We start from the raw sequence: 227,739 nt of genomic DNA on the forward strand, positions 1-227,739 counted from the left end.
TCAGGAGACAAGGGCTTCATCATTGGCGCCGGCGTCACCTATAGCCGTGCCTTCGCTGCGATGGCCGCCAGAATTCCATCCCTCGGCAACCTCATCGACCGCATCGGCGGCGAGCAGGTCCGCAACATGGGCACCATTGGCGGCAACGTCGCGAACGGCTCGCCGATCGGCGATACGCCGCCGCCTTTGATCGCGCTCGGCGCCAGTGTCAGGCTGCGCTCTGCAAGCGGCCCGCGAACGGTGCTTCTCGAGGACTATTTCATCGAATACGGCAAACAGGACCGCAGGCCGGGCGAATTCGTCGAAAGCGTCTTCGTGCCGTACCCGGCCGACGACGTTCATTTCGCGGTCTACAAGATCACCAAGCGCCGCGACGAGGACATCTCGGCAGTCTGCGGCGCCTTCTACCTGCAGCTCGATGACGCCGGCAACGTCGCCGACATCCGCATCGCCTTCGGCGGTATGGCCGGAACCCCGAAACGCGCCCGCACGGTCGAGGCCGAACTGATCGGCAAGCCATGGACGGAACAGACGGCACTTGCGGCTCGCGACGCCTTCGACGCCGACTACCAGCCGCTCACCGACTGGCGCGCCACGGCGGAATACCGCCAGCTCACCGCCAAGAATTTGCTGATCCGGTTTTATCTGGAAACGTCGGGTGCACCGCAGGAGTTGCGGCGCTTCGAGGTGATGGCATGATGAACTCTGAATTAGCGGCAATACCCCCCTCTGCCCCGTCGGGCATCTCCCCCACAAGGGGGGAGATCGCTGGAACCGAGGGTCGCGGCACATTGATCTCCCCCCTTGTGGGGGAGATGTCGGCCCGGCCGACAGAGGGGGGTAATCTCTCCTCCGCAAGAAGCATCGGAGGTCCGAACTGATGGACAAATCCACCTTCGAAGACCGCAAAGTCATCAACGGCTCGATGCACGCATCGCTGAAGCACGACTCCGCGCACAAGCACGTGACCGGCGCTGCCGATTATATCGATGACATCCCCGAACCGGCGAACCTGTTGCACGGAGCGCTAGGCCTCTCCGACCGAGCCCATGCCGAGATCCTCGGCATGGATCTCTCCGCTGTCAGCTCCTACCCCGGCGTCGTCTGGGTCTTCACCGGCAAGGACGTCCCCGGCGTCAACGATGTGAGCTCCAACGGCAAGCATGACGAGCCCCTGCTGACGGAGACGCTGGTGGAATTCCACGGCCAGCCGATGTTCGCCGTCATCGCCACCAGCCGCGACATTGCCCGCCGAGCCGCACGCCTTGCCAAGGTCGAATACCGCGACCTTCCTCACTGGAGCGACATCGACGGCGCGCTCGCAAACGGCGGGGCCGTGGTTTACGACCCGATGACGCTGAAGCGCGGCGAGCCGGAAATCGAGATGGCAAAGGCACAGCACCGCGTCAAAGCCCAGATGCGCATCGGCGGCCAGGAGCATTTCTACCTCGAAAGCCACATCGCTATGGCCGTCCCCGGCGAGGACGACGAGGTCATCGTCTGGTCTTCGACCCAGCATCCGAGCGAGATCCAGCATATCGTCGGACATGTGCTGAACATCCCGTCCAATGCCGTGACCGTCAACGTGCGCCGCATGGGCGGTGGTTTCGGCGGCAAGGAGACGCAGGGCAACCAGTTTGCGGCCCTGGCCGCCATCGCCGCCAAGAAGCTCGGCCGCGCGGTCAAGTTCCGCCCCGATCGCGACGAGGACATGATCGCCACCGGCAAGCGCCACGATTTCCTCGTCGACTACGAAGTCGGCTTCGATGACGACGGCCGCATCCACGCCGTCGACGCCACCTACGCCGCGCGCTGCGGCTTCTCCTCCGACCTGTCCGGCCCCGTCACCGACCGCGCGCTGTTCCATGCCGACTCAAGCTATTTCTACCCGCACGTCCACCTCGTCTCCAAGCCGCTGAAGACGCACACCGTATCCAACACCGCATTCCGGGGCTTCGGCGGGCCGCAGGGCATGGTTGGCGGCGAGCGCATGATCGAGGAGATCGCCTATGCGCTCGGCAAGGACCCGCTGGAGATCCGCAAGCTGAATTTCTACGGCCAGCCGGGCTCGAACCGGACGCTGACCCCCTACCACCAGGAGGTGGAGGACAACATCATCCACCGCATCGTCGAAGAGCTTGAAACCTCGGCCGATTACCAGGCCCGCCGCAAGGCGATCATCGAGTTCAATCGCGGCAGCCGCTTCATCCGCAAGGGCATCGCGCTCACCCCGGTCAAATTCGGCATCTCCTTCACCATGACCGCCTTCAACCAGGCAGGCGCGCTGGTCCATGTCTATCAGGATGGCTCGATCCACCTGAACCATGGCGGCACCGAGATGGGCCAGGGCCTCTATACGAAGGTCGCGCAAGTGTTGGCGGACGCCTTCCAGGTCGACATCGACCGCGTGAAGATCACCGCGACAACGACGGCCAAAGTGCCGAATACGTCAGCCACCGCCGCCTCCTCTGGTTCCGATCTGAACGGCATGGCAGCCTTCGACGCGGCCCGGCAGATCAAGGAACGGCTGGTCGCCTTCGCTGCGCAGAAATGGAATGTTGAGCCCTCCGACATCATGTTCCTGCCGAACCGCGTGCGCATCGGCGACAAGGAGATCCCGTTCCCGGACTTCATCAACCAGGCCTATTTCGCCCGCGTCCAGCTCTCCGCCGCCGGCTTCTACAAGACGCCCGACATCCACTGGGATCGCAAGGCCGGCCGTGGCATGCCGTTCTTCTATTTCGCCTACGGAGCCTCATGCACGGAAGTGTCGATCGACACATTGACCGGTGAATATCTCATCGACCGCACCGACATCCTCCACGACGTCGGCCGGTCGCTCAATCCGGCCATCGATATCGGCCAGGTCGAAGGTGCCTTCGTGCAGGGCATGGGCTGGCTGACAACCGAAGAACTCTGGTGGGACGCCAAGGGCCGCCTTCGCACCCACGCGCCATCCACATACAAGATCCCGCTCGCCTCCGATCGCCCGAAAGTCTTCAACGTCCGCCTCGCAGAATGGTCCGAAAACCCGGCGGCAACCATCGGCCGCTCCAAGGCTGTCGGCGAGCCGCCGTTCATGCTGGCCATATCGGTGCTCGAAGCCCTCTCCATGGCCGTCGCCAGCGTCGCCGATTACAAGATATGCCCCCGCCTCGACGCCCCGGCGACCCCGGAACGGGTGTTGATGGCGGTCGAGCGGTTAAAGGAGATGTGAGGATAGCTTGCGAGATTGCCGCACCAACCCCCCGATAGCCGCCAATGCCGCTGTCCCCTTCTCCCCGGCGGGGAGAAGGTGGCCGACAGGCCGGATGAGGGGGGCGAGGAGCGGAAGCGACGAGCGTCTTGAGCGAAAGCGAAAGCCTGAATACGCCGCAAGCACCCCCTCATCCGACCCTTCGGGCCACCTTCTCCCCGTTGGGGAGAAGGAAAAGAGCCAGGGGCAACCATGACCCCCTCCCTCGAAATCTTCCTCACCCGGAACCCCGCCGCGATCCTGATCGAGATCATCGGCACCCAGGGCTCGACCCCGCGTGAAACCGGCACCTTCATGCTGGTGTCCGAAAAAGAAATCTGGGGCACCATCGGCGGTGGGCAGTTCGAGTTCATGGCGATCGGCAATGCCCGCGAGATGCTGGCCGGCAAGGGCGGCGTCGAGTTCATGGATATCCCGCTCGGCCCAGAGATCGGCCAGTGCTGCGGAGGGCGCACGCAGTTGCGTTGCCGGGGGGCGACGCCGGAGGCTATCGCCGAACTCAAGCGGCGAATGCAGGACGAGACGCGCGACTGGCCAGAGGTCTATCTCTTCGGCGCCGGCCATGTCGGCCGCGCCCTGGCCGCGGCGCTGAAGCCGCTGCCGCTGGTTACGACGGTTGTCGAGACACGGCAGGAGGAATTGGAAGAACTGCCCGCTGATACGCAGACCCGCTTGGTGGCCATGCCCGAGGCGCTGATCTCCGATATTCCGCCGGGTGCCGCCGTCCTGATCCTCACCCACGACCACGCGCTCGATTTCCTGATTGCCAAGGAGGCGCTGGCGCGAGCCGATCTTGCCTATGTCGGCATGATCGGCTCGGCGACGAAACGAGCAACATTTTCGCATTGGCTCGCCCGGGAAGGCGGCGAGAAGACGTGGATGGATCGCCTGACGCTGCCGATCGGCGGCGCCACCGTTAAGGATAAGCGCCCCGAAGTCATCGCCGCCATGACCGTCGCCGATATCCTGACGGCGCTCACGACCTACCGCATCCGCTCGTCTTCGTAGCGCGGCCCCCGCCCGTCGAGAAACCCGAGATCGCGCTTCACCCGATCCGGCATGGCATCGAGATCCAGTTTTCCAACAGACAAGCGACGCCTTGTCAAAAATGCGAAGATTGCCTTCAGCACCGGCAAACGCGCCGGCGGAGTAACTGCGGCGGCTTGTTCGATAGCACAAATATCCATGACATCACCTTTGACGGTTTGATCTTATGGATTGCAGTTTGCGGCGAAAAATGCTGAAATTCCAATCGAACGATCGTCTGCATGCATAAAGAGAGCTTATCCATGAAGCTGTCGAAGCAGGTTCCGCTGAATGCCCTTCGCGTCTTCGAGGCGGTCGCAAGGCATGGGAGTTTTACGAGAACCGGCGCGGAGTTGGGCATGACCCAGACGGCGGTGAGCTACCAGATCAAGCTGCTGGAGGAAAATATCGGCGAACCGCTGTTTCTGCGCCGACCGCGCCAGATCACTCTGACCGACGTCGGTGAACAACTGGCTCCAAAAGTGGCCGAAGCCTTCGGCATGCTGAACGAAGCCATGGCCGAAGCCCGGGGCGATACGCAGACGATGCTGACGATCAGCTCCGTTCCTACTTTCGCGGCAAATTGGCTTGCGCGCCGGCTCGGCTCGTTTCAACTGGCCCATCCGAGCATGGCAGTCAGGCTTGATACGTCAGACACCATGTTTGATCTCGCCCGCGAAGCCATCGACGTCGGCATCCGATCCGGCCAGGGCGAATGGCCCGGCATCCGAGCCGAGCTGTTATTGAAAACGACCTTCACGCCGATGCTGAGCCCCAGGCTTGCCGAAAGCATCGGCGGCGTGCACCGACCCGAAGACCTTCTAAAACTGCGGATCATCGATCCGGGCGATCCCTGGTGGGAGCAATGGTTCGAAGCGGCCGGCGTTCGAAAGCACGACCTGGCGACCAGAACGCGCAGCAGGCTCGGTTCGCAGTCGATCGAAGCGACGGCCGCAATGGCAGGTCAAGGGGTGGCAATTTTGACACCGGCTTTCTTCGCTGAGGAAATCGCCTATGGCCGGCTCTATCAGCCTTTCGAACTGATGTGCGACGACGGGCGGGGCTACTGGCTCGCTTATCCAGAAGGCCGCCGCAATGTTGCGAAGATCAAGGCCTTTCGGGCCTGGATCGTCGAGGAGATGCGTGCCGAGAATGCCTCACGGAAATCCACTCAGAAATCCATATCCGGTGCGTAGAAGCAACGCGGCGTATCTTCGTTCGGAAACAGGCAGAGATGAAATGCTCCATCAGGCGAGCGCATGGTCTTTCGCTGCGGCATCATGAAGATATGGTTGCGAGTGATCAGGCGATGATCGCCGGGCTCGAGCGTGATCAGAAAACCGCCTTCGACCACCTTGACCGTTCGCGACGGGATCATCTGACAGTCGCCGCTCATGCCATCGCCGTTGCAACAATAAGGATCGTATCGCCAACCGGTTGGCGCATCATGCGCCATTGCGCCGAATGCAAATGTGATCATGACAAACGTCAGAAGACTGCGCATCGGCAACTCTCCGCTGGTTATGTCCGCGCCGCGGGGTATTCGCTCGATCCCATTGGCCACGGCGAGTGTAACCCAGTCGCCGGAAATCATCCATGGGACCAAAGGGCGTAGCAGTTCCACCTTCGGCGGCGCATTCGCAACGATCCCTGAGGAAACGCAAACCCGGTGAAACTCCCCCTTCCCTACGAGGCCAACATTTTGCAATGTCTGAAAGCGTAGAAAAAAGGGGAACTGAATGTATGAATACGCCATAGCGTGGGAATGGCTGGCTTTCGCTGCCCGCTGGTTCCACGTCATCACTGCAATTGCCTGGATTGGATCTTCCTTTTATTTCATCGCGCTCGACCTCGGCCTGGTAAAGCGCCCGCATCTTCCGCCTGGAGCCTATGGCGAGGAATGGCAGGTCCATGGCGGCGGTTTCTATCACATCCAGAAATATCTGGTGGCGCCGGCAACGATGCCGGAGCATCTGACCTGGTTCAAATATGAGAGCTATTTCACCTGGCTCTCCGGCTTCCTGATGCTGTGCATCGTCTATTATGGCGGCGCCAACCTCTTTCTCATCGATCGACACGTGCTTGACGTCAGCGTCCCGGTCGCCATCCTGATTTCGCTGGCATCTCTCGCAGTTGGCTGGATCGTCTACGACCTGCTCTGCAAGTCGCCGCTCGGCAAGAACACCTGGGGTCTGATGGCGGCGCTCTATGTCGTGCTCGTCTTCATGGCCTGGGGCTACACGCATCTTTTCACCGGCCGCGCCGCCTTCCTGCATCTCGGCGCATTCACCGCCACGATCATGTCAGCCAACGTCTTCTTCATCATCATGCCGAACCAGCGCATCGTCGTCGCCGATCTCATTGCCGGACGGACGCCCGACGCGAAGTACGGCGCGATCGCCAAGCAGCGCTCGCTGCACAACAACTACCTGACGCTGCCCGTCATCTTTTTCATGCTGTCGAACCACTACCCGTTGGCCTTCGGCACTGCCTACAACTGGGTGATCGCGGCCCTGGTGTTCCTGATGGGCGTCACCATCCGCCACTGGTTCAACACGACTCACGCGCGAAAGGGCCGCCCGACCTGGACCTGGATCGCCACCGTCATCCTCTTCATCCTCATCATGTGGCTATCGACCGTTCCCAAGATCCTGACCGGGGAGAAGGATGCCGAGGCTGTGGCACCGGCCTTCCTGCAGTTTGCCCAGGATGCGCATTTCCCGGCCGTGAAGCAGATGATCTCGACGCGCTGTTCGATGTGCCACGCGGCAGAACCGGTCTACGAGGGCATCGTCCGGCCGCCGAAGGAAGTGATGTTTGAAAACGACGCCGAAATCGCTATGCATGCGCGGGAAATCTATATCCAGGCTGGCCGCAGCCACGCCATGCCTCCCGGCAACGTCACCGAGGTAACGCTGGAGGAGCGCAAATTGCTGGTCGCCTGGTTCGAAAGCTCCGTCAACCAAGGCAAGACGCAATGACCATGACACTCCTTCGCGGCAGGCTGCTCTCCTTCAGGCGCGCGCCGCAAAGCTTCGCCGATGCGGACAGTTATTTCTATGAAGACGACGGTGGCCTGCTGATCGAGGATGGCCTCATCGTCGCACGCGGCTCTTATTCCGACATCAAGGCCGCTGCACCGGAAGACGCCATCGAGATCGATCATCGCCCGCATCTGATCATGCCCGGCTTCATCGACATGCATCTGCATTTTCCGCAGATGCAGGTGATCGCCTCCTACGCGGCCAACCTGTTGGAATGGCTGAACACTTACACCTTTCCCGAGGAATGCCGTTTCGTCGAAACCGCCCACGCCGAACGAATCGCCGTCCATTTCTACGATGAGCTGATCCGCCACGGAACGACGACCGCAGTTGCCTACTGTTCCGTCCACAAGACCTCCGCCGACGCCTTTTTCGCGGAAGCGATGCGACGCGGCATGTGCATGGTCGGCGGCAAGGTGATGATGGACCGCAACGCGCCGCAGGGCCTGCTAGACACCCCGCAGATGGGCTACGACGAAACCCGCCAGGTGATATCAGACTGGCACGGCAAGGGCCGCAACCATGTCGCCATCACCCCGCGCTTTGCCATTACCTCCACACCCGAGCAGATGGAGGCGACCGCGGCACTCGCACGCGAATTCCCCGACCTGCACATCCAGACGCACCTCTCGGAAAATCACGACGAGATCAAGTTCACCTCCGAACTCTACCCCACCGCGATCGACTACACCGACATCTATGCCCGTTACGGCCTGCTCGGGAAAAAGAGCCTTTTCGGCCATTGCATCCACCTGTCCGACCGTGAGGCGGACGCCATGAGCGATGCAGGCGCGGTCGCCGTTCACTGCCCGACCTCGAACCTTTTCCTCGGCTCCGGCCTCTTTCCGCTGAAGGCCCTTGCCCGCCGCGAAAAGCCAGTCCGCATCGGCGTCGCCACCGACATCGGCGGCGGCTCGAGCTACTCGATGCTCCGAACCATGGATGAGGCTTACAAGATCCAGCAATTGCTCGGCGAACGTCTCAACCCGCTGGAAAGCTACTACCTCATGACGCTGGGTAACGCCGAAGCCCTCTCGCTCGCAGACCGCATCGGCACATTGGACCCCGGCACCGACGCCGATCTCGTCGTCCTCCACGCCGGCGCGACACCCGCCATGGCATTGAAGCTGGAAGTGGTCAAAAGCCTCGCCGAAGAACTCTTCCTGATGCAGACGATGGGAGATGACCGCGCGATCGCCGAGACCTACGTGGCGGGCAAAGCCGCCAAGAGCACCCTGCGAACCCCAGCAATAACTGCTTGAAATTCTGGAAATCTCCCCACACTCGCATCAAAATCATGCTATGGGCGAGTAGATCATTCACATGTGAAGGCAATAGATAATGGCCACGCCGCTCACCATCGCCGACCTGAAGACACTCGCAAAGCGCCGCGTGCCGAAGATGTTCTTCGACTATGCCGATTCGGGCGCCTGGACTGAGTCCACCTACGATGCCAATGAAGCGGACTTCAAGAAGATCAAGCTGCGTCAGCGCGTTCTGGTCGACATGACCAACCGCAGCCTGGAAACGACGATGATCGGCCAGAAGGTTTCGATGCCCGTGGCGCTTGCGCCGACCGGGCTGACCGGCATGCAGCATGCCGACGGCGAGATGCTGGCGGCGCGCGCGGCCGAGGAATTCGGCGTGCCCTTCACGCTGTCGACGATGAGCATCTGCTCGATAGAGGATGTCGCTTCGGTAACGACGAAACCCTTCTGGTTTCAGCTCTACGTGATGAAGGACAAGGACTTCGTCATGAACCTGATCAACCGCGCAAAGGCCGCCAATTGCTCGGCGTTGGTGCTGACTGCCGACCTGCAGATCCTCGGCCAGCGACATAAGGACCTGCGCAACGGCCTTTCCGCGCCACCGAAATTCACCCCGAAGCACATCTGGCAGATGGCGACCCGTCCCTCGTGGTGCTTGGGAATGGCGCAGACCAAGCGCCGTTCCTTCGGCAACATCGTCGGCCACGCCAAGAACGTCTCCGATCTGTCGTCGCTCTCCATATGGACAGCGGAGCAGTTCGACCCGCGACTGTCCTGGGATGACGTCGCCTGGATCAAGGAACGCTGGGGCGGCAAGCTGATCATCAAGGGCATCCTCGACGTCGAGGACGCCAAAGCCGCAGCCGAGACCGGCGCCGACGCCATCATCGTGTCCAACCATGGCGGCCGCCAGCTCGACGGCGCCCCTTCATCGATCTCGATGCTCCCGAGGATCGTCGATGCGGTCGGCGACAGAATAGAAGTCCATATCGACGGTGGCATCCGCTCGGGCCAGGACGTGCTGAAGGCCATGGCACTCGGCGCCAAGGGCACCTTCATCGGCCGCCCCTTCCTCTACGGCCTCGGCGCCATGGGCAAGGAAGGCGTCAGCCTGGCGCTCAGCATCATCCGCAAGGAGCTAGACATCACCATGGCGCTCTGCGGAAAACGCGACATCAACGCGGTGGATCGCAGTATTATTGCGGATGCCTAGGATGTTGGTGCTCTTCATCAATCGTCGCTTGATAACACACACTAATGTGTATTATCATCTGACGTGAATAGTACCGATGTCATTTCCGCCCTGAAGCGGGACGGCTGGATTGAGGTCGGGCAAAAGGGAAGCCATGTTCAATTCAAGCATCCCGGCAGCCCGGACGCGTCACCGTCCCACATCCAAAACGCGACATCCCACTTGGCACTCTTCGCAGTATAGAAAAGCAATCTGGCTTAAAGTTGAGGTGAGTATGCGCAACTATATCGCCCTGATCCACAAGGACGCCGATACCGATTATGGCGTATCTTTTCCTGATTTCCCAGGTGTCGTGACCGCAGGTTTGACTTTGGACGAAGCCCGCGAGATGGCGGAAGAAGCACTCGCATTTCACCTCGAAGGCTTGGTCGAAGACGGGGATGCACTCCCGGAGGCATCCACGCTGGAAAGCGTCATGGCGGACCCCGCAAATCGGGACGGAGTGGCGATCCTAGTCGCTTGGAAGAGCCCGGCGCCCAAGGTCGTGCGCATCAACGTCACGCTTCCCGACGACGTTCTTTCCCGCATCGACGCTTACGCTGCCGAAAACGGTCTATCTCGCTCCGGGTTCCTCGCCCGCGCCGCCCGCCACGAAATCGAGCGGGAAAATGCCGCCTAATTGGGAAAAATATTGTATTTTCAGTAGTGAAATCGGCATTGCAGGACAATCAGCATCTGGCGTTCGCTGTCCACGCGATAGACCAGTCGATGTTCCTGAGTAATGCGGCGGGACCACTGGCCTTTCAGTTGATTTCTTAGGGGTTCAGGCTTCCCGATCCCCTCGAAAGGGTGGCGAAGCGCATCCCTGATCAACTCATTGATCCGAGACACCATCTTCGGGTCATTCTGCTGCCAATAGATATATTGCTTCCAGCCATCCGGCTCCCAGCCGAGTACAATCTGGGCTGGAGGCATCAGTGCTCTTTCCGAGAGGCGGCATATTCATCTGGCTCGATCAAATCGTGAAATTCAATATTCCCGGCATTCACACTTTCGATCGACTCCATGAGCCGCGCAGCATTGGCGGGTGTCGATAGCAGATGGAGGGTCTCCATCATGCCTTCATATTCATCCTTGTCGATGAGGATCGCGGATGGCTTGTCCCGGCGCACGATTTCCACGGCCACGCGATCCTGCGAAACCTCGTCCAGGAGACTGGCCAACTCATTGCGAGCTTTTGAGAACATTACAGTTCGCATTGTACACACCTCCGAAAGACACTTGTACAATAAATGGTACAAGTACCCTCGAATGTCAATGTCACCGCTACCGCAGCCAGCCAGTCGCCAGAGCGCTTGCCCATTCGAGGCGGCCGTTGCGGGCGGCAAGGTCTGCCATCGCCTGGAAATCATAATTTACCTGTCGAAACTCCGGCAGCCAGCCGCCGTGAGACCTTTCCAGGATCGCATAGGAGGCAAACGGATGCCCGGCCTCGACCTTGTGATAATATGGCAGATCGTCATCATATCCCGGTGCTCCAACACTACCGGGATTGATGATCAGGCGCCCGTCGCGAAGCCTGGTCATTCGCTGCAGATGGGTGTGGCCACACAGAATAACCGGCTGTCCGATACCATCGGCAAACGCCTCGATCTCTTCGATGCGACGAAGATGGACAAGACCGTCCGGCGAGACGGTTTCCTGCCAGTATGTGTTGTCATCGGTCGGTGTCGCGTGGCAGAGGTAGATTTCATCCATGTAGACAGCGCTAAATGGCAGGCCGCGAATCCAATCGAGATGACGCCTGTCGAGCTGATCATATGCGAAACGATCGGAAACGTGCAGCTTCGCCGGATCCGTCTCGATCAGGTACCGGTCATGATTGCCGCGAACGGTGACTGCATCGAGCGACATCAGGATATCCGCCGTCTTCCCAGCCTCGAGTGGCCCGCTGAAGCAATCGCCGAGATTGACGATCTCGCTAATCCCCTGGGCGCGGATATCGGCAAGGACAGCCTCCAGCGCCAGATGATTGCCATGAATATCGGCGATTGCTGCAACCCGCATCGGATCAGCTCCCGCGATAGGTTGAGTAGCCATAGGGCGAAATCAGCAGCGGCACGTGATAATGCGCCGTGACGTCGGATATGCCGAAGCGGATCGGCACGAGATCGAGGAAAGCAGGCTCAGTGAGAGCGGCACCCGTGCCTCGCAGATAATCCCCTGCATGGAACAGCAGCTCATAGGTTCCCACCTTGAAAGTCTCGCCGGCGAGAATAGGCCCGCCATCGATACGACCGTCGGCATTGGTCGTCAGCGTCTTCAAATGGGTCCTGCCCTCACCCTCGATCCGATAAAGATCGATCGTCAAACCCTCCGCCGGCCTGCCGAGCGCGGTGTCGAGAACATGGGTGGTCAGTCCTGTCATGGGGTAGGCGCTCCGATGATGTAGGCTTCGTCGAAGAAGAACTCTTCGAGATTGTTGCCGGGCCCGTCGCGATCGACAACCAGAAAGTCGCTCAGTGCGTCGAGCGACATCAACGGATGGTGCCAGACGTTCCGCCGATAGTTCACGCCCTGGTCGCCCCGCGCCAGAAAAACTTGCGGGCGGCCCGGCTTGCCACCTTCATCAGCCGATACGACCACAAGATACGGCCGCCCCGACAGCGGCGAGAAACTCTGGCTGCCGAATGGGTGCCGTTCCATCATGCTGATTTCATAAGGAAAAGAACGAGGCTGCCCGCGAAAGAGGTTGATGATGACGCGCGCTCCGTCGCCGGTCGCGTCTGCCGTCGCCAAGGCATGAAACCGCTCCGTCGTTCCACCATTGATGAGCCGCATCGACGCCGGATCGGCTTCGATCACGTCGCCAAAAGGCGCGAAGGCGGATTTTGAAAGGTGATGGATTTCGAGATTGAACGACATCGCGTCATTCGCCCTCAGCTTGCCAATGACGGATGAGATATAACTTGTCGAGCAAATCAGGGATGGCCTTTTTGGCCGTGTCCCAAACGAGGCCTAGATCAATGTCAAAATACCCGTGGGCGATGCGATTTCGCATGCCGCGGATTTGGCGCCACTGCAGTTCGGAATGTTCCTCGACAAATTCGGGATAGACTTCAATGATCCGCGTTGCCACTTCGCCGACCATGAGAAGACTCATGCCAATGGCGCGTTGCATGATGACGTCCTTTAGGAACGCATCCTTCTCCATTCCCTCGATGAACTTAGAGACATCCGATGCCGCTTCATGCATGCGATCTAGATAGCCTTGCAGGCCTTCGGAACTCATACCGGCTTTGCTTCGGCAAGCACGCGCGTTCGCGCCTTTTCGGGGAAATCGCCGGGAGTAAGTAGATGTACCGATGTGCCTTTCAACAACTGCTCAAGCTCTTCCAATAATCCGCCAAGGCTCAACAAGGTCGACCCAGGCAACGCATCCACAAGGATATCGAGATCGCTGTCCGGCCGATCTTCTCCCCGGGCAACCGACCCGAAGACACGTGGATTGGCCGCGTTAAAGCGCCTGGTCGCCTCGCGTATCGCCTGTCTGTTTTTTTCCAACGCTTCCGAGGGTTTCATTCCATGTTGCTCCTTGTGCCGCCACCACGAAAGGACGGCACATTGAAAATACCTCAACCCTTGTTCCCAAACAACCTGAGCCGCATGACGCCGCCATCGGGATGCATTGCAAAGCGGACGTGCGTCACCGGGCCGATATCGGCGAGCTTGTCGCTGCCATATTCGTGGATGTGGTCCATCTGCAGCTTCTGGCGTGACAGCAGCGGCTTCCAGCTTTCAGATGCAGCGACCTCGGCGTCGCTAAAGGTATCACCATGGCCGGGCAGATAGGCCCCGAGGATTTCGCATGTGTCGGGGAAATTGCCCTTGTAGAAGGCGGTGTCGACGACGGCCCGCTTGATGATGCCGGGATGGCCGAGACGGATGATCGCCCAGTCGTGCCCGGGACCCCGCCGGCGCTTGGTCTCCCAGCCGTCGCCCATGTTGCGGCCTCGCCCTGGCTCAAGCATCTTGTCCGGATGGCCGTAATGCGCATCCGACCACGCAAGCGACTTGGCGCCATTGAAGATATAGGCGAGATCGACCTCTTCGGACGCGCCGACTTTCGACCAGTCGAAATGGGCAGCTCCATAGACCCTGAGGCGCGCGATGCCGCCATCGGGATAGATGTGCAGGCGCAGATGCGTCCAGACCTTATCCGTGCCAGTCGTCTCGAAGAAATGATGCGCGCTTGGCCCGAGCGGCGATTTTGCCAGAAGCTCTGTCCATTCCGTCGCATCGGTCGGATCGCCGGAGGCCACGAACGCAGCCTCGATCGAGCAATGCGGCGGATAGTTGCCGGTGAAATAGCTGGTGTCGACATCGAAGCCGAAAATGCGGCCGGGCATGGCAAGACGGATGACGGACCAGTCATGGCCGGGCACGCGCTTGCGGCGGCTTTCCCAGCCGTCCATGTACTTGCCGTTGTCGTCATAAAGGTCCGGATCGAAGCTTGCCGGTACATCCTGCAGCATACGGTCGAGCGGCGCGAAGAAATCGTCGGTGACAGAGATGCCCTTGGCGCCGAGCCGGGCTGAAGCAAGGTTGATGGCGCCGACCGCGAAAGACGGAAGGGGTGAGGCATTGTCAGTCATTCAAGTCTCCGGAAGCATGGATTGCAGGCGCAGCAGGGCGATCTTCTCCACCTGCGCGGTTGCGGTCGAAAATTCGGCGTCGCGGTCGTTGTTGATCCGCATTTCGAAGGCCTCGAGGATATCGTCCTTGCTCAGCCCTTTCACCGCGATGATGAAGGGAAAGCCGAACTTGGCGACATAGGCCTTGTTGAGTTCGGTAAAGCGCGCGTGCTCCTGCGCGGTGAGGCGGTCAAGGCCGGCACCCGCCTGTTCCTGCCTGCTGTCGGCGGTGAGCTTCCCCGATATCGCAAGCTTCCCGGCAAGATCCGGATGCGCCCGGAGAACAGCCAGCCGTTCGGCCGGACTTGCGGCGCGGAACATCGTAACGAGCGCGGTGTGGATACCAGTCGCGGTCAGCGGCTCGGGAATGATCTTCGCATCCACGGCTCGTTCAGCAAGATAAGGCGAATGCTCGATGACGCCGCCAAAGCGCGTCACGAAGTCGTAGCGCGTGATCATCAGAGCGTGTCCGGCTGATGGTGCTGGTGCCAGTGCTGCGCGATTTCGATGCGCCTCGGAATCCACACCTTGTCGTGCTTCTGCACATATTCGACAAAGCGCCTGAGGGCTGCAATGCGGCCCGGGCGACCGACAAGCCGACAATGCAGGCCGACCGACATCATCTTCGGGCTGCCTTCCTTGCCTTCCTCGTAGAGCGTATCGAACGCATCCTTCAGGTAGCCGAAAAACTGGTCGCCGGAATTGAAGCCCTGCGGCGTCGCGAAACGCATGTCGTTGGTGTCGAGCGTATAGGGAACGATCAGGAAGGGCTTGTCATCAATGCCCTTCACCCAATAGGGCAGATCGTCGGCATAGCTGTCCGACGAATAGAGGAACCCACCCTCTTCCATCACCAGCCGCAGCGTATTGTCGGAGGGCTTGCCCTGGTACATGCCGTAGGGTCGCTCGCCGGTCAGTTCGGTATGAAGGCGCACTGCTTCAGCTATGTGCTTGCGCTCCAGCTCCTCGGGGAAATCCTTGTATTCCAGCCAGCGGTAACCATGGCTGGCGATCTCCCAACCCGCTTCCTTCATGGCTGCGACCGCCTCGGGATTGCGCGCCATGGCCAGCGTCACGCCATAAACCGTCGCCTGGACTTTCAACGAGGTGAACAGCCTGAACAGTCGCCAGAAACCGGCGCGCGAGCCATATTCGTAGATCGATTCCATGTTGAGATTGCGCTGGTTCGGCCAGGGCTGAGCGCCGACGATCTCCGAAAGCAGGTTCTCCGAAGCCGGGTCTCCATCGAGAATGGAGCTTTCACCACCCTCCTCGTAGTTGATGACGAACTGTACCGCCACACGCGCCTCGCCCGGCCATTTCGGATCGGGACTGTTGCGGCCATAGCCGACCAGATTGCGGGGATATGTATCGGACACCATCGAACCACCTTCTCGAATAATGCATGTCTCCCAAAAGTGTGGAGCGATTTTGGGCGAAAGACATGCATAAACAAAGAGCCAAAGCGCGACGCGCTTTGATGCGACGGTAAGCATCGCTGGCGTTATTGTCGAGACGGAAAGTGCGCAGCATCGCTTTGCAGCAAAGCGCGTTCGCTCAAGCGATCTTGCGAGCGCTGACTTTACCCATGGGATGCAGCGAATGTACGCGGAACGGGCCGCCGCTGCCTTCTTCCATCATCAGAGCGACGTTGGTGACAGCGACCGGTTCCGCAAGCACGGGCCCGAAGAAGTCGTGCAGCACCTGCTCCATCCGTGACATGTCGGCCGGGCCGACCGGGCCGGTGAGCAGCATCTGGAACCGAAACTCGTCCATGACGTGAGCGCAGCCCCAGCGGTGCAGATTGGTGAATTGCGGCGCGGAAAGACCGTCCGGATCCGAGCAGTCGATCTCGGCCTCCGAAAGTGGCGCACGAAATCGATCGAACTCCTGGACCAGTGCCGCGGCAAGATAATTAAGGGCAGTTGAAGGATACGAAGGTACCAATCCGAAAACGTTCCCGAGCTTGGCAATTTCCAGCGGCGGCAGTTCGAACGGCGTCAGCGTGCCGGCATACCGCATCAGGTCACGCAGCAAGGCCGGTTCCGAGGTTGGATCGGCAAGCCGGAACGGTGCCTTCAGCACGGCATGGAAGCCGTATCGACGCGGCAGCGCCGTGTGAAAGGCGACCTCGTGGATGCCAAGTCCGCGGATACGCGGCGGCTCCACAATCTCGCCGGAATAGACGTTTCGGCCGAGCCAGTTTGCCGCGACGAGCGTCAGGGGATCGCTCGGAGTAGGTGTAAAGCAGATGGCGTATCGCATGTGACCTCCTCCGCAGGGAGCGCAGGCATCCCTGCGGGTGCCCTTCGGCCAACGGGATAGGTGATTTGCGTGACAGATTGACGAAGCGCGGGCGGTATATTCACGTTTTGCGGGAAGCGACGCCAATGTGGCTCGCCAATGTAAAGCCGTCTGGCATTTTTGCCGCAGCCAACGAGGTACCCGAAACCTCGCCCAAGGCAACCTCGGCAAGCCGATGCGCCAGCCCGAAGGTGATCTTGAAGCCACCGGTCAACGCGATCAGCGAAGGGTGGTCTGGATGGGTGCCGATCATCGGATCGCGGTCGATCGCCTTTGGCCGCAATCCGGCCCAGCGCTCCACCACCTCTGCCCCCGAAAGGACGGGTACCATGGCCCGCGCCGCTGACAGAAGACCGTCGAGCTGTTCGTCGGTGGAAAGCGCGTCGCCGAACCGGTTCTCGCTAGTGCTGCCGACAGCGACCAGTCCGCCTTCATGGGGAACGATGTAGAGCCCGTCGCGAAACAGCACCGGCAGGCCCGGATCGACGTCAGCGCGAAGCAGTGCCGCCTGTCCCTTGACCGGCTGGCCGAGCGGCTTCTGCAGACCATCCGTCAGGCTGTCGAGCAGGGGAAACGAGCGATGACCGGCCGAAAGGATGCAGCGGCCGAAACGAATGCTTCCGTCGTCGGTCAAGGCGATACCACGATCAGGATCGATCTGCGTGATCTCAACGCCTTCGATGATCCGGACATGCCGCGCCCGACGAAGAAAAGCCGAAAGCACGCCGATCAGCCCACGCGGCGCCACACGAGCCGCAAGCGTATCATGCACAAAGCCGCTCTCGCCGGCGGCCGGATCGATCCAGCCCGAGCCGCCGACGGGTTCGTCCACCACATTCCAGTGAAACTGAGATTCGCCATGTCGCCAATGGCTGTCCGCGTCGCGCGAATGGCCCAAGGCAATCTTGCGCAGATGCGGCTTCGGCAGGGGGATCAGCCTGCCGGAACGACGATAACTGGCAGAAAGCCCCGTCTCGCCCTCAAGCTCGGCGATATCGGTCTCCAGCGAAACAAGTGCTTCGAGCTGGAACTGCTTCTTGTTATCCCAGCGATCCGGCATATAAGGCATCAGCGCGCCGAGGACGCCGCCGCTGGCGCCTTGCCCCAAAAGCCCGGCGTCGACCAGTATTGTATCGATGCCTTGGCGCTCTGCATGGACCGCAGCCCACAGCCCCATGATGCCACCGCCGACGATCAGCAGATCGGCAGACGATTGACCGGAAGGTCTTGCCGGATTATCGGCTTTTCCCATGACAGATCCAATTCAAGAGCCGCCGCCCGCGAACCTGCCGCTGGAATGGCGCGACGGCGATATGCCTTATTCACCGGCCTTTGGCGATCACTTTTATTGCCAGACCGACGGTCGCCTCGAATGCGGCCACGTGTTCATGGAAGGCAACGGCCTTCCCGCCCGCTGGCAGAGCCATAAGGATTTCCTGATCGGCGAACTCGGCTTCGGCACGGCGCTGAACTTCAGCGAGACATGGCGACAGTGGAAACTCAATCGCACCCCCGGCGCAAAACTGCATTTCATGTCGTTCGAGCTCTATCCGATGAGCGCCGAGGAGATCGACCGCGCCCTGTCGCGCTGGCCGGAGATCGACGCTGAGCGACAAGCGCTGGTGGCAAGCTGGCCGGCCGATCCGAGCGGCATCGTCGCGCTGGATCTCGACGAACAGACGCGGCTGACCGTCGTCTGCGGCCCGGCGGCGGATGGGGTCCGAAATGCCGAGATGGGCTTCGACGCCTGGTATCTCGACGGCTTTGCTCCATCGCGCAACGCCGATATGTGGTCGGCGGAGCTGATGCAGCTGATCCACGACAAAAGCGTACCAGGCGGAACCTTCGCGACCTATGCAGCCGCAGGTTTTGTCCGCCGTAATCTTCAGGCTGCGGGCTTCGTCGTCGAGCGTCGCAAAGGCTTTGCCGGAAAGAGGGAAATGCTTTGCGGTGTCAAAGGGTTAGACGATTTCCCCTCAGGAGCTTGACCGCGCCGCCTCTTCGCCAGAATTGCCGAGCCAGCGCTCTGCCTTTGCTTCCAGCAATTCGGGACTGATCGGCTTCGACATATAGTCGTCCATCCCGGAGGCAAGGCACATCTCGCGGTCGCTTTCAAGTGCATGCGCCGTCACGCCGACGATCGGTACATGCGAGCCCATGCCCTCCTCGGCTTCGATCCGGCGAATTGCCCTGGTTGCCTGAAGGCCGTTCATCACGGGCATCGAAACATCCATCATGATCAGTGCCGGGCGCAGCTCGTCCCAGGCCTTGACCGCTTCCTCGCCGTTCTTGACCACAAGAAATCGGACATCCATGGACTGCAATATCTGGGTGAAGACGATCTGGTTGACCTCGTTGTCTTCGGCAACCAGGATTTCGATCGCGTTCGCCTGCCGCTGCAGGGCACGTTCAGCGACCTCGATGGCCATCTTAAGCTCGGCGCGGGCGTCCGAAACCGGTGGGGATGGAGCTGGAGCAGCGGCGGGCTTCTGCTTGGCCGAACCCTCAGGCTGGCGCGCCGTCCTGACGACCTCGACGATAGTATTGCGTAACACATTGGCACGCGCCGGCTTCATCAGGTGCGCCTGACCGCTCAGCTCGGCGAATTCCTTGTCGTTGCCCGCCACGTCCATGGAGGTGAGGAAGATCAGCGGCAAGTCGCCAAACCGGCTGTCGCTACGGATGAGACGTGCAACGTCGGCGCCGTTCATTTCCGGCATGTGGTAATCGAGGATCACGGCATCGACGCGCAACTGCATCTCGAACGCAGCCTCGAGGATGGCGATCCCGGTCTTGCCGTCCTCGGCCGCGACGCCGTCAAAACCCCACATCGCCAATTGCTCTGTCAGGATACGGCGGTTGATCTCATTGTCGTCGATGACGACGATATGAGCGCCCTTGACGTTGACGGGGACGTGCTTCGGATCATGGCGAGCGGCAGCCGGCGGTAGTGGCAGATGGACTGTGAAAGCCGACCCCTTGCCCCACTCGCTTTCGACCTCGAGATAGCCCCCGAAGAGATCGACCAGCCCAGCCGTAATGGCAAGTCCAAGGCCGGTACCTTCGTGGCGCCTGGTCGAGGATCCGTCCACCTGTGAAAATTTTTCAAAGATAGAGTCGACCTTTTCGTCGGGGATGCCCATGCCGGTATCTTCGACGCGCACGCTGATCATCGGCCCGCCCCCGTCGATCGTTCGGCAATCGACATCGACAAGCACGTGCCCGCGCTCGGTGAACTTGACGGCATTGCCGACAAGATTGGTCACCACCTGCCGGAAGCGACCGGCATCGCCCAGCACCATTGCCGGCATCGCCGGCGACACCCGCACAAGGAGCTCGATATCCTTTTCCGATGCATGCGACGATAGCAGCGTCGCCACGTCCTCGATTGCCTCGACCGGATCGAACGCCACCTTGCGAAGGCTCATCTGACCAGCGTCGATCTTCGAGAAATCCAGGATGTCGTTGATGATCGTCAAAAGGGCATTGCCTGATTTGACGATGATATCGATGAAGGTCTTCTGGCGCGCATCGAGCTTGGTCTTGGCAAGAAGCTCCGCCATGCCGAGCACCCCGTTCATCGGCGTGCGTATCTCGTGGCTCATATTGGCGAGGAATTCAGACTTGGCCTTGTCGGCCGCTTCGCTGCGCGCAAGCAGCCTTTGAAGTTCGGCTTCGCGTTCCTTCATTTCGGTGACGTCGGTGAGCACCAACATCCATCGGTCGCCGGCGCTGATCGTGGCTTCCAGCTGGATCCACCGCTCGTTGGCAACGCGGAATACCGTCGAGATCGGCTTGCGCGACTGGATGCTCTCGCCCCACGCCAGGCGAAGCGCCTCGGGCTCATCGCCGAAGTCGCCGCGCGCCGCGCAATGCTCGAAAGCTCTCGCCCAATGCTCTCCTGCCTGCAGATAGTCCGGAGGAACACGCAGCATGTCCGGGAGAACATCGTTGGTGAGCATGATGATGCCGGCCTCGACGATAAGGAGGCCCTGCGACATCGCATGCGTCGCATCCCTCATCAGCTCGCCGAGCTGCTCCAGCGCATTCTGTGCCGCCGTGATTTCTCTCTCCTGTCGGCGCACCGAAGAAATATCGGAATAGGCGAGCAGGAGGCGATCGCCGGAGATACGGCGAGAATCGAGGATGACGACCTTGCCCTCCTCGAATTTCAGCTCCGTCTGGTCGTGGGTTCCGGCAGCGCCGAAAACCTCGATGCGCGATTGGTAGATCGTTTCGGCATCCCTTGGATCGTCGCCATAGCGGCCCGCTTCCTTGTGCCTTGCCACCAGCTCCCGCAACGGCTTGCCTTCCAGCCGGTCTTCCCGCGGAAAATCCCATATTTCATAGAGGGCGTCGTTGGCATATTCGACATCATAGTTTGCGTCGAGGATCATCACACCGGTCGGCATGGATCGCAGGATGCTTTCCAGATCCTCGTGCAGGGCTTCAGCCTCCGCCTGCGCCTCTATCAGCTGTGTCTGCCGGAGCTTCAGGACCGACACATCGGTCATCGAGCCGACGATATAACGCTTGCCGTCGGAGGTGATGACGCGATTGGAGCGGGTCATGATCGGACGCGCCACTTTCAGGGGATCGACGACCTCGCCCTCGAATTCCAGCGCCCGGCCCTCAAGCAGAACCTGCTCGTTTTCTGCGTGGAATTCGGACGCGCCTGTCTCGAACATTTCATATTCGGTCTTTCCGAGCGCCTCCGCGCGGGTAAGGCCGGTCAATCCGGTATAGGCCTCATTCAGATAAACCAGCCGATGGTTGTCATCCCGTACGAATGCCGCGACAGGGAGATCCTCGAGAATGGTCCGGTAAAGTCCGATTTCATCGACATGCTTGCGAAGGAGCAGCTCCTGCTCCTTCATCTCGGTAACATCGATGCGAAGACCGATCAGCTGGCCGTTTGCCATGCGCTTGTTGATGCTGCGCAGCCAGCGGCCGCTGAGCAGCCGCTCCACCGAATCCTGGTGCGGCTTGGTGGATGCCTCCAGCCGGCGCGCGATCCAGGTCTCCCGATCGATCTTCGCAGCGACGATCTGCTCGGGATAGGTCAGCTGCCAATGGTCGAACACCCTCTCGCAGATCCAGCGCAGCGTGACGCCAAGCGGCACCTCCCCCAGCACCGGGCGGTAGAATTCCCGCCAGGGCGCATTCTGGTAGATCAATTCATCACGCTCGTTGTAGATGCACACCCCTACATCCATCAGGTCCAGCGCGCTTTCGGCGACAATGGAGTGAACCGCAGCGCCGTTTTCAGCGGACGAAATGGCAGTTTCAGCGGCAACAGCCGGCGTATCATTTCCGGCGCGGTAGGCCGCGTTGGCAATGAGCGCTCGACCGTCATCGGCAAAGATGCCGACGGGATGCGGCGAATTCTCGAGGCGCTCGCGAATCCTCGCAATGTCGGCGCCGGCGTCTGCGCCCTCATAGGCAGTGCGGACAAGCTCCGCAGGAGCTTCCTGAAACATCCCGAAGACATAGGAGCGATCTTCCGACGGCATGAAGCTTTCTATCAACAGCCGATATTGTTGGCTTCGATGCGGATCGAAGCAGGTGGCGAGTTCCTCGCTGCCGAAGACGATCGCGCGACGCTCCTTGTCCTCACGATCCTGCCCTTCGGTCGGCTCGAAAAGTTCACCGCCGCGGCGCCCGATGAAATCGGATATCTCTCGCCCGAAAAAACGTGCATAAGCATCGTTGACTGCGACATAGCGCAGGTCGCTGTTCTTGATGTAGGCCGGACGATCCAGATCCGCTATTCGGCGGCAGGCGATCTCCAGCAACTCTCCCCGCGCAGTCAACAATGTCTCACTTCTCGCAAACTCGCGTTGCAACGTTACAGTGACATATCACAGAGAGTTTTAATAAATCATTCACCATACCTGACCCTCTCTCATGCCGTTCCAAATTGAGCGCTATCCCAGTACGGCCGAAGGTAAGTCGCAAATAACAGCAGCATCGAAATTGGAATTCTGCGAAGAATCATCGGTAGTGAATCGGATGGATCAGAGCCATGGACGATACGACAAAACCGGCCTTGCACGAGACTGAAGCAACCGACATTCCCGTCGAACGGCGCCGGCGAACCGGCGGGCGTGGCGGTGACAGGATTCGCAAAACGAACGGCTCGAAGTACCTCAACCTCGTCAACAACCTGTCGCACACCCAGATATTGTCGCCCGAAGCGCTTGATGACGTCCACAACGCATCCCTGACCATCCTCGAAGAAATCGGCATGGACATCATCCTGCCGGAAGCGCGCGAACGCATGAAGGCTGCAGGCGCCGATGTCACGCCGGGCACCGAACGTGTCCGTTTCGACCGCGGCCTCATCATGGACATGATCGCGTCGGCGCCTTCGACCTTCACCTTGCATGCCCGCAATCCGCTTCGAAACGTCCAGATCGGCGGCAAGAACCTGGTCTTTGCGCAGGTCGCCTCCGCGCCCTTCGTCGCCGACCGCGAAGGTGGGCGCCGGGCGGGGAACCAGGAGGATTTCCGCAAGCTGATCAAGCTTGCCCAATCCTTCGACGTCATCCACATGACTGGTGGCTATCCGGTCGAGCCGATCGATATCCATGCCTCGGTTCGCCACCTCGATTGCCTGTCGGATATCGTCAAGCTGACCGACAAGGCATTCCATTGCTATTCGCTCGGCCAGCAACGCAATCTCGACGCCATTGAGATCGCCCGTATCGGCCGTGGGATTTCGATGGAACAGATGGAGCGCGAACCCTCGCTCTACACAATCATCAATTCTTCCTCGCCGCTTCGCCTCGACGGGCCGATGCTGCAGGGGATCATCGAGATGTCGTCGCGCAATCAGGTTGTCGTCGTCACCCCCTTCACGCTTGCCGGCGCCATGGCTCCGGTAACCATCGCCGGCGCTGTCGTGCAGCAGAACGCCGAAGCCCTTTGCGGCATCGCCTTCACCCAGATGGTGCGCAAGGGTGCGCCGGTCATGTATGGCGGCTTCACCTCCAATGTCGACATGAAGACCGGCGCGCCGGCATTCGGTACGCCGGAATACATGAAGGCCGTGATGGCCGGCGGCCAGCTCGCCCGCAGATACGGCCTGCCCTACCGCACCTCGAATACCAATGCGTCGAACACGCTCGATGCGCAGGCAGCCTACGAATCCGCTCTTTCGCTATGGGCAGTCACGCAGGGCGGCGGCAACTTCGTGCTGCACTCGGCCGGCTGGAGCGAAGGCGGCCTGACCGCCTCCTTCGAAAAATTCATCCTCGACGTCGACATGCTGCAGATGGTCGCCGAGTTCCTGACGCCGCTCGACGTCAGCGAAGACGCATTGGCTCTGGACGCCGTGCGCGATGTGGGCCCCGGCGGTCACTACTTCGGTACGGCGCACACGCTCGCCCGTTACGAGACCGCCTTCTATTCGCCGATCCTCTCCGACTGGCGCAATTTCGAGACCTGGACGGAAGCCGGCCGGCCCACCACCTACGATCACGCCAACCGCGTCTTCAAGGAAGTCCTCAACAAATACGAGCGCCCACCACTGGACCCGGCAATCGAGGAGCAACTGGACGCCTTCGTTGCCAAGCGAAAGGCCGAAGGCGGCGTACCAACCGATTTCTAGACTTTGCGACGCCGAAAACTGCACGTAAAACTTGCGAGCAGGAAATGCGCAGTGCTAGCTTCGGCCCCAAAAGCAACTGCCGAGGAAAAGCATGCGGCTCGCAAACTGCCATAATTTTCACGATTTCCGCCGAATGGCAAAGCAACGCCTTCCGGGTCCGATCTTCAATTATATCGACGGCGGTGCTGACGACGAGGTCAGCTACAGGCGCAATACGTCAGCCTTCGACGATTGCGATCTTGTCCCCAACGTGTTGCGCGGCGTCACCGATGTCGACATGTCTGTCACCGTCATGGGTCAAAAGCTGGCAATGCCGGTCTATTGCTCGCCGACGGCTCTGCAGCGGCTCTTCCATCACCAAGGCGAAAGAGCTGTTGCTGCGGCTGCGGCCAAAGTCGGCACCATGTTCGGCGTCTCGTCACTGGGAACCATCAGCCTTGAAGAGGCTCGCCGCATCAGCGACGGCCCGCAAGTGTTTCAGCTCTACTTCCACCGGGATCGCGGCCTCAACCGTGAAATGATGGATCGCGCCAAGGCGGCCGGCGTCAACGTGCTGATGTTGACGGTCGACTCGATTACCGGCGGCAACCGCGAGCGAGATCTCCGCACGGGCTTCACGATTCCCTTCAAGCTCAACCTCGCCGGTGTCACCCAATTCGCAATCAAACCGGCATGGGCGATCAACTATGCCACGCATGAGCCCTTCAGCCTGCCGCAACTCGAAAATCATGTCGATTTCGGCGGCGGCATGATGTCGATCAGCCGCTATTTCACCGAAATGCTTGATCCTTCCATGTCCTGGGACGACGTTGCCGAACTGGCTCGGAACTGGGACGGCCAGTTTTGCCTGAAAGGCATCATGTCGATGGAGGACGCGCGCCGCGCGGTGGATATCGGCTGCACCGGCATCGTGCTCTCCAACCATGGCGGCCGCCAGCTGGATGGCTCCCGTACTGCATTCGACCAGCTAGCCGAGATCGTCGATGCCGTCGGCGACCGGATCGATGTCATGATGGACGGCGGCGTACAGCGCGGAACACACGTGCTCAAGGCCCTGTCGCTCGGCGCGAAAGCGGTCGGGCTTGGGCGGTACTATCTCTTCCCGCTTGCCGCAGCCGGTCAACCGGGTGTCGAACGCGCGCTGGAACTGATGCGCCGCGAACTTGAGCGTGGCATGAAGCTGATGGGTTGCTCGTCGATTGACCAACTCACCGCGCAAAATCTCCGCTTCCGGCAATAGGCCCATTTTTTGGGCACCCCAATTCGGGCTATGCATATTCGGAGTGTCTTTGAACAAGGGCCCTTGACATTGGTCGCGAATAAGACCAAATGCGGGTCAGCTTTCACCTTCCCGGCCGCCGCGTGAGCGTGCCCTGCGAAAAAAAACGACCCGCAAGAGAAGGACAAAAGCGCTCTAAATACCGATTGCCCTGATGCGGCAATCCTATGCGCTGGAAAGCTTTTTTCCAACTTACAAGTTCCCACTTCACGCGGGGTTCTTGACGCCAGAAATCGACCGGACCGCAAAACGCTGTCCGGGCTAATGTTTTTGGCGCCTCGAAAGGCAATTGAATTGACGAATTTTAGCGATCTTGGCTTGTCCACACAGATTGTTACCACTCTTACGCAGCAGGGTTACGAGACTCCCACTCCGATCCAGGCTGAAGCTATCCCGCTCGTTCTGAAGGGCCATGACCTTATCGGTCTGGCGCAGACCGGCACCGGCAAGACGGCGGCCTTCGGCCTGCCGATCATCGAAATGCTCATGAAGGACGGCAAGGCTCCCCAGCACCGCAGCACGCGCACGCTGATCCTTGCTCCGACCCGCGAACTGGTCAACCAGATCGCTGCAAGCCTGAAGGACTATGTCCGCAAGACCTCGCTCAAGATCGGCCTCGTCGTCGGCGGTGCATCGATCAACAAGCAGCAGATGCAGCTGGAGCGCGGCGTCGACATCCTCGTCGCAACACCCGGCCGCCTTCTCGACCTGATCGCCCGTCGCGCCGTGACGCTCGGCCATGTCTCCTACCTCGTCCTCGACGAAGCAGACCAGATGCTCGACCTTGGGTTCGTGCATGACCTCCGCAAGATTTCGAAGATGGTGCCGGCAAACCGCCAGACGCTTCTGTTCTCGGCAACCATGCCGAAGGCAATCGCCGATCTCGCAGCCGATTTCCTGCGCAACCCGGTCAAGGTCGCAGTTACACCTCCGGGCAAGGCAGCCGACAAGGTCGAACAGTATGTTCACTTCGTTTCCGGCCAGAACCACAAGACTGAGCTCTTGAAGGAGTCCATGACCGCTAATCCTGACGGTCGCGCCATGGTCTTCCTGCGCACCAAGCATGGTGCCGAGAAGCTGATGAAGCATCTCGAACATGTCGGCTTCGCTGTCGCTTCGATCCACGGCAACAAGAGCCAGGGTCAGCGCGAACGGGCTCTGAAGTCCTTCAAGGACGGCGAAGTCCGCGTTCTCGTCGCAACCGACGTTGCCGCCCGCGGCATCGACATCCCAGGCGTATCCCACGTCTACAACTACGACCTGCCGGAAGTTCCCGACGCTTACGTCCACCGCATCGGCCGTACGGCCCGTGCCGGTCGCGACGGCATCGCCATCGCTTTCTGCGCTCCTGACGAAGCCCGTCTGCTGCGTGATATCGAACGCCTCATGGGCATCGATATCGCGGTTGCCAGCGGCGAAGCTCCAGCCGATCGCGGTCGTCCCGCACGCGGCGGCGGTGGAAACCGCGGCGGCGCTGGTGCCGGCAATCGTGGTGGTGGCCAGGGTCGCGGTGCAGGTCCCGGCCAGGGACGTACCGACGGTCGCCCTGCCCGTCGCCCACGCCCCGAAGGCGAAGTTCGCGAGTTCCGTGCCGAAGGTCGTGATCGCCCCGATCGCGCTCCACGCGCAGACTTCCGTGGCCAGCGCCCAGCCGAACGCGCGCCTCGTCCTGAAATCGACAACGATCTGACCTCGACTTCGGATTTCCGTCCCGCAAAGCAGCCGCAGCGTCACAGCCCGGCCGGCGGCGCCGGTCATGAGGCAGGCGCTCCACGCAACGGTCGCAACGCCCACGGTCGTCCTCCTCACAAGGCAGGCGAGAACCGCGGTGGTCGTCACGAAGCCGGCGGCGGCAACAACGGCCAGGCTCGCAAGCCGAGCAACGGTCGCCCTGGCCCGCGTCGCGAACAGGCGTAAGCCGATCCTATTCAATGATATGATGATATGAAGAGCGGCGGGAGCCATCCCGCCGCTTTCCTTTTCTGGATAGGCCGGCTGCCTGGCAATATTCCCCTCTCGAGAATTGCCAATCCTTCGATACAACCTGCAAGCAACGAAACCGGTCAATTGCCCAGGATTTAGGCGCGTCCGCGCCGTCACTTTATCCAGCGATATCGACCCTCGATCTGCCGTGCCCGGAAAACCGGCGTCTTTCGGCCATTTCTGGCGTTGACCAAAAATCTCGCTCCGACTGTGCATGCTTCTTGCATTGCGATAGGCGTTGTATTCAAATGAAGAAAAATCGGGGAACGCAGCTTTGGCATTCGATGAAATGATAACGGCGGGGGAAAATCCTCGCGAGCCTTATCAAAAATACGCAGAGTGGTATGCCAACCAAGATAGAGCGCATCTGATAGCCAAGTCCCGCGATGCGGAGAACATCTTCCGGAAAACCGGCATTACCTTCGCGGTCTATGGACACGCTGATAGTTCCGAAAAACTCATTCCCTTCGACATCATCCCCCGCATCATCTCCGGCCGCGAATGGCGCAAACTGGCGCAGGGCATCGAGCAACGGGTGATCGCCCTCAACGCCTTTCTCGACGACATCTACCACAAGCAGGAAATCATCCGCGCCGGTCGTGTGCCGCGCGAACTGATCGAAAAGAACATCGCGTTCCTGCCCGAGATGATCGGCTTCAGGCCCCCCGGCGGCGTCTACACCCACATTGTCGGAACGGATATCGTCCGCACCGCCGAGGACCAGTTCTACGTGCTGGAAGACAATGCCCGCACGCCTTCCGGTGTCAGCTACATGCTGGAAAACCGCGAAACCATGATGCAGATGTTTCCGGAACTGTTCCATCAGAACAAGGTCCAGCGCGTCGAGGATTATCCGCTACTCCTGCGCCAGAGCCTTGCCTCGCTCGCACCTCCCGGCTGCATGGGCAAGCCGCGCGTCGCCGTGTTGACCCCCGGCATCTATAATTCGGCCTATTACGAACACTCGTTCCTTGCCGACATGATGGGCGTCGAACTGGTCGAAGGCTCGGACCTGCGCGTCATCGACGGCAAGGTGAAGATGCGCACCACCCGCGGCTACGAGGCCATCGACGTGCTCTACCGACGTGTCGACGACGACTTCCTCGACCCGCTCACATTCAGGGCTGACTCGGCGCTCGGCATCCCCGGCATCATGGACGTCTATCGCGCCGGCCACATCACCATCGCCAATGCGCCCGGCACCGGCATTTCCGACGATAAGGCGATTTACTCCTACATGCCTGAGATCGTTGAATTTTATACCGGCCGCAAACCGCTGCTGGAAAACGTTCCGACCTGGCGCTGTTCCGAGGCCGACAGCCTCAAATACGTGCTCGAGCATCTGGAGGAACTGGTCGTGAAGGAAGTCCACGGCTCCGGCGGCTACGGCATGCTAGTCGGACCAACCGCTTCCAAGAGAGAGCGCACCGAGTTCGCCGAGAAGCTGAAGGCAAGGCCAAACAACTACATTGCCCAGCCGACGCTATCGCTCTCGACAGTGCCGATCCTAGTCAACAAGGGCATCGCGCCCCGCCACGTCGACCTTCGCCCCTATGTCCTTGTCTCGGACAAGGTCCAGATCATTCCCGGCGGGCTGACGCGCGTCGCCCTGAAGGAGGGCTCGCTGGTCGTCAATTCCAGCCAGGGCGGCGGCACCAAAGACACTTGGGTATTGGAGGACTAACCGATGCTCGGAAGAACAGCCAACGGACTCTACTGGATGTTCCGTTATATCGAACGCGCCGAAAATATCGCCCGCCTCGTCGATGCCGGATTGCGCATGGCGCTGACCCGCAGCGGTGCGGCGGAAGACGACTGGGACGGCGTACTCCAGAGCGCCGGCGTGCGCGAAGAGTATGACCTCGTCCATGACAAGCTGACCGGCGCCGACGCGATCGACTATCTGATGCGCGATCGTTCCAACCCCTCGAGCGTCATGTCCTGCATCGACTTCGGCCGCAATAACGCCCGGATGGTGCGCACGGCCCTCACGCGCGAGACCTGGGAAGCGACCAACGAATGCTGGATCGAGCTCAAGGCACTGCTCGGCAAACGCCTGAAAGCCGCCGAGATGCCCGACGTGATCGACGTCATCAAGCGAAGGGCCGGCCTCATCCGCGGCGCGTTCCATGGCTCTATGCTACGCAACGAACTCTATAATTTCGCCCGCATCGGCACCTTCATCGAGCGGGCCGACAACACGGCGCGCATCCTCGATGTGAAATACTACGTTCTGCTGCCATCCGTCTCCGCGGTCGGTTCCTCCCTCGACAACGTCCAGTGGGAATCGATCCTGCGCTCGGTTTCCGCCCATCGTTCCTACAGTTGGGTTTACGACGCCGAATATCGTCCCGCAAATATTGCCGATTTCCTCATCCTCAACGGCCAGATGCCGCGGTCGCTCGCCTATTGCTATGAGAAGATCGTCAGCAATCTCGGTTATCTCGGCAAGGAATACGGCGAACGCCATGCCGCCCACGAGACTGCGGACGCAGTCCGCGCAACATTGCAGACACGCATCGTCAAGGACATCATGGATCAGGGACTGCACGAGTTCCTGGAAGACTTCGTCTCACGCAACAACAAGCTGGGCCAGGAGATTTCCGATGGCTACAGGTTTTATCAGTAGGCGGGTTTGATCATGAGACTAAAGATTAATCACGTCACCGAATACCGCTACGATGAACCGTCGCAGTTCTCGCTGCAGCGCCTGCGGCTGACACCGCTCTCCGGCGCCGGCCAGACAGTGATCGACTGGTCGCTGAAGGTCGAAGGCGCACGGACCGAGGTCGAATATGACGACCAGTTCGGCAACCGTATCAGCCTGGTCTCGCACGACGGAGATCAGGACAGCACACGCATAGTTGCCACCGGCGAAGTGGAGACACATGATCTCAACGGGATCACCGGCGTCCACACAGGCTTCTGCCCGCTATGGCTCTTCCTGCGCGACACGCCGCTCACCAAGGCCGGCAAGCTGACCAAGGAACTCATCCGCGGCGTTTCCGGCGAAAGCGACGTCGGCAGGATGCATTCGCTGATGGGCGCAATTCATCAGACAGTCGAATACCTCCCCGGCTCCAGCGATACGGAAACCACATCGGAACAGGCCTTGGAACGCAAGTCCGGCGTCTGCCAGGATCACGCCCATATCTTCATATCCGCGGCCCGCGCGATGCGCTTTCCGGCACGTTATGTCTCGGGCTATCTGCTGATGGAAGGAACCGTCGATCAGGCCGCGACCCACGCCTGGGGCGAAGTTCATATCGCAGGCCTCGGCTGGGTCGGCTTCGATCCCGCCAACGACGTCTGCCCTGACGACCGCTACGTCCGCATCGCCACCGGCCTATGCTACCGCGACGCCGCCCCCGTCTCCGGCATGCGCATCGGCACGCCGGGCGAAAACCTGACAGTGACGGTCAGCGTTGAAAGCCAAGGACAAACTCAGAGTCAGAGCTAGCAGCGGGAAGTCGCCGACAAACCCGCAATCAAAATCAACTTAAACTTGCATATTATACCAGATGCCTTACTGCTCGCTGTAGTTTAGCGGCAGAAGCAGGCGCGCCTTACCAGCAGGCGTATCGGAGAGGACTGGCCCCTCCGACCGTGGCAAAAGGCCTTGCTGCTGAACTTGGAGGTAATGCGATGTGGCTTTTGCCATTTAGTATTGCGTTTATTTTGAGAAAGACCCGGACGAGTTGGTCAATGACCGTCCGGGTCCAATTTTCAAGATAGACAAACGGAAGGCGGGTTGGCGCCCGTCTTCCACTCCAACAATATAAACACAACCGCTAGCCATAACAAGTGTCAGCATTCCCGTCGTTATCCAAGGCCGCTCGTCTCTTGTATCTTTGACAATTCTGGCCTAAATTTCTGACCATATTTTGTGGAGATCCTACAATGAAAATTGGTGCATTCGAAGCCAAGTCGCAGTTTTCGTCTTTGCTGGAACGCGCGGCTCACGGCGAGGAAATTATCATTACAAAGCACGGAAAGCCTGTGGCCCGGCTGGTGGCAACGAACGGCGACGACGAGATGACCGTGGAGGATGTCTTTGGCACACTGAAGTCCCTTCGGAAGCAAACAACTCTCAACGGCATCCCTTGGAAGGAACTCCGGGACGAAGGCCGCAAATGAGCGTCGTTATCGATGCGTCAGTTGCGCTGGCATGGTGCTTTGACGATGAAGCGACTGAGGAAACCGACGAAATAGCACTGGAAATCGCAAGAGCCGGCGCCTTCGTGCCATCGCTATTTCATTTGGAGATATCAAACGTCCTTCTTCAAGCAGAGCGACGCGGACGGATCATGATGGGTGACGTGACACGACGCCTGGAACTCATCGGCAAATTGCCGCTGGAAGTGGACCACCAGACCGCTTCACGCGCGACCACCGAGATATTGGCCTTGGCGAGAGCAGAAAAGCTGACCGTCTATGATGCGGCGTATCTGGAATTGGCGGCGCGGAAGGGATGTGCGCTGGCAACGAAGGATCGTCAGCTCACGGCCGCTGCAAAGCACGTGGGCGTCCCGACGCGTGGCTAGTGCATTGAGAATTAGGCGGGGCCTTCGCCCCGCCCCTCGATCCTCAATGGCTGTCGCGTTCGACGATGGATCCACGTGAACCCACCAAAAAGTCGAGATCGGCGCCGGTGTCGGCCTGCATGACGGTCTTGACGTAGAGGCCGCCATATCCACCCTTGAGCGGCTTGACCGGGGAGACCCATGACGCGCGGCGCTTCGCCATTTCTTCGTCGGAAATGTCGAGATGGATGGTACGGGCCGGCACATCGACCGCAATCATGTCACCGTTCTGAACCAGCGCCAGCGGGCCGCCATCTGCAGCTTCCGGCGCGGTGTGCAGGATGACGGTTCCATAGGCGGTACCGGACATGCGGGCATCCGAAATACGGATCATGTCGGTGATGCCCTTTTTCAGCACCTTGGGCGGCAAGCCCATGTTGCCGACTTCGGCCATGCCGGGATAACCCTTCGGGCCGCAATATTTCAGCACCATGATGCAGGTCTCGTCGATGTCGAGATCGTCCTTGTTGATGCGCGCGTGATAGTCTTCGATGCTTTCGAAGACCACCGCGCGGCCCTTGTGCTGCATCAGATGCGGCGAGGCTGCCGATGGTTTCAGCACGGCGCCCTTCGGAGCCAGGTTACCGCGCAGAACCGCGATGCCGCCCGACTGGGTCAATGCCTTTTCGCGGGGAACGATGACGTCGTCATTGTAGTTGACGACATCCTTGACGCCGTTCCAGATCGTGTCGCCGGTAACGGTGATAGCGTCCTTGTGGAGCAAGCCCATCTCTCCAACCGCCTTGATGACGACGGGCAGGCCGCCGGCATAGTAGAACTCTTCCATCAGATGCTTGCCCGAAGGTTGCAGGTTGACGATCGTCGGCACTTCGCGGCCGAGGCGATCCCAGTCGTCGAGCGAAAGCTCGACGCCGATACGCCCGGCAAGCGCCAGGAGATGCAACACGGCATTGGTCGAGCCGCCCACGGCACCATTGACGCGGATGGCGTTCTCGAAGGCTTCCTTGGTCAGGATGTCTGAAGGCTTCAAGTCCTCCTTGACCATGTCGACGATGCGACGGCCGGAGAGCTGCGAGATGACGCGGCGACGTGCATCGACCGCAGGGATCGCCGCGTTGCCGGGCAGTGTCATGCCAAGCGCTTCAGCCATGGAAGCCATGGTCGATGCGGTGCCCATCGTCATGCAGCTGCCGGCCGAACGCGCCATGCCCTGCTCGGCATCCATGAATTCGTCGAGCGACATTTCGCCTGACTTGACCATCTCCGAAAACTGCCAGATCGCCGTGCCGGAGCCGACATCCTTGCCACGCCATTTGCCGTTGAGCATCGGGCCGCCGGAAACGAGAATGACCGGGATGTCGACGGACGCAGCGCCCATAAGAAGGCTAGGCGTAGTCTTGTCGCAGCCGCCAAGCAGCACGACGCCGTCGACGGGGTTGCCGCGGATCGCCTCTTCGACATCCATGGCCGCAAGGTTGCGGAACATCATGGCAGTCGGGCGAAGCGTGCTTTCACCGACCGAGAAGACCGGGAATTCGACCGGAAAGCCGCCGGCCTCGTAGACGCCGCGCTTGACGCGCTCGGCAAGGTCGCGCAGATGCGCGTTGCAGGGCGTCAGTTCCGACCAGGTATTACAGATGCCGATGATGGGGCGGCCGTCGAAAGTGTCGGCCGGCAATCCCTGGTTCTTCATCCAGGAGCGGTGCATGATGGCATTCTTGCCGGTGCCGCCGAACCAGTCGTAGGAACGCAGCTTGCGCGGCCATTCAGCTTTCTTCGTCATTAGATCAAGTCCTTTTCGTCCTGAACTGGTCGAGCAGTTCAGGTCTGAGAATTTAGTTGCTATGCCAGCGTGTAGGCGGTCTTCACCGTCGTGAAGAACTCCGCTGCGTATTTGCCCTGCTCGCGCGAGCCGAAAGAGGACCCCTTGCGCCCGCCGAACGGAACGTGGAAATCGACGCCAGCGGTCGGCAGGTTGACCATCACCATCCCGGCTTCAGCATTACGCTTGAAATGCGTCGCATGCTTCAGGCTGGTCGTGGCAATGCCGGAAGACAGGCCGAACGGCGTGTCGTTGGCAACCGCCAGGGCTTCGTCGTAGTCCTTGACGCGAATAACAGAGGCGACCGGCCCGAAGATCTCTTCGCGGGAGATCCGCATCTGGTTGGTGGCTTCCGTAAACAGCGTCGGCTGCAGGTAGAAGCCGGGTGTTTCCCGGTTGACGACTTCGCCGCCGAAGGCAAGTTTGGCGCCCTCGCTTTTGCCGATCTCGATATAGTCCGTATCCGTCTTCAACTGCTTGGCATCGACGACGGGGCCGATATGCGTGCCCGCCTTCATGGCGTTGTCGACGTTCAGGCCCTTCAACTTCTCGGTCATCGCCGCAACGAACTTGTCGTGGATGCCTTCGGTGACGATCAGGCGCGAAGATGCCGTGCAGCGCTGGCCGGTCGAGAAGAAGGCCGAATTGGCGGCAGCCTCGACGGCAACGGTAAGGTCGGCATCGTCGAGGATGACCATCGGGTTCTTGCCGCCCATTTCGAGCTGGAACTTGCGGTTATGCTCGACGGAGGCGAGTGCGACGCGCTTGCCCGTGCCGACTGAACCGGTGAAGGTGATGCCGGCGAGCACTGGGCTGTCGAGCATTGCCTGGCCGACGACCGAGCCCTTGCCCATGACGAGGTTGAGCACGCCCTTCGGCAGGCCGGCGCGGTTGAGGATGTCGACGATCGCCCAGGAACAGCCTGGCACGAGATCGGCTGGCTTGAAGACTACGGTGTTGCCGTAGCAGAGCGCTGGAGCGATCTTCCAGGCCGGAATGGCAATCGGGAAGTTCCAAGGCGTAATGATGCCGATGACGCCGAGCGGATCACGCGTGATTTCGACGCCGATGTTTGGGCGCACCGAAGGGATCACTTCACCTGCCAGCCGCAAGGCCTCACCGGCAAAGAATTCGAAGATCTGCGCCGCGCGGATCGTCTCGCCGGTCGCTTCCGGGAGGGTCTTGCCCTCTTCGCGCGCAAGCAGCGCTCCCAGCTCGTCCTTTCGAGCCAGTATCTCTTCGCTGGCCTTCTTCAGGATCGTGTGGCGCTCCAGGATGCCCGAGCGGGACCATGCGGGAAAGGCAGCCTTGGCAGCGGCGATCGCATCGGCGACATCGGCAACCGTCGCGCTTGCATACAGCCCGACAACCTCGTTCGTGTTCGAAGGGTTGATGTTTTCGGCGCTGGCCGAACCGGTCCATTCGCCGGCGATCAGATTCTGGTGGATGGTCATGGGCGTACAGCCTCCCTACCTCAACAAATGGGCATCAGCGATGGACCGGCCGCGACAAGCGGCCGATCTTTAGGCGATTACAACTGGCGAACCGTCACGTCTTCTTCGGCAGCAACGGCAAGCGGATTGCGCAACGGCAGGCCAAAGTCGGCGACCTCGATCTCGAAGACGTCGCCGGCCTCGGGCTTGATGCCATCGGCAAAAGACAATGTCGCCGTGCCGAACATGTGGACATGGACGTCGCCGGGAACACGGAACAGGCCATACTTGAAATGATGGTATTCCAGGTTGGCGAAGGTGTGCGACATGTTGGTTTCGCCCGACAGGAAAGGCTTCTCAAAGATCACCTTGCCGGCGCGCGAGATCTTGGATGTGCCGCGAATGTCGGCAGGCGCCGCACCGATGCGGATTTCCGGACCGAAACTTGCCGGGCGCAGCTTCGAGTGGGCGAGGTAAAGATAGTTGATCCGCTCGGTGACGTGGTCGGAAAATTCGTTCGACAGGGCAAAGCCGATGCGGAATGGCGAACCGTCGGCAGCGATAACGTAGATGCCTGCCATCTCGGGCTCTTCGCCACCGTCGAGAGCGAAGGACGGGGACACGAGAGCTGCACCTGGTGCCGCCGCGCCGTAGCCGTTGCCCTTGTAGAACCACTCGGGCTGTACGCCCTTTTCGCCATCCCTGGGCTTGCCGTTTTCAAGGCCCATCTTGAACATCTTCATCGAGTCGGTGAGCGTTTCCTCAGCCGCCTCGGTGGTCTTCTTATGCATCGAATCGCGGGTCGCGGCCGAGCCGAGATGCGTCAGGCCGGTGCCGGTCAGGTGCAGGTGCGCCGCATCCGGATGCGTGATCGGTGGCAGGAAGCGGCCATCGGCATAGGCCTTGTCGAGATCGACGGCCTCGCCAAGTCCGTGCGCCTCGATCACCGAAACCAGCGATTTGCCGCCGTTCGCCGCCTCCATCGCCAGCGCATAGACGCTGCCGGCGTTGAGCACGGCCTTGGCGCCGACGCCTGGGCCATTTCTGACGGCAACGACGATTTCGCCATTCAAACCTTTGATCTGCGAGATAAGCACGGTCCTGATCCTCTTTTTCCAAGATTAGCGGAAAAAAGCTCCGCCTCTCCGGCTCCACCGGAGCCGGAATCAATATGTCATTCGTCTGCAAATGCGGGGCTGACGCTACGCGCTTAGCCCTTGTTCTTGTTGTAGACGTCGATAAAGACGGCAGCGAGCAGGACGGCGCCCTTGACCATCTGCTGGTAGTCCGTGCCGAGACCGTGGAGCGACATGCCGTTGTTCATGACGCCCATGATGAAGGCTCCGATAACAGCGCCGGTAATCTTGCCGACGCCGCCGGAAGCCGAAGCACCGCCGATGAAGCAGGCAGCGATGACGTCAAGCTCCAGCCCGAGACCGCCCTTGGCCGTCGCCGAATTCAGGCGAAGCGCGACGATGATGCCCGCAAGGCCGGCAAGAGCACCCATGTTGGCGAAGGTGTAGAAGCTGAGGCGCTGCGTGTTGATGCCGGAGAGCTTCGTCGCCTTCTCGTTGCCGCCCATGGCATAGATGCGACGTCCGATGGTCGTGCGCCGCGTGATGAAGGCATAGCCCGCAATCAGGACCAGCATGAGAATAAGAACGTTCGGCAAGCCCTTGTAGGTCGACAGCATGTAGCCGAGAAACAGCGTAGCGCCGGCAAGCAGAAGGTTCTGGATAAGGAAGAAGCTCATCGGCTCGACATCGATGCCATGGCTCTCGTTGACCTTCCGGTGCCGCCAGGCGACGACCAGGAGCACGATCGGAATGATGATCGACAGGATCAGCGACGTGGAATGTATTCCCTCGATGCCGACAAAATCAGGAATGAAGCCGGTGCTGATGACCTGGAACGCCGGAGGAAACGGGCCGATACTCGTTCCGCTGCCTGCCGCCGTCATGATGGACAGGGTCAGACCGCGAAAAATCAGCATGCCGGCGAGCGTCACGATGAACGACGGAATACGGTGATAGGCGATGAAATAACCCTGCGCCGCGCCGACGAGAGCGCCGGTGAGCAGACAAATCGCCGTCGCCAGCACGTAGTTCATATGCCACTGGACGGTCAGGATAGCCGCCAGCGCGCCGATGAAGCCGACGACGGAACCGACCGACAGGTCGATGTGCCCCGCGACGATCACGAGCAGCATGCCGAGCGCCATGATCACGATGAAGGAGTTCTGCAGGATCAGGTTGGTCAGGTTCAAGGGCCTGAAGAGCACGCCACCGGTCGAGATCTGGAAGAACACCATGATGACGACGAGGGCGATGAGCATGCCGTATTCGCGGATGTTGTTGCGAATGTACTCGCCCACGGAAATAACGTTGCTCTCTTCGGTGGCTGGGTTGGCCGTAGTCATTTTATTACTTCTCCCCTGAACGCATGATAGCGCGCATGATCGTTTCCTGGCTCGCTTCGCCCTTCGGCAATTCCGCGACTATGCGCCCTTCGTTCATGACGTAAATGCGATCGCAAATGCCGAGCAGTTCAGGCATCTCCGATGAGATCATCAGGACGCCTTTGCCGTCGGCGGCAAGCTGGTTGATAATTGTGTAGATTTCATACTTGGCACCCACGTCGATACCGCGGGTAGGCTCGTCGAGGATGAGGACTTCTGGATTCGAGAAGAGCCACTTCGACAAAACCACCTTCTGCTGGTTTCCGCCGGAAAGGTTGACCGTTTCCTGGAAGATGCTGGAGCTGCGGATACGCAGCTTCGACCGATAGTCTACGGCAACCTGCGTTTCCTTGATGTCGTCGATCACCATCGAATTCGACACCCCGTTTAGGTTGGCGAGGGTCGTATTATGCATGATGTTGTCGCTGAGCACGAGGCCAAGCTGCTTGCGGTCCTCGGTGACATAGGCAAGGCCGGAGTCGATGGCCTTGCGCACCGTGCTGACATCCACCGCCTTGCCGTCGACGAAGACCTCGCCGGAGATCCTGTGGCCATAGGACTTGCCGAACACGCTCATCGCGAATTCGGTTCGTCCTGCGCCCATCAGGCCTGCAATGCCGACCACCTCGCCCTTGCGGACGTTGATGTTGATGTCGTGCAGCATCTGCCGGTCGCGATGGTGCTGGTTATAGGCGTTCCAGTTCTTGACTTCGAAGATCGTTTCGCCGATCGGCACGGAGCGCGGCGGATAACGGTCCGCAAGCTCACGGCCCACCATGTTCTTGATGATGATGTCTTCGCTGATCTCGTCCGCATGACAGTCGAGCGTCTTGACGGTCATCCCGTCGCGCAGGACCGTGATGTGGTCGGCGACTTTGCGGACTTCGTTCAGCTTGTGCGAAATGATGATCGAGGTGATGCCCTGATTGCGGAACTCGATCAGAAGATTGAGGAGCGCATCGGAATCGCTTTCGTTGAGCGAAGCCGTCGGCTCGTCGAGAATGAGGAGCTTGACGCTTTTCGAGAGTGCCTTGGCAATTTCGACGAGCTGCTGCTTGCCGACGCCGATGTCGGTGATCAGCGTCTCAGGCGACTCCTTGAGGCCCACCTTGCGCAAAAGCTTCTTGGTCCGGCTGAAGGTTTCCTGCCAGCTGATAACGCCGTTGGTGGCAACTTCATTTCCGAGGAAGATGTTCTCGGCGATCGACAGGAGCGGCACGAGCGCCAGTTCCTGATGGATGATGATGATCCCGATATCTTCGCTGTCATTGATGACTTTGAAGTTGCGGGCTTCACCCTCGTAGTGGATTTCGCCGTCGTAGGATCCGGTCGGATAGACGCCGGAGAGAACCTTCATCAGCGTCGATTTACCGGCGCCGTTTTCGCCTACCAATGCATGTATCTCACCTTGGCGAACCTTGAGGTTCACGTTCTCGAGCGCCTTCACGCCCGGGAACGTCTTGGTGATGTTCCGCATTTCAAGAATTGTATCGTTCATACTAAAATTTCCAACGCCAGCAGCCGAAAGACAGCGCGGCGATCATAAAAGTGAAGACCGGAACCCGCAAGTACGGGCTCCGGCCATCCTATATTACTTCAGTTTGTCGGCCGTGTAATAGCCGCTGTCTACAAGAACCTTCTGGTAGTTGGTCTTGTCGACTGCTACCGGGGTCAGCAGGTAGGACGGAACGACCTTGACGCCGTTATCGTAGGTCTTGGTGTCGTTGACTTCAGGCGTCTTGCCTTCCATCAGAGCGTTGACCATGCCGACGGTAACCTTGGCGAGATCGCGGGTGTCCTTGAAGATCGTCGAATGCTGTTCGCCAGCAATGATCGACTTCACGGAAGGAACTTCCGAATCCTGGCCGGTGACGACTGGCAGCGGCTGAGCAGCCGTACCGTAGCCGACGCCCTTCAGCGACGAAAGGATACCGATCGACAGGCCGTCATAAGGAGACAGGACTGCATCGACCTTGGCGTCGGTGTAGTTGGCAGAGAGAAGGTTGTCCATGCGAGCCTGGGCCGTTGCCGGATCCCAACGCAGCGTGCCGACCTTGTCCATGCCGGTCTGGCCGGACTTTACGACGAGCTTCTTGCTGTCGATGTAAGGCTGCAGAACGGACATTGCGCCATCGTAGAAGAAGAAGGCGTTGTTGTCGTCAGGCGAGCCACCGAAGAGCTCGATGTTGAACGGGCCTTTGCCATCCTTGAGGCCGAGAGCGTCGACGATCGAGCCTGCCTGAAGAACGCCGACCTTGAAGTTATCGAATGTCGCATAGTAGTCGACATTGGCCGAATCGCGGATCAGACGGTCGTAAGCGATGACCTTGATGCCAGCATCGTGAGCCTTCTGAAGAACGTCGGAAAGCGTCGTCCCGTCGATTGCTGCGATAACGAGAACCTTGGAGCCCTTCGTGACCATGTTTTCGATCTGCGAAAGCTGGTTCGGAATATCGTCATCTGCATACTGCAGGTCGGTTCCGTAACCGGCAGCCTGGAGCTGCTTGACGATGTTGTTACCGTCGTCGATCCAGCGAGCCGAAGCCTTCGTCGGCATTGCGATGCCAACAGTGCCCTTGTCCGCAGCCATTGCAGGCATCACGAATGAAGCGACGCCGAAGGCAGCCGCAGCCATCAATGAGATAATGGATTTCATTTCTCTCTCCCTTGTTAATAAATCGGCGGACGACGATGCGCCCACCCCGAAACTGTGGCAGGTTCCGTAGATTGGATAGTTACTTCAGATTGTGAGAAACGAAGTACGTCTCCTCCACGATCTCACACGTGTTTGTTGAGCCACATCCAGCGCAACGGCGGCAAACTGGAATCAATTCGTATAACTGTCAAATAGAATAAACGGTAGATAATATATCATATTTGGTATAACGTGAAAAAATAGTACTTTTTCGCCAACAAGGAGGAATAATTACAACTATGGAGAAAATATATAACGATTATTCTCGCGATGGTATAGAAATACACACAGATAATTTTCGCGACGACAGTCTTTTGCGCGCGGGTTTGAAGCTCAATCACCTGCGGATGATTGTCACGATCGAGGATCACGGACAGATTTCAGCGGCTGCGGAAGCGCTGAATATATCCCAGCCGGCGGCATCACGAATGTTATCCGAGATGGAATCGATTGCGAAAACGGCACTTTACGAGCGAATCGCCAGGGGTGTCGTGCTGACCCCCTTCGGCTCGGCCCTGGCCAAGCGGGCAAGGAAGATCCTTCTGGAGCTACGCGAAGCGAGTCGCGAAATCGCAGAGCTTCGCACCGGCAAGGGCGGCTCCGTCTACCTCGGCGCTGTTACCGCGCCTGCAATCAGCCTCGTAGTGCCCGCCATCCGGCAGGTCACGCAGACCTACCCCGGCATCGAGATCAACATACAGGTCGAGACGAGCAATATTCTGGCCCGCGAACTCCTCGCCGCACGCCACGATTTCATCATCTGCCGAATCCCGGACGAGCTTAACCCCCGCCTCTTCACCGCCCATGAGATCGGCGTGGAGAAAGCCTGCCTCATCGTGCGAAACGGCCACCCCTTGCTCGAAAAAGGCGTCGTCGGCCTGCACGATCTCATAGGCCGCGACTGGGTCTTCCAGCCGCCGGGCACCCTGCTTCGACGAAAGGTCGAGGACATATTCATCTCGGCTGGCGTGCCGCTGCCGGAAAATATCGTCAATACCTCCTCGCTGCTGCTGACGGTGGCTGTGGTCTGCAAGACCGATGCGATCGCCCCGATCGCGCTCGACATGGCCGAGTTCGTGTGTGGCCAGAGCTCGAATGCCGGCGAGGCCTGCATTCTGCCTATCGACTTCGAGATCTCGGTAAAGCCCTACAGCCTTATTACCGCCCGCGAGCGCGCCATGCCGCCGAGCGCGAGCCTGCTCTACGACATGATCCTGGAGCAGAGCCGAAGCCTGGCCGCGACCTGATCAGCCCTGCGCCACCTTCGCTTCCTAATGTTCGTTCCTCTGGAGGAACGCATGCGGTTCGGGCAATCGGTATTTCAATCAGTTCTGGAACGTCTCGACGCTGAGGATGCTGAAGATGGCGAAAGCCCTGCCAGTGCCTACCATCGTATCCACGGCCTGAACTCGAGCTTCGTCGCCGACGTGCGCGAGGGCGTCTCCGCAGCTTCGATCCGGCCGGGCCAGGCCTATATCGATAATCTCGAATTCGAGGAGCCTTCCCCTGTCGACGCCGCACGGCCTGAAGAGCCGCCGCAACCGGCAGCTCCGGAACCGCCTCCCCTCGTCATGCCGGCACACCTGACGCGAACAGCGCCGCAGGATGTGGCCGCCGAGCTGGCGATCTCGTCCGGGGACACCCAGCACAGTCTTAACGACAAGCGCCGCGCGTTCGCCAAGGCCAATCATCCAGACGGTGTCGCGCCGCCGTTCCGCGAGAATGCGACCGCCCGCATGATGATCGCCAATCTCCTGATCGACGAAGCCCTTCGCCGTATCAGCCGGCAAAGGTAGCGCAGCCAGGCTATTCCGGATCTTTTTCCTGGTCGCCGGGTTCGCCAGCCGCGACCGTGGTCTCCGTTTCCTCTTTCAAGGGCGGCGGAGTGTATGTCAGCAGCAGCTTGTAGGCGGAATAGATGCCGAGCGCCCCGACGATGATCGCCCAGAACGGTTCAGAGGTCGACGCTTCGATGATAGCCCATCCCAGGCAGACGGCGACGATCGCGATCCGGATCCACAGGGGTCGGTAGAACGAATGGTCCGGATCGATCAGTTGCATGACTGTATTGCTCGCTCTCTATTGTTCGCTTGTCTTTAGGCTGAATTTCAGAATTGTGAAACCCTGGCGCCTTGACGTCGCCTTCGGAAAATGGAATGAAAATTCCACAAAATTCATAATTCGGTTTATTTGTTCTGAAATTGGGAGGAATGAAAGATGACAGTAAGATTTGCTCTGCTCGGCGCCGGCCGCATAGGCAAGGTGCATGCAAAAGCAGTCAGTGGCAACGCCAGTGCCAAGCTCATCGCGGTCGCCGACGCGTTTCCGGCCGCGGCCGAAGCCATTGCATCAGCCTATGGCTGCGAAGTCCGCACGATCGAGGCGATCGAGGCGGCCAAGGACATCGACGCGGTCGTCATCTGCACGCCGACCGATACCCATGCCGACCTGATCGAGCGCTTTGCCCGCGCCGGCAAGGCGATCTTCTGCGAAAAACCGATCGATCTCGACGTTGCCCGTGTCAAGGCCTGCATCAAGGTGGTCGCCGATACCAAGGGCAAGCTGATGGTCGGCTTCAACAGGCGCTTCGATCCGCATTTCATGGCGGTTCGTCAGGCCATCGACGACGGCAAGATCGGCGCTGTCGAAATGGTGACCATCACCTCGCGCGACCCGGGCGCTCCGCCGGTCGACTACATCAAGCGCTCCGGCGGCATCTTCCGCGACATGACCATCCACGATTTCGACATGGCCCGCTTCCTGCTCGGCGAGGAGCCGGTCACGGTCAGCGCGACCGCCGCCGTCCTGGTCGACAAGGCGATCGGCGATGCCGGTGACTATGACAGCGTCTCGGTCCTGCTGCAGACCGCGTCCGGTAAGCAGGCGATGATCTCCAACTCCCGCCGCGCCACCTACGGCTACGACCAGCGCATCGAGATCCACGGATCGAAGGGCATGGTCGCGGCCGAGAACCAGCGCCCGTTCTCGATCGAAGTGGCAAATGGCGACGGCTATACCCGCCCGCCACTGCATGATTTCTTCATGACCCGCTACACCGAGGCCTACGCCAACGAAATCGCCGCCTTCATCACGGCAATCGAGCAAGGCACCGCGATTACGCCCTCCGGCGCCGATGGCCTTGCTGCCCTCAGACTTGCCGATGCAGCCATGCAGTCCGTCAAGGAAGGCAAGCAGATCAAGGTCGGATAAGTCTCGTCTACTTCAGTCGTTGAACACATGTGGCCGGGTTTTTCGCCCGGCCATTTTCATTCAGCTGGCCCGATCGTTCAATTCCATGCTGGCAGCTGCCGCGCGCGCCATGACGATATCGTTGTCCATGATCGACAGCGCGCGATTGAGATGTCCCTCGAAAACCAGCGCCTGTTCGTCCGGCACGACCCGCATCTCCGGCATGCCCTCCATCCGCACGATCAGCGACTGCGCCAACCCCTCCTCGATACCCTCACGAAGCAGGTCGTAGTACCGCGTACCCGGTCCGGTCAGCGCGATCGGCATGCGTTCGGTCAGGCTGAGGACCCGCGACAGCCCGTTTCCGAGCGCCAACCCCGCCTGGCGAAAGGCGAAGCCGTTGCGCCGATGGCCCTGGCGCGCGCTTGCAGCGATCTTGTCAAGTTCCGAGACCGGAACGAATTTCGCCGGGATGGTATCGAGCGGAACGGCGAAGGCATTGCGCAGGATGGCGTAGAAGCCGGCATAGGCCTCGATGCAGCCAGACGACCCGCAACGACAAAGCGCGCCCTCCGGCGCATGGAGCATATGTCCGAAATTCGGTGCAGAAACCTCGGGCTCGCCGCCGTCCCGCCGCCGAACGATCCCCAGCCCGATGCTATGCCCGAGCGATAGCGCCGCCAGCGCCCGGAAGTCGCTGCCCTTGTCGTTTTCCTCGCGCTGTCCGACGGCAGCAGCAACCAGCAGCGTCTCGTTGCCAAGGATGATTTTCGCCGACCATTCGGCGCCAAGCACATCGGCGAAATCGATCTGCTCGCGCCCGAAAATCGGCGACCAGCGCAAGATTGGCTCGATCGCATCGACGAGCCCCTTGCTGCTGATCGAAATGATCAGCACGTCGTCACGATCGATCCGTGACCGCGAAACGAGCCGCAACAACCCCTCCTGCATGGCGGCTACGAACTTCTGCACCCCGCCCGCATCCTGGGACCGCGCCTCGGAAAAGCGGTCGAGCAGCGTACCGGCGTAGTCGACGAGAGAATATTGGACAGCGTCGGACGAGATGATGACGGTAATCAGATAACCGCAATCGCGCCGCTGCGAAAATGCCACCCGCGGACGTCCTCGACCCGACGCGGCCTGCTGTTCGGTTTTCGCAATGATCTGGGCGCGCTCGAGATCGGCGGTTATCGCCGAGATCGTCGCCGACGACAGGCTGGTGAAATCAGAAAGCTCGGTATGGGCCAGGGGGCCATGTGTTCGCAGCGCCTTCAGCACCAACGCGCTATTGCGCTGGCGGACCAATTCCGTGCTCGATTTGATCTGCATCCAGCCGTCTCCCCATCGCTTCCCTCCCCTGCGCGCATCTTCATATCAGCTCTTTAGAAACGGCTGACTAAACCTTTGGATGCGCTGTTGACAGCTCGAAAAATCTCTGACACTAAATTTCTCGACTGTCGAGAAAAAACACAAAATCTTTCTCGTCAGCGTAATCGCGGCGGCCGGCGGGAGCTTAGGGTACGTGCGGTCGCATTCACTCGGGAGGATAATATGAGAGCTTTTATCAAGCTGGCCGCCGGCGCGGCTTTAGTCTTGACCATGCAGACCGCGGCCTTCGCCAAGGATCTGGTGGTTGGTGTTTCCTGGTCGAATTTCCAGGAAGAACGTTGGAAGACTGACGAAGCCGCCATCAAGAAGGCACTTGCTGCCGCTGGCGCGAAGTACATTTCCGCTGACGCCCAGTCCTCCGCTTCCAAGCAGTTGACGGACGTGGAATCGCTGATTTCCCAGGGCGCCAACGCGCTGATCATTCTCGCCCAGGATAGCGACGCTATCGGCCCCGCCATCGAAAAGGCTGCTGACGAAGGCATCCCGGTCGTCGGTTACGACCGCCTGATCGAAAACCCGGCTGCCTTCTACATCACCTTCGACAACAAGGAAGTCGGCCGCATGCAGGCGCGCGGCGTTTTGGCTGCCAAGCCCGAAGGCAATTACGTATTCATCAAGGGCTCGTCTTCCGATCCGAACGCCGACTTCCTGTTCGCAGGCCAGTTGGAAGTGCTGAAGTCCGCCATGGACGCCGGCAAGATCAAGAAGGTCGGCGAAGCCTACACCGACGGCTGGCTGCCCCAGAACGCACAGCGCAACATGGAACAGATCCTGACCGCCAACAACAACAAGGTTGACGCCGTCGTCGCCTCCAACGACGGCACTGCCGGCGGCGCAATCGCCGCTCTGGACGCGCAGGGCCTCGCCGGCACTGTTCCTGTCTCCGGCCAGGACGCCGACAAGGCTGCCCTCAACCGTATCGCGCTCGGCACCCAGACAGTTTCCGTCTGGAAGGACTCCCGCGAACTCGGCAAGCGCGCCGCAGAAATCGCTCTCAGCCTTGCCGGCGGCAAGAAGCTGAACGAGATCGAAGGCGTCAAGGTCTTCAAGGACGGCCCGAAGAAGGTCGAGATGCAGTCTGTCTTCCTGACACCGCTTCCGATCACGAAGGACAACCTCAACGTCGTCATCGACGCCGGTTGGATCTCCAAGGCTGAAGCATGCCAGGGCGTCAAGGCCGGCACCGTTGCTGCCTGCAAGTAAGCGTCATCTGACCAGCTAAGTCATAGCGACGCCGCAACGGCCTTCCGTTGCGGCGTCGAATGCGGCTCAGGCGATGACCCTGCGAAAGCGGAGCCCCCTGAACGCCGTATTGGTATTGCGCCATCAGCAAGACCGATGCACGCCCGGAAAACGCAAGGCCTAGGCAACAGGCGGACCTCCGGATGCATCTGACGTGGCGTATCTTGATATCTGCGCGAAGACTGCCAGCGATTGCCGACAAGCATCGCCAGTGCGCGCTTAACAGTGGAGAACGGCAAAGCGATGGCCGACATGACGCAGTCCACAACATCGAACAGCGCGCGTAATGCCGATGCCGGTGCGATCACGCGCTTCCTGCGCGCGACAGAGATCGATACCCGCCTCCTTGGCATGCTCGGCGCGCTGCTGATCATCTGGATCGGCTTCCATATCTATACCGGCGGGCTGTTCCTGACGCCCCGAAATCTCTGGAACCTCTCGGTCCAAACCACCGAAATCGCCGTTCTGGCCTCCGGCATGGTGCTGATCATCGTGACGCGCAACATCGACCTGTCGGTCGGTTCCTTGCTCGGCTTGGTCGCCATGATCATGGGCGTCGTGCAGGCAAAGTTCCTGCCACAGTATCTCGGCTTCGACAGTTCCTTCACATGGATCATAACGCTGCTCTGCGGATTGGCGGTCGGCACCGCCATCGGCACGTTCCAGGGCGTCATCATCGCCTTCCTGAACGTACCCTCGTTCATCGTGACGCTCGGCGGATTTCTCGCCTGGCGCGGCCTTGCCTGGTATGTCACATCAGGCCAGACGGTAGCACCGCTGGATGTCACCTTCCGTATCATGGGCGGCGGCGCCGAAGGTTCGATCGGGGCGACCTGGAGCTGGGTTCTCGGCATCGTCGCCTGCCTGCTGGTCATCGTCAGCATCATCGGTTCGCGCCGCCAGAGAAAGCGCTTCGGTTTTCCAAGGCGGCCACTCTGGGCCGAATATCTCCTTTCCGCCCTTAGCTGCGTTGTGATTCTCGGCACGATCTGGGTGTTCAACAGCTACTATTGGCCGGTTGGCATCGCCAAGAAATATGCCGAGACCAACAATATCCCCTGGCCCGAGACCGGGCTCGATATCTCCTACGGCATCTCGGTGCCTGTGCTGATCGCCATCTTCGTCGGCATCATCGTCACCTTCGTCGCCACCCGTCTGCGGTTCGGCCGCTATGTCTTCGCCATCGGCGGAAATCCGGAAGCGGCAGAACTCGCCGGCATCAAGACCCGCTGGGTCACGGTCAAGATCTTCGCCCTGATGGGCCTGCTCGCCGCAATCGCCGCTGCAATCTCCACTGCCCGCCTCAACGCGGCGGCCAACTCGCAGGGCACCACCTATGAACTTTATACCATCGCGGCAGCTGTCATCGGCGGCACGTCGCTTGCCGGCGGTACGGGAACGGTAGCCGGCGCCATGATCGGCGCCCTGGTCATGCAGTCGCTGCAATCAGGCATGGGGCTCGCGAACGTCGACACGCCAATACAGAACGTCGTTGTCGGCTTCGTGCTGGTCGTCGCCGTATGGCTCGATACCGTCTACCGCTCGCGCGCCAAGTAAGAGGAATCTGAACAATGACGGATCAAACAACTCCGCTCGTGGAAATGAAGAACATTTCCATTTCCTTCGGCGGCATCCACGCAGTCGACAACGCATCGGTGGACCTCTACCCCGGTGAAGTCGTCGCCCTCCTCGGCCATAACGGTGCCGGCAAGTCGACGCTGATCAAGATTCTTTCCGGCGCCTACAAGCGCGATAGCGGCGAAATCCTGATCAACGGCGACCCCGTCGACATACGCACGCCGCGCGACGCCAAGAAATATGGCATCGAGACGATCTACCAGACGCTCGCCGTCGCCGATAACGTCGACGCCGCCGCCAACCTCTATCTCGGCCGCGAGCTGCAGACCCGCTGGGGCACGCTCGACGACGTGGCGATGGAAGCCTCGGCCCGCGAGGTCATGGGCCGGCTGAACCCCAACTTCAAGCGCTTCAAGGAGCCGGTAAAGGCACTCTCCGGCGGCCAGCGCCAGTCGGTGGCCATCGCCCGCGCCATCCTCTTCAACGCACGCATCCTGATCATGGACGAGCCGACGGCAGCGCTCGGCCCCCAGGAGACCGCACAGGTCGGCGAGTTGATCAAGCAGTTGAAGAAGGAAGGTATCGGCATCTTCCTCATCAGCCACGATATCCACGACGTCTTCGATCTCGCAGACCGCGTTTCTGTCATGAAAAACGGTCAGGTCGTCGGCCACGCCCGCACCGAGGACGTCACCAAGGACGAAGTCCTCGGCATGATCATCCTCGGCAAGGTCCCCCCGAAGGCCATCCCTGGCCCCGGCGCCATGAAGATGGCGTAGGACGCGCAATAGAAGAGCCCGGCAAAAAGGCCGCGAACCACCTGAGTTCGCGGCCTTTTCCATTTCAAGTCGAGACTTATTCCCCGGAGCGCCATTTCCCGCATTTTCCGCATTGAAGCCAGACGCTTCCTAGGCTAAGAACCTCCCATCGGACGGGCGACCAAGACTCGCCAAGGCATGCACCCGTAGCTCAGCTGGATAGAGTGTTGGATTCCGATTCCAAAGGTCACAGGTTCGAATCCTGTCGGGTGCGCCATTTTTCTCCGCCTCCTCATAAGACCGGACTGTCGTACGAGAAACCGGACTGAACCTCCCACAAGAGCGGACTCATCTCATTTCTCCATAGACGCCGTAGTCTTTACGTTTTCAGTCCCGGAACCATTGGGATCGATTCCCAGCTCTGGCCGGCAAAGACCACGCAACTGCTACCATTGGCGTTGGTCACGAGCATGGTCCAGCTACCGCTCTCGGAGACGTAGACCTCCAGAATTGCGGCCTGGTTGATGAAGCCGACCGCCTGAAGGGTCTCGGAATAGTGCGAGCCAAGGAAGTCGACGACTTGGGAATGTTCGGCGCAATTGAGCACCGGCTCTGCCGCTGCTGGATGTACCATCGCCGCAAGCGTCACTATGGCGGTTCCGATGAGCCTGCGGGCTATATTGCGTACCATGACGCACCTCCTTCGCCGGTAACCTGGCCGAAGAGGAGATTGCGTTGACCTGTCCTGCCGGGGTCGGCATTTCTATGGTCGGAACCTGACGCGACACGCGTAAATGGTGCCGCCACGTCTACATTATGACAGAAAATTCTTTATTTTTCAAAATATTAATTGGAGGCGCGTGACGCGACAGGGACTACCTGTCGCGAGGCAAATGAGGACACCGCGACCACGGGTAGCGAGGGCCAATCGCTACTCCGGTGCTGCATTTGGCGATATCGGATGATACGGATGAGCCTTCGCAAATGAAGGGGCTGCCCGCATCTTTCCCCGATCACATTGGGTCGCAAGCAGGCGGAAGGATCGATATTCCATCGGTTCGGGTGGCAAATCTGCGGCACGGGGCAGAACCGAGCCAACGAAGAAACGTGACGGAGCAGGATATCGGAAACGCCTCGCCTCATGCTGAGAACTTCGCCTGCTCCGACAGACCCTGTCCAATAATCCAAGCCTCATCTTGCCAGTTCAATGAATAGGAAGACAAATAGTTTAGCATCGGGCCTACAGATGAGTTGGTGTAATGGATGCCATCGAGCCGCCTTCTCGCCTGTGCTGTTCTCGTCTATGCGACATCGCTGAATTAAATCGTAGGCGCAGCCGAAATTGTTCGTTTGAACGCGGAATATAAAGCCGCTGTATTAGTAAATTTCAAGACTAGGCACCCGCAATCCCTTGAAAGACTGTTAATTCGAAATTACTTATATACTTAAGCGTGCGCGCACGCGAGGCAATGCCTTAGTTAAGCTCCAACCTGGGAGGTTGTCATGGCAAAAGCTTTAATGGAAGGAAGGAAGGGGCAGGATTTGGCTAATCTTGTCCTGGCAGTATGCTTGTTCATCTCGCCGTGGATCGTCGGCTTTGCGGCCGAAACTATGCCGAGTTGGAACGCGTGGATCGTCGGCGTCATGCTTTGTGGGTTGGCGGTTGCAGCGCTTTCGGCTTTCGCCGAATGGGAGGAATGGGTCAACCTGGTCCTCGGCCTCTGGTTGATTGCATCTCCCTGGCTGCTCAGTTTTGCAACCAATGTCAACGCGATGTGGACCAGCCTGGTTCTGGGGCTACTCGTTGTCGCGGTATCGCTCTGGGCAGTCTGGGACTACCGCCATCCCCACGCTCACGCCTAAGCCGGAGGCAGTTACTACAAAGGCCCCGCCGCGTAGTGCGGCGGGGCTTCCTGTGATTTTTCTCGTTCTCAAGGCCATATTCCTAAAGCCATGACCGACAAGCTTTCGATTGCCTAACACGTTTGCCGCTACCGCCACGTTCCGACCGGGCGAAAAATTCAAGACGATCTCGACCAGATCTAAAGAGGCTTTGAAGACACGGATGGGCGCGCGGAATCTGCATCACCTTGTCGCGATTTCCATGGTGTTGGTGCTATAAGTTTCTCGCTGGATGGTCGACGCCGACGGAGCCCTGGCGCCTGTATGGCGCGAAGGTTTGGAAAATGCCGAGGTAGAGGATGAAGATTTTCTGGTCGTGGCAGAGCGACACCCACCAGCCAAGTGGACGCTATTTCGTACGCGAGGTGCTTCAGAGGCTTTGCGACAAGCTGGCTGATGCCCTCGACCTTGAACAGGCAGAGCGTCCGCAGGTGGATCACGATACCTTTGAAGTGGCGGGTTCACCTCCGATCGCCGAGACCATCCTGCAGAAGATTGCCGACGCAGCGGTCTTTGTCGCGGATGTCACGCCGGTGACAAAGACGAATGGCGGAAAACACGTCGCAAATCCGAACGTCATGATCGAGCTCGGCTACGCCCTTGCAAAGCTCCGACATGCCCGCATCGTTCTCGTCATGAACACAGCGGACGGCGCATCCGTGAAGCATTTGCCATTCGACCTTCGTCACTGGCGTCAGCCCATCAGTTATTCCCTGAAGAGGGACGCAACGGACGAGCAGCGCGCGGAAGTGGCCAATGAATTGACCGAGGCATTTCGCCAGGCGATCGTACCCTCTCTGAAGGTCGCCGCGTCCGAGGAAGATGCAAAGCGGCGTTCGGTGCAAAGGATGCCGGAGCTCGACGTCGAGATCGACCCTGACTCTGCTCTGTTGCCGTACCTGAAAATCACGCAGCTTCCCGCTACGCGCGAGATCAAATCGATAGAAGCCATTCGGGATGACTATCAGCCACTTCGTTTTTCGGGGCAGACCGAAAACTGGATGCTGGGTCTATCGCTCGCGGAGTTTGGCCAGCCGACCTATTCGCCATTGCCGTCGCAATGGACGAAGGAGGAGATCGACGGCTATAACCGCGCGCTCAATCGCTTCTACGAGCGATGGGATCACTACGTCGCCGAAATGGAGGAATGGTCGCTCGCGTTGCAGCGGACCTTCGAATTCCGGCTTGTCCTGGCGAACAAGGGGTCCGCCCCCGCGACAAACATCGATGTCGATCTGACCTTGCCTGCCGGCCTCGTCCTACACTCGGCAACAGATGAAATTCTACCCGAGCCAGAAGCGCCCGAACCACCGCCATTCGCTCCCTATGGGCATGGAGGGACATCGATCCTCGCCGCCGGGAATAACTTGCCAAATGTGCTTGCGCCCTTCCCTCGATCAACGACCATTGAACCTGAAAAGAACCTGGTACGCTTTCGCATTTCCAACCTTAAGCATGGACGCCGGGTGGATATCGCTGCGTTCAAAGCGACTTTTCGAAGCGGTTGGGACATAAAACCGTTCGCCGTTAAATATGTCATCACGGCGAACGAACCGCTCAAGCCGACAACGGGCCAACTACATATCGACGTCAAGCTGAATGGCGAGGCTCTTGCAACGGATTCCGACGATCCCCAATAAGAGGTCCAAGTAACCGGTGCACCGCAACCGCATCCGGATTTCGATTCTGATGGAAATATTAGGCACTGAGTAGCAAGCGACGCTATGGCAGGACATGTCCCAAAGCACCACGCGATCCAAGCCAAGTGCGAGAGAGCAAATACAAGAGATGCGGTTGCCCTAACCATTGGACGTGCGGACATGACCTTCCCCTGAAGACGCCCGCAAGCATTGCTGCCTTTCCAGATATGCCGGCAGGCGGTCCAGGTCGCCTTCCATTGGAGTTTCGGCAGTCGCATGCTACTGTTTTCTTGGACCAAGGGGCGGGCGCATGACGCGGCGACTGGCGGCAATCCTTGATGCAGATGTTGTCGGGTTCTCACGGTTGATGAGTCTCGATGAAGCAGCGACCTACGCATCGCTGAAGGCCCATAACAACGAAATATTCGCCCCGGCAATTACTCGGCATCACGGAGACATCGTTAAATTTCTTGGCGACGAAACGCTTGCGGCCTTTGCCAGCGTTGTCGATGCAACGAGTTGCGCGATGGAGATTCAAAGGGCGTTGGCGGCGCGCAACGAAAACATCGAGCCGGAGCGGCGAATGCTCTGGCGTATCGGCGTCCACGTCGACGAAGTCCTTGTTGAAGACGACGAGATTTTTGGCGATGGCGTAAACGTCGCTACGCGCCTGCAACAGCTCGCGCCACCTGGCGGCATATGTGTGTCACACCAGGTTCGCGATCAGCTTCGCTCGAAGCTGGATTTCCCCGCAACGGATTTTGGCGATCGCAGAGTTTATCACATTGAACGACCGATTCGAATCTGGTGCTGGTCCCCCACCGCGGAAAGTGCGACATCGTGCGAATTGCCAAGGCCTCCCGTTGCTGTCCAGGACAGGCCCTCGATGGCGGTGCTCCCGTTTCTGAACATGTCGAGCGTGGAGGGACAGGATCATTTTTCGGATGGCTTCACCGAAGAATTGATCATGACATTGGCTCGTTGCCGCTGGCTTCTGGTCGCGGCGCGAAACTCGTCGTTCAGCTACAAGGGCAAGGCGATGGACGCACGAAGGGTCGCCGAGGAACTTGGTGTCAGGTATATCCTGGAAGGCAGTGTCAGACGATCGGACAGCAGGATCAGGATCACCGCCCAGTTGTTGAAGGGGAGTGATGGCACACTTCTCTGGGCGGAGCGCTACGATCGTGTGATCGCCGACATTTTCGACATTCAGGATGAGATCGCTTCCGAGATCACGGGAACTATTGAGCCGGAGCTCGGCGTGATCGAGTTCACAGCTCTCCGGGATCGGCTGCCAGTCGACATGACAGCCTGGGAAACATACCTGAAGGGGCTCTGGCATCTCTACCGTTTCACGAGCGAAGAGCTGGAAACAGCCAAGGGGCTTTTTGAAGAGGCGATACGCATTGATGCTTCTTTCGCGCAGGCCCACGCCCGGCTCGCCTATGTCCATATTCAGCTCGGCTGGTATGGCCCTTTGCATGAGCGGATCAGCCACATATGCGATGCGATCGAGCGCGCCGAGCGTGCCATCGCGATAGATTCGAAAGAGCCGGCAGCGCACCTGGCGCTAGGCCGTGCACTTGCTCTTGATGGTGCGAAGGAGGCCGCGATCGCTCACCTTCGGAATGCAATAAAGTTGGACCACAGCTTTGCTCAGGCGCATTTCGCGCTGGGTCAGGCGCTTTGCTATGCCAATCGTCCCGAAGAGGGAATACTGGAAATAAAAAGCGCGTTCAGGCTAAGCCCTCGTGACCCGCATATGTGGACTTTTCACAACATGCTCGCGATCGCTTACTACCAACTGAACCGGATGGAAGAAGCGGGCGAGGCGGCGCGAGAATCGCTCCGTTCGCCAAACGCCACTTTCTGGCCAGCAATGTTCCTTGTTGCCATACTTGGCAGGCAAGGAAAAATCGCAGCGGCACAAGACGCCATCGCGCAGCTTCATCGTTTCCGTCCGGGAATGACGCTCGAGCAGACGCGTGGTGAGTTTTTCTTCGGCGAGACGCCGGTCATGTCCGAAGCCTTCATCGATCAATTCATGGACGATCTGACGAACGCTGGCCTGCCGCCGTGAGGAGATGAGCCTTTTTCCGTCGCTCATGCGAAATGCGCGCACCGATGCTGGAAGCTGGGGTGAAGCGGTCTCTGGACAAGCTGGTGCCCTTCAGGCGTATTGGAAGACGGAAAAAGTAGCACCGCTCGTTGCCTTCCCGGCATCGAGTGATGCTGGAATTCACGAGCGGTTCCCTCGTCGAGATCATGGGGCCGCAAGCCGTCGCATGGAGGGGTGGCAATGGAGATCGATCCGAAGCGGATGACAATCGGGTTCGTCGGGACGGGAACGATAACGGAGGCGGTCGTCACCGGGCTGGGCAAGACGGAGTTTCGCGACACCCCGATCGTAGTGTCACCTCGTGGCGAAAGCGTCGCTGCCCGCCTCGCAGCGGCGAACCAGAACGTGTCGATTGCTTCGAGCAACCAGGATGTCCTCGATCGATCCGATCTGGTATTCTTGGCGATGCGGCCGCAGATTGCCGAGGAGGTCGTCCGCGCGCTTCGATTTCGGCCGAGCCACCATGTCATCACCTTTGTCGCGGCCACACCACTCGATCGACTGCTGGCGTGGATCGATCTGCCTGTTCGGCTGAGCCAGGCAATTCCGCTTCCATTCGTCGCCGATCTCCAGGGCGCGACCGCGATCCACCCGCCCGACGAGGTTTCAAATGCCGTCTTTTCGGCGCTCGGAATGGCGGTCCAAGTTGAAAGCAAACGGGAGTTCGATCTTCTCGCGGTGGCGAGCTGTATGATGGGCACCTATTTCGGCATCCTGGACGCTACGTCGACATGGCTGGAGAGCCAGGGCCTCCCGAGGGCTGCCGGCGACGCCTACCTCCGTCAGCTGTTTTCTGGCCTCGACCATGCCGCCCGCTCGAGACCCGTCGCGCGCTTTGACGAACTCGTCGGCGAGCATTCGACCAAGGGCGGTTTGAACGAACAGGTGCTCGAGGACTTCCGCGGTTTCGGTGGGACCGAGGCGCTGCAAAAGGCCCTTGGTCGAGTTTTCACTCGCATTCGTCCTGTGGAAAGCAAGCTCTCTTGAAGTCCGCTGTTGGTAGTCCGTGAGTTCGATGGAATGGCCGGGAAGACCGAAGATCACCAACAGGTCGAATGGGCGGCCAATTTCCGGATGCGGAATCGCTGACACTTTCGCCAGAGTTGCGCTAGTCGCAGCTCTCTCCGACAAGTTCCCACACATCGACCTTCTCGGCGCGCCCCTTTATCTCGGTGAGGCCCAGCGGGCGAAGGTTGAAGCGATCGGCAACGGCGTCATGTATGGCGGCGCTCGCCAGGATCGACGTATCGAATTGCTTGTTCAATCCTTCCAGCCGTGACGCGACATTGATCGTATCGCCCATCGCTGTGTACTGCTGCCGCGAAATTGCTCCAAAGCTACCTACGACCGCTGGGCCGGTGTGCAATCCAAATCGCGTGACCAGCTCAGGACGGCCACTTTTTCGATAATCCTCGTTTAAGCCATCAACCGCCGCTTTCATGGCAAGCGCACATCGACAGCCGTTTTCAACATGTCTGACATCTTCAACAGGGGCGTTCCACATCACGAAAATGGAGTCGCCGAGATACTGGACGACCGTCCCGCCGTTCCGCTCGGCGATGGTGTTCAGCACTTCAAAATAGGCGGACAGCGTATCGACCACGTCCTCGGGAGCATGTTGCTCGGATATGGTCGTGAAGTCGCGGATGTCGGTAAACAGCACGGTCACATCCTGCCGCCGCGCCTTGACGAGCGTTCTTCCTTCAGGGTTGACGATCTGCCGAACCACCTCGCGCGGGACATAGAGGGCAAACTGGCGGATGGCGTGACGGCTTGCAGCCAGCGCCTTCGCCAGCGTGTTTATCTCCGTTATCAAGGAGTGCGACGCGGCTTTCTCGCTAACATCCAGATCGCCGATCCTGCGCGCCTCGTCCGCCAGCCGATAGAGAGAGCGGCTGACCATGCGAGACAGGATCACAGACGCAGCGACACCCGCGATCACGAAGGCCGCGGCAATCAAGAGATTGTGCACGAGCAGCCGGTTGGCCTCAGCCACCAGATCCTCCATCGGCACGACAATTGCGGCCGTGCTTTCTTTGAACAGCCCGGACACGCTGATGGGGGCAATCTGCACGAGATAGTTTTCGCCATCGAGTTCGATGCGCGCCAGGCCACCGTTTGCATAGGCGGGATCCCGCCGCAGCCTGGCCACGGTGTCGAGGCTCGCGTCGAAACTGTTTGCGGTCGTTTCAGAGGCAACCGCACCTCTCGACCATACCGCGGTGATCTTGCTCATTATATCAGGGTCAGAATGGGCTACGAGATCATTGCCAGCATCGACAATGTAGGCTCGAGCACGCGGCGAGATCCCTTGCGCGTCCAGAAGGCGGCTGACGGTCTGCAGGTGAATGTTGATGCCAACGACCACATGGCCATTGTCCCTTATTGGCGCGGCTATCGTGAGTGTCGGAATCTGGAGCGTTCCAGCGACATAGGGTCCGACAGAAACCGGCACACCGTCTTGAACGGCGGTTTGATACCAGGGGCGCTGCCGCGGATCGAATGATGCATACTCGACTGGCCGCTCCCCTATCGATTTTGCTTTGCCGTCGAGAAACCGAAGCGTCGATATGACATCAGCGCCTTGTCGCCGTGCGATCGTTCTGATTGCGAAGGCCGTACCATCCGGTGCCGAAAGGGTCTGGCGAACATCGTCCCTCGCGGTGTTGATCACCTGCAGGTACGAGCCATCAGGGTACCCCGTGTAGATGCTGGTTGCGTTGGGGACGTTTCGCAAAGCCTCCAGAAAGAATTCCTGTTTTGCTTCCAGATCTTGAGGCGGCGGAGAAACGAGCTGCGGCAGTGTCGATGCCAGCGCTACCGTCTCGGTGCCTGCCTGGAGCGAATTCCGGTATCCCTCGATCAGCCGCAAGCTCATCTCGCGCATCTGCTGCACGCCCGCTTGTACCGCGGCATCGCTTCCGCGCTTGAATGCCATCCAAACGATTGGCATCGAAGTACAAAGCAGCGATGCAACGACCAGAACGCCGAGATGCACTCTTAGGGGTTTAGACCAGCGCACGAGATTTCCCTCGAAATTCGGACACGTATCATCTCAATGCTTGCCTGGCCGTGCAGGAATGAGCCGACCCAACGATGGCAGCTAACCGTTTTTTGTGGATTTGTCCAAGAGGTCCGGTTTCCGGCGATGCTCGGCGTTTGCCGCAGGTAGATCAGCCAATGCGCTTGCCCTTCTCGTCGAGAACCTTCTCGCCGTCCTCCTTCACGAACGGCCCCTTCTGGGTGTTCGGGAGGATGTCGAGGACAACCTCTGACGGGCGGCTGAGGCGCGTTCCGAGCGGCGTCACCACGAACGGTCGGTTGATGAGAATCGGATCCTTCAGCATGGCGTCGAGAAGCTGGCCCTCGGTCAGCACCGGGTCGTCGAGACCAAGCTCGGCATAGGGCGTGCCCTTTTCGCGGATGGCCTGGCGCACGGTCAGCCCGGCATCGGCGATCATCTTGACGAGCTGTTCGCGCGTCGGCGGATGTTTGAGGTATTCGATGACGGTCGGTTCGATCCCGGCGTTCCGGATCATCGCCAGCGTGTTGCGCGAGGTTCCGCAGTCGGGATTGTGGTAAATGGTGACGTCCATGGTCATTCAGCGCCTTTCAGCCTGTTCAGCACGTGTTCGACGGGCTCCTGTTCTGTCAGCATCCAGCCGACAAGCACTGCGGCGAGCAACGCACCCAGCAATTCCGCTACGATGAATTCCGGCAGGTCGATCGGCCGGATGCCTGCGAAGGTATTTGAGAACGCCCGCGCGATGGCGACCGCCGGATTGGCGAACGAGGTCGAGGCGGTGAACCAGTAGGCGGCCGTAATGTAGAGCCCGACCAGCCATGGAACGGCTTTTGGTCGCGCGCGAAGACCAGCAAGGATGGTGAGCACCAAGCCGAAGGCGGCAATGGCCTCGGCAAGCCACTGACCCGACCCGGTACGGACGGTTGTCGAAAACTGGATGATCGGAAGCTCGAACATGGCGTGGGCCAGGAACGAGCCGGCGATGCCTCCGCCGACCTGAGCAACGACGTAGAGAAGCGCCGCCTGCGCACTGATCTCCCGCCGTAGCGCGAAGACCATCGTAACCGCCGGGTTGAAATGCGCACCGCTGATCGGCCCTAGAATGGTGATCAGCACGACGAGTATCGCGCCGGTCGCGATCGTGTTGGCGAGCAGGGCAAGAGCGACGTCGTGCGTAAGCTTCGCCGCCATGATCCCGGAACCGACGACAGTGGCGACTAGGATGGCGGTACCGAGCACCTCCGCTGCAAGTCGGCGCGGCAGGTTGAATGCCATTGCCATTAGCCGCCACCCGGCGAAGTGCGGCCGATCTCCTCGAGCTGCTCCTGAAGGGAGAGTTTGTCGATGGTCGCGAGCGGCAGATTGACGAATAGCGATATCCGGTTCCTGAGGTAGCGGGCGGCCTGCGCGAACGCGCGACCCTTCTCAACCTCCGAGCCTTCGACGGCGCCGGGGTCTTCTATTCCCCAATGGGCGGTCGCAGGATGTCCCAGCCACACCGGGCAAGCCTCCCCGGCCGCGTCGTCGCAGACCGTGAAGATGAAATCCATGTGCGGAGCGCCCGGTTCTGCGAACACGTCCCAGCCCTTGGAGCTGAAACCGGAGGAAGGATAGCCGAGCGCATCAAGCGTTCTTATGGCCCAGGGGTGAACCGCGCCCTTGGGATGGCTGCCCGCTGAAAAGGCGCGGAAACGGCCCTTGCCTTCGGCATTGAGGATGGATTCAGCCATGATCGACCGGGCCGAATTGCCTGTGCAGAGAAATAGGACGTTGAATACCTTGTCGCTCATGTTTGCCCCCTTTCAACGACTGCGGTGATGCTCTCAATCACTGGACGGCAAAGCTCCGGCGAGCCGTTGCAGCAATCCTCCATAAGATAGGCGAGAAGGCCCTGAAAGCCGGCCATGTCGGCGACGTAGCGCACGACCCGTCCATCGCGCTCCGCAAGCACCAGTCCGGCCTGATCGAGGATCTTCAAATGCGCCGACATGGTGTTCTGCACGGTGCTCAGCCGCGAGGCGATCTCGCCGGCCGGCACACCTTGAGGACCAGCACGGACCAGCAGGCGGAAGACATCCAGCCGCGTGTCCTGACCAAGAGCCGCCATCGCAGCCAGCACGGATTTCTTGTCCATATATCCATATATCCAGATTTATTTACCTAGTAGCCTCCGTTCGTGACGGCTTGATGAAGGCGACGCAATTCGGCGGAGCAGGCGTCGGATGACAATCATCGTCGTGCTCGCACAGAACCCAGTACGGGCACTCTTCTTCTTGCTCGCAGCCGGTGTGCCGCTGTTGTTCCGAGGTCGCGCCCTCGCTAGAATCCTTCCCACAGCAATATCGCCGGGGCTTGCTGTCTTCGGCCATGATGGCCGCGAACTCACATTCCGATCCAGCAGTCTCATCGATAGAAGATGTATTTGATAAGCGCGATGAGCACCGCAACGATCAACAACATTACGACGACGAGCAACAGGGCTGTAGCGCCCATGCCCCACGTCATCTCGTTTTCCATTGTGAGTTGATGAGCGTTGACCCGCTCTGGCGCATCAGCCGCGCCGAAAGCCGCAAGCACTGACGTCGAACCGTGTTCTTGCCCATTCCGCATCGGAGATGAATCTTCATTTTCGTTTTGCACTCATCGCTGCTTTGAACGCATTCAAGGTTTCGTCGCTGACGTAGTGTTCGATGCCCTCGGCGTCGATCCGCGCGATTTCGATACTGACGCCGATGGAAATGAGGAACGCTTCCACGATCTGGTGTCGTTCGCGGCTCTCTTGCGCCACTTTCTGGCCCGTCTCGGTTAGAAACACCCCCCGATAAGGCTTGCGATACACCAGTCCTTCCGACGACAGCCGCATCAGCATCTTGGCGACAGTCGGCTGAGAGACGCCCAACCGTGCCGCGATGTCGACCTGTCGGGCTTCCTGTCCATCTTCAATCAGGTCCGCAATCAGCTCGACGTAATCCTCGACCAAGGCACTTTGGCGGGCGCGACGCGTCTGTCGGAAGCCCTCCGAGTGGACATCCGCATCCGGCAACGCATCCCGCCTAGAAATCAAACTGCGAACGGCTGACAAATCGATACCCCCTCAAATCGTCCCACGCGACGCACTCATATCATATGCTTCGCGCGTTCATACATCCAGCGCCCTTCAGGAGGCCGCACCGGCGCTTGTTAATTTCCAAGTCACAAAAAAAGCAACGTCAATACAATATAGCATATTGCATATTCTTGGAGCTTGGCGCATTTTGCCTTTCTCGATGGGCGTGATCGCAGGGATGCAATGGATTCGATAACAAAAGACAGCAGGTCGACCTTAAAGAATTGGGCCTTTTCCAAGCCGGAGGACGACCACAGGCCGAGCCTGCCCGAAGTCCATGCTTCAATCCCCGTGCCGCAGGGTGGCATCTGGATAAGGCGGCTACTGGCCTTTATGGGGCCAGGCTACATGGTCTCGGTCGGCTATATGGACCCCGGCAACTGGGCGACCGATCTCGCTGGGGGCGCTCAGTTCGGCTATACGCTATTGGCCGTCATCCTTCTGTCAAACGTCATGGCGATCCTTCTCCAGGCTCTCGCGGCCCGCTTGGGAATTGCGACTGGGCGCGATTTGGCTCAGTCCTGTCGCGACAGTTTTTCAAAACCGGTTAACCTCACACTGTGGCTCGCGTGCGAGCTTGCGATTATCGCCTGCGACCTCGCAGAGGTGATCGGCACCGCGATCGCGCTACAGCTCTTGTTCGGTATTCCGCTGATCGGTGGCGCGCTGATAACCGCGCTCGACGCGTTCCTGCTTCTGCTCCTCATGAACCGGGGGTTTCGCTATCTTGAAGCATTCGTTGTCGCACTGCTGGCTGTTATCGCGGTTTGCTTCACGATTCAGATTGTGGCTGCAGCGCCGCCTGTCGCTGCGGTCTTGAACGGTTTCCTGCCGTCACCGGAAATAGTGACGAACCCCGCCATGCTCTATATTGCCATCGGGATCATCGGTGCGACGGTGATGCCACATAATCTGTATCTGCATTCCTCCATCGTGCAGACCCGAGCATTCAAGCGGACGGAAGCAGGTCGGCGCGACGCGATAAAGTGGGCAACGACAGACAGTACCATTGCGCTGATGCTCGCCTTGTTTATCAATGCCGCCATCCTGATCGTCGCTGCGGCCGCATTCCATGACACCGGCCACCAGGATGTCGCGGAGATCGGACAGGCATTCGAGCTGCTATCCCCTCTATTGGGGCTTGGTATCGCTTCGATCCTATTCGCGATTGCGCTTCTTGCTTCGGGATTGAACTCGACTGTCACGGCGACACTCGCCGGCCAGATTGTCATGGAAGGGTTTCTTCGACTGCGGATTCCGAACTGGGCTCGTCGACTGCTGACGCGTGGCATCGCAATTGTTCCTGTCGTGGTCGTCACCGCATTCTATGGCGAGAGCGGGACTGCGAAGCTACTCGTGCTCAGCCAGGTCGTGCTCTCGATGCAGCTTCCGTTCGCAGTCATTCCGTTGGTGCGGTTTGTGTCCGACCGGAAGAAGATGGGTGTCTTCGTCATCCCGCTCTGGCTGTCCACGCTGGCATGGGCGGTAGCGGCAATTATCCTCGCGCTGAATGCCAAGCTGCTGTTTGACACCATATGGGGATGACGATGGCTGGCATCTTGCCGCTCGTGGCGACCGCCAACTGGGCTTCCACGACATAGTCGCCAAGATCGCGATTGGCGGCGTCGACAAAGAGACCGCGAGCTGCCCGTTCTCGGTGCGGATGGTGAGTGGCTCCCCGCGTGAGCTTGACGTCCGCGACCGCGCCCAGAGGAACGGTGCCGCCGCCCGGAAGGGAGACCTGTACGTCCCCGGCGATGGCCTGCGTAACGCTTCCCGACGTCCGAGAGTATCCGCTCATCGACGAAGGAGGCGACGACTAGGCAAAAAAGGACGCATCGGAAGCCAAATGGCCAGTCCGTTCTTATGATACATTCGGAACTCGAGTCCGCACTTATGAGGAGACGCAGCATGGACCGATTTACCGGCGGCTGCCTCTGCGGCGACGTCCGAATCGTGGCGACGGGCGCCCCATACCGGGTCGGTCTCTGTCACTGTCTCGACTGCCGCAAGCATCATGGGGCCCTTTTTCACGCTTCCGCGATATTCCCTCAGGATGCGGTGACGATCGATGGCGAAACACGCGACTATGCCGGGCGGTTTTTCTGTCCTCGCTGCGGCTCGTCCGTTTTTGCACGCACCGCAGACGAAATCGAAGTGAACCTGGGGTCCCTGGATGCCCCTGATCAGCTGATGCCAACCTACGAAAGCTGGATCGTCCGTCGCGAGTCCTGGTTGCCGCCGTTTCCGCTCACGCGACGATACGAGCGCGATCGTGACGCCACGGGTCGCTTTGAGGAGTAAGTCTGCTCCTCTTTCTACCGGGCAAACCGGCGGGCACCAGCCACGCACATGATGACGGCAACCGTTACGGCAAGCATGATCCAGGTGACGGACTCATGCAGGAGGGTAGCGGCCAGTGCCAACCCGAAGAACGGTTGCAGGAGCTGCAGTTGCCCGACGGCGGCAATGCCGCCCTGCGACAGGCCACGATACCAAAACACAAATCCGATAAGCATGCTGAACAGCGAGACATAGCCTAGGCCGATCAGTGCCGGAGTTCCGATGCCGGAGAATGTCGCCGGCCTATAGCAAATCGCGACGACGCTCATCAGCGGCAACGACAACACAAGCGCCCAGGAAATGACCTGCCATCCGCCAAGCGTCCGCGAAAGCTTGCCACCCTCTGCATAGCCAAGCCCACAGACGACGATCGCAGCCAACATCAGCAGGTCGCCGACGGGCGAAGCCGTAATGCCTTGCGTCAAGGCAAACCCCGCGACCAGTGCGCTGCCGAGAATGGAAAACAGCCAAAACGCCGGCTTCGGCCGTTCTCCGCCGCGGATCACACCGAAGGTCGCAGTCGCCACTGGCAGCAGGCCTATGAAGACGACGGAATGAGCCGAAGTGATGTGTTGGAGCGCTAGAGCGGTCAGCAATGGGAAGCCGGCGACAACGCCGAGCGCGACGACAACCAGGGAAATGAGCTCGCTCCGCGTTGGACACTTCTCCTTGAAGAAGATGAGAAGGCCAAGAGCGAGAACGCCGGCGATCGCGGCTCGCGCGACGGTGAGGAAGACCGGATCGAACTGCGCCACGGCCACCCGCGTGGCAGGAAGCGATCCGCTGAAGATCACCATGCCGATAAAGCCGTTGATCCATCCGGCTGTTGTACGGTCCATCGTCCACTCCATCATCGTTACATGCGCCGCTTATCCAGCAAGAGCATTGCCATTGCCAGATACGGTCTGGTACAGTTTATGGAAACTGTTATGGTCGCGGTAGCAATACAGATGAATGAAAACGCAGCAGGACACACCCGCGTGGCGATGGTCATGGACACCATCAGGCAGCGCGTCGCCGGCCGGAGCTTGACGCCGGGTGCAAAGCTTCCGTCTGTCAGGGCACTAGCCGGGACCTTGAAGGTGTCGATCTCGACTGTCGTCGATGCCTATGAGCGTCTGGTTGCCGAAGGGGCGATCCTGTCGAGACCTGGTTCCGGATTTTATGTCGCCAACCAGGCCGCCCCCTTCGCGCTGGCCGAAGTCGGACCCAAGCTGGATCGCGCAATCGATCCGTTCTGGGTGTCGCGTCAGTCCCTGGAGGCAGGCGATGCCGACCTCAAGCCGGGTTGCGGTTGGCTGCCGCCGTCATGGTTGCCCGAGGAAGGTGTTCGTCGTGCCCTGCGAACACTCTCCCGTGCAGGTGGGTCGGCGCTGACCGACTACGGTTCGCCGCTCGGATTGCCGCTACTCCGGCAACTCATTGCCCGACGCATGGCCGAACGAGGCATCGAGGCCTCTCCGGATCAGGTCATGCTGACTGAATCAGGCACGCAGGCCATCGATCTGCTATGTCGCTTTCTCCTTGAACCCGGCGACACCGTGCTGGTCGATGATCCCTGCTATTTCAACTTCCACGCGCTGCTGCGAGCCCATCGCGCAAAGATCATCGGCGTGCCCTACACCCCGTCAGGCCCGGATATCGAGGCCTTTGCCCGGACAGTCGCCGAGCATCGGCCTCGTCTCTACATCACCAATTCCGGCATTCACAACCCGACAGGGGCAACACTTTCTCCGGTCGTGGCCCACAGGATTCTGAAGCTTGCCGATCAGTTCGACCTGACGATCATCGAGGATGATATCTTCGCCGATCTCGAGCACACGGCAGCGCCGCGCCTTGCAGCCTTCGACGGGTTGGACCGCGTCATTCATATCGGCAGCTTCTCGAAGACCTTGTCGGCGTCAGCGCGCTGTGGATTTGTCGCAGCCAAACCGCAGTGGATCGATGGCCTGACCGATCTCAAGATCGCCACGTCATTTGGCGGCGGTCGGATGACGGCGGAACTCGTCCTGAATGTGTTGGGCGACGGCGGCTATCGAAAACACCTGGAGGTCGTACGGCACCGTCTCTCCGTCGCGATGCGCGAAGTTTCCGCCAAGCTGAAAAACCTGGGAGTAACGCCCTGGCTGGAGCCCCAGGCCGGAATGTTCCTCTGGTGCCAACTGCCTGATGGTGTCGACGCCGCGAACGTCGCGCGTGCAGCGCTGGAAAAAAGGATAGTAATGGCGCCCGGAAACGCATTCAGCCTGTCGCAATCGGCCACCAGCTTCATGCGCTTCAACGTGTCCCAGACGCTTGACCCCCGCATCTTTGAAGTGCTCCGTGAAGTGCTGGCTGGGCGGGCAAATTAGTCTCAGGGATCAGCATCGCGAGGGCCGCCGCTAACCTCCCACTCGCTCGACTAGATGCGCGCGCGAGGGCGCAGGGTCAAACCGATCGGCGAAATATTGCGTCTCGTTGACCACGAGCCCTTCGCGGAATTCCATGATGCTCACCGCGTAAGATGGGATGTCGTCATAGGTCAGTACGAATTCAGTAACCCAGAGGTCGCCGCTGCCGAGAATTCGCCGGACCGCAAAACGCTTCTTGTTTGGCTGGACGAATCGGCTCTCCTGAATGTTGCGGCGGCCGTGGATGCGCTCGCCCGACTGAGGATAATCAAGCACGGCATCCTCGTGGTAGATCTCGTGTTCGACCTTGAAATCGCTCGCGTCCGAAGCTTCCCAATGGCGCTCCAGCGCTATTCGCACGGCTCGATCATCCATCTCAATCTCCTGCCAACGCTTGCCACTATCCCACGACGCGGCGATTGCGGTCTGGATTGAGGATAGGCCGGTAGGGAGCCCACGACAACGCGCAGAATTCGTCGGCCAACGGCGATCGAGCAAGACATGTTACCCAATTGCTTTTACCGCTAGATTAGCGAATTCAATATCTCGATCCTCGCCGGCTTGACGCTCGTCGAGAGAGAACCAATGGTGTTGCTATGAAAAAAATCGGATTTCTTTCCTTTGGGCATTGGACGCCTTCATCTCAATCACAGACCAGATCGGCAGCCGACGCACTGCTGCAGTCGATCGAGCTGGCGGTCGCGGCAGAGCAGTTGGGAGCCGACGGAGCGTACTTTCGGGTACATCATTTCGCACGCCAATTGGCAGCCCCCTTTCCGCTGCTCGCCGCCATCGGCGCCCGAACAAGCCGTATCGAGATCGGCACGGGTGTTATCGACATGCGATACGAAAACCCGCTTTACATGGTTGAGGACGCAAGTGCCGCCGATCTCATTTCGAAAGGACGTCTGCAGCTGGGGATAAGTCGGGGCTCGCCGGAGCAGGTGATCGACGGCTGGCGGCACTTCGGCTACGCGCCGGCTGAAGGCGAGACCGAACAGGACATGGCGCGCCGCAATGCCGAAGTTTTTCTCGATATGTTGCGCGGCCAGGGTTTTGCACAACCCAATCCCAGGCCAATGTTTCCAAACCCTCCTGGGCTATTGCGTGTCGAGCCGCATTCCGAAGGCTTGCGCGAGCGGATCTGGTGGGGTGCCAGCTCGAACGCGACTGCCGTATGGGCCGCGAAGGCCGGCATGAACTTGCAGAGTTCCACGCTGAAGGACGATGAGACCGGTCAACCCTTCCACGTCCAGCAGGCCGACCAGATCAGGGCATTTCGCGAAGCGTGGAAGGCTGCCGGTCATCGACGCGAGCCAAGGGTCTCAGTTAGCAGAAGCATATTTGCCCTCGTCGACGACCGTGATCGCTCCTACTTCGGGCGTGGAGACCAGAGCGAGGATAAGATTGGCTTCATCGATGACAGGACCCGCGCGATTTTTGGCCGAAGCTATGCTGCCGAACCAGATGTCCTGATTGATCAACTGGCAAAGGATGAGGCAATCGCCGAGGCTGACACACTTCTTTTGACGGTCCCAAACCAGCTCGGGGTGGATTACAATGCTCACGTTTTGGAAGCATTCCTGACGCATGTCGCACCGGCTCTCGGCTGGCATTGAACTAGCTGCGGCCCAAGCCAGGTGTTATTCAAGCCAGACTGCACAGGCCAATCGCCTCGTCGTTCTGGCTTCCCTGCCCTCCGGAGGCATTTGGTCTTCCATCGTTCACAATACGCGCGCGACTGCGTACGACTAAAAGTTGAAATTGCAGTCGATCTCTCTATTTATGATTGAACGCGAATTTACCGCGATCTTAACAACGTCCAATCGCAACCGCGATCGTTAGGCAGCGAACACTCCCCGCAGCAATCATACGAGGAATTGGATGCAAGACACCCACTCGCGTCGCCGCCTGCCAGAGGTGCCGCCTGAACAATCGCAGATTGCCGTACTGCAGGCGACGGTGGAACGGCTTCAGGCCGGGTTCGACGACAGTACCAAAGCGAAGAAGGAGTGGAGCGCCGAGCGCACGCTGCTACGCGCGATGGTCGATCACGTTCCGGACGCCCTCTTCGTGAAGGATCTGCAGAGCAGATTTATCATCATCAATAGAACCGTAGCCCGGTTTCACGGGCTTATCGACCCCGATGAGGTGATCGGCAAGACCGACTTTGATCTTCACACGTTCGAGACTGCATCGAAGTTCTTCGAGATCGAGCAACGTATCATGCAAACCGGCAGTCCGATGATCGATATGGAGGAGGTTGTAATCGACCGCCCGACTGGCGACACCAAGTGGCTTTCGACATCCAAGGTCGCCATGCGCAACGATCAGGGCGAAATAGTCGGCCTCGTCGGCATATCGCGCGATGTCACTGTCCGCAAGCGCGATGAGATCTTGCGCGAGGAACAGGCCCATGTCCTTGAGATGATCGCGATGAACTTGCCCCTGGAAAAGGTCCTCGAGCGCATCGTGCTGTTGATGGAAACGCAGCTGCAGGGCGTTTTCGGCTCGATCCTGCTGCTTGACCCGGACGGAACTCATCTGAAGCATGGCGCAGCTCCGAGCCTGCCTGCCGCATACAATCAAGCCATAGACGGCACTGCAATCGGTCCCGGTGTTGGCTCGTGCGGAACGGCCGCCTATCGGAGGGAAAGTGTCATCGTTACGGATATCGCCAACGATCCATTGTGGGTCGACTTCCGCGAGCTGGCAGAACGCTATGAGCTCCGCTCTTGCTGGTCGACACCGATCATATCACACCTCGGCGCCGTTCTTGGCACCTTTGCAATGTACTCTCGCGACATTCGTGCTCCCGACGTTTGGGAAACAAATCTCACCGGGCTGGTCACCCGGATCGCGGCCATCGCCATCGAGCGCAAACTTGCCGAAGATCAAATAATCTTCGTGGCCCACCATGATAGTCTGACGGGCCTCGCCAACCGCACCCTTTTGAAGGATCGCCTTGTCCAGGCGATGTTGCAGACCGAGCGCTATAACCCTTGTGTGTCCGTCGTTTTTGTCGACCTCGATGATTTCAAGTCGGTCAATGACAGCCTCGGTCACGCGGCTGGAGACCAGCTGCTCAAGATCGTCGCGGGGCGCATGGTCGACTGCGTCAGGCCTATCGACGCCGTTGTGCGGCTGGGTGGGGACGAATTCGTAATCCTGCTTGTTGACCAGCCCGAAGGTACGGACGCTATCTCGGCGACGCTCGACAAGATGCGGATGGCGATAGCAGAACCCATCTCCATCGAAGGACGGCCGTTCCATATCGCCTGTAGCATGGGTGTCGCGACCTACCCGAACGATGGCCCTGACGCCGAGGCGCTTCTCACCAACGCCGATGCTGCAATGTACAAGGCCAAGGAAGCCGGAGGCGACGGCTTCCAGTTCTTCACGGCGGAAATGAACGTGAAGGTTCACGAGCGCCTCGCCCTGCAGGATGCGATGCGCGACGGCATCGGCAGATCCGAATTCTATCTGGTCTATCAGCCGCAGGTCGACATTCAATCGGGTCGGATCTTCGCAGTCGAAGCCCTGGTGCGATGGAAGCATCCGGTCCGCGGAGTAATTTCGCCAAATGAGTTCATAACGTTGGCCGAGGAGACAGGTTTGATAGTCCCTCTTGGCGACTGGGTGTTGAACGAAGCCTGTCGGCAAAACAAGGCCTGGCAAGATGCCGGGCTACCACCCGTCAGCGTTTGCGTGAATGTTTCCGCCCGCCAGTTCCAGGACAAGAAATGGACAAGCCACGTGACCAGTGCGCTGGAGGAGAGCGGGCTCGACGCCAGATATCTGGAGCTGGAACTTACGGAAAGCCTGGTGATGCGGGACGTCGACCAGGCGATTGTCACGATGAAGGAACTTCAGGCACTCGGCGTCCATTTCGCCATCGACGACTTTGGTACGGGCTATTCGAGCCTCAGCGCTTTGAAAAGCTTGCCCGTGTCCCGGCTCAAGATCGACCAATCGTTCGTGCTCAATCTCGCAACTGACGAGGACGACAGGACCATCGCAGCCGTGGTCATCTCGCTGGGGCAACGGCTTAACCTGAAGGTCATAGCGGAAGGAGTGGAGACCAATGAACAGCTTGGCTTCCTGCGCGACAGCCATTGCGACGAGTTTCAGGGATATCTGTTCAGCAGGCCAGTCGAAGCCGCAGCGATCGCTGCTCTGCTTCAGGCTTGATCTTTGAGCATTTCACCCGCGGTTTGCGGCTGTTGATGGATGAGACAAAGCTCACGTTAACGCTACCGTTCGGCACCATCGTGACTGCTTTACAAAGCGGGTAGTGGGATGGCACCACGGCCATAAGGTTGTCACTGAGCACCGCGTCTGCCGCTAGCAGTTTTTGCAAAAGCCCGGTCACTTTCCGGGCCTTTGAACATTTCGCGTTGGCGCGGCAAGCTTCGACTTGCTTTGGTGCCGTATACGCGGTTGGATGGCTAACTCACGACGCTCGGCATTCACGGGGTGTTGTCAGTTGATCATTGGAGGGTGCCATGGACTTGGCGAAGCTTCGAGAAAGCTACGAGCAGAAGCTAAGAGAGCACGAGGAAACACTTCTGGCTTTGGACGACAAGGGCGTTCGTCACTTCCGGCAAGAGGGCGACGGACCGCTGGCCGATATCTCCGAGGAGATCAAAGCTGAGTATCATCGGCACATTGCGAGCTACGCTGCCCTGATTGCCGAGATCAACGCAATACTGGGCACATAGCGCAGGCTTTCCAGCATGAAGCGCTGTCGCGGCAATTATTGACCACCCAATCGATCCCGCGCCACGGAAAGGCGTATCGACAGCCCCTCGGGCTTCCAATCACGGACGATCTCGCCGCCCAACTGGCTTCGCACGGTCGCCTTGCCCAGTACCGTGCCAAATCCCTCTCCATCCGTTTGACGAGCAACAAGTGGGCCGTTGCGCTCGGTCCATGTCAGGACAAAACGGTCTCCTTCGTCATCGCAGTTGATGTCGACCACACCTTCGGACACGGACAACGCCCCATATTTGGCGGCGTTGGTCGCAAATTCGTGCAGGAGCAATGCAAAGCTCGTAACGGCAGCACCGCTGATCGGGGTATCCGGACCAACGATGTTGGCACGCGGCTGTTGATTGTCCGGACAATTGTCGTAGGGCGCGAGGATTGTTCCGATCAACCGATGCAGCGTGGTTGCCTGCTCGGTTCTGCCGGTCGCCTCGGAGGTCGATGGAACAGTCAATGCATGCGCTTGCGCCAACGCGCTCAACCGGGCTCGAACTGCGCTGGCAAGCTCGGCCGGTGTGCTAGCGGATCGGGCGCTGAGCGAGACAACGCTGCTTGCCAGTGTGAACAGGTTCTTGACGCGGTGGTCCATCTCTCGGATGAGAAGATGCTGTTGCTCCTCGGCGCGCCTGCGCTCGGTGATATCGCGAGCGATCTTCGAAGCGCCGATGACCCTGCCCTCGCGATTTCTGATCGGCGACACCGACAGGGAAATCTCGATAAGGCTGCCGTCCTTGCGCCGCCGGATCGTCTCGTAGTGATCGATACGTTCGCCGCGGCGAATGCGGCTCAATATGTCAGTTTCCTCGTTGTGCCGATCGAGCGGGATCAACATCACCACGTGCCTGCCGATCGCTTCCTCAGCTGTATAGCCGAACAGCCGCTCCGCACCGCGGTTCCAGCTAATGATCGTACCGTTCAAGTCTTTGGCGAGGATCGCATCGTCAGAGGATTCGACGATGGCCGCAAAACGCTGCGCCGCTTCGTCAACGCTTGCCCGTTCCGAAAGGTCGACCAGCATATTGACGGCACCGATCAGATTGCCATCGGCATCAAAGAGCGGTGTTGGGAATGCCAGGAAGGGAACGCGCGTGCCATCCGGGCGCTCGGCGACCGCCTCCATTCCTCTATTGGCGCACCTGTCCTTCAGCGCTGTGGCCATTGGACACTTGTCATGCGGCAGAGGGCTGCCATCGGGCCAATACAGCTTCCACGATCCACAAAATTCGCTTTTGCCGATCTCTGGTCGGATGCCCCACATTTCAACAGCAGCGCTGTTGTAGAACGTAATGCGACCGCCCGCATCCGTCATGTAGATCGGCTCGGGAAGGGCTTCGAGAATGTGTTGAACGTTGACATCCACAGCCGGCGGCCGCGTGCGTTCACCACTATTGGTCTGCTTTGCCTTGATGCCGTTAGTGACATCATCTCGTGCGTCTACCGAAAGGGACATTCGTCTCTCCGCAAGTGCCGTTGGATCGGCTTTCTACGGCCGGGAATTCATTAGCGGAAGGGATAGAACGATAACCCTCCGGGAGGCTGAAGTATAGCGGCCGTCTTCGCTGGTTCATTGTGGTTCCGCCCGCAGTACTTTTCCAATCTCGGACGCGAGCTGCGCCTGAGTATAAGGCTTTCCAAGACGCGGGAGCTCGATCCCGGCGTCGGGCGGCAAGTCTGCATATCCCGTCGCCAGCAGGATGGGCATATCGGGAGCGAAAGGGCGGGATGCCTTGGCTAATTCGGCACCCGTCATGCCAGGCATGGAATAATCGGTGATCATAAGATCGAATCTTTCCCCGCTCCTCAGGATATCGAGCGCATCCTGGCCTGAATTCGCCTCTACGACCTCGTGCCCCAGGTCTTCGAGCATGTCTACCGAGCTCATGGCGATCAACGCGTCGTCGTCCACCACAAGAATCCGAATAGCCCTTTGTTCGGCGACTTCCAGAGCTTTGGCTGCGCGCTCGCGCAGCGGCGCCGTAGCGGCTTCAGGAACCCAAAGTTCGGCCGTCGTTCCCTTTCCGACAGCACTTGTCAGACGGAGCGCGCCCTTGAGCTGCAACGCCAGTCCGTGAACCATCGACAGACCAAGTCCTGTTCCCTTGCCGAGTTCCTTGGTGGAGAAAAACGGCTCGGTCGCCCTCTGGAGGGTCGCCTCGTCCATCCCTTGTCCTGTGTCTTCGACCGAAAGGACGACATATCGCCCCGGTGCGAGCCCGCTCTCGGCTGAATCTATTCTATGCGAACGCAGTCCGATCTTGACCTTTCCGCCATCAGGCATTGCGTCGCGCGCATTCACCGCAAGATTGAGCAAGGCAAGTTCGACCTGGTTGGCATCGACGAGAGCGGGCGGGATGGAATCGCCGAGGTCGGTCTCGATGGCCACCATGGAGCCAACCGAACGTCTGAGGAGATCCTCCATTTCAGAAACCAGGAGGCTGAGACAGGTCGCTTCCACGACCAGATCCTGACGTCTCGCGAATGCAAGAAGGCGTTGCGTCAGAGCAGCGCCGCGCTTGGCACCCTGGAACGCGCCGTCGATCAGCCGGGTTGCTCTTGCATCGCCATCCGCATGCTTTCGCAGCATCTCAAGATTTCCAAGAACAGCCATGAGAAGATTGTTGAAGTCGTGAGCTATGCCACCTGTTAGCTGGCCGATCGCTTCCATCTTCTGCGCTTGGCGCAGGTTTTCTTCGGCCCTCTCACGCTGCGCAACTTCTTCAATAAGCTTCGCGTGTGCCGCTTTCAGTTCAGCCGTTCTTTCGGCAACCCTGTCCTCCAGTGTATCGTTCATACTCCGCAAGGTATTCTCGGCCGTCTTCCGGTCTGTGATATCGGAGGACACGCCGACCAGCTTCTGGGCCTTGCCGTTTCTATCGCGGTAAACCTGCGCCCTGCCCTCAATCCAATGGATCGACCCATCCGGCCAGATGCAGCGGTACTCGATGGCATAGTCATTGCCGGTTTCGATCGTCTCTCGCACTTCCCTTCGTATCCGCGCGACATCGTCGGGATGAATGCTGCCAATCAGATCGTCATAGCTGACGCTTTCGTCGACCCCTCTCCCGAAGATGCCCCGGCAGATCTCCGAGGTCGCCAGAGCCATCGATGGTAGGTCAAGCTCCCAGGAACCGAGATGCCCGGCTTCAAGGGCAGTCTGCAGCCGCCGTTCGCTCTTTGCCAGCTCATCGATCCGGGCGCGAGCTTCGTATTGTCTCCTTCGGCCCTTGAGAGCTGTGCGCGCCACGCTGATGAAGGTGGTGGCATGGAATGGCCGCTCCAGAAAGGTGACGTTTCCGAGCACTTCCGAAAGCCGGGCCGCAGCCGGGTTTTTCTCGGGGCCCCCGCCTCGGTGTGTCAGCACCACGAACGGCAGGTCCGACCAACTCGGCTGGTCGGCAATCCAGGCTGCAATCTGCCGCAGGTCGCTTGCTCGGAGGGCCTCCTCAGTCAGGATGCCAAAGGCGATGTCGTCGCCAAGCAGGCTTACAAATGAAACAAGGTCGTCCGCATTCCTGCACGGAATCGCCGCCTCCTTGAGAAGCGACGCTGCCACCTCGGAATCACGGCCCATGGGCGTATATATGAGAGCGGCGGCGCGTTCAGGAATTGTCTTCACCCTCACCGCTCGAAGAAAGAAGCGATCCTTGGCCGCCGATAAGCGCCGGCACCCCTCGCAGCACACCCTGGAAGCCGGTCAGCGGCTCACCCAGGCTAAGTCCCTGCGCACTGATACGGTATTCCCGAATGGTGTCTTCATGTCCGCCTGTCCGCTTCTTGATGACGGAGACCGCGCGCCTCACACGGCCGAAGGCTTCGAAATAACGGAGCAGGATGACGGTATCGGCAAGATAGGTGACATCCACAGGCGATTTCATGTCGCCGACCAGGCCATGCTGAGCGACGGTCAGGAAGGTGTTGGCACCCTGCCTGTTCAGGTACTGCAACAGCTCATGCATGTGCAGTATCAGAGCCGTTTCCTCCGGCATCGACGACTGGTAGCCATTGACGCTGTCGATGACGACGGTCTTGGCGTTTGCATCGTTGACGCGCTGCCTGACCCGCTGAGCGAACTCGCCTGGCGACAGTTCGGCTGCATCGAGCTGCTCGATATGGATTGATCCCTCGTCGCGCAACTTTTCCAAATCCAGCCCAAGCGTCCTCATCCGCGAGAACAGCAACCCCAGCTCTTCGTCGAATATGAAGATGGCTGCCTTCTCACCACGTGCGACGGCAGCACGTACGAATTCAAGGGCGAAGGTACTTTTCCCGGTGCCCGCCGGGCCGATGAGAAGCGTGCTCGAGCCACGCTCGACCCCACCGCCGAGCAGGCCATCGAACGCCTTTATTCCACTGGGAAGTATGTCGCGCCTGAACTCCGTCCGGTGCTCGGCAGCCCGCAGGCGTGGAAATACTTCAACGCCACCTGTCTTGATCGCGAAGTCATGGTATCCGCCCCGGAATGCCTGGCCCCGATATTTGATCACCCGCAGTCGCCTGCGCTCCGACCCGTAGTCGGGCGCAAGCTCCTCAAGGTGAATGACGCCGTGAACCACGCTGTGAACTGTCTTGTCGAGCATCTCTGTCGTCATGTCGTCGAGAAGAAGGACCGTCGCGCCTTTCCGGGCGAAGTAGTGCTTCAGAGCCAGTATCTGCCTGCGGTATCGAAGCGAACTCTGTGCCAGCAGCCGGATCTCCGAAAGGCTGTCGAGGACAACCCGGCTCGGCTGGATTCGTTCGAATGCTTCGAAGATGAGCTTCGTCGTCTCTCCGAGCTCTAGGTCGGATGAGTAAAGAAGGCTCTGCTGCTGATCGGAGTCGAGCAGGCTCTCTGGCGGAGTGAGTTCGAAAATCTCGATGTTCTTGTCGATCACCATGCCGTGCGAGGCCGCGCTTTCCCGCAATTCGGTATCGGTCTCGGAAAGCGTGACATAGAGGCATCTCTCGCCAAGCTTCGCGCCTTCCAGAAGAAACTGAAGGGCGATTGTTGTCTTGCCCGTCCCCGGATTTCCCTCAAGGAGGAAGACATGACGGCGCGACAGGCCGCCCGCAAGGACGTCGTCTAATCCAGTCACGCCGGTCAGAGCTTTGGTCTCGTGCCCAGCGGCCATGAAAACTCCTTCAATATGGACGGGTTGAACTATGGCGCGCGCCAAGAAAATCAAGGCACGACATGACGATCGCCTTCAGCGCTCGATCCGATGGATAGCCATTGCCGTCCAATCGCGCCGCGGCGGTGCGACCTGGAGTTAGTCGCAGCTGGCACCCTCCCGGTGAAACCGCGTGCGGCTTCACCGCCAACAATGAGCGGCGCGGCGAAAGTGAGCGGGAACTTTGGACGCTGGCACGGTCTCCTATGCGCCACGAGCTCGCTTACTCGGCAGGCGTCGGCTCCGGGAACTTCCACGTACCGTTCAGAATCTCGGCGTGGGGGCGATAGAGTCTCGCAGTGTAGTTCCAGCCAGGCATGATCGGCAGGCAGTTGACAATCTTGCCGTCGCATCCGCCGAATTGGATGTCGACGGAACCGTCAGCGCCCTTCTTCGACGTTATGTCGTTGAGCGAATACGCGTTTTCATCGTTCTTCTGGAAGTAGCCGTCGGCGTTGTAGAGACTGATGGACCAGAATCCGTCAACGGGGACGTCGCCAATGTGTAGCTTGTAGACGGTTTTGCCATCGTTCTTGGGCGGCGTGAAGTTGAGGTAGATTGCGTCCCTGGGGGGATTGCCGCCCCAGGTCGTAGCAGCGGAGATCAGCCGCTGTATCGGGTCGACCTGCTGTCGTGTTCCGAAGGCCTTGCTTGTATCGGTTAGGGTGGTGCCTAAAGTGATCAGAGCGCTGCGGACCTTCGACTGGCTGGTCGCGTCCCATTTGGGCACCTCGAATATTCCGGGTGACTTCTGTTCGATCTCTATCGCATCCTGCAGGGCATGGGCCTTTTCCATGTCATTCGGGTTGGATGGATCGACCAATGTACGAACCGCGGCCAGCACGTAGCGAGTGCCGAGCTCCTTCCTGCTGAAGGTGTGCGGTCCGGGCTTGTAGATGGCGGGCGGGGAGTACATGTCCTCGCTGATCACCTGCAACGACATGAACCGCTTGCCCGCATCCGGAAGAGTGATCGTCACCGGCCCGGCTTCGAGGTCGAAGACCGCCGCCGAGTAGAGCGTGTCGCGGTTCTGGCGGATGACGGTCTGGGTCTCGACGGGCGACAACTCACGATGATGTTCGAATTTCCCAAACCCGCCTTCCTTCAGAGCTACGGTGCTGAAATAGAGGTCGGTCTCCGCGCGTATGAAGTTCTCGACGGTTACGGGCACAGCGTCTGCTGCCGCGAGCACCGTCGCGCAGCTTATCGCAAGGAAGACGCCACTTGCTCCAACTTTGAATAGACGTTGCATGTTGCAACCTCCTATTGCGTCAAAGAACGCGTTCGTTTCTTTCTCACCTCGCCTGCTCGATATCCGGCAGCACCCACGTCTTGTCGAACAGGTCTTTCGTCGGCGCGTAGAGCCGGAACATGACCTCGAAATCGCGCTTGGGGTCGGTCGGTATCCAGTTTGCATCCCCTCCCTTTGGCGCTTTAGGCCCCAGGAAGAGATCGATCGAGCCATCGGCGTTCTTCTGCAGATCGGCGATCTGAGACGACCGGCTGGCGCGGGGCATGTTGCGGATCAGTGCGTGGGTCTCGCGGTCATAGGCGGTCAGCGACCAATATTGTTGAACGGGGACGTTAGCGGGCACGTTCAGCCGATAGGTCTTCGCACCATCGAAGGCGTGCCCGTCCTTGTCCTTGATCGCGATCAGATAGAATTGCCCCGCTCCGAGGCGCTTGATACCGACGTAGCCATAACTGTAGGTCAGGCCTCGGACGTCGACCGGATAGGCGTCCGGCTCGTCGAATGAGGCAGCTGCCGCCTTGACCAGCTCGGGATCGGCGGGAAAGTTCCAGCACCCGTTTTGATAGAACGGCTTCAGTCCCGTATCGTATCTCGCTTCAAGCCATTCTCGGGCTTCATGGATTCCGGCTTCGAGCTGCCTGTTTGTCATCACGTCGGGCTTGAAGTCCTTGCCCTTCTCGATGCCGAGCGACTTCAGCTGGTCGATCATCGCCCGGTCGCGCGGCAGCCACGGTTCATCCTGGATGATCCGGTCGAGGGATTTATAAAAGGTGACATCATATCGGATCGTGCTGTCGAACAGGACGTCCTTCGCATCGGTGAAGACCGTCTCCGGAGGATTGGCAGCCTGCGACAGCGGGTAGACCTTCAACCTCTTGGCATAGGCAACCGATTTTTCGATTTCCGCGTCGCTATGGCTGGCGAGGTTGGAGCGCAGAAGTGCGTAGCCCCCATATGTGTCCGACTTGAGCGGGATGTAGCCGTCGGGGATCTTCTCTGTATAGCCCGGCGGCAGGATGAGATATTTTCCGCCTTTGCCTTGATCAGCTCCGGATGGTCCTGCATCTTCGAGCGGCATCTGCCATATGTTTACGATATTGCCGTTGATCGATCCGCCCTCGGCAGGCGGCACATCTATGACGACAGGCCCGACGTCCCTCGTGTTCGTGAACGTCATAAGATAGATCGCGTCCGGATTGGGCGTCAGTGTTTGATTGTGCCAGTCGACAGGGCGCGACCAGTAGACGATCTGGTTGACCTTGCCCTTCGTCTTGGCAAGCATTTCCTGCAGCATAAGGTCATAGTTGACGGCGGGGATACCCCATATCGCAGCCTCGACGGCCCGCCGCTCGATCGTGCGCTCCGCCAGTTCACGGGGGGGAGAATGCCGCAGCCGTCGACGAGATTGTCGCCATGGCCAACGTCGTCGCGAGTAACAGTTTTCGCATGTCCTGCTCCTGTCAGCGCTATGGCGTCAGGATGCTCGGAGGTGCAGCGAAGCGAAAGTACGTTACAGTAAACGCGACCGTAACAGCCACTGCATGGCTACGCCTCCAGCAAGGCGCGAAGATCAGTGTGCAGCGTTCGCGGTGATGATACCCAGCTTGCCAAGTCCGCTGACGAACAGCTGGACGGCAACGGCGGTCAGGAGAATGCCGAATACGACTTCAGAGATGACAAGACTGGCTGGCTTCATTCGCTTCGCCAAGGCATCGATATTCGTGAACACCAGATAATCGAATGCGGCAACGATGAGGATCAGCCCGACAACGAGCGCTGCGCCAGCGATGGAGACGACTTCGTCAGATGCCAGGATAAGGACCGTGATGCCCACCGGATTGAGCAGATACGGGACGGCAAGCGGAAACACGGCGATTTTTGCCGGGTCTACCTCTACTCCAAGATCTTCGTTGTGCTTCTCAATTGGGCCGGCCGCCATTTTGAGTGCGAGTATCGCGAGGACAATACCGCCAGCGACTGCGACGGCACCGCCGGTGATATGCAGCAGTCGCATCAGTAAAGAACCCGCGGCAAAAATGATCAAGGCCGTCACAAGCGCGATCAGAACCATCTGCCGGCCGATCGCGACCTTCGTCTTCGCGTCGAACTTGTGGGTCATTTCCAGGAATGGAACCAGCGCGATCTTCGGCCCAATGCCAATGAGGAGGAGCAGGAGAAGCTTTGCGACAGTACCCGTGTCAATGACCGATAAATCCATCGAAAGCTTCCCCCCAGGAACTCTGATCACATGAGACTATCATTGATGATCGATGAATTGTCTAGCAGCGGGGCGCGGTCGCTTTTCTGGGACAATCAGGTCGATAGTATATTAGCAGATTATTATGGATCGAACTTGGAAGTCGTTTGGATAGGTGTTAGCCTTCCCTGCCGATGATCTCGAAGGGCGCGAGCACGTGAACGCGGAAACGCCACGCTTGCGGGGAGGTCCGCGAGGCAAAAACCGGGTGACAAAGACCAACGGGTGTCGCGAACTGCTGCGTCAGCGTGATACTCGGCGAACGGAGCATTATCATGCCCGAGATGTTGTCTACCGACCCAGATCTCAACCGCCTGCCGACCGATGAGGACCTGAGCAGGCTCCAGTTCACGACGTTGTTGTATTATCTGCAGGTCACGAACCCTGACAACGGTTTGGTTCGCGACAAAACAGAGCCGACTGCGCCCGCCAGTATCGCGGCAATCGGCATGGCCCTCGCGACGATACCCGTCATCGTCGAGCGCGGGGTCATCATTCGCGAATTTGCCGCGAAGATCACCCGCAGGCGGTTGCGATACCTGATGGATTGTGCCCAGGGGCCTGAGCCGGACTCGTCTGGATACAAGGGATTCTTCTACCATTTCCTGGACATCGAGACGGGTCGACGCGTCTGGCAATGCGAGCTGTCCACTATTGATTCTGCGTTCCTGTTCGCGGGCGCACTGACGGTTGCCGCCTATTTCGATGGCGACACCGCCGCGGAGGCGGAAATTCGCCAGCTAGCCAACGCGCTCTATGAACGTGCCGATTGGAATTGGGCTTGCGACGGGGGCCCATCGCTGACCCACGGCTGGCATCCGGAAACCGGATTTATCCCTCATCGCTGGCAGGGATATGACGAAGGCCTGTTGCTCTACATTCTGGGTTTGGGTTCCCCGACACACCCTTTGGAACCGGCGAGTTATGCCGCCTACACCGCGACTTACGATTGGAAGAACATCTACGGCCGCGATCTCCTGCATTCAGGACCGCTCTTCACCCATCAGCTTTCCCACATGTGGGTGGACTTTCGGGGCATCCGCGACGAATTCATGCGACAGCACGACAGCGACTACTTCGAGAACAGCCGCCGAGCAACTTTCGTCCAGCAGGAATATGCCGTTCGCAACCCAATGAATTTCGTTGGCTACGGCCAGTATTGCTGGGGATTCACTGCGAGCGACGGGCCTGGTTGGGTCACGCGAGAGGTTGGCGGCGTCGAGTGCCAGTTCTTCGACTACATCGCCCGTGGCGCTCCGTTCGGGCCTGACGACGGGACGGTGTCGCCGTGGGTCGTCATAGCTTCACTGCCATTCGCTCCTGAGATCGTCATCCCGACGGTTCGCAACTTTGCCCGGATGAACCTTGGAATGACACGCCTCTACGGGTTCAAGCCGTCGTTCAATCAGACATTTGGGGTCGAAGGCAGCCCAACCGGGTCGTGGGTATCCCCCTATCACTTTGGCATCGATCAAGGACCAGTCGTGCTGATGATCGAAAATTACCGGACCGGCCTGCTTTGGAACATCATGCGCCGCAGTCCGCCGATCAGGGCCGGTTTGCAGCGCGCTGGCTTTTCCGGCGGATGGCTCTAGCCGTCCCGTCAGCGCTGCATATCATACCATCCTGGTCTTCGGGCAACGACCTGTGCGACCATGACTGCGTCATTCGGAAAGCCTCCTGACTTGCACCTGCCGTCGCGGCCACAGCAGAGCCGCCGCGATCAACGCGTAGATCAAGGCCGCCGCGACATAGAGTATCCGTGTCGAAAACGATTCAGCGGCGCTACCCGGCAACGGCGACACGCCAAGCCCGAACAGGATCAGGAATATCGTCAGAGCCCCGGCGAACATCCCGGCGTCTTTCGACCGGGCAGCAGCCCGTCCGCCCAGCAACAAGGTGACGACGAGGACTATGAGAAACATGAAAAACAGGTTGGGGCGCAGCGTGAGGATGGCATAGGCGACAGAAGCCAGGGCGCCGCCAAGCAGGTTGACGATCACCAGCCCAACAGCCGCCCGGCCGCTCGCGGCGACGTCGAGTTGACCGAGCAGCGAAGCCACGGTGATCGGAATGACGAGTGCCGCGGCCAGTTGATCGCTCGTCAGGCAGATTGCGACGGCCGCAAGCAATATGACGGTGTTCGCCAGAGCGCGCAGATAGGAGGGCACCCGCATTGTGGGCAGTTCGACGGCAGGGCTCATCCCTGGCGGTTCCGGAATGATGGCATAGGCCAGCCACATGAGGAGCGTCCCGCTCAAGACGCCAGTCACCAAAATCGACAGGATGGAGTTCGCCAGATCACGGTTCAGGATGCCAAGCAGCGGCACGATGATGGCGACGACCAGCACGAGGAATGTCGCAGGGCCGCCCCTGCCACTCGACTGGGCGACGAAACAGGAAAAATAGATCAGCGCCAACAGCATGAGGAAGGTTGCGGGTCTGTCGCCGAAAGCGCTCGTCAGCACCATCAGGAACAGCCCGGCAACCAGGATCAACGCGGCCATGCCCAACGTCTTGCCCAGCGGCATCGGCATCGAACTTCCAAGCAGGAACTGCGCGGCAAAGAGCGGTCCGAGAAACGGGACGATGGCCCCCGAATACACCGCGAAGATGAAACCGATGGAGACGGCGAATGCCACCCGCAGCCCCTTTCGTCGTTGCTCTGCAGCAGCGGCGCTGAACGGGGCTTGGGCGATTTCAGCCGACATAGGTCAGCACCGACATGATGCGTATCCACAGGGAACCCCAGGCATTCGTGATGGGGTGTTCTCCTGTGTAGATGACAACGGTCGCCTGCGAGCCATATCTGACTCCCTTGGGTCGGTCTCTATCCAGAACCAGCCGAACGGGAAAACGTTGTGCTTCCTGGACCCAGCCGCTGTCGTTGCGGATGGTCGGTAGGCCGGTACTCGGGTCCGTCGCGCCCCCGGACACGCCGAGGCCGACACTTTCGACCTTTGCCGAGAACAGTTTGCCAGGCAGCGCATCAAACAGAATATCGGCTCGGTTGCCGACCGCAACATTCTCGAGACTGTTCTCCTTGAAGGCGGCGGAGATCCAGATCGTACCCACGTCGATGAATGTCATGGCCGACTGGCCGGCGGTGATGACCTTGCCGATCGAAAGCTGGAGATTGGTGACGACACCGGTGGACGGCGCGCGAACGGTCGTCCGCAACAGGTCAAGTTGAGCTCGCTCCAGCGCAGCGAGCGCCGCCCGGAGTTGTGGATTGTCGTTGCCTGCCGGTCCGAGTTGCTCCTTGGCCTTTGCAAGATCCGCCTCTGCCCCGGTCACCGATGCTTCCGATTGCTCGAACGCCGACTTGGCCGCGTCGTACCGCGCCTTGGAGAAGACGCCCCGCTTTACGAGGTCGGATGCACGCGCATACTGCTCATTCAGATTGTCCCGCTTGGCCTGTATCTCCACGAGCTTGGCCTGGGCAGCGTCCACCGTCGCAGTGGACGCGCCGATGGACTGGCCCACGCTCGCGAGGCTGGCTTCCGCTTCGGCAACAGCGATCTGGTATCGGTCGGGATCGATGCGGAAAAGCACCTGGTCGGCCTCGACCAGCGAGTTGTCGTCGACATTGACCTCTACGACCCGGCCCGTGATCTCGGGCGCGATCCCGACGACGTAGGCCTGTACCTGCGCCTGCGATGTCGAAGGCGTACGCCGCTCCATGAAGATGGAGAGCACGAAGAGGATCAACGCCAGGAGCACAATGATGAGCGCCAGCCTGCGCAGGGGATTGCGGTCGGCGACGACGACTGGGGGCTGACTTGGAGGCGCGTCTGAATCCATGGCTATGTCCCCTTGAATCACATCAATCACGGACCTTGCGCGACGACGGCTTGGCTCCAAGTGAAGCCGCTCGAAACCGTGGAAGGACGAGTGTTAAGCGTGCCAGCCAAATTGTCGGCTGGATAGACGACGTCTGCTCACCGCGTGTCGCGAACCTGTAGTGTCAGCGGGCTCCCGTTGTTCAACGTTTTATTTAGATACATATTACAAAGCGCAGTATGTTTCCATTGTTATACTTCTTCGGGGGCGTGAGTGTCCTTTCGTTTAGCGATGTCGTCCGAAATTGAATTTCGAGCGCTCTTCGAGAAGTGCCCGAGGTTGCAGTATGGACGGAGCGCCGGCCGCCTGTCGGGGCGTTTTAATCAGCATGGCCTTCGCCTGGAGGGTTCGGCGAAAGCGATGATCGCCCATCTTTCAGAGCTTCCGCAAACTCCGCGACAATGGCTTTTATCAAGCGCCCGGTGATCCTGTCCTTCTGCCAAAGCGCCGTCATTTCGACAGGCGAAGGTTCCCATTCCGGCAGGACGCGGACAAGTTCACCGGACCTCAGGGCAGGTTCGATCATGAACGTCGGTAAATTGGCGATGCCGAGGCCTGCGATCGCTGCCTGAATGAGTATCGTTTGTCGGTTCGCCGCGAAACTGATCCTTGGGCTGACCGTCGTTGTGACACCGTGACGGTTTCGCAAATCCCATTCGACCAGATCGCGACGGATCGCAAGCGCAGGAATATCCTTCAGATCCTGCGGTTCCTTGAGATCGGAATGTGCCGCCAGATAATTGGAACTGGCGACCAGCGTTCGCGGCAGGGTCGCGATCCTCTTGAAAACCAGCCCGGAGTCGGCGACCGGTCCCATTCGGACAACGAGGTCGTAGCCTTCCTCGATCAGCGAAACCCTCCGGTCGGCAAGCGTCATCTCGATCGTAACATCCGGATACCTGGTCTTGAAACGGATCAACGCGGGGGCAAGGACTTCCGTTGCCATGTCTGGCGGCAGCGAGAGACGAACCGCTCCCGACAAAGCCACACGTTCATCCTGTACCTCGGCAATGGCCTCTTCGGCCAGCATGAAGGCATTCCGGCTTCGGTCGTAGAGCTGCTGGCCATGCTCCGTCAGGACGACACCCTTCTTCGTCCGGCGAACCAGCCGGACGTTCAGGGTCTCTTCCAGTGCCGATAGTCGGCGAGAGAGCGTGGCCTTCGATATACCCGTGGCCCGTTCAGCCGCCCCAAGCCCGCCAGCTTGAACGACGCGAACGAACAGCGCGAGACCGTCGAAATCGCCGAATGTTTTCATGTTCCAATTATGAAACGTAACGTCAGCATTTTTCAAGTCTCCCCCATCTATCGTTTCATTAATACATTTGTCGGCGAGCAAATACGCTCTTTAAGCCAAGGAGATCACATCATGTCCAAGCTGTTCACGCCTGAGAATTCTGCGCTGCTGCTGATCGATCATCAGGTCGGCACGATGCAACTGATCAAGAACATCGACGTGGCTCGGGCCAAGCGCATGTCGCTGGCGCTGGCGAAGGCCGCCAGCATCCTGGGCATCCCGACCGTGCTGACATCCAGCCAGGAGGATCGTCTGCAGGGGCCGCTGCTGCCAGAGTTGAAGGACATTCTGCCGGATGCCTTCGAGAAGCGCGTCAAGCGCGAAGGCATCGTAAACGCTTGGACCGACGTGAATTTCAAGGCGGCCGTCGAGGCGACGGGGCGGAAGAACCTGATCATGACCGGCGTAACGACCGACGTCTGCCTCGTCTTTCCGGCGATCGACGCAGTTGCCGAGGGCTACAACGTGCAGGCGGTGATGGACGCTTCGGGTTCGCCCTACGAACTTTCCGAGGACATGTCACGCCGCCGCATGCAGGACGCCGGCGTCGTTCTGACCGCAACCAACACCATGATCGCGGAACTCGCCCAGAACTGGGGCACCCCGGACGGGCAGAAGCTCATCCAGCTGCTGTTCACCGACGTTTTGCCGCCGATCCAGTCGTGACCGGCACCAGCCCGCCCGAAGCCGAGGGGTAGAATATGACCGTACAAGCAACGTCCGCCAAGGAGATTGGCATCGTACCGCCAGAGACACACCTGGTGAGGGAGCACGGTCCGTTCCAACTCCGCCGGATCCGTCCCGGAATCACATTGGGACGGCCGAATGACGCAGGCTTCGGCGGGCTCGGAACAATCGACCACGCAAAATTGCAGCCCGGCCTTGTCGTCAAGATGCATGAGCATCGCAATGACGAGATCATCAGCTATATGCGCGCTGGTCGCATGCAGCACACCGACTCCGCCGGACACAGCGAAATCATATCTTCTGATCGCCTGATGGTGATGAATGCCGGCCACAGCTTCTCTCACGAAGAGGAAGTGGTCGGCGACGATCAGATTGAAATGCTGCAGATTTTCGTCCGGCCAGAAGTCGCGAATATGGAACCGGGCGTTCAGTTCGCCGATCTGGACGAGACAGAGCGCTATGGTCAATGGCGGCTCCTGACAGGGCCGGCCGGATCGGCAGCACCAACCTTCGTTCGCCAGGCCATCTACCTCTACGACACCCAACTAGCCGCAGGTGCAACCATCGACGTGCCGTCGATGGAAGGTTTCGATCGCTGGCTCTATGTCTTCCGTGGCGAGGTCACGGCAGGCCCGCAGAAGGTCGGGTGGCGCACGGCGCTCATGATCGGTGCGGACGAACCGCAGTTCAAAGTGACGGCCACCCTGGATTCAGACCTTGTGGTCTTCCTCGTAAACCGCGGCGCGAAGTACTCGCGTGAAGGAACCATGAGCGGCTGAGGGCGATCATTGCAAGTTGCGCCAAACGGCTGGCCGCTTCTCCTTGAAGGATTCGGATTCCCTTTTCCAATGCTCGAAGTGGCTGCGATCGTACCTCAGCCGCGCCGAGCCGCCTTGATCGCCTCGACGTCGATCTTTCTCATGGTCATCATCGCATCAAAAGCACGCTTTGCTTCGCCGCCGCCAGCCGCCATTGCGTCAGTCAGCACGCGCGGAGTGATTTGCCAGGAAATCCCCCACTTGTCTTTGCACCAGCCGCATTGGCTCTCCTGGCCGCCATTGCCGACTATGGCATTCCAGTAGCGGTCGGTCTCCTCCTGATCGTCGGTGGCGATCTGGAACGAGAAGGCTTCGCTATGCTTGAGCGCAGGCCCCCCGTTCAGGCCGATACAGGGGATACCCGCAACAGTGAATTCGACAACCAATACATCTCCCTGCTTGCCCGCTGGATAGTCTCCAGGTGCACGAATGACGGCGCCCACTGCGCTGTCGGGAAAGGTCTCCGCATAAAAGCGGGCGGCGGCCTCGGCGTCTTTGTCGTACCATACGCAGATCGTGTTCTTTGCCATTACGTGGTCCTCTCGCTGTTCGTTTCCCATTACCTTTCTGAACTAGGAGACAAACCGTTTTTCTCCAGTCCATGTAGACACATGCCCGCGAACAGTCCCGGAGCCTGGCTTGACAGTTCCAGGAGATCGTTTCAAAACAATACCCATGGGGTCGCGATCACCCCACGAGGCGACAGCCGAAGTATCGCGTCCGACAACCGATCAACGGAAGGACGCGTCATGTCTTCATTCCTGGAAATATCCCCTGACAAACTTATACGCCTGATCGGCACTCCCAACTGCCCGGCGCTCATCGACGTTCGCACAGACGAGGATTTCGAGGCCGATCCACGCCTGGTTCCCGGGTCTGTCCGACGCGACTACAGGACCCTCGACAGGTGGGCCGGGTCGCTCGCGGGACTGACGGCGATCGTCATCTGCCAGCGCGGCCAGAAGCTCAGCCATGGCGTGGCTGCCTGGCTTCGACAAGCAGGAATTCCGGCCGACAGCCTGGAAGGCGGTTTTGAGGCGTGGACCGCGCAGAACCTCCCGGCCGTCCCCGTCATGCTGCTGCCTCCACGAAACGGCTCGGGACAGACAGTGTGGGTCACGAGGGCGCGTCCCAAGATCGATCGCATAGCCTGCCCGTGGCTCATTCGCCGTTTTGTCGATCCAAACGCAATGTTCCTGTTCGTGCCGCCGTCCGAAGTCGAGATGGTCGCGGATCGTTTCGGCGCGGCACCCTTCGATATCGATGCAGACGTCAGGTGGAGCCACCGCGGCGAGCTTTGCACATTCGACGTCATGGTCGAGGAGTTCGGGCTCTCCTCCCCGGCACTACTCCGATTGGCAACCATAGTCCGGGCCGCGGACACCGCCCGTCTCGACCTTGCCCCCGAAGCACCCGGTCTGCTGGCAGCGTCGCTCGGACTGTCCCGGATGTATGCCGACGACCAGGAACAACTCGAAGCGGGCCTCCTGCTATACGACGCATTCTACCGATGGTGCAGGGACGCGACTGACGAGACGCACAACTGGCCAGCCGGAAAGAAAGGAGCCTGATGTGACCGATGCCATCGACAGGATCGTCCCGAATTCCGCGCCCAAAGCCTATGACCATGGCATCTCGTTCGGCGAGGCCTTCAGGGTGTGGCTCCGGATCGCGGCGTTGAGTTTCGGGGGGCCGGCGGGACAGATCGCGATCATGCATCGCATCCTTGTCGAGGAGAAACGCTGGATAGGCGAGCATCGCTTTCTCCATGCTCTCAACTACTGCATGCTCTTGCCGGGGCCAGAGGCGCAGCAGCTCGCCATCTATATCGGTTGGCTCCTCCACCGGACGGCAGGCGGCCTTGTCGCAGGCATTCTGTTCGTTCTGCCGGGCTTTCTCGCCATTCTCGGCCTCAGCTATGTCTATGCGGCCTTCGGCAATGTCACCATCGTCGAAGGGTTGTTCTTTGGCCTGAAGGCTGCAGTGCTCACAGTCGTTGTGCAGGCGGTATTTAGAATCGGCGGTCGGGCGCTGAAGAACAGGCTGATGATCGGGATTGCAGCCGCGGCCTTCATTGCAATCTTCGTGTTCAGAGTGCCGTTTCCACTGATCATCCTGACCGCCGGCATCGTCGGCTACATCGGTGGTCGCTCGGGCTCGCCGCTGTTCCGGGTCGGCGGCGGCCACAAGGGTGGATCGGGGCCGATGTTGGCGGACAGGGATTCGGCGCTCGGAGAAGAGATGCCACCACATGCCCGTCCGAACCTGGTGTGGTCTCTGAAGATCTCGGCCGTCTTACTGGCGCTCTGGCTGGCGCCCATTGCGCTGCTATACGCCTATCTCGGCCCGCAGGACGTATTCACCCAGATCAGCGTCTTCTTCAGCAAGATGGCAGTCGTGACGTTCGGCGGAGCCTATGCGGTTCTAGCCTACGTGGCTCAGCAGGCAGTCCAGAACTTCGGATGGTTGAAGCCCGGCGAGATGCTCGACGGTCTCGGAATGGCGGAAACCACGCCGGGGCCGCTGATCATGGTGGTCCAGTTCGTGGGCTTCATGGGGGCCTACCGTGATCCGGGATCGCTCAACCCGATGATGGCGGCGACGCTTGCCGCTGTCCTGACGACTTGGGTAACCTTCATCCCTTGCTTCCTCTGGATTTTTCTCGGAGCGCCCTTCATCGAACAACTGCGTGGCAACGTCGCGCTGACGGGCGCCATGTCCGCCATTACCGCAGCCGTGGTTGGCGTCATCCTCAACCTGGCCGTTTGGTTCGCTCTTCATACGCTGTTCGCTGACAATGCGGTCTGGAAGGCCGGCCCCGTCTCGATCGACGTTCCGGTTCTCAGCTCGATCGTGCTGCCGTCGCTTATCCTCTCGATAGCGGCAGCCCTTGCCATCTTCCGCTTCAAGGCATCGGTGATCGTCACGCTACTGGCTTGCGCCTTCGCGGGAATGGCCTGGACCTTGATGACCGGGGGAGCCTAGTTTCGACAGACCAAGCAACGGCAGCGTTGTGCATGCAAATCACCCGCCCGATAAATTGCAAGCCGACTGCCGCGAGCATCTCCGATCGGCTCAAAGCTGGCATCGGCCATCAAGTCAGGCCCTCCGCCACGAGTGAGAGCGTGGCGAAGGGCCTGGGACTTTCGCATATCATCAGGCGGCGCTGGTCGCTATCAGGTCCAATTCCTTGACCGCGTCATCCGGCAGGACGAGGCCGGCGGCGGCGAGATTTTCCCTGAGATGACCGACAGACGAGGTACCGGGGATCAGCAGGATGTTCGGCGAGCGACGCAGCAGCCAGGCGAGCGCGACCTGCATGGGTGTGGCACCGAGGCGTGCGGCGACGTCAGACAGGGTGGACGACTGCAGCGGGGTGAACCCGCCGAGCGGGAAGAACGGCACATAGGCGATGCCGTCCCGCGCAAGATCGTCGATCAGGGCATCGTCGCCCCGATGTGCCAGATTGTACTGGTTTTGCACGCAAACGATCTCGGTAATCCCGCGACCTTCCGCGAGCTGCTTCGCCGTGACGTTGCTGAGCCCGACGTGACGGACCAGACCTTGCCGCTGGAGGTCGGCGAGGATTGTAAGAGGCGCCTCTATCGACCCTTCGGCAGGTCCATGCACGTCGAACATGATCCGAAGGTTGACCACCTCAAGCACATCCAGGCCCAGATTGCGGAGATTGTCGTGTACCGCCTCCGTCAACTCTTCCCGCGAGAAGGCCGGGATCCAGGATTTATCCGTGCCGCGCCGAGCGCCGAGCTTCGTGACTATGACCAGATCGTCGCGATAAGGGTGGAGCGCTTCGCGGATGATCTGGTTGGTAACGTGCGGGCCGTAGAAGTCGCTGGTGTCGATGTGGTCGACCCCCGAGGCAACGGCTTCGCGCAACACAGCCAAGGCCGCACCATGATCCCTGGGTGGACCGAACACGCCGGGGCCTGCGAGTTGCATGGCGCCGTAGCCGAGCCGTTTGACGCGGCGATCGCCGAGAGTGAACATGCCGGACTGATCGATAATGGACATGAGCTAGCTCCTTTCAAGAGATGGCACCAAGATAGGCGTTGGAGGTGCGTATGAAAATGGGGTACAATCTGCACAGGCTGTGCGGAGTGGCGAACAATGAAAATCGATCTTGGTGATCTTGACGCCTTCGTAGCCGTGGCGCGTGCCGGCGGTTTTCGCGAGGGCGCACGCGCAAATGGCGGCAGCGCCTCCTTCCTCAGCGAAGCGGTGCGTCGCCTGGAAGCCCAACTCGGCGTCAGGCTGCTCAACCGGACGACGCGCAGCGTTGCCCCGACCGAAGCAGGCAAAGGCTTGCTGGAGCGGCTCGGCCCGGCCTTGACCGAGGTGGAGCAAGCCCTCGACGTGGTCAACGGTTTTCGAGACAGGCCGGCGGGTGCGTTGCGCCTCAATGTGCCGGTCAGCGCGGCGCGGCTGGTGCTGCCCAGCATCGTTCCGCGGTTCCTCGCAGCCTATCCCGACATCCGGCTGGAGGTGGTCACCGACGAGAGCTTCGTGGACGTGCTCGCGGCCGGATGCGACGCCGGCATCCGCTATGACGAGCGGCTGGAGCAGGACATGATTGCCGTACCGATCGGGCCACGCACCCAGCGCTTTGCCACCGCAGCGTCGCCGGCCTACCTTGATCGCAGTGGCCGGCCGCAACACCCGAGCGAATTGCTCGACCATGCCTGTCTGCGCGGCCGTTTTGCGAGCGGCGCGATGACGACACCGTGGGAATTCGAACGCGACGGCGAGGTGGTGCGAGTCGACCCGACGGGTCCGTTGATCGTCCGGGTCGGCGGCGCGATGGATCTAGCCGTTGACGCAGCGATTGCCGGTACCGGTGTCGTCAGCCTCTTCGAGGACTGGCTGCGCCCCTATTTTGACAGCGGCGTCCTCGAGCCCATCCTCGAACCATGGTGGCAACGCTTCTCCGGGCCGTTCCTCTACTATCCCGGGCGCCGCCTGGTGCCAGCGCCTCTCAGGGCATTCATCGACTTCGTCAAGGCAGAGCCGAACCAGGCTTGATGGCACTGCAGCGGCTTGGAAAATAAGTCGCCAAATTCTCTCCCTGCCGGCGAGCCTAACGATTGCGCCCTTGCCGGTTGATGGCGAGATTGCGATCCTGAATATCCCGTATCAGCGTGTCGCTTACCTCTGATGCAGATTGCTGTCCGCCGAAAGACGAGGCTGGCATGCCGCCTGCGCCCTGTTGCCGTGATTTTGAATTTGCCCAGCGTGCGCTGCCTCTTCCCATGGCGGCTGGAAAGGCGTCAAAGGCACGGCTTGCGCCTGTCTGGATGGCATCGTCGATCCATTTCTGCGCGCCGCCCGCAATGCGTGCACTTAAGGGAACGATCTGTATCAGGAGAAACAACCCCGAGAAACATACTAGAACAAAGGGCGCGATTTCTTTCATGCCTGGCACGCCGCCGCGTTCCATCGATACGTTCAAGGCGATGACGATGTCCTTGATGACAATCAGAAAGAAACCCAGGAATGCGTAGAAGAAAATCGGGACGACCATGGTCTGGACTGCGGTTGTCAGCCACCCGGAGAAGAACCGTGAAACGCCTTGGAAGAGAAGCAGCACGATGAAGACCGGCGCCATGGCAAGCACAACCCACAGAGCCACCTTGCAGAATAGCATCAGAAACACCGCGTATCCCACGAACAGGGCGGCAACGATCCAGACGATGGCCGAATAGATCGACGACCCCAGGGCCTCGGGAGGCTGTGCCGCGCCAGCTGCCGGCACCGGTGATGCCGGTTCGCCGGCAGGCGGTGCGGGTTTCTCTGCCGCGGGCTGCTTGGCCAGAACCGGGCGTTGGCCGGATATCTTTGTCGATGCCTGCACCGCAATTCGGTAAAAATCATAAAGATCCCGCTCAACGGTCATTTGCGACATCGAGCCGCGGCCTACATTGACGATATTGTTCATCATGACGGCACTGATGGAGGAGGGAATATCGGTGATGACCCGGTAGACCACCGTTTGAATAGGTCCCCATCCCGTGGCGATCGAGAAGATGACGGCGATGCGGAAGAAGCGAAAGGCAATTTCAATGACGCTGCCTTCGCCCTTGCCCTGCCAGAACCTGACACCCCAAAACACCAGGTACAGCACGAGCAAGCCCGACAGTACCGGCGCGATCTGGCTTGCAAAGGCCCCATAGGTCGACGCCGTAAAGCTCTTGCCGAGACGATCTATGCTGTCCGACATGAGAGCGATGTAATTGGGCGTTTCCATGGGGTCTCTGCTCCGAACGCCAGGGATTGAAGAGATAGATTATTGCCTCGTTCACCCGTCTGAGTGGTCCGCAATCGTCCGCCCCGAGCGAAGAGGAAAGGCCGGAGAGGGAGCAGGGCATCTTGAGTTTTTGATTGCCGGCGCAGGCGGTGCAAACCACCGATATGCAGGCCAGCAGGCAAAGGGTCGAAATCTTCATGTGTTGCTTCCGGAATTACAAAATATAGGCAGCCACGCCTGCGGATCGTCCCCCAGACGGGCGCGCAGAACGGTCAACTCCTCCACCGTCTCTGCGCGAGCGGACAGGACCTTTATGAGGTCATTCATGCCGCTGAGCCGCAGCCGCGCAATAACCGACTCCTGCCCGTGCTTGATCAAAAACGATCTGTTTTGCGGATCGGCGGTCTTGATCCATTGAATTTCCCGTGCCGAAAGGCCGAATCCAGTGCTGTGGCTCTCAAAATCCGCGCGGGGATTGGGGAAGAAGATATGCGTCGCACTCTGCTCGATCAGCGTGCTGGCAAGCCTTGAGGAGGCAATGTCAGATGCGCTCTGGGTTCCGAATCCCACGACGCCGTTGAATTTTCGGATGGTCTTCATCTTGTCCTTGATGAAGGCCGCGAACACATCATCATCCAGCAGTCTCCACCCCTCATCCAGAAAGATCAGCAGCGGGCGACCGTCCAGCAATTCGTCCAGCCGGTGGAAAATGTACATCAACGCCGCACTGCGGGTCAGCGGATCGTCGAGGATCTTGGTCATGTCGAAACCGGCGACATCGGACCAGGTAAAGCGGTCTTCGGGATTGTTGAACAGCCAGCCGAGCTGGTCCGGGCGCAGCCATTTGTCGAAACGCGCCAGAAGATCATCGTCGCCGGCCCGGATTCGTCCGCGCAACAGCGATCCGAACACGTTGAGTGACCGTGCCTCGGGACCAGAGGCATAGACCTGGCCGATCGCAGCCCTGATGACGCTTTCCTCGCTTGCCGGAAGCAGATTGCCATCGGGCCGGCGCAGCATCAGGGAAAATAGCTGGAACAGGAATTCGCGGTTGGCACCACTGTCGGGCAGGCAAAACGGATTGAATCCGGAAGCAATACCGGGCTGAAGAACCTCGTAATTGCCACCGAGCGCCCGAATGAAGATTTCAGCGCCCCGGTCCTTGTCGAAGAAAACACAGCGCGGCGTCGGCTTGATGCGCTGCGATTGTGCCATGAGAAAGGAGAGCGCCACGGTCTTTCCGGAGCCCGACGGCCCGATCATGGTGAAATTGCCGAGGTCCCGCACATGGAAATTGAAGAAGTAGGCGGTCTGGCTGGTGGTTTCGAGCAGCGAGATGGCGCTGCCCCAATGATTGCCGCTCGCCTTGCCGCTCGGGAAATTGTGCAACGACAGGAATCCGGCAAAGTTCTTCGACGAGATCATCGCCGAGCGAGCAATATAGGAAAAATTGCCCGGCAATTGTGCCCAGAAGGCCGGTTCGCAGTTGAGATCCTCACGCAGCCAGATGATCGCCTGCTCCGTCAACGTGGCGCCGACCGAGCGGATGGATTGATCAAGCTCCTGCTTGTTGTCACCGAGGCACATGATCGAAAGGTGATGATGTCCGTAGATGGACCGCGAGCTTAGCAATTCGTCGCGGGCGCTGTTGAGCTGGCTGCCGACGACGGAGCCGGCCTCATCCGCCATGGCGATCTGGCGCGCGACGCGCTCGATCTGCCCCTGCGCCACCGGTCGGTCGACAATGGCAAAGCTCTGGCTGACGATAAACTCATGCGGTGCCTTCAGCAGCCCGTCGAGGAGCAACGGACCGGTATAGGGCGGATATTCCCGGACCGAAAGCATCGCTCCCATGCGGCTGTTCGACGGCGGCGTCGACCCGACAAACTCGACGGCGTTCCGCCCGAAATGCAAGCGCTTCATGGCCAGCGCGCCATCGAGCGGCATGCGCGGCAATCGCATCTTGACGGGTTCGAGGCCGTTGACGATCTGGACCAGAAACTCGAGCGGCTCTGAAAAATACACACCGGGCTCAGGTTCGCGGACCCCGAGAATTCGTGCTCCATAGTCTTGCAGCACATCGCGAATATTGAGAACCGCGTCGTTCAGCTCGCGCAGATCCTGGTCTTCGCCGACGACTTCGCCCTTGTTCGCGCGCCTCGAAAACATGCTCCGGGTAATCTTGTCGATCACCCCGACCTGACCGCGCAACGGACGGCGGACGATCGTGACATACATGTCGTTGACGAACATGCGCTGCTGTTCGAGTTGCGCCATATAGCGCCGGTTCAGTTCGTCCGCGAAAGGGCTTTCGAACTCGCCTTCGAGGCCCGGCTTGATGCGGCGGCGGATCATGTGCCCATAAACGGCGTAACGACTGCTGCCGAGGGATCGCAATATCGTGTTGCGACCTTCGAGCTTGCCGTTCAGCTGCGCCATATCGGCGGTTTCGAAGCAAAAGCCGTCAAGCTTCAGAACGCTGACCAGCAAACCCTCCTTCGTCCGCAACACCGTATCGTCGACGTGACGGGTATAGGGAATGTGGGCGGAGACCGGGAATTCGCGCTTCGCCGCAGCGCCAAATCGCATTTCCCTGCGTATCGGGCGCGTCGTCATGCGCTATCACCCGGCGCATAGCTTTTGACATGCCAGACGGCTTTTGACCGCGGAGGGGTCTTTGCCGCTTTCACCCGCAGGACCATGAACATCTGATCATCCAGTAGTGACAGGAAATAACCGAAGCTGTGAATGGGCAGCACCAGCAGCAGGGTCAGCAGGTTTTTCGTGGCGAGGAAGATCACCGCGGTGACCACGATATTGAACATGGCAAACATGTAGGGAACGCCGAACAATGTCGGCGCCCGCGTCAGCGCCTTGACCAGGGGAACCAAATCCGGAGCATCGTCAGCGATCACGTCAGTGTCCCAATGCGTTCTGGAAGAAGGCCACGATCTGCGTCGATCCGAAGACCAGGACTATGCCCATGATCACCGAGCCAGCGATGCCCCAGGTGAAGCGACCGGTCCAGGCAAGAAAGCCGCAACTGATGACGGCCAGAATGGCGATCATCGAGGCGATCGGACCTGTGAGAATGGTAATCAGGGTCTGCAAGACCGACTGCACGGGTTGCAGGCCGGTCTGTGCAAAAGCGCTGCCTGTCGACGCCGAAAAGGTCATCGTCAGGACCGCCCCTTGAACGAGCGCCAACTTGGATCGACCCGAGCGAACAACTCTCATAATAGATGACTGAAAATTCATTTTATCTACTCCACGTGAAGAACAAATCCCTGAGACCATGCACCGGGGCTGTCCGCGTCCGGTTTTTCCGAAGCAGCGGCCTTGGGTTGGCGACCGACGCTCCCGGCCGCGATCGAGCTGTCCCTGAATGACTGCCAGCCATAGAGGTCGGTCATGATCGCCGCGACATAGTTGACGGTCTCAGGGTAGAGCGGAATACCGCGATTTTCATCCACGGCACCCTCCCCGGCATTGTAGGCCGCCAGCATGTAAAGCGGGTTGGCGTATCTCTTCTCAAGCAGCTTGAGGTATCGGACACCGCCCCGGACATTGTCCTCGGGATCGCAGATGTCCACCTCGAAGCGGCGAGCAGTTGCGGGCATCAGTTGCATGAGGCCAATCGCACCTGCGCTGGAAACGGCGTCCATGCGAAAACCGCTCTCCCGCCGCGCGATCGCAACGGTGAGGTTGATGTCGAAGTGCTCTTCCTTCGCTATGCGTCGAACCGTCGCCTCGCCTTCCGCAGCCGTAGGCAACTGGTCAAAATGGCACGTGGCTGCGCTTGGCGTAGGCACCGGCGACTGTACGACTAATGATTGGTCTTCAATCTTCGTTATCTTCACAGGTCCGGTCGGGTCGCCGCCCTTCTCGGCAGCAAAACTCCCATCAGGAAGAACGATCAGGGCTACGAGGAAAAACAGGTAAGCCGGCACCAACCTTTGCCCCGGGCCGCTGTCGCCGCCTATTCCATTGGTTGCCTGGCGACACCACAACATTTTTGCTCGGCGGTCATTCCCGTTCACTGGACTTCCTTCGCAGAACGCCTGGGGAAATCGGGCAAGCCTTTGCCATGGGCAGCATCGCTTCGGCTTCTTTTCCTGACATAGGGATCGTAAAATATCTCGGATACGGCACCTGGTGCGCCATTCTTGCGACCGAGCTGGATGACGATCGGCAGCGTCACACGTAAATGGTCGATTATCTCGGCCTTGGAGAGGCTCGCACCGCCGCCAATTCCGCTCTGCATCACAAGCATTGCAAGCCGTTCATAGGCAGCACGCGGCGAATTGGCATGAACTGTCGACAGCGATCCGGGATGGCCGGTATTGATTGCCTGCAGGAAGTCCAGCGCCTCGCCGCCACGCACCTCGCCAAGAAGCAAGCGGTCCGGACGCAACCGGAGCGACGCTTCCACCAGACGCCTTGTGTCGACCCGTGCAATGTTCTGGTTGCCGCGCGACGCGACAAGCCGGACATGGTTGCCGTGCGGCGGTGTCAGTTCCGGCGTATCCTCGATCGTGATAATGCGCTCGTGGCTGGGAATTTCCTGCAGCACGGCATTGAGAAGCGTCGTCTTTCCCGATCCCGTGCCACCCGAGATGATCATTGAAATGCGCTGGCGAACCGCGGCATGCAGAAATTCATCGAGAGCGCCGTCTTCCAGGTACCGGCACAGATCATGTTCATCATCGGTCAGCTCGTCGGCTCCGGCGGTAACCCGTGCGGACAGCAGGGACCCCGCCTTCACATAGTGCGATAGCGAAAGTGCCTGGACCACCTTTTTGCGAATGGAAATGGCGCCTCCATCCGGGGCGGCCGGCGGCAATACGACCTGCACACGTGATCCGTCCGGCAATGAAGCCGACAGCAGCGGTTCCTCCTCGTTGACAAATTGATGGCTGGCAGCGGCCACCCGCTCCGCCATGAAACGGATGCGTTCGCGCGTCAGCTCCGGCAAGAAGAGAGCAACCATACCCGGTTGCCCATTGCCCGAGATGTATTCGACGAAGACCCGTTCCGGTTCATTGATGCAAATCTCGATGACATCAGTCGCCGCCAGCAGGGACCGTAGCGGCGCGAACGCCATGTCGATCAGGTCGCTGCTCCGGGAGACGAGTGTCATGCCGCGACCCCGCTAAAGAATGGCGGCTTGCCGCAAGCCGGGAAACGAACGGACAAAGGCGCAAAATGGCTATTTTCCATAGCGGTAGCCCCCTCGTTTCAGCTCCTTGAGTTTTTCGCGAACGGGGTCGGGATATAGATCGGAAAAGTCGAGATCGCGCCGAACGAAGATTGCGACGGCGGCCCCCTGATTGATCGATATGGTCGGCGGAATGGCAAGCGAGGTCTTCAATGCTTCCCCGGCGAGCTGGGTGAAGCTTTGCGCTGCAGCAGCCGCACCTTTGGCGACCATGTCAGACCCGACCTGATTGCGGGGATAGCTCGTCGTTGACGTGGTGGCGTGCGATACCGGGTCGTAGGTGCTTGTGGTGATCGGACCTTGATTGATGTTCTGCGACACATCGGAAGCAGCAAGGATCTGGCCGCCGGCGCTGATGGCGCTGAGCAAAACTGCCGGCCCAAAACGCTTCAGGTAGTGATTGTTGACGTCGCCGCCTATTCCCGAGCGTCCGAGTTCGTCGGTGCCGATCGAGCCGAGGCTGAGCGAAACGCCGTCGGCCCGCAACAGCCGGGTCCAGGCGATGAAAGCCCGCGTCTGGCCTTCGGTAACCCCCGCATTGTACTCCCCGATCAATCGCGATCCGGCCGGTATGAGAATACGCCGCCCGTCGAACGACCAGACATCTTCGGTGGTCACGGCCCGCACCATGCCGGGTAGATCGGTCTGCACCGCAGTCTCGAGAACGCCGCGCAGGATCGTGCCCTGCGGCACAAGCGCGTCGATGCGCAGGTTCTTCTCGGCTTTCGCTACGTCGGTGGCGCCTGCTGATCTGGAGGCGAGGAACTGGTCGTTTGGATTGGTGGCTTGAAATGTGGCAGGGCTCTTTGCCGGATCCTCTGGCTTCTTCTCCCCAAGGCCGGGCACCGGTTCGGCGGCACCGACTCCCGAAACGATCATGGGAGATCGATACCTGTCCTGCAGCTTTGCATAATTGGCAGCTTCTTCCGCCTCTGCGCGCCGCCGGGCCTCTTCCTCCTCGCGGCGACGCTGGGCGTCGGGGTCCTCCATTGCAGGTGCCACCCTCACCTCTGCCACGGGTGCGGGTGGCGGGGTGACGGCAGCCTCTTTTTTCGGTGGAGGCGGCGTAAGGTTGAGCTGATCGGAGCGCGACGGCAGGAATTGGCCGTCGGGAACAGATTGAGAATCGGATACAGATCCGGAGCGATTGAGCAGCAGCGGCATTGCCAATAGCGCCACGGAGCCGACGACGAGAAAGATAACGATGGCACCGGTAGCAAGGCCTCGCTTCGGCTCAACAAGACGGGAACTGGCGGCTTCATCCGCATCCATTTCACTGTGATAGTCGTGATCCGGCATCGCTATTTCCCCCTCTTAACGATGGGTCGATCAGCGATCATGGTGGGCTGGTCCGCGTTCGGAGCGGACCTCCGGTTCAGGTTGAAGAGGCAGGTTGCGTAGTTGCCACGCCGAAGCATCCATTGCTTGGCGATCTTGTCGACGACGATGTAATCGCCTTCGCGGCGATAGTTGGCGAGTATCTCCCGCGTCCCATCCTCGACAATGAAGATTGCCGGAAGGTCGCTCTTGAACCGGAACCAGGTCTTGACGCCATCATCGAACGCATTGACCGGCTTAAGCTCCATATCGCCACGAAAGCTGTAGTCCGTATTGGCACTTTCGTATTTGAACCCGGCACGATTGGGCTGAGAGACCAGCCGCTGCGCTTCTGCCAGAAGGCGCGCGTCTGCTTCCTCGTCGGGATAGCGGAATTTGACCAGATAGGTCTGGTCCCCCATGGCCTCCGGATGAGCGCGCAGGATAAAGGTATAGACGTGCTTGTCGCTGACGATGTTCATATTGGTGGTGGTCTTCGGCTCCACCGGTTTCAGAAAGATGATGTTGCCTCTCTTGTTCGGCTCGATCTTCCAGGAAAGGCTGTCACCGACCGCAACCGTTTCGATCTTTTCCGTGTCGCCGATGGCTATCATCGTTGATACGCCATAGGTGGCATCGACGGCGACCACATCACTTGCGCTATAAACCACTGTTCGCACCCGCGCGTCGGCAACTCCCCGCTTGGGTGCTATTTCCGCGCGCGCAGAAGTAGCGCCGGTCAATGCGAGAACCGCCGCGACGAAGACAGTGAAAAATACAGAACCGCACTTGATCATGGCTGCCGACCATCAGCGCTGGAGCCCCCTTGACCGGGCGCCGTTTCCTGGTCGCGCCGATAATCCAGCACCTGGAAACCCAGCGGGTTTTCAAACCGCCACTCGTTCGGCATAGGCGCCTTCGAGTAGTGAAAATGCAGGAGCGATACCCAATGCTCTTCCGGGCCGGTATCCTGCCCGATACGGCGGGTCGAAAAGCGGATAATTGCGGTGCTGGAGTTGGGAATCTGCATCGATTTTATCTTGAGAGCGATCTTGGTATCACTGCCAAAACGAGTGACGGGATTCTCGGGGTTCGAAGGACTGTAGAGATTGAGAAGATCGCTCGCCGCCTGCCCAGTCGACAGGAGCTGGGCGAGATCAAAATTCTCTTTCACCGAGGTCGGATCATAGATCTCCCGCGCCTTCAGAAAGCGAACGACGTTCATGCGCGTTATGGCTTCGTTCTGGGTGAGATCGCCCTCCGCAAGCGGCTGTTTTATCTCAAGAAACCCGGTCGTCTTGTCGACTTCGATGACATAGGGCTCGAAGCTCTTGAGCGGCAGGAGCAGCACGAGACAGGCCATCGCCATACCGGCCAGGGCCGCGTTGATGACTGCTATAATCCATGCGATTGTCCGGGAGCGCTTGACGAGACGTATGACGTCGTTTTCCCATCGGACTGCCTCGCTGAAATAACGCCGATCCGGCCCTGACTCGGAGCCGCTGTCGTCGCTTCTGACGGTTGAATCTGTCACTTTCATCACAATTGATGACACTCACGAAATGAATTGGTTACAAAAACTGCAATTAAAAAAAATCAGAGAATATCTTGGAATCGATCCTTACAGGAACTATCGGGGACGTTGCAATGGCAAAATTGAGCTGCGCAGGGCTGATCTCCGGAACAACTATCCCGCTATGATAGCAAACTATCCGAGCGCACGGGCACTTCAGGCAAACGGCAGCTTTGGCGTGCGTGGTTGATTTTGATCCTTTCGATCGCTTTGTTCGGCATAAGGCCCAAAGATCTTCGGCTCTGGTATCTACATTCACTTTCCATAATACAACTTAAGAGTTCCGATATTGGACTTTCTCGGTTTAGGTATATTTCAAGTGAAAATATTCGTGCCGACCTCGCGACCTGTTGTGAATATCGTAAGAACTGTGGATGCTTCCCTTGTCGAAGTCTCGGACCCGGTCGGGGCACTCAGCGCTTCTCGCCAAGATAGCGAAACAGAGTCTGCTTCCATTTCTCGTCATGGATGGCTTCGAGTATGGCGACGTCGATAGCCTTGCGATATCGGCTGCCGGTCGGCATGGCCATGCCATAGCTCTGCGGTTCGAAGACCGCGTCGAGCACCTGCACGCTTCCGGAAAACTGCTGCTCCACGGTCCAGGAGAGCAACGGCTTGTCATAGACGAAGGCGTCGATCCTGCCGGCCTCCAACGCCTTCAGGCCGTCCTGAACCTTTTCGAAGTTGCGATGCTTGATGCGCTCGCCGTCCAGGAAGCCGATGGTCGCCGAACCCGTCACCGCACCGACGCGCACCGTCGGCAAGTCTTCGACCCCGTTGACCAGTCCCCGTATCTGGCGCGTTGTCAGGGCCGAGGTGACGCTGGCGGTAAAGACGGCGATGGTGATGATCGAGACGACCATCCAGACGATGGCAAGGATCCGTCCCCCAAGCGTCTTCGGCCCGCGATGGCCGGTGCTTGCCTGCGTCATCGCCTCGGCCGACCACCAGATGCTGGCACCAAGGCCCTTGACCGCGCCGCCGCCAAAATCCTCGTTGTGCCGATGTTCGAACAGCCAGATCAAGGCGCCCACCGCAAGCGAGATGCCGATAAGGGCGCCCGCTGCCTGAAGGAAGCCGAAGGAGGTCATCGTCCGAACGATTTCGCGCCAGATCGAGGCGCTCTTGACCGAGACCGCGATGCCAAGGCCGGTATCGTAGAACGGCTGCGAGAAATCGACAATACGTTCCCGCTCGGCCGTGATGGTGATCGCCGCAACCGAAAGATCGTAGCTGCCTTTCGACGTCGCTTCGACCAGGCTCTGCGCTGAGGGTTCTTCGACCCAGTGAAACTTCAGGCCAAGCGTCTGCGCGATCTGCGTCCAGAGATCGATCGAGATTCCGGTCCAGTTGCCATCCGGCCCCTTCATCGCGAAGGGCGGCGCCTCCTTCGTACCGACCACAAGTTCGCGATCCGGGAATACGGCACGGCTCGCCTGATCCCCGGCATCCGCCGAACTTGGCCCCGAAGCGGAAGGGTCATCCTGAGCAACAGCCACTGGCACCAAAACGGTCATCGCACCAAGCATCAGCACGAGAAGCAAACAGATCCGCGTCAGCATGCGATTCACACGGGCGCACTTCCCGGCGTCGGCCATGGATATCGCGAGCCTTGCCATACCGATCCCAGACACGCTGTCATCCATTGGCGTTCCCGACCGAAATAAATATGAGATTCACCTTATATAGACGGCTGTTTTCGGTAAACCCCGGGCCGGATTGGCAGCACAAGCCTCCGCCCACCGGCTTTCTCCGGCTCGGACGACACTGAATATTGAACGGGCGAGCAGCAAACTGCCACTTTCATTCTCACCGGAGACATTGTCTATTTCCGTCTGAAGCGCGATGTTCGCACCGGATTGATCCGCACCGATGAGGATTTACGATGAGCTGTTTCCCGCGTTTTTCAATGCGCTCGACGACGCGGATGGCACTGTCGGCAGCGTTGCTCGGCTTTGTGGTGTCCGATGCGGCGGCGCAGTCCCCGACGTGCTGGTCGTTGCTTCAGAGCAAATTCGGACCGGAGATCAAGCGCTCTGTCGACGAGGCCAACCCATGTGAAAAAATGCCGGGCGGCTTCGATCACAAGGACCGTTTCGACGTGACCGGCTTCGATCTCTGCACCGCGCCGAACGGTGTCACCATCAATGCGCATGCAAGCCTTGCCTGCAAATCGGGCCACGGCATTATTCAGGCGAGCGTCAGCGGCAAGCTGGACGCCTCCGTCACGCTTGATGTGGGAGCGTGCAAGATCACCGACAGCCACATCGCCATCAGCGGCGACGTCGGCAAGTATCTCGGCGAACTGGGGCAGATGCAGGAATTGGCACGCGCTTTTGCGCAAAAGAAGATTTCGGAGATTTGCGGTCCGCATTGAACGATGAGCACCGGCCCCGGAAGAGGTCCGCGCCGGTGTCTTGGACTAATCGGCCTTCGGCCGGTTTCTCAGCGCCTCGGCCTCGGCATAGAATTTCTTTTCCCATTCCTTGTGGTTGTCGAGACCCTCGCGGATGAAGGGGGTGAAGATCGCCAGGTTCATCAGCATCCAGTTGACGAAGCGCGCCGGGAATTTCAGCGGCTTGACGAAGTCGACGAACAGCACGACGCGGGTCTTGTCCGTATGGTTCCAGGCTTCGTGCTCATAGGCATCGTCGAACACCAGCGCCTTGCCCTCCTGCCAGTGGCAGATCTGGTCCTTGACCCGAATGGCAAGCTTGTCCGCCGGTTCCGGCACGATCAATCCGAGATGCAGCCGCAGCACGCCGTTGTAAGGCCCGCGATGCGCAGGCAGGTGCTTGCCCGGTTCGAAGATCGAGAACATCGCCGTCTTCAGGCCCGGAATTTTCTGCACGGCGCGCCAGGTTTCCGGGCAGGCGCGAATGTTCTGTTCGGATTTCACCCCAAAACCGACCAGGAAGAATGTCTTCCAGCCGGAATCGGTGGAGATCGTCTTCACATCGGTCGAGATATCCTGAAACGTCGGCAACTCACTCTGGCGGACGAGAACACGCTCGAGCTCGCTGCGGATGGCCGGCCATTCCTTCTCGACATCGGCGACCCAGGGAAAGGTCGCATTGTCATAGACCGGCGGGTTGCCGAGCTTGGCATACTTGAGATTGAGACCTTCGGCCCAGGCGACGATCCCCATGAAAAAGCGCGTCAGCGCGCTCGGGCGATCCATCGGTGCAATACCGGTGGTGCCGAAATTCTGATCAGGCGAGGAGGGCTTTGGGCTTGTGGGAGCAGAGGCATCCATGGGGAATTCCGTCATGTTCTTTCGATCGATACGTAAGCTGTGACTGCTGGACAGTTCGGCCAAACGAGGTATTCCTTGCTCGGCTCAATAAAGATTATGCATTGTCCGGGCTTGTCTCCGCAAGAAGCGCTTCCCGAAATATCCATTGCGTCTCGAATCAGCGACCGGGCAAACCGGCCGAAACGCATTGAATTTCGTGAAAGGCGAACTTGAAACGGGCGGTATTGTGGCGAACCAACTTTTGTCGCACCGGAAATTGCCGAAGACGTGAGTATCTCACCTAGGAGCGTCGTGGCACAAATACCGAACTCAGCTCATTCTGATCTTCGCAAGCAGCAGGGACAGTTCCGACTGCCGGTTGGTCTCCGTCTTGCGGTATATCGCCTTCAGGTGGGCGCGCGCCGTCTCGTAGCTGATGCTGCGACTTGCGGCGATCTCGTGCAAGCTCATCCCCTGCGCCAACAATTGGGCGATTTCGGCCTCGGCCCGCGTGAGCCCGAAAAGTTTGTTCAGCGTTCCTGGCCGCTGTTGGACCCTTTCCTCCGGATCCTCGATCACGGCGACAGCGCAGGAATGGGAGAAAATGTCCTGCACATCGCCGCAGACCCGCTGGATACGGGCGATCAGCGGACGCTTCCCGACCCTCGTCAACAACAGGACCCCGTCCTCATCCGCCTCGAATGAAACGTTCGGCCCGAGAACGGATTTCAGGCGCCGGTTGAATGCTGCGGCATCCTCTCCGCAGGCTGGGCGCAATTCGCCCTTGGTGATCTGAAGATCGGCGCCGAGTAGCGCTTTCGCCTTCTCGTTAATCGTCGTCACCATTCCCAGCCGATCGAAAAAAATGCAGGCGACATTGGCGATTTCAAATGCGGCCGACATGCCGCTGACCGTGCTTGCCGAAATGTCGCGCATCATTGCCGCGGAGATCATGAGCTTTTGCCTTATGTGCTGCAGGATGACCGCTTCCTCGCGGTCGAACGGGCCTTCGTGGATTTGCCGATGCAGGACGAAAGCAAGGAGATCTTCACCTGACGAAAAGCCGACCATCGCCGTCCAGCGCAGGCCGAACTCGACCTGCGCCCGGTAATAGTCGAGAGTGTCGAATTGTTCCGCCGAAGCATAATCCTGTTCGAGGATGACACCCACCCGCTTGAGCAATGGCACTTGAAGGACACGGAAATCCCGTTCGTGCCACTCGTCCCCGAAGTAGCACTCCATCGCCGGTTTGAGGCTTTCGGTCTCGATGATGCTGCCGAGGAGGCGACCCGCGATCGGAACGATGTTGACGCCATAGGAGCCGCTCGCCGCCGAAACCTTTTCAATGACGGATGGCCATTGCGACGGGTTTAGCGCCGCTGTAAAAAACTCATCGGATATGTGATCGAGCAACTGCACGTCGAAACGCATCAGCTTCGATCCTCAAGCGTCAGCGCCTGCCACGAACATCGCTTCATGCACGCCTTTCCGAATATCTCCGTCGACGCCGCGTTTACCCGGTTTCTTTCAGCTCAGGCAAGAAACGTCGTGCTTCATCAGAGCACCATAACGAGAAATACTGACTTTTTGCATACGTATAATGACGTACGCGTTTGGAGATTCGGAATATACGTAAAATGATGAAGTTTTGAACTCGAATTCACGTACCTTGCAAAGCAACACGGCCGCCAGATGGCGGCCGCTTAATCGTTTTACTTCGAAGCTCGCCCAGCGTCGCAATCAGACCTTGAGCTCGCGCCGCTCCCTTTCCGTGACCATGGCAAGGTCGAGAACCTTCTGCAGGTTTGCGGCATGGCGAAAATTCGGATCCTGCGGGACGCCGGTCGCCACCGCCTCGGCAAAACGCTGGTAGTTGGTTGGCACCGGCGGCACCTCGATCGTTGTCCAGATCGCACTTTCCGCGTCCTCCCCGAGGCAGCCGCGCAGCTCGGATTCACCCGGCCGATGCGTAATTTCAAGGCCACCGCGCTCGCCGTAGATCCGCAATTTCAGCTCGTTCAGGTGACCCGTCGCCCAGCGGCTGGCATGCACGACGCCGAGCGCGCCGTTGGCGAAATCGACGGACATCGTAAAGCTGTCATTGGCATCGAGCATATATTCGCCGATCTGCCCGCCAGGCGCTTTGTTGAATGTTTTCAACCGCGCGAAGACATGGTCGATATCAGTCGCTGCGCCATAGGCCGCGAAATCGAGAATGTGGATACCGATATCGCCGAGCACGCCGTTGGACCCATGTCCGGTCGACAGCCGCCACAGCCATGTTGATTCGCTGCGCCAGTCGCCCCAGGCCTTGGAGACCAGCCAGCTTTGCAGATAGGACGCCTCGACATGCTTGACGGTGCCGATCTCGCCGGCGATCACCATTTCGCGCGCCCGCTGCAGCGGAGCCACGTTGCGGTAGGTCAGGTTCACCATGTTGATGACGCCTGCCCGTTCGGCAGCCTCCGTCATCTCCAGCGCTTTCTCGTAGTTTTCAGCTAGGGGCTTTTCGCAAAGCACATGCTTGCCGGCCACAAGCAGCGGCAGCGTCGTCGGATGGTGGGCGCGATCCGGCGTCACATTCGTCGCCGCATCGAAATCGCCCCAGGCGATGGCCTCGTCAAGCGACAGAAATCGCTTCTCGATATTGAACTTGTCGGCAAAAGCGGCGAGCCGGTTGACATCCGTATCGACGGCGCCAACGATTTCGACCCCGTCGATTTGGCTGAAATGGTCGACCTGGTTCTTCGCCATGCCGCCGGTTCCAATGATGATCAGACGCATTCATGAGCCTCAGCGATAACCGGCTTCGCCGGACTGGTGCAGTTTCGGGCCGCGCTCGACGATCGGCTCCAGCGCCTTCTCGACCGGCACATTCGGCGCATCATGGATCGAAGTCTGGGTCCCGAGCGGGTTATGCGCCCACTTGACCGAATTTATCAGCACCTTTTTGACGTTGGCATCATGGTAGGTCGGATAGGTTTCATGCCCCGGACGGAAATAGAAGATGTTGCCGGCGCCGCGGCGCCACGTCATCCCCGAACGGAACACTTCGCCGCCCTGGAACCAGGAGATGAACACCGTCTCCAGCGGCTCGGGCACGGAGAACTGCTCCCCGTACATCTCTTCATTCTCGAGTACGAAATTCTCGTCCAGCCCCGCGGCGATCGGATGGCGCGGATTGATGACCCATAGGCGCTCACGCTCACCGGCCTCGCGCCATTTCAAAGCACAGGGCGTGCCCATCAGCCGCTTGAAGATCTTCGAGAAGTGGCCGGAATGCAAGACGATCAGCCCCATACCTTCCCACACGCGCTTGGCAACGCGCTCGACGATTTCGTCGTCGACAGCGCCGTGATCCTTGTGACCCCACCATAGGAGAACGTCGGTATCCCTGAGACGAGCTTCGCTCAGGCCATGCTCAGGCTCCTGCAACGTCGCGGTCGTGGCATCGATACCTTCGTCCGAGTTCAGGGCCTTGGCGATAGTCGTGTGCATCCCTTCAGGATAGATTCCGGCTACGACCTCATTGGTCTGCTCATGAATATTCTCCCCCCAGACGACGGTGCGGATTGCCATGCGATGCTCCTCTGAAAATCATGGCTACATAATGAGTTAGACGAACCAAAGCGCTTTGGAAAACAGATAGCTCTATCGCCCGGTTCGATCTCTCTGACGAAGACATAGAGCGCGGACGGTGATTTGACAAAGGCAAAATTCGACTGATGAAGGCACGGTCGCCCTCAGTGCGAAACGGATTTCGAAAACAGGTTGACGACGAGAACGCCAGCGATGATCAAGGCAAGCCCGATCACTGCAGCGAGATCCAGCTTCTGACGGAAGAAAACCAGACCGACGACCGAAATCAGCACGATCCCGAGCGCACTCCAGATCGCGTAGGCGATGCCGACAGGGATAGTGCGCAGGGTCAGAGACAGGAAATAGAACGCTGCCGAATAGCAGACAAGCAGCACGACGACCGGCCAAAACCGGGTAAACTGCTGCGACATCTGCAACGCCGTGGTGCCGATGACCTCCAGCACGATCGCGACGCAAAGCATTGCATAAACGGATGCATTGGCCATCTGGGTATCTCCTGAAATATTATTTGGTCGAAAGTTCGATCAAGCGCTCGACGAGGCTCTTTCGAGCATGGTCGTCGCTCTCGTGACAGTCGAGAAGGTCGGCAAGCCAGATCCCGTCGGTTGCGAGCCGGACGACCTGCGCATCGACTGACGAGTCGGTGCCGATATATTCCTCGCTGCGTTCGCGAACCCAGTCACGCCAGCGCTGCCGCAAACGAGGCTCTGTCAACAATGCCATGGTGACCTGAGCCCAGCCTTTTATTTCCTCCGGCTGGTCACGCAGTGCCAGAACCGCACGAAGGTAGCCCCGGGTGAAACGGCCGTGCGGCAAGGGATCGCTTCGCATCCCCTCCTCGATCGAGGCGTCGAGCTGTTCCAGCAGGCTGTCGAGCAATCCTTCGAGCAGCGCATTCTTATTGGGAAAATGGTGCAGCAATCCGCCCTTGCTCACACCCGAAGCACCAGAAACGGCGTCAAGCGTGACGGCCGCCATCCCCTGCTCGGACGCAAGCCGCGCCGCGACCTCCAGCAGTTGCTGGCGGACGAGAACGGGCTGCTTTCTTCTATGGTGCGCGTCGGACATGCATTACATAACATACCGTCTGGACGGTTTTGTCAAGATGGATGTCTCGCCTCCCCCTCGATGGGGGAGGTCGCGCGGTACGCGCGGGTGGGGGTGAACTTTGGGTGTCACAATAGATCACCCCACCCCGGAGCTTCGCTCCGACCCTCCCCATCAAGGAGGGTTATATTTCCCCGATCCGCCTGTCAGTGGCCGCATCGAACAGATGCACCTGCTCAGGCTTGATCGAGAGGCCGATTATATCACCGGCACGTACCTTGTCGCGTCCTGTCTCGACGATCGTCAGTTCCGGCAGGGTGGCGGCCGATATGAAGGTCGAGGAACCGGTCGATTCCACGAAACCGATCGGAACGTCGAAACTCCCCTGCCCCTGCCCAACGACCACGATGTGCTCCGGCCGTATCCCAGCATGAACCTTCTGCCCGGGCTTCAGCGTCTGGCTGATGGCGAGCGGCTGCCTGATCGTGCCGAAATCCAGCACCAGGCTCCTGCCGTCTTCGGCAGCGATTGCCGGAACGAAGTTCATCGCCGGCGAACCGATGAAACCGGCGACGAACTTGTTGGCCGGCTTGTCATAAAGGTCGAGCGGCGCACCCTGCTGCTCGATGACCCCGTCCTTCATGACGACGACATGGTCGGCCATGGTCATCGCCTCGATCTGGTCGTGGGTCACGTAGACGAAGGTCGCATGCAAGCGGTCGTGCAGAGAGCGGATTTCCTTGCGCATATGGACGCGCAATGCGGCATCGAGATTGGACAGCGGTTCGTCGAACAGAAATGCCTTCGGATGGCGGATAATGGCGCGGCTCATCGCCACGCGCTGCCGCTGGCCGCCGGAAAGTTCACGCGGGTAACGGCCCATGAGCTGCGACAGCCCCGTCGTCTCGGCCACTTCTGCGGCTGCCTTGCGCGCTTCGGCCTTCTTGATGCCGCGGATGCGCAGGCTGTAGGTGAGGTTCTGCTCCACTGTCATGTGCGGATAAAGCGCGTAGGACTGGAACACCATGGCGACATCGCGCTTGCGCGGCGGCACGTTGTTCATCAACTGCCCGGCAATCCGCATGTCTCCGCCGGAGATGGTCTCCAGCCCGGCAAGCGACCGCAGCAGCGTGGACTTGCCGCAGCCCGACGGGCCAACGAGGGCGACGAAAGTGCCGTCCTCGATGGCAAGATCGATATTTTTCAGCGCGTGGAAGGCACCATAATATTTGTTGACGCCGGATAGTTCGATTTGAAGGCTCATTTAAGGGCTCCCGAAGTCAGGCCGGAAACGATACGGCGCTGCAGAAGGACGAAGACGGCAAGGATCGGCGTCACGTAGATCGTGGAATAGGCCATGATCTTGTTCCAATCGCTTGTGTTCGGTCCCATGAAAGTGTTGAGGCCGACGCTGGCCGGCTGGAGTTCGGCGGCCTGGATCATCGACTTCGAATAGACGAATTCACCGAAGGCCTGCATGAAGATCAGGATCGCGCTCACGAGGATGCCGTTGCGGGCAAGCGGCAGCACGATATTGAAGAAGGCACCGATCCGCGAATTCCCGTCGACCAGCGCTGCCTCCTCGAGCTCCATCGGCACGCTCATGAACGTCGCGCGAACGAGCACGACGAAGAATGGCATCTTGTTGGCCGCGATCGCGATGATGACGGCAAGCCTTGGATAGTTGAGTAGCCCGACCTGCGAGAAGCCGACGAAAATCGGCGTCACCATCAGCGACGGCGGCAGGACCTGCAAAAGCAGGACCAGGAACAGCCCGATATCGATCCAGCGGTTTCGATAGCGCGCCAGGACATAGGCACACCCCGCACCGAAGACCGAGATCAGCGCTACAGCACCGACGGCGATCAGCAGCGAGTTCCAGAGGTAGCGCGCCATGTTGCGGCTGGCCCAGACGTCCGTATAGGTGCTCCACTGCGGATCGGACGGCCAGAAGCTCGGCGGCGTCGCATACATGGCGGAGCCGGTCTTCAGGCTGCTGACATACATCCAGTAGAGCGGGAAGAGATAGACGACCGCGAGACAAAGCGCGACGAAGAACATCAGGCGGTTGCGAAAGGTGTCGCTCATCCTCTGACCTCATGGCGGGTGGAGCGCACATAGATGACCGACGCGGCCATCACGAAGACCAGCATGATCACCGAAATGGTGGCCCCCTTGGCGAAGTCGTACTGGCGGAACGAAAGATCCCAGGCCCAGAATTGCGCGACATTGGAAGAATTGTTGGGACCACCGTCGGTGATGGCGGCGAAGAGATCGAACTGCTGCAGCGTGAAGATCAAGCCCAGCGAAATCACCGCGCCGATCGTCGAGCGCATCATCGGCAGTGTGATCGTCCAGAAGCGCTGGAAGACATTGGCACCATCCAGCTCAGAGGCCTCGAACAGGTCTTTTGGAATACCGGAAAGGCCGACCGAGAGCAGGATCATGTTGAAGGAAGTCCCAAGCCAGATATTCGCAAGAATGACGGCCCAGAGCGAATAATGCGGGTCCGATCGCCAGAAGATGTTGCTGCTGATGATGCCGCTCTCCTTCAGGATGAAATTGAGCACCCCGAAATCGCCTGACAGGATCCAGTTCCAGACGGCACCGACGACAAGGCCGGGCATCACCCATGAAACCAGGAACAGCCCGCGCAACCAGGACGCACCGGGAAAATCGACCCAGAAGAACAGCGCCAGCCCAAAGCCGATCAGGAACTGCCCGGCAATCGAGGAAACGACGAAAATCCCCGTATTCGCCAGGATGCCGCGCGTCTCCGGCTGCTTGAACAGGTCGATATAATTCTGCAGGCCGACGAATGGCCTGATGAAAGTCCCCATGCTGAACATGTCGACCTGCTGGAAACTCATCAGCACGTTGTAGATCAGCGGCAGGCCCGATAGCAGGAACAGAAAGGCAAGCGGAAAGACGACGAGCGTGATGTCGAAGCCGCGGCCGTCGGTCAGGCTGGACAGAATTCTTCTCATGGCTCCCCCAGTTCCCCGATCGGGGCCGCCTCTGGAATCAATAGAGACAGCCCCTGCCGGGAGGAAACGAAATTTTGGTCTTCACCTCCCCCTTGATGGGGGAGGTCGCGCGGAACGCGCGGGTGGGGGTGATCATTGGGTGTCACAAAGGATCACCCCGCCCCGGCACTGCGTGCCGACCCTCCCCCTCAAGGGGAGGGTGAAACACACTCAACCCTCGACAGCCTTGATCTTGTCGGCAGCCTGATCGAGCGCATCCTTCGGAGACATCTGGCCGGTCAGCGCCGCCTGGATGGCATCCTGGATAGCCTTGGAGATCTTCGGCCAGTTCGGCGAAGGGCCGCGGGGCTTGGCATATTTCAGCTGCTCGATGAAGACCTGCAGGGCTGCGTCCTTCAATGCCACGCCCGTCGCCGGGATGGTGATGTCGGAGCGGGCCGGCAGCTGGCCGAAGTTCTTGAACATCTTGTCATCCTGCGAGACGAAATATTCGAGCACCTTGAAGGCCTCGGCCGGATGCTTGCTGTTGGCAAAGATCGCCCAGTTGAAGTCGCCCATGGCCGAGGAGCGCTCGGCGCCTTCCTGCGGCACCGGCAACAGCGCCACGCCCCAGTCGAACTTCGCGTCCTTCAGCATGCGGTCGAGTTCCCAGGGACCGGAGATCGCCATGGCGGCGTTGCCTGCGTTGAAGGTTGCGGTAGCATCCCACTGGCCACGCGTCAGCGTATCGGGCGACGCGAGCTTGGCGTCCATGATCTCTTTCCAGATCGTCAGCGCCTTGACCGCGCCGTCGGTATTGATGTGGTCGTAGGTAGCGCCGCCCATCTGCGCCCAGGGAAGGAACTGGAAGGTGCCTTCCTCATTCGCCTTTGCAGAGAAGGTGAGGCCGTAGACGTTCTTCGCAGGATCGGTCAGCTTCTTCGCATCAGTGACAAGCTCGTCCCAGGTCTGCGGCGGCTTGTTCGGATCGAGGCCCGCGGCCTTGAACATATCCTTGTTGTAGTAGAGCGCGATCGTGTTGGTCGCCTTCGGCACGCCGTAATACTTGTCTTTCCACATCACCGATTTCAGCGGTCCGGGGAAATAATTGCTTGGCTTGATGACGGTCGACTTCGAGATCATGTCGGTGAGGTCGAGGAAGGCGCCGTGCGATGAAAACAGCGCATGCTCGGGATTGTCGACAGCGATAATGTCGGGCGCCTGCCCGGTCGAATAGGCGCGCATAGCTTCGCTGACGACATCGTCGAACTGGATTTCGCGATATTCGACCTTGATGCCGTTGTTGAGCGCGTTGAATTCCTTGACCAGGTTCGGCGTCGGCTGGATGTCCTTGTCCAAGGACCAGACGGTGATGGTCGTGTCTTCAGCCTTGGCCGAAAGCCCGAAGGCCGACACGCTTGCAAGGGCAACAACGCCCAGCATCATATATTTACGGATACCCATGGTTCTCCTCCTTCTTGGTTATCCATTGAAGTGGCCGGCTTATCCTCCGTCCGGCCACAGACATGCACGTTCGATGCCAAATCAGGCCGGATCGGCGACGAATTCGCCACCGCGGCTCTTCTTCAGATAGTTCAGGCCGTGAATCTGCCCGGTCATTTCGAGCGCGTCGCGATAGACCGGATCATGCCAGCCCTCGATATCGATCGAACCTGACCAGCCGGCAAGTCTCAGTTCAGAAATGATGTCGGTCCAGTTGCTGTCGCCGAAGCCCGGCGTGCGCATGAAGACGAACTTCTCCTTGCCGAAGATGCCATGCTCCTTGATGACTTCCCAGCGGATCGTCGCGTCCTTGCCGTGGACGTGGAAAAACTTGTGTGCCCATTTGCGGATCTGCGGCAAAGGGTCGATCAGATAGACCATCTGGTGACACGGCTCCCATTCGAGGCCGATATTGTCGTCAGGCGTCTCGTTGAACATCAGTTCCCAGGCGTCGGGATTATGAGCGATGTTCCAGTCTCCCGTCGCCCAGTTGCCGTCCATGGCGCAATTCTCGAAGGCGATCTTCACGCCCTTGTCGGCAGCGCGCTTGGCAAGCTCGCTCCACACCTGCTTGTAGCGCGGCAGGCTGTCCGTCAGCGGCTTGTTGCGGATGCGGCCGGTAAAGCCGGCAACGCAGGTCGCGCCGAAATGATGGGCATTGTCGATGCAATCCTTCCAGCCCTGCAGGGTCTGCAGGTCCATCTCGGTTTCCTCCAGCGGATTGCCGAACATGCCGAGCGTTGAAATGGTGATGTCGCGGCTGCCGATCGCGTCGACACAGCGCTTGCCGAGTTCAGCGAGGTTCTGGCCGTTGGTCGTTTGCCAGAAGAAGGGTTCGAAGCTCTCGAAGCCCATGTCTGCAATCTTGGAAATACGGGCGGCGGCATCCTCGCCGGCGGCCTTGACCATGGTGCCGATGCGGATGGAATTGGCGGATTTTGTCACGATCACTATCCTTATGCCTTAGGCTGAAATTTCGATGCGTTTGCCGGTCCTGGCGCTTTCAATCGCACCAAGGACCATGGCGAGGCTTCTGATGTTGTCACTGCTATCAGTCTCGGGCCGCCTGCCGGTCCGAATTGCCTCGATGAAGCTCGAGATGACGCTGGCATGCCCATGCGTCTCCTCGTCATATTCGGGAGCGGGAACCTCCACAGGCGTAAAGCCGTGGAGAAGGCCGGGCTCATTGCCGGCAACTGCGGCCTCGAACGCCTCTTCGCCGTCCCAGGTGAGCATGCCTCTGGTGCCGGTCAGCCGCCACTCGCTCTCCCAACTCGTCCGCCTGCCTTCGACGCACCACGAGCCGCGATAGGTGAAGGCAACGTCGTCGGAAAATTCGAATATCGCGTCCGCCGAGGCGCCATGCTTGTACCACGAACCCTTGGGGTTCTTTTCGAGGCAATAGACCGCAAGCGGCTTCTTGTTCGCGACAAAACGCGCGGCATCGAAGGTATGGATCGCCATGTCGAGCAAAAGCACATTGTCCATCTCTTCGCGGAAACCACCAAAATGCGGACCAAGGAAGAAGTCGCAATGGATACCGGTGAGTTCGCCGATCACACCGCTTTCGACGAAGCGGCGCAGGCGCCGGATGCCGGAGATGAAGCGGCGGTTCTGGATGATCGCGTGCACCTTGCCCATTTCGGCGGCAAGGTCGATCAGCGCTGCACCCTCGGCGAGCGATGTCGCCATCGGCTTTTCGCTGAGAACATGGCATCCAGCCTTCAGCGCCGTCGACACGACGTCGAAACGAGCGGCTGGAATAACGACGTCGAAAACCATATCGGCCTTCGTCCTCGCGATGACGTCGGAAAGGTCGGAACCGATGACGGCGCCCTCGAGACCGAACTCCTTCGCAAGGTTTTCGGCGGTCGCCCTGTTCAGATCGACAAGGCCGACAATGGTAATGGCGTCGGCAAGTTCAGGGGTTGCGGCGATGGCGCGCAACCAACCTTTGGACATAGCTCCGCACCCGCACAGAATGGCACTAAATTTCACGATTTCCTCCAGCGAATGGTGTCAACTCCACATGACACGCACTCCGTAAACGTTTACGATCCTATGCGAAAACATTTTGTTATGTCAATAGAAGGAAAATTAGGAAATTGGTGACCGGAGGAAAATCGCCGCCGATGAAGGGTATTCGCCAGCTTGCCGAACATCTCGACATCTCGATCGGAACCGTTTCGCGCGCGCTGAACGGCAAGCCCGATGTCAACGAGGAAACGCGCAGGCGGGTGCTGGTTGCTGCCGAGGAACTTGGCTATGTCGCCAATCAATCGGGCCGCAGCCTCAGGCAGGGAACCACCAACGTCATCGGCCTGATGATCGAATCGAGCAAGGAAACCACGGAGAATGGCGACAACTTCTTCCTCGGGCTGACCGGTGGCCTGCAGAGCGTGCTCTCCCGCCACAAGCTCGACCTGATCATGCTGCCCTGCCCCAGCGACGAGGACCCGCATGAGTACCTGAAGCGCATGGTGGCGCGACGCGTGGTCGACGCGATGATCATTTCCGCGACCCAGCGCATCGACAAGCGCATCGACCTTCTGTCCCGAACCAAAATCCCTTTCGTCACGCTCGGTCGCAGCGCGTCCGGCAGCAACTATCCCTGGATCGACCTCGATTTCGATGGCGTAGCTAACAGCGCTGTCGATCGACTGGTGGCCCACGGCCACCGCCGCATCGCCATCGCCGCACCCTCCAACGATATCAACCTCGGCTTCATCTTCCTCGATGGCTACCGCCACGCACTGGAGCGGCACGGCATCGCCTTCGATCCGTCGCTCGTCATCCGCGTCAAGTCCAGCGAACAGGGCGGCTATCAGGCCGCCCACGAAATCCTGCTGCTCGAAGACCGGCCGACGGCGGTGATCCTGATCTACGAGCTCATGGCGATCGGCCTCTATCGACGGCTGACCGAGGCAGGCGTCATCCCCGGCCGCGATCTCGCCGTCATCGGCTTCCGCGAGGAGCCGCGGGCAAAATTCCTGCAGCCGACGCTGACGTGCTTCCGCATGTCGCTGCCCGATCTCGGCGTCGAACTTGCCGAAACGCTGCTCGCCACCATGCCGGCCTACAGCCATTTCTATCCCGAGGGAGCGCGAAACTGCATCTGGCCGCTGGAACTGGTCCCCGGCGAAAGCGACGGCTTCCACCTCGGAAATAATGGGCAACGCCGGCAATGAGCGAAAAGAGCATCACACTATACGAAGCAATCGGCGGCGAACCCACGGTGCGCGCCTTGACCGCCCGCTTCTACGAACTGATGGACACGCTTCCGCAAGCCGCGCGCTGCCGCGCCGTTCATCCCCCATCGCTCGAAGGCAGCCGCGAAAAGCTCTACGAATATCTGACAGGCTACCTTGGAGGTCCGCCGCTCTACACCGACAAGCGCGGCCATCCCCGCCTCCGCAGCCGTCATTTCGACGCCGCCATCGGGCCTGCCGAGCGCGACGAATGGCTCCTTTGCTTCGGTCGCGCGATGGAAGATACAATTCCGAATGAGAAGCTGCGGGCAATCATCTGGGATCCCGTCGAACGCCTTGCCCACCACATGCAGAACAAGGAATAGATCAGTCGTGAACCGCAATGCCAGACCTTTCCTCCTGCTGCTATCGGGCATCTTTGGTTGCGCGGGCGTTGCCTTGTCCGCCGCCGCTGCCCATGCCGGTGGCGATACGCACCTGCTTGCGTCGGCATCGACCATGTGCCTCGCCCATGCCCCGGCCCTTCTCGGGCTCTACGCCTGCTTTGCCAGGCTTCGGACCGCAGCGCTTGCCGGCATCCTGATCGGCTTGGGAACCCTGCTGTTCTCCGGCGATGTCATAACCCTCTATTTCAGGGGTTCAGGCCTATTCCCGATGGCGGCGCCCATAGGCGGATTTGCGATGATGGCCGGTTGGCTCGTGCTCGCGCTCGGCGCTTTCTTCCGGGAAAAGGTTGCATCGGCAGCTTAGAGTGGATTGCAAGCACTCAGATACCTTCGACGACGTTGAAGCCTTCGAAAACAGGGTGGCCCTTGTAGACGGCCTTGTGGTCACCGGCGTTGCGATGCGCCGAGCGGAAGTTTTCTGATCTCGTCCAGTTCTGGAAATCGTCCTCGCTGCGCCAGATCGTATGCGACGAGAACAGCGTGTAGCCCTCCTCCTCGTTCGTCTTGCTGCGCAACAGGCGGAACTCGACAAAGCCCGGAACTTCCGGAAGCCGCGAATCACGGTTTCTCCAGATGGATTCGAATTCGTTTTCCGATCCAACCGCGACCTTGAAGCGGTTCATGGCGATGTACATTGGCAGACCTTTCAAGCCCTTCGGTAGCGGCCCGAAGTCTTGCCCGGCAGCGGCGCAAAGGCAACCACATTCGTGCCATCAGCTGTATCCACACCGAGGGGAGCGACAGGCACAGCCCCGGGCAAGCGCCTTGCTTCCAGCGGAAAGGGGATCACGTTGAGATGTCGCGATCGATCCTCGCGACGGGACAAGAGAGCGGGAAGCTCCGACAATGGAATGTTACCCTCATGCGGCACGAGCGGGTGCAGACCGATCATCGTGACGCCGTCCGGGCCGTCGTCTTTCATCGCGCTTGATCCTGATCGTTCATGGTGTGAAGCGCGCGTTCGAGGCTGGATTTGCTGCCGTTGCGCAGCGGAATGAACGTCTTGCCATGCCTCTTGCAGCCGGTTTTCACCCTGAGGCAAGCATCATGGCTGATACAGTCGATAGGGCAGAAGACGCAGTCTACCGACGGAAGCACGGTGTCGATGCGGGATACCGCCTCGCGCAGGCCGCCGTCGTGATGAATGAGTTCGGCGCCGAAATTGCTGGCGATCTGCCTGAGATGCGCAACCTGGCAATCGCGTCCGCCGACATAGAGGAAGCTCCGGCCGTCAAGCCGCGACTTGCCTGTTGTTTCGACCACGACGTCCTCCTGGCGGATTTCGCGGTGGTAGTCCCTCTTGCCCCTGCGCGCCATGCATCACCCCAATCATTGGTCTGTTTCCGCAGTCGATTCCTCCGACTGCCAGCGGACCTTATAAAACTTGATTTTTAGAGTAAAGTATAAAGTTGATTATATTTATCACCTTTTACTGCCTGACTAGCTACCCGTCACCTGAACCGGCTGATTGAACGACCAGCTGGCCTTTCCCCACTCGGGCGGCAGCGGCGGGAACGGCGCGGCGCGGCGAACGCCTTCGATGACGGCGCTGTCCAATTCCGGAACTCCCGAACTGCGAACGACCGACAACGAAGTCAGATCGCCGCCGGCCCCTATCGTCAAATGCACCACGACGTTCATCGATGCGGTTGTGCGCTTGTACTCGGCCGGAACCCGGACGGAGCGACGGATTCGCGATCCGACTTTACCTGGATAGTTTGCAACCGCAGCGCTTCCGGAACCGGAGCGGCTGCTTGCACTCTCGGAGTTCTGGTCCGAACGCGCATTTTCCGTTCCCTCCGACGAACCTTTCTTCGAATCCACCTCGCTGCTGCCCTCGCTACCGGCTTTGATCTTTGCCGGTTTCGGAGGCTGCTTCTTGGCAACCGGCTTCGGCTTTTCCACCGGCTTGGCTGCCACAGGCTTCTCGGTCGGCGTCACCGGCTCATCGGGAGGCACCGGCGTCGGTGAGACCTCGGCCGTCTCTACAGATTGCTGGACGGGCACGGCCTCGCTCGGCGGCACTTCGGCAGGCTGTACTTCCGTGGCCATCGGCTGAACCACGCTGGTGTCGGCAGGGATTTCCGAAGTCAGCACTTCCGGCTCCGCTGCGACGACCGTTTCCGTCGAGACCTGTTGCAGTGGCTGGGCCGTTTCGACAGGCGGGGTTTCCGCGGGCTGCGCTTCCGCGGGCTGGGCGTCGACAGCTTTCGCCTCGGTCAGCTGCACGATATCCGGCTGGACGGCATCGGCGACCACCGTTTCCGGATCTGGCTCCTTGCTCTTGTCGCCGGCGGCCATCTGGTCGGCATCGGAATCGCCAAGCATGACGACGCTGACCGTGTTGCCGGCCTCTTCGACCGGATCCTCCGGCATGGCAATCATCGTCGTCGTCAAGGCCGCGAACAGGACTGCATGAAACAGGAACGATCCGACGCAGGCGGAGGCGACGCGTTTCTTCGCAGGCAGCACATGGTGTGCATGCCGTGACGCAACTGCATCCATGGCAGGCACCGCGGCAGTTGCGGTCGTGGTATCGTCGCGGATTGGAAATGAGGCAATCTGGGAAAAATCGCCGTAGTGGGCGACCGTCTCCGTCACTGGCTGGCGCAGCAGATCGTCGAGGTCGGATAGTGCATGCCCCGGAATGAGGACGGGGTTGTTGTCGTTGACGACACGACCCATGCGCGGGTCATCAGCGGCAGACCTCTTCAATATCGATTTGGCTGAACGCGTCATGGTCCTGCATCCGTTGGGTCAGAATGGTTGGGGAGGTCTACATCCCGGCTCTCAACCCTCGAAGGGCACCGAAGTCTCCGAACGCGTCGCCAGCCCCGCCTTGCATTCGCCCGCAGCCGGACCATCGCAAACCGGCGTATCGTTGATGATCACCCGGCTGACGCTCTCGCATTTCACATTCGGCATATCGAACTGCCGGACGCGCTTCTTGCCGACCGGCAGATCACGGAAATCGAGCACGGTGACGCGATCGACTGCATTCTTGTCGTTGAAAAAGGCAAGTTCGAAGGAGATCTTGGAGATCGGCGTCGCCAGATCGTTCTCGGCCACGAAGGTCATCATGCAGCCCTTGGCAGATGGCGCCAGCGCATTGAGCGCCACGTTGAGCTTTGCTCCGCCATCGCTGCTCGAGGCAGGTGCAGGCTGTTGAGCGACGGCCGACGCCGTCATCAGAAGCCAGCCTGTCAGCAATGCAATTTCTCTCTTCCCCGCCATTCCGTTCCCCTGAATTCTCAGCGCAAAAATCAAACTTGACAATATCAGTCTTCTATTGCGTGTTTAAGAAACCATGACTATGAGAGTCAAGTTAATTCTACCAGGAGCGAGTACGCCTCGCCGTTGGTCCAGCGGGCAATGCAGAGCGAAATGATTGCTGAAAAGCACAGTACGATGACGGAACAGAACAAGAGACCTGAGCACCAGGTGACGCCGGCGAGGATCGTCGAGAGCGCGGATGTTTTTCGCGGTCAAAGCGAGGTGATGATCCGCCACGAAGGCGCGATCTATCGGCTGAAAATCACCCGCCAGGGCAAACTCATTCTCAACAAGTAAGCAAACGATAGGCATGAAGACGATGACTGAGACGACCAGACCGACGCCCGCCGAGATCCGCGCCTTCCGCGTCGAAAATTCAAAGATGCGCGAACGCGATATTGCCGCCCGGCTCAATATTTCGGAAGCTGCCTTGATCGCAGCGGAAGTCGGCATCACGGCGACCAGGATCGATGCCGACGTCAACCGCTTTCTGGCGCGTGTTGCCGAACTTGGCGAGGTCCTCGCCCTTTCGCGCAATGAAAGCGCTGTGCATGAGAAGATCGGCGTCTACGAAAACATCAAGGCCGGCGTCCAGGCCGCCATCGTCCTTGGCGAAAACATCGACCTGCGCATCTTCCCGAAGCGCTGGGCACATGGCTTCGCGGTGACGAAGATCGACGGCGATCAGGAGAAGCTGAGCCTCCAGTTCTTCGACAAGGCAGGCAATGCCGTTCACAAGGTTCACCTGCGCCCGGCATCCGATGTCGCGGCCTACCGCTCGATCGTCGCCGAGCTGCGGCTGAACGTTCAGTCGCAGGATTTCACGGAGGACGGCTCCGGCTACGACAATGGCGAAGTCGATGGCGACGTCAGCCGCGACGAACTGCGCGATCACTGGAGCCGGATGACCGATACGCATGAATTCTTCGGTCTGCTGAAAAAGCTGAAGATCGGGCGGCAGGCGGCCATCCGCACGGTCGGCGACGACTATGCCTGGCAGCTCGACAGCAGCGCCGTCGCCGAAATGATGCACGCGTCAGCGCGCGAAGGCCTGCCGATCATGTGCTTCGTCGCCAATGACGGCATCGTCCAGATCCACTCCGGGCCGATTGTCGAAGTCAAGACCATGGGGCCGTGGATCAATATCATGGACCCGACCTTTCACCTGCACCTGCGCCAGGATCACATCGTCGAGACCTGGGCCGTTCGCAAGCCGACCAAGGACGGGCACGTCACTTCGCTCGAGGCCTATGGCGCCGATGGCGAGATGATCATCCAGTTCTTCGGCAAGCGCAAGGAAGGCTTCGACGAGCGCCGAGACTGGCGCGCAATCATCGAAAACCTGCCCAGAGCCGCGGCCAGCGTCGCCGCTTGAGGATGGCGATCGTCAGAATGCCAAGGATCGTCAGAATGACAGACAATGCCAAGCGCATCCGGCGGTGGGAGGTTGCCTTGACCGCCGTGGTCATGTTCCTGCCGCTGGTGCCCATCACCGCCGGCAAGGGCGGTTATGGCCTGGTGCAACATGCGCGAGCCGCGGAAGCACAGAAGCTTGACACATCCCGCCTGGTCTCGATCGGCGGCGATATCACCGAGATCGTCTACGCACTCGGCGAGGAGAAGCGGCTGATCGCCCGCGACTCGACAAGCATCTATCCCGAGGCGGCGACGAAGCTCCCTGATGTCGGCTACATGCGGGCGCTTTCGCCGGAAGGCATTCTCGCGGTCAACCCAACCGCGATCATCGCCGTCGAAGGTTCCGGGCCGCCCGAAGCGCTGGCCGTGCTGCGCAACGCGAGCCTTCCCTTCGAGACCATCCCACAAAGCTACGACCGCGACGGCATCCTGAAGAAAATCAGCTCCATCGGGTCGTTGCTTGGCGTTGCCGACAAGGCGAAGGTGCTGGAAGACAAGGTCGCAGCCGACCTCGACGCGGCGATCGCGGCATCAGCCAGACGCCCCGAGGCCGAACGCAAGCGCGTGCTTTTCGTCCTTAGTGCGCAGGGCGGAAAGATTCTTGCATCCGGAACCGGCACGGCCGCCGACGGCATCATCAAGCTCGCCGGCGCGCTAAACGCAGTCGGCACGTTTCCGGGCTACAAGCCGTTGACGGACGAATCGATCATCGAGGCCAAGCCCGACGTCATCCTGATGATGGATCGCGGCGGCGAGCATCCGGTGACCAATGACGACCTGCTGTCCCAGCCGGCTCTTGCCTTGACGCCCGCAGGGCAAACAAAGGCGATCATCCGCATGGACGGCATACATCTGCTCGGCTTCGGTCCACGCACCGCCAGCGCGATCCGCGAACTCAATGCCGCGATCTACGGGGGCTGACATGGCGCTCAACGACGCGGCATCATTCCGCAAGCTCTCCTTGTCCGGCAGTCGCTTCCTCGCCCGATACCGCGGCGGCGATCGCTCGCAAGTCGCAGTCCTGATGATCGCGATCCTCGCAGCTGCAGCCGTTTTTTCGCTATTCTTCTCTGTCACGACGGGCGCGTCGGATGCCTCCGCCTTCGATGTGATCCACGACCTCTTCGCCCGCGAGGGCGCGCTAGGGGCGCTCAGCATGCGTGACCGCATCGTAATCTTCGACATCCGCCTGCCCCGCGCCATTCTCGGCTTCATGATCGGCGCTTCGCTCGCGGTCTCCGGAACCATCATGCAGGGTCTGTTTCGCAACCCGCTGGCCGATCCCGGCCTTGTCGGCGTTTCCTCGGGCGCCAGCTTCGGTGCCGTCGTCATGATCGTGCTCGGCGGCACCTTCGCAGCCCCGCTCTACGGCCTGCTCGGCATCTACGCGCTCCCATTCGCCGCCTTCACGGGCGCGCTGGTGACAACGTTGCTGCTCTATCGGATCGCCACGCGGCACGGACAGACCTCGGTCGCGACCATGCTGCTTGCCGGCATAGCGCTCGGCGCGCTCACCATGGCCATGACCGGCCTCATGATCTACATGGCCGACGACAAGCAATTGAGGGACCTGACCTTCTGGAGCATGGGCTCGCTTGCCGGCGCCACATGGATGAAGATCGCCGCTGCCGGTCCGATCATCCTTCTCTCCTTGCTGGCAGTCCCGTTCCTGGCGCGCGGCCTCAACGCCATCACGCTCGGCGAGGCCGCCGCCTTCCACATGGGCGTGCCGGTACAACGGTTGAAGACGATTGCGATCGTCGCCGTCGCGGCGGGCACCGGAGCCTCGGTCGCCGTCAGCGGCGGCATCGGCTTCGTCGGCATCATCGTGCCCCATATTCTCCGCATGGCGATCGGCCCGGATCATCGCTACCTGTTGCCGGCGTCCGCCTTGCTCGGTGGTTCGCTGGTAATCTTCGCCGATGTTCTGGCGCGGACAGTGGTCGTCCCGGCAGAGCTGCCGATAGGCATCATCACCGCCGCAGTCGGCGGCCCCTTCTTCCTCTGGATCCTGCTGCGCCACCGCACCCGCCTCAGCCTATGAACGAACCGATATGATCGAGCTACTTAATCTTTCCGTGCGGCTCTCGGGCAAGCCGGTCGTCGATGCCGTCTCCTTTTCGGCACGGGCCGGCGAGTTGACCGCGATTTGCGGCCCAAACGGCTCCGGCAAGACCACGACGATGAAAGCGATATCGGGCGAACTCGCCTATGGCGGTTCCGTACGTATCAACAGCGCCGAAATAACCAACCTTCAACCTTGGCAGCTGGCCTCGGTCCGGGGCGTCCTTCCCCAGGCAAGTACCATCTCATTCCCCTTCACGGTCCGGGAGATCGTGCGGATGGGCCTCACGACAGGGCGAAATCGGCAGCCGGAGCTCGCGGACCGTATCGCTGCCGAGGCGCTGGCGGCGGTGGATCTGGTCGGCTTCGAGGGTCGCTTCTACCAGGAACTTTCCGGCGGTGAGCAGCAGCGCGTCCAGCTCGCCCGCGTGCTTTGCCAGATCCCGGACCCGGTGGTCGACGGAAAACCCTGCTGGCTGCTTCTGGACGAACCGGTGTCGAGCCTCGATATCAGCCACCAGCTGGCGATCATGACGCTTGCAAAGACCTTCTGCCGACGCGGCGGCGGTGTTATCGCGGTGATGCACGATCTCAATCTGACCGCCTTGTTCGCCGACCGGATGGCGCTTCTAAAATCGGGAAAATTGGCGGCGTTCGGGCCCGTGGGAGAAGTGTTGACCGATATCCACCTTGATAAGGTGTTTGGCTGCAAGCTGCAGGTCAACAGGGTTCCACTAGATGGAACGCCTTTCGTGCTTGCCCACAGCGCCCTTGCCGATTGAGCAAAGGCTACCCGGCAAACCCTCCGCTCGGAACTTTTCGACCGAAGCCGCGTTTATCCTACAACGACATATGTCGGTGCCGGAGGCATTCTTGTGTGCGTAGGTCCGCACTGGCCCCGGCAAAAACAAAATGGCGCGCTCCTGCGCTCAACCAGCGGAGTACAATCATGGCAGCTTCCATCCTAGACCAGGTACGTGGCAAGCGTAACGGCACCTTTCAGGACATCGAGGCAACGATCGAAGACCAGGTTGAAACCCTGCGTAGCGAGATTGCAGCCTTGACCAAGCTGATCAGCAAGAACAGCGCCAGCCAAGGCAAGAAAGTCCGCAATCAGGCCGAAGCCGGCTATGAAGATCTGATCGCTCGCAGCGAAGATCTGCTCCAGCAGCTTCAGGACGGCTACGCCCGCGGAGCCAGCGAAGTGCGCGAAACCGTTCGTCGTCATCCGGCCGCAACGATCGGCGCGGCTGCCGCTTTCGGTCTGGTTATCGCCCTTCTCGCGCGCCGTTAAGGGGACCAGATGCTGTTTCCCATAATCAGCTTTCTGATGTCGGGCTCAGTCAACCGCACCGTTGCGCGAACCAAGCGCAACGGTATTTTTGTTGCGGTGGCCGCGGTCCTTGTTCTCACCGCCTACGTCTTCGCCCTTGTGGCGGCGGCCGTCTGGCTTGGAACCATCTACGGCCCGGTCGGCGCCGCACTTTTGATCGCGGCAGGAGCGCTGCTCCTTGGCATCATCCTGTTGGTGATCATGGCCATCCTCAACGCGCAGGAACGACGTCGGGCCCGCGAAAACCGCGCTGCCATGGAGTCGGTTGCGGCCGTCGCCCTTGGGCTGATCCGCTCTCAGCCGCTACTGGCGGCAGCCGTTGCCGGTGCCTTCGTGCTCAGCAACCTCACAGGTTCGCGCAAAGAACACGATTGAGGCGATCTAAGCCTTCTTCTCTATAGGACGATGCTTAAATGAAAACCGCCGGGCTTTATCCAAGCCCGGCGGTTTTCTTATTGGTCTCGACGAAAATCAGAAGGCGAAGGCTCGCGACGTCAGCGGCGATGAAGTCGCGTCCGGCCCGAAGTCCGCCTCGCCGCTGATCTGCAGCAGTTCCTGCAAACGCTGGCGGGCGCGATTGACGCGGCTCTTGATGGTGCCGACCGCGCAACCGCAGATCTCGGCAGCCTCCTCGTAGGAAAAGCCGGAGGCACCCACCAGGATAATCGCTTCGCGCTGATCCGGCGGAAGCTGCTCCAGTGCCTTGCGGAAGTCCTGAAGGTCGAGAGCGCCGTACTGCGACGGATGGGTCGCCATGGACTCCGTAAACAGACCATCGCTGTCCTGAACCTCGCGGCCGGCCTTGCGCATCTGGCTGTAGAGCTCGTTGCGAAGGATCGTGAAGAGCCACGCCTTCATGTTGGTGCCCATCTCGAAATGATCCTGCTTGGCCCAAGCCTTCATGATCGTGTCCTGGACCAGATCATCGGCCCGATCGTGGCGACCGGTCAGCGATATGGCGAAAGCACGCAGGCTCGGCAGAGCGGCGAGGAGCTCACGCTTGAAACTCGGTTCCACTTTTTCCATGAACGCTATTCCCTATTCGGCCATTTTCGCAGACGCCATCCGTTGCTCAACCTGATCCAGCTTCTCGAGCAGGTCGAGAAAACGGTCAGGAATGGCCTCGTCTTGCGCTGCGGCATATAGGGAACGCAGCTTAACTCCGATCTGATTGTTGGGGTCCAGTATGTCGGCCGCTTTGACTTCGGGCCGTCTCTGTTCTTTTTCTTCCGGCTTTTGCGTTGTCATAAAGAATTTTCGCTCTCGCACATTCTGTTTTCGTTCATGGGCTGAGTCCGCTTCCGTTGCCAACCGGGCCGAACCGTCGCCGCCGAAAGTGCGCGTCCCGCGCCCTATCCACCGCTTCTGTCCTTCAGAAAATCGGATATTAGAAACCCACCATCTATCGGCACGATAATGCACAGAGATAAAAAAAGTTCCGATAGGCGCGGAACTTTTTTACTGGCAAAGAGTTCCTTACCCATTAGAGCCCAGCAGGGCCGACATACGGGAGCTATTTATGACACTTTCTACTCGAATCGCGCCGCATCTTCCCTACCTGCGCCGCTATTCCCGCGCATTGACCGGCACACAGACATCTGGCGATGCCTACGTAGCGGCCGTACTGGAAGCGATCATCGCAGATATAACCATCTTTCCCGATACATCGAACGATCGAGTTGCACTCTACAAACTGTTCACCAGCCTTTTTGGTTCCACCGCAGTCCAAATTCCGGAACCGACCTCTCCTTATGCCTGGGAACAGCGCGCGTCGGTCAATCTCTCCCGCGTTTCGCCGGTCGCCCGTCAGGCTTTCATACTCGCATCCGTCGAAAACTTCCGCCTTTCCGAAATCTCCGACATTCTGGATGTCGAGGAACCGGAGGTCGTTCGCCTGCTGGACAGAGCCTCTCAGGAAATCTCGCGCCAGGTCGCGACAGATATCATGATCATCGAAGACGAGCCGCTGATCGCAATGGATATCGAGCAGATGGTTGAGAGCCTTGGCCATCGTGTCACCGGCATCGCGCGTACCCATGCGGAAGCCGTGGCGCTCTACAACGCCACGAAGCCGAGCATGGTGCTGGCCGACATCCAGCTTGCCGACGGAAGCTCCGGCATCGACGCCGTCAACGACATACTGAAGACCTCCAGCATCCCGGTCATTTTCATCACCGCCTTCCCGGAGCGGCTGTTGACCGGCGAGCGGCCGGAACCGACATTCCTTGTCACCAAGCCCTTCAATCCGGACATGGTGAAAGCATTGATCAGCCAGGCACTTTTCTTCAATGAATCGACGCGAGCGGCTGCCTGAGGTCCTTTTGCATTCCATAGGGAACAAAGATAGTAAGCGGGCGTTCCGGATATCGGGACGCTCGTCCAGCGTTTGCGGCAGTTTGTTGGGCGATGGTAACGGCTTCTTCCCAATAGGTTATTGTCCGGGGCATCCGCGCAAGCCGAGAAGAAAGGCATCTTGGTGAATAAGACTGAACCATTGTCCGGTGCGACCTTCGGCTTCGAAGGCAAGGCCGCTATGATGGAGCGAGCGCTCAGCAGCGCCGGCGTTTCGCTTATGTTCCAGGATTCCACCCTCGCCATCCGCTACGCCGAAAATCTTCCCGATCATCTGCAGCCATCGCTGATCCTTGGCGCCGACGACGTGCAGCTATTGGGGGAAAAGGACGGAAGCTACATCCTCCGCCTCAAGCAGGAAGTGTTGAAAACAGGCAAGTCCTCTAGCGCCGAGGTCGAGTTTTCCACCGTGGACGGCGTAAAAATCTACGAAATCAATGTGCAGCGGACGGGCGATGGCAGCGGCTACGGGCTGCTATCGGTGATATCTGAGGTGACCGAGTCCCGTCACCGTGAAAAAGTCTTGAAATCGCTGCTGCGAGAGCTGTCGCATCGTTCCAAGAATCTCCTGGCAATCATCCAGGGTATCGCCACGCAAACGGCGCGCAATACGCTGTCTCTCGACAATTTCATCATAAAGTTCCGCGGTCGGCTACAGTCTCTATCGAATTCGCAGGACCTGATCACCGACAGCAGTTGGCGCGGGGCGTACCTGTTCGACCTCGCTGAAAAACAGTTTGCCCCCTATTGGCCGGATTCGGCGGTGCCTATGCCGATATTCGGCATCAACGCACACCTGACGCCGAACGCCGCCGTCCATCTCGGACTTGCGCTGCACGAGCTGATTGTCAACTCGGCATCCCATGGCGCGATTGCGGCAGGCGCGACCACCATTACGTTGAACTGCCGGGAAGCGGAACTGGACGGTCGTAAAGCCATCGAAGTGGCGTGGTCGGAGCAAATCTTCACGCCCGCGACGGCGACCGCAGCGGAATTCGAGGAAAACAGCTTCAGCAAGACCGTGCTTGAGCGCGTGGTGCCAACTTCGATGAGTGGACGCGCTCAATTCAGCATCGACACCTCCCACATCGACTACAAGATCATCATTCCCGAGACGGAATACGAAATCCTCCGTCGGCCCTGATTGCCCAACGGACAAGCTGTTGGCACTATCCTCTAAACAACAAAAACAGCCAGTGCGAGGGCGGCGCACTGGCTGCTTTTTACTCACCGGGAGGGGACCGTGAGTATAGGCCCGGAGATGTTTTGGGGGCGCGCATTGGGTATATGCGATCATCATCCGGACAGATCGATAACGACCAACTGAAAACTTGGTTCCCGCCTTTTCGCAAAAATTTCAATTTTCTTTAAAAAAAGAACCGGGCGCTTTATCGCGCCTCCGCTCGCCGTGGGCGGACACTGCAGTGCTGTGGACGAAACGGAATCTGCGGCACGGAAAAGTTTGACGGTCGCGTAAAATTATCTTTTAACTTCAATGATTTGGATGCGCCGTAGCGACACGCTTGCCAGTGCGTTCCAAGTTCTGATGGCCTGTGCGAGTTCGAACGAAAGACCTTCAAAAATTTACCGTTTGATAAAATTTTTTCTCTGAGTTACCGTTTGTTCCACAGACCGTTTACAATAAAGAGGGAACTTAAATGGGACGTCTGGAAACTGGTATTCAGAAGGGCAGGCTTTCGCCTGCCGAATATGACGCGAATTTTTCCGACCTTCACCCGCGCCTGAACAATCACGAGGCGCTGGTTGCTTCCGACCGCTGCTACTTCTGTTACGACGCGCCGTGCATGACGGCCTGTCCGACCTCGATCGACATTCCGCTTTTCATCCGCCAGATATCGACCGGCAATCCGATCGGCTCGGCAAAGACGATCTTCGATCAGAACATCCTCGGCGGCATGTGCGCCCGCGTCTGTCCCACCGAACAGCTCTGCGAGGAGGCCTGCGTCCGCAACACGGCCGAGGAGCGTCCCGTGGAGATCGGCCGGCTGCAGCGCTATGCGACCGACGCTGCAATGGCTGAAAACAAGCAATTCTACGAGCGGCCCGCCGCAAGCGGAAAGTCGATCGCCGTCATCGGCGCCGGCCCCGCGGGCCTTGCCTGCGCCCATCGTCTCGCCATGAAGGGCCACTCAGTCGTCATCTTCGACGCGCGGGAAAAAGCCGGCGGCCTCAACGAATACGGTATCGCCACCTACAAGACGGTCGATGACTTCGCCCAGAAAGAAGTCGACTACGTCCTGTCGATTGGCGGCATCGAGGTTCGCAACAACCAGGCACTTGGCCGCGACTTCACGATCTCCGACCTCAGCAGTCAATACGATGCAGTCTTCCTCGGCCTTGGCCTTGCCGGCGTCAACGCATTACGCGCCGAAGGCGAGGACCTCGACGGCGTCACCGACGCGGTTTCCTATATCGCCGATCTTCGCCAGGCCGGCGACAAGGCGGACATTGCCATCGGTCGCCGCGTCGTCGTGTTGGGCGGCGGCATGACAGCCATCGACGCCGCCGTCCAGGCAAAGCTGCTCGGCGCCGAAGAGGTGACGATCTGCTACCGCCGCGGCAAGGAACACATGAACGCCTCGGAATTCGAGCAGGATCTCGCAGCATCGAAAGGTGTCATGATTCGCCATTGGCTGGCGCCGAAGCGGATCCTCGAAAAGGACGGCAAGGTTGCCGGCATCGAGGTCGAATATACCGAGATCCGCGACGGCCGCCTGGCTGGCACCGGTGACGTCGGCGTGATCGCCGCCGATCAGATCTTCAAGGCGATCGGCCAGACTTTCGAGGCTTCCGGCCTCGGCGCATTGCGCATGGAGGCCGGCCGCATCGCCATCGACGCAGAAGGTCGCACATCGCTCGACGGCGTCTGGGCCGGCGGCGACTGCGTTCTCGGCGGTGACGACCTAACGGTTTCCGCCGTAGCCCAGGGCCGCGACGCGGCCGATAGCATCAATCTTGCACTGGCAGCTGCGCTTGCGCCTGCCGTCGCAGTCGCTTGAACGGGGAGACACTGAAATGGCTGATCTTCGCAATGACTTTGTCGGCATCAAATCCCCCAACCCGTTCTGGCTCGCCTCCGCGCCTCCGACAGACAAGGCCTATAATGTCGAGCGCGCCTTCAAGGCAGGCTGGGGCGGCGTCGTCTGGAAGACGCTCGGCGAAGAAGGCCCGCCCGTCGTCAACGTCAACGGGCCGCGCTACGGCGCGATCTGGGGCGCCGACCGCAGGCTTCTGGGCCTGAACAATATCGAACTCATCACCGACCGCGACCTCTACACCAACCTTCGCGAGATGAAGCAGGTGAAGATGAACTGGCCGGACCGCGCGTTGATCGCCTCGATCATGGTCCCCTGCGAGGAGCAGGCCTGGAAGGCGATCCTTCCCCTGGTCGAGGAAACCGGCGCCGACGGCATCGAGCTTAACTTCGGCTGTCCGCACGGAATGTCGGAGCGCGGCATGGGTGCTGCAGTCGGCCAGGTGCCGGAATATATCGAGATGGTCGTGCGCTGGTGCAAGCAATATACCCGCATGCCGGTCATCACCAAGCTGACGCCTAATGTAACAGACATCCGCAAGCCGGCTCGCGCGGCAAAGGCAGGCGGCACGGACGCCGTCTCGCTGATCAATACGATCAACTCCATCGTCTCGGTCGATCTCGACAGTTTCGCTCCCAATCCCTCGGTCGACGGCAAGGGAACGCACGGCGGTTATTGCGGCCCGGCGGTAAAGCCGATCGCCCTCAATATGGTGGCCGAGATCGCCCGCGATCCGGACACCTACGGACTGCCGATCTCCGGCATCGGCGGCATCACCACCTGGCGCGACGCTGCCGAGTTCATCGCGCTCGGATCCGGCAACGTCCAGGTCTGCACCGCCGCCATGACCTACGGCTTCAAGATCGTCGAGGAAATGATATCAGGCCTGTCCGACTGGATGGACCAAAAGGGCCACCGCACACTCGACGACATCACCGGCCGCGCTGTGCGCAACGTCACTGACTGGCAATATCTCAACCTCAACTACATCGCCAAGGCCCGTATCGACCAGGACGCATGCATCAAGTGCGGTCGCTGTCATATCGCCTGCGAGGACACCTCGCATCAGGCGATCACCAGCATGGTCGACGGCGTCAGGCATTTCGAGGTCATGGACGACGAATGTGTCGGCTGCAATCTCTGCGTCAACGTCTGTCCCGTCGAGAATTGCATCACCCTCGAACAACTGCCGGCAGGCGATCTCGACAAACGCACGGGCCGTGTCGTCGACCCGAACTACGCCAACTGGACGACGCATGTGAACAACCCGATGGCGAAGCAGGCCGCGGAGTGAAGTCGGCTAACCGGTGATCTCGCCACGGATGCGAGATTGCCGGCATGGCTTGATTGGGGCATCGAATATGGTAGACATCGCACAGCCGCCGATTGCAGCGGCCGCGAAAACAGGAGGCTATCATGTCACGCAGGTCCTTCAACGACGTTAGCTTTTGAAGTCACGTCCAAGCGCCGCAAATCCTTCCCATCAGAAGCCGGTGTTAAGACCGGCAACCGTTTTGTTCACGGCGACGTTGAATTGATCGAGAAACTCGGTCGCAACGATCTCTGCCCCTGCAGTTCGCGGAGGCGGTTTCAAGAATTGCTGTCTTAAATCCGGCCGCTATGACGGCATTGAGCGGCACCACTATTTTTAGGGACCGTGATTGAGACACCGAAGCGGCTCGCGCGCCTGCCGGCGCGAGCCGCTGCCTCACCTGGAAATAACAACGCCTTGACATATATGGCTATATTCGCGCCATCCCGTCGGATGATGCATGGTAGGCAGTTGGAATGGGTGGAATGTCTTTTCGAAATGGGCTTCGTGCCGGCACCGGCGATTGCCATTCTGTCGTCGATCGGCTTTTCGGTGGCTTTGATCTGGCCGATCCGCGTCAGTACGGCGCTTTTCTGCTTGCCCATGCAAGAGCCATTCCCGCTGTCGAACAAGCGTTGGAGCAAGGTGGGATCGCTTCGCTGTTGCCGGATTGGGCCGATCGCCGCCGAAGCGACATGCTCGCCGCTGACCTGGCGACACTTGGTCTCAAGGCACCTCGCTCCCTCGATGTGGTTGCGTTTGCAGCAGATGACGAGCTCTGGGGTGCAGCTTACGTGCTCGAGGGCTCGAAGCTCGGAGGCGCGATATTGGCAAAGCGGGTGCCGGAAAGTCTTCCCTCGGCCTACATTCGTCATCAAGGACCGAAGGGCGCCATGAAAGCTTTCATGGAACGGCTGGACGGAGCGAACATTATAGACGAGGATCGCGCCATCGCTGCCGCGAGATCCATCTTCGACCACTTCAGGCGCGCCGCCGAACTCGAACTGGAGCTCTTTGCCTCTTGACGGACAGTCCCCTTCCAGTCGATCTGACCAATTGCGATCGTGAGCCGATCCACCAACTCGGCTCCTTGCAGCCTTTTGGCTTTCTGCTCGCGATCTCCTCAGATTGGCTGGTCGCGCGCGCCTCGCTCAATCTTCACCAATTTCTTGGCATCGAATGTGAGCAGGCGCTCGGGCGGCCCGTCGCCGAGATCATCGCCCCAAAGGCGCTGCACACCCTGCGCAACCGGTTGACCATGGTGCGCGGCCCCGATGTCGTCGAGCGCATTTTCGGCATCGCTCTTGCCGACGACGGCGCCGCATTCGATATCGCGCTGCACCTGAGCGACGGCCTGATCATCCTTGAAGGAGAGCTTTCGCAGGACCCGAGGCAAGGCGGCTCTACCATGTCGATCCGCAGCATGATGGCGCGGCTGGACCAGACCGAGACATTGGAGGCCTTCTTCCGCGAAGGGGCACGACAGGCCCGTGCATTGACGGGCTTCGACCGGGTCATGGTCTATCGTTTCGATCAAAGCGGCTCCGGCGAGGTCGTAGCCGAAGCGGCACGTTCCGGCATCGGTTCATTTCTAGGACTCCATTATCCGGCCTCCGACATTCCGGTACAGGCGCGTGCGCTCTACATGCGAAACCTCTTCCGTATCATTGCAGACGTGGATGGCACACCGGTCGCGATCCTTCCCGAACGTGACGAGTATGGCCGTCCGCTCGATCTCTCCATGTCGATGCTGCGCTCCGTTTCGCCGATGCATATCGAATACCTGAAGAATATGGGTGTATGTGCCTCGCTGTCGATTTCGATCGTCGTCGACGAGAAGCTCTGGGGGCTTTTTGCCTGTCACCACTACAGCCCGCGCCTGCCGTCTTTCGAGCGCCGCTCGACGTCGGAGCTCTTCGGCCAGATGTTCGCTTCGCGGCTGGAGAGCCGCGAACGCAGGACGGCGCTGGACTACGAGACCAAGGCCCGGCAGATCGCTGACCGGGTGCTGACGTTGGTGGCCGATGACGCCAGCCTCCTGGACGATCCGGCGTGGTTGATCGAGGCACTCGGCGAGGCCATTCCCGCCGACGGTATCGGCGTCTGGATAAACGGCCGTTCCGCACTCAGCGGGCTTACGCCGAACGAAGAGCAGTTTGCGACAATTGTAAGGACCCTCGATCGCGCCGCCGCCGGCCGGGTTTTCGCGACCGATCGCATCGAGGAGCTTTATCCCGAACAGGGCATCGACGGAGTGGTTGCCGGCCTGCTGGCGATCCCGATCTCGCGATCGCCCCGGGACTATGTCATCCTTTTCCGGCAGGAGATTGTCCGTTCCGTGCGCTGGGCTGGCGATCCGCACAAGCCGACGGAATACGGTCCCAATGGCCCCCGGCTGACGCCACGCAAGAGCTTCGAGACCTGGTCCGAGCTGGTTCGCGGCCGGTCGCATCCGTTTACTTCAGCGGAATGCCGGGTTGCCGAGACGATCAGGGTGACACTGATCGAAGTGGTATTGCGACTGGCCGATGAGGCCCGCGACGTTCGTAGGCAAGCAACCGAGCGGCAAGAACTGCTGATCGCCGAGCTTAACCACCGGGTCCGCAACATCCTGAGCCTCATCAACGGCCTCGTGCGACAGTCGAAATCATCGAGTGTCACGCTCGATGATTATATCGGTCAGCTTGAGGGCCGCGTCCAGTCGCTGGCGCGCGCCCATGATCAGATCACTCGCGACAATTGGGCGCCGGCCTCCTTCCGCCACCTGCTCGAAGCCGAAGCCGCAGCCTATCTTGGCAAGAACGTCGAGCGTATCGCTCTCACCGGGCCTGATGTCTTGCTGGACCCGAGAGCATTCTCGACGACCGCCCTCGTCCTGCATGAACTCGTTACCAACAGCGTCAAATATGGCAGCCTTTCCGGCAACAGCGGCGTCTCCGTCTCCTGGGACATCGACATTCAAGGCGATTTGTCGATCCGCTGGCGGGAGACCGGCGGCCCGCCCGTCGCCGAGCCCATGCGGCAGGGTTTCGGCACGACGCTCATCCGTCGCTCCATTCCCTACGATCTTGGCGGCAAGGCGGACATTCGATTCGCTGCCTCCGGTGTCGAGGCGGATTTTTCAATCCCGTCGAAATATGTAAGCTTTGCGGAAGCTACGACGAACTGCGCGGTTCGCACGACCGCCGTCAAGAATACAGACACCGGTGATGCCGCGGGATACCTCCTGTCGGGCATGAATGTCCTGTTGGTGGAAGACAATCTGATCATCGCCATGGACGGCGAGGATATTCTCAGCCGCCTCGGCGCCAGGCATGTGGCCACCGCGCCGAATGTGACGCAGGCGCTTGACATACTGGACCAGCGTTCATTCGATGTGGCGCTGCTGGACGTCAATCTCGGCGAGGAGAACAGTTTGCCGATTGCTGACCGGCTGGCCAGCAAGAAAACGCCCTTTCTCTTTGCGACCGGCTATGGCGGAGAGAACGTTCAGGTCGGTAAACACGGCGATGCGCATATCGTGCAAAAACCGTACACGATCGAAAGCGTGGCCGCAGCGCTTGCCGGGCTCAATCTGCCGAAACGGGACTGAGCGCCGAGCCCTGGCCTGGATTGCTTTGGCCCGCATCGTTCCCGACTGTCATCAACCCGTCGACGAAAAGCTTCTCGAGATAGCGCGCCGCGTCTTCAAAGCGACCCACCCCTGAATGCTCCTGCCCGAGGACCGCTCGCACCTGAACGTCGAAGTCGGCATAGTGCTGTGTGGTCGACCAGATCGAGAAGATCAGATGGTATGGGTCGCATTTGGCGATTTTGCCCGCCTTCGCCCAGGCGCGGATAACCTCGGCCTTCTCATCCACGAGGCTCTTCAGCGGGCCTTTCAGTTCGTCTTCTATATGCGGAGCGCCCTGCAGCACCTCGTTGGCAAACAGGCGGCTTTCGCGCGGAAAGTCGCGAGCCATTTCAAGCTTGCGCCTGATGTAGCTGCGGATCTCGCTTTCGGGATTTCCATCCGCATTGAAGGCGCGCAGCGGCTCGAGCCAGGTGAAGAGCACGCGGTCGATCAGCGCCCGGTGCATCGCGTCCTTGGTACGGAAATAGTAGAGCAGATTCGGCTTCGACATGCCGGCGACCTCGGCGATCTGGTCGATAGTCGAACCGCGAAAACCACTGGCGGAAAAGACGTCCAGAGCGGCCTCCAGTATCAGTTCTTCCTTCTCTTCCTGGATGCGCGTCCGCCGCTGGGTTCTGGCGGCTCTCGGGATGGCCATGTCGGTTTTGTTTCCCTTTGAAATTCAACCGTTTCAGTCAAGTTTGCATCAAACTCGCACCTGACGACGTTTTAGGCAATTGCCTGCAATTTTGTCGGTGCTTTTCGTTTTTTTCGTCTTGAGCGCCGCCACGGAAGTTGTAATGTTTACCAATCGGTCAAATATCGATCAGTTGCCAGGTAAAGGCAACCGGCGATTTTCCGGAGCAAATAAAAACAAAGAAGGCTCCGGTCACTGACCTTGGGAACTACGGCATGCGCCTTGCATGACGACGATAAACAGGTGAGGAATGCATATGGTGGCCGCACCAGGCGAAAACATGCGTATCGACGGCGATCGCCTTTGGGACGCGTTGATGGATATGGCGAAGATCGGCCCCGGTATCGCGGGCGGCAACAACCGCCAGACGCTGACCGACGCCGATGGCGAAGGTCGCCACCTCTTCAAGTCATGGTGCGAACAGGCCGGCATGACCATGGGTGTCGACAAGATGGGCACGATGTTCGCAACCCGCGCCGGCACCGACCCCGATGCCCTGCCCGTCTATGTCGGATCCCATCTCGACACCCAGCCGACCGGCGGCAAATATGACGGCGTCCTCGGCGTGCTGGCAGGGCTTGAAGTCGTCCGCACCATGAACGACCTCGGCATTAAGACGAAACACCCTGTGGTCGTCACCAACTGGACAAACGAGGAAGGCGCCCGCTTCGCCCCTGCCATGCTCGCTTCAGGCGTCTTTGCCGGCGTCCATACATTGGAGCACGCCTATAGCCGCAAGGACCCTGACGGGAAGACCTACGGCGACGAGCTGAAGCGCATCGGCTGGCTCGGCGAGGAAGAGGTCGGCGCGCGCAAGATGCACGCCTATTTCGAATACCATATCGAGCAGGGCCCGATTCTCGAGGCGGAAAATAAGGCAATCGGCGTCGTCACCCACTGTCAGGGCTTGTGGTGGCTCGAATTCACGCTCACCGGCAAGGAAGCGCATACGGGCTCGACGCCCATGAACCTGCGCGTCAATGCCGGCCTCGCCATGTCGCGGATCATCGAGATGGTGCAGGGTGTTGCGATGGAAAACCAGCCGGGCGCCGTTGGCGGCGTCGGCCAGGTGTTCTTCTCTCCGAACTCCCGCAACGTGCTCCCCGGCAAGGTCGTTTTCACCGTCGACATCCGCAGCCCCGACAAGGCGAAGCTCGACCGCATGCGCGCTGCGATAGAGGCCAAGGCGCCCAATATCTGCAACGAGCTTGGCGTCGGCTGTTCTGTCGAGGCGATCGGCCACTTCGAGCCGGTGACATTCGACCCGACACTCGTCTCAGCGGTGCGCAACGCCGCCGAGAGGCTCGGCTACAGCCATATGAACATCATCTCCGGCGCTGGCCATGACGCCTGCTGGGCCGCCAAGGTCGCCCCCGCCACGATGATCATGTGCCCCTGCGTCGGCGGCCTCTCCCACAACGAAGCCGAAGAGATTTCCAAGGAATGGGCGGCCGCCGGCGCCGACGTCCTCTTCCACGCAGTCGTCGAGACGGCGGGGATCGTGGAGTGATGGCCTACACGACGGAACACCCCCCTCTGTCGGCCGGGCCGACATCTCCCCCACAAGGGGGGAGATCAATATGACGCGAGAAGGTGCCACAGCGATCTCCCCCCTTGTGGGGGAGATGCCCGACAGGGCAGAGGGGGGTGTCTCTCCGCACGCGTTTCTAACCAGGGAGCAGACCCAATGAGCACAGTCATCAAGGGTGGAACGATCGTTACGGCCGATCTGACCTACAAGGCGGACGTGAAGATCGAGGGCGGCAGGATCGTCGAGATCGGGCCGAACCTTTCCGGCAACGAGGTGCTCGACGCCACGGGTTGCTACGTCATGCCCGGCGGCATCGACCCGCACACCCATCTCGAAATGCCGTTCATGGGCACCTATTCCTCGGACGATTTCGAGAGCGGCACGCGCGCGGCCCTTTCAGGCGGTACGACGATGGTGGTCGATTTCGCCCTGCCCGCACCCGGTCAGTCGATGCTCGAAGCGCTGACCATGTGGGACAACAAGTCGACGCGGGCCAATTGCGACTATTCCTTCCACATGGCGATCACCTGGTGGAGCGAACAGGTCTTCAACGAGATGGAGACAGTCGTCAGAGAAAAAGGCATCAACACTTTCAAGCACTTCATGGCCTATAAAGGTGCGTTGATGGTCGACGACGACGAGATGTTCTCGTCCTTCCAGCGCTGCGCCGAGCTCGGCGCCCTGCCCCTCGTCCACGCCGAAAACGGCGACGTGGTGGCGCAGATGCAGGCAAAGCTGCTCGCGGAAGGCAATGACGGCCCGGAAGCCCACGCCTATTCGAGGCCGGCGGAAGTCGAGGGCGAGGCGACCAACCGCGCCATCATGATCGCCGACATGGCAGGCTCCCCGGTCTATATCGTCCACACCTCCTGCGAACAGGCGCACGAGGCAATCCGCCGTGCCCGCCAGAAGGGCATGCGCGTCTACGGCGAGCCGCTTATCCAGCACCTGACGCTCGATGAAAGCGAATATTTCGACAAGGACTGGGACCACGCCGCCCGCCGCGTCATGTCGCCGCCGTTCCGCAACAAGCAGCACCAGGATAGTCTCTGGGCGGGCCTTGCGTCAGGTTCGCTGCAGGTCGTTGCGACCGACCATTGCGCCTTCACCACGGAACAGAAGCGCTTCGGCCTCGGCGACTTCACCAAGATCCCCAACGGCACCGGAGGTCTGGAAGACCGGCTGCCGATGCTCTGGACCCACGGCGTCGCGACCGGCCGGCTGACCATGAACGAGTTCGTCGCCGTTACCTCGACAAACATCGCCAAGATCTTGAACGTTTATCCGAAGAAGGGCGCGATCCTTGTCGGCGCCGACGCGGATATCGTCGTCTGGGATCCGAAGCGCACAAAGACCATCTCTGCCAAGACCCAGCAGTCGGCTATCGACTACAATGTCTTCGAAGGCAAGCAGGTCACAGGCCTGCCGCGCTATACCCTGACGCGCGGTGTCGTCGCCATCGAGGAAAACACCATCAAGACCCAGCAGGGCCATGGCCAGTTCGTCGCCCGCGAGCCTTTCACCGCCGTCAACAAGGCGCTCTCGACCTGGAAAGGCATCACCGCACCCCGCAAGGTGCAGCGCACCGGCATTCCGGCAAGTGGGGTCTGATTGACGAGAATTCTCAAGCAGCGCGCCGTGCTACCCCTGCGCCAGTCGATCCAGTTCCGGCAGCAGGACGACGCTCTCCTGCTCGTTGGGATCGGTGCGCGCAATGATCGCCGTGCTCGGAAGGTCACTGAGATTGGCCGGAAGATGCGGCACGCCGGCCGGTATGTAGAACATCTCGCCGGCCCTGACGATCACATGTTCCTCCAGCCGGTCGCCAAACCAGGTGTGCACCTCGCCGGAGAGAACATAAACCGCCGTCTCGTGAGCCTCGTGCAGATGCGCCTTGGCGCGACCGCCCGGCGGGATCGTCAGGAGATGCATGCAAATGCCTGTGGAGCCGACCGTTTCGGCAGCGATGCCCTGGAAATAGCTAAGCCCCTGTTTCCCGGCATAGGTGCCTCCGGGTCGCACAATTCTGCAGGTGGGCTTCGATGATACGCTCATATTATTCCTCCTTTATATCCGTTTCCGTGACAAAATCTCTTCGCTCGTCGATAAATAGACCCTCAACGACAATACGCAATACGCCCGGGGCGACCTGCGAAAACCTGACTGGGACGCCTTAATGACATCATCCAGCTCTTCCGTCGTTTCCGCGCGGAACCTCTGTCTCACCTACCAGACGAATGACGGGCCGGTGCATGCGCTGAGCAATGTCGATCTCGATGTCGGAAAGGGTGACTTCGTCTCCTTCATCGGACCGTCCGGCTGCGGCAAGACGACGTTCCTGAGGGCAATCGCCGATCTCGAGAAGAAAACCTCAGGCGATCTCACCGTCAACGGCATGTCGCCGGAAGATGCTCGCGAAAAGCGGTCCTACGGCTATGTGTTCCAGGCACCCGCGCTCTACCCCTGGCGCACCATCGAGAAGAACATCGCCCTGCCGCTGGAGATCATGGGCCACAGCAAAGACGAGCAGAAGCGACGGGTCGCCCAGACGCTGGAACTCGTCAACCTAAACGGCTTTGAACACAAATATCCATGGCAGCTCTCCGGCGGCATGCAGCAGCGAGCCTCGATCGCCCGCGCCCTGGCCTTCGACGCCGACCTGCTCCTGATGGACGAACCCTTCGGCGCCCTCGACGAAATCGTCCGCGACTATCTGAACGAGCAGCTGCTGAAGCTCTGGGCACGAACGAACAAGACCATCTGCTTCGTCACCCACTCGATCCCCGAAGCCGTTTACCTCTCGACCAAGATCGTCGTCATGTCGCCCCGCCCGGGTCGGGTGACAGACATCATCGATTCCACGCTGCCGGCCGAACGCCCCCTCGGCATCCGCGAAACCCCCGAATTCCTCGAAATAGCCCACCGCGTTCGCGAAGGATTGAGGGCGGGGCATAGCTATGAGGAGTAGGTCGTTGAGGATCGAACAAGAGGCGCCCCTCACCCTAACCCTCTTCCCGCAAGCGGGGAGAGGGGACGACGGAGGGCGCGTCTATCTCCTTCGCCCCTACGGGGAGAAGGTGGCCGAAGGCCGGATGAGGGGCGCTCCTTGCTCGACGAGGCTCAATTCATGAACGCACAATTCCTCCTCTGGCTCGCCGGCGCGATGACCATTTTCATATCGGGGGCAACCGCATCCCGCGCCTATATCGCCACCAGCAACGTTCTCATCCTCGTGCTCTCGCTGACGCTCTATTGCATCGGCAACCTGATGATGGTGCGGCTGATGCGCGAGGGCGGGCTGGGTCTGGCGATCTCGGCCTCGGCCATCGTCCAGCTCATCGTCGTCAACATCATCGCCGTCGCCGTGTTCGGCGAGCGCCTGAGCATGCCTCAGCTCGCCGGTGTCGGGCTTGGCGTCCTCGCGATGGCGCTGATGATGTTTCCATTGCAGGGCAAGGTGTGACGATGCAGAAAGAGGAGTTCTTCAGACACAAGTTCGTGCCGGTCACAACGATCCTGCTTGCGATCGTCGTCCTCTGGTACATCTTTGCCGTCGTTCTGAACGCCCCGTTCCAGCGCGACCTCGACCGCCGCGCCAATGTCTCGTCGGGCACGATGGAATTCATCGGCAAAACGCTGTCGCAGCCGAAACCTGTCATGCCGGCGCCACACCAGGTCGCCTCGAACGTCTTCGAGAACACCTTTCTTCGCAGTGTCACAAGCAATCGCAGCCTGGTCTACAATGCCTGGGTGACTCTGGCAGCGACGGCGGTCGGCTTCGTGTTCGGCTCCATCCTCGGCGTGGTCATCGCCGTCGGCATCGTCCATGTGAAAGTGCTGGAGCGTAGCCTGATGCCCTGGATCATCGCTTCGCAAATGGTGCCGGTCCTGGCGATCGCGCCGATGGTAATCGTTGTGCTGGGAGCACTCGGCATCACCGGGCTGATACCGAAGGCGCTGATCTGCGCCTACCTATCGTTCTTTCCGGTCACGGTCGGCATGGTGAAGGGCCTGCGCTCACCCGAGATCATCTATCTGGACCTGATGCGCACCTATAACGCCAGCCAGGCTCAGACTTTCTGGAAATTGCGGGTCCCGGCCTCCGTCCCGTTTCTCTTTACATCGATGAAGGTCGCAGTCGCCGCGAGCCTCGTAGGCACCATCGTCGGCGAACTGCCGACCGGCGCAGTTGCCGGTATCGGCGCCAAATTGCTCGCCGGCTCCTATCAGAGCCAGACCATCGATATCTGGGCGGCCCTCGTGGCCGGCTCTGTATTGGCCTCCCTGTTGGTCGCCAGTGTCAGCATCGTCGCGCGCATTGTCGACCGCTCGATGGGAGGTCGACCGGTATGAAGGTCTTCTATTTCTCTTGGCAGGGCCTGCTGGCGCTTCTGCTGTGCCTGGTGGCGGCATTCCTCCTGCCGCTCATTGCGACCGGCACGGAAGACCCGATTTCACCCGGCGTCACGATGCTGGTGTTCTTCCTGATCATCGTCTCGTCGATCCTGTCGCAGACCACGCTACCTCCGGCGATTACCGCCGCTATCCTGTTCATCGGCGCGCATGAAGCAGCATGGCTGCTCCTGACTGGCATTGCCGGCAACGAAGGCGCCGCTCGTCCTTCGTTCTTCCTGTTGATATCAGCCGCATGGCTGCTCGCCTGGCGCTGCGTCAGCCTGTTGGCGGGTATCCAGCCAAGCTCCACCTTCACCAGCTGGCTGCTCAAGCTGGTCATCCCGGCGATCTTCGGCGCGTGGATCCTGATTATCTGGGAGGCCACCACCCGCGGCGGCGGCATTCCATTTATCCTGTTGCCACCGCCAAGCGCCATCGGGCTTCGGATCGTCGACTCCCTCCCGATTCTTGCCGCCGACGTCCGGCAAACGATCCTGAAGGCGGTGGTCGTCGGCTATATCATCGGCTGCAGCAGCGGCTTTATCGTCGCGATCCTTGCCGATCGCGTCGCCTTCCTGCGCCGCGGCCTGATCCCGATCGGCAACCTGGTCTCCGCGCTGCCGATCATCGGCGTTGCACCCGTCATGGTCATGTGGTTCGGCTTCGACTGGCAGTCCAAGGCGGCCGTCGTCGTCATCATGACCTTCTTCCCGATGCTGGTGAACACGGTCGCGGGGTTGGCTGCTGCCGGCAACATGGAGCGCGATCTGATGCGCACCTATGCATCGAACTACACGCAGACGCTGCTCAAGCTTCGGCTCCCGGCAGCGGCACCGTTCATCTTCAATGCCTTAAAGATCAACTCGACGCTGGCGCTGATCGGTGCCATCGTAGCGGAGTTCTTTGGCACGCCGATTGTCGGCATGGGATTCCGGATAGCGATCGAAGGCGGCCGGATGAACGTCGACATGGTCTGGGCCGAGGTCGCCGTAGCGGCGGTGAGCGGTTCCGTCTTCTATGGCGTCATCACTCTTGTCGAAAGGATGACGACATTCTGGCATCCGTCTATCCGTGGCAGCTAGGTCAAATCGAATTCCTGGAGCGAACGCTCCAGGCGTCGCCCAAGACCCGAAAAGGGCAAGGGCATAACTTCAGAGGGAAAAGGGAAAGCAATGAAAAAACTGATGTTTACACTGATGGCGGGCGCAATGGCGCTGGCCGCGGCCCAATCGGCACTCGCCGCCGACAAGGTGACGCTGCAGTTGAAATGGGTGACGCAGGCCCAGTTCGGCGGCTACTTCGTCGCCAAGGACAAGGGCTATTACAAGGCCGAAGGCCTTGATGTCGACATCAAGCCCGGTGGACCGGACAGCGCGCCGGAACAGATCATCGCCGGCGGCGGCGCCGACGTCATCGTCGACTGGATGGGCGGCGCGCTCGTTGCCCGGGAGAAGGGCGTTCCACTCGTCAACATCGCCCAGCCCTTCGATAAATCCGGCCTCGAACTGATCTGCCCCAAGGACGGCCCGATCAAGTCGGAGGCCGATTTCAAGGGCCACACCCTCGGTGTCTGGTTCTACGGCAACGAGTATCCGTTCTTCGCCTGGATGAACAAGCTGAAGATACCGACGGAAGGCGGCAAGGATGGCGTCACCGTCCTGAAGCAGAGCTTCGATGTGCAGCCGCTCGTCCAGAAGCAGGCCGACTGCATTTCCGTCATGACCTATAACGAATACTGGCAGGCGATCGATGCCGGCTTCAAGGCTGAAGACCTGCTCGTCTTCAACTACACCAAGCTCGGCGTCAATCTTCTCGAAGACGGTCTCTACGTCAACGAAGAGAAGCTGAAGGACCCGGCCTTCAAGGAAAAGATGGTCAAGTTCGTCCGCGCTTCGATGAAGGGCTGGAAGTACGCGGTCGAACATCCTGACGAAGCGGCCGAAATCGTCGTCGACAATGGCGGTCAGGACGAGGCTCACCAGAAGCGCATGGCCGGCGAAGTGGCAAAGCTGATCGGCGACGGCAAGCTCGACAAGGCTCTCTACGAGCGCACCGAGAAGGCCCTGCTTGAACAGAAGATCATCAACAAGGAGCCAAAGGGCGCCTACACGCACGCCATTACCGACGCTGCGTTGAAGTAGTCCCCGTTTCCAAGCGCCTTTTTAGACGCGCGGGATCGCCCGCGCGTTTTTTTCATTTTGTAACAGCGCCAATAAAAAGCTGGCGTCCGCGTCTGATTTGTCGCAAAAGCGACGTATATCTGGGGCAATCAATCATCGGAATGGACGCATCACGGTGCCATGATTGATTCCAGGCATTGCTCAAAGTAGAATTATTTAAGCCGAAATCATTTTCTCGTGATCTTGCAGAGATTGGAAAACAATCCCACCTACAAGGTCAGTTTTAGATGAGGAACCTGCAGGCATGACAGACGGATGTTGTTCCGCCGGAAAAGCCGGCACGTGAGCTTCGCTTCCGCCCCATTGCAAGCGGGCCGATAGCCACACCGAGTACCAGACATCAAACAATCGGATACGACGCATGGCCCGCACGCCGCATAGCCTCAGAAGCGCCACAGCACTGCTCCTCATCATCCTTTCGGCTCCCGCAGCCTTCGCCGTGGAGCCGATCGTCACTGCACCCAAGCAGAACCTGCCGGCCATCGTCGTCACTGACGCAACTGAGCGCACGCTTATCGACAAAGTCGTCGCCACCGGCACCGTGAAGGCCGTGGAAGAGGTCTATATCCAGCCGCTCGTCGACGGTTTGTCGATCAAGACGCTGAATGCCGATGTCGGCGACAAGGTGACCGCAAACAGTACGCTCGCCACGCTCAGCGACGACGCGCTGGTTCTTCAAAAAGGCCAGATGCAGGCGACCGAAGCGAAGGCCGAGGCGACGATCGCTCAGCTTCACGCACAGCTGATCGAAGCCCAGGCCAATGACGCTGAGGCCGAGCAGCAGCGCGCCCGCGCGGTCGCCATGGGCGAAAAAGGCACGGTCTCGACATCGACGGTGGAACAGGCAACAGCCTCCGCCGCCGCCAATCGCGCCCGGGTCACCTCCGCCGAGCAGGCGATCACCGTCGCTGAGGCCGATCTCAAGGTCGTCGGCAGTCAGATCGCCGATATCGACCTGAAGCTCGCCCGCACCGGTGTGAAGACCACAGTCGGCGGCACAGTTGCGTCGCGCAACGCCCGCGTCGGCGCCATAGCCAACGGCTCCGGCGATCCGCTGTTCACCATCATCCGCGACGGTGAGGTCGAACTCGTGGTCGACGTGTCCGAGAGTGACATCACCAAGATCGCCGCCGGCCAGAAGGCCGTCATCTCGCTCTCCGGCAGTCGCGAGAAGCTGACAGGCTCTGTTCGCCTGGTCTCGCCGATCGTCGACGCCGTCACCCGCCTCGGCGCGGTGCACATTTCAATCGACGACGACGCCAAGGCTCGCGCCGGCATGTATGGCAGCGCCGAGATCGTCGTCCGCCAGACGCAAGGTATCGCCTTGCCGCTGACGGCCGTCATCAGCGACGAAGACGGTTCTTCGGCCCGCAAGGTCGAGGACGGGGTGGTCAAATTCGTCAATGTCGAGACCGGCATTCAGGACGGGGCCTATATTGAAATACTCAAGGGGCTGAAGGCCGGCGAGCAGGTCGTCGCCAAGGCCGGCGCCTATGTCCGTGACGGCGACCGCATCACGCCGGTGCGCGACGCGCCCGCGGCCACAAACTGAGCGAGATAGACAGATGAACTTCTCTGCCTGGTCCATCCGAAATCCGATCGCGCCGCTGCTCGGCTTTTTCCTGCTGATGTTCGTCGGCGTTTCGGCCTTTTACGCGCTGCCGATCACCCGCTTCCCAAATATCGACGTCCCGATCGTCAACGTGACGGTGACGCAGAGCGGCGCGTCTCCTGCAGAACTCGAAATGCAGGTCACCAAGGAAGTCGAGGATGCGGTTGCCAGCATCACCGGCGTCGACGAAATCCAGTCGACCGTGACAGATGGCCAGTCGCAGACCGTCATTCTGTTCCATCTCGAAGTGCCGACCGAGCAGGCAGTCCAGGATACCAAGGACGCGATAGACCGCATTCGCGGCAATCTTCCGTCCACGGTTGACGAGCCGATCGTTTCCAAGATCGAGGCCGAGGGCCAGGCGATCCAGACATTCGCGGTCTCTTCGCCGAACATGACGCTCGAGGAACTCTCCTGGTTCGTCGATGACACCGTCAAGCGCGCGCTGCAGGGCCAGACCGGCATCGGCCGCGTCGATCGCTACGGCGGCGCCGATCGCGAGGTGCGCATCGAGCTCGATCCCAACAAGCTCAACGCCCACGGAATTACCGCGGCTAGCGTCAGCAAGCAGCTTCGCGGCACCAACGTCGATCTCGGCTCCGGTCGCGGTCAGGTCGCTGGCAGCGAACAGGCGATCCGCGTGCTTGGCGATGCCCGGAACGTGGCCCAGCTTGCCGACACCACGATCGCGCTCACCAATGGCCGGTTCGTAAGATTGTCGGATCTCGGCGCCATCAAGGACACCTACGAAGAGCCGAAATCCTTCTCGAACTTCAACAATACGCCAGTCGTCAGCTTTGCCGTCTTCCGCTCCAAGGGCGCCAGCGAAGTCAGCGTCGCAAAAACCGTCGCCGACAGCCTGAAAACGGTGCGGGCGGAAAACCCCGGCGTCTCGATCGAGCTCATCGACGATTCTGTCTACTTCACTTACGGCAATTACCAAGCCGCGATGGATACGCTGCTCGAAGGCGCATTGCTGGCGATCGTCGTCGTCTTCCTGTTCCTGAAGAACTGGCGCGCAACGCTGATATCGGCGATCGCCTTGCCGCTTTCGGCTATCCCGACATTCTGGGTCATGCACATGATGGGGTTCTCGTTGAACCTCGTCAGCTTCCTGGCGCTGACATTGGCGACCGGTATCCTCGTCGACGACGCCATCGTCGAGATCGAAAATATCGCCCGCCATATCAAGATGGGCAAGACTCCATACCGAGCGGCCATCGAGGCGGCCGACGAGATCGGCCTTGCGGTCATCGCGACCACGTTCACGATCATCGCGGTCTTCGTGCCTGTCTCGTTCATGCCAGGCATTCCAGGCCAGTATTTCATCCAGTTCGGCCTGACAGTCGCATTCTCGGTGTTCTTCTCACTGATGGTCGCCCGCCTCATCACGCCGATGATGGCTGCTTATTTGATGCGCGCCGAAGACGCGATGGACGACCATCACGGCAATGACGGCCGGATCATGAAGGGGTACACACGGCTTATCCGGGTCACCACGCGCTGGCGCTACACCACGATGCTGGCTGCGATCGGCTTCCTGGTTGGATCGGTCTATTTTCTGTCCCAAGTGCCCGGCAGCTTCATTCCGACTGAGGACGCTTCGCGAATCGTGCTCTCAGTCGAACTGCCGCCGACTGCACGGCTGGGCGATACGGAACAGGTCACTGACGAGGTCTATCGTTTGCTGAAGGGCACCGATGGCGTCGAAAGTATCTTCGTGCTTGGTGGCGCCTCCCCGAAGGGCGATCTCGAACTGCGCCGGGCAACGGTGACGCTGGCGCTGAACAAGCTCGACCAGTCGCTCGTCAAGAAGCTCGTGAACGATGTTCTCGGTTCCATACCGGTCATTGGGCCCCATTTACCGAAGGTGGCACTCTCAGGCCGCGTCCGCCCTCAGTGGGAGATCGAACGGGAGGTTTTCGGCAAGCTTCGTTCTATCCCTGACGTCCGCATCACCAAACTCAACGACCGCGGCGATCGCGACCTGTCGTTCAACTTCCTGTCGCGCAACGACAAGGACCTGAACCAGGCCATCGGCATTCTCGAATCAAAGCTCCGCGCCGACCCGCTGCTGGCCAATGTCAGCGCCGACGGCGCCCTGCCCCGCCCTGAGTTGCAGGTCCATCCGCGAAAGGATGAGGCCGCCCGCCTCGGGATCACACCCGAGCAGATTTCCGACACCATCCGCGTCGCCACGATCGGCGACATCGATGCATCGCTGGCAAAGATCTCACTCGACGACCGGCAGATCCCGATCCGTGTCCAATCGGCGATAGGAATGCGTCGCGACCTCGCCGCTATCCGCGCCATGCGAATCCAGACGACTTCCGGCACGACCGTGCCGCTGGCGAGCGTCGCCGACATCGATTATTCGGAAGGCCTGAGCTCGATCAAGCGCAACAATCGCTATCGCGTGGTTTCCATCGGCGCTGATCTGCCGCAGGGCGTGGCGCTGAACTCCGCATCCGACAGCTTCCGCAAAATCGTCAGCGAAGCCAAGATACCCGCAACCGTGCACCTGGCCGAAAGCGGCGACACCAAGGTTCAGGGCGAGATGCTGCAGGGCTTCGTTCATGCCATGCTTCTGGGCCTGCTGTTGGTGCTGACCGTGCTGGTGCTGCTGTTCAAGGATGTTATCCAGCCCTTCACCATCCTGTTCTCGTTGCCGCTTGCCATCGGGGGCGTCGCGGCGGCGTTGATCATCACAAACAACCCGCTGTCCATGCCGGTGCTGATCGGTATCCTGATGCTGATGGGCATCGTCACGAAGAACGCCATCCTGCTGGTCGATTTCGCCATCGAGATGATGCACAAGGGCATGCCGCGCATCGAGGCGATGGTCGAGGCTGGCCGAAAGCGTGCCCGCCCGATCATCATGACCTCAATCGCCATGTCGGCCGGCATGCTGCCCTCGGCGCTCGGCGTCGGCGAAGGCGGGTCGTTCCGCGCGCCGATGGCAATCGCCGTCATCGGCGGCATCATCGTCTCGACGGCGCTGAGCCTGATCGTAGTGCCGTCGTTCTTCCTGATCATGGACGACCTGTCGCGCCTTCTCGCCTGGATGTTCGGCCGTCTGGTCGGCAAGAAGGACGAAGAACGCGAGCCGCTCTCGAAGGAACAACTCGAAGCCTCCGTCGACGAGAACCGCAAATCCATCGCAGCGCTGGAAGAACGCATTGACGCCATGGGACCGAAGGAAACGGCGACGCACGGTGGCGCGACGAAATTGAACGTCGTGAAGCTACCGCCGCTGGCCGCGGAATAAGCTGAACCGGAAACCGGGAAGCCTTACTCGCCCCGCGCGCCGAGAAATCTTCCCGGCAACGAATTCACTGGATACGCTGTTGACCTGGCCCTTGGGGCCACTCCCATAAGGAAACGGTCAACAGCGAATGAGGTGATTCGTGAGTTACTCCGCTCAATTCCTAAGTCCATCGAAGGCTGCAGTGCAGCTTGGCATATCGATGAAGGCGCTGCGTCTATACGAACAACACGGTTTGATACAACCTGTCCGCACCGCCGCTGGATGGCGGACCTACGGTCCCGCCGAAATGGCCAAAGCTGGTGAAATCGTTGCGCTACGCGAGCTTGGACTAAGCCTTGCCCAAGCAGCGCTGGTCTTGAGCAGCGACGCGGAGCGGCTGGAGCCAGCCCTCGCCGTGCACCAGGCAGCACTCGAGGGTCAGCTACGTCAACTTGCGAATACGGTCGAAAAAGTGCGCATTGCCAGGACAGATCTGAGCGCCGGCCGAGCACCCGCCGCTATCAGAGAGCTTGCGCGACCAATTCGCCCCACTTCAGAAACTGGTATTGCCTTTGATCTTCCTTGGCCGTGGGGAGGCGAAAGATTCGAAGTATTCGACATCCGGCCCGTCAACTATATCATCGGCCCGCTGGGCAGTGGCAAGACGCGCCTGGCGCATGCACTGGCTGAAGCCTTGCCCGACACTGCGTTCATTGGGCTGGAGCGGCTGGCGGACGGCGGTAGAGAATGTCTAGCATGGCTCGATGCCGATCCCGCCCTGAAATCCCGCGTGGATCAAACCCTTGCCCTGCTTGTTGAAGACGGCGCCACGGCGTCTTCCGCCCTCGCGGCTCTTCTTACCGCCATGGAAGCCGAAACGGCGTCAATCCTGGTTGTAGACATGGTCGAGCAAGGATTGGATCGAGCGTCGCAGGAGGCGCTTGGTTCTTATCTGCGCCGCCGCAGACTTGGCAACCGGCCACTATTCCTGCTCACGCGCTCTTGCTCGATTCTGGACCTCGCGGCAGTCACCTCCGACCAAGCGATCATCCTTTGCCCAGCCAACCACAGTCCGCCATGCCGCGTTGCTCCCTATCCGGGAGCGCCGGGCTACGAGGCCGTCGCCACCTGCCTAGCCTCGCCGGAGGTTCGAGCGAGAACCGAAGGGATGATCGCATGGCGACCCAATCAGCATACCGCCCCTCAAAGCCCGCCCTGAACCCGCAGAAACTCGACGATCGTGCCGACGCCGTCGCCGCGTTTCATGTCTGAAAACACGAAGGGGCGGGTTTCGCGCATACGGGTCGCATCGCGGTCCATCACGTCGAGGTCGGCGCCTACATGCGGTGCCAGGTCTTTCTTGTTGATGACGAGAAGGTCGGACTTCGTAATCCCGGGGCCGCCTTTTCGCGGGATTTCCTCGCCCTGGCAGACGGAGATGACGTAGATCGTGATATCGGCAAGGTCGGGCGAGAAGGTCGCTGCCAGATTGTCGCCACCCGACTCGATGAATACGACGTCGAGATCCGGTATGCGCTCATTCAGCCCGGCGATTGCCTGCAGATTGATCGTTGCATCCTCGCGGATCGCCGTGTGCGGACAACCGCCCGTCTCGACACCGACGATGCGATCCGACGACAGCGCCTGCATGCGCACCAGCGCCTCGGCATCCTCCGTCGTATAGATGTCATTGGTGACAACAGCGACGGAGAACTCGTCGCGCATGGCCTTGCAGAGCTTTTCCGTCAGCGCCGTCTTGCCCGAGCCGACAGGTCCACCTATGCCGACGCGCAAGGGTCCGTTTCTTGATTTCATGATTGAAACTCCGGTAAAACAACATGATAGCGAAGCCCGCCCGCGCTGGACAGCGGCGAATGACGTAGAGGCATCATGAGCGGAAGAGCCTCGTACCCTGCGTCTCATGACGAAGCGCGGCTATATCGGCCTGGATCGCAGCGGAACCCAGATCATCGAGGCTCGACAGTGCCGCCTTCGCCGCAACTGCCGCGATGAGGACCTCGAGGGACGCAAGGATCGCAACGCCGTCCTTCTGGCCCGAGACGCCAAGACGAATGCCGGCCGAAATGCTCTGTGACGCCAATGAATGCAAAAAGGCGGCGACTGCCTTGTCTGGCGCCACGCCATGCGCGCCCGCAACTGCCCCGACCGCGACCGGGTAGGCTGTTTTCGCTGAAAGCCGGGAAAAGACCTCATGGGGCCAGGCGGAGGCGGCAGACAGGAAAGCCTCGCCAAGCAACATGGTTTCCTGATGACGTTCACGCGAACCGGCCAGAGCCTCCGCAAGCTCCGCCGCGTCGCCAAGCCGCTTGGTATCGCCAGCCGCCCGGTGCGCCTCCACTAGCAGGACGGCATCGTTCCAGACTGCGCCGTGCTGAACGATCGCTGCAATCCAATCGGAAAGATCAGCCGCATTCGTCACGAGCCCGTCGTGGACCGCTCGCTCCAACCCGCCGGAATAGGCGAAGGAACCGATCGGAAAAGCAGGCGAAAGCCATGCCATCAGCCGCAAGAGAGCCTGAAGATCGCGATCTTCGCTCATCGCGGCTTTGCCGAGCTAGTGATGGTCATGGCCGTGATCGTGCCCACGTCCCTGGTGTTCGCCGCCGTGCGAATGATATGCGCCGCGCACCGGCTGAAACGGTTCGGTGATCTCGGTGACCGTGGCGCCGAGGCCTTCGAGCATCGAGCGAATAACGTGATCGCGGAGAATGAGGATACGCTCCTCCTCGATCTGCGCCGGCAGATGCCGGTTGCCGAGATGCCAGGCGAGTTCGGTCAGGTGGATGCGATCCCGCGGCCTGATCTCGAACAGCTTTTCCTCGGCCGCGACGATCTCGATCAGTTCGCCGTCTCCCAGCACCAGCAGGTCGCCATTGGAAAAAAGCACCGGCTCCTTCAGGTCGAGCATGACCATGTCGCCATTTTCGAGATGCAACAGCTTGCGGCGCAGATGCCGCAGATCATGCGGCAGGACGACCTTGTCGATCGGGTTTGAAGATGGCGTTCCGGCGGGCAGGTAGGAAGTAACGCGCTGCATGACATGTCCAATTCGAAGCTTCGCCAGAGCATGCAAAATAGCGCCCCGCTATGCAAGACCGAAAGCGAGCCGCTCGAAGACTGCTATATCCCGTGGCCGTAGCGCGCGGCCTCGCTGTTCGAGAAATGTCGATTGATATCGGCGTCTTCTCCATCCACGACTTGCCGCTGCCAGGCGGGTTGAAGCCTCTCGCTTTCATGAACGACGCGGTTGCGGCCAAGCGCCTTTGCGAGGTAGAGCGCCTTGTCGGCGGCTGCATAGACCACCTCCTTTTTCTGTCCCGGCCAAATGTCCGCGACGCCGGCCGATATGGTGATCCGGACCTCGCCGCCATCAATGGGGATCACGCTCTCGGAAACCAACACCTTCACACCCTCGACACGTGCCAGTCGCTCATCGGCACTGCCGCCGCAAACGATGACCGCGAACTCTTCGCCGCCCAATCGCGCCACCAGGCCCTCTGCGCCGAAAATGTTGGCAAGCATCTGTGAGATCGCGACGATGACAGCGTCGCCGGACGCGTGACCGTACTGGTCGTTGATGGCCTTGAACCGATCAAGGTCGAATATGACCAGCGAGGCAACCTCATCGATGCTGTCGAGCGCTTCGGTGAAGGCACGCCGATTGAGCAAGCCGGACAAAGCGTCCGTACGACTGAGCCGCTCGAACTCGGCGCGCGACACGGAGAGGTCATGGATAGCGGAGCCTGAAAGCATGGCAAGCGCGCCCGAAATGGCGCCGCTCGTAAGCCACGAGAAGACGACGCCATAGCGAATAGCGTCCATCAAAGGTAGCGGCAACAAACCGAGCAGCAGTAAAACAGGAAGTACCAGGACAAGGATGACAGAGGAAAGGATGACCGCCAGAAAACTCATCTTAAGGGAGAAAACATAGATAGTCTCTCTCTGGTGAAAGTTACCGAGCTCGGCCTGGAGCGAGATCCATTTCTTCATGTTTCGACCTTCCTCCGCTCGGACTCCACTGGTTTCAGATAGGGGCCAAGACTCTTCCAGGTCTTTAACGGATTAGTTCAAATGCAGTTGATCCACTAGTTCTGAACGGCGAAAAATGATCCTCTTCGAGGCAGCCGCACTTCCGCAAAACCATGCAGTTGCACGATCGTGGCGCCGGAGTTCGCCGATGTACGAATGACGATGCGATGAAAGGTTCGTTGCCGACCAGATTGTGTTTCATTGCAACTCACTTTAGGAAAAGTTGCATTTATGCATCATCGCTAAAACAAATTTTAGCGCTGCGCTTGCGCCTTCCACATCAAAAGAAAAAGGCCCCGAAATCCGGAGCCTTCATTCACGACGCTTAACATCGAGGCCGAATCAGGCGGCCTGCCGAAGCCTCAGGTTCTCGAGAATATTCTGCGGAGAGGAAACGCCATAGGGATCGCTGTCCGCATTGTCGCTATGGCCTTCTTCCTCGAACCACTGCTCGACGACGCCGTTGTGGACGATGGCTGCATAGCGCCAGGAGCGCATGCCGAAACCGAGATTGTCCTTCGAAACGAGCATGCCCATCTTGCGGGTGAACTCGCCGGAACCGTCCGGGATGAGCTTGATGTTGACCAGGTTCTGCGACTTGCCCCAGGCATTCATCACGAAAGCATCGTTGACGGAGATGCAGTAAATCTCGTCGATGCCTTCGGATTTGAACTCTCCATGGAGCTTTTCGAAGTCGGGAAGCTGAAAGGTCGAGCAGGTCGGCGTAAATGCGCCCGGCAGCGAGAACAGGATGACGCGCTTGCCGCCGAAATAGTCTGCCGTCTCGACATCCTGCCAACGAAACGGGTTGGGGCCGCCAATGCTCTCATCGCGGACACGCGTGCGGAAGGTTACATTTGGAACCTTTTTGCCGATCATCGAAATCTCCTTCGGTACGAAAGTGGGGCCGCAGCAAGTCTTGGGAAAATCCGCGGCCCCGATGGTAAGATCACTTCGTAGCGAAAATTCTACCGCAGCGCAGCATCAAAAACATGACTTAAAGGCTCTGCATAACAGACATGCGCTGTGCGCATGGACGCGTCGCGGAAACGCTGCCAGATGGCCGATAAAATAGGCATCAGGACGGCTTCGACTCCGGCTCCGTGACGTGCAACAGGATGCCCAAGAGGGCGACCAGCGGCGGCAAGAGGAAGCAATTCATGCCGACCAGTACGAAGAGCAAGGCAGCGCCACCGCAGCCGAGCGCGAAGCAACCAACAGCAGTCGTCATGCGCCGGACCCGCGAGCGCCAGGCAGCCCTTGCCTCGACCGGCACGCCCAGCATCAGGTCGGCAAGGTCCAGCATGATCTGCGTCGTTGTCCCCGTCATCAGCGTCGATGGTGGTGAGCTGGCGAGATGAACGCGATGCACCGCATTCTGGATGGCCATGGCCGAAACCAGAACCATTCCGGTCAGAACCGCCTCCCGGCTGTTGCCGTTGACGAAGGGTCCGAGCCGGATGGCCAGCACGGATGCCAACGCGAGCAACAGGAATTTGAGCCCGAGCAGCGTCCGCAACACCGGCAGGCTGCGCCGCGAAAGCACATGCGCCAGCAGCCTGGCGAGAATGACAACGACGCAAAATGTCGGAAGCGCAAGCAGCTTGGCCACCGCGCCTGAGGTCCCAAGCGCCATCGACGCGCCGAAGGTTACGAAGTTGCCGGTGACATGTGCCGTGAACAACCCCTGCAACGCCAGAAACCCTGCCGTATCCACATAGCCGCCGTTGAAGCTCAACAGGGTGGGCAGACTGACTTTCATGGCAACCTCGCTGTGGTGGTATTTCCGCGTTAGCCGGCCCGGCCATTTAAGATGCGCGGGCCACGCCTACTTCGCCGATGTGTCGTGGATCTCGGCGATGTAGCCGCCGGGAAACTCGACGACCGCGGCGTTGCGACCGTCCGAAACATAGGGCTCGACAAGCACCTTTGCGCCGCTGGCTTTCGCCTTGTCGAGCGTGTCCTTCAAGCTCGCCGTCTCGTAGCCGGTTGTCTCGCGGCCGTAGGGAAAAGGAAGGTGGCCATCCGTCACGAGCACCGTCGTATTGCCGAAGACGGATTGAATGCGGATGCGACGAAAGACCTCGTTCGGCCGGCCGATCTCGATACCCGGCGCGTTTTTCTCGTCGGAAACAGCCCTGCCATGTGAAAAGGCGAGGAAATCGTGAACGAAGGCAGCGGCCCGATCGGTGGACATGTAGACCCGGTTTTCCGGAACGGTCTCAAGCGCGGGATAATTCGGCGCCGTGGTATGCCAATAGAGCTGCATGTTCACGCCGCCCGGCCACTGGATGACGGCATCGCGCCCGATCGGATCCGGAAACGGCGCAACGATGACATCTGCGCCGGCAGCACGCGCTGCAGCGACCGCCTTGTCCATGTCGGTCACCAGATAACCGGTTCGCTCAAAACCGAAGGGATAGGGGATGGGCGTCGTGAAGCCGAACAGCGAAATCTTGCCGGCCGGCGTCTGTAGCAATTGCGACGTCGTGCTGCTTGGCGTCGGCGTCACCGTCGTCACCACCTGCTTGGTGCTCGTGCCGCCGAAGGTCGCGAGAAAGCTCGCAACGAAGGCATCGATGTCTTCAGGCGCGACATAGACATGCGTCGTATCATATTGCGAACCGACGCCGACATCAGGCGTAAGCGCCAGCGCAGGCCCTGCCTGCAGCAGTGGCAAAAAGACCGTGGCGACGATCGCCGAAGCAAGAAATCTCGCGTGTAAAGACCGCAAAGGCATCCGCAATCCCAATACTGAAAGAGCCGATCGCGAGGATTAGAACAGGAAATAACGCTGCGCCATCGGCAGCACTGTCGCCGGTTCGCAGGTCAGCAGCTCGCCATCTGCTCGCACCTCGTATGTCTCCGGATCGACCTCGATATGCGGTGTCAAACTATTGTGCACCATAGATGCCTTGGAAATCCCGCCACGGGTATTCTTGACGGCGACGAGGTCCTTGGCGACGCCAAGCCTGCCCTTGAGGCCGCCGTCGAGCGATGCCTGGGAAACGAAGGTGATCGAGGAATTCGTCAGGCTCTTACCGTATGCCGCAAACATCGGGCGGTAATGCACCGGCTGCGGTGTCGGGATCGAGGCGTTCGGGTCGCCCATCGGCGCTGCCGCGATCGAACCGCCGAGCAGGATCATATCGGGCTTGACGCCGAAGAAGGCCGGGCTCCAGAGCACGAGATCGGCGCGCTTGCCGACTTCGACCGAGCCGATTTCATGGCTGAGGCCATGGGCGATCGCCGGGTTGATGGTGTATTTCGCGATATAGCGCTTGACGCGGAAATTATCGTTCTCGCCCTTTTCTTCCTTCAGGCGGCCGCGCTGGCGCTTCATCTTGTCGGCCGTCTGCCAGGTGCGAATGGCGACCTCCCCGACGCGGCCCATCGCCTGGCTGTCCGACGAGATGATCGAGAAGGCGCCGATGTCATGGAGGATGTCCTCGGCCGCGATCGTTTCCTTGCGAATGCGGCTCTCGGCAAAGGCGATATCCTCAGGGATCGACGACGAAAGGTGATGGCAGACCATCAGCATGTCGAGATGCTCGGCGATGGTATTGACCGTGTAGGGCCGGGTCGGATTGGTCGACGACGGAATGACGTTCGACTGGCCGCAGATCTTGATGATGTCGGGCGCGTGTCCGCCGCCGGCACCTTCCGTGTGGAAAGCGTGGATCGTGCGGCCCCTGATGGCCCCGATCGTGTCTTCGACGAAACCGCTCTCGTTCAGCGTATCGGTGTGGATCATCACCTGGACGTCGTACTGGTCGGCAACCGTCAGGCAGCAGTCGATAGCAGCCGGCGTCGTGCCCCAGTCCTCATGCAGCTTCAGCGAAGTGGCCCCGGCAAGCACCATCTCCTCAAGTGCGCCCGGAAGCGAGGCATTACCCTTGCCGGCAAAAGCAAGGTTCATCGGGAATGCATCGGCCGCCTCGATCATCCGCGCCAGATGCCACGGCCCCGGCGTGCAGGTGGTCGCAAGCGTGCCGTGCGCCGGCCCCGTACCGCCGCCGAGCATCGTCGTGAGCCCGCTCATCAGCGCTTCCTCGATCTGCTGCGGGCAGATGAAGTGGATGTGGCTGTCCATGCCGCCGGCTGTAACGATCTTGCCCTCGGCCGCGATCGCCTCGGTCCCTGGGCCGACGATGATGTTGACACCAGGCTGCGTATCGGGATTTCCAGCCTTGCCAATGGCGACGATGCGTCCGTCCTTCAGCCCGATATCGGCCTTGACGATCCCCCAGGTGTCGACAATCAGCGCGTTGGTGATGACGGTATCGACGGCGCCGTTCGCCCGCGTCACCTGGCTCTGCCCCATGCCGTCGCGAATGACCTTGCCTCCGCCGAACTTCACTTCCTCGCCATAAACAGTGAAATCCTTCTCGACCTCGATGAACAGCTCGGTATCGGCAAGCCGCACCTTGTCGCCGGTCGTCGGCCCGAACATGTTGGCATAAGCGGCGCGGGAGATCTTGTAGGGCATTGATCAGGCTCCTTGGGAGGAAGAAGAAAAAGAGAAATCGCCGGGGCTGAAACGCCTCAATCGCCCGGCGGAAATATAGGATTCAACGAGCCGCCTTTCCGCCGCGAAGGGGTGACCGTCCCAACCGACGTGTCCGAAGCCGGCGATGACGATGTGGTCGTCCGGATGGCTGGCGAGGATTTCGGCGATGACGATCATGCCACTGCTGGGGACGACATAGGGCTCGGGATCGTGGATTTTCAGCGCTTCATCAACGGATTTGTGGACTGCTGCATCGATGACCACATGCCGCTTTCCGGTCTCCATCGCAAACGCCGAGAATCCATCGGTATAATCATCGCAGAAATCATCGAGTTCGGGGTGCGACAAGGCCAGCGGCGCGCGCAACGCCGCAAACTTCCGGGGATCACGGACGCTCCAGATTTCAGTTGCGGCCCTTACGGCCTCCTTGTTTCGCCATTCCAAGGAGGTTATCATTGATTTCGCCGGTCGGCCGGTATTGCAGACCGCAACGACATCGGTGCGGCGACCGCCGGAGCCGAAGGAACCGCACTCGTTGAAACGCACGACGAGATCGGCAGCGTCGATCATATCGGACGCTCCTGCCGCGATCTCACCGTTGCCAACGATCATGATTGTCCGTCGTCCTTCCATCTGGCGCTCAGTTCCCCTGCCCGTCGGCCAGTTGCTTCAGTTCGTTGGTCCTCGCACGCGTCAAGGTCGCCTTGCAGCCTGACACCAGCATCGGCTCCATCGATCCGCCCCGCGCCTGGAAGCCTTCAGCCTCGCACTCGCCGTCGCGGTAGTCGATCCAGGCGCGCTGGCCGGCCAGCAGCGCCTTCTCGGCGCCTTTCAGGTTCGAATCCAGCCCTTTGTCAATCTCCAGCATCGCGGCTCGCGTCTTCTTGTATTGAGCATTGAGCTCGGCATCGGCCGCCTGGTAATCCTTGTCGGCGCAGCTGTTCATATCCATCTGCGTCGTCGCGTTGCTGCAGTCGGCAGCCGCACTATCCTCGGCATGGGCTCCGCCGCATGCCAGAAAAACAGCCATCGACGCCCCAGCCAGAAGCCACCTCAAACGCATGCAAGTTCCCTCCGCCCGATATCAGGTCCCTGAAATTGCTCAGAGCTTGCCCATGACCTGTTGGCGGAAGCCGTAGACCTCACGCTTGCCGGAAAGCGGGATCAGCGACACCGAACGCGTCTGGCCCGGCTCGAAGCGCACTGCGGTGCCGGCTGGAATATCAAGCCGCATGCCCTGCGCCTTTTCACGATCGAACGACAGCCCGCCATTGGTCTCGGCAAAATGATAGTGACTGCCCACCTGCACCGGTCGGTCACCGGTGTTCGATACATCGAGCGACACCGTCGGCGCGCCGGAATTCAGTTCGATATCGCCGCTCGCGGCAATGACTTCACCTGGGATCATCGTCGATCTCCCTGTCCTGTTGGGCTTTAGCGGATCGGTTCATGCACGGTGACAAGCTTCGTTCCATCCGGGAACGTCGCTTCGACCTGCACGTCGTGGATCATCTCGGCGATGCCTTCCATCACCTGGTCACGGCTGATGACATGCGCACCCGCCGACATCAGATCGGCAACCGAGCGGCCGTCGCGCGCGCCCTCGACGACATAGTCGCTGATCAGCGCTATCGCCTCGGGGTAGTTCAGCTTGACGCCGCGCTCCAGCCGCCGCCGCGCCACCATCGCCGCCATGGAAATCAACAGCTTGTCTTTTTCTCTCGGAGTGAGGTTCATCGTCTGCCTATGTGTTTGACCTAATTTCAGTTGGCATGATCTTGTCCGATAATGCGCTAGAGATTCCAGACTTTCGGCACTGGCGAACCATTGCGCAAGGCCGAAATGACCGGGATCAGTATTTTTCGAAGCGCGAATCCGTCGGCTGCCGCAAGCCGCACCACGAGCTTGTCCCGCCACTGGCTGACCCCGCCCATGTGCCCATCGAGCAGCGGCCGGACCTTCCCCAGATACCGCTCCGCAGATGGCCCGGCATAGAGCACCGTGACAAAAGCAACCTGCCCCCCGAGCACCGCATTCCTCGCTGTCAGTTTCGCCACGTCCCCCTCGAGCCGCAGGTCCTCCGCATGGATCAACCGCCCTGCCCGACGAATGCGCCAGCGGTCGCGGAAAAGCCCGGTGACCATTGCCTCGCCCATCGCCTTGCGCCCGAGCAGGATCGCTTCGACAGCCAGAAACTCGGCTGTCTCGTCCAGGTCGACATCAAGCGTCCTTGCCAGCGAGGCGCGATCGAAAAGGATGGTCTCCTGTGGCAGCCAGTCAACCCGTGCCCCTGCCCCGACCTTGATTGTCGTCGAAACCTGCGCCGTTCCGGCCGAAGCCTTGTAGATCTTCTCGCAGGCCTGCGTAGTCAGGTCGATCCGCGTGGCTGGTGCTGCAACGAAGCTCCAGTCCATGCGGTCGCCGCCGGTCAGCCCGCCGGCGGTGTTGATGATCACCGCCTCCATGGAATTGTCGAACGTATCGGGAAGCCGGATTTTCGCCGCGCCCTCCTGGAAAAACTCGGCAAGACGCGTCCGCCCGTCGAGCGCCTTGGCGGCCAGATGACCGCGCCCCTGCGCCCGCTGCGGTCTGGTGCTCGCCGCTGCAATCATCATTCTGCCGTCCCGCTCCCTTGTTCGCTCCGCGCCATTCAAACCGCCAAGCGATTGAAAGCAAGCAATTTATGTGCCTTTCGCAGCAGTTGAGCCGACGACGGGTGTCGAGCCCTCCGCGGCCCACCATAGACATTCGACATTGCCTGATTTTTCGCCAGAAGCTCAGAGATCGATCAGACGGTCAGGTGCCGCCGCGCTTCTGGCGTATCGAGCGTTTCCGCCAACCCTTCATGCACGATTTCACCGCGGTCCATGATGTAGACGTAGTCGGCTAGCTCGCGGCAGAAATCGAGATACTGCTCGACCAGCAGGATCGCCATCCCGGTCGAGTCCCGGAGGTACTGGATTGCCCGGCCGATATCCTTGATGATCGACGGCTGGATGCCCTCCGTCGGCTCGTCGAGCACAAGGATCTTCGGCCGCGTTACCAGCGCCCGCCCGATCGCCAGCTGCTGCTGCTGTCCGCCGGAGAGGTCGCCGCCACGCCGCGACAACATCGAATTCAGCACGGGAAACAGGCTGAACACGTCATCGGGAACAAACCGGTCCTTGCGAGGAATAGGAGCAAAACCGGTCTCGAGGTTCTCCTTCACTGTCAGCAACGGAAATATCTCGCGCCCTTGCGGCACGTAGCCAATCCCTTGCTTCGCCCGGGCAAAAGGCGCCAGTCCATTCAGCTTCACATTGTTGAAGCTGATATTGCCGGCGCTGAGCGCATGCTGGCCGGTAACGGCCCTGAGCAGCGAACTCTTGCCAACGCCGTTACGCCCGAGCACGCAGGTGATCTTGCCCATCTCCGCCTTGAGCGAGACGCCGCGCAAAGCCTGGGCCGCGCCATAGTGAAGATTTGCGTTTTCGACGGTCAGCATGATGCGGCATCCCATGTTTTCTTGGCTAGCTTACCCCCCTCTGTCGGCCCGGCCGACATCTCCCCCACAAGGGGGGAGATCAATGTGCAGCAACCCTCGGCTCCAGCAATCTCCCCCCTTGTGGGGGAGATGCCCGACAGGGCAGAGGGGGGTGTCCGCCTCAAACTCGAAACCATCGCTATCACCGCCCCAGATAATTCTCGATCACCTTCGGATCGCTGCTGACGAAATCTATCGAACCCTCGGCCAGCACCGAGCCTTCCGCGAGACATGTCACCTTGACCCCGAGATCGCGGATGAAGCCCATGTCGTGTTCGACCACCACGACGGACCGGGTCTTGGCAATTTCCTTGAGCAACAAAGCCGTCTCCGCGGTCTCCGCGTCGGTCATGCCGGCAACCGGCTCGTCGACCAGCAACAGCTTCGGTTCCTGCGCCAGAAGCATGCCGATCTCCAGCCACTGCTTCTGGCCGTGCGAAAGATTGGCGGCGAGCTCGTCGCGGCGATGATGCAGGCGCACCGTGTCGAGAATCTCATAGATGCGCTCTCGGTCGACCTTCGTCAGCCGATAAAATAGCGTGGAGAACACGCCTCGGCTGCGATTGAGCGCCAGTTCCAGATTGTCCCAGACCGTATGGCTCTCGAACACTGTCGGCTTCTGGAACTTGCGGCCGATGCCGAGAAGCGCGATGTCGGCCTCGTCCTTCTTGGTCAGGTCGATCTGTCCGTTGAAGAACACCTCCCCCGAGTCAGGCCGCGTCTTACCGGTGATAATATCCATCATCGTCGTCTTGCCGGCGCCGTTCGGGCCGATAATGGCCCGGAGTTCGCCGGGCTCGATGACGATGGAAAGAGAATTCAATGCCTTGAAACCGTCAAAGGAAACCGAGACGTTGTTGAGGTAGAGCATGCTGGTTGGCTTGCCGTCAGGGATCATGATCTCACTCCGCAGCCTGAACTTCGTTGTCGGTCTTCCCGGCTTCAGCATCGGCCGAAACCTTGCGCCCCCAACGGCCGCTCGTGCCGTAGTGCGCGATCGTGCCGACGACGCCCCGAGGCAGGAACAGCGTCACGGCGACAAACAGCCCACCGAGCGTGAACAGCCAGACCTCTGGGAACAGCCCCGTGAAGATGGTCTTGCCACCATTGACGAGGATCGCCCCGATGATCGGCCCGATCAAAGTCGCCCGGCCGCCGACCGCGGTCCAGATGACCACTTCGATGGAGTTTGCCGGCGCAAATTCACCGGGATTGATGATGCCCACCTGCGGCACGTAGAGCGCCCCGGCAACGCCTGCCATCATCGCCGAAACGACGAAGGTGAAAAGCTTGACGTGCTCGACGCGGTAGCCGAGGAAGCGCGTCCGGCTTTCAGCATCGCGCACCCCGACCAGAACCTTGCCGAATTTCGAGCGGACGATGGCGGACGAGAGCAGGAGCGCAAAGGCGAGGATGATCGCCGTCAGTGCAAACAGCGCGGCGCGGGTGCCGTCGGCCTGGATGTTGTAACCGAGGATATCCTTGAAATCGGTGAGCCCGTTATTGCCGCCAAAGCCCATGTCGTTGCGGAAGAAGGCGAGCAGCAGCGCATAGGTCATCGCCTGGGTGATGATCGACAGATAGACGCCGTTGACGCGGGATCGGAAAGCGAACCAGCCGAACACATAGGCGAGCAATCCCGGCACCAGCAGCACCATCAGCGCTGCGAACCAGAAATGATCGAACCCGTACCAGAACCACGGCAGCGCCTTGTAGTTCAGAAACACCATGAAGTCGGGCAAAATGGGATTGCCATAGCTGCCGCGCGCGCCGATCTGGCGCATCAGGTACATCCCCATGGCATAGCCGCCGAGCGCAAAGAATGCACCATGCCCGAGCGACAGGATACCGCAGAAGCCCCAGACGAGGTCCAGCGCCAGTGCCAGCAGGGCATAGGTCAGATACTTCCCGAACAGCGACATGACATAGGTCGGGACGTGCAACACGCTGTCCGGGCTCGTCAGGAGATTGGACGCCGGGATAAGGATGGCCAGAGCCAGCAATATGGCGATGGCGACGATGATCTTGCGGTCGAGCGACCGGAGCAGGAAGGCCGTTATCATGCTTCCACCGCCCTTCCTTTAAGTGCGAAGAGCCCACGTGGCCGCTTCTGGATGAACAGGATGATGAGGACGAGAACCAGGATCTTGCCAAGCACCGCCCCGGCATAGGGCTCGAGGAACTTGTTGAGGATGCCGAGCGACATGGCTCCAACAAGCGTTCCCCAGAGATTGCCGACGCCGCCGAAGACGACGACCATGAAGCTGTCGATGATATAGGCCTGGCCAAGGTTCGGGGAGACATTGTCGATCTGGCTGAGCGCCACGCCCGCCATGCCCGCAACGCCGGACCCGAGCGCGAAGGTGAAGGCATCGACCCAGGCGGTCCTGATGCCCATCGACGATGCCATCCGCCGGTTTTGCGTCACCGCGCGCATCTGCAGGCCGAACGGTGTCCGCTTCAGCAACATCAGCAGCGCGAAGAATACCACCAGCGCGAAGACGATGATCCAGAGCCGGTTCCAGGTGATATCAAGGCCGCCGAGATCGAACGAGCCCGACATCCAGCTCGGATTGCGGACCTCGCGGTTGGTCGGACCAAAGATCGAGCGAACCGCCTGCTGCAGGATCAGCGAGATGCCCCAGGTCGCGAGCAGTGTTTCGAGCGGCCTCTTGTAGAGAAAACGGATCACCGTGCGCTCGATGACGAAGCCGACGAGGCCGGTGAACAGGAACGCGGCCGGAACTGCGAAGGCGAGCGAACAATCCGCGAGATTGGGCAAATAATCGACAATGGCTTCCTGCACGACATAGGTCGTGTAGGCGCCGAGCATTACCATTTCACCATGCGCCATGTTGACCACGCCCATGACGCCGAAGGTAATCGACAACCCGATCGCCGCCAGCATCAGCACCGAGCTCAGCGACAGGCCGTACCAGATATTCTGGGCGACATCCCATAGGGCAAGCGTATCGGTGATCGAGTCCATATCCTTCTGGAGGGCCGGCTTCAGGTCGTCCGGCGCTGTCTGCATCGCCGTCGTCAGGATCGCCAGTGCATCCCGATCGCCGCGGGCGGCAATCGTATCGATAGCCTTCTTTTTCTCCTCGGGACTGGCATCGCTTTTCAAGAGCATGACAGCCCTCGCCGCCTCCATGGTCTTCTTGACCTCGCCATCCTTCTCCTGCGCAAGGGCGGAATTCAGGAGGTCCAGGTTCGACGCATCCGCGTCCTTCAGCATGTCCTGCGCGGCAGAAAGTCGAGCGGAGCGATCGGGGCTGAGCAGCGTCAGCTGGCTGACGGAGGCGCTGATGACACCACGCAACGCATTGTTGATCTTCACCTTCAGCATGGTGTCCGGATCGATGTCCGCGACCGCTTCGTTGGTGATCGGGTCTGAAAAGGTGGGCGCATCATCCGTGCCGCCGACGAGCAGGACCGGTCCGCCATCCTGGCTGACGAACAGCTTTCCGTCGCTGAGTTCCTGCAATATCCGGCCGACATTCGGATCCTTCGAGGCGACGAGCGCCTTGATGGCCGCTTCCCGCTCCGGGAAATCGCCGACGCCGAGCGCATCGACCAGCGGGTGGATGGTGTCTTCTGCCTTCAGCACCGTCGCAAACGCTGGCAAGGCGAGGCAGAGGGTCAAAAGGAAAATCTGGATAGCGCGATACATCGGCTCTTTGCCTCGGTTATCTCTAGGCCTTCCGACGCTCTCTCGAGCCGGCATATTGCGCCAGGCCGATCGGGAAGGATGGGGCTTCCGCCCGGAATATCCGGACGGAAGTCATTGCGACGATCAAGCAATCAGGCGACGGTACTCACGAACCCTTGCCGCCGCACTTTCCGGTAGCGACATTGAAGTTGCCGCAGGACAGAGGCTTGCGCCAATCCGAGATAAGGTCCTTCGAGTCCGGCAGGTAATCGGACCATTCGTCGCCGACGACAGCAGGGGTCTGCTGGACGATTTCGAACTGGCCGTTGGCCTGGATTTCACCGATCAGCACCGGCTTGGTGATGTGATGGTTCGGCATCACGGTCGCATAGCCGCCGGAGAGGTTCGGAACGGTCGTGCCGATGATGGTATCGAGAACCTTGTCGGTATCGGTCGTGCCGGCAGCCTGGACGGCCTTGACCCATGCATTGAAGCCGATATACGCGGCTTCCATCGGGTCGTTCGTTACACGCTTGTCGTTCTTCGTGTAGGCGTGCCATTCCTTGATGAAGTTCTTGTTGGCAGGGCTTTCGACCGACTCGAAGTAGTTCCAGGCGGCGAGATGGCCGACCAGCGGCTTGGTATCGAGACCGGCAAGTTCTTCTTCGCCGACCGAGAACGCGATAACAGGAATATCGGTCGCCTTGATGCCCTTGTTGCCGAGCTCCTTGTAGAAAGGAACGTTGGCGTCGCCGTTGATCGTCGAAACGACAGCAGTCTTCTTGCCGGCCGAACCGAAATCCTTGATCTTGGAAACTTCAGTCTGCCAGTCCGAGAAGCCGAACGGCGTGTAGTTGACCATGATGTCTTCCTTCGGAATACCCTTCGAAATCAGGTATGCCTCAAGGATCTTGTTGGTCGTGCGCGGGTAGACGTAGTCGGTGCCTTCAAGAACGAAGCGCTTTACGCCTTCCTTGTTCATCAGGTAGTCGACGGCCGGGATTGCCTGCTGGTTCGGAGCGGCACCCGTGTAGATGATGTTGCGCGAGGACTCTTCACCCTCGTACTGGACCGGGTAGAACAGCAGCGAGTTCAGCTCTTCGAACACGGGAAGAACCGACTTGCGGGACGACGAAGTCCAGCAACCGAATACGGCGGCGACATGGTCCTTCTGGATCAGTTCGCGAGCCTTTTCAGCAAACAGCGGCCAATCCGAAGCCGGGTCGACGACGACGGCCTCGAGCTTCTTGCCGAGAAGGCCGCCCTTCTTGTTCTGCTCCTCGATGAGCATCAGCATGGCGTCCTTGAGGGTGGTCTCGGAGATGGCCATGGTGCCGGAAAGCGAGTGCAGGATGCCGACCTTGATCGTATCGTCCGCAGCGTAGGCAGTGCTGTGGAGTACGGCTGACGTCGACATGACAGCGCCGAGCACGGCGCCTGTGACGTATGATTTGAAATTCATCTGGTTGATCCCCTCTTCGAAATTCGACAACGGAAAACATGGGAGTTAACCGTTGCTTAGGGGACTATCCGTTGCTGCGCTGCAAAACCGTATACGCAGAATGACGTAGGCAACGGGGCGAAATGTGCAGAAACGCCGCGTTCGCGCTCTTAAGCACGGCGTTGATCCGTGTTACCAAACCCTGACAGGCAGAACGAAAGGTCGTCAGGAGCGGCATGGCAGCGCGGCAACGCATCATCCCCGTCAGGCGCGAGTATAATCGCTGGGTGGCAAACCAGACGCTGGAGGATTACGCGCTTCGTTTCACCGCCAAGAGCGCCCGGCAATTTTCCTCGCAGCGCATTTCCCAGACCGCAATCGGCGCAATCTCCTTCCTGGCGCTGGAGGCGATCGGCGGTGCCATCACGCTGTCCTATGGCACGACCAATGCCTTCTTCGCGATCATCGTCGCTAGCATTGCCATGCTCGGGATCGGGCTTCCCATCAGCCGCTATGCGATACGGCATGGCGTCGACATCGACCTCCTGACCCGCGGCGCCAGCTTCGGCTACATCGGCTCGACGATCACCTCTTTGATCTATGCCAGCTTCACCTTCATGCTGTTCGCGATCGAGGCATCGATCATGTCCGGCGCGCTGGAGTTGACGCTCGGCATCCCGCTCTGGGTCGGCTATATCCTGAGCGCCGTCATGGTCATCCCGCTGGTTACCTACGGCGTCAAACTGATCAGCCGTTTCCAGCTTTTGACCCAGCCCTTCTGGATTGTCCTCAACGTCCTCCCCTTCGTCTTCATCGCCTTTTCAGACTGGGAAAAATTCGACCTCTGGCGCGCATTTTCAGGTATTCACCACGCCTCCGGCCTGCCTGGCACAATGGCGCCATTCGACCTGATCGACTTCGGCGCCGCCTCCGCCGTCATCCTGGCGCTGATGTCGCAGATCGGCGAACAGGCCGACTTCCTCCGCTTCCTACCGCCCGAAGGCCATAGAAAGCTGCGCCACCGCCTGGCGATCTTCCTCGCCGGCCCCGGCTGGGTCATCATCGGCGCGCCGAAACTGCTGGCCGGCTCCTTCCTGGTGGTGCTGACGCTAAGTGCCGGCGTCCCCGCCGACAGGGCCGCCGACCCCGCACAGATGTACCTGACCGCCTTCGGCTACATGATCCCCTGGCACAATGCCGCCCTGCTGCTGATGGCGGCCTTCGTCATCGTCTCGCAGCTGAAGATCAACGTGATGAATGCCTATGCCGGTTCGCTCGCCTGGTCGAATTTCTTCTCGAGGCTGACCCATAGCCATCCCGGACGCGTTATCTGGCTGGTCTTCAACGTCGCCATCGCCCTGCTGCTGATGGAGCTCGGCATCTACAAGCTGCTGGAAGAAACGCTAGGCATTTTCTCGATCATATCGATGGCATGGCTCTGCACCATCTCGGCCGATCTCTTCATCAACAAGCCGCTGGGCCTTGCTCCTCCCGGGATCGAGTTCAAGCGCGCCCACCTCTACGATATCAATCCCGTCGGCCTCGGCGCCATGGCGCTCTCGGCAACCATCGCCCTCACCGCCCATTTTGGCGCATTCGGCCCGGTTGCAGCCTCGCTTGCCCCCTATATCACGCTGATCGTCGCCCTCATCGCCTCGCCGACGATCGCCTGGGCGACCGGCGGCAAGTATTATCTTGCCCGCAAGCCGCGGCGAGCCTGGAAGAACCTCACTGGTATCACCTGCTCGATCTGCGAGCACCCGTTCGAGCCGGAGGATATGGCCTGGTGTCCCGCCTATGCCGCGCCGATCTGTTCGCTATGCTGTTCGCTCGACAGCCGCTGCCACGACATGTGCAAGCCGAACACCAATCTGAACGCGCAGATCGGCACCGTCGCCAAGGCCGTCCTGCCGGAATTGGTGATCGCCAAGCTGACCACCCGGCTCGGCCGCTATGGTATCGCCGTCGTGCTGGCGCTCGGCGCGGTGGGCTTCATCCTGGCCATGATCGCCCATCAGGTCGCCTCCGCCTCGCCGGAAACCGCCGAAGTCGTCAACCGCACCATCCTCATCGTGTTTTTCGTGTTCGCGGTGATCGCCGGCGTCGTCTGCTGGTTCTATGTTCTGGCCCACGACAGCCGCGTCGTCGCCGAGGAGGAATCCTCCCGCCAGAACACGCTGCTGCTCAAGGAAATTGCCGCCCACAAGAAGACCGACGCAGCGCTCCAGACCGCCAAGGAGACCGCCGAGGCCGCAAACCGCGCCAAGAGCCGTTACGTCGTCGGCCTCAGCCACGAGCTGCGCACCCCGCTCAACGCCGTCCTCGGTTATGCGCAGATCCTCGAGCGCGACGAGACCATTCCGGCACCACGCCAGACCTCGATCAAGGTCATCCGCCGCAGCGCCGAGCACCTGTCCGGCCTGATCGACGGTCTGCTGGATATATCCAAGATCGAGGCGGGCCGCCTTCAGGTCTATTCCAACGAGATCAACATCCGCGATTTCCTCGACCAGATCGTCGACATGTTCCGCCCGCAGGCGCAGGCGAAGGGCCTGAGCTTCATCCACGAGCGCAGCCCCTCACTGCCCGACTACGTCAGGACCGACGAGAAGCGGTTGCGGCAAATCCTCGTCAACCTTCTGTCCAACGCCATCAAGTTCACCGACACCGGCACGGTTCGCTTCGATGTCGCCTATCGCAGCCAGGTCGCGACGTTCACCCTCTCCGACACCGGCCGCGGTATCGCCGAAAAAGACCTCGCCCGCATCTACGAACCTTTCCAGCGCGGCGAGGCGGAAAGCGTGCGCCCGATGCCAGGCCTCGGGCTTGGGCTGACGATCACCCAACTGCTGACCAACACGCTCGGTGGAGAAATCTCCGTCGCCAGCGAGAAGGATATCGGCTCGACCTTCAAGGTCCGACTGATGTTGTCCGCCGTGCAGCACCAGATGAAGCCGCCGCCGCAGGAACGGAAGATCGTCGGCTACGACGGGGCGCGGCGCACGATCGTCGTCGTCGACGACAACGAGGATCACCGCGAGCTGATGCGCGAAGTCCTGGCGCCGCTCGATTTCGTCGTGCTGACCGCCGTCAGCGGCCCGGATTGTCTGACGCTGATCGAAGGTATCAAGCCTGACCTCTTCCTCGTTGACATATCAATGCCTGGAATGAACGGATGGCAGCTCGTCTCGCGCCTGCGCGAAAGCGGCCAGACATCGCCGATCCTGATGCTATCAGCCAATATCGGCGACGGCACGGCTGCGCAGGAGAGCAAGGACAGCTACAATGACGCGATCGCCAAGCCGGTGGACATCCGCCAGCTACGCGACAAGCTCGCCCTGCATCTCGGGCTCAAATGGATTTACGCGGATAACGCACCGCCACCGGCGCCAAAACTTCCCGCTCCGATGAAAAGCCCAGGTGTGGACCATGTCGAGGAGTTGATGCGGTTGGCCGAAATCGGCTATATCAGGGGAATAGAGGCCAAACTCGCCGATCTCTCCAAGATCGACGACAACCGTCCCTTCACCGATGCACTGCGCGTATATGTCCAGGCCTTCGATCTGACCGGCTTCCTGGGTTTTCTGCGTGAGTTCGACAATGAAAAGGTAGAACCGATTGGCTGAATCCGCCCTGCCCCGCGACATCGTTCTGCTCGTGGATGACTCGCCGGAAGCCCTCGGATTTCTGACCGACGCATTGGAGCAATCGGGCTTTTCCGTATTGATCGCGACATCGGGCCTGGCCGCCCTGAACATTGTCGAGCGCATTACCCCCGACCTCATCCTGCTCGACGCCGTCATGCCCTCGATGGATGGCTTCGAGACCTGCCGCCGGCTTAAGGCAAACGCCGGCATCAGCCAGGTCCCGGTCATTTTCATGACCGGCCTGACCGAGACGGAGCACGTCGTCCACGCGCTGGAGTCGGGTGGCGTCGACTATCTGACCAAGCCGATCAACATCGACGAACTGCGCGCCCGCATCCGCGTCCACCTGCGCAATGCCCGCTCCGCCCAGAGCGCCCGCGTGGCTCTCGATGCTGCCGGCCGCCATCTGCTCGCGGTCAAGGGCGACGGCACAATCCACTGGTCGACCCCGCAGGCAACCCGCCTGGTCAACGCAGCCACCGGCAGGGACGACGGCCTCGACATCGTCGTCAAGCACATCGCGACCTTCATGACCGCGCGCGACAAAGTCCACCCGGCCCGTGACAACCTGCTGTCGATCAGCCACGCTGGCCAGCCCGCCCTGCAGCTCGCCTTTCTCGGCACCATCGGCCCGGAAGAACACCTGTTCCGACTAACGGCCGCCAGCCAGCGCGCCGACGACGGCGTGCTCCGCCAGCACTTCGGCCTGACCCAACGCGAATCCGAGGTGCTTCTCTGGATCGCCAAGGGCAAGGCAAACCGCGACATCGGCGAAATCCTCGGCCTCTCCGCCCGCACCGTAAACAAGCACCTGGAACAGATCTACGTAAAGCTCGGCGTCGAAAACCGCGCATCAGCCGCCGTCAAGGCAGCGCATGTGCTGCACGAGATGTAGGCTATGTGGGTAGCGGCGGCACGATCGGGGCCGCGGCAACCCCTTCTCCCCTCGGGGAGAAGGTGCCCGCCCCTCGATAAACTCGGGAGGCGGATGAGGGGGCCTTTCGGAGGGCTTCAAATGCAAACCTAAGCAAAGCGCCCTCTCGCCGTGCCGCCCCCTCATCGCCTCGCGGCGCTCGGCACTTCTCCCCGAGGGGAGAAGGGGGAGACCGCGGCACCGGCAGCATCGCACCTCACCATGAGGGTGTGGGTCTGCTTTCAACGCTGGGCTAGCAACTCAAAACCAAGCTCAAACCACACGGTCCGGCGGCTCGCGGCCGTCGAAGAACGCGGTGATATTGTCGACCACCTTCATGCCCATCGCAGTGCGCGTCTCCTCCGTGGCGCTGCCGAGATGTGGCAGCAGCACGACGTTTTCCATTTGACGCAGCCTTTCCGGTACGTTCGGTTCGGCCTCGTAGACGTCGAGGCCGGCGCCGCGGATCGTTCCGTTTTCCAGCGCCGCAATCAGCGCCTGTTCGTCGATGACGTCGCCACGAGCGGTATTGATCAGGATGGCCCCGGGCTTCATGGCAGCCAAGCGCGATGCGTTCATCAAATGGCGGTTCTCGGCACCGCCCGGGCAGTGCAGCGAAACGAAATCAGAAACCGCCAGCACATCCTCGACGGTCGGCAATTGTTCGGCGCCATAACGCGCCGCCTCGTGCGGATCGATCGCAGAGCGGTTGTAGAAGACGACGTTCATGCCGAAGCCGAAGTGGCAGCGTTGCGCAAATGCCCGGCCGATCCGGCCGAAACCGATGATGCCGACCGTCTTCCCCGTGACCTTGGTGCCGACCAGATGCGTCGGGCTCCAGCCCACCCACTCGCCGGCCCTGACCTGCCGTTCGCCCTCGCCGCCGCGCCGGGCGACGGACAGGAGCAGCAACATGGCGATATCGGCTGTGCAGTCGGTCAACACGCCGGGCGTATTTGTGACGGCGATGCCACGTGCCTTGGCCGCGGCAATATCGATGTGATTGAAGCCGACGCCGAAATTGCCAAGGATACGGGTGCGCAGCGGCTCGCCCTCGAATAGGTCGGCGGGCAGCCTGTCCGACACCGTCGGCAGCACCGCATCGTAGTCCCGCAACGCAGCTCGCAACTGTGTCGCATTCAGCGCGACATCATTGGTATTCAAGCTAACGTCGAAGCGCTCGGCGAGCACGGCTTCCACCGCGGCGGGCCAGCGCCGAGTAACGAGAATGCGGGGTCTTGGCATCGGGGATCCGTCCTGGTTCGTGATCCCGGAGATTTAGACCATCGCGGCGCGGAAGCAAATGGTGAGCGCTCGTTCAAAACGAAAGAAGCCCGGCCATTGGCCGGGCTTCGAAAACCACAATATCCGAACGGTGCCGGCTTCAGCCGGCACCAATCCGAATATTAGTTGATTTCGGTGTAGGTGTACTTGCCGTCGGTGCCCTTGCCCCACTTGTACATCACGTAGTCCGGACGTGTGATGTCGCCCTTGGCGTCGAAGCCGAGTTCGCCGATAGCGGTCTTGTACGGGCCCTTTGCCTTCAACGCGGCGCCCACAGCCTGCGGGTCGCTGGAAGCGCCGGCCTTTGCGGCGTCGGCGATGACCTGCATGGCAGCATAAGCGTAGAGCGTGTAGGCTTCCGGTTCGAAGCCGGCAGCGCGGAACTTCTCAACGAGTTCCTTTGCAGCAGGGTTCTTGCGCGGATCGGGAGCAAAGGTCATCAGCGTGCCGTCAACGGCGTCGCCGGCGATCGATGCCAGCTCGTTCGAAACGATACCGTCACCCGACATGAAGTGAGCCTTCAGGCCCTGGTCGGCCATCTGGCGCATGATGAGGCCGGCTTCCGTATGAAGACCGCCGTAATACACCACGGTAACACCGGCCTGCTTCATCTTGGCGATCAGGGCCGAGAAGTCCTTGTCGCCGGGGGTGATGCCTTCGTAGACGGCTTCCGTCAGGCCGCCTGCATTCATGTTCTTCTTGGTTTCGTCGGCAAGACCCTTACCATAAGGCGTCTTGTCGTGAATGATGGCGACCTTGCCGTCCTTGAAGTTGTCAACCAGGTACTTGCCGGCAACCGCGCCCTGCTGGTCGTCACGGCCGCAGGTGCGGAACGTGTTCCAGAGGCCGCGCTCGGTGAACGTCGGGTTGGTCGAAGCAGGAGTGATCTGGAGGATGCCGTTTTCTGCGTAAACTTCAGACGCCGGGATGGAAACGCCCGAGTTGAAGTGGCCGACAACGAACTTGACGCCATCAGCGACGAACTTGTTGGCAACCGAAACGCCCTGCTTGGCGTCTGAGACGTCGTCGCCGAGCTCAACCTTGATCTTTTCACCATTGATGCCACCGGCAGCATTGATGTCGGCGGCAGCCTGTTCGGCACCCTTCTGGAGCTGAGCGCCGAAAGCAGCGTTTGCACCGGTCAATGGGCCGGCAACGCCGATGATGATGTCGGCACGAGCGGCACCGCCGAACGCAACCATGGCGGACAGGGCCACTGCCGACAGAAGATATTTCTTCATATTGTTACTCCCAATTTTTGGGCGGGTTTGTTCCACTTGACCGGCACGATACCCACCATTATCGCGCCGGAAAACGAGTTCTACTCTGGAGCTAATCAGTGCCTAGATTCAACGCACTGTCAATTCTTCTTCTTCCATGAAAAGACTGAGGCCCTCTCATAAAGCCAGTAGTAGTTGTTGACCATCTGATTGGTGCGGCGATAGCGATAGCCAGCCGTCGCGACAATCAGAAGAAGAACGAAGTCGATGACGTAATAGAATGCGCTCAGCATCGGCCCGTCGAACAGGGCGTGATGCAGGAAGCGCATGACCAATGCCAGCAACAGCGTATAGACGACCACGCGCGGATAGCTGCTCCAGCCGTCGGCCGCGGCCTTGCCGGCCCGCCACGCGGTCCAGAAGCCGATAAGAACGACGAGAAAGCGGATGAAGTAGCGAACACCAGTGTCTGTTTCGAAGAAAAGTCCCTGCATATCAAATGCTCCCCTTCGCGCGCATCAGTGACGTCCGCCTTCGAGATAGGCGGCGCGCACTTCCGGGTTGGCAAGCAATTCCTTGCCCGAACCGCTCATCGTCACCTTGCCGTTGACCATGACATAGGCGCGATCGGAAAGCTTCAGCGCAGCGAATGCGTTCTGCTCGACGAGGAAGACAGTCAACCCCTGGGTCTTGTTGAGCACCTTGATCGCCTCGAAGATCTGCTTGACGATCAGCGGCGCCAGCCCGAGTGAGGGCTCATCGAGCAACAGCAGCTTCGGGCGGGCCATCAGCGCCCGGCCGATCGACAGCATCTGCTGTTCGCCGCCCGAAAGCGTACCGCCGCGCTGTGCCTGGCGTTCCTTGAGGCGCGGGAAGAGCGTGAATATCTTTTCGACGTCTTCCTTGAAGAATTTGAGATCGTCGAGGCCGGCGCCCATCTGCAGGTTTTCAAGCACCGTCATGCGCGGAAAGATGCGGCGCCCTTCCGGCGATTGCGCAATCCGCAGCCGTGCGATCTCGTGCGTTGGCATCTTGGTGATATCGCGGCCCTCGAAGATGACCGAACCCTTGCGCGCCTGCGGGCTGCCGCAGATCGTCATCATCAGCGTCGACTTACCGGCCCCGTTGGCACCGATCAGGCTGACGATCTCGCCGCTGTCGACGTGTACATCGACCCCGGCCAGCGCCCGGATATTGCCGTAGAATGTCTCGACATTCTGCACTTGAAGAAGTGGTTGGCTTGTCATGTTAGTGTGCGCCCCCTTCGAGGTGCTCGACCGCGGCGATAACCTCGTCCACTTCATCATCTTCGACACCGAGATAGGCGGCAATCACCCTCGGGTCGTTCTTGACGTGGTCAGGCGTACCGTCGGAAATCTTCTGGCCATATTCGAGGACGATCACGTGGTCGGAGATCTGCATGACCACAGACATGTCGTGCTCGATCAACAGGATCGAGGTGCCGGTCTCAGCTCTGATGCTGCGCAGCAGCGCGTTCAATGCTGCCGACTCGCGTGGGTTCAGGCCGGCCGCCGGTTCATCCAGGCAGAGCAGTTCCGGCCCCGTGCACATGGCACGGGCAATCTCCAGCCGGCGCTGGGCGCCGTAGGGCAGATCGCCGGCCGGATCGTCGGCTCGATCGATGAGATCGGCCTTCTCCAGCCAATAACGTGCAAGCTCGATCGCCTTCTTGGCCTCGGAACGATAGGAACCAATTCCAAGCAGGCCGAGGATCGTGTAGCCCGACGCCTTCATCAGCTTGTTATGCTGGGCGACAAGCAGGTTTTCCAGCACCGTCAGGCCGGAAAACAGCCGGATGTTCTGGAAGGTACGGGCGACCTTGGCATCCTTGGTGATGAGAAAATCCGGCAGCCGCTCGAGCAGATATTGCTTGCCCGCCTTCTGCTGCATGATGATCATTCCCATCGTCGGCTTGTAGAAGCCGGTGATGCAGTTGAACACGGTGGTCTTGCCTGCACCGTTCGGCCCGATCAGCGCCGTGATCTCGCCGCGCTTGGCCTCGAACGAGAAGTCGTTGATGGCCATCAGGCCGCCAAAGCGCATCGACAAGTGCTCGACCCTGAGCAGAACGTCTTCAGGCATGGTTTCCGAGGATTGGGTAACGGAGATCATCAGCCGTGGCCCTCCTTGGTAAAGCTGCCCGATATGGTTTTTCGTTCCTTCAGGAATGCCGTCGGTTGTCGCGTGCCGACGAAGCCCCTGGGCTTGAAGAGCATGACGATGATCATTGCCAGGCCGAACAGCAGCATGCGGTAGAGTTCAGGCGTGAAGTCCGGCCCGAAGATCAGCTTCAGGAAGTCCATTTCACGCAGCATCTCGGTGCCGCCGATCATGACGGCCGCAGCGATGGCAATGCCCGTCAGCGATCCCATGCCACCGAGAACGACAATGGCAAGAACGGTAGCCGATTCCATGAAGACGAAGGATTCCGGCGACACGAAACCTTGGCGCGCAGCGAAGAAGGAGCCGGCGAAACCGCCGAACATCGCTCCCGTCGCAAATGCCGTGAGCTTTGTGGTCACTGTGTTGATGCCAAGCGAGCGGCAGGCGATTTCATCCTCGCGCAAGGCCTCCCAAGCGCGGCCGAGCGGCATGCGGCGCAGGCGAATCGTCACATAGCCGATCAGCATGCAAAGCAGAAGCGCCAGGTAGAACAGGAAGATCTTGTACCAGGCCGACGACATCGGCAGGCCGAATGCCTTGGTGAAATTATTGGCAGCGCCGACGTCGAAGGAATAGATGCCAAACATCGAGGCCTTGGCAATGCCCGAGATGCCGGATCCGCCATTCGTCACCTCTGACCAATTTATCAGCACGAGGCGGATGATCTCGCCGAAAGCAAGCGTGACGATGGCAAGATAGTCGCCGCGCAGCCGGAGGACGGGAAAGCCGAGGATGACCCCCCAGAGACCGGCGAAGATGCCGGAGAGCGGCAGCAGCACCCAGAACGACAGACCGTAATAGCTCGAGAGCAGCGCATAGGAGTAGGCGCCGACCGCATAAAAGGCGACGTAGCCGAGATCGAGCAGGCCGGCGAGACCGACGACGATGTTGAGGCCCCAGGCAAGCATCACGTAGATGAGAATCTGAATGCCGAAATTGTCGACGAACTTAATCGAGCCTTGGGTTCCCGCCAGCCAAAGGGCAGCAATGGGGTAAAGCAGGAGCGCAACCAGCGCAATCTTGAGGAAGTGCGTGCGAAAGACGCCCTTCGTATCCGAGATGTCGAGTTCGCCACGCCGCGCCTTGTTAAGCTTTCGTGCGTCGAGATATGGGCGAAGAAAGACGATCGTCAGGAAACGGCCGACGGCGGCGATTGCGACGAAGATCGCCAGCAGGCCCCAGCGCTGGATGATGATCAACTCGTTGTCGATGTTCTGATCGGTCTTGAGGCCGATGTAGAGAACGAACATCCCGAAAGAGATCAGAGCGGCGTAAAAGGCTTCGATTAGCCCCTTGCGGACAAGTCCGCCCTCGGCCTTGCCAACAACAGTGCTTGAATTTTCCATGGCGCTATACCTTCTCGACTTCCGGCCGTCCGAGAATACCGGTCGGCTTGAAGATCAGCACGAAAGCAAGGATGGCGAACGTTGCGACATCCTTGTACGCAATGGTGAAATAGGCCGACCAAAGCGACTCGATAAGCCCGATCATCAACCCGCCCAGCACCGCTCCAGGGAGCGAGCCGATACCACCGAGAACGGCCGCCGTGAACGCCTTGACGCCGGGAACGAAGCCGTCGGTGAACGAGGCAACACCGTAATACATCAGATACATCGTACCCGCGACGGCAGCGAGTGCGGCGCCCATGACGAAAGTGATGGAGATCGTCTTGTCGACATCGATGCCGAGCAACGCCGCCATCTTGCGATCCTGCTCGGTGGCGCGCTGGGCGCGGCCAAGGGCGGTGTGATTGACGATATACCAGAAGATCGTCAGCAGCACCGCGGTGATGGCGATGATGATGATCTGCTTCAGGGAAACCGATATGCCGGCGACGGTATAGACGTCGCGGACCAGCGACGGGATCGGCTTGTTGCGCGGGCCCTGCGAGACCTGGATGAAATTCGACAGCGTGATCGACATGCCGATCGCCGTAATCAGCGGCGCCAGCCGGAATGATCCGCGCAGCGGCCGATAGGCGACCCGCTCGATCGTCCAGTTCCACAGGCTCGTCATCAGCATGGCGACGACGAGCATGACCAACAGGATCACGGCGACGGGCAGGCCGATGAAGATCGATGTGAGAACGAGATAGACGATGAGGGCAGCAAAACCGCCGAGCATGAAAACGTCGCCATGGGCAAAATTGATCATGCCGACAATGCCATAAACCATCGTATAGCCAATAGCGATCAAGCCATAGATGGATCCGAGAGTCAGCCCGTTAAGGAGCTGCTGGACGAAGTACTCCATATATCATTTCCCCTGGACGCGAATTTTTTCCGCATCTCTTATTGGTTAACGTCTGCCCGTAAAACAGGCATCGGCCTCCGCGATTCCATACCGCTTTCAAAAGAAATGTGAAGACAAAAAGGCGTTCCGTTGAAAAATTCTTTTCAAAACCTGGGGAAATGGCGCATTTGAAGCCAAATATGACAGAAAATCAGCAGACCCTGGCTCAAAACTAGCCAAAAGTGACGCTGAAGAAACATTTACGGAAAAAGTCGGCAAATAAATACGGGCCCCGGAGGGCCCGTGGCTGCTCTTTGCCGCTCACTTCTCAGGAGCGCATGCGCGACCCATTGGCGTCGAACAATGCCTGCGGTTGCAATGACGCGGGCAACATCTCGCCGAGAAGCTCAATCGACCAGCCGTCGACCTCGTCGGCGATCTCCTTCGGAACATAGCCGATCGCGACCGAAACGCCTGAGGCATGCGCATAGCCGCCGGAGGTGACCCAGCCGCGGACAGCACCCTTGTGATAGATCGGCTCGTCGCCGATGACGTCGGCATCGTCAGCAGAGAGGATGAAGGTCTTCAGGCGCATCGTGCCGCCTTCCACCTTTTCCTTCGCGGCCGCTTCCTTGCCGATGAAATCCGCTTGCTTGGAGAGCGCCACGAAGCGACCGAGACCGGCTTCCAGCGGTCCGTAGAGCGGGCGGAATTCGCGCGACCAACTACCATATGACTTGTCGAGGCGAAGCGCGTTGAGCGCCCGCAGGCCGAATAGCTTGATGTCGAACTCGCTACCCGCTTCCATCAGCAGATCGAACAGATAGTTCTGATATTCCGGCTTCATCCAGAGTTCAAAGCCGAGATCGCCCGTGTAGGACACGCGTCCGACAATCGCCGGCGCCATGCCGATATCCATGCGGCGGATCTGCATGAATGGGAAAGCCTCGTCCGAAAGATCGTGATGCGTCAACTTTTGCAGCAGTTTACGTGCGTTCGGCCCTGCAACCGACAGGCCGAGCAGCGACAATCCCAGCGCCGTCAGCACTACGGAACCATCCTTCGGCAGTTGATCCTCGAACCAGCGCATATGGTAGGATTCGGCAATCCCGGAGCCGATGAGCAGGAAATCGCCCTCCCCGAGCTTTGCCAGCGTAAAGTCGCCGATCAGCTTGCCATCATGCTTGAGCATCGGTGCCAGCGTCATACGCCCAATGGCAGGAATACGGCAGGTCAGCAGGCGGTCGAGCCAGGCTTCGGCGCCCGGACCCTTGACCGTGTATTTCGCAAAGCCCGACGTCTCCATCAGGCCGAGGCTGTCGCGCACTGCCTTGGCTTCGGCGCCGACGACATCGAAATCATTGGAACGGCGCCATGAGAATTTGTCTTCTTCGCCTTTGGGCGCAAACCACAATGCCTGTTCGAGACCATACGAGGCGCCAAAAACCCCGCCAGCCGCCTTCAGCTTGTCGTAGATCGGCGTGGTCATCAGCGGCCGCCCGGCCGGCAGTTCCTCGTTCGGATAGCGTATCGAGAAGCGGCGCTGATAATTCTCGCGAACCTTGGCGTTGGTATAGCAAAGCGTCGCGAAGTCGCCGTAGCGCGACACATCCATGGCAAAGACATCAAAGCCCGGATCGCCGTAGATCATCCAGTTGGCAAGCGCCAGGCCGACGCCGCCACCCTGGCTGAAGCCGGCCATGACGGCGCAGGCGGACCAATAGTTGGTCATGCCGCGCACCGGTCCGACCAGCGGGTTGCCGTCTGGCGAGAAGGTGAAGGGGCCGTTGATGATCTTCTTGATGCCGGCATTGTTGAAGGCCGGGAAATGCCGGAAACCGACCTCAAGCTCGGGCGTGATCCGCTCGATATCCTCGGCCAGCAGTTCATGTCCGAAATCCCAAGGGGTGTTCAGCGGCGACCACGGACGGCAGGCTTTTTCATAGGTGCCCATGAGCATGCCATGACGCTCCTGGCGAAGGTAGATCTCACCGTCGAAATCGACGCAGTGCATCAGCTCCTTGCCGGTCGCCGCGTTGAAATCGGTGACCTCCTTCATGTCCTCGGTAATGAGGTACATGTGCTCCATCGCCAGCACCGGCAGTTCCAGCCCGACCATGCGCCCAACTTCGCGGGCCCAGAGGCCGCCGCAGTTGACCACATGCTCGGCGATGATGTCACCCTGGTTGGTGATGACGCGCCAGGAGCCATCCTCGCGCTGCACGAGATCCTCGACCTTCGTATGCAGATAGATATCGGCACCGTTCTTCTTGGCGGATTTGGCATAGGCGTGCGTCGTGCCGTAGGGGTCGAGGTGGCCTTCGACCGGATCATAGAGAGCACCGACGAACTGGTCCGGGTCGAGAAGCGGCATCATGTCATGCGCTTCTTTAGGCGTCAGCAACGTCGCCTCGAGCCCGTTGTACCGGCCCTTCGCAAGGATCGATTTCAGCCAGTCGAATCGCTGAGGCGTCGCCGCCAGCATCAGCCCGGACGTCATATGCAGACCGACGTCCTGGCCGGAATATTCCTGGATTTCCTTGTAGAGTTCGACGGTGTATTTCTGCAGCTTTGCAACGTTCGGGTCGCCATTGATTGTGTGCATGCCGCCGGCTGCGTGCCATGTCGAGCCCGATGTCAGCTCGGAGCGCTCCAGGAGCACCACGTCGGTCCAGCCGAATTTCGTCAGGTGGTAAAGCACCGAGCATCCGACGACACCGCCGCCGATGACGACGACCTTCGTATGGCTTTTCATGTAGAATCTCCGGTTGCATGCGCCTCTGCCGGGCGCAATCGAAATGGAATGGAATCTCGTGGCTTTCGACGCCGATCCCGAATTTCCGCCGCTCTCAAATCAGACGGAAAACCCTGGTCAATCACTCGAATTGACGTTCAGCCTAGTGGCAATCCCGCTGCCCAAATAGCCCGAACTGCGAAGCCGATCTTCCCATTTGCGCCATCGCGATTGTCCGGATCGCGCCATCCCCTCAGGCGGTGAAACCAGCCGTCAGCGCAAACTCGCGACCCATTTCCATGATCTCGTCGAACACGGTACCGGCAAAGGACCGCATGACGGCGATCTCGAAAGTATCGGGACCTGTGCGCGCAATATTGGCGCTGACATGGCAGCAAAGCATGCTGCCGGACTGACCCTCGACGAAGACATCGGGATGAAGGTCGACGGGAACGCATTTGGCTAGAATTTTACGCACGCTCGGGCCTGAAATCCGCAACAGCGTCCTGCCGTCGCTTTGTTCGAAAAACGAAACGCGCTCGGCATCAAGCATCGAGAAATCGCGGGCAAGGCTTTCGACACCAAGCGTCTCGGAAACCGCAAGCCACTCGCCGGGACCAACGGTGCGCACCGAGACATCGTCCATCGCAGTCAACGCTGCATGAACCCAATCCTCATGTCCGGCATGGGCAAGGACGGAGAAGATGGTGGGTTGACGGACGACCGTCAGGTGGTTCGGGTTCGGGCGGGCCTCGAAGCCGGCGATATGGTCTTCGAGCACATGCCGGTTCGTGAATGCGACACTCATGACAGGCTCCTCAAGCATGCAGCTTCTTGTTCTCGGCATCGACGAAGACCGGGCTGCAAACCTCGGCCAGCGTCTCCTCGCCGCGCAATCCGTCCCAGACGACGATCTTCTCGCCCATCCTCTCGCGTCCCGACTTCAGGAACGCGAGCGCGATCGAGTGGCCGAGTACCGGCGAGAAGCAGACGGATGAAACATGCCCCTGGTCGTTCGCCGTCGAAGGCTTCGCGCCTTCCTTCAGCAGGTGCGAGCCGGCTTTGATTTCCTTCGCAGTATCGACCGGCTTCAGGCCGACAAGCTGGATCCGGTCGGCAGCCGTCAGGCCGAAGCGCGTCGACAACCGCTTGCCGATGAAGTCCACCTTCGGCGTCGACATCATCCGGCCGAGACCGACATCGTCGGGCGTGGTGCGGCCGTCGAGTTCGTTGTGGGTGACATGGCCCTTCTCGATGCGCAGCACGTTCAGCGCCTCGACGCCATAAGCGCAGATGCCGTGGGCCTTGCCGGCTTCCATCAGCGCATCGGCGACCGCTTCGCCGTAGCCGGCCGGCACCGCCAGTTCGAAGGCAAGTTCGCCTGAGAACGAGATGCGGAACAGCCGCGCCTTCAATCCGCCCTTCAGCGTCACCGGAGCGGCAGCGAGGAAGGGGAATGCCTCGTTCGAAATGTCGTCCTCGATCAGCTGCTGCAGAACCAGCCGCGCCTTGGGGCCGGCGACAGACATCTGTGCCCATTGGTCCGAAGAGGAGACGAAACGGACGTCGAGATCGGGCCACAGGGTCTGCGAGCAGAACTCCATATGGGTCATGACTTCGCCGGCATAGGCAGTCGTTGTCGTGACGAAGAAGTGGGTCTCTGAAAGCCGGCTGGTGGTGCCGTCGTCATAGACGTAGCCGTCCTCGCGCAGCATCAGCCCGTAGCGCGCCTTGCCCACCGGGAGCTTCAGGAAAGCATTGCTGTAAAGCCGGTTGAGGAACTCAGCCGCATCCTTGCCGAAGACCTCGATCTTGCCGAGCGTCGAGACATCGCAGATGCCGACATTGGCGCGAACGTTCAGCACTTCGCGATCGACACTCTCGCGCCAGGTCTTCTCACCGTCACGCGGGAACCACGACGAGCGGTACCATGCACCAGCCTCGACGAAGATCGCGCCATTTTTCTTTGCCCAGCCATGCAGCGGTGATTGGCGAACAGGCCGCGCATGCTTGCCGCGCGCCGTGCCGGTCATCACGCCGAAGGAAACGGGCGTATAGAACGGCCGGAAGGTCGTGGTGCCAACCGCAGCGGGGCTGACGCCGCGCATGCCGGCGATGATGCCTGAGGCATTGACGTTGCCAAGTTTGCCCTGGTCCGTCGCCATGCCGCTGGTCGTGTAGCGTTTTGCATGCTCGACATGGCCGAAGCCCTCGCGCAATGCCAGGCCCAAATCCTTGGCATGCACATCGTTCTGGAAGTCGATGAACGCCTTGTCTTTGGCGCCGGGCACATACCAGATCGCTGCGAAGGACGCGTCATACTCGCCCTCGACTTCGGGAATTTCACTTTCTTCCGCAGCAAACCCAAGGCTGGCCAAAACGGAAGCCGCCTTGCGCACGCCGTCCCTCAGGCATTCGGCAACCGTCTCCACTCCCGCCACCGAGCCCGCAAGCTCCAGCTCGCCGCCGACGGTCGGCGCCATGAAGGCCTGTCGTTCTTCCGACCAGACAGGCTTTGCCCCGCGCTGGCAGGCAAGATGGATGATCGGCGACCATCCGCCCGACATCGCAAGCGCGTCGCAGGCGATATATTCGTCGAGCCCACCGCGATCGGCAATCAGCTCCTCGATCCGGTATTTGCCCTTGGTCGACGTGACGCTGCCGCCTTGGATCACCCGAACGCCCTGCGGAGCCGCATCGGCTGCGCCCGTGCGCGTGTCGATGATCGCCGATATCTCGATACCCTGGGCGGCCAGATCGTGAGCCGTGCGATAACCGGAGCCGCCATTGGTGAACACCGCAACCTTCTGGCCGACCGCAACACCAAAACGATTGAGATAGCCGCGCATCGCGCCTGCCACCATCACGCCGGGGCGGTCGTTGCCGCCGAACACCAGCGGCCGCTCTTCAGCGCCCGTCGCAAGGATCGCCCGCTTGGCGGCAATGCGCCACATCCGCTCGACAGGCAGCTCCGGCGACGGCATGGCGACATGCTTCTGCACCTTCTCGACCGCGCCGAAAACATTGTCGTCGTACCAGCCAAAGACAGTCGTGCGCGGCATCAGCGTCACATTCTCGAAACTCGCGAGCTCGTCGAGAACGGACTGCGCAAAGGCATCGGCGCCGGTGCCGCCGATTGATAGCCTCTCGCTCAACAGCGATCCACCAAGCCGAAATCCCTCATCCGCAAGAATGACCCGAAGTCCCGCGCGACCTGCCGTCAGCGCCGCCATCAGGCCGGCCGGACCGGAGCCGACGACCAGCAGGTCGCAATGCGCCCACGCTTTCTCGTAGCGATCAGGGTCGGCCTGCATGACAGCCTTGCCGAGGCCGGCCGCCTTGCGAATGAAAGGCTCGTATACCTTTTCCCAGAACGCCGCTGGCCACATGAACGTCTTGTAGTAGAACCCGGCGCCGAGGAACGGCGATAGCAGGCTGTTGAGCGAGCCAATGTCGTATTTCAACGAAGGCCAGCGGTTCTGGCTGATTGCCTCGAGGCCCTGGTAGAGCTCGGCAACCGTCGCGCGCGTGTTCGGCTCAGTGCGCCCGCCTGTGCCAATAGAAACCAGCGCGTTCGGTTCGGCGGAGCCAGCGGTCACGATGCCACGCGGGCGGTGATATTTGAAGCTGCGGCCGACAAGAAGCTGGTCGTTGGCAAGCAGCGCCGAAGCCAGCGTATCGCCGTCGAAACCCTTCATGTTCTTACCGTCGAAACTGAAGGTTACTGGCCGGCTGCGGTTGATCAAGCCGCCTGATGCGAGACGATAGGCGCTCATCGGGCAACCTCCTTCGCCTTCTCGGCGGCATCGGTGACGGAAAAGACCTCATGCGTCACATTGCTGCGATCGACGATCAGCCAGCGGCGGCAGCCGGATGCGTGGTGCCAATATTCGAGATAGCGGCCGCGCGGATTGTCGCGGATATGGACGTAGCGGTGCCAGGCCTCATCGGATGCCGACGGCGCCGGGCGCGTCACCGAAGCGTCGCCGCGGATCGTGAACTCTTCCTTGGGTCGTATGCCGCAATGCGGGCAGGTAATCAGGCTTGCCATGATTTAGGTTCTCAATGCAGGTTCGGCTGCGGACCCTTGCCGCTTTCGTCGATCTCGAAACCACGCTCGAAACGATCGAGGCGCAGCAGGCGGCTGACGTCATGGGTCTCGTTCTTGGCGATCAGGTGGGCGAAACAAAACCCGGAAGCCGGCGTCGCCTTGAAGCCGCCATAGCACCAGCCGCAGTTCAGATAGAGATTATCGATCGGCGTTCGGTCGATGATCGGTGATCCGTCCATGCTCATGTCCATGACGCCGCCCCAGGCACGAAGCACCCGGACGCGGGAAAGGCCCGGGATAAGGGCCACGCCCTCCTCCAATGTGTGCTCGACCGTCGCAAGATTGCCACGCTGCGCATAGGAACTGTAGGCATCGAGATCTGCGCCGAAGACGAGGCCGCCCTTGTCCGATTGCGAGATGTAGAAATGCCCGGCGCCATAGGTGATGACGTTATCGATCACGGGCTTCAGCCCTTCGGTAACGAAGGCCTGCAGCACGTGGCTTTCGATCGGCAGGTCGAGTTCGGCCATGCGCCCGAGCGTCGACGTATTGCCGGCGGCAGCGAGCCCAAGCTTGTTGCAGCCGATAAAGCCGCGCGACGTCTCGACGCCCGTCACCCGCCCGTTCTCCCGACGAATGCCGGTCACCTCGCATTGCTGAATAAGATCGACACCACGCATGTCGGCACCGCGCGCAAAGCCCCAGGCAACCGCGTCATGACGAGCTGTGCCGCCACGCCGCTGCAGCAGCCCGCCGAGGATAGGGAACCGCGCGTGATCGTAGTTGAGGTAGGGCATCATCTTCCGGACCTGCTCGCGGTCGAGCAGTTCGGCATCGACGCCGTGCATGCGCATGGCGTTGCCGCGCCTGGCATAGGCATCCCGCTGCCCGTCGGAATGGATCAGGTTGACGATGCCGCGCTGCGACACCATCGCATTGTAGTTGAAATCCTGCTCCAGACCCTCCCAGAGCTTCATAGAAAGCTCGTAGAACGGCTCGTTGCCCGGCAGCATGTAGTTGGATCGAATGATCGTCGTGTTGCGCCCGACATTGCCGGAGCCGATATAACTCTTCTCCAGCACCGCAATGTTGGTGATGCCGAATTCCTTGGCGAGATAATAGGCGGTCGCCAGTCCGTGCCCGCCCCCTCCGACGATGATGACGTCGTAATGCGGCTTCGGCTCGGGCGTACGCCAGACCGGTTGCCAGTTGCGATTTCCTGAAAATGCGTTTTTCAGGATGGAAAATGCTGAATAGCCCATGCGATGACCCAAGTCTCAACCGAGCCGCACCTTCGCATATGCGATGCAAACGACAAGCCCCAATGGGACATAAAATCAGCCAAATGAGACATCCCCCGCTTTTCCCATCATAGGGGCCAGATGGGCGGAAACTGTGTTCGAAACAGCACGCGGTGACGAAGCCGAATGTGCACAAACCCGTCGCTCTCGAACTGCCGATTGCGAAATCAAGTTGCAGCAGCTACAGCGAAAAAACGTGATGAAGGCGGCTCTAAACATGGCTGTCAACACACCTTACCTATTGTATTATCAACATCGAAACGCAACGGGCGCGGAGATCCGACGGAACCACGGTTATGCTCGCGACGTTCGAAAAAGCGGCACTGGAAGCAGGGGAAGCTATCCTCAAGGTCTACCGCGGCGGCTATGCCGTAGAGCTGAAGCTGGACCTTTCGCCCGTGACGATTGCAGACGAGCGTGCCGAAGAGATCATACTCCGCCACCTCGCACGCGACTTCCCGCATATTCCTGTCATTGCCGAGGAGTCCGTCGCTGCTGGAATAATTCCCGATATTCGCGGCAAATCCTTCTTTCTTGTCGATCCGCTGGATGGCACCCGCGAATTCGTCGAGCATCGCGACGAGTTCACGGTCAACATAGCCTATATCCACGAAGGCGTGCCGGTAGCAGGCATCGTCTACGCCCCGGCCATCGGCCTCGCCTTCACCGGCGAAGATGGCAAGGCGGAGAAGCTTGTCGTCAACGACCAATTCAAGATCGCCGAGCGCTCGGCGATCCGTGTACGCCGACAGGAAGAAAATCTTCTGGCGCTGGCTAGCCGTTGTCACGGAAGCGTCAGCACCGACGATTTCATGGCGGCAAATGCCGTCACCGCCTGCACGACGATTGGTTCGTCGCTGAAATTCTGCCTTCTGGCCGAAGGCAAGGCCGACGTCTACCCGCGTTTCACCCGCACCATGGAATGGGATACAGCAGCTGGAGACGCCGTCCTGAGAGCGGCCGGCGGCACCACGGTCACGCTGGATGGCAGGCCGCTCTATTACGGCAAGACCGACCAGTCCGACGACAGCGACTTCGCCAATCCGAACTTTATCTGCTGGGGCGGACGGCAGAGCGTTGCCGTGGCATAGACGCGCGATAAATCACAATAAATTCAACAAAATCCACTGCCCGGCGTCCCCGCGCATACGGCACGGCATAGAGTCTTCCCAATCACATTGCGGGAGATAGCCCTTGTCCGACCAAACCAACAATCTTGCACTGCCGTATATCCTGCCGTCGCAAGCGCAGAAACACGTGACCCACAACGAGGCCCTGCAACGGCTCGATGCCATCGTACAGCTGACGATCGCAGCACGTTCCGCAACACCACCGCCAAGCCCTGTAGAAGGCGCATGTTACCTGATCGACGCATCATCGGCGGGCGCCTGGGCTGGAAAATCCGGCCTGCTTGCCCTGCGCCAGGACGGGGCCTGGATATTCATACAGCCGCGCGATGGCTGGCAGGCCTGGTTTCGGGCCGACGCCCGGCTTCGCGTCCTGCTGGCCGGACAATGGCAGGAAACCGGGCTCCCCGCGAACGGCGCGATGCACACGCTCGGCATCAACGCGACGGCCGACACGGCCACTAGGCTTGCGGTCAGCGCGGCGGCTACCCTGTTCAACAACGCCGGCAACGGACATCAGATCAAGGTCAACAAGCAGGCCCTGGCCGACACTGCCTCGCTGCTTTTCCAGACGAACTGGTCCGGGCGAGCCGAAATGGGCATTGCCGGCAACGATGATTTCGCCATCAAGGTAAGCCCGGATGGCAACGGCTGGCAGACCGGTCTTCAGATCTCGTCGAAGGGTATCGTCACGACGCCGAACCGGCCTCTGGTCCGGGCATTCCTTGTCGCGGCGGCGGCAACGCCTGTAAACGGCACCCAGACAGGCTTCAGCCAGCTGGGCGCCAATCAAGGTGGGTTCGCGCTCGGCGACACGCTGGGCGGCACGCTCGGAAACCGGCTGTCCGTCCCAGCAAGTGGAAACTATCTGCTGACCTTGAACACCAGCCTTCTCACATCAGGCGGCCATTCCGCAAGCCTGGTGGCCAATGGCACAACGGTCCTCGCAACCAGCGGCGCCGCGGCAACCACGGGCGCGTTTCGCCAGAGCACCACCGGGATGGCAAGCCTTGTAGCCGGCGACCGCCTCAGCCTCCTCCACAGCGGCACAGCGCAATTCGAATTCGGCAGCGGAAAGACGGAGATTGTCGCGTACCTGCTATAAAAGCCTGTAGCGGAAAGCACGTGCTACCGCCTGCATGCGGTTGACCGAATTGAGCTTTCGCATCGCACTCTTAAGGTAGCTCGCGACCGTATGCGTCGACAGAGCGAGAATGATCGCGATCTCCTCGCTGCTCTTGCCCGCGGCCGACCACCGAAGACATTCGATCTCGCGGTTGCTCAATCGCTCGGCAGGCGCCTCGGCCGCCTTGCCGTGTCGAACGAAAACCTCGAGGATCTGCATTGAGCCATAGACCAGTTCCATGCTTTCCTGACGGGAGAGCTTGGCCCGGCTGCCGGAAAAAGCGAAGATATAGTGCTGGAGCGCCGCGTCATGCAGGCTGAAGGCGAAGGTCCGGCCGAGGCCGTGGCCCGCAAAGCGGTTGTCGAACAACTTGTCTTCCCCGTTCGCAGCCCGCACGTCGAATCCGGCACAATCGCAGAATATCGGCATGTTGGTTTGCTTCAGCGCTGCGACTATCTGGCTGCGATGGAACAGGTCGGCGCCCGAATATTCGTCGACGAGCGCTTGCGGCCAGTTGCTGGCGATGCGGTTGTCGGCAAAGCCGGCGCTGTCTCCGCGCGGGAAATGTGCCATCAGGAAATACTCGAAACCTGCTTTTTTGGCAGCTTCGTCAAGAAGCCTTTGGTGGGACGCCGACAGCGCCGAAACGACCGGAGGCAGGGTGTCCTGCACGCTCCGGCGAACTATATTCGCACTTTCTCTCATCATAGATGCTCCGGAATACCGAGGAGCCTCCGGTCGAATTTCACCGAAAACGAAGACATCGCCCCACCTCTGAAAAAGGCTGGGGCGTTGCTGCAAGTATTCGAGGTGGTATCGAGAGGTAAGCGGAAAAAGCTCCGGCATTCATTCTTGAATTGGCGTCCTTGTATTCCAAGCGCGCCACATTTTATAGTAGTGATTACGCATGGCTCCCATGCATTGAGCTCAAATTCCCCCTGGGTGAGGCGCTCAATTCTTCTATCGCTCCCCCGCAAATCACCTTGCGGGCCATCTCATTAAAATTGTTATCAAAGTGTTACGACGGGCTTAGGCAATTTTTAAATGTGGCGAGCTACAGTGCGGAATGTGGTCTTGAGTATGTGTAGAGAGTCCAATGACCGAAATGATACGTCCCCGAGTGAAGTATGTCATCGGCCCCGATGGCAGCCCACTGACGATTGCAGATCTTCCACCGCCCAATACCAGGCGTTGGGTGATCCGTCGTAAGGCAGAGGTTGTCGCGGCTGTGCGCGGTGGCCTACTGAGTTTGGAAGAAGCCTGTGAACGTTATACGCTGACGGTCGAGGAATTCCTGTCCTGGCAGTCATCCATCAGCAGTCATGGCCTTGCCGGCCTGCGCACGACGCGCATCCAGCAATATCGTCACTGATGGCCAACCCTCCCCTTTAGTCATTGATCTTGTTGATGATTCGGGCCTCAATATTTCCTCAGAAGGAAATGTAGCAGGCCCGAAATTATTGTCGAAGCGGCATAGAACCAAAGGCCCGGCTGCGTGAATGCAGTCGCCAGCCCGGTGGTCTTGGCGGCCGTTATGACGATCGCAACGAGCAGCACGTCCATCATAGACCACCTGGATAGTTGCGGCACGACGTGATCGAAAAAGAACGAGCCGCCCCGCTCCTCCCTTGCCCCCAGCGCTTCCGTCGCCAGGCTGACGATCTTGAGGATCGGCAGGACGATCGAGACGGTGGCAACGATCAGCGCGAGCGGAATGTCACCGTTCTGCCAGAGCGACGCGACGATCGCGAGAAGCGATGGCGTCTCGCTGAAAAAATAAAACGTCTCAAAACGAACCAGCGGCAATACCAGCCCGAACGCTAGCATCAGCGGCGCGGCGACGAGCAATAGGGCTTTCAGGCCGCGCATCTGACGTCGTTACCTCGCCGGAAAACCAGGAATATCAGCAAGCGGTAGCCAATCCGCCATCCGAACGCAATCCGCAAAGGCGCAGATCGTCCTTGGTCGTTCGGGTACGGCGTCGAGAAAACACCAAAAGCCGTGCATGGCCGGCCACTTGGCCAGTCATGCACGGCTCTTCGTGAAGAGTTCAGCCGCAACCTGCGGCGAAACGGTCGGATCAGGCGCGGGCTCTCATGCCGCTACCATCGCGCTCTTCGAGCGCCGCAGCCTTGGCATATTCCGCCTGCATCTCTTCCAGCGATGTTTCCAGCGCCTCTTCCTGTGTTCGCAAATCGCGGATCGAGACCTGCAGATTGTCCGCACGCTGACGCGCGGCCTTTGCAAAGGTCGGATAGGCGAAGTGGTTCGGGTCGGAAATTCCAGACTTTTTCTCTTCGATGACGATCTGGCTCTCCAGATCCTTCGTCATCCGGTCGAATTCCCCCATCATCATCTGCAATTGCTGCAGCTGGCGACGTTTTTCGTTCACCTGAAATTCCTTCAGGCGGACTAGGCTCTCACGTGACTTCATACGCATTACTCCCGTGATGCGAGACCCCGGCTCACTACAAAACACCCCTCCGCACCGCGTTGTCGCGGCTTGGAGCAAAAAAATTCCGACGGTATTAACAAAAACCTACCGACGGTAACCTTTCGTTTACGTGCATCGTTAATGATAGTCCCGATCATTTAAGGGTCAGTAAATGCCACGAAATGATTTCGAAACAGCTGCATAGATGAGTCAGATGAGTCGCTTGGCCTATTTTCTTAATGCAATGGTTAAGAAAGAGCATTCGCTGATTAACGTTGGAAAACAGTGAAATGGAAAAATTATTTAATAAACTCGATACACCTTGCCAGGTGGAATCAGAATTTGTTAACCATTACATGGCAGCTTTCAAATCAGGCAGTGGTTGGATCGGTATCGCGTAAAGGGGGCTGACAACCTTTCGGCGGCGGTAAAGGGGATAAATATGCGGGTTCTACTCATTGAAGACGACAGCGCGACAGCGCAAAGCATCGAACTGATGCTTAAATCGGAAAGCTTCAACGTCTACACGACCGACCTCGGTGAAGAGGGTGTGGATCTTGGTAAGCTCTATGACTACGACATCATTCTTCTCGATCTTAACCTTCCAGACATGTCAGGCTACGAAGTACTTCGTACGCTGCGTCTGTCGAAGGTAAAGACGCCGATCCTGATCCTCTCCGGCATGGCCGGCATTGAAGACAAGGTTCGCGGTCTCGGCTTCGGTGCCGACGATTACATGACCAAGCCTTTCCACAAGGACGAACTTGTCGCTCGCATCCATGCGATCGTACGCCGCTCCAAGGGTCACGCTCAATCGGTCATCATGACCGGCGAACTTATCGTCAACCTCGACGCAAAGACGGTCGAAGTCGGCGGCCAGCGCGTTCACCTGACGGGCAAGGAATACCAGATGCTGGAGCTGCTTTCGCTCCGCAAGGGTACGACGCTCACCAAGGAAATGTTCCTGAACCACCTTTATGGCGGCATGGACGAACCTGAGCTGAAGATCATCGACGTTTTCATCTGCAAATTGCGCAAGAAGCTGGCAAATGCTGCAGGTGGAGCAAATTATATCGAAACGGTCTGGGGCCGCGGCTATGTGCTGCGCGAACCGGAAGGCAGCTTCGCCGAAAGCGCCTGAGGGCGCCGCTGCTTTCCAACCTACCCCGCCCGTGCCTGTCGAAATCCCGTCTCTTCCGAGGCGGGATTTTCGTTTTTCGCGATTGAGACTGCCCCAAGGTGAGCCGACCGCCCCATAGGCAGCCAACCATTTCATCCGGGATCGAGGAAATATCAGGCGGCGATCGCCCGGTTGCCGAACACTGCCGTCAGGATCTTCCGATCGAACGGTTTCAGCAGGAAATCAGTGGCTCCCGCCCTCTTGCCGGCCATCAGCTTTTTGAGGTCGGCCTCGACGACGCAATAGTAAATCTTCACCGCCTTGCCGTTCTCCATCGCGCGGATGCCGAGGATGAGGTCGAGGGCGCCCTCCATACCGGAATCCACGATGATATAATCCGGCAAATCAACCTGGCAGCAAGCTAGTGCTTCCTGGGCGCTGGCGCCTTCACTGACCAGGAAGTCAAGCTCGGAAAGAATACGCTTGCCGACCTTGCGGACGACATCCGACGTATCCGTGATCATGAACTTCTGCATCTGCCACTCCTATGCGCCCGATCCAAAATGCGGTTCGGACGCCGTCCTTAGAGTTCAAACGATAGTCGGACGAGGCTAAGGAATCGTTACCGCAGCGCATCCAATTGCGCGTATAGCGCGAACTTATGTGCCAATAAATTCAGCGGTGTAGATAATTTCCTCGCCGGTCGACGAATATTTCAGCTCCATTCCACTCTCTTCAGCAAGCAACACGGTATAATACGGCTGAATCGAATGCGCGTCGATTGCTTCTTCGATGACGCTGGAGCAAATCTCCGCAAATTTCGGCGGGATGCGCATCAAGCGGCCCTTGGCAACGATCTTGAATTTCGCATCGAATTCGGGATTTTCGAGGGTCACCTCGAGGCTGCCGCCACGGGGAATGGAGCCGTAGGCCACGAGAAACAGGTTCATCAACAGTTTGACGCGGTTCTTGGCGACAATGGCGCGCGGCCCGATCCAGGTCACTTCCGTCTTCTTTTCCGCCTCGGCGAAGTCTTTTGCCGCCCGTTCGGCTTCGCCGGTATCGATCGATGCCCCGACTGATCCGGATGCGCCAAAGGCCAGCCGGGCGAATTTCAGCCGGACCGATGCATTGAGGGCACTCGTGCGGATAAGGTCCATCGCGTCGGCATCGGCGCCGCCTTCGTCGAGCAGTTCCAGGCCGTTGTTGATCGCGCCGACGGGAGAGATCACGTCATGGCAGACGCGGCTGCATAGCAGCGCGGCGAGATCCGGCCCTGCCAGAGTGAGATTGGGATTCTTCGACATTCATTGTCTCCTGGAGGCCGGGACGTGGCGATATTAGGCCGGACATTGCCACACTAAGTTTGCACGAGGATTACCACGGGCGGTCACAATTTGCGTCATAATGACACCATATTTGGTAAACCGATTGTTAATATGATCGACGCAAAATGCATCCGTCGCCGAAAGCGACTCATCGCACCGACCATGATGAACGGGTGACCCCTATGCGCTACAAATTTTGGCAGAGATTTTCAGGCTTCAGCTGGGCGATGCTTCTCGTCGCACTCCTCGGTCTTCCGCTGGCGCCGCGCGAAGCCTCCGCCACGAACAACGGCGAATACAGCGTCCAGGAAATCGTCGACGCCGGGCACAATTTCTTCGGCTCCACCAGCGGTGGCCTTGCCAAGGTCGTGGAGACTGCCTTCGAACGCTATGGCCTGCCGAACGGCTACATCCTCGGCCAGGAAGGCTCTGGAGCCTTCATCGCCGGCCTTACCTATGGCGAAGGCCAGCTGAACACCAAGAACGCCGGCGAACACCCGCTCTATTGGCAGGGTCCCTCTCTCGGCATCGATTATGGCGGCCAGGGTACCCGCGTCATGATGCTGGTCTATGATCTGCAGAGCGTGAACGGTGTGTACGCCCGCTACGGCGGCGTCAGCGGACAGGCTTTCGTTGTGGCCGGCGTCGGCATGACGGTCCTCAAGAACGACAACGTGGTGATTGTCCCGATCCGCACCGGCCTTGGCGCCCGCCTCGGGCTGAATGTCGGCTATCTCAAGCTGACCCCATCGCCGACCTGGAACCCTTTCTGATAGACCGCACGGCGGCTCGCACTGCAGCCGCCGAATGCGCTACTCCGATTTACAGGCTTGCCCCTCCCCCCTGCCCCATGTTTAATCCCGGGACACCGAGTTCGTCATCAACGTAGAGACAATGGCCGCGCCGTGATTGAATTCGTCCTGCTGTTCGGATTAGGCTTTCTGACTGCGGTCTTCCTGGTCTTCCTCATTGCTCCGGCAGTACACCGCCGCATCGTCTGGTTCACCGAGAAGCGCCTGAAGGCAACCATGCCGCTGAGCCCCCAGGAGGTGCGAGCGCAAAAGGACATGGCACGCGCCCTCTACGCCGCCGAAAATGCCAAGACCGAGCAAAGCCTCGTCCGCGAACGCGAAAAGGCCATCGCGCTCCAGCTCCGCCAGGGCGAGCTCACCAAGGAGGCCGGACGGCTGGCATCCGAAAGCGAGGAACTTCGGTCTCAGATCGATGACATGAACGTCGAGGCCGGCGACCTCAGATCGCGATTGCGCCGCGAGGAAAGCTACATCAGCCAGCTCAAGGCGAGCCTTCGCATCTCCGAGCAGGCCTATGCCGAAAAGGAAAGCGATCTCGACACCCTTCGCAAGCGACTGCACAAATCCGCCACCGACGCCGACAACCTGAGGATCGATCTTGCAGCCCGCGAGACCGAAGTCGAAAATATGAGGCTCCGCTTTAACGCCGTTCGCGAAGAGCGGGACACCCTGCGCCACGACCTCAAGCTGATGACGACAAGAGCGAAGGACGCGGAACAGCATCTGGCCGAGGAAGAAGGCAAGGTGATGCGGCTCGAAAACAAGCTTACCCGCGAAATCGCCGGCAATGCGGACAAGGAAACCATTCTCGAGCGCCGGCTGCAGGACGTTGCGCGACTGAAGGATAAGCTGAAATCCGCCAACGCCGAGGCACGCGAGGCCGGGCGGGCGCTGAGAGCCGCCGGCATCTCGAAGACGGTTGCATCAGCAAAACCAGCCAACGGGGTCAAGCCCCTGCCTGGGCCGCAATTGGTGCGAAACGCCGGCAAGGACGTTACCTCAGCCGTCATTTCAGTGGAACCGGAGCAGACCGTGGAAACCGATATTGCCAAGTTGACTGAAGAGGTCCGAAACCGGAGCAACGCCCTGTCGGACCGTCTGCTGAAATCCCGCTCCGCCGCCCACGATCAAGCCATGCGCGAGGAAATCGCCACGATCGCGGCGAATATGGTGGCGATCACTGCGCTTCGGGAAGGCGAACAATCGCCGATCTTCAAGCTTCTGCCGGAAAATGTCGAGCATGGCCAGGGCGGACGGGTCAGCCTTGCAGAACGAACATCGGACCTTTTGCCCGACCGCTGATCGTCAGATGCGCCTCATGGCCGAGGCCAGCTCGAACAGTGCGATCCCCGTTGCCGTTGCGACGTTGAGGCTGTCGAGCCCTGGTGCCTGCGAAATGCGGGCGCTACCGAATGCCGAGAGAATAGCCTCCGGCAAGCCCTCGCCCTCCGTGCCGACGACAAATGCGACGCGCTTGGAAGGCGCGATCTTTCGGATATCGGTTTGCCCGCGCGGTGACAGGCTCCAGATCGCAAAGCCGCCATCCGCCAGCGCTCGGAGAATATCCACCGCAGCGCCCTGGCGTCGATAAGGCATCGTCAGCACCGAACCGACCGAAACGCGCAGCGCCTTGCGATAAAGCGGATCGCAGGATGTCTCGTCGAGCAGGAGCGCATCCGCGCCGAACGCAGCGGCATTGCGGAACATCGAGCCGACATTGTCGTGATTTGAGATGCCGCAGCCGACGAGCACCAGCGCATGCTCAGGCAAAGCGCCGAGCAACGCGTCGACGTCGTCCTCGGCAATCCGGCGGCCGATTGCCAGCACGCCGCGATGCAGGTGGAAGCCGACGATCCCGTCGAGAACCGCAGCGTCGGCTACATAGACCGGCACATCCTCAGGAAATGCCGCGATGATCTCCTCAAGGCCCGCCACGCGATTGCGCAACAGCAGCACCTTCTCGGCCACGAACCCGCGCTGCGAGACATGCGCCTCCGCAAGCAGGCGGAGCACGACAGTTCCCTCGGCGATGAACCGACCTTCGCGACCCGTCATATCCCGCTCGCGGATATCCCGAAATTCGGCGATCCGGAAATCCCCGGGGTCTTCGATCGCGATCAACCGGCCGTCGGTCATTGTCGAGGCCCGTCAGTTGCCGGAGAGGGATACGGTCGCGACGATGCGTCCGACGCTGTAGTCGAAGACGAGCGCCTGTTGCTGGCCGATCGACGTCGTGCCGTAGAACAGGATCTGGCTTCCGGAAAGTGCCACGGACTGAACCGAGAAACCGGCTGGCAGCACGGCCTTGGCAACGACGGGCGCATCGGAGGGAACGCCGGCGACCGAGGCCCCCGCCTTTTGCGACGGACGCGTCGTCTTGTAGACAACGGCGCCAAACACCGCCATAAGGCTCACCACCATGATGGCGACCGAGACGATCTGCAGGCGCACCATCTTTCGACGGACGTTTTCCATGGCCGCATCAAGAGGCTTTTCGTCCTGGTCGTCGTCTGCCGCGGAATTCGTCATCGGTACATCCTTGTTTTAAAAAGCGCCGGAGAGACAGCCTTTGAGCGATCCCTTTAACGAAGCTGCGAGCAATATAAAAGTCCTTACCGCCGACGAGACCGCGCAAGGACGGCTTGACGCCTGGCTTGCAGGCCAGCTTGGTGAGGAAATTTCCCGCAGCCGCCTCAAGGTTCTGATCAAGGACGGGGCGGTGCTGATGAACGGCGCGCCCGCCACCGACCCGCAGCGCAAGGTGAAGCCAGGCGAAAGTTACCGGATCAACCTGCCCGAACCCGAAGACCCGACGCCCCAGGGCGAGGACATCCCCCTCGACGTTCTCTACGAGGACGAGGACCTCATCGTCATCGCCAAGCCCGCGGGCCTCGTCGTCCATCCCGGCGCCGGCAACTGGACAGGTACCCTGGTCAACGCGCTGATCCACCACTGTGGCGACACCCTGTCCGGCATCGGTGGTGTCCGCAGGCCAGGGATCGTCCACCGCCTCGACAAGGACACGACGGGTGTCATGGTCGTTGCCAAGAACGACATCGCCCACCGGCATCTCTCGCTGCAGTTCGCCGACCACGGCCGAACCATGCCGCTGGAGCGCGCCTACCAGGCAATCGTCTGGGGAAGGCCGCGTCCGCTCGTCGGCACGATCGACGCACCGCTCGGCCGCTCCACCGGCGACCGCACCAAGCGCGCCGTCCAGAGGCCCGACCGGGAGGATAGCGACGAGGCGATCACCCACTACAAGGTGCTCGAGCGCTTTCGCGAACAGCCTGATGCGACGGCGCTGGCCTCCCTGGTCGATTGCCACCTCGAGACCGGCCGCACCCACCAGATCCGCGTCCACATGGCCCATATCGGGCATCCCCTGCTCGGCGACACCACCTATGGCGGCGGCTTCAAGACCAAGGCGAACCTGCTTGCCGACGACGCCAGGGACATCGTCAACCGCTTCCCCCGACAGGCGCTCCACGCCTACCTCCTGCAATTTGAACACCCTCGTACCGGCGAGGTCATGCATTTCGAAGCACCGTTGCCGGACGACATGCTGGAACTGGCAGCCGCACTGCGGGGATGAGAGGTTTGGCTGGACGGGATCGTCCGGGGCGCCTATAATCGCGCCATAAGGTGCCATTCCACGAGCAGCTAGCGGTCTTGATTGACTAAGCCGCTGGGTTTGTTGGAAAAATGGCACCAGATAACCCTGAGAATGACGGCGCGGCTATCTTTGCGCCGACGTCACACTTGCGTGACTCCATCCTTGAATCACTGTTTTGCCGTACTTATCTACATATCGACTTAGTGCGGGGTCTTTGGACCCGCGCGCCTCGGCTTGCTTCTGGGGGCACGTGTTGTGCTTGTCGAAGGGGCTGGATTTTCGAATTGGAGGGTGCTTTTCATGGCCCGTAATAACCTGCCATCCATTACCGCCGGCGAGGCCGGTCTCAATCGTTATCTCGACGAAATCCGCAAGTTCCCGATGCTGGAACCGCAGGAAGAATACATGCTTGCCAAGCGTTATGCCGAGCACGGCGACCGCCAGGCTGCCCACAAGATGGTGACCAGCCATTTGCGCCTCGTGGCGAAGATCGCCATGGGCTATCGCGGCTACGGCCTGCCGATCGGCGAAGTCGTGTCCGAGGGCAATGTCGGGCTGATGCAGGCTGTCAAGAAGTTCGACCCGGAACGCGGTTTCCGCCTGGCCACCTATGCGATGTGGTGGATCAAGGCCTCGATCCAGGAGTACATCCTGCGTTCGTGGTCGCTGGTGAAGATGGGTACGACCGCCAACCAGAAGCGGCTGTTCTTCAACCTGCGCCGCCTCAAGGGCAAGATCCAGGCAATCGACGAAGGCGACCTGAAGCCGGAGCACGTGACCGAGATCGCCACCAAGCTGAAGGTGTCAGAGGAAGAGGTCATTTCGATGAACCGCCGCCTCTCCGGCGACGCTTCGCTGAATGCCCCGATCAAGGCCGCAGAAGGCGAATCCGGCCAGTGGCAGGATTGGCTCGTGGACGACCATGAGAGCCAGGAAGCAGTTCTGATAGAGCAGGACGAGCTGGAAACGCGCCGCCGTATGCTGGGCCGCGCCATGAGCGTGCTGAACGATCGCGAACGCCGCATCTTCGAGGCACGCCGCCTGGCTGAAGATCCGGTCACACTTGAGGACCTGTCCACGGAGTTCGACATCAGCCGCGAACGTGTCCGCCAGATCGAGGTCCGCGCTTTCGAGAAGGTGCAGGAAGCAGTCCGCAAGGACGCTCTCGATCGCGCCAAGGCTCTGCGCGTGGTCGAGGCTACCGCCTAACCGAAACCAGACAATATGATCAAATGAAAAGGCGGGCTCGATTGGCCCGCCTTTTTCAATGTCCAGTTCGCGGAAGAGCCAGCTATTGGCTCGAAACGCTGCCCAGTGCCGCCCATTCCGTAATCGCCTTGTTGAAGGCGTCCGTGCCGCTCAGGCCCTTGGCCATCGTCAGCAGCGCCCGGCGGCCATTGCGGTACGTCACGGGAATATCGATCCAGCCACGGTTCTTCAGCAGGTCGAGGTTGGTCTTGCGCGCATCAGGAAAGTCGTTGAGCGCAACCATGTGGAAATCGTCGGTGATCTTCGCCGGAACAGCGATCAGCGGGTCGCCGCGATCCTGTTCGGTTGCCTTCATGGCAATACGCTGGACGCTGTCGATGCTGCCGCCTTCGAAATTCGGAGGCACGGAGAACACGATTTCAACGACGTGGCTCGCAGGAAGCGACGGATCGGAATTCCGCTTGAAGGTCACCATCGCCGTCAGCCCACGCTCGGGAACGGAAATGCTGCCCTGGACGGATGGTGAAGGACGACCATCGTCACCCTTTTCCTCGACCAGCGACCATGTGACCGCACCCACGATCGCTGCGGGCGATGCCTGTCCCAGCCGCTCTTCGTAGAGGAACATCTTCTCAGGCGCGCCGATCTGCGCCGCCGGATCGGCAGCTGGAGCCGGCGTCGCCGTTGGGACGTTCGGCGTTGCAGCCGGCGGCACGGCGGCCGGTGATGGAGCGTTGTCGGCCTGGACGGTTGGCGCTGCCGGAGCCGCTTGCGCGGCGGCCGTCGCTGCGGCAACAGGCGCCGCTGCAGCTGCGCCTGTGGGCACGGGTGTCGCCGCTGCCGGCGGCGCTGCCGAGGCAGCGACATTCTGTTGTGCGACGGACTTGCCCTCGACCGTCGCCGGCTGTCCCGGAACAGCGGCAGGACCGGCATCCACTTCGGTGCCGTTCGCCATCAGGCGCTGCGTGAACTTACCGTTGACGGTATTGTCATTGTTATCGAGCGCGGCGACATCGGTGCCTTTGGGCGCATTGGCTGCGGCAGGCTGTGTCGACGTACCAGGCGTTGCCGCGGCGGTTGCGGCCGGCGTGGCCGTCGGAGACGCCTTGACAACCGGAGTGGCGGGCGTCGTCGGCTTGCCGACGACCGTCGCAGTCTTGGTTGCAGCACTTATGAGGCCGGTGACCATATTGTTGAGAGCGTCGCGGTTCTTCCAGAAGGCATAGCCGCCCCCACCGAGGACCGCGAGGCCGATCAGGGTGAGCAGGATCCTCTTGATGCCGAAGCGACGCGGCTTCGGCTCCATGCGGAAGCTCTTCCCCTGCAGCTTCGAGGCGACGACCTGGTCGAGATCTGGCGGCACCGGCGAACCAACACTCTCGTCAGCCGCAAATTTGTCGTAGCCGGCCAGTTCCCTGAGTTCACGCCATCCGTCGCCGGGTTCGTCGTTCTTCGACAAAGGCGCGGCCTTGGAGGCGCCCCCATGCACATCGGAAAACAGATCGACGTCGTCGAATTCGCCACGCGCCACAGGGCGGGCCGGTTTTGTCGGCGCAGAAGCCGGCGGGACCTCGTCGAACGCGTTGGCTTCCCAGGCGAAAGCTTCGGCTACAGGCGGCATCTTCGTCGGCGCAGCCGGAGCATTGCTGAAGCTTTGTGCAAGGATAGGGTCGTCAATAGCCGAGGCGGGCTTTGCCAGCGAGGTTTCAAGCTCGACGCGATTTTCAACGACCGGAGCGGCAGGTTCCTCCCACACGTCGTCGAAGCGTCCACCAGCATCCGCGCGCAGCGGCTCGCCCTGAACCTCTTCGACAAAACGCTGGCTCGGCACGGCAGTCGCGGTCTCGACGGGAACCTCTGACAGGTGATGACGCTGTTCGTCGACGGAATAGCCGATGTCGGAGGTTGCCTGGCGCGGCCATTCCTCGTGGACCGGATCGACCTGCTCGTCATGTGAAGCAGCAGGATGGTATTCCTCGGTTCTTTGGTAGGCAATAATTGGTGCATCGGCAGCAGTCGGGGAATGCGGTAGCTGCCAAGCCTCGACGGGCTCACCTTCCTCTCCGGCCGGGTGCCATCCGGTCGGCTCGTCGCGGTGAGCGGCAAACACCGGTTCTGTAGACAGCTTGTGAGGGGCCTCGGCGGATGGCGTCGGCTCCCGCGCCGGCGGCTCATACATGTGTTCGGCCGGTTCCGCCGCTTGCGATCGCTCCTCCGGCACATGGACCGGCTCTTCAGGCAGATCAGCGACGGCAGCCTCGATAGGCGGCTCTCCGGGCAACGCCAGGGCTTCCGCGTGCTCAGCCTCGACTTCCCTGATGGCGGCATCGAGCTTCTCAAGCTGGCGGGCGAGCATCGTTTCCGGCGGACGCGGCTTCATGTTCTCGAGCTGCCGCTGCACGGCACCTCTCGCACGCTCGTAGACCTTCACCCGCATCTCGGGCGTATTGTCGGACAGGCCATCTACGGCCCGTCGGATGACTGCTACAAAATCCGCCATCAGTACTTTCTCATGATATCCGGCACGCGACCGAACAGGGATTTGTCAATGATCCGAGACATTAATCCTCAAACGGATCGGTCACAAGTATAGTGTCTTCGCGCTCGGGACTGGTGGAAAGCAGCGCAACCGGCGCACCGATCAGCTCCTCCACTTGCCGTACGTATTTGATCGCCTGGGCCGGCAAATCAGCCCATCGACGCGCGCCGACGGTCGATTCTTTCCAGCCTTCGAGCGTGATGTAGATCGGCTCCACACGCGCCTGCGCCGCCTGGCTGGCTGGCAGGTAGTCGATGACTTTTCCGTCCAGCATGTAGCTCGTGCAGATCTTCAGTTCGTCGAGACCGTCGAGTACATCCAGCTTCGTCAGAGCGATGCCGGTAATGCCCGATGTGCGCACCGTCTGCTTGACCAGAACTGCGTCGAACCAGCCACAACGGCGCGGACGACCGGTGTTGACGCCGACCTCGCGGCCGACGGTCGACAGATGCCGCCCGATCTCATCGTTGAGTTCGCAAGGGAAAGGACCCTCGCCGACGCGGGTGGTATAGGCCTTGGTGATGCCGAGGACATAGCCGATCGCCGTCGGACCAAGGCCCGAACCGGCCGCTGCCTGTCCGGCCACGGTGTTCGACGAGGTCACGAAGGGATAGGTGCCGTGGTCGTTGTCCAGCAGCGCGCCCTGGGCACCCTCGAAAAGGATGCGGGCGCCGGCCTTGCGCTGGTCGTCGAGCAACCTCCAGACCTGGTCGACATAGGGCAGGATGTGATGAGCGACCGATGTCAGCTCTTCATGCAGCGAATCAAATGAAATCTCCGGCAGGCCCATGCCGCGGCGAAGCGCATTGTGATGGGTCAGCAACCGGTCGATCTTGGCAGGCAAGGTGTCCGGTTCCGCAAGGTCGATGACGCGGATGGCGCGACGGCCGACCTTGTCCTCGTAAGCAGGACCGATACCGCGCCGCGTCGTGCCGATCTTGGTGCCACTGTTCGATGCAGCATCTTCCCGCAGGGCATCGAGGTCGCGGTGGAGCGACAGGATAAGCGGCGCGTTTTCTGCGATGCGCAGGACATCAGGGGTAACCGCAATGCCCTGGCTGCGAAGCTTTTCGACTTCAGCGACGAAGTGGTGGGGATCGACGACGACGCCGTTGCCGATGACGCTGAGCTTGCCGCGAACAAGGCCGGATGGCAGGAGGGCGAGCTTGTAGCTCACCCCGTCGACGACGAGCGTATGGCCGGCATTGTGGCCGCCCTGGAAGCGCACGATCACGTCCGCGCGTTCGGAAAGCCAGTCGACAATTTTGCCCTTGCCTTCGTCACCCCATTGCGAACCGATCACGACTACGTTCGTCATTTATTTACTTCCTGCTTCCTGCGCAACGATTGCGCCTTGCTCAAACCCGCGCATCTATAAAGGTTTGTTTTTGGGAAAGCGACCCTGTTGTCTCAACAGATTGGGCTTTTTGCATGACTTATCAGCGCCTGAACGCGCCAAAGGGACCATCCGCCTCAATGATCCGACGAGAGTGGTGTGACAGACGGTTTAGACGGGTTCGGCCGGGCAGCTATCCGAGCTCGAGGGTTGTAACGCCGAAGATGCGTTTCAGTGGCAACGCTGGGGCTGGCCCCCGATACATCCGCGCCGTTTCGAACACCGGCTGAAGCCCGAGGGATTCTGCCAGCCTCACGCCCTCGATATTGTCTGCCGGCACGTCGATATAGATCCGCTTGCCCTTTGCCACCGGGATCAGCGTCGAGAGGATCGCGCTGGCTGTCTCGGGATCGTTCGCAAAAAGAGGACCGATCTTGTGGCCTTCGAAACAGCGCCTGATCGTGCCGTAGCCCCTGATCTTGCCACTGCTGCGCGCGACGACGGACTTTCGCTTCGCCGGTGCACCGCACCAGAGGGAGACAAAGGTCTTGCGGGGCTCGGGAAACATTCCGGCGTCGTATCGCTGCAATCCCTCGAGCCGGTCCGGAGCAATCGGCGTCGCCAGAATACCGGCGGCGGGCGGAGCTTTCGCGACGCCGCCGTAACGCACCGTCCGGTAGGCAACCTCGAAGCCGGCACGCTGATAGTTCGCCTGTTGCGCGAGCACGCCATCAAGACCGATGGTGCGGCCCTCCGCCGAGGCTATCCCGCGCTCCCAGAGCTTCTTGCCATATCCCTTGCCACGAAAGTCGGGGTGAACCATGAACAGGCCGAGAAAGGCGAAATCATCGCCATATTTGACGACGGAAATACATCCGACGGGAACTTCCCTGATGGCGCCAACAAGAAAGCCCGATGGATCGGTATTGTAGAAATCCAAAGCGTCGTCGACCCCGGGGTTCCACCCCTCCTGTCGTGCCCATTCGAGGGCTAGCTCAATTTCTCCTGGCCGCATCGTCCGAATGGCGAATGCTGAACTCATGCAACTTTCCTGAATTCCCCCGCCTGAGACGTCTTGAGACCGAGCGCATACAGCATCTCGGCAAGCTTGACGGCCGCAGCAACTCCATCGATGACCGGCACGCCGTGTTCCAGGCTAAGCTCGTTGGCGAGATCCGCCATTCCCGCGCAGCCTAGAACGATAGCGTCCGATCCATCATTAGCCAATGCTGAAGCAATCTCAAGCGATATGGTGCGGCAAGCATCCGATCCCGCTCTTTCCAGTTCGAGAACAGGCACTTCCGAGGCCCGTACCCGCACGCACCGGGACTTGAAACCATAGGTGACGATGTTGTCTTCGATGACGGGGATCGAGACCGAGAGCGTGGTCACGACGCTGAAACGCCCGGCAATCAGCGTCGCGGCGTGATAGCCGGCCTCGCCGATGCCGATCACCGGACGGGATGTCCGCCGGCGGGCCTGATAAAGGCCAGTGTCGTCGAAACAGGCGATGATGATGGCGTCGAAGTCCTCGTCGTTCGCCCTCTCGATCTCGGCAAACAATCCGGGAAGTGCCGCCTCTCCGTCTTCCGGCCCCTGGATGCTGGCGGGGCCGGAAGACGGGTTGCGGGCGACGATCTCGGTACCGCCACCCGCGACCTCGCGGGCTGCCTTGCCGATCTTTTCCGTCATCGAAGCCGTCGTATTGGGGTTGATGACCAAGATGCGCATGCGCTTAAATTCCCTTGCCGGCATCCGACCCTTCAGCCATGCGCCGACGACGCATGATCATGCCGATACCGACGAATGTCAGAATGATCGTGAACGAAAACAGCGTCGTCACCGTGCCGAGCGCATAGAGCACGGGCGTCGTCACGTTGGTCGTCATCCCGTAGATCTCGAGCGGCAGCGTGTTGAACGAGCCTGACGTCATCAGGGTACGGGCGAATTCGTCGTAGGAGAGCGAAAAGCCGAACAAGGCCACGCCGATCAGGCTGGGGGCAATCATCGGTAGGACCACATAACGGAACGTCTGCCAGGAGCTCGCCCCAAGATCCCGCGCCGCCTCCTCGTACGAAGGCGAAAAGCGGTTGAACACGGCGAACATGATGAGGACACCGAACGGCAGCGTCCAGGTCAGATGTGCGCCAAATGCCGAGGAGTACCAGGCAGGGGCCAGGCCGAATTGTTGAAATACAACCCCGATCCCAAGCGAGATGATGATCGAGGGAACGACGAGGCTGGCAACGGTGCCATAGAAGATAACGGAAGCGCCGCGAAACTTCCGCCGAAATGCGAGACCCGCAAGCAGCGAGACAACAACGGTTACCACCATCACCATCAGCCCGAGCAGGAAGGACCGCTCGAACGAGGCGCCGAAATCGCCGACCGCCTGCCGTTGGAAAAGATTGCTGAACCAGTGCAGCGAAACACCATTGAGCGGAAACGTAAGCCCGCCGTCCGGTCCCTGGAAAGACAGGATGAAAATCGCCGAGAACGGCCCATACAGGAACAATACGAAGATAATGAAAAACGCGGTGAGCACATAGAATTCCAGCGGGCGCTTCTCGGTGTTCATCTCAAAGCTCCTTGCGGATGTCGACGACGCGCAGGATGGCGGCAACCATCAGCAGCACCAGGATCAGCAGCACGACGGCGTTGGCGGCTGCGGCCGGATATTGCAGCAGCGACATCTGGTTCTTCATCATCAGCGCCACCGAAGCGCTCTGGCCACCAGACATCACCTGCACGGTGGAGAAATCGGCCATGACCAGAGTGACGACGAAGATCGTACCAATGGCGATCCCCGGCTTTGCCAGCGGAATGACGACGTTCCAGAGAATCTGCCAGCCGTTCGCCCCGGCATCCCTCGCTGCCTCGAACAGCGAGCGGTCGATGCGCATCAGCGTGTTGAAGATCGGCGTCACCATGAACAGCGTATAGAGATGCACCATGGCCAGGATGACCGCGAAATCGGAATAGAGTAGCCATTCGATCGGCTGCGGAATGATCCCCATCTTGATCAGCGATGAGTTGATGAGGCCGTTGCGACCGAGCACCGGTATCCACGAGATCATGCGGATGATGTTCGATGTCAGGAACGGCACGGTGCAGATCAGAAACAGGATCATCTGCGTCGTCGGCTTGCGGATGTAGAAGGCCAGATAATAAGCGACCCAGAAACCGATGAACAACGTCAGCGCCCAGACGATCAGCATGAACTTGATCGTATTGAGATAGGTTTTCCAGGTAACCCAGGAGCCGAGGGAGTCGGTATAGTTCGTCGACAGGAGCGCCGGATAGATACCCGCGAAATCATAGTCCCAGAAGCTGACCACGGCGATCATCAGGATTGGCAGCAGAAAGAAGAAGCCGAGAATGACGATCAGCGGCAATGCCTGCAGATAGGACAGCACGCCGAGCGGCAGCGACCAGTTGCGCCAGCCTGCCTTGCCGGTCTCAGTTTCCACCCGTGCCGTCGCGATCGTCGTCATTTACCGATCCTTGTTCTGGTCGTGAGATTGCCCCTCACCCTAACCCTCTCCCCGCAAGCGGGGAGAGGGAACCTATCGAGTTTGCCGTCCTTCTTCCGAAAGTCAGGGACGACGGAAGGCGCGTCTATCCCCTTCTCCCCGCCCGCGGGGAGAAGGTGGCCGACAGGCCGGATGAGGGGCTGCCCCAACCGACGCTGTTCACATCAGGCAGCGATAAACTCGTTCCAGCGCTTCACCATGTAGCGGTCTTCGTCCATGACCGAGTTCCAGCAGGCGACGTGGCCCATGCGCTCTTCGAACGAACCGCCGTCGCGAACTGCTCCGGCCTTCTCCATGACCTTGCCTTCAGGAGACATGATGTCGCCCTGGGCTGGCTTGCCTTCGATCCAGTAGCCCCACTCGTCTGCCGTCATGAAGTTCTTGGCCGTGTCCATGCAGGCCGAGTAGTAGCCCTGGCGGTTGAGATAGCCGCCGACCCAGCCGGATGTGTACCAGTTGATGTACTCGTAGGCCGCGTCGAGCTGCGCACCCGACAGGTGCTTGGCAAGGCCGAGACCACCGCCCCATGAACGGTAGCCTTCCTTGAGCGGCTGGAACTTGCAGGCGATGCCCTTGGAGCGGACGGCGGCAACCGCCGGCGACCACATGGACTGGATGACGACTTCGCCCGACGCCATCAGGTTGACCGACTCGTCGAAGGACTTCCAGAAGGCGCGGAACTGGCCGTCGCCCTTGGTCTTGATCAGGAAGTCGATCGTCTTGTCGATTTCCGCCTTCGTCATGTTGCCCTTGTCGGCATATTTGATGTGACCGGACGCTTCCATGATCATGGCAGCATCCATGATCCCGATCGACGGGATGTTGAGGATCGCGGTCTTGCCCTTGAAGGCCGGATCGAGGATGTCAGCCCAGCTGGTGATGTCGCGGCCGACGAGATCCGGGCGGATGCCGAGGGTATCGGCGTTGTAGATGGTCGGAACCATCGTCATCCACTCGGTCGGCTTCTTGGCGAATTTCTTGCTTTCCTGCCCTTCGACGAAGCCGACTGTGTGCGGAGCAGTACCCTGCGCGATCACGCTGTCCGGCTTCAGCTTGCCGGTGATGAACAGCGGCACGATCTTGTCGAAATATTTCAGCTTCTTGGTATCCATCGGCTGAAGGACGCCCGTTGGAAACACCTTCTTGGCGATCCAGTATTCGATGTCGGCGATATCGTAGCTATTGGGCTGCGTCACGGCGCGCTGGGCGGCGGCGTCGGAGTCGGTTGCCGTCATTTCGAGCGTGATGCCGAGGTCGGCCTTGCACTTGTCGGCGATGGCGTTGAGGTTGGAAACGCCGGTACCGAACTGGCGAAGCGTGATGTTTGTCTGCGCCCAGATCGTTGGAAAGCCGGTGATGAGGCCGGAGCCTGCAACGGCGCCGACCGCGGCGGCACCGGTCTTAAGCAATGTACGGCGGGAAATGCCCCCTGCCGTCTCGGTGGATTTGGTTTCCTTGGTCATTTGCTGTTCCCTTTTTTTGGATGATGGAAAGATCAGGCTGAAACCCGGCCGAGGAGGACCGCATCCTCCAAGGCCCAACTCAAAGACAGTGCATCGCCGACCGAGACCGGTTTGGCGAAGTATTCCGTGTCGCGAATGATGGCCGTAAAGTCTTCGCTGCCCGCGCCTATGACTGTGATTTTTACGGAAGCGCCGCGGTATTCGACATTCGAAACGATGCCGTTGAAACCGAGGCTCTTCTCAGATGGTGGCGCCAGCCGCACCCGATCGGTGCGGATGCCGATGTCGATCGGAGCACCAGTCTCCGTTGCCTTGCCGCGAACGGAGAATGTCTGCCCCTCGGGAACCTCCAGCTTGACGACGCCGTCCTGGCTCGCCGTGACGCGGCCGGAAAGCACGTTGTGATCGCCCATGAAGCGCGCAACGAATGCGGTCGCCGGCCGCTCGAAGACTTCGCGCGCTTCGGCCGCCTGCTCGATGCGACCGTTGTTCATCACCACGATCAGGTCAGAGAGCGCCATCGCCTCCTCCTGGCTGTGGGTCACATGAACGAAGGTGATGCCGAGCGTCTTCTGCAGCTTCTTGAGCTCCGCGCGCATGCGGATCTTCAGGAATGGATCGAGCGCCGACAGTGGCTCGTCGAGAAGCAATGCTTCCGGATCGGTGATCAGAGCGCGGGCTAGCGCCACGCGCTGCTGCTGGCCGCCTGACAGTTGCGCCGGCCGCCGGTTGGCATAGGGCTCCATCTGCATCAGTTTCAGCATGTCGAGCGCCTTGGCCTGACGGATCTCCTTGTTGACGCCCTTCATCTTCATGCTGAAGGCGACGTTGTCGACCAGATCGAGATGCGGAAAGAGCGCGTAGTTCTGGAACATCATCGCCGTGCCACGGTCTGCTGGACGCGCGTGGGTGATCTGGCTCTCTGACAACACGACGTCGCCTTCGGACACCGTTTCATGCCCGGCTGCCATGCGCAGCGTCGAGGATTTTCCACAACCGGAGGGGCCGAGCAGGCAGCAGTAGGTACCAGCCGGAACCTTCAGATCGATGGCATCGACCGCAAGCGCATTGCCATAGCGCTTCGTCAGCCTGATAAGTTCGAGATCGCCCTTTGCCATCTGCACCTCTAGCAATATGCCTGTGCTAGAGAGTTTGCAAAGGCCGTGCCAATTGCAAAAAGTCAGATTAAACTATTGGTAATATTGCCATTTGCATATTTTGAAATTTAGGGGCAGCGCAAAACTGCCCATTTTATGGGAGCGGGAAAAAGAGCAAATGCACACAACGTAATCAGATATTGTATACAAAACTTACGTGGTATTGCGCGCAATGATAGGCTATGTTGAATGCAATATAGCAACCACACTCGATTCCAGACCGATAATACAACCATGCTCAAAACATCAGGGAAAAGCCGGACGGCAGGACAGCCGCCTGTGCAGCAATCGCCCGTCTACCTCGGGATCAGGAGCGCTATTCTCGGTCACAGCATCACCCCCGGCACGAAGCTGCCGGAGGACGAGCTTGGCGACATCTATTCCGTCAGCCGTACGGTCGTCCGTGCAGCGCTTCAGGCGCTCGCGCTTGATCACATCGTGTCGCTGGAGCCCAACCGCGGCGCCTTCGTCGCCAAGCCGACGCGGCTTGAAGCCCGCGAAGTGTTCGAGGCCCGCTCCCTGCTTGAGCCGAAGGTCGCCGCCATGGCAGCCGAAATTGCCAAACCCGCCGATATTGCCCTTCTCGAAAGACATATGGAAGAAGAGCATGCCGCCGTCGCCGCCGGCAAGGACGGCGAGGCGGTGCATCTCTCCGGCCAGTTCCATGTCGCGATCGCCGAGATCGCCAATCACTCGATCTACACCGATTTCGTCCGTCGCCTCTGCTCGCGCTCGTCGCTGATCGTCGCCCTCTACTGGCGCCGCCGCGACACGATCTGCGAACACCACGCCCATCACGAACTGGTCAAGGCAATCGCCCAACACAAGCCGAAAGACGCCGCCGAACTGATGGTCAGCCACATCGTCGACCTCTTCTCCGGCCTCGACCTCTCCGAACGCGAACCGGTCGGCAAGAAACTGTCGGACATTTTGAAGGTCTGATTTCCCGCTTTTCCCCGTTCTATGAAACTTTCGTGCAACTGCCGCACAAACGTTGGCTCCATATGGCCCACCGCGAGAACGCTGTGTATAAGCGCAGGCGATCGACAATGCTTGGGGTGCGGCACAGGTCCGCGATCCCGACGCAGGCTGAGGAATAGGTTTCATGCGCATCACGATGATCGGTTCTGGTTACGTGGGTCTGGTATCCGGCGTCTGCTTTGCGGATTTCGGCCATGACGTCATCTGCGTCGACAACGACGTCTCCAAGATCGAAGCCTTGAAGATGGGTGCGATCCCGATCTTCGAGCCGGGGCTGGAGCAGCTGGTTGCCGACAACGTCCGCTCCGGCCGCCTGTCTTTCTCGACCGCGGTAGAAGAATGCGTCGAAGCCAGCGACGTCGTCTTCATTGCCGTCGGCACGCCGTCACGTCGTGGCGATGGCCATGCGGACCTGTCCTACGTCTATGCGGTCGCCCGCGAAATCGCCATGCACATCAAGGGCTTCACCGTCGTCGTCACCAAGTCGACCGTGCCGGTCGGCACTGGCGACGAGGTCGAGCGCATCATCCGCGAAACCAACCCCGAGGCCGACGTCGCCGTCGTCTCCAATCCGGAGTTCCTGCGCGAGGGTGCGGCGATCGAGGACTTCAAGCGCCCCGACCGCATCGTCATCGGCCTCGACGACGACCGCGCCCGCGAAGTGATGACCGAGGTCTACCGGCCGCTCTATCTCAACCAGGCGCCGCTGCTCTTCACCTCGCGCCGCACCTCCGAGCTGATCAAATATGCCGCCAATGCCTTCCTCGCCATGAAGATCACCTTCATCAACGAGATGGCGGACCTCTGCGAAAAAGTCGGCGCCAACGTCCAGGAAGTCTCGCGCGGCATCGGCCTCGACGGCCGCATCGGCTCCAAATTCCTGCATGCCGGCCCGGGCTACGGCGGCTCCTGCTTTCCGAAGGACGCGCTGGCGCTGGCGAAGACCGCGCAAGACTATGACAGCCCTGTCCGCCTCATCGAGACGACGATTTCGATCAACGACAACCGCAAGCGCGCCATGGGCCGCAAGGTGGTCGCGGCGGTCGGCGGCGACGTGCGCGGCAAGACCATCGCCGTGCTCGGCCTCACCTTCAAGCCCAACACCGACGACATGCGCGACAGCCCGGCGATCTCCGTCATCCAGGCGCTGCAGGATGCCGGCGCCAGCATCGTCGGCTACGACCCCGAAGGCATGGAGAATGCCGCCAAGGTGATCGACGACATCAGCTATGCCGACGACGCCTATGGCGCGGCGCAAGGGGCGGACGCGGTGGTCATCGTCACCGAGTGGAACCAGTTCCGCGCGCTCGATTTCCTCAGGCTGAAATCCGTCATGAAGACGCCCGTCCTGGTCGACCTGCGCAATATCTACCGTCGCGAGGAAGTCGTCCGGCACGGGTTCGACTATACCAGCATCGGACGGCCGACCGAGACCGGCAAAGCCGCAAAGAGGGCTTGAGCATGCGTTATCTGATCACCGGCACAGCCGGCTTCATTGGCTTCCATCTGGCCAAGCGCCTGCTCGACGAAGGCAATTTCGTCGTCGGCTTCGATGGCATGACGCCCTACTACGATGTCGCGCTGAAGGAAAAACGCCACGCGATCCTCGCCCGCTCGAACGGCTTCAAGCCCTTCGTCGGCATGCTGGAGGACAAGGCGGCGCTGGACAAAGCCGCCGAACTTGCCGATCCCGACGTCATCGTCCATCTGGCCGCCCAGGCCGGCGTCCGCTACAGCCTGGAAAACCCGCGGTCCTATGTCGATTCCAACATTACCGGCTCGTTCAACATCATTGAGCTTGCCCGCGCGCTGAAGCCGAAGCACCTGCTGCTGGCCTCGACCTCGTCCGTCTATGGCGCCAACGAGAAGATGCCGTTTGCCGAGAGCGACAAGGCCGACGAGCAGATGACGATCTATGCGGCGACCAAGAAGAGCATGGAGCTGATGGCGCACAGCTACGCCCATCTGTTCGACATCCCGACCACCGCCTTCCGCTTCTTCACGGTCTATGGTCCCTGGGGCCGGCCCGACATGGCGCTCTTCAAGTTCGTCGATGCCGTCCGCCACGACCGGCCGATCGAGATCTACGGCGAGGGCCGGATGAGCCGCGACTTCACCTATATCGACGATCTCGTCGAAGGTATCGTCAGGCTGATCGGCGTCGTTCCCTCGGAAGAAAACCGCGTCGCCTCCGACACCGTCGTCGACACCCTGTCGCGCAACGCTCCCTTCCGCGTCGTCAATATTGGCGGCGGCACGTCCGTCGAACTCATGCATTTCGTCGAAATCATCGAGGCGACGCTTGGCAAACCCGCGATCCGCAAGATGCTGCCGATGCAGCCCGGCGACGTTCACCGCACCTTTGCCGACCCCGGCCTCCTGGTCGCCCTCACCGGCTTCAAGCCGCAAATCCCGGTCGAGGAAGGCGTGCGTCGCTTCGTCGAGTGGTACCAGGAAAACTATTGAAAATCAGGCTTTGCCGGGTCCTGCCCGGTGATAGTCCCGGTCGAAATAGACGAGCCCATGGCCGTCGTCACGACGGCGGATGGCTTCGACTTCGCACATCAGCACATCATGCGTTCCAACATCTGCTCGACGCACGATGCGGCAGTCGAACGACACTAGCGCATCCTCGAGCACGGGCGATCCAGTCGCAAGCTCCGACCACGCGGCAGCCGCGAAACGCTCCTCGACAGGCGTCTTTCCGCCGAAAAGCCGGGACAGATCCTGATGGCCGTCGGAAAGAACATTGACGCAGAGGACGCCATTTGCGGTCACCGCCGGATACACCGAAGCGCTGCGATTGAGGCAGACCAGCAGCGTCGGAGGACTGTCCGTAACACTGCAGACTGCCGTCGCCGCAAAGCCTGCCAAGCCTCCCGGCCCGTTGGACGTGACGATGTTGACCGCAGCGGCCATCCGCGACATGGCATCGCGGAATTCGAACCGGACGGCCTCGGCATCTACGACGGGGGTTGCGTCCTCGATCGCCACTGACATCTTCATATTCATCCCCAAGTCCTCACTCATCCAATGGCGCGACGGTGATGCTAACTTATTCGCGTCGCAGACGGGTCTCAAGAAACGACATTCTCTACGATCCCATCCACGAGGCAAGATGTTCCCTATTAAATCTATCGACAATAACAATCTTCGTTGAAAGACGCTTTATCGGTCGTATCACAAAGCGCGCCCTAGCGACGATCGCCCCGTCCCCCTTGTGGGAAGGGTTGGGGAGGGGTCTTCTGCTCCGCCTCCCGCATCCCTCACAAAACAGACGCGCCAACGGGCACGCGGTTTCGCCGGACCTCCAAAAGGATATGGCCGAATAGGGCGAGAAGCACGATCGGGCCGCCGATCATCGTTGCAGCCGAGGGTATTTCGCCGAGGAACATCCAGACCCACAACGGCGTCAGCGGCACTTCGAGCGAGGTCAGCAGGCTGGCGTCCGCAGCCGGCATGAGGCGCGAACCGAATGTGTAGAGACTGAGCCCCATGGCATTCTGGACCAGCCCGAACGCGATGATCAGGCCGATATCGCCGGTCGAGACCGACCCAGGCGATGCGAACCAGAAGGTCAGCAGCGAGCAGAGCCAGGCGGAGGCCGCCATAGCCGGCAGCATCGGCACGTTGCGGTGTTGGCGCATGACGACGGCAAGGCCGGCAACCATCAGCGTCATGATTGCCGCCAGTCCCTTGCCGAGCCAACTGCCGCCGCCCCCAGCCTCGCCGGTGAGCATGACGATCACGCCCAGAAGCGCGACGCTACTGGCAATGAGCGTCGTCAGGCTTGGCCGTTCCTTGATGAAGACATAGGCGACGCCGGCGGTAACGAACGGCACCGTCGCGTAGATCACCATCGCGTCGGCGACCGACGTATAGTAGATCGACCCGATGCCGCTGATCATCGCTGCGGTCGAAAACACCGTCGCGGCCAGCGACGGTCCCCGCATCGAGCGAATGATCCGCAAGGCGCAGCCGCGCTCGATATAGAGAAAAAGTGCAAAGACGCCGCAGCCGGAAACGATGCCGCGGCAAAAGAGGATCGTCATCAGGTCCGCATGGATGGAGCGGACGAACAGGCCGGAAGATGACCACGCCAGGGCTGAAAGGGCCACATAGGCGACGCCGACGCGATACTGCTTCTGCTCGGCAAGCGTCACGGCGAATCCTCCCCAGTATTTTAGGCTTGGACTATTAGCGAGCGCAGGGATTGCCGACAAGCAGGCACTGCGCCCTTTGGCGTCGCCAACGAAATAAGGCGCGGCGGTTGCAGAACCGCCACGCCTTTCACTCATGCCGGGGGATAATCAGGCACAGGCTGCGAAGAATTCGCGAACAGCCTCTATTTCGTTCGGACGGATGTCGTGCCCGCCCGCATGCCATTCGATCTTCACGTCGGTTTTTTGGCGGGCGAAATAGTCCGCCAGGGCCGTCGTCGCAGGTCTGGGCGAGATCGGATCGCGCTCGCCCGCGGTGATCAACACCCGCCGCCCGGCAAGCCTGGCATCGTCCCCCGGCGTGAACGGGATAAGCGGATGCATGAGCACAGACGCATCGAACAGATCGCCATGCTCGAACATCACGTTGGCAAGGATGTTCGCGCCGTTCGAAAATCCGAGGCCGAGGATTGCGGAGGCCTTGCGCTCCTCTGCCAGGCGCTTGACGAAACCAGCCATCTTGTCGGTCGAGCGGGCGAGATCCGCCATGTCGTAGACGCCCTCCCCCGTTCGCTTGAAGAAGCGTGCCGCGCCATATTCCGAAACATCCCCGCGCGGCGAGACGATGGTTGCTTCCGGCAGCAATCGGCTGCCAAAATCGAAGAACTGGTTCTCGTCGCCGCCCGTGCCGTGGAAAACGAAGAGAATAGGCTTGCCGGCTGCACCGGCACGCAGCCGGTGCACATAGCTTGTATCGGTCATGTCAGTTTCTCCCCGTTCACGCGTCCAGCGGCTCGAGATGCTGCTCGATCAGAGAGCGCAGATGCGCATGCTGTTGCGGCAGCTTCAGCGCCTCGCCGAGATGGGCCGTGTCTTCGTCACGATTGAAACCCGGTTCGTTGGTTGCGACCTCGAACAACACGCCACCCGGCGTACGGAAATAAATCGCCCAGAAGTAGTCGCGATCGATAACTGGCGTTACCTGGTGCCCGGTATCCATCAGCGCCTTGCGAACTTCCAGCTGCTTTGCGCGGTTTTCGACCGCGAAGGCGACATGGTGCACAGAACCGGCGCCGGGCATGGAGCGCGCGATATTCGGCATGGTTTCCAGGTCCACGAAGTCGGCGCCGTTCCCACCTGGGATCGCCAACCGCTTGACGCCGTCATGCGTATCGACAATCTGATAACCCATATATTTCAACAGTTCGTTCGTGGCGCCGTCATCGCGGAGCCGCATCGAAACCGAATGAAAACCACGGATGGCATGATCGGCATCGACGCCGCCATGGGTCCACGCCTGGCGCGGGTCGTCCTTGACTTCGACAAGTGCGAGACCGTCTCCATCAGGACCGGCAAAGTGCAGGCGCTTCTGGCCGAAAGATTCGTCCGCCTTGATGCCGTCGACGCCCTTGGCGGCTAAACGATCGGTCCAGTATGCGAGCGCGCCTTCCGGAACCGAAAACACTGTCGTGCCGACCTCGCCCGTGCCGGGACGGCCGCGAGGCATCTTCCCGAATGGGAAATAGGTCATGACCGAGCCCGGTGTACCGATCTCGTCGCCATAATAGAGATGGTAGACATCCGGAGAGTCGAAATTGACGGTCTTCTTGACGCGGCGCAGGCCAAGCGTATCGGTGAAAAACTGGTTGTTGGTCTTGGCATTTCCCGCCATCGATGTGACGTGGTGGAGGCCTTTGATCTGGTCAAGCATTTCAAACCCCTTTCTCCGCCCGTAATTTCAGGGCGTTTCTGATGGGCAGAAGATGGTTGTCGCAGCCGCTTTCGGATAGCCCCCGATCGCCAAACGCATTGTCCTCAATTGTTGAACGATGAAGGGCTGTCGTTCAATCGACACTTCCGCTTGACTGAAGCGGCTCAGCACCTTATATCTAGACAGTCTAGCTAGGAGGCCTTCATGAACTGGCAATTGCAAGACGCCAAGAATCAATTTTCGAAAGTCGTTCAAAAGGCGCGTACGGAAGGCCCGCAGATCGTAACCCTTCGGGGCGAGCGCGCTGCCGTTGTCCTGTCTGCGGATGATTACGACGCGCTTCGGGTCGGACGACCCAATCTGGTCGACGACATCTTGGCAGGTCCATCATGGGATGACGAAATGAGCGAAACTGTCACAAGGCGCAGCAAGATGCCGAGCCGAAATGTTGCCATCTGATGTATCTCGTCGACACCAACGTCATCTCGGAAGCCCGTCGCGGAACAGCGCAAGCTACATCCTGGCTTCGCTCCGTCGATCCCCGCACGGTGTACCTGAGCGTCATCACCCTTGGCGAGATCATGCGCGGGATTGCTCTGAAGCAGAAATCCGACCCGCGCACGGCGGTTCATCTCGAAGAGTGGCTCCGCCGAATCCAACTTGACCACAAAGATCGTATCCTGCCGATCACCGATCGCATCGCCGTCGAATGGGCCCGCATATCGGCTCTTCGCCCACGCGGGGATGCGGATGGTCTGATTGCCGCCACCGCCGTCGTCCACGATCTCATCGTCGTCACGCGAAATGTCGCCGACTTCGACGACACGGGCGTTTCACTGATCGATCCATGGAATAATTAGTTAGCGCCCGGCGACATCGCTCGGCAGCGCCCAGTCGACCGCTTGGCGGCCATGCGCCTCGAGATAGGCATTCGCCTTCGAAAAATGCCTGGACCCAAGAAAGCCGTTGTGGGCGGAAAGCGGCGACGGGTGTGCGGCCTTCAGCACCAGGTGTCGCGAGGCGTCGACGAATGCGGCCTTCTTCTGCGCATAACTTCCCCAAAGCATGAAGACGACGGCGTTGCATTCGTCGTTGACGGTGCGGATGACCGCGTCGGTAAAGCGTTCCCAGCCCTTTCCCTGATGCGAGGCAGCACGCGATTCCTCGACGGTCAGGACGCTGTTCAAAAGCAGGACGCCCTGCTTCGCCCAGCTTTCAAGGAAGCCGTGGCGCGCTGGCGGAATACCGAGATCGCTCTGCATTTCCTTGTAGATATTGACCAGCGACGGAGGAATGCGCACGCCCGGCTGCACGCTGAAGCAGAGGCCGTGTGCCTGGCCGAGCCCGTGATAGGGATCCTGCCCGAGGATCACGACTTTGACATTGGAAAGCGGCGTCAGGTCGAGCGCCCGAAAATATTCCGGGCCACGGGGAAAAATGCTCTTTCCGCTTTGCTTTTCCTCGAGAAGAAAGGCCTTGAGCTGCTGCATGTAGGCGCTGGCGAACTCTTGCGACAGCGCTTTTTTCCAGCTCTCCTCCAGCTTGACGTCCGTCTCCGGCATGGCCCGCTCCGTTCCGTTTCATCAGCCGTTCGATTGATGACGAAAGCCCGGGCGAGTCAAGAAAGCGCGCGCCCTGACGACGGAAAGACCACAGATTTCAGGCCTTCACCCGCGCCATCTCGGGGTCGTAGAGCGGTCTCATCGACACCGAGCACGGCACCCGACGCATGGCGACGTCGAGTTCGTAGGTGCCGGAGAGAACGAACTCCTCGGTCACGCCGTCGGGATCGCCGACATAGCCGTAGCCGATCGGCTTGTCGAGCGTGTAGCCGAACCCGCCGCTGGACAGCCAGCCGACGTGTTTGCCGTCGCGGTAGATCGTCTCGCGGCCCAGCAATACGACCTCTGGATCGTCTGGAACAAAGCAGGCTAGCATCTTCTCGACGCCCAGCGCGAGTTGGCGCTCTATCGCGGCCCGACCGCGAAAGGCAATGTTCTTTTTCATCTTCACCGCCCAGCCGAGACCCGCCTCGATCGGCGTACGGTCCGGACCGATATCGGCCCCCCAGGCGCGGTAGCCCTTTTCCAGCCTGCAGCTCTCGATCGCGCGATAGCCCGCATTGACCAGGCCGTAGCCTCCGCCGGCCGCCATCAGCGCGTCATAGACGGTCGCCGCATATTCGACCGGCACATGCAGCTCATAGCCGAGCTCGCCGACATAGGTGATGCGGAGCGCGCGGACGGGACAGCCAGCGATCCCGATCGTGCGCACCTGGCCGAACGGGAAACCCGCATTGGAAACGTCAGCGCTGGTAACCGTCTCGAGGATAGCGCGAGTGTTCGGCCCCATCAGCGAGAGGACGGAATAGGCTGATGTGACGTCGACGAGCTCGGCGTGCATGTCGGCCGGGATCCCCTTGGCAATCCAGTCGAAATCGCGCGTTGCAAAGCCGGTGCCGGTAGTGATGTAGAATTCGTCCTCGGCGATGCGTGCCACGGTCAGATCGCATTCGATCCCGCCGTTGTCGTTCAGCATCTGGGTATAAACGAGAGAGCCGACCGGCTTGGCAACGTCGTTCGATGCGATCCAACTAAGTGCTGCTTCCGCATCGGCCCCCTTGAGCACGAATTTGGCAAAGGATGTCTGGTCGAAGAGGACGGCAGCTTCGCGCACCGCCTTGTGCTCGCGGCCAACGGCAGAAAACCAGTTCTGCCTGTTATAGCTGTAGATGTCTTTCGGCTCCTCGCCGGCAAACAGATCGGCAAACCAGTTCGGCCGCTCCCAGCCGAGCTTTTCGCCGAAGCAGGCGCCTTGAGCCTTCAGCCGGTCGTAGAGCGGCGATTTGCGGCAGGGGCGAGCGCTGGAATGCTCTTCGTAGGGCCAGGCCATGGTGTAGTGCTTGCCATAGGCTTCGAGCGTACGCGTGCGAACCCAGTCGGTGTCGAAATGCGGACGACCGAAACGCCTGATGTCCGCGGGCCAGAGATCGTAGGGCGGTTCGCCCTTCGTGACCCATTCGGCAAGGGCCATCCCTGCACCGCCGGCCGAGGCGATACCGAAGGCATTGAAGCCGGCACCGACGAAGAAGTTCTTTAGCTCGGGCGCTTCGCCGAGGATGAAATTCCCATCGGGCGTAAAGCTTTCGGGACCGTTGAGCAGCTGCTTGACGCCGGCCGTCTGCAGACCAGGCACACGCACCAGCGCCTGTTGCATGATCTGGCCAAAGTGGTCGTAGTTGGAATCGAGCAGGGAAAACTGAAAATCATCAGGCACACCGGTCGCAGCCCACGGGATCGGATTGGGCTCGTAGCCGCCCATGACGAGGCCGCCGAGCTCCTCCTTGTAGTAGGTCATACGGTCCGGATCGCGCAGCGTAGGCAGGTTGGACGGCACGCCGAAGGAGTCGGTAAGGACATATTGGTGTTCGATGGATACAAGCGGCACGTTGACGCCGAAGCGCGCTGCAAAATCGCGCGTCCACTGACCGGCGCAGACGACGACGCGCTCGCATTCGATCCGGCCGCGATCGGTGACGACGGCACGGATCCTGCCCTTGTCTATCTCGATGTCGATGACGCCGGTATCCTCGAAGATCGAGACCCCCGCCATTCGCGCGCCCTTGGCAAGTGCCTGCGTGATGTCGGAGGGGTTCGCCTGACCGTCAGTCGGCAGGAAGGCGGCGCCAATGACGTCGTCGACCTGCATCAGCGGCCAGAGACCCAGCGCCTCCCCTGGTGTCAGAAGCTGCACGTCGAGACCGAAAGACCGCGCCGTCGTTGCCTGTCGCTTGACCTCCGTCCACCGCTCGGCGTTGCAGGCCAGCCTCAATCCGCCGTTCATCTTCCAGCCGGTGGCAAGACCTGTCTCAGCCTCGAGGCTGTTATAGAGATCGACCGAATAGCCCAGCAGTCGGGTGATACTCGCGCTTGAGCGAAGTTGGCCGACAAGGCCTGCCGCGTGGAAGGTCGTTCCCGACGTAAGCTTGTGGCGCTCCAGCAAGACGGTGTCGGTCCATCCGATCTTGGCAAGATGATATGCAGTGGAACATCCGATGATGCCGCCCCCGATAACGACCGCTTTTGCTGTGGTAGGCAGTTCCTTCATCAAACGACCTCGAAAACTACTCATAAACGTCACCCAAAACTGCAGGACCTTTCGAACCAGGTGCTCGATAAATGCTGCCCGGCAGCCGGATGAAAGTCGCCGAGGATCATCGTCGGACCCTGCAAGTTGCTGCCAGTGTATTGATGAGATGCAAGATTGACGGTGGGGCAAATCGCGACGGATTCGTACCGAATGCCACGAGCCAATGTCTTATCACCAGGCGGTACAATCATCGCCTCTCCCGCCTTCCTGCAGATTAATGTGAAAGGTTCTTCACAAACATCGGACTGTCAAGAAGGGACCACAGAATGAAACAAAATTTTGGCTTTTTGTTGAGTTATGCTGAGGCAAAATGTGACAAATGACCGAATTTTTTACCAAAATCGCATCAGGACGCTTTCCGCGCCTCGAAATTTAACTTAAAAAATTTTAATTGGCGAAGCTCCTCAGAGGGAATTTAATGTCAGTCTCCGATCAGAATCCGGCGCACGCCAACCACCGTGAACGCGAGATCCTGGAGGAACTGCGCCTTGCCGGCGGCGCCAGTCGCATCCAGTTTCTGGCGGAACGGCTGGCGGTCTCCGAGGAGACGATCCGGCGCAACATCCGCGCGCTCGAAGCCAACGGGCTGGTGACGAAAGTGCATGGCGGCGTCCACATCAAGGACTCTGCCGTCGAGCAGCCGCTGCACTATCGCATGAACGAGAATCCGGAAGCCAAGCGCCTCATCGCCGCCCGCGTCGCCGGGATGATTCAGAACGGCGATGCCATCTTTCTCGACATCGGCTCCACCACTGCCTTCATCGCCGTGGCGTTGCAGAAGCACCAGAACCTCTTCATCGTTACCAACGCCGTCTCAGTTGCCCATACGCTGGCGACCCGAAACGGCAATCGCGTCTTCTTTGCGGGCGGCGAGTTGCGCGGCCATGATGGCGGTGCCTTCGGCATGGAAGCGATCAATTTTCTGCGCCGCTTCACCGTCCGCCACGCCGTACTGTCGGTCGGCGCAGTCAACGCCACCTCCGGCTTCATGTTGCACGATTTCGACGAGGCCGAATATTCTCGCGAGGCGGCGAGAAGGGCTGAACACCGCGTGATCGTTGCCGACAGCCACAAGTTCGGTCGCAGCGCCCCGATCGTCATCGACGACCCATCGACTTACGACATGTTGGTCACTGACGAACGTCCGCCGGCCGATATCGAGGAAATGCTGATCCGCAACCAGGTCGAGCTCGTGGTCGCCGGTAGAGGCGACTAGTCCCGCTTCAGGCCCGAGATGGGAGCGACGGGGCGACGCACATCGCCTCCAGCGTTGCCGCAGCCTTGCTGGCATGTCTTTCCTTGTGCCGCAACAAGCGAAAGTTTCTGATCGGCAGGTCAAAGGCGGCCTTGGCGAGGCGGCCTTCCTGCAGATAAAGGCCGGCCGCAGCACTCGAAATGGCGGCGGCACACCTCCCCGATCGAACGGCCGACAGCACCGCCTCGTTTGACGGCAGAACCAGCGCCACCTGAAGTTCTCCGGGCGACCGGCCGAGCTTGGCCAACGAGCTTTCAAATTCGGAACGCGTCCCCGAACCTTCCTCACGCATGACCCAGAACGTATCCGCCACGAGATTTTCGACGGAAAGCGGCCGTCCGTCAGCCCAGTCATGCTCGGGCGCCACCACGATTACCAGAGCGTCCCGCCCGACGATGCGCGAGGACAGGGCTGGCGCGTCGAATTCGCCCTCCACAAAGCCAAGCTCGGCCTCACCCTCGATCACCGCCTCGGCCACAGTGCGCGTGTTGCCGATCGTAAGATCGAGATCGATGCCCGGATAGTCGAGATGAAAACGCATCAGAAAGGGTGGCAGCCAATAGCTGGCAATGGTCTGGCTGGCATAGATGCTGAGTTTGCCGCGCTGCAATCCGCCAAGTTCGGATAGCATCAGCTCGGCCGAGCGCACGCGGGCAAGCGTCGCTTTCGCCTCCACCAGAAATGTCCGGCCAATGTCGGTGAGCTCGATCCGCCGCCCGACACGGTGAAAAAGCTCGACGCCGTAGAAGGCCTCGAGATTCTTGATCGACGCGCTGACTGCCGACGGCGTCAGCCGGATGGCCTCCGCTGCCCGCGTCAAATGCTCGCGCTCGGCAACCGCGACGAAGATGGCTAGCTGTTCGAATGTCATGGCAGATCGTTCTATTTAAACGAACGAAACGTAGCATTTTATTCGATAGATGTCGACGATCGAAGGTGAGACATTCCAGCCATCGCTAAATCTCCGCAAATCGAACGGCAAATCGTCATGCCCATCCTGCATCGAATCCACCTCATGCTCCCCGGTCTCGCACTCTGTGTCGCGGTTGCAGTTCTGGCCTGCCTCGGCGAACGGCTCGAGATTGTTGTTCTCGGAAGTAAATGGATTGAAAGCCTAGTCCTCGCCATCGCTCTTGGCATCGCCATCTGCAGCGTTCGTCCCCTGAAACCGTCGCTACGTCCCGGCATCGACTTCAGCGCCAAGATCCTGCTGGAAATCGCGATCGTCCTGCTCGGTGCCTCGATCAGCCTGTCGGCCATCCGCGGCGCCGGCCTTGCACTTATCGCCGGCATCGCGATCGTCGTGCTTCTGTCGATTGTCGCGAGCTATGGCATTGGCCGCGCGCTCGGTTTGTCGTCGAAACTGGCGGCCCTGATCGCCTGCGGCAATTCGATCTGCGGCAACTCGGCCATCGTCGCGGTCGCCCCCGTCATCGAAGCCGGGTCGGAGGAGATCGCGGCGGCTCTGGCCTTCACCGCGGTCCTTGGCGTCGCGGCCGTCTTCATCCTGCCTGCCCTTTATTTCCACGCCGGCATGAGCATGTCGCAATACGGCGTATTCGCCGGATTGACGGTCTATGCCGTACCCCAGGTGCTGGCAGCAACCGCACCTGTCGGCCTCCTGAGTGTCCAGACCGGAGCGCTGGTCAAGCTGGTTCGCGTGCTGATGCTTGGCCCGGTCATCTTTGCCCTTGGCCTCGCCATGAAGAACCAGACCGAGCACCTGCCCGCAGACCATCGCCATGCGCTGGTTCCCTGGTTCATCGGCGGATTTCTGATCATGACCGCTCTGCGCTCGATCGGGCTCATTCCGGAAGCGCTACTCGCTCCCATGGCGCTTGCCTCAAACGCCCTGACGGTCGTTGCCATGGCAGCGCTGGGATTATCGGTGAACATCCGGTCGGTCGCCCATGCCGGCGGCAGGGTGATGGCGGCAGCAACCGTTTCGCTGGTCGCACTGGGCGGCCTCAGCTACGCGCTGATCGTCGTGCTGCGGATTGTCTGACCACGGCCCGCCGGCTACTGGCCCGTTTGCCGCGCGGCATCGGGGGATTGCCGGTCGCGAACCAAGGCAAATATATCTGCCGCCGGGCCTGGATAGCCGAGCGCATAGCCCTGAAGGCCATCACAGCCCATGCGGGCCAATAGCCGCGCGTGCTCTTCGGTTTCGACGCCCTCGGCGATCACCTCGACGTTCAATGCCTTGGCAATCTCTACGATGGAGGCAACGAGCCGGCGTTGCTCGTCGGAGGTTGTGATGTCGAATACAAGCTGACGGTCGATCTTCAAACGCTTTGGCCGGAGCTTGATCAGTCCGATCAGCGAGGCGTGACCCGAGCCGAAATCATCGATCTCGACATCGATGCCCATCAGCTTGATCTGTTCGATATTGGACAGCACCGTGTCGTCGCTGTCATCGAGGAAGATAGTCTCCACCAGTTCGAAGACGATCGTCCCGCGCGGAATGTCGAGCTTCAAAAGGCCTGCGATCAGCTCCGGGTCGCCAAGGCGATTGGCGGAGATGTTGACCGCGATGCGTGGCGGAACGACTCCGCTCCGCTCCCATTCGGCCCGGTCCAGCAGTGCGCGACCGAGTACGGCAGCGTCGATCTCTGCCGTCAGCCCGTACTCGTCAGCCACCTTGAGAAAAGCGCCAGGCGCCAGAAGGCCGTGTACCGGATGCTGCCAGCGGGCGAGCGCCTCAAGCCCGAAGACCCGCCGCGTATGGGCGTCCACCTGGATCTGATAGAAAGGGACGATCTCATCCCGTGCCAGCGCCAGCTTCAATTCCTCTGCAAGCTGTCTTTCTCCCTGCAGGTCCGATTGAAGCTTCAGCGTGAAAAATTCGACACGATTTCGTCCCAGCTTTTTCGCCTGGTAAAGGGCCAGGTCGGATTCAGCCAGCAGATTGTCGGCATCGCCACGGTCGCTCCACGCGACACCGATCGAGGCCACGGTTTGCAGAGTTTCCGTACCAAAGGGAACAGGTCTCCGTAGCCGCACCAGAATGTCTTCGGCGATCGCGCTCAAGACCTCCGCGTCGCCGAAATTGACGAGCACGACGACGAATTCATCGCCGCCGATGCGCGCCACCATATCTCGGTCTGAAATAACGTCCGACAATCGTGCCGCCATGCTCTGCAGCATCGCGTCACCCGCTGCGTGTCCCGCCTTGTCGTTGATTTGCTTGAAGCGATCGAGGTCGATGTGCAGCACCGCCAGAGCTTTGACATCAGGGGCGTCGTGCAGCACAGTCATCTTGCGGTCGAAATATCGCCTGTTCGGCAGGCCGGTCAGATAGTCATGGTCCGCCGCATGCTCGACCCTGATCTGGCTGCGTTCGAGGGCTTCGGCCCGCGCCTCCGCTACGCTTTTCTGGTCGGCAAGCTCCCGGTTGAGCCGCACATCCTCAGTGACGTCCCATTCGGCTCCGATGAACGAGGGCGCGCCTCCGGGTCCCTTGAAGAAGTGCGCCTGGGACCGCAGATAACGAGTGTCGCCACTCGGCAGGACGATCCGGAATTGTGAATTGTAGAGGCCCTTTGCAGCGACGGCGGCATCGAATTCCGCCAATGCCCGTTCACGGTCATCAGCGTGGATCAAATCCATCCAGACTGTGGACGCCACCTTCCGCTCTTTGCTGCCGGTGCCGTAGAGACGGTGCATCTGCAGATCCCAAAAGATCTCATCCGTGTCGAGGTTATGTTCCCAGACGCCGATTTGAGACGCACCCATCGCCAATTCCAGCCTCCTTAAGAGATTCTGGAATTCTTGCTCCGATCGGCTGCTTTTCGTCTTCGACCCGGAGATTGTTGGTTCCTCGCGACGCATGGGGAGATTGTAGTGCCGGGCGACAATGTAACACTTTAATCATTAATGATCATTAATTACACACCATGCAGACCTACGAGTTCTTGTCTACAACTTTTGATAGAGCGCCATCAATGATTGTGTCTCGGGGGTTTCAGTACGATTCGCTGAAACTCGGCTGCCCCTTCGATCACCGCCCCGTCGGATAGCTGTGTCACCGATGCCCTGTACATACGTTGCCAAGGCGTCGCGTCGGCGGGTACAGGCGGAATCCCGTCTCCCTTTCTACGCTCGATCTCCGCATCGTCGACCAGCATATTGCAGAGACCCTGGTTGAAATCGATCCGAATAACATCGCCGGTCCGAAGCCAGGCAAGTCCACCGCCTGCAGCGCTCTCCGGCGATGCATTGAGTATGGAAGGGCTGTCGGCAGTCCCCGACTGCCGTCCGTCGCCGATGGTCGGCAGGCTTCTGATGCCGCGCTTCAGCAGCGCGTCCGGCGGCTGCATGTTCACGACCTCCGCCGATCCAGGCCAGCCGATCGGCCCCGCGCCGCGGATGACGAGAATGGTGTTCTCATCAATACCGAGGGTCTCGTCGTTGATGCGCCCGTGGTAATCTTCCGAACCGTCGAACACCACGCAACGACCCTCGAACACCCCTTCGCGACCTGGCTCCTGCAGATAGCGTCTACGGAAATCGTCGGAGACCACACTCGTCTTCATGATGGCGAAATCGAACAGATTGCCCTTTAGCACCAGAAAGCCGGCCCGTTCCTTGAGCGGTTCGGCAAACGGACGAATAACCTCGCGGTCCGTCGCCTCGCGGCCCCTGAGATTATCGACCATCGACTTGCCCGTCACGGTGGGACAGTTGCCGTCGAGGTGGCCGGCCTGCAGCAATTCCCACATGACCGCCGGCACGCCGCCGGCCCGGTGAAAGCGTTCGCCGAGATAGGCCCCCGCCGGCTGCACATTGGCGAGCAGCGGAATGTCGAAGCCATAGACTTGCCAGTCCTCGGGATGGAATTCGACACCCGCGTGCTTCGCCATCGCCGCCAGATGCGGCTGCGCATTGGTCGAGCCGCCGATGGCGGAATTCACGCGGATGGCATTGAGGAATGCCTGACGCGTCAGGATGTCGGAGGGCTTGATGTCTTCGAGCACGAGTTCGACTGCGCGCCTGCCGGTTCGATAGGCCACCTGGCCCCTCTCGCGATAGGCAGCCGGAATGGCGGCCGACCCGGTCAGCGACATGCCGAGCGCTTCGGCGAGCGCGTTCATGGTCGAGGCTGTTCCCATTGTGTTGCAGTGGCCTATCGAAGGAGCCGAATCCAGCGCTATCTGCAGGAATTCCTCCTCGTCGATCTCCCCCGCCGCAAGCCGGCGCCGCGAACGCCAGATCGCCGTGCCGGAGCCTGCAAGCTCGCCCTCGTGCCAGCCGTCGAGCATTGGCCCGCCGGAAAGGACGATTGCGGGAATATCGACAGTCGAGGCCGCCATCAGCGCCGACGGCGTGGTCTTGTCGCAACCGGTCGTCAGCACGACTCCGTCGAGCGGGTAGCCATAAAGGATCTCGACCAGCCCGAGATAGGCGAGATTGCGGTCGAGCGCCGCAGTCGGCCGCTTGCAGTTCTCGAACATCGGATGCGTCGGGAATTCGATAGGAATGCCGCCGGCGTCGCGGATGCCGTCGCGCACGCGCTTGGCAAGGTCGATGTGGTGGCGATTGCAGGGTGTGAGGTCGCTGCCGCTCTGTGCGATGCCGATGATCGGCTTGCCCGAGCGCAGTTCTTCAGGCGTGATCCCATAATTCATGAAGCGCTCGAGATAGAGCGCCGTCATGTCGATGTGATCGGGGTTGTCGAACCAGTCCTGCGAACGCAGACGGCGCTTTGCCTTGCCGGTCTCGGTCATGCTGTCAGTTCCCCTTTTCACGGGCATTCAATTTTTCCAGATGCAGCAGCAGGCCACTATGATCCACCTCGCCGCCGCCGTCCGCAACGAACGCAGCGAACTCCGCGCGCACCGCTTCGGTCAACGGTAGTGTAAGCCCGAGGCCTTCGGCAGTCGCAACAACGGCATTCAGGTCCTTGAGTTGGTTGTTCGAGGATCCGCCCGGCTTGAAGTCGCGGGAGACCATCCGCTGGCCATGCAGTTCGAGGATCCGGCTTTCGGCAAACCCTCCACGAATGGCATTGCGAAATGCCTCGGGCGAACCACCACCAGCCTCGATCATTAGCATCGCCTCGGCAACGGCGCCGATGGTAACGGCGACGATCTGCTGGTTGCCAAGCTTTGCCAGTTGCCCGCTGCCATCAGGGCCTACATGTGTCACCCGACCCATGGCAGCAAACACCTCAGCCAGTTCCGCTACATCGGAAGCATTCCCCCCAGCCATGATCGCAAGCGTCCCCGCAGCAGCGCCGACGACCCCGCCCGAAACCGGGGCATCGATATGGCGAATGCCGATCTCGCTGAGCCTTTTGGAGTGCTCTCTCGCGACAGGTGGCGGTATCGAGCTCATGTCGATGACAGCCGCGCCCGGCGTCAACGCAGCCGCGACGCCGCCTTCGAACAGGACCTGGCCAACCGCATCGCCATTGGTCAGCATCGTGATGACGATGGAGGCGCCCTTTGCAGCGTCCAGCGCTGTCGTCGCGACGATCGCACCGTCGGCAGCGAGCGGCGTGGCTTTGGTCACGTCGCGGTTCCAGACGGTAACCGGGAAGCCGGCACCAAGCAGGCGCCGCGCCATGGGCGCACCCATCAATCCTGTTCCGAGGAAAGCAATCCGAGGCTTTGCGTCCGCCATCAGAGACTTCCTCCAAGCTCGTCCTCGATATGCACGCGGATGATCTCGTCGAAGGAATTCTCCGCCGTGAACCCGAGTTCGGCCGCCCGTTTTGCCTCGAAGCCCTGGGGCCAGCCGGAGACGATCCGCATGATCAATTCGTCCGGTTCGCGACGGATGAGCTTCACGGCCTTGTCGCCGGCGACCCTGCGTAGGGCCTCGATCTGCTCGCCGACGGTGGCGCTGACGCCTGGCATGGCGAGATTTCGCTGCGCGCCGAGTGGCGTCAGGTCGATGGAGGCCGCATGCACCAGAAAGCCGACCGCCGAGCGCGGTGACGCATGCCAATGGCGAACCTCATCCGGCACCGGCAACACCGCTTCCATGCCAACTAGCGGTTCGCGAAGAATGCCGGAAAAGAACCCTGATGCAGCCCTGTTGGGCTTGCCGGGACGAATGCAGATCGTCGGAAGGCGAATGCCGATGCCATCGAAAAAGCCCTTGCGGCTATAATCCGCCAGCAGCAGTTCGCTGATCGCCTTCTGCGTACCGTAGCTTGTCAGCGGCGTCAGGTTGAAATCGTCGGGAACGGGATAGGGAAAGGGCGAGCCGAACACCGCGCAGGAAGACGTGAAGACCACCCGCGGCTTGTAGCCATCCTCGGCATTGGCAGCCCGGATTGCCTCGAACAGCAGGCGCGTCCCGTCGAGATTGATGGAGTAGCCCTTTTCGAAATCCAGCTCCGCTTCGCCCGAGACAATGGCGGCAAGGTGGAAGATCACATCGGGCCGGCGGGCAATGATCTTTTCGGCGGCACCGGGCACGGAGAGGTCCCTTGCGCGCGCCTTAACCTTGCCTTCGAAGCCCTCCGGCTTGGCCGGTTCGATGACGTCGACAAGCGTCAGCCGGGTGACATCGCCCTTGCCGGAAAGCCCCTCGGCCACCAGCCGCGCGGTGAGTTTTCGACCAACCATGCCGGCTGCCCCGATGATCGCAATATGCACGGCATCCTCCTCACGAACGATCGTCGAAAGCCGCTCCCCGCGCTCGACGTACGTCAATCATTTTCACTATGTGTTTGATAGACCCAACATAGCCGCTTGCAAACCGGTTTCCGCCTGGCTTGGACAATTCGCCGCGAGTGCCGATCAAAAGCGAAATGGGCGGACCCTTTCGGGTCCGCCCATCACACGCCTGGGAGGAGGTCGGCCGCCAGACATGAACCCCTATTCGGCAGCCAGCCGGATGATGTCTGCGGTATGCTCCTCATGCTGCTTCAGCGGACGGTTGCCGGAGAGCTTGCGGATGACCACGTAGAACACCGGCGTCATGAAGATGCCGAAGAATGTAACGCCGATCATGCCCGAGAACACCGCAATACCCATCGCCGCACGCATCTCGGCACCGGCACCGGTCGAAGTCACCAGCGGCACGACACCCATGATGAAAGCCATTGATGTCATCAGGATCGGCCGAAGACGGAGCCGGCTCGATTCGATCGCCGCCTGCACCGGTGTCC

General features: G+C 60.1%; 215 protein-coding genes, 1 tRNA gene and 3 pseudogenes (2 of these 219 running past the window's edge). 86 read left to right on the forward strand and 133 right to left on the reverse strand.

Translation table 11 applies throughout. From position 1 onward, the window contains the following. The 3 genes from xdhA to xdhC all read left to right on the forward strand — a co-directional run. A protein-coding gene (xdhA, locus tag CPY51_RS13570; RefSeq protein ID WP_111160731.1) for a xanthine dehydrogenase small subunit crosses the window boundary here: on the forward strand, window positions 1-699 show its 3' portion. The gene continues 768 nt to the left of window position 1, outside the view; the window shows 699 of its 1,467 coding nt (coding positions 769-1,467); its start codon lies beyond the left edge, outside the window; it ends in the stop codon at window positions 697-699. A gap of 181 nt (window positions 700-880) precedes the next feature. Then, window positions 881-3,217: a xanthine dehydrogenase molybdopterin binding subunit gene (xdhB, locus tag CPY51_RS13580; RefSeq protein WP_111160732.1), complete on the forward strand. Its 2,337-nt coding sequence runs from the start codon at window positions 881-883 to the stop codon at window positions 3,215-3,217. 231 nt (window positions 3,218-3,448) lie between these two features. After that, on the forward strand, window positions 3,449-4,264 hold the full coding sequence (gene xdhC, locus CPY51_RS13585; RefSeq protein WP_111160733.1) for a xanthine dehydrogenase accessory protein XdhC: 816 nt from the start codon (window positions 3,449-3,451) through the stop codon (window positions 4,262-4,264). Here the strand turns inward: xdhC and CPY51_RS13590 are convergent. Beyond that, window positions 4,240-4,443: a hypothetical protein gene (locus tag CPY51_RS13590; RefSeq protein WP_111160734.1), complete on the reverse strand. Its 204-nt coding sequence runs from the start codon at window positions 4,441-4,443 to the stop codon at window positions 4,240-4,242. The two genes, xdhC and CPY51_RS13590, sit on opposite strands and share 25 nt — an antisense overlap. Before the next feature lie 102 nt (window positions 4,444-4,545). Between CPY51_RS13590 and CPY51_RS13595 the strand changes: the two genes are divergently transcribed. Next, window positions 4,546-5,478 (forward strand): LysR substrate-binding domain-containing protein, encoded by a 933-nt coding sequence (locus CPY51_RS13595; RefSeq protein WP_111160735.1) that lies wholly within the window; start codon window positions 4,546-4,548, stop codon window positions 5,476-5,478. Here the strand turns inward: CPY51_RS13595 and CPY51_RS13600 are convergent. After that, window positions 5,454-5,786 carry a hypothetical protein gene (locus CPY51_RS13600; protein WP_111160995.1) on the reverse strand — a complete coding sequence of 111 codons (333 nt, stop codon included), beginning with the start codon at window positions 5,784-5,786 and terminating at the stop codon, window positions 5,454-5,456. The two genes, CPY51_RS13595 and CPY51_RS13600, sit on opposite strands and share 25 nt — an antisense overlap. 235 nt (window positions 5,787-6,021) lie before the next feature. Between CPY51_RS13600 and CPY51_RS13605 the strand changes: the two genes are divergently transcribed. The 5 genes and pseudogenes from CPY51_RS13605 (at window position 6,022) to CPY51_RS13625 (ending at window position 10,465) form a co-directional block, all read left to right on the forward strand. Continuing rightward, entirely contained in the window at window positions 6,022-7,263 is a 1,242-nt protein-coding gene (locus tag CPY51_RS13605) for a urate hydroxylase PuuD (protein ID WP_111160736.1), read from the forward strand. Beyond that, window positions 7,260-8,588, forward strand: coding sequence for a guanine deaminase (gene guaD / locus CPY51_RS13610; protein WP_111160737.1), 1,329 nt, complete (start codon window positions 7,260-7,262; stop codon window positions 8,586-8,588). The genes CPY51_RS13605 and guaD overlap by 4 nt, the downstream gene beginning before the upstream one ends. A gap of 79 nt (window positions 8,589-8,667) precedes the next feature. Beyond that, a complete protein-coding gene (locus CPY51_RS13615) occupies window positions 8,668-9,807 on the forward strand; it encodes an alpha-hydroxy acid oxidase (protein ID WP_111160738.1) in 1,140 nt (379 codons plus the stop codon). Window positions 9,808-9,870: 63 nt separating this feature from the next. Continuing rightward, window positions 9,871-10,058: pseudogene (locus CPY51_RS13620) on the forward strand (type II toxin-antitoxin system HicA family toxin). Window positions 10,059-10,060: 2 nt separating this feature from the next. Next, window positions 10,061-10,465, forward strand: coding sequence for a type II toxin-antitoxin system HicB family antitoxin (locus CPY51_RS13625; protein WP_111160739.1), 405 nt, complete (start codon window positions 10,061-10,063; stop codon window positions 10,463-10,465). A gap of 20 nt (window positions 10,466-10,485) precedes the next feature. On the opposite strand, the gene CPY51_RS13630 is transcribed toward CPY51_RS13625, so the two are convergent. The 12 genes from CPY51_RS13630 to CPY51_RS13685 all read right to left on the reverse strand — a co-directional run bounded on the left by CPY51_RS13630 (window position 10,486) and on the right by CPY51_RS13685 (window position 18,036). Then, window positions 10,486-10,761, reverse strand: a complete 276-nt coding sequence (locus CPY51_RS13630; protein WP_195909518.1) for a Txe/YoeB family addiction module toxin — start codon at window positions 10,759-10,761, stop codon at window positions 10,486-10,488. Then, entirely contained in the window at window positions 10,761-11,198 is a 438-nt protein-coding gene (locus tag CPY51_RS33930; RefSeq protein WP_338049430.1) for a type II toxin-antitoxin system Phd/YefM family antitoxin, read from the reverse strand. The genes CPY51_RS13630 and CPY51_RS33930 overlap by 1 nt, the downstream gene beginning before the upstream one ends. After that, on the reverse strand, window positions 11,113-11,853 hold the full coding sequence (locus tag CPY51_RS13640) for a metallophosphoesterase family protein (protein WP_111160741.1): 741 nt from the start codon (window positions 11,851-11,853) through the stop codon (window positions 11,113-11,115). Before CPY51_RS13640 ends, CPY51_RS33930 begins: the two co-directional genes overlap by 86 nt. A gap of 4 nt (window positions 11,854-11,857) precedes the next feature. Further along, window positions 11,858-12,214, reverse strand: coding sequence for a hydroxyisourate hydrolase (gene uraH, locus CPY51_RS13645; RefSeq protein ID WP_111160742.1), 357 nt, complete (start codon window positions 12,212-12,214; stop codon window positions 11,858-11,860). Next, a complete protein-coding gene (locus CPY51_RS13650; protein ID WP_111160743.1) occupies window positions 12,211-12,711 on the reverse strand; it encodes an ureidoglycolate lyase in 501 nt (166 codons plus the stop codon). Before CPY51_RS13650 ends, uraH begins: the two co-directional genes overlap by 4 nt. 4 nt (window positions 12,712-12,715) lie before the next feature. Then, on the reverse strand, window positions 12,716-13,078 hold the full coding sequence (locus CPY51_RS13655) for a HepT-like ribonuclease domain-containing protein (RefSeq protein ID WP_111160744.1): 363 nt from the start codon (window positions 13,076-13,078) through the stop codon (window positions 12,716-12,718). Then, window positions 13,075-13,368, reverse strand: a complete 294-nt coding sequence (locus CPY51_RS13660) for a nucleotidyltransferase family protein (RefSeq protein WP_111160745.1) — start codon at window positions 13,366-13,368, stop codon at window positions 13,075-13,077. Before CPY51_RS13660 ends, CPY51_RS13655 begins: the two co-directional genes overlap by 4 nt. Window positions 13,369-13,421: 53 nt before the next feature. Then, entirely contained in the window at window positions 13,422-14,441 is a 1,020-nt protein-coding gene (gene alc / locus CPY51_RS13665; protein ID WP_111160746.1) for an allantoicase, read from the reverse strand. Then, entirely contained in the window at window positions 14,442-14,939 is a 498-nt protein-coding gene (gene uraD / locus CPY51_RS13670) for a 2-oxo-4-hydroxy-4-carboxy-5-ureidoimidazoline decarboxylase (RefSeq protein WP_111160747.1), read from the reverse strand. After that, window positions 14,939-15,862 carry an allantoinase PuuE gene (puuE, locus tag CPY51_RS13675; RefSeq protein ID WP_111160748.1) on the reverse strand — a complete coding sequence of 308 codons (924 nt, stop codon included), beginning with the start codon at window positions 15,860-15,862 and terminating at the stop codon, window positions 14,939-14,941. Before puuE ends, uraD begins: the two co-directional genes overlap by 1 nt. Window positions 15,863-16,037: 175 nt before the next feature. Beyond that, window positions 16,038-16,745: a DUF1045 domain-containing protein gene (locus CPY51_RS13680; protein WP_111160749.1), complete on the reverse strand. Its 708-nt coding sequence runs from the start codon at window positions 16,743-16,745 to the stop codon at window positions 16,038-16,040. 100 nt (window positions 16,746-16,845) lie between these two features. Further along, window positions 16,846-18,036: an NAD(P)/FAD-dependent oxidoreductase gene (locus CPY51_RS13685; RefSeq protein ID WP_111160750.1), complete on the reverse strand. Its 1,191-nt coding sequence runs from the start codon at window positions 18,034-18,036 to the stop codon at window positions 16,846-16,848. Between CPY51_RS13685 and mnmC2 the strand changes: the two genes are divergently transcribed. Further along, window positions 18,035-18,772, forward strand: a complete 738-nt coding sequence (mnmC2, locus tag CPY51_RS13690) for a tRNA (5-methylaminomethyl-2-thiouridine)(34)-methyltransferase MnmC2 (RefSeq protein ID WP_111160751.1) — start codon at window positions 18,035-18,037, stop codon at window positions 18,770-18,772. The genes CPY51_RS13685 and mnmC2 overlap by 2 nt on opposite strands. Here the strand turns inward: mnmC2 and CPY51_RS13695 are convergent. Then, window positions 18,761-22,597, reverse strand: a complete 3,837-nt coding sequence (locus CPY51_RS13695; protein ID WP_195909519.1) for a response regulator — start codon at window positions 22,595-22,597, stop codon at window positions 18,761-18,763. The genes mnmC2 and CPY51_RS13695 overlap by 12 nt on opposite strands. A 212-nt stretch (window positions 22,598-22,809) precedes the next feature. On the opposite strand from CPY51_RS13695, the gene CPY51_RS13705 reads away from it, so the two are divergent. From CPY51_RS13705 to CPY51_RS13740, 8 genes are all read left to right on the forward strand, one after another. After that, on the forward strand, window positions 22,810-24,396 hold the full coding sequence (locus CPY51_RS13705) for a trimethylamine methyltransferase family protein (protein ID WP_111160752.1): 1,587 nt from the start codon (window positions 22,810-22,812) through the stop codon (window positions 24,394-24,396). 91 nt (window positions 24,397-24,487) lie between these two features. Continuing rightward, window positions 24,488-25,636 (forward strand): alpha-hydroxy acid oxidase, encoded by a 1,149-nt coding sequence (locus CPY51_RS13710; protein ID WP_111160753.1) that lies wholly within the window; start codon window positions 24,488-24,490, stop codon window positions 25,634-25,636. A 303-nt stretch (window positions 25,637-25,939) separates the two neighbouring features. Next, entirely contained in the window at window positions 25,940-27,592 is a 1,653-nt protein-coding gene (locus CPY51_RS13715) for a DEAD/DEAH box helicase (protein WP_111160754.1), read from the forward strand. Window positions 27,593-27,932: 340 nt separating this feature from the next. Then, entirely contained in the window at window positions 27,933-29,342 is a 1,410-nt protein-coding gene (locus CPY51_RS13720; protein ID WP_111160755.1) for a circularly permuted type 2 ATP-grasp protein, read from the forward strand. A 3-nt stretch (window positions 29,343-29,345) separates the two neighbouring features. Then, window positions 29,346-30,287, forward strand: coding sequence for an alpha-E domain-containing protein (locus CPY51_RS13725; RefSeq protein WP_111160756.1), 942 nt, complete (start codon window positions 29,346-29,348; stop codon window positions 30,285-30,287). A 12-nt stretch (window positions 30,288-30,299) separates the two neighbouring features. Further along, window positions 30,300-31,118, forward strand: coding sequence for a transglutaminase family protein (locus CPY51_RS13730; protein ID WP_111160997.1), 819 nt, complete (start codon window positions 30,300-30,302; stop codon window positions 31,116-31,118). A gap of 440 nt (window positions 31,119-31,558) precedes the next feature. Beyond that, window positions 31,559-31,795 (forward strand): type II toxin-antitoxin system Phd/YefM family antitoxin, encoded by a 237-nt coding sequence (locus tag CPY51_RS13735; RefSeq protein ID WP_111160757.1) that lies wholly within the window; start codon window positions 31,559-31,561, stop codon window positions 31,793-31,795. Further along, window positions 31,792-32,202 carry a type II toxin-antitoxin system VapC family toxin gene (locus tag CPY51_RS13740; RefSeq protein ID WP_111160758.1) on the forward strand — a complete coding sequence of 137 codons (411 nt, stop codon included), beginning with the start codon at window positions 31,792-31,794 and terminating at the stop codon, window positions 32,200-32,202. The genes CPY51_RS13735 and CPY51_RS13740 overlap by 4 nt, the downstream gene beginning before the upstream one ends. A gap of 43 nt (window positions 32,203-32,245) precedes the next feature. On the opposite strand, the gene araD is transcribed toward CPY51_RS13740, so the two are convergent. The 6 genes from araD to chvE form a co-directional block, all read right to left on the reverse strand. Beyond that, entirely contained in the window at window positions 32,246-33,985 is a 1,740-nt protein-coding gene (gene araD / locus CPY51_RS13745; RefSeq protein WP_111160759.1) for an L-arabinonate dehydratase, read from the reverse strand. A gap of 59 nt (window positions 33,986-34,044) precedes the next feature. Next, window positions 34,045-35,478: an aldehyde dehydrogenase family protein gene (locus tag CPY51_RS13750; protein WP_111160760.1), complete on the reverse strand. Its 1,434-nt coding sequence runs from the start codon at window positions 35,476-35,478 to the stop codon at window positions 34,045-34,047. A 77-nt stretch (window positions 35,479-35,555) separates the two neighbouring features. Further along, the gene (gene araD1, locus CPY51_RS13755; RefSeq protein ID WP_111160761.1) at window positions 35,556-36,554 is read right to left on the reverse strand and encodes an AraD1 family protein; all 999 of its coding nucleotides are present in this window, start codon (window positions 36,552-36,554) and stop codon (window positions 35,556-35,558) included. Window positions 36,555-36,667: 113 nt separating this feature from the next. Beyond that, on the reverse strand, window positions 36,668-37,876 hold the full coding sequence (gene mmsB, locus CPY51_RS13760; protein WP_111160762.1) for a multiple monosaccharide ABC transporter permease: 1,209 nt from the start codon (window positions 37,874-37,876) through the stop codon (window positions 36,668-36,670). A gap of 4 nt (window positions 37,877-37,880) precedes the next feature. Beyond that, window positions 37,881-39,413, reverse strand: coding sequence for a multiple monosaccharide ABC transporter ATP-binding protein (mmsA, locus tag CPY51_RS13765; RefSeq protein ID WP_111160763.1), 1,533 nt, complete (start codon window positions 39,411-39,413; stop codon window positions 37,881-37,883). Window positions 39,414-39,506: 93 nt separating this feature from the next. Further along, complete coding sequence (chvE, locus tag CPY51_RS13770; protein WP_111160764.1) at window positions 39,507-40,571, reverse strand: multiple monosaccharide ABC transporter substrate-binding protein; 1,065 nt, start codon at window positions 40,569-40,571, stop codon at window positions 39,507-39,509. A 278-nt stretch (window positions 40,572-40,849) separates the two neighbouring features. Here chvE and CPY51_RS13775 point away from each other — a divergent pair, with 278 nt between their 5' ends. Continuing rightward, entirely contained in the window at window positions 40,850-41,857 is a 1,008-nt protein-coding gene (locus tag CPY51_RS13775) for a LysR family transcriptional regulator (protein ID WP_111160765.1), read from the forward strand. Between the two features lie 51 nt (window positions 41,858-41,908). Next, window positions 41,909-42,406, forward strand: coding sequence for a hypothetical protein (locus CPY51_RS13780; RefSeq protein WP_111160766.1), 498 nt, complete (start codon window positions 41,909-41,911; stop codon window positions 42,404-42,406). 10 nt (window positions 42,407-42,416) lie between these two features. Here the strand turns inward: CPY51_RS13780 and CPY51_RS13785 are convergent, their stop codons facing one another. Further along, window positions 42,417-42,671: a hypothetical protein gene (locus tag CPY51_RS13785; protein ID WP_111160767.1), complete on the reverse strand. Its 255-nt coding sequence runs from the start codon at window positions 42,669-42,671 to the stop codon at window positions 42,417-42,419. Window positions 42,672-42,827: 156 nt separating this feature from the next. Here CPY51_RS13785 and iolG point away from each other — a divergent pair, with 156 nt between their 5' ends. Further along, entirely contained in the window at window positions 42,828-43,820 is a 993-nt protein-coding gene (iolG, locus tag CPY51_RS13790) for an inositol 2-dehydrogenase (protein WP_111160768.1), read from the forward strand. A 60-nt stretch (window positions 43,821-43,880) separates the two neighbouring features. On the opposite strand, the gene CPY51_RS13795 is transcribed toward iolG, so the two are convergent. Beyond that, window positions 43,881-45,128 carry an ROK family transcriptional regulator gene (locus CPY51_RS13795; RefSeq protein ID WP_111160769.1) on the reverse strand — a complete coding sequence of 416 codons (1,248 nt, stop codon included), beginning with the start codon at window positions 45,126-45,128 and terminating at the stop codon, window positions 43,881-43,883. A gap of 222 nt (window positions 45,129-45,350) precedes the next feature. Here CPY51_RS13795 and xylF point away from each other — a divergent pair, with 222 nt between their 5' ends. The 4 genes from xylF to CPY51_RS13815 all read left to right on the forward strand — a co-directional run bounded on the left by xylF (window position 45,351) and on the right by CPY51_RS13815 (window position 49,043). Beyond that, the gene (gene xylF, locus CPY51_RS13800; protein WP_111160770.1) at window positions 45,351-46,391 is read left to right on the forward strand and encodes a D-xylose ABC transporter substrate-binding protein; all 1,041 of its coding nucleotides are present in this window, start codon (window positions 45,351-45,353) and stop codon (window positions 46,389-46,391) included. 282 nt (window positions 46,392-46,673) lie between these two features. Beyond that, window positions 46,674-47,987 (forward strand): sugar ABC transporter permease, encoded by a 1,314-nt coding sequence (locus CPY51_RS13805; protein WP_111160771.1) that lies wholly within the window; start codon window positions 46,674-46,676, stop codon window positions 47,985-47,987. A 14-nt stretch (window positions 47,988-48,001) separates the two neighbouring features. Further along, the gene (locus CPY51_RS13810) at window positions 48,002-48,787 is read left to right on the forward strand and encodes an ATP-binding cassette domain-containing protein (RefSeq protein ID WP_111160772.1); all 786 of its coding nucleotides are present in this window, start codon (window positions 48,002-48,004) and stop codon (window positions 48,785-48,787) included. Between the two features lie 179 nt (window positions 48,788-48,966). Continuing rightward, window positions 48,967-49,043: transfer RNA gene (locus CPY51_RS13815), tRNA-Arg, on the forward strand. Between the two features lie 102 nt (window positions 49,044-49,145). On the opposite strand, the gene CPY51_RS13820 is transcribed toward CPY51_RS13815, so the two are convergent. Beyond that, window positions 49,146-49,457 (reverse strand): hypothetical protein, encoded by a 312-nt coding sequence (locus CPY51_RS13820; protein WP_111160773.1) that lies wholly within the window; start codon window positions 49,455-49,457, stop codon window positions 49,146-49,148. A gap of 812 nt (window positions 49,458-50,269) precedes the next feature. On the opposite strand from CPY51_RS13820, the gene CPY51_RS13825 reads away from it, so the two are divergent. The 5 genes and pseudogenes from CPY51_RS13825 (at window position 50,270) to CPY51_RS13845 (ending at window position 55,414) form a co-directional block, all read left to right on the forward strand. Then, the gene (locus CPY51_RS13825) at window positions 50,270-50,629 is read left to right on the forward strand and encodes an SPW repeat protein (RefSeq protein WP_111160774.1); all 360 of its coding nucleotides are present in this window, start codon (window positions 50,270-50,272) and stop codon (window positions 50,627-50,629) included. Between the two features lie 338 nt (window positions 50,630-50,967). Further along, window positions 50,968-52,308: a TIR domain-containing protein gene (locus CPY51_RS13830; protein WP_111160775.1), complete on the forward strand. Its 1,341-nt coding sequence runs from the start codon at window positions 50,968-50,970 to the stop codon at window positions 52,306-52,308. 310 nt (window positions 52,309-52,618) lie between these two features. Further along, window positions 52,619-54,388 carry an adenylate/guanylate cyclase domain-containing protein gene (locus CPY51_RS13835; protein WP_111160776.1) on the forward strand — a complete coding sequence of 590 codons (1,770 nt, stop codon included), beginning with the start codon at window positions 52,619-52,621 and terminating at the stop codon, window positions 54,386-54,388. Window positions 54,389-54,417: 29 nt separating this feature from the next. Further along, window positions 54,418-54,594 (forward strand): annotated as a pseudogene (locus tag CPY51_RS33935) (short-chain dehydrogenase); the annotation flags it as partial. 13 nt (window positions 54,595-54,607) lie between these two features. Beyond that, window positions 54,608-55,414 carry a pyrroline-5-carboxylate reductase gene (locus tag CPY51_RS13845; RefSeq protein WP_111160777.1) on the forward strand — a complete coding sequence of 269 codons (807 nt, stop codon included), beginning with the start codon at window positions 54,608-54,610 and terminating at the stop codon, window positions 55,412-55,414. Between the two features lie 121 nt (window positions 55,415-55,535). On the opposite strand, the gene CPY51_RS13850 is transcribed toward CPY51_RS13845, so the two are convergent. From CPY51_RS13850 to mntR, 7 genes are all read right to left on the reverse strand, one after another. Beyond that, the gene (locus tag CPY51_RS13850) at window positions 55,536-57,449 is read right to left on the reverse strand and encodes an adenylate/guanylate cyclase domain-containing protein (protein WP_111160778.1); all 1,914 of its coding nucleotides are present in this window, start codon (window positions 57,447-57,449) and stop codon (window positions 55,536-55,538) included. A gap of 151 nt (window positions 57,450-57,600) precedes the next feature. Then, window positions 57,601-58,029 carry an arsenate reductase (glutaredoxin) gene (gene arsC, locus CPY51_RS13855; RefSeq protein ID WP_111160779.1) on the reverse strand — a complete coding sequence of 143 codons (429 nt, stop codon included), beginning with the start codon at window positions 58,027-58,029 and terminating at the stop codon, window positions 57,601-57,603. After that, window positions 58,026-58,727 carry an aquaporin gene (locus tag CPY51_RS13860; protein ID WP_111160998.1) on the reverse strand — a complete coding sequence of 234 codons (702 nt, stop codon included), beginning with the start codon at window positions 58,725-58,727 and terminating at the stop codon, window positions 58,026-58,028. Before CPY51_RS13860 ends, arsC begins: the two co-directional genes overlap by 4 nt. Window positions 58,728-58,732: 5 nt before the next feature. Beyond that, the gene (locus CPY51_RS13865; RefSeq protein ID WP_111160780.1) at window positions 58,733-59,242 is read right to left on the reverse strand and encodes an arsenate reductase ArsC; all 510 of its coding nucleotides are present in this window, start codon (window positions 59,240-59,242) and stop codon (window positions 58,733-58,735) included. Next, window positions 59,239-59,586 (reverse strand): ArsR/SmtB family transcription factor, encoded by a 348-nt coding sequence (locus CPY51_RS13870; RefSeq protein WP_111160781.1) that lies wholly within the window; start codon window positions 59,584-59,586, stop codon window positions 59,239-59,241. Before CPY51_RS13870 ends, CPY51_RS13865 begins: the two co-directional genes overlap by 4 nt. 269 nt (window positions 59,587-59,855) lie before the next feature. Next, window positions 59,856-60,092 carry a hypothetical protein gene (locus tag CPY51_RS13875; RefSeq protein WP_146260127.1) on the reverse strand — a complete coding sequence of 79 codons (237 nt, stop codon included), beginning with the start codon at window positions 60,090-60,092 and terminating at the stop codon, window positions 59,856-59,858. Beyond that, window positions 60,076-60,534, reverse strand: coding sequence for a manganese-binding transcriptional regulator MntR (gene mntR / locus CPY51_RS13880; RefSeq protein WP_195909520.1), 459 nt, complete (start codon window positions 60,532-60,534; stop codon window positions 60,076-60,078). Before mntR ends, CPY51_RS13875 begins: the two co-directional genes overlap by 17 nt. A 207-nt stretch (window positions 60,535-60,741) precedes the next feature. Between mntR and CPY51_RS13885 the strand changes: the two genes are divergently transcribed. Then, complete coding sequence (locus tag CPY51_RS13885; RefSeq protein WP_111160784.1) at window positions 60,742-62,103, forward strand: Nramp family divalent metal transporter; 1,362 nt, start codon at window positions 60,742-60,744, stop codon at window positions 62,101-62,103. 7 nt (window positions 62,104-62,110) lie between these two features. Here the strand turns inward: CPY51_RS13885 and CPY51_RS33415 are convergent. Continuing rightward, window positions 62,111-62,332: pseudogene (locus tag CPY51_RS33415) on the reverse strand (hypothetical protein); the annotation flags it as partial. 137 nt (window positions 62,333-62,469) lie between these two features. Between CPY51_RS33415 and CPY51_RS13895 the strand changes: the two are divergent. After that, the gene (locus CPY51_RS13895) at window positions 62,470-62,862 is read left to right on the forward strand and encodes a GFA family protein (RefSeq protein ID WP_111160785.1); all 393 of its coding nucleotides are present in this window, start codon (window positions 62,470-62,472) and stop codon (window positions 62,860-62,862) included. 14 nt (window positions 62,863-62,876) lie between these two features. Here CPY51_RS13895 and CPY51_RS13900 read toward each other — a convergent pair whose 3' ends face one another. Further along, window positions 62,877-63,740, reverse strand: coding sequence for a DMT family transporter (locus CPY51_RS13900; protein ID WP_111160786.1), 864 nt, complete (start codon window positions 63,738-63,740; stop codon window positions 62,877-62,879). A 90-nt stretch (window positions 63,741-63,830) separates the two neighbouring features. Between CPY51_RS13900 and CPY51_RS13905 the strand changes: the two genes are divergently transcribed. Beyond that, on the forward strand, window positions 63,831-65,252 hold the full coding sequence (locus CPY51_RS13905; RefSeq protein WP_111160787.1) for an aminotransferase-like domain-containing protein: 1,422 nt from the start codon (window positions 63,831-63,833) through the stop codon (window positions 65,250-65,252). A gap of 30 nt (window positions 65,253-65,282) precedes the next feature. Here the strand turns inward: CPY51_RS13905 and CPY51_RS13910 are convergent, their stop codons facing one another. Beyond that, window positions 65,283-65,666, reverse strand: coding sequence for a nuclear transport factor 2 family protein (locus CPY51_RS13910; protein ID WP_111160788.1), 384 nt, complete (start codon window positions 65,664-65,666; stop codon window positions 65,283-65,285). Window positions 65,667-65,887: 221 nt separating this feature from the next. Between CPY51_RS13910 and CPY51_RS13915 the strand changes: the two genes are divergently transcribed. From CPY51_RS13915 to CPY51_RS13925, 3 genes are all read left to right on the forward strand, one after another. Then, window positions 65,888-66,910, forward strand: a complete 1,023-nt coding sequence (locus tag CPY51_RS13915) for an LLM class flavin-dependent oxidoreductase (protein ID WP_111160789.1) — start codon at window positions 65,888-65,890, stop codon at window positions 66,908-66,910. Between the two features lie 265 nt (window positions 66,911-67,175). Next, window positions 67,176-69,482, forward strand: coding sequence for a sensor domain-containing protein (locus CPY51_RS13920; RefSeq protein ID WP_111160790.1), 2,307 nt, complete (start codon window positions 67,176-67,178; stop codon window positions 69,480-69,482). Window positions 69,483-69,796: 314 nt separating this feature from the next. Beyond that, window positions 69,797-70,012, forward strand: a complete 216-nt coding sequence (locus CPY51_RS13925; RefSeq protein WP_111160791.1) for a hypothetical protein — start codon at window positions 69,797-69,799, stop codon at window positions 70,010-70,012. 35 nt (window positions 70,013-70,047) lie between these two features. Here the strand turns inward: CPY51_RS13925 and CPY51_RS13930 are convergent, their stop codons facing one another. The 6 genes from CPY51_RS13930 to CPY51_RS13955 form a co-directional block, all read right to left on the reverse strand. Then, entirely contained in the window at window positions 70,048-71,508 is a 1,461-nt protein-coding gene (locus CPY51_RS13930; protein WP_111160792.1) for a PAS domain S-box protein, read from the reverse strand. A gap of 114 nt (window positions 71,509-71,622) precedes the next feature. After that, window positions 71,623-73,629 carry a hybrid sensor histidine kinase/response regulator gene (locus CPY51_RS13935; protein ID WP_111160793.1) on the reverse strand — a complete coding sequence of 669 codons (2,007 nt, stop codon included), beginning with the start codon at window positions 73,627-73,629 and terminating at the stop codon, window positions 71,623-71,625. A gap of 28 nt (window positions 73,630-73,657) precedes the next feature. Beyond that, the gene (locus CPY51_RS13940; protein ID WP_111160794.1) at window positions 73,658-75,166 is read right to left on the reverse strand and encodes an ATPase domain-containing protein; all 1,509 of its coding nucleotides are present in this window, start codon (window positions 75,164-75,166) and stop codon (window positions 73,658-73,660) included. 262 nt (window positions 75,167-75,428) lie between these two features. After that, window positions 75,429-76,457, reverse strand: a complete 1,029-nt coding sequence (locus CPY51_RS13945) for a DUF1254 domain-containing protein (RefSeq protein WP_111160795.1) — start codon at window positions 76,455-76,457, stop codon at window positions 75,429-75,431. 43 nt (window positions 76,458-76,500) lie between these two features. Further along, window positions 76,501-77,739, reverse strand: a complete 1,239-nt coding sequence (locus tag CPY51_RS13950) for a DUF1214 domain-containing protein (protein ID WP_338049431.1) — start codon at window positions 77,737-77,739, stop codon at window positions 76,501-76,503. 288 nt (window positions 77,740-78,027) lie between these two features. Beyond that, entirely contained in the window at window positions 78,028-78,675 is a 648-nt protein-coding gene (locus tag CPY51_RS13955) for a MarC family protein (protein WP_111160797.1), read from the reverse strand. Between the two features lie 314 nt (window positions 78,676-78,989). Between CPY51_RS13955 and CPY51_RS13960 the strand changes: the two genes are divergently transcribed. Continuing rightward, complete coding sequence (locus CPY51_RS13960) at window positions 78,990-80,309, forward strand: glucoamylase family protein (RefSeq protein ID WP_111160798.1); 1,320 nt, start codon at window positions 78,990-78,992, stop codon at window positions 80,307-80,309. 69 nt (window positions 80,310-80,378) lie between these two features. Here CPY51_RS13960 and CPY51_RS13965 read toward each other — a convergent pair whose 3' ends face one another. From CPY51_RS13965 to CPY51_RS13975, 3 genes are all read right to left on the reverse strand, one after another. Next, entirely contained in the window at window positions 80,379-81,425 is a 1,047-nt protein-coding gene (locus CPY51_RS13965) for a DUF2955 domain-containing protein (protein WP_111160799.1), read from the reverse strand. Further along, the gene (locus CPY51_RS13970) at window positions 81,415-82,518 is read right to left on the reverse strand and encodes an HlyD family secretion protein (protein ID WP_111160800.1); all 1,104 of its coding nucleotides are present in this window, start codon (window positions 82,516-82,518) and stop codon (window positions 81,415-81,417) included. Before CPY51_RS13970 ends, CPY51_RS13965 begins: the two co-directional genes overlap by 11 nt. 358 nt (window positions 82,519-82,876) lie before the next feature. Then, window positions 82,877-83,815, reverse strand: coding sequence for a LysR family transcriptional regulator (locus CPY51_RS13975; protein WP_111160801.1), 939 nt, complete (start codon window positions 83,813-83,815; stop codon window positions 82,877-82,879). A 111-nt stretch (window positions 83,816-83,926) separates the two neighbouring features. Here CPY51_RS13975 and CPY51_RS13980 point away from each other — a divergent pair, with 111 nt between their 5' ends. Then, entirely contained in the window at window positions 83,927-84,520 is a 594-nt protein-coding gene (locus tag CPY51_RS13980; RefSeq protein ID WP_111160802.1) for an isochorismatase family protein, read from the forward strand. 35 nt (window positions 84,521-84,555) lie between these two features. Continuing rightward, complete coding sequence (locus tag CPY51_RS13985) at window positions 84,556-85,320, forward strand: pirin family protein (protein ID WP_111160803.1); 765 nt, start codon at window positions 84,556-84,558, stop codon at window positions 85,318-85,320. A 95-nt stretch (window positions 85,321-85,415) separates the two neighbouring features. Here the strand turns inward: CPY51_RS13985 and CPY51_RS13990 are convergent, their stop codons facing one another. Next, complete coding sequence (locus CPY51_RS13990) at window positions 85,416-85,889, reverse strand: VOC family protein (RefSeq protein ID WP_111160999.1); 474 nt, start codon at window positions 85,887-85,889, stop codon at window positions 85,416-85,418. Window positions 85,890-86,108: 219 nt separating this feature from the next. Between CPY51_RS13990 and CPY51_RS13995 the strand changes: the two genes are divergently transcribed. Both CPY51_RS13995 and chrA read left to right on the forward strand, forming a co-directional pair. Beyond that, window positions 86,109-86,930 carry a chromate resistance protein ChrB domain-containing protein gene (locus CPY51_RS13995; RefSeq protein WP_111160804.1) on the forward strand — a complete coding sequence of 274 codons (822 nt, stop codon included), beginning with the start codon at window positions 86,109-86,111 and terminating at the stop codon, window positions 86,928-86,930. Window position 86,931: 1 nt separating this feature from the next. Continuing rightward, window positions 86,932-88,344, forward strand: a complete 1,413-nt coding sequence (gene chrA / locus CPY51_RS14000) for a chromate efflux transporter (protein WP_111160805.1) — start codon at window positions 86,932-86,934, stop codon at window positions 88,342-88,344. Between the two features lie 171 nt (window positions 88,345-88,515). Here the strand turns inward: chrA and CPY51_RS14005 are convergent, their stop codons facing one another. Further along, on the reverse strand, window positions 88,516-89,391 hold the full coding sequence (locus CPY51_RS14005; RefSeq protein ID WP_111160806.1) for an aldo/keto reductase family oxidoreductase: 876 nt from the start codon (window positions 89,389-89,391) through the stop codon (window positions 88,516-88,518). Between the two features lie 96 nt (window positions 89,392-89,487). Here CPY51_RS14005 and CPY51_RS14010 point away from each other — a divergent pair, with 96 nt between their 5' ends. Further along, window positions 89,488-90,399 carry a LysR family transcriptional regulator gene (locus CPY51_RS14010; RefSeq protein WP_111160807.1) on the forward strand — a complete coding sequence of 304 codons (912 nt, stop codon included), beginning with the start codon at window positions 89,488-89,490 and terminating at the stop codon, window positions 90,397-90,399. A 55-nt stretch (window positions 90,400-90,454) separates the two neighbouring features. On the opposite strand, the gene CPY51_RS14015 is transcribed toward CPY51_RS14010, so the two are convergent. The 10 genes from CPY51_RS14015 to CPY51_RS14060 form a co-directional block, all read right to left on the reverse strand. Continuing rightward, window positions 90,455-91,621: a TrbL/VirB6 family protein gene (locus tag CPY51_RS14015; protein ID WP_111160808.1), complete on the reverse strand. Its 1,167-nt coding sequence runs from the start codon at window positions 91,619-91,621 to the stop codon at window positions 90,455-90,457. A gap of 195 nt (window positions 91,622-91,816) precedes the next feature. Then, the gene (locus tag CPY51_RS14020; protein ID WP_111160809.1) at window positions 91,817-94,237 is read right to left on the reverse strand and encodes a VirB4 family type IV secretion/conjugal transfer ATPase; all 2,421 of its coding nucleotides are present in this window, start codon (window positions 94,235-94,237) and stop codon (window positions 91,817-91,819) included. Next, window positions 94,234-94,536 (reverse strand): VirB3 family type IV secretion system protein, encoded by a 303-nt coding sequence (locus CPY51_RS14025; protein ID WP_244598653.1) that lies wholly within the window; start codon window positions 94,534-94,536, stop codon window positions 94,234-94,236. The genes CPY51_RS14020 and CPY51_RS14025 overlap by 4 nt, the downstream gene beginning before the upstream one ends. Window position 94,537: 1 nt before the next feature. Further along, entirely contained in the window at window positions 94,538-94,858 is a 321-nt protein-coding gene (locus tag CPY51_RS14030) for a TrbC/VirB2 family protein (RefSeq protein ID WP_111160810.1), read from the reverse strand. A 26-nt stretch (window positions 94,859-94,884) separates the two neighbouring features. Beyond that, window positions 94,885-95,661, reverse strand: coding sequence for a lytic transglycosylase domain-containing protein (locus tag CPY51_RS33820; RefSeq protein WP_146260128.1), 777 nt, complete (start codon window positions 95,659-95,661; stop codon window positions 94,885-94,887). Continuing rightward, window positions 95,658-96,761, reverse strand: coding sequence for a P-type DNA transfer ATPase VirB11 (gene virB11, locus CPY51_RS14040; protein ID WP_111160812.1), 1,104 nt, complete (start codon window positions 96,759-96,761; stop codon window positions 95,658-95,660). The genes CPY51_RS33820 and virB11 overlap by 4 nt, the downstream gene beginning before the upstream one ends. 69 nt (window positions 96,762-96,830) lie before the next feature. Next, complete coding sequence (gene virB10, locus CPY51_RS14045; RefSeq protein WP_111160813.1) at window positions 96,831-98,138, reverse strand: type IV secretion system protein VirB10; 1,308 nt, start codon at window positions 98,136-98,138, stop codon at window positions 96,831-96,833. Window positions 98,139-98,140: 2 nt separating this feature from the next. Continuing rightward, window positions 98,141-98,953: a P-type conjugative transfer protein VirB9 gene (gene virB9, locus CPY51_RS14050; RefSeq protein ID WP_111160814.1), complete on the reverse strand. Its 813-nt coding sequence runs from the start codon at window positions 98,951-98,953 to the stop codon at window positions 98,141-98,143. Further along, window positions 98,950-99,696, reverse strand: coding sequence for a VirB8 family type IV secretion system protein (locus CPY51_RS14055; RefSeq protein ID WP_111160815.1), 747 nt, complete (start codon window positions 99,694-99,696; stop codon window positions 98,950-98,952). The genes virB9 and CPY51_RS14055 overlap by 4 nt, the downstream gene beginning before the upstream one ends. Window positions 99,697-100,142: 446 nt before the next feature. After that, window positions 100,143-101,363, reverse strand: a complete 1,221-nt coding sequence (locus CPY51_RS14060; RefSeq protein WP_244598656.1) for a transporter substrate-binding domain-containing protein — start codon at window positions 101,361-101,363, stop codon at window positions 100,143-100,145. A gap of 251 nt (window positions 101,364-101,614) precedes the next feature. Between CPY51_RS14060 and CPY51_RS14065 the strand changes: the two genes are divergently transcribed. Then, window positions 101,615-102,106: a hypothetical protein gene (locus CPY51_RS14065; protein ID WP_244598658.1), complete on the forward strand. Its 492-nt coding sequence runs from the start codon at window positions 101,615-101,617 to the stop codon at window positions 102,104-102,106. Window positions 102,107-102,151: 45 nt separating this feature from the next. Here CPY51_RS14065 and olsC read toward each other — a convergent pair whose 3' ends face one another. The 12 genes from olsC to CPY51_RS14125 form a co-directional block, all read right to left on the reverse strand. After that, window positions 102,152-103,000, reverse strand: coding sequence for an ornithine lipid ester-linked acyl 2-hydroxylase OlsC (olsC, locus tag CPY51_RS14070; RefSeq protein WP_111160816.1), 849 nt, complete (start codon window positions 102,998-103,000; stop codon window positions 102,152-102,154). Between the two features lie 294 nt (window positions 103,001-103,294). Continuing rightward, window positions 103,295-104,395 carry a helix-turn-helix transcriptional regulator gene (locus CPY51_RS14075; protein ID WP_111160817.1) on the reverse strand — a complete coding sequence of 367 codons (1,101 nt, stop codon included), beginning with the start codon at window positions 104,393-104,395 and terminating at the stop codon, window positions 103,295-103,297. A gap of 309 nt (window positions 104,396-104,704) precedes the next feature. Next, on the reverse strand, window positions 104,705-105,748 hold the full coding sequence (locus CPY51_RS14080; RefSeq protein ID WP_111160818.1) for a Gfo/Idh/MocA family protein: 1,044 nt from the start codon (window positions 105,746-105,748) through the stop codon (window positions 104,705-104,707). Window positions 105,749-105,757: 9 nt separating this feature from the next. Next, the gene (locus tag CPY51_RS14085; RefSeq protein WP_111160819.1) at window positions 105,758-106,543 is read right to left on the reverse strand and encodes a ThuA domain-containing protein; all 786 of its coding nucleotides are present in this window, start codon (window positions 106,541-106,543) and stop codon (window positions 105,758-105,760) included. Window positions 106,544-106,707: 164 nt separating this feature from the next. Further along, window positions 106,708-107,049, reverse strand: coding sequence for an SMR family transporter (locus CPY51_RS14090; protein WP_111160820.1), 342 nt, complete (start codon window positions 107,047-107,049; stop codon window positions 106,708-106,710). A 19-nt stretch (window positions 107,050-107,068) separates the two neighbouring features. Beyond that, the gene (locus tag CPY51_RS14095) at window positions 107,069-107,632 is read right to left on the reverse strand and encodes a TetR/AcrR family transcriptional regulator (RefSeq protein ID WP_111160821.1); all 564 of its coding nucleotides are present in this window, start codon (window positions 107,630-107,632) and stop codon (window positions 107,069-107,071) included. A 163-nt stretch (window positions 107,633-107,795) separates the two neighbouring features. Further along, entirely contained in the window at window positions 107,796-108,875 is a 1,080-nt protein-coding gene (locus CPY51_RS14100; RefSeq protein WP_111160822.1) for an ABC transporter ATP-binding protein, read from the reverse strand. After that, a complete protein-coding gene (locus CPY51_RS14105; protein WP_111160823.1) occupies window positions 108,872-109,699 on the reverse strand; it encodes a carbohydrate ABC transporter permease in 828 nt (275 codons plus the stop codon). The genes CPY51_RS14100 and CPY51_RS14105 overlap by 4 nt, the downstream gene beginning before the upstream one ends. Next, window positions 109,696-110,598, reverse strand: coding sequence for a carbohydrate ABC transporter permease (locus tag CPY51_RS14110; RefSeq protein WP_111160824.1), 903 nt, complete (start codon window positions 110,596-110,598; stop codon window positions 109,696-109,698). The genes CPY51_RS14105 and CPY51_RS14110 overlap by 4 nt, the downstream gene beginning before the upstream one ends. Window positions 110,599-110,808: 210 nt before the next feature. After that, window positions 110,809-112,041 (reverse strand): ABC transporter substrate-binding protein, encoded by a 1,233-nt coding sequence (locus CPY51_RS14115; RefSeq protein ID WP_111160825.1) that lies wholly within the window; start codon window positions 112,039-112,041, stop codon window positions 110,809-110,811. A gap of 81 nt (window positions 112,042-112,122) precedes the next feature. Then, complete coding sequence (locus tag CPY51_RS14120) at window positions 112,123-112,989, reverse strand: sugar phosphate isomerase/epimerase family protein (RefSeq protein WP_420820699.1); 867 nt, start codon at window positions 112,987-112,989, stop codon at window positions 112,123-112,125. A 54-nt stretch (window positions 112,990-113,043) separates the two neighbouring features. Next, window positions 113,044-114,078: a Gfo/Idh/MocA family protein gene (locus tag CPY51_RS14125; RefSeq protein ID WP_111160826.1), complete on the reverse strand. Its 1,035-nt coding sequence runs from the start codon at window positions 114,076-114,078 to the stop codon at window positions 113,044-113,046. Window positions 114,079-114,212: 134 nt separating this feature from the next. On the opposite strand from CPY51_RS14125, the gene CPY51_RS14130 reads away from it, so the two are divergent. The 3 genes from CPY51_RS14130 to CPY51_RS14140 are packed head-to-tail and all read left to right on the forward strand — an operon-like array spanning window position 114,213 to window position 116,039. Then, window positions 114,213-115,268: a LacI family DNA-binding transcriptional regulator gene (locus CPY51_RS14130; RefSeq protein WP_111160827.1), complete on the forward strand. Its 1,056-nt coding sequence runs from the start codon at window positions 114,213-114,215 to the stop codon at window positions 115,266-115,268. Beyond that, entirely contained in the window at window positions 115,265-115,654 is a 390-nt protein-coding gene (locus CPY51_RS14135; RefSeq protein WP_111160828.1) for a group II truncated hemoglobin, read from the forward strand. Before CPY51_RS14130 ends, CPY51_RS14135 begins: the two co-directional genes overlap by 4 nt. A gap of 7 nt (window positions 115,655-115,661) precedes the next feature. After that, window positions 115,662-116,039, forward strand: coding sequence for a DUF423 domain-containing protein (locus CPY51_RS14140; protein WP_244598660.1), 378 nt, complete (start codon window positions 115,662-115,664; stop codon window positions 116,037-116,039). Between the two features lie 16 nt (window positions 116,040-116,055). On the opposite strand, the gene hmuQ is transcribed toward CPY51_RS14140, so the two are convergent. The 5 genes from hmuQ to CPY51_RS14165 form a co-directional block, all read right to left on the reverse strand. Then, on the reverse strand, window positions 116,056-116,370 hold the full coding sequence (gene hmuQ / locus CPY51_RS14145) for a heme-degrading protein HmuQ (protein WP_111160830.1): 315 nt from the start codon (window positions 116,368-116,370) through the stop codon (window positions 116,056-116,058). Between the two features lie 11 nt (window positions 116,371-116,381). Continuing rightward, entirely contained in the window at window positions 116,382-116,657 is a 276-nt protein-coding gene (locus CPY51_RS14150) for a hypothetical protein (protein ID WP_111160831.1), read from the reverse strand. Further along, entirely contained in the window at window positions 116,654-117,052 is a 399-nt protein-coding gene (locus tag CPY51_RS14155; protein WP_111160832.1) for a DUF2325 domain-containing protein, read from the reverse strand. The genes CPY51_RS14150 and CPY51_RS14155 overlap by 4 nt, the downstream gene beginning before the upstream one ends. A gap of 123 nt (window positions 117,053-117,175) precedes the next feature. Then, window positions 117,176-118,474: an energy transducer TonB family protein gene (locus tag CPY51_RS14160; protein ID WP_111160833.1), complete on the reverse strand. Its 1,299-nt coding sequence runs from the start codon at window positions 118,472-118,474 to the stop codon at window positions 117,176-117,178. Window positions 118,475-118,525: 51 nt separating this feature from the next. Beyond that, on the reverse strand, window positions 118,526-118,924 hold the full coding sequence (locus tag CPY51_RS14165; RefSeq protein ID WP_244598678.1) for a hypothetical protein: 399 nt from the start codon (window positions 118,922-118,924) through the stop codon (window positions 118,526-118,528). Window positions 118,925-119,143: 219 nt separating this feature from the next. On the opposite strand from CPY51_RS14165, the gene hemP reads away from it, so the two are divergent. From hemP to CPY51_RS14200, 7 genes are all read left to right on the forward strand, one after another. Continuing rightward, window positions 119,144-119,305, forward strand: a complete 162-nt coding sequence (gene hemP / locus CPY51_RS14170; RefSeq protein WP_111161005.1) for a hemin uptake protein HemP — start codon at window positions 119,144-119,146, stop codon at window positions 119,303-119,305. Window positions 119,306-119,327: 22 nt separating this feature from the next. Further along, a complete protein-coding gene (locus CPY51_RS14175) occupies window positions 119,328-120,383 on the forward strand; it encodes a hemin-degrading factor (protein WP_111161004.1) in 1,056 nt (351 codons plus the stop codon). 35 nt (window positions 120,384-120,418) lie between these two features. Then, window positions 120,419-121,345: a heme/hemin ABC transporter substrate-binding protein gene (locus CPY51_RS14180; RefSeq protein ID WP_420820694.1), complete on the forward strand. Its 927-nt coding sequence runs from the start codon at window positions 120,419-120,421 to the stop codon at window positions 121,343-121,345. 103 nt (window positions 121,346-121,448) lie between these two features. Beyond that, on the forward strand, window positions 121,449-122,468 hold the full coding sequence (locus CPY51_RS14185) for a FecCD family ABC transporter permease (protein WP_244598679.1): 1,020 nt from the start codon (window positions 121,449-121,451) through the stop codon (window positions 122,466-122,468). Window positions 122,469-122,478: 10 nt separating this feature from the next. After that, window positions 122,479-123,270 carry a heme ABC transporter ATP-binding protein gene (locus CPY51_RS14190; protein WP_111160837.1) on the forward strand — a complete coding sequence of 264 codons (792 nt, stop codon included), beginning with the start codon at window positions 122,479-122,481 and terminating at the stop codon, window positions 123,268-123,270. Between the two features lie 167 nt (window positions 123,271-123,437). Next, window positions 123,438-123,782, forward strand: a complete 345-nt coding sequence (locus CPY51_RS14195) for a DUF883 family protein (RefSeq protein WP_111160838.1) — start codon at window positions 123,438-123,440, stop codon at window positions 123,780-123,782. 9 nt (window positions 123,783-123,791) lie between these two features. Next, entirely contained in the window at window positions 123,792-124,196 is a 405-nt protein-coding gene (locus CPY51_RS14200) for a hypothetical protein (protein ID WP_111160839.1), read from the forward strand. Between the two features lie 96 nt (window positions 124,197-124,292). On the opposite strand, the gene CPY51_RS14205 is transcribed toward CPY51_RS14200, so the two are convergent. Next, complete coding sequence (locus tag CPY51_RS14205) at window positions 124,293-124,847, reverse strand: RNA polymerase sigma factor (protein WP_111160840.1); 555 nt, start codon at window positions 124,845-124,847, stop codon at window positions 124,293-124,295. 12 nt (window positions 124,848-124,859) lie between these two features. After that, a complete protein-coding gene (locus CPY51_RS14210; RefSeq protein WP_111160841.1) occupies window positions 124,860-125,069 on the reverse strand; it encodes a NepR family anti-sigma factor in 210 nt (69 codons plus the stop codon). A 271-nt stretch (window positions 125,070-125,340) separates the two neighbouring features. On the opposite strand from CPY51_RS14210, the gene CPY51_RS14215 reads away from it, so the two are divergent. From CPY51_RS14215 to CPY51_RS14245, 6 genes are all read left to right on the forward strand, one after another. Further along, the gene (locus CPY51_RS14215; RefSeq protein WP_111160842.1) at window positions 125,341-126,135 is read left to right on the forward strand and encodes a response regulator; all 795 of its coding nucleotides are present in this window, start codon (window positions 125,341-125,343) and stop codon (window positions 126,133-126,135) included. A 180-nt stretch (window positions 126,136-126,315) separates the two neighbouring features. Next, complete coding sequence (locus tag CPY51_RS14220; RefSeq protein ID WP_244598680.1) at window positions 126,316-127,317, forward strand: sensor histidine kinase; 1,002 nt, start codon at window positions 126,316-126,318, stop codon at window positions 127,315-127,317. A gap of 514 nt (window positions 127,318-127,831) precedes the next feature. Continuing rightward, window positions 127,832-129,193 carry an NAD(P)-dependent oxidoreductase gene (locus tag CPY51_RS14225; RefSeq protein WP_111160843.1) on the forward strand — a complete coding sequence of 454 codons (1,362 nt, stop codon included), beginning with the start codon at window positions 127,832-127,834 and terminating at the stop codon, window positions 129,191-129,193. Between the two features lie 16 nt (window positions 129,194-129,209). Beyond that, window positions 129,210-130,523, forward strand: coding sequence for an NAD-dependent dihydropyrimidine dehydrogenase subunit PreA (gene preA, locus CPY51_RS14230; RefSeq protein ID WP_111160844.1), 1,314 nt, complete (start codon window positions 129,210-129,212; stop codon window positions 130,521-130,523). 503 nt (window positions 130,524-131,026) lie between these two features. Next, complete coding sequence (locus tag CPY51_RS14240) at window positions 131,027-131,566, forward strand: biliverdin-producing heme oxygenase (protein ID WP_111160846.1); 540 nt, start codon at window positions 131,027-131,029, stop codon at window positions 131,564-131,566. After that, window positions 131,563-134,133, forward strand: coding sequence for an HWE histidine kinase domain-containing protein (locus tag CPY51_RS14245; protein WP_111160847.1), 2,571 nt, complete (start codon window positions 131,563-131,565; stop codon window positions 134,131-134,133). The genes CPY51_RS14240 and CPY51_RS14245 overlap by 4 nt, the downstream gene beginning before the upstream one ends. Here the strand turns inward: CPY51_RS14245 and CPY51_RS14250 are convergent. After that, window positions 134,111-134,812 (reverse strand): TetR family transcriptional regulator C-terminal domain-containing protein, encoded by a 702-nt coding sequence (locus tag CPY51_RS14250; protein ID WP_244598664.1) that lies wholly within the window; start codon window positions 134,810-134,812, stop codon window positions 134,111-134,113. The two genes, CPY51_RS14245 and CPY51_RS14250, sit on opposite strands and share 23 nt — an antisense overlap. Window positions 134,813-135,107: 295 nt before the next feature. Between CPY51_RS14250 and CPY51_RS14255 the strand changes: the two genes are divergently transcribed. After that, the gene (locus CPY51_RS14255) at window positions 135,108-136,361 is read left to right on the forward strand and encodes a Zn-dependent hydrolase (RefSeq protein ID WP_111160848.1); all 1,254 of its coding nucleotides are present in this window, start codon (window positions 135,108-135,110) and stop codon (window positions 136,359-136,361) included. A 177-nt stretch (window positions 136,362-136,538) separates the two neighbouring features. Further along, window positions 136,539-137,993, forward strand: a complete 1,455-nt coding sequence (gene hydA, locus CPY51_RS14260; RefSeq protein WP_111160849.1) for a dihydropyrimidinase — start codon at window positions 136,539-136,541, stop codon at window positions 137,991-137,993. Window positions 137,994-138,023: 30 nt separating this feature from the next. Here hydA and CPY51_RS14265 read toward each other — a convergent pair whose 3' ends face one another. After that, window positions 138,024-138,437: a cupin domain-containing protein gene (locus tag CPY51_RS14265; RefSeq protein ID WP_111160850.1), complete on the reverse strand. Its 414-nt coding sequence runs from the start codon at window positions 138,435-138,437 to the stop codon at window positions 138,024-138,026. Between the two features lie 121 nt (window positions 138,438-138,558). Between CPY51_RS14265 and CPY51_RS14270 the strand changes: the two genes are divergently transcribed. The 8 genes from CPY51_RS14270 (at window position 138,559) to CPY51_RS14305 (ending at window position 149,035) form a co-directional block, all read left to right on the forward strand. Next, complete coding sequence (locus tag CPY51_RS14270; RefSeq protein WP_111160851.1) at window positions 138,559-139,350, forward strand: ABC transporter ATP-binding protein; 792 nt, start codon at window positions 138,559-138,561, stop codon at window positions 139,348-139,350. A gap of 159 nt (window positions 139,351-139,509) precedes the next feature. Further along, window positions 139,510-139,845, forward strand: coding sequence for a hypothetical protein (locus tag CPY51_RS14275; RefSeq protein WP_111161007.1), 336 nt, complete (start codon window positions 139,510-139,512; stop codon window positions 139,843-139,845). A gap of 2 nt (window positions 139,846-139,847) precedes the next feature. Further along, window positions 139,848-140,735, forward strand: a complete 888-nt coding sequence (locus CPY51_RS14280; RefSeq protein WP_111160852.1) for an ABC transporter permease — start codon at window positions 139,848-139,850, stop codon at window positions 140,733-140,735. Beyond that, complete coding sequence (locus CPY51_RS14285; protein WP_111160853.1) at window positions 140,732-141,859, forward strand: ABC transporter permease; 1,128 nt, start codon at window positions 140,732-140,734, stop codon at window positions 141,857-141,859. Before CPY51_RS14280 ends, CPY51_RS14285 begins: the two co-directional genes overlap by 4 nt. A gap of 90 nt (window positions 141,860-141,949) precedes the next feature. Then, window positions 141,950-142,918 (forward strand): ABC transporter substrate-binding protein, encoded by a 969-nt coding sequence (locus tag CPY51_RS14290; protein WP_111160854.1) that lies wholly within the window; start codon window positions 141,950-141,952, stop codon window positions 142,916-142,918. 400 nt (window positions 142,919-143,318) lie between these two features. Beyond that, a complete protein-coding gene (locus tag CPY51_RS14295) occupies window positions 143,319-144,509 on the forward strand; it encodes an efflux RND transporter periplasmic adaptor subunit (RefSeq protein WP_111160855.1) in 1,191 nt (396 codons plus the stop codon). 13 nt (window positions 144,510-144,522) lie between these two features. Then, window positions 144,523-147,837 (forward strand): efflux RND transporter permease subunit, encoded by a 3,315-nt coding sequence (locus CPY51_RS14300; protein WP_111160856.1) that lies wholly within the window; start codon window positions 144,523-144,525, stop codon window positions 147,835-147,837. Window positions 147,838-147,976: 139 nt separating this feature from the next. Next, a complete protein-coding gene (locus CPY51_RS14305) occupies window positions 147,977-149,035 on the forward strand; it encodes a MerR family transcriptional regulator (RefSeq protein ID WP_111160857.1) in 1,059 nt (352 codons plus the stop codon). Here CPY51_RS14305 and ureG read toward each other — a convergent pair. From ureG to urtA, 18 genes are all read right to left on the reverse strand, one after another. After that, complete coding sequence (gene ureG, locus CPY51_RS14310) at window positions 149,020-149,631, reverse strand: urease accessory protein UreG (protein ID WP_111160858.1); 612 nt, start codon at window positions 149,629-149,631, stop codon at window positions 149,020-149,022. The genes CPY51_RS14305 and ureG overlap by 16 nt on opposite strands. 73 nt (window positions 149,632-149,704) lie before the next feature. Then, entirely contained in the window at window positions 149,705-150,376 is a 672-nt protein-coding gene (locus CPY51_RS14315; RefSeq protein WP_111160859.1) for an urease accessory protein UreF, read from the reverse strand. A 15-nt stretch (window positions 150,377-150,391) separates the two neighbouring features. Further along, window positions 150,392-150,874: an urease accessory protein UreE gene (gene ureE / locus CPY51_RS14320; RefSeq protein ID WP_111160860.1), complete on the reverse strand. Its 483-nt coding sequence runs from the start codon at window positions 150,872-150,874 to the stop codon at window positions 150,392-150,394. An 83-nt stretch (window positions 150,875-150,957) separates the two neighbouring features. After that, window positions 150,958-151,827 carry a GGDEF domain-containing protein gene (locus tag CPY51_RS14325; protein ID WP_111160861.1) on the reverse strand — a complete coding sequence of 290 codons (870 nt, stop codon included), beginning with the start codon at window positions 151,825-151,827 and terminating at the stop codon, window positions 150,958-150,960. A gap of 381 nt (window positions 151,828-152,208) precedes the next feature. Continuing rightward, on the reverse strand, window positions 152,209-152,745 hold the full coding sequence (locus CPY51_RS14330) for a peroxiredoxin (protein WP_111160862.1): 537 nt from the start codon (window positions 152,743-152,745) through the stop codon (window positions 152,209-152,211). Between the two features lie 199 nt (window positions 152,746-152,944). Continuing rightward, window positions 152,945-153,628: a YoaK family protein gene (locus tag CPY51_RS14335; RefSeq protein WP_111160863.1), complete on the reverse strand. Its 684-nt coding sequence runs from the start codon at window positions 153,626-153,628 to the stop codon at window positions 152,945-152,947. Window positions 153,629-153,694: 66 nt separating this feature from the next. Continuing rightward, on the reverse strand, window positions 153,695-154,606 hold the full coding sequence (locus CPY51_RS14340) for a glyoxalase (RefSeq protein ID WP_111160864.1): 912 nt from the start codon (window positions 154,604-154,606) through the stop codon (window positions 153,695-153,697). A 36-nt stretch (window positions 154,607-154,642) separates the two neighbouring features. Further along, on the reverse strand, window positions 154,643-156,355 hold the full coding sequence (gene ureC / locus CPY51_RS14345) for an urease subunit alpha (RefSeq protein WP_111160865.1): 1,713 nt from the start codon (window positions 156,353-156,355) through the stop codon (window positions 154,643-154,645). 3 nt (window positions 156,356-156,358) lie between these two features. Next, window positions 156,359-157,009, reverse strand: a complete 651-nt coding sequence (locus tag CPY51_RS14350; RefSeq protein WP_338049432.1) for a glycosyltransferase family 29 protein — start codon at window positions 157,007-157,009, stop codon at window positions 156,359-156,361. 7 nt (window positions 157,010-157,016) lie between these two features. Beyond that, window positions 157,017-157,439 (reverse strand): lysozyme inhibitor LprI family protein, encoded by a 423-nt coding sequence (locus tag CPY51_RS14355; RefSeq protein WP_111160866.1) that lies wholly within the window; start codon window positions 157,437-157,439, stop codon window positions 157,017-157,019. Window positions 157,440-157,478: 39 nt separating this feature from the next. Next, window positions 157,479-157,784: an urease subunit beta gene (locus CPY51_RS14360; RefSeq protein WP_111160867.1), complete on the reverse strand. Its 306-nt coding sequence runs from the start codon at window positions 157,782-157,784 to the stop codon at window positions 157,479-157,481. Between the two features lie 26 nt (window positions 157,785-157,810). Next, the gene (locus CPY51_RS14365; protein WP_111160868.1) at window positions 157,811-158,113 is read right to left on the reverse strand and encodes an urease subunit gamma; all 303 of its coding nucleotides are present in this window, start codon (window positions 158,111-158,113) and stop codon (window positions 157,811-157,813) included. A gap of 56 nt (window positions 158,114-158,169) precedes the next feature. Continuing rightward, entirely contained in the window at window positions 158,170-158,991 is an 822-nt protein-coding gene (locus tag CPY51_RS14370; protein WP_111160869.1) for an urease accessory protein UreD, read from the reverse strand. A 173-nt stretch (window positions 158,992-159,164) separates the two neighbouring features. Then, complete coding sequence (gene urtE, locus CPY51_RS14375) at window positions 159,165-159,860, reverse strand: urea ABC transporter ATP-binding subunit UrtE (RefSeq protein WP_111161009.1); 696 nt, start codon at window positions 159,858-159,860, stop codon at window positions 159,165-159,167. A 181-nt stretch (window positions 159,861-160,041) separates the two neighbouring features. Next, entirely contained in the window at window positions 160,042-160,797 is a 756-nt protein-coding gene (gene urtD / locus CPY51_RS14380; RefSeq protein WP_111160870.1) for an urea ABC transporter ATP-binding protein UrtD, read from the reverse strand. 4 nt (window positions 160,798-160,801) lie between these two features. Further along, window positions 160,802-161,962, reverse strand: coding sequence for an urea ABC transporter permease subunit UrtC (gene urtC / locus CPY51_RS14385; RefSeq protein WP_111160871.1), 1,161 nt, complete (start codon window positions 161,960-161,962; stop codon window positions 160,802-160,804). After that, complete coding sequence (gene urtB, locus CPY51_RS14390; protein WP_111160872.1) at window positions 161,959-163,575, reverse strand: urea ABC transporter permease subunit UrtB; 1,617 nt, start codon at window positions 163,573-163,575, stop codon at window positions 161,959-161,961. Before urtB ends, urtC begins: the two co-directional genes overlap by 4 nt. 145 nt (window positions 163,576-163,720) lie before the next feature. Then, on the reverse strand, window positions 163,721-165,016 hold the full coding sequence (gene urtA / locus CPY51_RS14395; RefSeq protein ID WP_111161010.1) for an urea ABC transporter substrate-binding protein: 1,296 nt from the start codon (window positions 165,014-165,016) through the stop codon (window positions 163,721-163,723). A 215-nt stretch (window positions 165,017-165,231) separates the two neighbouring features. Here urtA and CPY51_RS14400 point away from each other — a divergent pair, with 215 nt between their 5' ends. Together CPY51_RS14400 and CPY51_RS14405 are read left to right on the forward strand one after the other, a co-directional pair. Beyond that, window positions 165,232-168,621 carry a hybrid sensor histidine kinase/response regulator gene (locus CPY51_RS14400; protein ID WP_111160873.1) on the forward strand — a complete coding sequence of 1,130 codons (3,390 nt, stop codon included), beginning with the start codon at window positions 165,232-165,234 and terminating at the stop codon, window positions 168,619-168,621. Continuing rightward, window positions 168,614-169,537, forward strand: a complete 924-nt coding sequence (locus tag CPY51_RS14405) for a response regulator (protein ID WP_111160874.1) — start codon at window positions 168,614-168,616, stop codon at window positions 169,535-169,537. The genes CPY51_RS14400 and CPY51_RS14405 overlap by 8 nt, the downstream gene beginning before the upstream one ends. 291 nt (window positions 169,538-169,828) lie before the next feature. Here CPY51_RS14405 and CPY51_RS14410 read toward each other — a convergent pair whose 3' ends face one another. From CPY51_RS14410 to CPY51_RS14465, 12 genes are all read right to left on the reverse strand, one after another. Continuing rightward, a complete protein-coding gene (locus CPY51_RS14410; protein WP_111160875.1) occupies window positions 169,829-170,800 on the reverse strand; it encodes a 2-hydroxyacid dehydrogenase in 972 nt (323 codons plus the stop codon). Window positions 170,801-170,961: 161 nt separating this feature from the next. Beyond that, entirely contained in the window at window positions 170,962-172,080 is a 1,119-nt protein-coding gene (locus CPY51_RS14415) for a branched-chain amino acid ABC transporter substrate-binding protein (protein WP_111160876.1), read from the reverse strand. A gap of 119 nt (window positions 172,081-172,199) precedes the next feature. Then, window positions 172,200-172,553, reverse strand: a complete 354-nt coding sequence (locus CPY51_RS14420) for a DUF6867 family protein (protein WP_111160877.1) — start codon at window positions 172,551-172,553, stop codon at window positions 172,200-172,202. A 24-nt stretch (window positions 172,554-172,577) separates the two neighbouring features. Further along, window positions 172,578-173,306 (reverse strand): ABC transporter ATP-binding protein, encoded by a 729-nt coding sequence (locus CPY51_RS14425; RefSeq protein WP_111160878.1) that lies wholly within the window; start codon window positions 173,304-173,306, stop codon window positions 172,578-172,580. 1 nt (window position 173,307) lies between these two features. Continuing rightward, window positions 173,308-174,192: an ABC transporter ATP-binding protein gene (locus CPY51_RS14430; RefSeq protein WP_244598667.1), complete on the reverse strand. Its 885-nt coding sequence runs from the start codon at window positions 174,190-174,192 to the stop codon at window positions 173,308-173,310. Then, window positions 174,192-175,589, reverse strand: coding sequence for a high-affinity branched-chain amino acid ABC transporter permease LivM (livM, locus tag CPY51_RS14435; RefSeq protein WP_111160879.1), 1,398 nt, complete (start codon window positions 175,587-175,589; stop codon window positions 174,192-174,194). The genes CPY51_RS14430 and livM overlap by 1 nt, the downstream gene beginning before the upstream one ends. 4 nt (window positions 175,590-175,593) lie before the next feature. Next, entirely contained in the window at window positions 175,594-176,496 is a 903-nt protein-coding gene (locus tag CPY51_RS14440) for a branched-chain amino acid ABC transporter permease (RefSeq protein WP_111160880.1), read from the reverse strand. A 307-nt stretch (window positions 176,497-176,803) separates the two neighbouring features. Further along, a complete protein-coding gene (locus CPY51_RS14445; RefSeq protein WP_111160881.1) occupies window positions 176,804-179,230 on the reverse strand; it encodes a GcvT family protein in 2,427 nt (808 codons plus the stop codon). A gap of 232 nt (window positions 179,231-179,462) precedes the next feature. Beyond that, window positions 179,463-180,017 carry a sarcosine oxidase subunit gamma gene (locus CPY51_RS14450; RefSeq protein WP_111161012.1) on the reverse strand — a complete coding sequence of 185 codons (555 nt, stop codon included), beginning with the start codon at window positions 180,015-180,017 and terminating at the stop codon, window positions 179,463-179,465. A gap of 10 nt (window positions 180,018-180,027) precedes the next feature. Next, window positions 180,028-182,985, reverse strand: a complete 2,958-nt coding sequence (locus CPY51_RS14455; protein ID WP_111160882.1) for a sarcosine oxidase subunit alpha family protein — start codon at window positions 182,983-182,985, stop codon at window positions 180,028-180,030. Next, on the reverse strand, window positions 182,982-183,260 hold the full coding sequence (locus CPY51_RS14460; RefSeq protein WP_111160883.1) for a sarcosine oxidase subunit delta: 279 nt from the start codon (window positions 183,258-183,260) through the stop codon (window positions 182,982-182,984). The genes CPY51_RS14455 and CPY51_RS14460 overlap by 4 nt, the downstream gene beginning before the upstream one ends. An 11-nt stretch (window positions 183,261-183,271) precedes the next feature. After that, entirely contained in the window at window positions 183,272-184,522 is a 1,251-nt protein-coding gene (locus tag CPY51_RS14465) for a sarcosine oxidase subunit beta family protein (RefSeq protein WP_111160884.1), read from the reverse strand. A 335-nt stretch (window positions 184,523-184,857) separates the two neighbouring features. Between CPY51_RS14465 and cysQ the strand changes: the two genes are divergently transcribed. After that, window positions 184,858-185,652 (forward strand): 3'(2'),5'-bisphosphate nucleotidase CysQ, encoded by a 795-nt coding sequence (cysQ, locus tag CPY51_RS14470; protein ID WP_111160885.1) that lies wholly within the window; start codon window positions 184,858-184,860, stop codon window positions 185,650-185,652. Between the two features lie 103 nt (window positions 185,653-185,755). Then, window positions 185,756-186,793: a DUF2793 domain-containing protein gene (locus CPY51_RS14475; protein ID WP_111160886.1), complete on the forward strand. Its 1,038-nt coding sequence runs from the start codon at window positions 185,756-185,758 to the stop codon at window positions 186,791-186,793. On the opposite strand, the gene CPY51_RS14480 is transcribed toward CPY51_RS14475, so the two are convergent. Next, window positions 186,788-187,519 (reverse strand): helix-turn-helix transcriptional regulator, encoded by a 732-nt coding sequence (locus CPY51_RS14480; protein ID WP_244598668.1) that lies wholly within the window; start codon window positions 187,517-187,519, stop codon window positions 186,788-186,790. The two genes, CPY51_RS14475 and CPY51_RS14480, sit on opposite strands and share 6 nt — an antisense overlap. Window positions 187,520-187,910: 391 nt before the next feature. Here CPY51_RS14480 and sciP point away from each other — a divergent pair, with 391 nt between their 5' ends. Then, complete coding sequence (gene sciP, locus CPY51_RS14485; protein ID WP_034476390.1) at window positions 187,911-188,186, forward strand: CtrA inhibitor SciP; 276 nt, start codon at window positions 187,911-187,913, stop codon at window positions 188,184-188,186. A 47-nt stretch (window positions 188,187-188,233) separates the two neighbouring features. On the opposite strand, the gene CPY51_RS14490 is transcribed toward sciP, so the two are convergent. Further along, window positions 188,234-188,683, reverse strand: a complete 450-nt coding sequence (locus CPY51_RS14490; protein ID WP_111160888.1) for a paraquat-inducible protein A — start codon at window positions 188,681-188,683, stop codon at window positions 188,234-188,236. Window positions 188,684-188,894: 211 nt separating this feature from the next. After that, the gene (locus tag CPY51_RS14495; RefSeq protein ID WP_111160889.1) at window positions 188,895-189,248 is read right to left on the reverse strand and encodes a flagellar export protein FliJ; all 354 of its coding nucleotides are present in this window, start codon (window positions 189,246-189,248) and stop codon (window positions 188,895-188,897) included. Window positions 189,249-189,690: 442 nt separating this feature from the next. Between CPY51_RS14495 and ctrA the strand changes: the two genes are divergently transcribed. Further along, window positions 189,691-190,389: a response regulator transcription factor CtrA gene (ctrA, locus tag CPY51_RS14500; RefSeq protein WP_111160890.1), complete on the forward strand. Its 699-nt coding sequence runs from the start codon at window positions 189,691-189,693 to the stop codon at window positions 190,387-190,389. A 152-nt stretch (window positions 190,390-190,541) separates the two neighbouring features. Here the strand turns inward: ctrA and CPY51_RS14505 are convergent, their stop codons facing one another. Continuing rightward, window positions 190,542-190,904: a response regulator gene (locus CPY51_RS14505; protein WP_111160891.1), complete on the reverse strand. Its 363-nt coding sequence runs from the start codon at window positions 190,902-190,904 to the stop codon at window positions 190,542-190,544. A gap of 123 nt (window positions 190,905-191,027) precedes the next feature. Further along, window positions 191,028-191,675 carry a histidine phosphotransferase ChpT gene (gene chpT / locus CPY51_RS14510; protein WP_111160892.1) on the reverse strand — a complete coding sequence of 216 codons (648 nt, stop codon included), beginning with the start codon at window positions 191,673-191,675 and terminating at the stop codon, window positions 191,028-191,030. Between the two features lie 203 nt (window positions 191,676-191,878). On the opposite strand from chpT, the gene CPY51_RS14515 reads away from it, so the two are divergent. After that, complete coding sequence (locus tag CPY51_RS14515; protein ID WP_111160893.1) at window positions 191,879-192,469, forward strand: DUF1134 domain-containing protein; 591 nt, start codon at window positions 191,879-191,881, stop codon at window positions 192,467-192,469. 132 nt (window positions 192,470-192,601) lie between these two features. Continuing rightward, window positions 192,602-193,810: a coiled-coil domain-containing protein gene (locus CPY51_RS14520; protein WP_111160894.1), complete on the forward strand. Its 1,209-nt coding sequence runs from the start codon at window positions 192,602-192,604 to the stop codon at window positions 193,808-193,810. 3 nt (window positions 193,811-193,813) lie between these two features. Here the strand turns inward: CPY51_RS14520 and CPY51_RS14525 are convergent, their stop codons facing one another. Together CPY51_RS14525 and CPY51_RS14530 are read right to left on the reverse strand one after the other, a co-directional pair. Further along, entirely contained in the window at window positions 193,814-194,644 is an 831-nt protein-coding gene (locus CPY51_RS14525; RefSeq protein ID WP_111160895.1) for a TrmH family RNA methyltransferase, read from the reverse strand. 12 nt (window positions 194,645-194,656) lie between these two features. Next, window positions 194,657-195,037: a hypothetical protein gene (locus tag CPY51_RS14530; protein WP_111160896.1), complete on the reverse strand. Its 381-nt coding sequence runs from the start codon at window positions 195,035-195,037 to the stop codon at window positions 194,657-194,659. A 40-nt stretch (window positions 195,038-195,077) separates the two neighbouring features. On the opposite strand from CPY51_RS14530, the gene CPY51_RS14535 reads away from it, so the two are divergent. Together CPY51_RS14535 and rpoH are read left to right on the forward strand one after the other, a co-directional pair. After that, complete coding sequence (locus CPY51_RS14535; RefSeq protein WP_111160897.1) at window positions 195,078-196,103, forward strand: RluA family pseudouridine synthase; 1,026 nt, start codon at window positions 195,078-195,080, stop codon at window positions 196,101-196,103. A gap of 321 nt (window positions 196,104-196,424) precedes the next feature. Then, window positions 196,425-197,333: an RNA polymerase sigma factor RpoH gene (gene rpoH, locus CPY51_RS14540; protein ID WP_111160898.1), complete on the forward strand. Its 909-nt coding sequence runs from the start codon at window positions 196,425-196,427 to the stop codon at window positions 197,331-197,333. Between the two features lie 82 nt (window positions 197,334-197,415). Here rpoH and CPY51_RS14545 read toward each other — a convergent pair whose 3' ends face one another. From CPY51_RS14545 to CPY51_RS14585, 8 genes are all read right to left on the reverse strand, one after another. After that, window positions 197,416-199,833, reverse strand: coding sequence for a hypothetical protein (locus CPY51_RS14545; RefSeq protein WP_111160899.1), 2,418 nt, complete (start codon window positions 199,831-199,833; stop codon window positions 197,416-197,418). Between the two features lie 61 nt (window positions 199,834-199,894). Further along, window positions 199,895-201,190 (reverse strand): adenylosuccinate synthase, encoded by a 1,296-nt coding sequence (locus tag CPY51_RS14550; RefSeq protein ID WP_111160900.1) that lies wholly within the window; start codon window positions 201,188-201,190, stop codon window positions 199,895-199,897. Between the two features lie 211 nt (window positions 201,191-201,401). Beyond that, a complete protein-coding gene (locus tag CPY51_RS14555; RefSeq protein ID WP_111160901.1) occupies window positions 201,402-202,250 on the reverse strand; it encodes a GNAT family N-acetyltransferase in 849 nt (282 codons plus the stop codon). Further along, on the reverse strand, window positions 202,247-202,939 hold the full coding sequence (locus CPY51_RS14560) for an aspartate/glutamate racemase family protein (protein ID WP_111160902.1): 693 nt from the start codon (window positions 202,937-202,939) through the stop codon (window positions 202,247-202,249). The genes CPY51_RS14555 and CPY51_RS14560 overlap by 4 nt, the downstream gene beginning before the upstream one ends. A gap of 4 nt (window positions 202,940-202,943) precedes the next feature. Beyond that, on the reverse strand, window positions 202,944-203,786 hold the full coding sequence (locus tag CPY51_RS14565; protein WP_111160903.1) for an ABC transporter permease: 843 nt from the start codon (window positions 203,784-203,786) through the stop codon (window positions 202,944-202,946). 1 nt (window position 203,787) lies between these two features. Further along, window positions 203,788-204,702 (reverse strand): ABC transporter permease, encoded by a 915-nt coding sequence (locus CPY51_RS14570; RefSeq protein ID WP_111160904.1) that lies wholly within the window; start codon window positions 204,700-204,702, stop codon window positions 203,788-203,790. A 203-nt stretch (window positions 204,703-204,905) separates the two neighbouring features. After that, entirely contained in the window at window positions 204,906-206,204 is a 1,299-nt protein-coding gene (locus CPY51_RS14580) for an ABC transporter substrate-binding protein (RefSeq protein WP_111160906.1), read from the reverse strand. 32 nt (window positions 206,205-206,236) lie between these two features. Then, entirely contained in the window at window positions 206,237-207,322 is a 1,086-nt protein-coding gene (locus tag CPY51_RS14585; RefSeq protein ID WP_111160907.1) for an ABC transporter ATP-binding protein, read from the reverse strand. 318 nt (window positions 207,323-207,640) lie between these two features. On the opposite strand from CPY51_RS14585, the gene CPY51_RS14590 reads away from it, so the two are divergent. The 3 genes from CPY51_RS14590 (at window position 207,641) to CPY51_RS14600 (ending at window position 210,808) form a co-directional block, all read left to right on the forward strand. Then, the gene (locus CPY51_RS14590) at window positions 207,641-208,303 is read left to right on the forward strand and encodes a GntR family transcriptional regulator (RefSeq protein WP_338049433.1); all 663 of its coding nucleotides are present in this window, start codon (window positions 207,641-207,643) and stop codon (window positions 208,301-208,303) included. Window positions 208,304-208,466: 163 nt separating this feature from the next. Beyond that, window positions 208,467-209,801 carry a UDP-glucose dehydrogenase family protein gene (locus CPY51_RS14595; RefSeq protein ID WP_111160909.1) on the forward strand — a complete coding sequence of 445 codons (1,335 nt, stop codon included), beginning with the start codon at window positions 208,467-208,469 and terminating at the stop codon, window positions 209,799-209,801. Window positions 209,802-209,803: 2 nt separating this feature from the next. Further along, window positions 209,804-210,808, forward strand: a complete 1,005-nt coding sequence (locus tag CPY51_RS14600; protein WP_111160910.1) for an NAD-dependent epimerase — start codon at window positions 209,804-209,806, stop codon at window positions 210,806-210,808. A 3-nt stretch (window positions 210,809-210,811) separates the two neighbouring features. Here CPY51_RS14600 and rutF read toward each other — a convergent pair whose 3' ends face one another. The 4 genes from rutF to CPY51_RS14620 all read right to left on the reverse strand — a co-directional run bounded on the left by rutF (window position 210,812) and on the right by CPY51_RS14620 (window position 214,213). Beyond that, a complete protein-coding gene (rutF, locus tag CPY51_RS14605; protein ID WP_244598681.1) occupies window positions 210,812-211,342 on the reverse strand; it encodes an NADH-dependent FMN reductase RutF in 531 nt (176 codons plus the stop codon). A 266-nt stretch (window positions 211,343-211,608) separates the two neighbouring features. Beyond that, complete coding sequence (locus tag CPY51_RS14610; protein WP_111160912.1) at window positions 211,609-212,505, reverse strand: DMT family transporter; 897 nt, start codon at window positions 212,503-212,505, stop codon at window positions 211,609-211,611. Window positions 212,506-212,652: 147 nt separating this feature from the next. Then, a complete protein-coding gene (locus CPY51_RS14615; protein ID WP_111160913.1) occupies window positions 212,653-213,264 on the reverse strand; it encodes an alpha/beta hydrolase in 612 nt (203 codons plus the stop codon). A gap of 16 nt (window positions 213,265-213,280) precedes the next feature. Continuing rightward, window positions 213,281-214,213, reverse strand: coding sequence for a VOC family protein (locus tag CPY51_RS14620; protein WP_111160914.1), 933 nt, complete (start codon window positions 214,211-214,213; stop codon window positions 213,281-213,283). Between the two features lie 204 nt (window positions 214,214-214,417). On the opposite strand from CPY51_RS14620, the gene CPY51_RS14625 reads away from it, so the two are divergent. Together CPY51_RS14625 and CPY51_RS14630 are read left to right on the forward strand one after the other, a co-directional pair. After that, entirely contained in the window at window positions 214,418-214,672 is a 255-nt protein-coding gene (locus CPY51_RS14625) for a type II toxin-antitoxin system Phd/YefM family antitoxin (protein ID WP_111160915.1), read from the forward strand. Continuing rightward, on the forward strand, window positions 214,672-215,073 hold the full coding sequence (locus CPY51_RS14630; protein WP_111160916.1) for a type II toxin-antitoxin system VapC family toxin: 402 nt from the start codon (window positions 214,672-214,674) through the stop codon (window positions 215,071-215,073). The genes CPY51_RS14625 and CPY51_RS14630 overlap by 1 nt, the downstream gene beginning before the upstream one ends. Here the strand turns inward: CPY51_RS14630 and ung are convergent, their stop codons facing one another. Together ung and CPY51_RS14640 are read right to left on the reverse strand one after the other, a co-directional pair. Then, window positions 215,074-215,775: a uracil-DNA glycosylase gene (gene ung / locus CPY51_RS14635; protein WP_111160917.1), complete on the reverse strand. Its 702-nt coding sequence runs from the start codon at window positions 215,773-215,775 to the stop codon at window positions 215,074-215,076. A 97-nt stretch (window positions 215,776-215,872) separates the two neighbouring features. Further along, complete coding sequence (locus CPY51_RS14640) at window positions 215,873-218,323, reverse strand: GcvT family protein (RefSeq protein WP_195909527.1); 2,451 nt, start codon at window positions 218,321-218,323, stop codon at window positions 215,873-215,875. Window positions 218,324-218,780: 457 nt separating this feature from the next. Between CPY51_RS14640 and CPY51_RS14645 the strand changes: the two genes are divergently transcribed. After that, the gene (locus CPY51_RS14645) at window positions 218,781-219,578 is read left to right on the forward strand and encodes a DeoR/GlpR family DNA-binding transcription regulator (RefSeq protein ID WP_111160919.1); all 798 of its coding nucleotides are present in this window, start codon (window positions 218,781-218,783) and stop codon (window positions 219,576-219,578) included. A 7-nt stretch (window positions 219,579-219,585) separates the two neighbouring features. On the opposite strand, the gene CPY51_RS14650 is transcribed toward CPY51_RS14645, so the two are convergent. Further along, window positions 219,586-220,488: a LysR substrate-binding domain-containing protein gene (locus CPY51_RS14650; RefSeq protein ID WP_111160920.1), complete on the reverse strand. Its 903-nt coding sequence runs from the start codon at window positions 220,486-220,488 to the stop codon at window positions 219,586-219,588. A gap of 117 nt (window positions 220,489-220,605) precedes the next feature. Between CPY51_RS14650 and CPY51_RS14655 the strand changes: the two genes are divergently transcribed. Further along, window positions 220,606-221,622 carry a YeiH family protein gene (locus CPY51_RS14655; RefSeq protein WP_111160921.1) on the forward strand — a complete coding sequence of 339 codons (1,017 nt, stop codon included), beginning with the start codon at window positions 220,606-220,608 and terminating at the stop codon, window positions 221,620-221,622. 14 nt (window positions 221,623-221,636) lie between these two features. Here CPY51_RS14655 and CPY51_RS14660 read toward each other — a convergent pair whose 3' ends face one another. The 5 genes from CPY51_RS14660 to CPY51_RS14680 form a co-directional block, all read right to left on the reverse strand. Then, window positions 221,637-223,448, reverse strand: a complete 1,812-nt coding sequence (locus CPY51_RS14660; RefSeq protein WP_111160922.1) for a putative bifunctional diguanylate cyclase/phosphodiesterase — start codon at window positions 223,446-223,448, stop codon at window positions 221,637-221,639. Window positions 223,449-223,558: 110 nt separating this feature from the next. Next, complete coding sequence (locus CPY51_RS14665; protein ID WP_111160923.1) at window positions 223,559-225,343, reverse strand: IlvD/Edd family dehydratase; 1,785 nt, start codon at window positions 225,341-225,343, stop codon at window positions 223,559-223,561. A gap of 4 nt (window positions 225,344-225,347) precedes the next feature. Continuing rightward, window positions 225,348-226,241: an NAD(P)-dependent oxidoreductase gene (locus tag CPY51_RS14670; RefSeq protein WP_111160924.1), complete on the reverse strand. Its 894-nt coding sequence runs from the start codon at window positions 226,239-226,241 to the stop codon at window positions 225,348-225,350. Further along, the gene (gene denD, locus CPY51_RS14675; RefSeq protein WP_111161013.1) at window positions 226,241-227,224 is read right to left on the reverse strand and encodes a D-erythronate dehydrogenase; all 984 of its coding nucleotides are present in this window, start codon (window positions 227,222-227,224) and stop codon (window positions 226,241-226,243) included. The genes CPY51_RS14670 and denD overlap by 1 nt, the downstream gene beginning before the upstream one ends. Window positions 227,225-227,446: 222 nt before the next feature. Further along, window positions 227,447-227,739: the 3' end of an efflux RND transporter permease subunit gene (locus tag CPY51_RS14680; protein ID WP_111160925.1), read on the reverse strand. The gene runs 2,893 nt beyond the window's last position; only the last 293 of its 3,186 coding nucleotides appear in the window; its start codon lies off the right edge, out of view — the gene reads right to left on this strand; its stop codon occupies window positions 227,447-227,449.

Origin of the sequence: Arminella tubonensis (assembly GCF_003240585.1) — a bacterium.
GTDB lineage: Bacteria > Pseudomonadota > Alphaproteobacteria > Rhizobiales > Rhizobiaceae > Rhizobium > Rhizobium tubonense.

What these genes read in the sequence shown, in the direction of transcription:
- xdhB (WP_111160732.1), top strand. Translation starts at nt 881, where the DNA reads ATGGACAAATCCACCTTCGAAGACCGCAAAGTCATCAACGGCTCGATG.
- xdhC (WP_111160733.1), top strand. Translation starts at nt 3,449, where the DNA reads ATGACCCCCTCCCTCGAAATCTTCCTCACCCGGAACCCCGCCGCGATC.
- CPY51_RS13590 (WP_111160734.1), bottom strand. Translation starts at nt 4,443, where the DNA reads ATGGATATTTGTGCTATCGAACAAGCCGCCGCAGTTACTCCGCCGGCG.
- CPY51_RS13595 (WP_111160735.1), top strand. Translation starts at nt 4,546, where the DNA reads ATGAAGCTGTCGAAGCAGGTTCCGCTGAATGCCCTTCGCGTCTTCGAG.
- CPY51_RS13600 (WP_111160995.1), bottom strand. Translation starts at nt 5,786, where the DNA reads ATGCGCAGTCTTCTGACGTTTGTCATGATCACATTTGCATTCGGCGCA.
- CPY51_RS13605 (WP_111160736.1), top strand. Translation starts at nt 6,022, where the DNA reads ATGTATGAATACGCCATAGCGTGGGAATGGCTGGCTTTCGCTGCCCGC.
- guaD (WP_111160737.1), top strand. Translation starts at nt 7,260, where the DNA reads ATGACCATGACACTCCTTCGCGGCAGGCTGCTCTCCTTCAGGCGCGCG.
- CPY51_RS13615 (WP_111160738.1), top strand. Translation starts at nt 8,668, where the DNA reads ATGGCCACGCCGCTCACCATCGCCGACCTGAAGACACTCGCAAAGCGC.
- CPY51_RS13625 (WP_111160739.1), top strand. Translation starts at nt 10,061, where the DNA reads ATGCGCAACTATATCGCCCTGATCCACAAGGACGCCGATACCGATTAT.
- CPY51_RS13630 (WP_195909518.1), bottom strand. Translation starts at nt 10,761, where the DNA reads ATGCCTCCAGCCCAGATTGTACTCGGCTGGGAGCCGGATGGCTGGAAG.
- CPY51_RS33930 (WP_338049430.1), bottom strand. Translation starts at nt 11,198, where the DNA reads ATGATTTCCAGGCGATGGCAGACCTTGCCGCCCGCAACGGCCGCCTCG.
- CPY51_RS13640 (WP_111160741.1), bottom strand. Translation starts at nt 11,853, where the DNA reads ATGCGGGTTGCAGCAATCGCCGATATTCATGGCAATCATCTGGCGCTG.
- uraH (WP_111160742.1), bottom strand. Translation starts at nt 12,214, where the DNA reads ATGACAGGACTGACCACCCATGTTCTCGACACCGCGCTCGGCAGGCCG.
- CPY51_RS13650 (WP_111160743.1), bottom strand. Translation starts at nt 12,711, where the DNA reads ATGTCGTTCAATCTCGAAATCCATCACCTTTCAAAATCCGCCTTCGCG.
- CPY51_RS13655 (WP_111160744.1), bottom strand. Translation starts at nt 13,078, where the DNA reads ATGAGTTCCGAAGGCCTGCAAGGCTATCTAGATCGCATGCATGAAGCG.
- CPY51_RS13660 (WP_111160745.1), bottom strand. Translation starts at nt 13,368, where the DNA reads ATGAAACCCTCGGAAGCGTTGGAAAAAAACAGACAGGCGATACGCGAG.
- alc (WP_111160746.1), bottom strand. Translation starts at nt 14,441, where the DNA reads ATGACTGACAATGCCTCACCCCTTCCGTCTTTCGCGGTCGGCGCCATC.
- uraD (WP_111160747.1), bottom strand. Translation starts at nt 14,939, where the DNA reads ATGATCACGCGCTACGACTTCGTGACGCGCTTTGGCGGCGTCATCGAG.
- puuE (WP_111160748.1), bottom strand. Translation starts at nt 15,862, where the DNA reads ATGGTGTCCGATACATATCCCCGCAATCTGGTCGGCTATGGCCGCAAC.
- CPY51_RS13680 (WP_111160749.1), bottom strand. Translation starts at nt 16,745, where the DNA reads ATGCGATACGCCATCTGCTTTACACCTACTCCGAGCGATCCCCTGACG.
- mnmC2 (WP_111160751.1), top strand. Translation starts at nt 18,035, where the DNA reads ATGACAGATCCAATTCAAGAGCCGCCGCCCGCGAACCTGCCGCTGGAA.
- CPY51_RS13685 (WP_111160750.1), bottom strand. Translation starts at nt 18,036, where the DNA reads ATGGGAAAAGCCGATAATCCGGCAAGACCTTCCGGTCAATCGTCTGCC.
- CPY51_RS13705 (WP_111160752.1), top strand. Translation starts at nt 22,810, where the DNA reads ATGGACGATACGACAAAACCGGCCTTGCACGAGACTGAAGCAACCGAC.
- CPY51_RS13710 (WP_111160753.1), top strand. Translation starts at nt 24,488, where the DNA reads ATGCGGCTCGCAAACTGCCATAATTTTCACGATTTCCGCCGAATGGCA.
- CPY51_RS13715 (WP_111160754.1), top strand. Translation starts at nt 25,940, where the DNA reads ATGTTTTTGGCGCCTCGAAAGGCAATTGAATTGACGAATTTTAGCGAT.
- CPY51_RS13725 (WP_111160756.1), top strand. Translation starts at nt 29,346, where the DNA reads ATGCTCGGAAGAACAGCCAACGGACTCTACTGGATGTTCCGTTATATC.
- CPY51_RS13730 (WP_111160997.1), top strand. Translation starts at nt 30,300, where the DNA reads ATGAGACTAAAGATTAATCACGTCACCGAATACCGCTACGATGAACCG.
- CPY51_RS13735 (WP_111160757.1), top strand. Translation starts at nt 31,559, where the DNA reads ATGAAAATTGGTGCATTCGAAGCCAAGTCGCAGTTTTCGTCTTTGCTG.
- CPY51_RS13740 (WP_111160758.1), top strand. Translation starts at nt 31,792, where the DNA reads ATGAGCGTCGTTATCGATGCGTCAGTTGCGCTGGCATGGTGCTTTGAC.
- araD (WP_111160759.1), bottom strand. Translation starts at nt 33,985, where the DNA reads ATGACGAAGAAAGCTGAATGGCCGCGCAAGCTGCGTTCCTACGACTGG.
- CPY51_RS13750 (WP_111160760.1), bottom strand. Translation starts at nt 35,478, where the DNA reads ATGACCATCCACCAGAATCTGATCGCCGGCGAATGGACCGGTTCGGCC.
- mmsB (WP_111160762.1), bottom strand. Translation starts at nt 37,876, where the DNA reads ATGACTACGGCCAACCCAGCCACCGAAGAGAGCAACGTTATTTCCGTG.
- mmsA (WP_111160763.1), bottom strand. Translation starts at nt 39,413, where the DNA reads ATGAACGATACAATTCTTGAAATGCGGAACATCACCAAGACGTTCCCG.
- chvE (WP_111160764.1), bottom strand. Translation starts at nt 40,571, where the DNA reads ATGAAATCCATTATCTCATTGATGGCTGCGGCTGCCTTCGGCGTCGCT.
- CPY51_RS13775 (WP_111160765.1), top strand. Translation starts at nt 40,850, where the DNA reads ATGGAGAAAATATATAACGATTATTCTCGCGATGGTATAGAAATACAC.
- CPY51_RS13780 (WP_111160766.1), top strand. Translation starts at nt 41,909, where the DNA reads ATGCGGTTCGGGCAATCGGTATTTCAATCAGTTCTGGAACGTCTCGAC.
- CPY51_RS13785 (WP_111160767.1), bottom strand. Translation starts at nt 42,671, where the DNA reads ATGCAACTGATCGATCCGGACCATTCGTTCTACCGACCCCTGTGGATC.
- iolG (WP_111160768.1), top strand. Translation starts at nt 42,828, where the DNA reads ATGACAGTAAGATTTGCTCTGCTCGGCGCCGGCCGCATAGGCAAGGTG.
- CPY51_RS13795 (WP_111160769.1), bottom strand. Translation starts at nt 45,128, where the DNA reads ATGCAGATCAAATCGAGCACGGAATTGGTCCGCCAGCGCAATAGCGCG.
- xylF (WP_111160770.1), top strand. Translation starts at nt 45,351, where the DNA reads ATGAGAGCTTTTATCAAGCTGGCCGCCGGCGCGGCTTTAGTCTTGACC.
- CPY51_RS13805 (WP_111160771.1), top strand. Translation starts at nt 46,674, where the DNA reads ATGGCCGACATGACGCAGTCCACAACATCGAACAGCGCGCGTAATGCC.
- CPY51_RS13810 (WP_111160772.1), top strand. Translation starts at nt 48,002, where the DNA reads ATGACGGATCAAACAACTCCGCTCGTGGAAATGAAGAACATTTCCATT.
- CPY51_RS13820 (WP_111160773.1), bottom strand. Translation starts at nt 49,457, where the DNA reads ATGGTACGCAATATAGCCCGCAGGCTCATCGGAACCGCCATAGTGACG.
- CPY51_RS13825 (WP_111160774.1), top strand. Translation starts at nt 50,270, where the DNA reads ATGGCAAAAGCTTTAATGGAAGGAAGGAAGGGGCAGGATTTGGCTAAT.
- CPY51_RS13830 (WP_111160775.1), top strand. Translation starts at nt 50,968, where the DNA reads ATGAAGATTTTCTGGTCGTGGCAGAGCGACACCCACCAGCCAAGTGGA.
- CPY51_RS13835 (WP_111160776.1), top strand. Translation starts at nt 52,619, where the DNA reads ATGACGCGGCGACTGGCGGCAATCCTTGATGCAGATGTTGTCGGGTTC.
- CPY51_RS13845 (WP_111160777.1), top strand. Translation starts at nt 54,608, where the DNA reads ATGGAGATCGATCCGAAGCGGATGACAATCGGGTTCGTCGGGACGGGA.
- arsC (WP_111160779.1), bottom strand. Translation starts at nt 58,029, where the DNA reads ATGACCATGGACGTCACCATTTACCACAATCCCGACTGCGGAACCTCG.
- CPY51_RS13860 (WP_111160998.1), bottom strand. Translation starts at nt 58,727, where the DNA reads ATGGCATTCAACCTGCCGCGCCGACTTGCAGCGGAGGTGCTCGGTACC.
- CPY51_RS13865 (WP_111160780.1), bottom strand. Translation starts at nt 59,242, where the DNA reads ATGAGCGACAAGGTATTCAACGTCCTATTTCTCTGCACAGGCAATTCG.
- CPY51_RS13870 (WP_111160781.1), bottom strand. Translation starts at nt 59,586, where the DNA reads ATGGACAAGAAATCCGTGCTGGCTGCGATGGCGGCTCTTGGTCAGGAC.
- CPY51_RS13885 (WP_111160784.1), top strand. Translation starts at nt 60,742, where the DNA reads ATGGATTCGATAACAAAAGACAGCAGGTCGACCTTAAAGAATTGGGCC.
- CPY51_RS13895 (WP_111160785.1), top strand. Translation starts at nt 62,470, where the DNA reads ATGGACCGATTTACCGGCGGCTGCCTCTGCGGCGACGTCCGAATCGTG.
- CPY51_RS13900 (WP_111160786.1), bottom strand. Translation starts at nt 63,740, where the DNA reads ATGGACCGTACAACAGCCGGATGGATCAACGGCTTTATCGGCATGGTG.
- CPY51_RS13905 (WP_111160787.1), top strand. Translation starts at nt 63,831, where the DNA reads ATGGTCGCGGTAGCAATACAGATGAATGAAAACGCAGCAGGACACACC.
- CPY51_RS13910 (WP_111160788.1), bottom strand. Translation starts at nt 65,666, where the DNA reads ATGGATGATCGAGCCGTGCGAATAGCGCTGGAGCGCCATTGGGAAGCT.
- CPY51_RS13915 (WP_111160789.1), top strand. Translation starts at nt 65,888, where the DNA reads ATGAAAAAAATCGGATTTCTTTCCTTTGGGCATTGGACGCCTTCATCT.
- CPY51_RS13920 (WP_111160790.1), top strand. Translation starts at nt 67,176, where the DNA reads ATGCAAGACACCCACTCGCGTCGCCGCCTGCCAGAGGTGCCGCCTGAA.
- CPY51_RS13925 (WP_111160791.1), top strand. Translation starts at nt 69,797, where the DNA reads ATGGACTTGGCGAAGCTTCGAGAAAGCTACGAGCAGAAGCTAAGAGAG.
- CPY51_RS13930 (WP_111160792.1), bottom strand. Translation starts at nt 71,508, where the DNA reads ATGTCCCTTTCGGTAGACGCACGAGATGATGTCACTAACGGCATCAAG.
- CPY51_RS13935 (WP_111160793.1), bottom strand. Translation starts at nt 73,629, where the DNA reads ATGGGCCGTGATTCCGAGGTGGCAGCGTCGCTTCTCAAGGAGGCGGCG.
- CPY51_RS13940 (WP_111160794.1), bottom strand. Translation starts at nt 75,166, where the DNA reads ATGGCCGCTGGGCACGAGACCAAAGCTCTGACCGGCGTGACTGGATTA.
- CPY51_RS13945 (WP_111160795.1), bottom strand. Translation starts at nt 76,457, where the DNA reads ATGCAACGTCTATTCAAAGTTGGAGCAAGTGGCGTCTTCCTTGCGATA.
- CPY51_RS13950 (WP_338049431.1), bottom strand. Translation starts at nt 77,739, where the DNA reads ATGCTTGCCAAGACGAAGGGCAAGGTCAACCAGATCGTCTACTGGTCG.
- CPY51_RS13955 (WP_111160797.1), bottom strand. Translation starts at nt 78,675, where the DNA reads ATGGATTTATCGGTCATTGACACGGGTACTGTCGCAAAGCTTCTCCTG.
- CPY51_RS13960 (WP_111160798.1), top strand. Translation starts at nt 78,990, where the DNA reads ATGCCCGAGATGTTGTCTACCGACCCAGATCTCAACCGCCTGCCGACC.
- CPY51_RS13965 (WP_111160799.1), bottom strand. Translation starts at nt 81,425, where the DNA reads ATGTCGGCTGAAATCGCCCAAGCCCCGTTCAGCGCCGCTGCTGCAGAG.
- CPY51_RS13970 (WP_111160800.1), bottom strand. Translation starts at nt 82,518, where the DNA reads ATGGATTCAGACGCGCCTCCAAGTCAGCCCCCAGTCGTCGTCGCCGAC.
- CPY51_RS13975 (WP_111160801.1), bottom strand. Translation starts at nt 83,815, where the DNA reads ATGAAAACATTCGGCGATTTCGACGGTCTCGCGCTGTTCGTTCGCGTC.
- CPY51_RS13980 (WP_111160802.1), top strand. Translation starts at nt 83,927, where the DNA reads ATGTCCAAGCTGTTCACGCCTGAGAATTCTGCGCTGCTGCTGATCGAT.
- CPY51_RS13985 (WP_111160803.1), top strand. Translation starts at nt 84,556, where the DNA reads ATGACCGTACAAGCAACGTCCGCCAAGGAGATTGGCATCGTACCGCCA.
- CPY51_RS13990 (WP_111160999.1), bottom strand. Translation starts at nt 85,889, where the DNA reads ATGGCAAAGAACACGATCTGCGTATGGTACGACAAAGACGCCGAGGCC.
- CPY51_RS13995 (WP_111160804.1), top strand. Translation starts at nt 86,109, where the DNA reads ATGTCTTCATTCCTGGAAATATCCCCTGACAAACTTATACGCCTGATC.
- CPY51_RS14005 (WP_111160806.1), bottom strand. Translation starts at nt 89,391, where the DNA reads ATGTCCATTATCGATCAGTCCGGCATGTTCACTCTCGGCGATCGCCGC.
- CPY51_RS14010 (WP_111160807.1), top strand. Translation starts at nt 89,488, where the DNA reads ATGAAAATCGATCTTGGTGATCTTGACGCCTTCGTAGCCGTGGCGCGT.
- CPY51_RS14015 (WP_111160808.1), bottom strand. Translation starts at nt 91,621, where the DNA reads ATGGAAACGCCCAATTACATCGCTCTCATGTCGGACAGCATAGATCGT.
- CPY51_RS14020 (WP_111160809.1), bottom strand. Translation starts at nt 94,237, where the DNA reads ATGACGACGCGCCCGATACGCAGGGAAATGCGATTTGGCGCTGCGGCG.
- CPY51_RS14030 (WP_111160810.1), bottom strand. Translation starts at nt 94,858, where the DNA reads ATGAGAGTTGTTCGCTCGGGTCGATCCAAGTTGGCGCTCGTTCAAGGG.
- virB11 (WP_111160812.1), bottom strand. Translation starts at nt 96,761, where the DNA reads ATGACACTCGTCTCCCGGAGCAGCGACCTGATCGACATGGCGTTCGCG.
- virB10 (WP_111160813.1), bottom strand. Translation starts at nt 98,138, where the DNA reads ATGCCGGATCACGACTATCACAGTGAAATGGATGCGGATGAAGCCGCC.
- virB9 (WP_111160814.1), bottom strand. Translation starts at nt 98,953, where the DNA reads ATGATCAAGTGCGGTTCTGTATTTTTCACTGTCTTCGTCGCGGCGGTT.
- CPY51_RS14055 (WP_111160815.1), bottom strand. Translation starts at nt 99,696, where the DNA reads ATGAAAGTGACAGATTCAACCGTCAGAAGCGACGACAGCGGCTCCGAG.
- CPY51_RS14065 (WP_244598658.1), top strand. Translation starts at nt 101,615, where the DNA reads ATGAGCTGTTTCCCGCGTTTTTCAATGCGCTCGACGACGCGGATGGCA.
- olsC (WP_111160816.1), bottom strand. Translation starts at nt 103,000, where the DNA reads ATGACGGAATTCCCCATGGATGCCTCTGCTCCCACAAGCCCAAAGCCC.
- CPY51_RS14075 (WP_111160817.1), bottom strand. Translation starts at nt 104,395, where the DNA reads ATGCGTTTCGACGTGCAGTTGCTCGATCACATATCCGATGAGTTTTTT.
- CPY51_RS14080 (WP_111160818.1), bottom strand. Translation starts at nt 105,748, where the DNA reads ATGCGTCTGATCATCATTGGAACCGGCGGCATGGCGAAGAACCAGGTC.
- CPY51_RS14085 (WP_111160819.1), bottom strand. Translation starts at nt 106,543, where the DNA reads ATGGCAATCCGCACCGTCGTCTGGGGGGAGAATATTCATGAGCAGACC.
- CPY51_RS14090 (WP_111160820.1), bottom strand. Translation starts at nt 107,049, where the DNA reads ATGGCCAATGCATCCGTTTATGCAATGCTTTGCGTCGCGATCGTGCTG.
- CPY51_RS14095 (WP_111160821.1), bottom strand. Translation starts at nt 107,632, where the DNA reads ATGTCCGACGCGCACCATAGAAGAAAGCAGCCCGTTCTCGTCCGCCAG.
- CPY51_RS14100 (WP_111160822.1), bottom strand. Translation starts at nt 108,875, where the DNA reads ATGAGCCTTCAAATCGAACTATCCGGCGTCAACAAATATTATGGTGCC.
- CPY51_RS14105 (WP_111160823.1), bottom strand. Translation starts at nt 109,699, where the DNA reads ATGAGCGACACCTTTCGCAACCGCCTGATGTTCTTCGTCGCGCTTTGT.
- CPY51_RS14110 (WP_111160824.1), bottom strand. Translation starts at nt 110,598, where the DNA reads ATGAGAAGAATTCTGTCCAGCCTGACCGACGGCCGCGGCTTCGACATC.
- CPY51_RS14115 (WP_111160825.1), bottom strand. Translation starts at nt 112,041, where the DNA reads ATGGGTATCCGTAAATATATGATGCTGGGCGTTGTTGCCCTTGCAAGC.
- CPY51_RS14120 (WP_420820699.1), bottom strand. Translation starts at nt 112,989, where the DNA reads ATGGTCAAGGCCGCCGGCGAGGATGCCGCCGCCCGTATTTCCAAGATT.
- CPY51_RS14130 (WP_111160827.1), top strand. Translation starts at nt 114,213, where the DNA reads ATGAAGGGTATTCGCCAGCTTGCCGAACATCTCGACATCTCGATCGGA.
- CPY51_RS14135 (WP_111160828.1), top strand. Translation starts at nt 115,265, where the DNA reads ATGAGCGAAAAGAGCATCACACTATACGAAGCAATCGGCGGCGAACCC.
- hmuQ (WP_111160830.1), bottom strand. Translation starts at nt 116,370, where the DNA reads ATGTACATCGCCATGAACCGCTTCAAGGTCGCGGTTGGATCGGAAAAC.
- CPY51_RS14150 (WP_111160831.1), bottom strand. Translation starts at nt 116,657, where the DNA reads ATGAAAGACGACGGCCCGGACGGCGTCACGATGATCGGTCTGCACCCG.
- CPY51_RS14155 (WP_111160832.1), bottom strand. Translation starts at nt 117,052, where the DNA reads ATGGCGCGCAGGGGCAAGAGGGACTACCACCGCGAAATCCGCCAGGAG.
- CPY51_RS14160 (WP_111160833.1), bottom strand. Translation starts at nt 118,474, where the DNA reads ATGACGCGTTCAGCCAAATCGATATTGAAGAGGTCTGCCGCTGATGAC.
- CPY51_RS14165 (WP_244598678.1), bottom strand. Translation starts at nt 118,924, where the DNA reads ATGACGGCGTCGGCCGTCGCTCAACAGCCTGCACCTGCCTCGAGCAGC.
- hemP (WP_111161005.1), top strand. Translation starts at nt 119,144, where the DNA reads ATGACGGAACAGAACAAGAGACCTGAGCACCAGGTGACGCCGGCGAGG.
- CPY51_RS14175 (WP_111161004.1), top strand. Translation starts at nt 119,328, where the DNA reads ATGACTGAGACGACCAGACCGACGCCCGCCGAGATCCGCGCCTTCCGC.
- CPY51_RS14180 (WP_420820694.1), top strand. Translation starts at nt 120,419, where the DNA reads ATGACAGACAATGCCAAGCGCATCCGGCGGTGGGAGGTTGCCTTGACC.
- CPY51_RS14185 (WP_244598679.1), top strand. Translation starts at nt 121,449, where the DNA reads ATGATCGCGATCCTCGCAGCTGCAGCCGTTTTTTCGCTATTCTTCTCT.
- CPY51_RS14190 (WP_111160837.1), top strand. Translation starts at nt 122,479, where the DNA reads ATGATCGAGCTACTTAATCTTTCCGTGCGGCTCTCGGGCAAGCCGGTC.
- CPY51_RS14195 (WP_111160838.1), top strand. Translation starts at nt 123,438, where the DNA reads ATGGCAGCTTCCATCCTAGACCAGGTACGTGGCAAGCGTAACGGCACC.
- CPY51_RS14200 (WP_111160839.1), top strand. Translation starts at nt 123,792, where the DNA reads ATGCTGTTTCCCATAATCAGCTTTCTGATGTCGGGCTCAGTCAACCGC.
- CPY51_RS14205 (WP_111160840.1), bottom strand. Translation starts at nt 124,847, where the DNA reads ATGGAAAAAGTGGAACCGAGTTTCAAGCGTGAGCTCCTCGCCGCTCTG.
- CPY51_RS14210 (WP_111160841.1), bottom strand. Translation starts at nt 125,069, where the DNA reads ATGACAACGCAAAAGCCGGAAGAAAAAGAACAGAGACGGCCCGAAGTC.
- CPY51_RS14215 (WP_111160842.1), top strand. Translation starts at nt 125,341, where the DNA reads ATGACACTTTCTACTCGAATCGCGCCGCATCTTCCCTACCTGCGCCGC.
- CPY51_RS14225 (WP_111160843.1), top strand. Translation starts at nt 127,832, where the DNA reads ATGGGACGTCTGGAAACTGGTATTCAGAAGGGCAGGCTTTCGCCTGCC.
- preA (WP_111160844.1), top strand. Translation starts at nt 129,210, where the DNA reads ATGGCTGATCTTCGCAATGACTTTGTCGGCATCAAATCCCCCAACCCG.
- CPY51_RS14240 (WP_111160846.1), top strand. Translation starts at nt 131,027, where the DNA reads ATGTCTTTTCGAAATGGGCTTCGTGCCGGCACCGGCGATTGCCATTCT.
- CPY51_RS14250 (WP_244598664.1), bottom strand. Translation starts at nt 134,812, where the DNA reads ATGGCCATCCCGAGAGCCGCCAGAACCCAGCGGCGGACGCGCATCCAG.
- CPY51_RS14255 (WP_111160848.1), top strand. Translation starts at nt 135,108, where the DNA reads ATGGTGGCCGCACCAGGCGAAAACATGCGTATCGACGGCGATCGCCTT.
- hydA (WP_111160849.1), top strand. Translation starts at nt 136,539, where the DNA reads ATGAGCACAGTCATCAAGGGTGGAACGATCGTTACGGCCGATCTGACC.
- CPY51_RS14265 (WP_111160850.1), bottom strand. Translation starts at nt 138,437, where the DNA reads ATGAGCGTATCATCGAAGCCCACCTGCAGAATTGTGCGACCCGGAGGC.
- CPY51_RS14270 (WP_111160851.1), top strand. Translation starts at nt 138,559, where the DNA reads ATGACATCATCCAGCTCTTCCGTCGTTTCCGCGCGGAACCTCTGTCTC.
- CPY51_RS14275 (WP_111161007.1), top strand. Translation starts at nt 139,510, where the DNA reads ATGAACGCACAATTCCTCCTCTGGCTCGCCGGCGCGATGACCATTTTC.
- CPY51_RS14280 (WP_111160852.1), top strand. Translation starts at nt 139,848, where the DNA reads ATGCAGAAAGAGGAGTTCTTCAGACACAAGTTCGTGCCGGTCACAACG.
- CPY51_RS14285 (WP_111160853.1), top strand. Translation starts at nt 140,732, where the DNA reads ATGAAGGTCTTCTATTTCTCTTGGCAGGGCCTGCTGGCGCTTCTGCTG.
- CPY51_RS14290 (WP_111160854.1), top strand. Translation starts at nt 141,950, where the DNA reads ATGAAAAAACTGATGTTTACACTGATGGCGGGCGCAATGGCGCTGGCC.
- CPY51_RS14295 (WP_111160855.1), top strand. Translation starts at nt 143,319, where the DNA reads ATGGCCCGCACGCCGCATAGCCTCAGAAGCGCCACAGCACTGCTCCTC.
- CPY51_RS14300 (WP_111160856.1), top strand. Translation starts at nt 144,523, where the DNA reads ATGAACTTCTCTGCCTGGTCCATCCGAAATCCGATCGCGCCGCTGCTC.
- ureG (WP_111160858.1), bottom strand. Translation starts at nt 149,631, where the DNA reads ATGAAATCAAGAAACGGACCCTTGCGCGTCGGCATAGGTGGACCTGTC.
- CPY51_RS14315 (WP_111160859.1), bottom strand. Translation starts at nt 150,376, where the DNA reads ATGAGCGAAGATCGCGATCTTCAGGCTCTCTTGCGGCTGATGGCATGG.
- ureE (WP_111160860.1), bottom strand. Translation starts at nt 150,874, where the DNA reads ATGCAGCGCGTTACTTCCTACCTGCCCGCCGGAACGCCATCTTCAAAC.
- CPY51_RS14325 (WP_111160861.1), bottom strand. Translation starts at nt 151,827, where the DNA reads ATGAAGAAATGGATCTCGCTCCAGGCCGAGCTCGGTAACTTTCACCAG.
- CPY51_RS14330 (WP_111160862.1), bottom strand. Translation starts at nt 152,745, where the DNA reads ATGATCGGCAAAAAGGTTCCAAATGTAACCTTCCGCACGCGTGTCCGC.
- CPY51_RS14335 (WP_111160863.1), bottom strand. Translation starts at nt 153,628, where the DNA reads ATGAAAGTCAGTCTGCCCACCCTGTTGAGCTTCAACGGCGGCTATGTG.
- CPY51_RS14340 (WP_111160864.1), bottom strand. Translation starts at nt 154,606, where the DNA reads ATGCCTTTGCGGTCTTTACACGCGAGATTTCTTGCTTCGGCGATCGTC.
- ureC (WP_111160865.1), bottom strand. Translation starts at nt 156,355, where the DNA reads ATGCCCTACAAGATCTCCCGCGCCGCTTATGCCAACATGTTCGGGCCG.
- CPY51_RS14350 (WP_338049432.1), bottom strand. Translation starts at nt 157,009, where the DNA reads ATGGAAGGACGACGGACAATCATGATCGTTGGCAACGGTGAGATCGCG.
- CPY51_RS14355 (WP_111160866.1), bottom strand. Translation starts at nt 157,439, where the DNA reads ATGCGTTTGAGGTGGCTTCTGGCTGGGGCGTCGATGGCTGTTTTTCTG.
- CPY51_RS14360 (WP_111160867.1), bottom strand. Translation starts at nt 157,784, where the DNA reads ATGATCCCAGGTGAAGTCATTGCCGCGAGCGGCGATATCGAACTGAAT.
- CPY51_RS14365 (WP_111160868.1), bottom strand. Translation starts at nt 158,113, where the DNA reads ATGAACCTCACTCCGAGAGAAAAAGACAAGCTGTTGATTTCCATGGCG.
- CPY51_RS14370 (WP_111160869.1), bottom strand. Translation starts at nt 158,991, where the DNA reads ATGATGATTGCAGCGGCGAGCACCAGACCGCAGCGGGCGCAGGGGCGC.
- urtE (WP_111161009.1), bottom strand. Translation starts at nt 159,860, where the DNA reads ATGCTGACCGTCGAAAACGCAAATCTTCACTATGGCGCGGCCCAGGCT.
- urtD (WP_111160870.1), bottom strand. Translation starts at nt 160,797, where the DNA reads ATGATCCCTGACGGCAAGCCAACCAGCATGCTCTACCTCAACAACGTC.
- urtC (WP_111160871.1), bottom strand. Translation starts at nt 161,962, where the DNA reads ATGATAACGGCCTTCCTGCTCCGGTCGCTCGACCGCAAGATCATCGTC.
- urtB (WP_111160872.1), bottom strand. Translation starts at nt 163,575, where the DNA reads ATGTATCGCGCTATCCAGATTTTCCTTTTGACCCTCTGCCTCGCCTTG.
- urtA (WP_111161010.1), bottom strand. Translation starts at nt 165,016, where the DNA reads ATGAATTTCAAATCATACGTCACAGGCGCCGTGCTCGGCGCTGTCATG.
- CPY51_RS14400 (WP_111160873.1), top strand. Translation starts at nt 165,232, where the DNA reads ATGGCAGCGCGGCAACGCATCATCCCCGTCAGGCGCGAGTATAATCGC.
- CPY51_RS14410 (WP_111160875.1), bottom strand. Translation starts at nt 170,800, where the DNA reads ATGCCAAGACCCCGCATTCTCGTTACTCGGCGCTGGCCCGCCGCGGTG.
- CPY51_RS14415 (WP_111160876.1), bottom strand. Translation starts at nt 172,080, where the DNA reads ATGAAGAAATATCTTCTGTCGGCAGTGGCCCTGTCCGCCATGGTTGCG.
- CPY51_RS14420 (WP_111160877.1), bottom strand. Translation starts at nt 172,553, where the DNA reads ATGCAGGGACTTTTCTTCGAAACAGACACTGGTGTTCGCTACTTCATC.
- CPY51_RS14425 (WP_111160878.1), bottom strand. Translation starts at nt 173,306, where the DNA reads ATGACAAGCCAACCACTTCTTCAAGTGCAGAATGTCGAGACATTCTAC.
- CPY51_RS14430 (WP_244598667.1), bottom strand. Translation starts at nt 174,192, where the DNA reads ATGATCTCCGTTACCCAATCCTCGGAAACCATGCCTGAAGACGTTCTG.
- livM (WP_111160879.1), bottom strand. Translation starts at nt 175,589, where the DNA reads ATGGAAAATTCAAGCACTGTTGTTGGCAAGGCCGAGGGCGGACTTGTC.
- CPY51_RS14440 (WP_111160880.1), bottom strand. Translation starts at nt 176,496, where the DNA reads ATGGAGTACTTCGTCCAGCAGCTCCTTAACGGGCTGACTCTCGGATCC.
- CPY51_RS14445 (WP_111160881.1), bottom strand. Translation starts at nt 179,230, where the DNA reads ATGAAAAGCCATACGAAGGTCGTCGTCATCGGCGGCGGTGTCGTCGGA.
- CPY51_RS14450 (WP_111161012.1), bottom strand. Translation starts at nt 180,017, where the DNA reads ATGAGTGTCGCATTCACGAACCGGCATGTGCTCGAAGACCATATCGCC.
- CPY51_RS14455 (WP_111160882.1), bottom strand. Translation starts at nt 182,985, where the DNA reads ATGAGCGCCTATCGTCTCGCATCAGGCGGCTTGATCAACCGCAGCCGG.
- CPY51_RS14460 (WP_111160883.1), bottom strand. Translation starts at nt 183,260, where the DNA reads ATGGCAAGCCTGATTACCTGCCCGCATTGCGGCATACGACCCAAGGAA.
- CPY51_RS14465 (WP_111160884.1), bottom strand. Translation starts at nt 184,522, where the DNA reads ATGGGCTATTCAGCATTTTCCATCCTGAAAAACGCATTTTCAGGAAAT.
- cysQ (WP_111160885.1), top strand. Translation starts at nt 184,858, where the DNA reads ATGCTCGCGACGTTCGAAAAAGCGGCACTGGAAGCAGGGGAAGCTATC.
- CPY51_RS14480 (WP_244598668.1), bottom strand. Translation starts at nt 187,519, where the DNA reads ATGAGAGAAAGTGCGAATATAGTTCGCCGGAGCGTGCAGGACACCCTG.
- sciP (WP_034476390.1), top strand. Translation starts at nt 187,911, where the DNA reads ATGACCGAAATGATACGTCCCCGAGTGAAGTATGTCATCGGCCCCGAT.
- CPY51_RS14490 (WP_111160888.1), bottom strand. Translation starts at nt 188,683, where the DNA reads ATGCGCGGCCTGAAAGCCCTATTGCTCGTCGCCGCGCCGCTGATGCTA.
- CPY51_RS14495 (WP_111160889.1), bottom strand. Translation starts at nt 189,248, where the DNA reads ATGAAGTCACGTGAGAGCCTAGTCCGCCTGAAGGAATTTCAGGTGAAC.
- ctrA (WP_111160890.1), top strand. Translation starts at nt 189,691, where the DNA reads ATGCGGGTTCTACTCATTGAAGACGACAGCGCGACAGCGCAAAGCATC.
- CPY51_RS14505 (WP_111160891.1), bottom strand. Translation starts at nt 190,904, where the DNA reads ATGCAGAAGTTCATGATCACGGATACGTCGGATGTCGTCCGCAAGGTC.
- chpT (WP_111160892.1), bottom strand. Translation starts at nt 191,675, where the DNA reads ATGTCGAAGAATCCCAATCTCACTCTGGCAGGGCCGGATCTCGCCGCG.
- CPY51_RS14515 (WP_111160893.1), top strand. Translation starts at nt 191,879, where the DNA reads ATGCGCTACAAATTTTGGCAGAGATTTTCAGGCTTCAGCTGGGCGATG.
- CPY51_RS14525 (WP_111160895.1), bottom strand. Translation starts at nt 194,644, where the DNA reads ATGACCGACGGCCGGTTGATCGCGATCGAAGACCCCGGGGATTTCCGG.
- CPY51_RS14530 (WP_111160896.1), bottom strand. Translation starts at nt 195,037, where the DNA reads ATGACGAATTCCGCGGCAGACGACGACCAGGACGAAAAGCCTCTTGAT.
- rpoH (WP_111160898.1), top strand. Translation starts at nt 196,425, where the DNA reads ATGGCCCGTAATAACCTGCCATCCATTACCGCCGGCGAGGCCGGTCTC.
- CPY51_RS14545 (WP_111160899.1), bottom strand. Translation starts at nt 199,833, where the DNA reads ATGGCGGATTTTGTAGCAGTCATCCGACGGGCCGTAGATGGCCTGTCC.
- CPY51_RS14550 (WP_111160900.1), bottom strand. Translation starts at nt 201,190, where the DNA reads ATGACGAACGTAGTCGTGATCGGTTCGCAATGGGGTGACGAAGGCAAG.
- CPY51_RS14555 (WP_111160901.1), bottom strand. Translation starts at nt 202,250, where the DNA reads ATGAGTTCAGCATTCGCCATTCGGACGATGCGGCCAGGAGAAATTGAG.
- CPY51_RS14560 (WP_111160902.1), bottom strand. Translation starts at nt 202,939, where the DNA reads ATGCGCATCTTGGTCATCAACCCCAATACGACGGCTTCGATGACGGAA.
- CPY51_RS14565 (WP_111160903.1), bottom strand. Translation starts at nt 203,786, where the DNA reads ATGAACACCGAGAAGCGCCCGCTGGAATTCTATGTGCTCACCGCGTTT.
- CPY51_RS14570 (WP_111160904.1), bottom strand. Translation starts at nt 204,702, where the DNA reads ATGACGACGATCGCGACGGCACGGGTGGAAACTGAGACCGGCAAGGCA.
- CPY51_RS14580 (WP_111160906.1), bottom strand. Translation starts at nt 206,204, where the DNA reads ATGACCAAGGAAACCAAATCCACCGAGACGGCAGGGGGCATTTCCCGC.
- CPY51_RS14585 (WP_111160907.1), bottom strand. Translation starts at nt 207,322, where the DNA reads ATGGCAAAGGGCGATCTCGAACTTATCAGGCTGACGAAGCGCTATGGC.
- CPY51_RS14595 (WP_111160909.1), top strand. Translation starts at nt 208,467, where the DNA reads ATGCGCATCACGATGATCGGTTCTGGTTACGTGGGTCTGGTATCCGGC.
- CPY51_RS14600 (WP_111160910.1), top strand. Translation starts at nt 209,804, where the DNA reads ATGCGTTATCTGATCACCGGCACAGCCGGCTTCATTGGCTTCCATCTG.
- rutF (WP_244598681.1), bottom strand. Translation starts at nt 211,342, where the DNA reads ATGTCAGTGGCGATCGAGGACGCAACCCCCGTCGTAGATGCCGAGGCC.
- CPY51_RS14615 (WP_111160913.1), bottom strand. Translation starts at nt 213,264, where the DNA reads ATGACCGATACAAGCTATGTGCACCGGCTGCGTGCCGGTGCAGCCGGC.
- CPY51_RS14620 (WP_111160914.1), bottom strand. Translation starts at nt 214,213, where the DNA reads ATGCTTGACCAGATCAAAGGCCTCCACCACGTCACATCGATGGCGGGA.
- CPY51_RS14625 (WP_111160915.1), top strand. Translation starts at nt 214,418, where the DNA reads ATGAACTGGCAATTGCAAGACGCCAAGAATCAATTTTCGAAAGTCGTT.
- CPY51_RS14630 (WP_111160916.1), top strand. Translation starts at nt 214,672, where the DNA reads ATGTATCTCGTCGACACCAACGTCATCTCGGAAGCCCGTCGCGGAACA.
- ung (WP_111160917.1), bottom strand. Translation starts at nt 215,775, where the DNA reads ATGCCGGAGACGGACGTCAAGCTGGAGGAGAGCTGGAAAAAAGCGCTG.
- CPY51_RS14645 (WP_111160919.1), top strand. Translation starts at nt 218,781, where the DNA reads ATGTCAGTCTCCGATCAGAATCCGGCGCACGCCAACCACCGTGAACGC.
- CPY51_RS14650 (WP_111160920.1), bottom strand. Translation starts at nt 220,488, where the DNA reads ATGACATTCGAACAGCTAGCCATCTTCGTCGCGGTTGCCGAGCGCGAG.
- CPY51_RS14655 (WP_111160921.1), top strand. Translation starts at nt 220,606, where the DNA reads ATGCCCATCCTGCATCGAATCCACCTCATGCTCCCCGGTCTCGCACTC.
- CPY51_RS14660 (WP_111160922.1), bottom strand. Translation starts at nt 223,448, where the DNA reads ATGCGTCGCGAGGAACCAACAATCTCCGGGTCGAAGACGAAAAGCAGC.
- CPY51_RS14665 (WP_111160923.1), bottom strand. Translation starts at nt 225,343, where the DNA reads ATGACCGAGACCGGCAAGGCAAAGCGCCGTCTGCGTTCGCAGGACTGG.
- CPY51_RS14670 (WP_111160924.1), bottom strand. Translation starts at nt 226,241, where the DNA reads ATGGCGGACGCAAAGCCTCGGATTGCTTTCCTCGGAACAGGATTGATG.